Origin of the sequence: Pantoea coffeiphila, assembly GCF_016909495.1 — a bacterium.
Taxonomy (GTDB): domain Bacteria; phylum Pseudomonadota; class Gammaproteobacteria; order Enterobacterales; family Enterobacteriaceae; genus Erwinia; species Erwinia coffeiphila.
In genome coordinates this window covers 113,538-344,223 of the sequence record NZ_JAFBFW010000006.1, presented here as the reverse complement: position 1 = coordinate 344,223, position 230,686 = coordinate 113,538, and the positions used below count along the sequence as shown (strand labels likewise).

207 protein-coding genes and 9 pseudogenes (2 of these 216 only partly in view) are annotated in these 230,686 nt (G+C 56.0%); 100 read left to right on the top strand and 116 right to left on the bottom strand.

The genetic code is table 11. The features are described from left to right. A protein-coding gene (locus JOE09_RS20355) for a hydantoinase/oxoprolinase family protein (RefSeq protein ID WP_205067046.1) crosses the window boundary here: on the bottom strand, window positions 1-143 show its 5' portion. It extends 1,969 nt beyond the left edge of the window; the window shows 143 of its 2,112 coding nt (coding positions 1-143); its start codon is at window positions 141-143; the stop codon falls past the left edge of the window. Between the two features lie 227 nt (window positions 144-370). Here JOE09_RS20355 and JOE09_RS20350 point away from each other — a divergent pair, with 227 nt between their 5' ends. From JOE09_RS20350 to JOE09_RS20340, 3 genes are read left to right on the top strand one after another with little or no spacing between them, the layout of a single operon-like run. Then, complete coding sequence (locus tag JOE09_RS20350) at window positions 371-1,357, top strand: ABC transporter permease (protein ID WP_205067045.1); 987 nt, start codon at window positions 371-373, stop codon at window positions 1,355-1,357. 3 nt (window positions 1,358-1,360) lie between these two features. After that, on the top strand, window positions 1,361-2,233 hold the full coding sequence (locus JOE09_RS20345) for an ABC transporter permease (RefSeq protein WP_205067044.1): 873 nt from the start codon (window positions 1,361-1,363) through the stop codon (window positions 2,231-2,233). Then, window positions 2,233-3,945 (top strand): ABC transporter ATP-binding protein, encoded by a 1,713-nt coding sequence (locus JOE09_RS20340; protein WP_205067043.1) that lies wholly within the window; start codon window positions 2,233-2,235, stop codon window positions 3,943-3,945. The genes JOE09_RS20345 and JOE09_RS20340 overlap by 1 nt, the downstream gene beginning before the upstream one ends. Here the strand turns inward: JOE09_RS20340 and JOE09_RS20335 are convergent. Further along, complete coding sequence (locus JOE09_RS20335) at window positions 3,942-5,207, bottom strand: type II toxin-antitoxin system HipA family toxin (protein WP_205067042.1); 1,266 nt, start codon at window positions 5,205-5,207, stop codon at window positions 3,942-3,944. The genes JOE09_RS20340 and JOE09_RS20335 overlap by 4 nt on opposite strands. Then, the gene (locus JOE09_RS20330) at window positions 5,204-5,539 is read right to left on the bottom strand and encodes a helix-turn-helix domain-containing protein (RefSeq protein ID WP_205067041.1); all 336 of its coding nucleotides are present in this window, start codon (window positions 5,537-5,539) and stop codon (window positions 5,204-5,206) included. Before JOE09_RS20330 ends, JOE09_RS20335 begins: the two co-directional genes overlap by 4 nt. A 329-nt stretch (window positions 5,540-5,868) precedes the next feature. Here JOE09_RS20330 and JOE09_RS20325 point away from each other — a divergent pair, with 329 nt between their 5' ends. The 7 genes from JOE09_RS20325 to JOE09_RS20295 all read left to right on the top strand — a co-directional run bounded on the left by JOE09_RS20325 (window position 5,869) and on the right by JOE09_RS20295 (window position 15,495). Further along, on the top strand, window positions 5,869-7,926 hold the full coding sequence (locus tag JOE09_RS20325; protein WP_205067040.1) for a hydantoinase/oxoprolinase family protein: 2,058 nt from the start codon (window positions 5,869-5,871) through the stop codon (window positions 7,924-7,926). After that, the gene (locus tag JOE09_RS20320) at window positions 7,923-9,944 is read left to right on the top strand and encodes a hydantoinase B/oxoprolinase family protein (RefSeq protein ID WP_205067039.1); all 2,022 of its coding nucleotides are present in this window, start codon (window positions 7,923-7,925) and stop codon (window positions 9,942-9,944) included. Before JOE09_RS20325 ends, JOE09_RS20320 begins: the two co-directional genes overlap by 4 nt. Next, complete coding sequence (locus JOE09_RS20315; RefSeq protein WP_105591776.1) at window positions 9,937-11,013, top strand: ABC transporter substrate-binding protein; 1,077 nt, start codon at window positions 9,937-9,939, stop codon at window positions 11,011-11,013. Before JOE09_RS20320 ends, JOE09_RS20315 begins: the two co-directional genes overlap by 8 nt. Beyond that, window positions 11,010-12,104, top strand: coding sequence for a polyamine ABC transporter ATP-binding protein (locus JOE09_RS20310; protein ID WP_205067038.1), 1,095 nt, complete (start codon window positions 11,010-11,012; stop codon window positions 12,102-12,104). The genes JOE09_RS20315 and JOE09_RS20310 overlap by 4 nt, the downstream gene beginning before the upstream one ends. Continuing rightward, window positions 12,088-12,951 carry an ABC transporter permease gene (locus JOE09_RS20305; protein ID WP_205067037.1) on the top strand — a complete coding sequence of 288 codons (864 nt, stop codon included), beginning with the start codon at window positions 12,088-12,090 and terminating at the stop codon, window positions 12,949-12,951. Before JOE09_RS20310 ends, JOE09_RS20305 begins: the two co-directional genes overlap by 17 nt. Beyond that, window positions 12,944-13,762 (top strand): ABC transporter permease, encoded by an 819-nt coding sequence (locus tag JOE09_RS20300; RefSeq protein ID WP_105591778.1) that lies wholly within the window; start codon window positions 12,944-12,946, stop codon window positions 13,760-13,762. Before JOE09_RS20305 ends, JOE09_RS20300 begins: the two co-directional genes overlap by 8 nt. Before the next feature lie 122 nt (window positions 13,763-13,884). Beyond that, the gene (locus JOE09_RS20295; RefSeq protein ID WP_205067036.1) at window positions 13,885-15,495 is read left to right on the top strand and encodes a dipeptide ABC transporter ATP-binding protein; all 1,611 of its coding nucleotides are present in this window, start codon (window positions 13,885-13,887) and stop codon (window positions 15,493-15,495) included. Here the strand turns inward: JOE09_RS20295 and JOE09_RS20290 are convergent. Genes JOE09_RS20290 through JOE09_RS20260 form a run of 7 tightly spaced genes read right to left on the bottom strand, consistent with a single transcriptional unit; the run spans window position 15,478 to window position 22,934 of the window. Then, the gene (locus tag JOE09_RS20290) at window positions 15,478-16,296 is read right to left on the bottom strand and encodes a sulfurtransferase (RefSeq protein ID WP_205067035.1); all 819 of its coding nucleotides are present in this window, start codon (window positions 16,294-16,296) and stop codon (window positions 15,478-15,480) included. The genes JOE09_RS20295 and JOE09_RS20290 overlap by 18 nt on opposite strands. After that, window positions 16,293-17,270, bottom strand: a complete 978-nt coding sequence (locus tag JOE09_RS20285) for an ornithine cyclodeaminase (RefSeq protein ID WP_205067034.1) — start codon at window positions 17,268-17,270, stop codon at window positions 16,293-16,295. Before JOE09_RS20285 ends, JOE09_RS20290 begins: the two co-directional genes overlap by 4 nt. Then, window positions 17,270-18,268 (bottom strand): 1-aminocyclopropane-1-carboxylate deaminase/D-cysteine desulfhydrase, encoded by a 999-nt coding sequence (locus JOE09_RS20280; protein ID WP_105591782.1) that lies wholly within the window; start codon window positions 18,266-18,268, stop codon window positions 17,270-17,272. The genes JOE09_RS20285 and JOE09_RS20280 overlap by 1 nt, the downstream gene beginning before the upstream one ends. After that, window positions 18,265-19,671: a M20/M25/M40 family metallo-hydrolase gene (locus tag JOE09_RS20275; RefSeq protein ID WP_205067033.1), complete on the bottom strand. Its 1,407-nt coding sequence runs from the start codon at window positions 19,669-19,671 to the stop codon at window positions 18,265-18,267. Before JOE09_RS20275 ends, JOE09_RS20280 begins: the two co-directional genes overlap by 4 nt. Then, window positions 19,668-20,582: an ABC transporter permease gene (locus tag JOE09_RS20270; RefSeq protein WP_205067032.1), complete on the bottom strand. Its 915-nt coding sequence runs from the start codon at window positions 20,580-20,582 to the stop codon at window positions 19,668-19,670. The genes JOE09_RS20275 and JOE09_RS20270 overlap by 4 nt, the downstream gene beginning before the upstream one ends. Window position 20,583: 1 nt before the next feature. After that, window positions 20,584-21,444, bottom strand: a complete 861-nt coding sequence (locus JOE09_RS20265) for an ABC transporter permease (RefSeq protein WP_105591785.1) — start codon at window positions 21,442-21,444, stop codon at window positions 20,584-20,586. Then, window positions 21,441-22,934 (bottom strand): ABC transporter substrate-binding protein, encoded by a 1,494-nt coding sequence (locus tag JOE09_RS20260; RefSeq protein WP_205067031.1) that lies wholly within the window; start codon window positions 22,932-22,934, stop codon window positions 21,441-21,443. Before JOE09_RS20260 ends, JOE09_RS20265 begins: the two co-directional genes overlap by 4 nt. Before the next feature lie 164 nt (window positions 22,935-23,098). On the opposite strand from JOE09_RS20260, the gene JOE09_RS20255 reads away from it, so the two are divergent. Then, window positions 23,099-23,764 (top strand): GntR family transcriptional regulator, encoded by a 666-nt coding sequence (locus JOE09_RS20255; protein ID WP_105591787.1) that lies wholly within the window; start codon window positions 23,099-23,101, stop codon window positions 23,762-23,764. 104 nt (window positions 23,765-23,868) lie between these two features. Here the strand turns inward: JOE09_RS20255 and JOE09_RS20250 are convergent, their stop codons facing one another. Then, window positions 23,869-24,774, bottom strand: coding sequence for a LysR family transcriptional regulator (locus JOE09_RS20250; RefSeq protein WP_205067147.1), 906 nt, complete (start codon window positions 24,772-24,774; stop codon window positions 23,869-23,871). 166 nt (window positions 24,775-24,940) lie between these two features. Here JOE09_RS20250 and JOE09_RS20245 point away from each other — a divergent pair, with 166 nt between their 5' ends. After that, window positions 24,941-25,954, top strand: a complete 1,014-nt coding sequence (locus JOE09_RS20245) for a zinc-dependent alcohol dehydrogenase family protein (protein ID WP_205067030.1) — start codon at window positions 24,941-24,943, stop codon at window positions 25,952-25,954. Between the two features lie 122 nt (window positions 25,955-26,076). Here the strand turns inward: JOE09_RS20245 and JOE09_RS20240 are convergent, their stop codons facing one another. After that, entirely contained in the window at window positions 26,077-26,922 is an 846-nt protein-coding gene (locus JOE09_RS20240; protein WP_105591794.1) for a sugar phosphate isomerase/epimerase family protein, read from the bottom strand. Between the two features lie 660 nt (window positions 26,923-27,582). On the opposite strand from JOE09_RS20240, the gene JOE09_RS20235 reads away from it, so the two are divergent. Continuing rightward, on the top strand, window positions 27,583-28,866 hold the full coding sequence (locus JOE09_RS20235) for a lysozyme inhibitor LprI family protein (protein ID WP_205067029.1): 1,284 nt from the start codon (window positions 27,583-27,585) through the stop codon (window positions 28,864-28,866). An 87-nt stretch (window positions 28,867-28,953) separates the two neighbouring features. Here JOE09_RS20235 and JOE09_RS20230 read toward each other — a convergent pair whose 3' ends face one another. The 5 genes and pseudogenes from JOE09_RS20230 to JOE09_RS20220 form a co-directional block, all read right to left on the bottom strand. Further along, window positions 28,954-30,336, bottom strand: coding sequence for an MFS transporter (locus tag JOE09_RS20230; RefSeq protein WP_205067028.1), 1,383 nt, complete (start codon window positions 30,334-30,336; stop codon window positions 28,954-28,956). 130 nt (window positions 30,337-30,466) lie between these two features. Continuing rightward, window positions 30,467-31,771, bottom strand: a complete 1,305-nt coding sequence (locus JOE09_RS20225; protein WP_200544898.1) for an enolase C-terminal domain-like protein — start codon at window positions 31,769-31,771, stop codon at window positions 30,467-30,469. 444 nt (window positions 31,772-32,215) lie between these two features. Further along, window positions 32,216-32,497 (bottom strand): annotated as a pseudogene (locus tag JOE09_RS26470) (TOBE domain-containing protein); the annotation flags it as partial. A gap of 30 nt (window positions 32,498-32,527) precedes the next feature. Further along, window positions 32,528-32,620: pseudogene (locus tag JOE09_RS26465) on the bottom strand (hypothetical protein); the annotation flags it as partial. Continuing rightward, window positions 32,596-33,334 (bottom strand): annotated as a pseudogene (locus JOE09_RS20220) (ABC transporter ATP-binding protein); the annotation flags it as partial. The pseudogenes JOE09_RS26465 and JOE09_RS20220, both read right to left, overlap by 25 nt. Before the next feature lie 315 nt (window positions 33,335-33,649). Between JOE09_RS20220 and JOE09_RS20215 the strand changes: the two are divergent. The 6 genes from JOE09_RS20215 to JOE09_RS20190 are packed head-to-tail and all read left to right on the top strand — an operon-like array spanning window position 33,650 to window position 40,762. Continuing rightward, entirely contained in the window at window positions 33,650-34,870 is a 1,221-nt protein-coding gene (locus JOE09_RS20215) for an extracellular solute-binding protein (protein WP_205067027.1), read from the top strand. 51 nt (window positions 34,871-34,921) lie between these two features. After that, a complete protein-coding gene (locus JOE09_RS20210; RefSeq protein ID WP_105591799.1) occupies window positions 34,922-36,226 on the top strand; it encodes a carbohydrate ABC transporter permease in 1,305 nt (434 codons plus the stop codon). Window positions 36,227-36,236: 10 nt separating this feature from the next. Then, window positions 36,237-37,088, top strand: a complete 852-nt coding sequence (locus tag JOE09_RS20205) for a sugar ABC transporter permease (RefSeq protein ID WP_205067026.1) — start codon at window positions 36,237-36,239, stop codon at window positions 37,086-37,088. Window positions 37,089-37,091: 3 nt separating this feature from the next. Continuing rightward, window positions 37,092-38,285, top strand: a complete 1,194-nt coding sequence (locus JOE09_RS20200; RefSeq protein ID WP_205067025.1) for a glycoside hydrolase family 53 protein — start codon at window positions 37,092-37,094, stop codon at window positions 38,283-38,285. Between the two features lie 46 nt (window positions 38,286-38,331). Further along, window positions 38,332-40,389 carry a beta-galactosidase gene (locus JOE09_RS20195; RefSeq protein WP_205067024.1) on the top strand — a complete coding sequence of 686 codons (2,058 nt, stop codon included), beginning with the start codon at window positions 38,332-38,334 and terminating at the stop codon, window positions 40,387-40,389. Window positions 40,390-40,447: 58 nt separating this feature from the next. Then, entirely contained in the window at window positions 40,448-40,762 is a 315-nt protein-coding gene (locus JOE09_RS20190) for a PTS sugar transporter subunit IIB (RefSeq protein ID WP_105591803.1), read from the top strand. Window positions 40,763-40,865: 103 nt separating this feature from the next. Here JOE09_RS20190 and JOE09_RS20185 read toward each other — a convergent pair whose 3' ends face one another. Further along, on the bottom strand, window positions 40,866-42,128 hold the full coding sequence (locus JOE09_RS20185) for a maltoporin (protein WP_205067023.1): 1,263 nt from the start codon (window positions 42,126-42,128) through the stop codon (window positions 40,866-40,868). Between the two features lie 261 nt (window positions 42,129-42,389). Between JOE09_RS20185 and JOE09_RS20180 the strand changes: the two genes are divergently transcribed. The 11 genes and pseudogenes from JOE09_RS20180 to JOE09_RS26205 form a co-directional block, all read left to right on the top strand. Beyond that, window positions 42,390-43,460: a LacI family DNA-binding transcriptional regulator gene (locus JOE09_RS20180; RefSeq protein ID WP_205067022.1), complete on the top strand. Its 1,071-nt coding sequence runs from the start codon at window positions 42,390-42,392 to the stop codon at window positions 43,458-43,460. A gap of 195 nt (window positions 43,461-43,655) precedes the next feature. Further along, window positions 43,656-43,907, top strand: coding sequence for a type II toxin-antitoxin system Phd/YefM family antitoxin (locus tag JOE09_RS20175; protein WP_239553203.1), 252 nt, complete (start codon window positions 43,656-43,658; stop codon window positions 43,905-43,907). Next, window positions 43,907-44,230 (top strand): type II toxin-antitoxin system RelE/ParE family toxin, encoded by a 324-nt coding sequence (locus tag JOE09_RS20170; RefSeq protein WP_205067021.1) that lies wholly within the window; start codon window positions 43,907-43,909, stop codon window positions 44,228-44,230. The genes JOE09_RS20175 and JOE09_RS20170 overlap by 1 nt, the downstream gene beginning before the upstream one ends. Before the next feature lie 427 nt (window positions 44,231-44,657). Further along, window positions 44,658-44,891 (top strand): annotated as a pseudogene (locus JOE09_RS26460) (MAE_28990/MAE_18760 family HEPN-like nuclease); the annotation flags it as partial. A 164-nt stretch (window positions 44,892-45,055) separates the two neighbouring features. Then, the gene (locus JOE09_RS20160; RefSeq protein ID WP_205067020.1) at window positions 45,056-45,745 is read left to right on the top strand and encodes a hypothetical protein; all 690 of its coding nucleotides are present in this window, start codon (window positions 45,056-45,058) and stop codon (window positions 45,743-45,745) included. Window positions 45,746-46,038: 293 nt separating this feature from the next. After that, the gene (locus tag JOE09_RS20155; protein ID WP_205067019.1) at window positions 46,039-46,206 is read left to right on the top strand and encodes a hypothetical protein; all 168 of its coding nucleotides are present in this window, start codon (window positions 46,039-46,041) and stop codon (window positions 46,204-46,206) included. Window positions 46,207-46,385: 179 nt separating this feature from the next. Continuing rightward, window positions 46,386-47,978, top strand: coding sequence for a GapS1 family protein (gapS1, locus tag JOE09_RS20150; protein ID WP_205067018.1), 1,593 nt, complete (start codon window positions 46,386-46,388; stop codon window positions 47,976-47,978). 160 nt (window positions 47,979-48,138) lie between these two features. After that, window positions 48,139-48,357, top strand: coding sequence for a hypothetical protein (locus JOE09_RS20145; protein ID WP_205067017.1), 219 nt, complete (start codon window positions 48,139-48,141; stop codon window positions 48,355-48,357). A 298-nt stretch (window positions 48,358-48,655) separates the two neighbouring features. Next, entirely contained in the window at window positions 48,656-49,210 is a 555-nt protein-coding gene (locus JOE09_RS20140; RefSeq protein WP_205067016.1) for a hypothetical protein, read from the top strand. A 361-nt stretch (window positions 49,211-49,571) separates the two neighbouring features. Then, window positions 49,572-50,358, top strand: a pseudogene (locus JOE09_RS20135) (helix-turn-helix domain-containing protein). 181 nt (window positions 50,359-50,539) lie between these two features. Continuing rightward, window positions 50,540-50,845 (top strand): annotated as a pseudogene (locus JOE09_RS26205) (ISNCY family transposase); the annotation flags it as partial. 194 nt (window positions 50,846-51,039) lie between these two features. Here the strand turns inward: JOE09_RS26205 and JOE09_RS20130 are convergent. Both JOE09_RS20130 and JOE09_RS20125 read right to left on the bottom strand, forming a co-directional pair. Continuing rightward, on the bottom strand, window positions 51,040-52,449 hold the full coding sequence (locus tag JOE09_RS20130) for an NAD(P)/FAD-dependent oxidoreductase (protein WP_205067015.1): 1,410 nt from the start codon (window positions 52,447-52,449) through the stop codon (window positions 51,040-51,042). 1,122 nt (window positions 52,450-53,571) lie between these two features. Further along, the gene (locus tag JOE09_RS20125; protein ID WP_205067014.1) at window positions 53,572-54,993 is read right to left on the bottom strand and encodes an amino acid permease; all 1,422 of its coding nucleotides are present in this window, start codon (window positions 54,991-54,993) and stop codon (window positions 53,572-53,574) included. A gap of 108 nt (window positions 54,994-55,101) precedes the next feature. Here JOE09_RS20125 and JOE09_RS20120 point away from each other — a divergent pair, with 108 nt between their 5' ends. Further along, window positions 55,102-55,560 (top strand): Lrp/AsnC family transcriptional regulator, encoded by a 459-nt coding sequence (locus tag JOE09_RS20120; RefSeq protein ID WP_205067013.1) that lies wholly within the window; start codon window positions 55,102-55,104, stop codon window positions 55,558-55,560. A 494-nt stretch (window positions 55,561-56,054) separates the two neighbouring features. After that, window positions 56,055-56,417, top strand: a complete 363-nt coding sequence (locus JOE09_RS20115) for a hypothetical protein (RefSeq protein ID WP_205067012.1) — start codon at window positions 56,055-56,057, stop codon at window positions 56,415-56,417. Window positions 56,418-56,578: 161 nt separating this feature from the next. On the opposite strand, the gene JOE09_RS20110 is transcribed toward JOE09_RS20115, so the two are convergent. From JOE09_RS20110 to JOE09_RS20080, 7 genes are all read right to left on the bottom strand, one after another. After that, on the bottom strand, window positions 56,579-57,472 hold the full coding sequence (locus tag JOE09_RS20110; RefSeq protein ID WP_239553216.1) for an EamA family transporter: 894 nt from the start codon (window positions 57,470-57,472) through the stop codon (window positions 56,579-56,581). Between the two features lie 382 nt (window positions 57,473-57,854). Then, on the bottom strand, window positions 57,855-59,294 hold the full coding sequence (locus JOE09_RS20105; protein WP_205067010.1) for an MFS transporter: 1,440 nt from the start codon (window positions 59,292-59,294) through the stop codon (window positions 57,855-57,857). Between the two features lie 86 nt (window positions 59,295-59,380). Further along, window positions 59,381-59,866, bottom strand: coding sequence for an Lrp/AsnC family transcriptional regulator (locus JOE09_RS20100; RefSeq protein ID WP_205067009.1), 486 nt, complete (start codon window positions 59,864-59,866; stop codon window positions 59,381-59,383). Between the two features lie 55 nt (window positions 59,867-59,921). After that, complete coding sequence (doeB, locus tag JOE09_RS20095) at window positions 59,922-60,938, bottom strand: N(2)-acetyl-L-2,4-diaminobutanoate deacetylase DoeB (RefSeq protein ID WP_239553202.1); 1,017 nt, start codon at window positions 60,936-60,938, stop codon at window positions 59,922-59,924. A gap of 7 nt (window positions 60,939-60,945) precedes the next feature. Then, a complete protein-coding gene (locus JOE09_RS20090) occupies window positions 60,946-62,202 on the bottom strand; it encodes a M24 family metallopeptidase (RefSeq protein ID WP_239553201.1) in 1,257 nt (418 codons plus the stop codon). Between the two features lie 133 nt (window positions 62,203-62,335). After that, a complete protein-coding gene (locus tag JOE09_RS20085) occupies window positions 62,336-63,739 on the bottom strand; it encodes an aminotransferase (RefSeq protein ID WP_205067008.1) in 1,404 nt (467 codons plus the stop codon). A 24-nt stretch (window positions 63,740-63,763) separates the two neighbouring features. Beyond that, entirely contained in the window at window positions 63,764-65,227 is a 1,464-nt protein-coding gene (locus tag JOE09_RS20080) for an NAD-dependent succinate-semialdehyde dehydrogenase (RefSeq protein ID WP_205067007.1), read from the bottom strand. Window positions 65,228-65,549: 322 nt separating this feature from the next. On the opposite strand from JOE09_RS20080, the gene JOE09_RS20075 reads away from it, so the two are divergent. The 3 genes from JOE09_RS20075 to aspA all read left to right on the top strand — a co-directional run bounded on the left by JOE09_RS20075 (window position 65,550) and on the right by aspA (window position 69,451). Next, a complete protein-coding gene (locus tag JOE09_RS20075; protein ID WP_205067006.1) occupies window positions 65,550-66,800 on the top strand; it encodes a D-amino acid dehydrogenase in 1,251 nt (416 codons plus the stop codon). Between the two features lie 17 nt (window positions 66,801-66,817). Continuing rightward, window positions 66,818-67,888, top strand: a complete 1,071-nt coding sequence (alr, locus tag JOE09_RS20070) for an alanine racemase (RefSeq protein ID WP_205067005.1) — start codon at window positions 66,818-66,820, stop codon at window positions 67,886-67,888. 138 nt (window positions 67,889-68,026) lie between these two features. Then, on the top strand, window positions 68,027-69,451 hold the full coding sequence (aspA, locus tag JOE09_RS20065; protein WP_205067004.1) for an aspartate ammonia-lyase: 1,425 nt from the start codon (window positions 68,027-68,029) through the stop codon (window positions 69,449-69,451). Between the two features lie 346 nt (window positions 69,452-69,797). On the opposite strand, the gene codA is transcribed toward aspA, so the two are convergent. The 3 genes from codA to codB are packed head-to-tail and all read right to left on the bottom strand — an operon-like array spanning window position 69,798 to window position 73,539. Continuing rightward, the gene (gene codA / locus JOE09_RS20060; RefSeq protein ID WP_205067003.1) at window positions 69,798-71,036 is read right to left on the bottom strand and encodes a cytosine deaminase; all 1,239 of its coding nucleotides are present in this window, start codon (window positions 71,034-71,036) and stop codon (window positions 69,798-69,800) included. Continuing rightward, window positions 71,033-72,268 (bottom strand): PucR family transcriptional regulator, encoded by a 1,236-nt coding sequence (locus tag JOE09_RS20055; protein WP_205067002.1) that lies wholly within the window; start codon window positions 72,266-72,268, stop codon window positions 71,033-71,035. The genes codA and JOE09_RS20055 overlap by 4 nt, the downstream gene beginning before the upstream one ends. Window positions 72,269-72,270: 2 nt before the next feature. Beyond that, window positions 72,271-73,539 carry a cytosine permease gene (gene codB, locus JOE09_RS20050; RefSeq protein WP_205067001.1) on the bottom strand — a complete coding sequence of 423 codons (1,269 nt, stop codon included), beginning with the start codon at window positions 73,537-73,539 and terminating at the stop codon, window positions 72,271-72,273. 333 nt (window positions 73,540-73,872) lie between these two features. On the opposite strand from codB, the gene JOE09_RS20045 reads away from it, so the two are divergent. Continuing rightward, on the top strand, window positions 73,873-76,302 hold the full coding sequence (locus JOE09_RS20045) for a membrane-bound PQQ-dependent dehydrogenase, glucose/quinate/shikimate family (protein ID WP_205067000.1): 2,430 nt from the start codon (window positions 73,873-73,875) through the stop codon (window positions 76,300-76,302). 97 nt (window positions 76,303-76,399) lie between these two features. Here the strand turns inward: JOE09_RS20045 and JOE09_RS20040 are convergent, their stop codons facing one another. Genes JOE09_RS20040 through JOE09_RS20005 form a run of 8 tightly spaced genes read right to left on the bottom strand, consistent with a single transcriptional unit; the run spans window position 76,400 to window position 83,743 of the window. Continuing rightward, window positions 76,400-78,085, bottom strand: a complete 1,686-nt coding sequence (locus JOE09_RS20040) for an AMP-binding protein (protein WP_239553200.1) — start codon at window positions 78,083-78,085, stop codon at window positions 76,400-76,402. Beyond that, entirely contained in the window at window positions 78,060-79,322 is a 1,263-nt protein-coding gene (locus tag JOE09_RS20035) for an MSMEG_0569 family flavin-dependent oxidoreductase (protein WP_205066999.1), read from the bottom strand. Before JOE09_RS20035 ends, JOE09_RS20040 begins: the two co-directional genes overlap by 26 nt. A gap of 17 nt (window positions 79,323-79,339) precedes the next feature. Then, a complete protein-coding gene (locus JOE09_RS20030) occupies window positions 79,340-79,630 on the bottom strand; it encodes an MSMEG_0570 family nitrogen starvation response protein (protein ID WP_200559095.1) in 291 nt (96 codons plus the stop codon). Between the two features lie 13 nt (window positions 79,631-79,643). Next, window positions 79,644-80,609: a sll0787 family AIR synthase-like protein gene (locus tag JOE09_RS20025; protein WP_239553199.1), complete on the bottom strand. Its 966-nt coding sequence runs from the start codon at window positions 80,607-80,609 to the stop codon at window positions 79,644-79,646. Next, on the bottom strand, window positions 80,606-81,166 hold the full coding sequence (locus tag JOE09_RS20020; protein WP_205066998.1) for an MSMEG_0567/Sll0786 family nitrogen starvation N-acetyltransferase: 561 nt from the start codon (window positions 81,164-81,166) through the stop codon (window positions 80,606-80,608). The genes JOE09_RS20025 and JOE09_RS20020 overlap by 4 nt, the downstream gene beginning before the upstream one ends. 10 nt (window positions 81,167-81,176) lie before the next feature. Next, window positions 81,177-82,286, bottom strand: coding sequence for an MSMEG_0568 family radical SAM protein (locus JOE09_RS20015; protein WP_105591825.1), 1,110 nt, complete (start codon window positions 82,284-82,286; stop codon window positions 81,177-81,179). Continuing rightward, window positions 82,267-83,247 (bottom strand): Nit6803 family nitrilase, encoded by a 981-nt coding sequence (locus JOE09_RS20010; protein ID WP_205066997.1) that lies wholly within the window; start codon window positions 83,245-83,247, stop codon window positions 82,267-82,269. The genes JOE09_RS20015 and JOE09_RS20010 overlap by 20 nt, the downstream gene beginning before the upstream one ends. Before the next feature lie 13 nt (window positions 83,248-83,260). Continuing rightward, entirely contained in the window at window positions 83,261-83,743 is a 483-nt protein-coding gene (locus JOE09_RS20005) for an MSMEG_0572/Sll0783 family nitrogen starvation response protein (protein WP_105591827.1), read from the bottom strand. Window positions 83,744-84,088: 345 nt separating this feature from the next. Between JOE09_RS20005 and JOE09_RS20000 the strand changes: the two genes are divergently transcribed. Together JOE09_RS20000 and JOE09_RS19995 are read left to right on the top strand one after the other, a co-directional pair. Continuing rightward, on the top strand, window positions 84,089-85,510 hold the full coding sequence (locus JOE09_RS20000) for an aminotransferase-like domain-containing protein (RefSeq protein WP_239553198.1): 1,422 nt from the start codon (window positions 84,089-84,091) through the stop codon (window positions 85,508-85,510). Between the two features lie 30 nt (window positions 85,511-85,540). Next, a complete protein-coding gene (locus JOE09_RS19995) occupies window positions 85,541-85,834 on the top strand; it encodes a hypothetical protein (RefSeq protein WP_205066996.1) in 294 nt (97 codons plus the stop codon). A gap of 64 nt (window positions 85,835-85,898) precedes the next feature. Here the strand turns inward: JOE09_RS19995 and JOE09_RS19990 are convergent, their stop codons facing one another. From JOE09_RS19990 to JOE09_RS19940, 11 genes are all read right to left on the bottom strand, one after another. After that, on the bottom strand, window positions 85,899-86,456 hold the full coding sequence (locus JOE09_RS19990) for a helix-turn-helix transcriptional regulator (RefSeq protein ID WP_200559100.1): 558 nt from the start codon (window positions 86,454-86,456) through the stop codon (window positions 85,899-85,901). A gap of 73 nt (window positions 86,457-86,529) precedes the next feature. Then, entirely contained in the window at window positions 86,530-86,754 is a 225-nt protein-coding gene (locus JOE09_RS26390) for a hypothetical protein (protein ID WP_205067140.1), read from the bottom strand. 196 nt (window positions 86,755-86,950) lie between these two features. Then, entirely contained in the window at window positions 86,951-87,760 is an 810-nt protein-coding gene (locus JOE09_RS19980; RefSeq protein ID WP_205066995.1) for a transporter substrate-binding domain-containing protein, read from the bottom strand. A gap of 26 nt (window positions 87,761-87,786) precedes the next feature. Next, window positions 87,787-89,796, bottom strand: a complete 2,010-nt coding sequence (locus tag JOE09_RS19975) for an oxidoreductase (protein ID WP_205066994.1) — start codon at window positions 89,794-89,796, stop codon at window positions 87,787-87,789. Then, window positions 89,789-90,607 carry an amino acid ABC transporter ATP-binding protein gene (locus JOE09_RS19970; RefSeq protein WP_239553197.1) on the bottom strand — a complete coding sequence of 273 codons (819 nt, stop codon included), beginning with the start codon at window positions 90,605-90,607 and terminating at the stop codon, window positions 89,789-89,791. Before JOE09_RS19970 ends, JOE09_RS19975 begins: the two co-directional genes overlap by 8 nt. A gap of 13 nt (window positions 90,608-90,620) precedes the next feature. Next, window positions 90,621-91,565: an amino acid ABC transporter permease gene (locus tag JOE09_RS19965; RefSeq protein WP_205066993.1), complete on the bottom strand. Its 945-nt coding sequence runs from the start codon at window positions 91,563-91,565 to the stop codon at window positions 90,621-90,623. A 113-nt stretch (window positions 91,566-91,678) separates the two neighbouring features. Beyond that, window positions 91,679-92,485, bottom strand: a complete 807-nt coding sequence (locus tag JOE09_RS19960) for a transporter substrate-binding domain-containing protein (RefSeq protein ID WP_205066992.1) — start codon at window positions 92,483-92,485, stop codon at window positions 91,679-91,681. 14 nt (window positions 92,486-92,499) lie between these two features. Then, entirely contained in the window at window positions 92,500-93,663 is a 1,164-nt protein-coding gene (locus JOE09_RS19955) for an FAD-dependent oxidoreductase (RefSeq protein WP_205066991.1), read from the bottom strand. A gap of 486 nt (window positions 93,664-94,149) precedes the next feature. Beyond that, a complete protein-coding gene (locus JOE09_RS19950; RefSeq protein WP_205066990.1) occupies window positions 94,150-95,565 on the bottom strand; it encodes an efflux transporter outer membrane subunit in 1,416 nt (471 codons plus the stop codon). Continuing rightward, a complete protein-coding gene (locus JOE09_RS19945) occupies window positions 95,562-96,614 on the bottom strand; it encodes an HlyD family secretion protein (protein WP_205066989.1) in 1,053 nt (350 codons plus the stop codon). Before JOE09_RS19945 ends, JOE09_RS19950 begins: the two co-directional genes overlap by 4 nt. Before the next feature lie 9 nt (window positions 96,615-96,623). Beyond that, window positions 96,624-98,171, bottom strand: a complete 1,548-nt coding sequence (locus JOE09_RS19940) for an MFS transporter (protein ID WP_205066988.1) — start codon at window positions 98,169-98,171, stop codon at window positions 96,624-96,626. Between the two features lie 180 nt (window positions 98,172-98,351). On the opposite strand from JOE09_RS19940, the gene JOE09_RS19935 reads away from it, so the two are divergent. Beyond that, the gene (locus JOE09_RS19935; protein ID WP_205066987.1) at window positions 98,352-98,837 is read left to right on the top strand and encodes a universal stress protein; all 486 of its coding nucleotides are present in this window, start codon (window positions 98,352-98,354) and stop codon (window positions 98,835-98,837) included. A 6-nt stretch (window positions 98,838-98,843) separates the two neighbouring features. Here JOE09_RS19935 and JOE09_RS19930 read toward each other — a convergent pair whose 3' ends face one another. From JOE09_RS19930 to JOE09_RS19920, 3 genes are all read right to left on the bottom strand, one after another. After that, entirely contained in the window at window positions 98,844-99,752 is a 909-nt protein-coding gene (locus tag JOE09_RS19930; protein WP_205066986.1) for a LysR family transcriptional regulator, read from the bottom strand. A 3-nt stretch (window positions 99,753-99,755) separates the two neighbouring features. After that, complete coding sequence (locus JOE09_RS19925; protein WP_205066985.1) at window positions 99,756-100,481, bottom strand: GntR family transcriptional regulator; 726 nt, start codon at window positions 100,479-100,481, stop codon at window positions 99,756-99,758. 72 nt (window positions 100,482-100,553) lie between these two features. Continuing rightward, the gene (locus JOE09_RS19920; protein ID WP_205066984.1) at window positions 100,554-101,657 is read right to left on the bottom strand and encodes a TIM barrel protein; all 1,104 of its coding nucleotides are present in this window, start codon (window positions 101,655-101,657) and stop codon (window positions 100,554-100,556) included. 540 nt (window positions 101,658-102,197) lie between these two features. On the opposite strand from JOE09_RS19920, the gene JOE09_RS19915 reads away from it, so the two are divergent. The 6 genes from JOE09_RS19915 to JOE09_RS19890 are packed head-to-tail and all read left to right on the top strand — an operon-like array spanning window position 102,198 to window position 108,118. After that, on the top strand, window positions 102,198-103,286 hold the full coding sequence (locus JOE09_RS19915; RefSeq protein ID WP_239553196.1) for an ABC transporter ATP-binding protein: 1,089 nt from the start codon (window positions 102,198-102,200) through the stop codon (window positions 103,284-103,286). A 23-nt stretch (window positions 103,287-103,309) separates the two neighbouring features. Continuing rightward, window positions 103,310-104,359 (top strand): ABC transporter substrate-binding protein, encoded by a 1,050-nt coding sequence (locus tag JOE09_RS19910; protein WP_105591845.1) that lies wholly within the window; start codon window positions 103,310-103,312, stop codon window positions 104,357-104,359. A gap of 9 nt (window positions 104,360-104,368) precedes the next feature. Then, window positions 104,369-105,196 (top strand): ABC transporter permease, encoded by an 828-nt coding sequence (locus JOE09_RS19905; protein WP_205066982.1) that lies wholly within the window; start codon window positions 104,369-104,371, stop codon window positions 105,194-105,196. Beyond that, entirely contained in the window at window positions 105,189-106,013 is an 825-nt protein-coding gene (locus JOE09_RS19900) for an ABC transporter permease (RefSeq protein ID WP_205066981.1), read from the top strand. Before JOE09_RS19905 ends, JOE09_RS19900 begins: the two co-directional genes overlap by 8 nt. A gap of 25 nt (window positions 106,014-106,038) precedes the next feature. Further along, complete coding sequence (locus JOE09_RS19895; protein ID WP_205066980.1) at window positions 106,039-107,463, top strand: M24 family metallopeptidase; 1,425 nt, start codon at window positions 106,039-106,041, stop codon at window positions 107,461-107,463. A gap of 1 nt (window position 107,464) precedes the next feature. Next, window positions 107,465-108,118 (top strand): flavin reductase family protein, encoded by a 654-nt coding sequence (locus tag JOE09_RS19890; RefSeq protein WP_205066979.1) that lies wholly within the window; start codon window positions 107,465-107,467, stop codon window positions 108,116-108,118. Between the two features lie 133 nt (window positions 108,119-108,251). Here the strand turns inward: JOE09_RS19890 and JOE09_RS19885 are convergent, their stop codons facing one another. Then, window positions 108,252-108,719 carry a helix-turn-helix domain-containing protein gene (locus JOE09_RS19885; RefSeq protein WP_205066978.1) on the bottom strand — a complete coding sequence of 156 codons (468 nt, stop codon included), beginning with the start codon at window positions 108,717-108,719 and terminating at the stop codon, window positions 108,252-108,254. Between the two features lie 457 nt (window positions 108,720-109,176). On the opposite strand from JOE09_RS19885, the gene JOE09_RS19880 reads away from it, so the two are divergent. Next, window positions 109,177-109,386, top strand: coding sequence for a YdgH/BhsA/McbA-like domain containing protein (locus JOE09_RS19880; RefSeq protein WP_205066977.1), 210 nt, complete (start codon window positions 109,177-109,179; stop codon window positions 109,384-109,386). A gap of 768 nt (window positions 109,387-110,154) precedes the next feature. Next, on the top strand, window positions 110,155-110,775 hold the full coding sequence (locus JOE09_RS19875) for a response regulator transcription factor (protein WP_205066976.1): 621 nt from the start codon (window positions 110,155-110,157) through the stop codon (window positions 110,773-110,775). Between the two features lie 36 nt (window positions 110,776-110,811). Here JOE09_RS19875 and JOE09_RS19870 read toward each other — a convergent pair whose 3' ends face one another. The 5 genes from JOE09_RS19870 to JOE09_RS19850 form a co-directional block, all read right to left on the bottom strand. Beyond that, on the bottom strand, window positions 110,812-116,394 hold the full coding sequence (locus JOE09_RS19870; RefSeq protein ID WP_205066975.1) for an AAA family ATPase: 5,583 nt from the start codon (window positions 116,392-116,394) through the stop codon (window positions 110,812-110,814). Then, window positions 116,391-116,777 carry a response regulator transcription factor gene (locus JOE09_RS19865; RefSeq protein ID WP_105591854.1) on the bottom strand — a complete coding sequence of 129 codons (387 nt, stop codon included), beginning with the start codon at window positions 116,775-116,777 and terminating at the stop codon, window positions 116,391-116,393. Before JOE09_RS19865 ends, JOE09_RS19870 begins: the two co-directional genes overlap by 4 nt. Before the next feature lie 40 nt (window positions 116,778-116,817). Further along, window positions 116,818-117,069 carry a XapX domain-containing protein gene (locus JOE09_RS19860; protein WP_105591855.1) on the bottom strand — a complete coding sequence of 84 codons (252 nt, stop codon included), beginning with the start codon at window positions 117,067-117,069 and terminating at the stop codon, window positions 116,818-116,820. A gap of 25 nt (window positions 117,070-117,094) precedes the next feature. Continuing rightward, on the bottom strand, window positions 117,095-117,253 hold the full coding sequence (locus tag JOE09_RS19855; protein WP_105591856.1) for a DUF1427 family protein: 159 nt from the start codon (window positions 117,251-117,253) through the stop codon (window positions 117,095-117,097). Between the two features lie 62 nt (window positions 117,254-117,315). Further along, window positions 117,316-118,002, bottom strand: a complete 687-nt coding sequence (locus tag JOE09_RS19850; RefSeq protein ID WP_105592021.1) for a hydrolase — start codon at window positions 118,000-118,002, stop codon at window positions 117,316-117,318. A gap of 316 nt (window positions 118,003-118,318) precedes the next feature. Here JOE09_RS19850 and JOE09_RS19845 point away from each other — a divergent pair, with 316 nt between their 5' ends. Beyond that, the gene (locus tag JOE09_RS19845; protein WP_200559121.1) at window positions 118,319-120,196 is read left to right on the top strand and encodes an amidohydrolase; all 1,878 of its coding nucleotides are present in this window, start codon (window positions 118,319-118,321) and stop codon (window positions 120,194-120,196) included. Between the two features lie 190 nt (window positions 120,197-120,386). Next, the gene (locus JOE09_RS19840; RefSeq protein ID WP_205066974.1) at window positions 120,387-122,012 is read left to right on the top strand and encodes an MFS transporter; all 1,626 of its coding nucleotides are present in this window, start codon (window positions 120,387-120,389) and stop codon (window positions 122,010-122,012) included. Window positions 122,013-122,081: 69 nt separating this feature from the next. On the opposite strand, the gene JOE09_RS19835 is transcribed toward JOE09_RS19840, so the two are convergent. Further along, entirely contained in the window at window positions 122,082-122,807 is a 726-nt protein-coding gene (locus JOE09_RS19835; protein WP_205066973.1) for a pirin family protein, read from the bottom strand. Window positions 122,808-122,932: 125 nt separating this feature from the next. Between JOE09_RS19835 and JOE09_RS19830 the strand changes: the two genes are divergently transcribed. Next, complete coding sequence (locus JOE09_RS19830) at window positions 122,933-123,811, top strand: LysR family transcriptional regulator (protein WP_205066972.1); 879 nt, start codon at window positions 122,933-122,935, stop codon at window positions 123,809-123,811. Window positions 123,812-123,937: 126 nt separating this feature from the next. Here the strand turns inward: JOE09_RS19830 and gap are convergent, their stop codons facing one another. Continuing rightward, on the bottom strand, window positions 123,938-124,939 hold the full coding sequence (gap, locus tag JOE09_RS19825) for a type I glyceraldehyde-3-phosphate dehydrogenase (RefSeq protein ID WP_200544855.1): 1,002 nt from the start codon (window positions 124,937-124,939) through the stop codon (window positions 123,938-123,940). A gap of 164 nt (window positions 124,940-125,103) precedes the next feature. After that, window positions 125,104-125,976, bottom strand: a complete 873-nt coding sequence (locus JOE09_RS19820) for a LysR family transcriptional regulator (RefSeq protein ID WP_205066971.1) — start codon at window positions 125,974-125,976, stop codon at window positions 125,104-125,106. A 121-nt stretch (window positions 125,977-126,097) separates the two neighbouring features. Here JOE09_RS19820 and JOE09_RS19815 point away from each other — a divergent pair, with 121 nt between their 5' ends. The 4 genes from JOE09_RS19815 to JOE09_RS19800 all read left to right on the top strand — a co-directional run bounded on the left by JOE09_RS19815 (window position 126,098) and on the right by JOE09_RS19800 (window position 128,789). After that, window positions 126,098-126,967 carry a DMT family transporter gene (locus JOE09_RS19815; protein WP_205066970.1) on the top strand — a complete coding sequence of 290 codons (870 nt, stop codon included), beginning with the start codon at window positions 126,098-126,100 and terminating at the stop codon, window positions 126,965-126,967. Between the two features lie 105 nt (window positions 126,968-127,072). Next, entirely contained in the window at window positions 127,073-127,738 is a 666-nt protein-coding gene (locus JOE09_RS19810) for a DUF3313 domain-containing protein (protein ID WP_200544852.1), read from the top strand. Continuing rightward, complete coding sequence (locus JOE09_RS19805; protein ID WP_205066969.1) at window positions 127,735-128,505, top strand: MipA/OmpV family protein; 771 nt, start codon at window positions 127,735-127,737, stop codon at window positions 128,503-128,505. Before JOE09_RS19810 ends, JOE09_RS19805 begins: the two co-directional genes overlap by 4 nt. 131 nt (window positions 128,506-128,636) lie before the next feature. Next, on the top strand, window positions 128,637-128,789 hold the full coding sequence (locus JOE09_RS19800) for a hypothetical protein (RefSeq protein ID WP_205066968.1): 153 nt from the start codon (window positions 128,637-128,639) through the stop codon (window positions 128,787-128,789). A 157-nt stretch (window positions 128,790-128,946) separates the two neighbouring features. Here the strand turns inward: JOE09_RS19800 and JOE09_RS19795 are convergent, their stop codons facing one another. Continuing rightward, window positions 128,947-129,558, bottom strand: coding sequence for a TetR/AcrR family transcriptional regulator (locus JOE09_RS19795; RefSeq protein ID WP_105591865.1), 612 nt, complete (start codon window positions 129,556-129,558; stop codon window positions 128,947-128,949). Between the two features lie 154 nt (window positions 129,559-129,712). Then, complete coding sequence (gene namA / locus JOE09_RS19790) at window positions 129,713-130,789, bottom strand: NADPH dehydrogenase NamA (protein ID WP_205066967.1); 1,077 nt, start codon at window positions 130,787-130,789, stop codon at window positions 129,713-129,715. Between the two features lie 113 nt (window positions 130,790-130,902). Here namA and JOE09_RS19785 point away from each other — a divergent pair, with 113 nt between their 5' ends. Both JOE09_RS19785 and JOE09_RS19780 read left to right on the top strand, forming a co-directional pair. Then, the gene (locus tag JOE09_RS19785) at window positions 130,903-131,304 is read left to right on the top strand and encodes a winged helix-turn-helix transcriptional regulator (RefSeq protein WP_200559130.1); all 402 of its coding nucleotides are present in this window, start codon (window positions 130,903-130,905) and stop codon (window positions 131,302-131,304) included. A gap of 40 nt (window positions 131,305-131,344) precedes the next feature. Continuing rightward, the gene (locus JOE09_RS19780) at window positions 131,345-131,902 is read left to right on the top strand and encodes a histidine phosphatase family protein (protein ID WP_239553195.1); all 558 of its coding nucleotides are present in this window, start codon (window positions 131,345-131,347) and stop codon (window positions 131,900-131,902) included. A 55-nt stretch (window positions 131,903-131,957) separates the two neighbouring features. Here JOE09_RS19780 and JOE09_RS19775 read toward each other — a convergent pair whose 3' ends face one another. The 4 genes from JOE09_RS19775 to JOE09_RS19760 all read right to left on the bottom strand — a co-directional run bounded on the left by JOE09_RS19775 (window position 131,958) and on the right by JOE09_RS19760 (window position 134,785). Then, on the bottom strand, window positions 131,958-132,434 hold the full coding sequence (locus JOE09_RS19775) for a nuclear transport factor 2 family protein (protein ID WP_205066966.1): 477 nt from the start codon (window positions 132,432-132,434) through the stop codon (window positions 131,958-131,960). Window positions 132,435-132,490: 56 nt separating this feature from the next. Further along, entirely contained in the window at window positions 132,491-133,060 is a 570-nt protein-coding gene (locus tag JOE09_RS19770) for a TetR/AcrR family transcriptional regulator (RefSeq protein WP_205066965.1), read from the bottom strand. 333 nt (window positions 133,061-133,393) lie between these two features. Next, complete coding sequence (locus JOE09_RS19765; protein WP_205066964.1) at window positions 133,394-133,786, bottom strand: VOC family protein; 393 nt, start codon at window positions 133,784-133,786, stop codon at window positions 133,394-133,396. A gap of 129 nt (window positions 133,787-133,915) precedes the next feature. Then, window positions 133,916-134,785 carry a LysR family transcriptional regulator gene (locus JOE09_RS19760; protein ID WP_239553194.1) on the bottom strand — a complete coding sequence of 290 codons (870 nt, stop codon included), beginning with the start codon at window positions 134,783-134,785 and terminating at the stop codon, window positions 133,916-133,918. A gap of 148 nt (window positions 134,786-134,933) precedes the next feature. On the opposite strand from JOE09_RS19760, the gene JOE09_RS19755 reads away from it, so the two are divergent. Then, window positions 134,934-135,698, top strand: coding sequence for an alpha/beta fold hydrolase (locus JOE09_RS19755; protein ID WP_239553193.1), 765 nt, complete (start codon window positions 134,934-134,936; stop codon window positions 135,696-135,698). 42 nt (window positions 135,699-135,740) lie between these two features. Here the strand turns inward: JOE09_RS19755 and JOE09_RS19750 are convergent, their stop codons facing one another. Next, window positions 135,741-136,628 carry an SDR family oxidoreductase gene (locus JOE09_RS19750; protein WP_105591873.1) on the bottom strand — a complete coding sequence of 296 codons (888 nt, stop codon included), beginning with the start codon at window positions 136,626-136,628 and terminating at the stop codon, window positions 135,741-135,743. 151 nt (window positions 136,629-136,779) lie between these two features. Further along, entirely contained in the window at window positions 136,780-138,084 is a 1,305-nt protein-coding gene (locus JOE09_RS19745; protein WP_205066962.1) for an aminotransferase class I/II-fold pyridoxal phosphate-dependent enzyme, read from the bottom strand. A gap of 363 nt (window positions 138,085-138,447) precedes the next feature. On the opposite strand from JOE09_RS19745, the gene cyoA reads away from it, so the two are divergent. The 4 genes from cyoA to cyoD are packed head-to-tail and all read left to right on the top strand — an operon-like array spanning window position 138,448 to window position 142,324. Further along, window positions 138,448-139,374 carry a ubiquinol oxidase subunit II gene (gene cyoA, locus JOE09_RS19740; protein WP_205066961.1) on the top strand — a complete coding sequence of 309 codons (927 nt, stop codon included), beginning with the start codon at window positions 138,448-138,450 and terminating at the stop codon, window positions 139,372-139,374. A 17-nt stretch (window positions 139,375-139,391) separates the two neighbouring features. Next, window positions 139,392-141,371 carry a cytochrome o ubiquinol oxidase subunit I gene (gene cyoB, locus JOE09_RS19735; protein ID WP_205066960.1) on the top strand — a complete coding sequence of 660 codons (1,980 nt, stop codon included), beginning with the start codon at window positions 139,392-139,394 and terminating at the stop codon, window positions 141,369-141,371. A 2-nt stretch (window positions 141,372-141,373) separates the two neighbouring features. Continuing rightward, window positions 141,374-141,988, top strand: coding sequence for a cytochrome o ubiquinol oxidase subunit III (gene cyoC / locus JOE09_RS19730; RefSeq protein WP_205066959.1), 615 nt, complete (start codon window positions 141,374-141,376; stop codon window positions 141,986-141,988). Further along, window positions 141,989-142,324 (top strand): cytochrome o ubiquinol oxidase subunit IV, encoded by a 336-nt coding sequence (gene cyoD / locus JOE09_RS19725; RefSeq protein ID WP_200559136.1) that lies wholly within the window; start codon window positions 141,989-141,991, stop codon window positions 142,322-142,324. A 38-nt stretch (window positions 142,325-142,362) separates the two neighbouring features. Here cyoD and JOE09_RS19720 read toward each other — a convergent pair whose 3' ends face one another. The 5 genes from JOE09_RS19720 to JOE09_RS19700 all read right to left on the bottom strand — a co-directional run bounded on the left by JOE09_RS19720 (window position 142,363) and on the right by JOE09_RS19700 (window position 146,496). Continuing rightward, window positions 142,363-142,641: a hypothetical protein gene (locus JOE09_RS19720; protein ID WP_205066958.1), complete on the bottom strand. Its 279-nt coding sequence runs from the start codon at window positions 142,639-142,641 to the stop codon at window positions 142,363-142,365. Window positions 142,642-143,032: 391 nt separating this feature from the next. Further along, window positions 143,033-144,730, bottom strand: coding sequence for an assimilatory sulfite reductase (NADPH) hemoprotein subunit (gene cysI / locus JOE09_RS19715; RefSeq protein ID WP_205066957.1), 1,698 nt, complete (start codon window positions 144,728-144,730; stop codon window positions 143,033-143,035). Between the two features lie 213 nt (window positions 144,731-144,943). Then, window positions 144,944-145,414, bottom strand: a complete 471-nt coding sequence (locus JOE09_RS19710) for a GNAT family N-acetyltransferase (RefSeq protein ID WP_205067137.1) — start codon at window positions 145,412-145,414, stop codon at window positions 144,944-144,946. Window positions 145,415-145,447: 33 nt separating this feature from the next. After that, a complete protein-coding gene (locus tag JOE09_RS19705) occupies window positions 145,448-145,888 on the bottom strand; it encodes a VOC family protein (protein ID WP_205066956.1) in 441 nt (146 codons plus the stop codon). Window positions 145,889-146,019: 131 nt separating this feature from the next. Next, the gene (locus JOE09_RS19700) at window positions 146,020-146,496 is read right to left on the bottom strand and encodes an OsmC family protein (RefSeq protein WP_205066955.1); all 477 of its coding nucleotides are present in this window, start codon (window positions 146,494-146,496) and stop codon (window positions 146,020-146,022) included. Window positions 146,497-146,620: 124 nt separating this feature from the next. On the opposite strand from JOE09_RS19700, the gene JOE09_RS19695 reads away from it, so the two are divergent. The 3 genes from JOE09_RS19695 to JOE09_RS19685 all read left to right on the top strand — a co-directional run bounded on the left by JOE09_RS19695 (window position 146,621) and on the right by JOE09_RS19685 (window position 150,239). After that, window positions 146,621-147,283, top strand: a complete 663-nt coding sequence (locus tag JOE09_RS19695) for a GntR family transcriptional regulator (protein WP_205066954.1) — start codon at window positions 146,621-146,623, stop codon at window positions 147,281-147,283. Between the two features lie 233 nt (window positions 147,284-147,516). Further along, the gene (mdlC, locus tag JOE09_RS19690) at window positions 147,517-149,112 is read left to right on the top strand and encodes a benzoylformate decarboxylase (protein WP_205066953.1); all 1,596 of its coding nucleotides are present in this window, start codon (window positions 147,517-147,519) and stop codon (window positions 149,110-149,112) included. Further along, window positions 149,109-150,239, top strand: coding sequence for an alpha-hydroxy-acid oxidizing protein (locus JOE09_RS19685; RefSeq protein WP_205066952.1), 1,131 nt, complete (start codon window positions 149,109-149,111; stop codon window positions 150,237-150,239). The genes mdlC and JOE09_RS19685 overlap by 4 nt, the downstream gene beginning before the upstream one ends. 105 nt (window positions 150,240-150,344) lie before the next feature. Here JOE09_RS19685 and JOE09_RS26190 read toward each other — a convergent pair whose 3' ends face one another. Both JOE09_RS26190 and JOE09_RS19675 read right to left on the bottom strand, forming a co-directional pair. Beyond that, on the bottom strand, window positions 150,345-151,109 hold the full coding sequence (locus JOE09_RS26190; RefSeq protein WP_234479991.1) for an antibiotic biosynthesis monooxygenase: 765 nt from the start codon (window positions 151,107-151,109) through the stop codon (window positions 150,345-150,347). A gap of 153 nt (window positions 151,110-151,262) precedes the next feature. Beyond that, window positions 151,263-152,177: a LysR family transcriptional regulator gene (locus JOE09_RS19675; protein ID WP_205066951.1), complete on the bottom strand. Its 915-nt coding sequence runs from the start codon at window positions 152,175-152,177 to the stop codon at window positions 151,263-151,265. A 137-nt stretch (window positions 152,178-152,314) separates the two neighbouring features. On the opposite strand from JOE09_RS19675, the gene JOE09_RS19670 reads away from it, so the two are divergent. From JOE09_RS19670 to JOE09_RS19660, 3 genes and pseudogenes are all read left to right on the top strand, one after another. Then, window positions 152,315-152,869: a VOC family protein gene (locus JOE09_RS19670; protein ID WP_205066950.1), complete on the top strand. Its 555-nt coding sequence runs from the start codon at window positions 152,315-152,317 to the stop codon at window positions 152,867-152,869. Window positions 152,870-153,358: 489 nt separating this feature from the next. Continuing rightward, a pseudogene (locus JOE09_RS19665) lies at window positions 153,359-153,478 on the top strand (type I toxin-antitoxin system Hok family toxin); the annotation flags it as partial. Window positions 153,479-154,114: 636 nt separating this feature from the next. Next, window positions 154,115-154,267 (top strand): type I toxin-antitoxin system Hok/Gef family toxin, encoded by a 153-nt coding sequence (locus tag JOE09_RS19660; protein ID WP_105591888.1) that lies wholly within the window; start codon window positions 154,115-154,117, stop codon window positions 154,265-154,267. 128 nt (window positions 154,268-154,395) lie between these two features. Here the strand turns inward: JOE09_RS19660 and attM are convergent, their stop codons facing one another. From attM to JOE09_RS19645, 3 genes are read right to left on the bottom strand one after another with little or no spacing between them, the layout of a single operon-like run. After that, window positions 154,396-155,187, bottom strand: a complete 792-nt coding sequence (gene attM, locus JOE09_RS19655; RefSeq protein WP_172606559.1) for an AttM family quorum-quenching N-acyl homoserine lactonase — start codon at window positions 155,185-155,187, stop codon at window positions 154,396-154,398. Window positions 155,188-155,241: 54 nt separating this feature from the next. Beyond that, a complete protein-coding gene (locus JOE09_RS19650; RefSeq protein ID WP_205066949.1) occupies window positions 155,242-156,402 on the bottom strand; it encodes an iron-containing alcohol dehydrogenase in 1,161 nt (386 codons plus the stop codon). Between the two features lie 28 nt (window positions 156,403-156,430). Beyond that, window positions 156,431-157,882, bottom strand: a complete 1,452-nt coding sequence (locus tag JOE09_RS19645; RefSeq protein WP_338049373.1) for an NAD-dependent succinate-semialdehyde dehydrogenase — start codon at window positions 157,880-157,882, stop codon at window positions 156,431-156,433. Window positions 157,883-157,956: 74 nt separating this feature from the next. Between JOE09_RS19645 and JOE09_RS19640 the strand changes: the two genes are divergently transcribed. From JOE09_RS19640 to JOE09_RS26180, 4 genes and pseudogenes are all read left to right on the top strand, one after another. After that, entirely contained in the window at window positions 157,957-158,760 is an 804-nt protein-coding gene (locus JOE09_RS19640) for an IclR family transcriptional regulator (protein WP_205066947.1), read from the top strand. A 427-nt stretch (window positions 158,761-159,187) separates the two neighbouring features. Then, window positions 159,188-160,576, top strand: coding sequence for a purine-cytosine permease family protein (locus JOE09_RS19635; protein ID WP_205066946.1), 1,389 nt, complete (start codon window positions 159,188-159,190; stop codon window positions 160,574-160,576). 18 nt (window positions 160,577-160,594) lie between these two features. After that, a pseudogene (locus tag JOE09_RS26185) lies at window positions 160,595-161,425 on the top strand (GMC family oxidoreductase); the annotation flags it as partial. Between the two features lie 254 nt (window positions 161,426-161,679). Beyond that, window positions 161,680-162,222, top strand: a complete 543-nt coding sequence (locus JOE09_RS26180) for a GMC family oxidoreductase (protein WP_338049371.1) — start codon at window positions 161,680-161,682, stop codon at window positions 162,220-162,222. Here the strand turns inward: JOE09_RS26180 and JOE09_RS19625 are convergent. Further along, window positions 162,219-162,707 (bottom strand): Lrp/AsnC family transcriptional regulator, encoded by a 489-nt coding sequence (locus JOE09_RS19625; RefSeq protein WP_205066945.1) that lies wholly within the window; start codon window positions 162,705-162,707, stop codon window positions 162,219-162,221. The genes JOE09_RS26180 and JOE09_RS19625 overlap by 4 nt on opposite strands. Window positions 162,708-162,839: 132 nt before the next feature. Here JOE09_RS19625 and JOE09_RS19620 point away from each other — a divergent pair, with 132 nt between their 5' ends. Continuing rightward, window positions 162,840-163,769 (top strand): DMT family transporter, encoded by a 930-nt coding sequence (locus JOE09_RS19620; protein ID WP_205066944.1) that lies wholly within the window; start codon window positions 162,840-162,842, stop codon window positions 163,767-163,769. Between the two features lie 79 nt (window positions 163,770-163,848). Here the strand turns inward: JOE09_RS19620 and JOE09_RS19615 are convergent, their stop codons facing one another. Then, a complete protein-coding gene (locus tag JOE09_RS19615; RefSeq protein ID WP_205066943.1) occupies window positions 163,849-164,925 on the bottom strand; it encodes an NAD(P)H-dependent flavin oxidoreductase in 1,077 nt (358 codons plus the stop codon). A 383-nt stretch (window positions 164,926-165,308) separates the two neighbouring features. Here JOE09_RS19615 and JOE09_RS19610 point away from each other — a divergent pair, with 383 nt between their 5' ends. Further along, the gene (locus JOE09_RS19610) at window positions 165,309-165,743 is read left to right on the top strand and encodes a DoxX family protein (protein ID WP_205066942.1); all 435 of its coding nucleotides are present in this window, start codon (window positions 165,309-165,311) and stop codon (window positions 165,741-165,743) included. A 65-nt stretch (window positions 165,744-165,808) separates the two neighbouring features. Here the strand turns inward: JOE09_RS19610 and JOE09_RS19605 are convergent, their stop codons facing one another. The 14 genes from JOE09_RS19605 to JOE09_RS19540 all read right to left on the bottom strand — a co-directional run bounded on the left by JOE09_RS19605 (window position 165,809) and on the right by JOE09_RS19540 (window position 181,451). Further along, a complete protein-coding gene (locus JOE09_RS19605; RefSeq protein WP_205066941.1) occupies window positions 165,809-167,011 on the bottom strand; it encodes an MFS transporter in 1,203 nt (400 codons plus the stop codon). A 386-nt stretch (window positions 167,012-167,397) separates the two neighbouring features. After that, window positions 167,398-169,779: a membrane-bound PQQ-dependent dehydrogenase, glucose/quinate/shikimate family gene (locus tag JOE09_RS19600; protein WP_205066940.1), complete on the bottom strand. Its 2,382-nt coding sequence runs from the start codon at window positions 169,777-169,779 to the stop codon at window positions 167,398-167,400. A 328-nt stretch (window positions 169,780-170,107) separates the two neighbouring features. Continuing rightward, entirely contained in the window at window positions 170,108-170,863 is a 756-nt protein-coding gene (locus JOE09_RS19595) for an SDR family NAD(P)-dependent oxidoreductase (RefSeq protein ID WP_239553192.1), read from the bottom strand. A gap of 11 nt (window positions 170,864-170,874) precedes the next feature. Beyond that, complete coding sequence (locus JOE09_RS19590; RefSeq protein ID WP_205066939.1) at window positions 170,875-171,630, bottom strand: SDR family NAD(P)-dependent oxidoreductase; 756 nt, start codon at window positions 171,628-171,630, stop codon at window positions 170,875-170,877. Between the two features lie 108 nt (window positions 171,631-171,738). Continuing rightward, window positions 171,739-172,446, bottom strand: coding sequence for a GntR family transcriptional regulator (locus JOE09_RS19585; protein WP_205066938.1), 708 nt, complete (start codon window positions 172,444-172,446; stop codon window positions 171,739-171,741). Between the two features lie 42 nt (window positions 172,447-172,488). Continuing rightward, window positions 172,489-173,514 carry a proline racemase family protein gene (locus JOE09_RS19580; RefSeq protein WP_105591904.1) on the bottom strand — a complete coding sequence of 342 codons (1,026 nt, stop codon included), beginning with the start codon at window positions 173,512-173,514 and terminating at the stop codon, window positions 172,489-172,491. An 11-nt stretch (window positions 173,515-173,525) separates the two neighbouring features. Then, entirely contained in the window at window positions 173,526-175,007 is a 1,482-nt protein-coding gene (locus tag JOE09_RS19575; protein WP_205066937.1) for an aldehyde dehydrogenase family protein, read from the bottom strand. After that, window positions 175,004-176,278: an NAD(P)/FAD-dependent oxidoreductase gene (locus JOE09_RS19570; protein ID WP_205066936.1), complete on the bottom strand. Its 1,275-nt coding sequence runs from the start codon at window positions 176,276-176,278 to the stop codon at window positions 175,004-175,006. Before JOE09_RS19570 ends, JOE09_RS19575 begins: the two co-directional genes overlap by 4 nt. Window positions 176,279-176,341: 63 nt before the next feature. Beyond that, a complete protein-coding gene (locus JOE09_RS19565) occupies window positions 176,342-177,220 on the bottom strand; it encodes a dihydrodipicolinate synthase family protein (protein ID WP_105591907.1) in 879 nt (292 codons plus the stop codon). Between the two features lie 21 nt (window positions 177,221-177,241). Next, window positions 177,242-177,910, bottom strand: a complete 669-nt coding sequence (locus tag JOE09_RS19560; RefSeq protein WP_239553191.1) for an amino acid ABC transporter permease — start codon at window positions 177,908-177,910, stop codon at window positions 177,242-177,244. Window positions 177,911-177,917: 7 nt separating this feature from the next. After that, window positions 177,918-178,589, bottom strand: coding sequence for an amino acid ABC transporter permease (locus JOE09_RS19555; RefSeq protein ID WP_205066935.1), 672 nt, complete (start codon window positions 178,587-178,589; stop codon window positions 177,918-177,920). Window positions 178,590-178,600: 11 nt separating this feature from the next. Further along, a complete protein-coding gene (locus JOE09_RS19550) occupies window positions 178,601-179,437 on the bottom strand; it encodes an amino acid ABC transporter ATP-binding protein (protein WP_205066934.1) in 837 nt (278 codons plus the stop codon). Between the two features lie 63 nt (window positions 179,438-179,500). Next, entirely contained in the window at window positions 179,501-180,334 is an 834-nt protein-coding gene (locus tag JOE09_RS19545) for a substrate-binding periplasmic protein (protein WP_105591910.1), read from the bottom strand. 214 nt (window positions 180,335-180,548) lie between these two features. Continuing rightward, window positions 180,549-181,451 (bottom strand): LysR family transcriptional regulator, encoded by a 903-nt coding sequence (locus tag JOE09_RS19540; RefSeq protein WP_205066933.1) that lies wholly within the window; start codon window positions 181,449-181,451, stop codon window positions 180,549-180,551. Window positions 181,452-181,550: 99 nt separating this feature from the next. Between JOE09_RS19540 and aptA the strand changes: the two genes are divergently transcribed. Beyond that, window positions 181,551-182,882 (top strand): omega-aminotransferase AptA, encoded by a 1,332-nt coding sequence (gene aptA, locus JOE09_RS19535; protein WP_205066932.1) that lies wholly within the window; start codon window positions 181,551-181,553, stop codon window positions 182,880-182,882. A gap of 10 nt (window positions 182,883-182,892) precedes the next feature. Further along, window positions 182,893-184,386: a CoA-acylating methylmalonate-semialdehyde dehydrogenase gene (locus JOE09_RS19530; protein WP_205066931.1), complete on the top strand. Its 1,494-nt coding sequence runs from the start codon at window positions 182,893-182,895 to the stop codon at window positions 184,384-184,386. 99 nt (window positions 184,387-184,485) lie between these two features. Here the strand turns inward: JOE09_RS19530 and JOE09_RS19525 are convergent, their stop codons facing one another. Then, the gene (locus JOE09_RS19525) at window positions 184,486-184,764 is read right to left on the bottom strand and encodes a type II toxin-antitoxin system RelE/ParE family toxin (RefSeq protein ID WP_205066930.1); all 279 of its coding nucleotides are present in this window, start codon (window positions 184,762-184,764) and stop codon (window positions 184,486-184,488) included. A gap of 6 nt (window positions 184,765-184,770) precedes the next feature. Further along, complete coding sequence (locus tag JOE09_RS19520) at window positions 184,771-185,034, bottom strand: CopG family ribbon-helix-helix protein (protein WP_205066929.1); 264 nt, start codon at window positions 185,032-185,034, stop codon at window positions 184,771-184,773. Window positions 185,035-185,347: 313 nt separating this feature from the next. Between JOE09_RS19520 and JOE09_RS19515 the strand changes: the two genes are divergently transcribed. Further along, window positions 185,348-186,709 carry a glycoside-pentoside-hexuronide (GPH):cation symporter gene (locus tag JOE09_RS19515; RefSeq protein ID WP_205066928.1) on the top strand — a complete coding sequence of 454 codons (1,362 nt, stop codon included), beginning with the start codon at window positions 185,348-185,350 and terminating at the stop codon, window positions 186,707-186,709. Window positions 186,710-186,725: 16 nt separating this feature from the next. Next, window positions 186,726-188,216, top strand: a complete 1,491-nt coding sequence (locus tag JOE09_RS19510; protein ID WP_205066927.1) for a DUF5605 domain-containing protein — start codon at window positions 186,726-186,728, stop codon at window positions 188,214-188,216. On the opposite strand, the gene JOE09_RS19505 is transcribed toward JOE09_RS19510, so the two are convergent. After that, complete coding sequence (locus JOE09_RS19505) at window positions 188,213-189,163, bottom strand: sugar-binding transcriptional regulator (RefSeq protein ID WP_200547294.1); 951 nt, start codon at window positions 189,161-189,163, stop codon at window positions 188,213-188,215. The genes JOE09_RS19510 and JOE09_RS19505 overlap by 4 nt on opposite strands. A 311-nt stretch (window positions 189,164-189,474) precedes the next feature. Between JOE09_RS19505 and JOE09_RS19500 the strand changes: the two genes are divergently transcribed. From JOE09_RS19500 to JOE09_RS19490, 3 genes are read left to right on the top strand one after another with little or no spacing between them, the layout of a single operon-like run. Then, window positions 189,475-190,305, top strand: coding sequence for a transketolase (locus JOE09_RS19500; protein ID WP_105591919.1), 831 nt, complete (start codon window positions 189,475-189,477; stop codon window positions 190,303-190,305). Then, a complete protein-coding gene (locus JOE09_RS19495; protein WP_205066926.1) occupies window positions 190,298-191,248 on the top strand; it encodes a transketolase family protein in 951 nt (316 codons plus the stop codon). The genes JOE09_RS19500 and JOE09_RS19495 overlap by 8 nt, the downstream gene beginning before the upstream one ends. Then, window positions 191,245-192,729, top strand: coding sequence for an FGGY family carbohydrate kinase (locus JOE09_RS19490; protein WP_205066925.1), 1,485 nt, complete (start codon window positions 191,245-191,247; stop codon window positions 192,727-192,729). Before JOE09_RS19495 ends, JOE09_RS19490 begins: the two co-directional genes overlap by 4 nt. 21 nt (window positions 192,730-192,750) lie before the next feature. Here the strand turns inward: JOE09_RS19490 and JOE09_RS19485 are convergent, their stop codons facing one another. Together JOE09_RS19485 and JOE09_RS19480 are read right to left on the bottom strand one after the other, a co-directional pair. After that, window positions 192,751-193,338 (bottom strand): TetR/AcrR family transcriptional regulator, encoded by a 588-nt coding sequence (locus tag JOE09_RS19485; RefSeq protein ID WP_205066924.1) that lies wholly within the window; start codon window positions 193,336-193,338, stop codon window positions 192,751-192,753. A 123-nt stretch (window positions 193,339-193,461) separates the two neighbouring features. Next, on the bottom strand, window positions 193,462-194,895 hold the full coding sequence (locus JOE09_RS19480; protein ID WP_205066923.1) for a sugar porter family MFS transporter: 1,434 nt from the start codon (window positions 194,893-194,895) through the stop codon (window positions 193,462-193,464). Window positions 194,896-195,559: 664 nt separating this feature from the next. Here JOE09_RS19480 and iolG point away from each other — a divergent pair. Next, entirely contained in the window at window positions 195,560-196,561 is a 1,002-nt protein-coding gene (gene iolG, locus JOE09_RS19475; protein WP_205066922.1) for an inositol 2-dehydrogenase, read from the top strand. A 2-nt stretch (window positions 196,562-196,563) separates the two neighbouring features. Beyond that, window positions 196,564-197,523: a sugar phosphate isomerase/epimerase family protein gene (locus JOE09_RS19470; protein WP_200547288.1), complete on the top strand. Its 960-nt coding sequence runs from the start codon at window positions 196,564-196,566 to the stop codon at window positions 197,521-197,523. Window positions 197,524-197,567: 44 nt separating this feature from the next. Here JOE09_RS19470 and JOE09_RS19465 read toward each other — a convergent pair whose 3' ends face one another. After that, window positions 197,568-198,443 (bottom strand): helix-turn-helix domain-containing protein, encoded by an 876-nt coding sequence (locus JOE09_RS19465; RefSeq protein WP_205066921.1) that lies wholly within the window; start codon window positions 198,441-198,443, stop codon window positions 197,568-197,570. Between the two features lie 296 nt (window positions 198,444-198,739). On the opposite strand from JOE09_RS19465, the gene JOE09_RS19460 reads away from it, so the two are divergent. Continuing rightward, complete coding sequence (locus JOE09_RS19460) at window positions 198,740-198,982, top strand: type II toxin-antitoxin system ParD family antitoxin (RefSeq protein WP_105591929.1); 243 nt, start codon at window positions 198,740-198,742, stop codon at window positions 198,980-198,982. After that, window positions 198,975-199,256, top strand: coding sequence for a type II toxin-antitoxin system RelE/ParE family toxin (locus JOE09_RS19455; protein ID WP_205066920.1), 282 nt, complete (start codon window positions 198,975-198,977; stop codon window positions 199,254-199,256). The genes JOE09_RS19460 and JOE09_RS19455 overlap by 8 nt, the downstream gene beginning before the upstream one ends. 42 nt (window positions 199,257-199,298) lie before the next feature. Here the strand turns inward: JOE09_RS19455 and JOE09_RS19450 are convergent, their stop codons facing one another. Continuing rightward, window positions 199,299-199,460, bottom strand: a complete 162-nt coding sequence (locus JOE09_RS19450) for a hypothetical protein (protein ID WP_205066919.1) — start codon at window positions 199,458-199,460, stop codon at window positions 199,299-199,301. A 67-nt stretch (window positions 199,461-199,527) separates the two neighbouring features. On the opposite strand from JOE09_RS19450, the pseudogene JOE09_RS19445 reads away from it, so the two are divergent. After that, window positions 199,528-199,632: pseudogene (locus JOE09_RS19445) on the top strand (MOFRL family protein); the annotation flags it as partial. A gap of 16 nt (window positions 199,633-199,648) precedes the next feature. Here the strand turns inward: JOE09_RS19445 and JOE09_RS19440 are convergent. Genes JOE09_RS19440 through hpsN form a run of 4 tightly spaced genes read right to left on the bottom strand, consistent with a single transcriptional unit; the run spans window position 199,649 to window position 204,100 of the window. Then, complete coding sequence (locus JOE09_RS19440) at window positions 199,649-200,656, bottom strand: alcohol dehydrogenase catalytic domain-containing protein (protein ID WP_205066918.1); 1,008 nt, start codon at window positions 200,654-200,656, stop codon at window positions 199,649-199,651. Window positions 200,657-200,662: 6 nt separating this feature from the next. Then, on the bottom strand, window positions 200,663-201,991 hold the full coding sequence (locus JOE09_RS19435; protein ID WP_205066917.1) for an MFS transporter: 1,329 nt from the start codon (window positions 201,989-201,991) through the stop codon (window positions 200,663-200,665). 30 nt (window positions 201,992-202,021) lie between these two features. Continuing rightward, window positions 202,022-202,777: an SDR family NAD(P)-dependent oxidoreductase gene (locus tag JOE09_RS19430; protein ID WP_205066916.1), complete on the bottom strand. Its 756-nt coding sequence runs from the start codon at window positions 202,775-202,777 to the stop codon at window positions 202,022-202,024. 9 nt (window positions 202,778-202,786) lie between these two features. Then, window positions 202,787-204,100 (bottom strand): sulfopropanediol 3-dehydrogenase, encoded by a 1,314-nt coding sequence (hpsN, locus tag JOE09_RS19425; RefSeq protein ID WP_205066915.1) that lies wholly within the window; start codon window positions 204,098-204,100, stop codon window positions 202,787-202,789. A gap of 404 nt (window positions 204,101-204,504) precedes the next feature. Between hpsN and JOE09_RS19420 the strand changes: the two genes are divergently transcribed. The 4 genes from JOE09_RS19420 to JOE09_RS19405 all read left to right on the top strand — a co-directional run bounded on the left by JOE09_RS19420 (window position 204,505) and on the right by JOE09_RS19405 (window position 208,359). Further along, window positions 204,505-204,789 (top strand): UxaA family hydrolase, encoded by a 285-nt coding sequence (locus tag JOE09_RS19420; RefSeq protein ID WP_105591934.1) that lies wholly within the window; start codon window positions 204,505-204,507, stop codon window positions 204,787-204,789. Between the two features lie 2 nt (window positions 204,790-204,791). After that, entirely contained in the window at window positions 204,792-205,961 is a 1,170-nt protein-coding gene (locus tag JOE09_RS19415) for a UxaA family hydrolase (RefSeq protein WP_200547270.1), read from the top strand. Between the two features lie 98 nt (window positions 205,962-206,059). Continuing rightward, a complete protein-coding gene (gene dctA, locus JOE09_RS19410; protein WP_205066914.1) occupies window positions 206,060-207,367 on the top strand; it encodes a C4-dicarboxylate transporter DctA in 1,308 nt (435 codons plus the stop codon). Beyond that, window positions 207,364-208,359 (top strand): Ldh family oxidoreductase, encoded by a 996-nt coding sequence (locus JOE09_RS19405; RefSeq protein ID WP_205066913.1) that lies wholly within the window; start codon window positions 207,364-207,366, stop codon window positions 208,357-208,359. Before dctA ends, JOE09_RS19405 begins: the two co-directional genes overlap by 4 nt. Here the strand turns inward: JOE09_RS19405 and JOE09_RS19400 are convergent. Beyond that, window positions 208,346-209,092, bottom strand: a complete 747-nt coding sequence (locus JOE09_RS19400; protein WP_200547267.1) for a GntR family transcriptional regulator — start codon at window positions 209,090-209,092, stop codon at window positions 208,346-208,348. The two genes, JOE09_RS19405 and JOE09_RS19400, sit on opposite strands and share 14 nt — an antisense overlap. Before the next feature lie 413 nt (window positions 209,093-209,505). Between JOE09_RS19400 and JOE09_RS19395 the strand changes: the two genes are divergently transcribed. Both JOE09_RS19395 and JOE09_RS19390 read left to right on the top strand, forming a co-directional pair. Next, window positions 209,506-210,564: a YeiH family protein gene (locus tag JOE09_RS19395; protein ID WP_205066912.1), complete on the top strand. Its 1,059-nt coding sequence runs from the start codon at window positions 209,506-209,508 to the stop codon at window positions 210,562-210,564. Window positions 210,565-210,676: 112 nt separating this feature from the next. Then, window positions 210,677-211,354, top strand: coding sequence for a type 1 glutamine amidotransferase domain-containing protein (locus JOE09_RS19390; protein WP_205066911.1), 678 nt, complete (start codon window positions 210,677-210,679; stop codon window positions 211,352-211,354). A gap of 77 nt (window positions 211,355-211,431) precedes the next feature. On the opposite strand, the gene JOE09_RS19385 is transcribed toward JOE09_RS19390, so the two are convergent. Next, the gene (locus tag JOE09_RS19385; protein WP_205066910.1) at window positions 211,432-212,301 is read right to left on the bottom strand and encodes a helix-turn-helix domain-containing protein; all 870 of its coding nucleotides are present in this window, start codon (window positions 212,299-212,301) and stop codon (window positions 211,432-211,434) included. 203 nt (window positions 212,302-212,504) lie between these two features. On the opposite strand from JOE09_RS19385, the gene JOE09_RS19380 reads away from it, so the two are divergent. Genes JOE09_RS19380 through JOE09_RS19365 form a run of 4 tightly spaced genes read left to right on the top strand, consistent with a single transcriptional unit; the run spans window position 212,505 to window position 216,299 of the window. After that, window positions 212,505-213,782 (top strand): sugar MFS transporter, encoded by a 1,278-nt coding sequence (locus JOE09_RS19380; protein ID WP_205066909.1) that lies wholly within the window; start codon window positions 212,505-212,507, stop codon window positions 213,780-213,782. 2 nt (window positions 213,783-213,784) lie between these two features. Then, a complete protein-coding gene (locus JOE09_RS19375) occupies window positions 213,785-214,519 on the top strand; it encodes a Gfo/Idh/MocA family protein (RefSeq protein WP_205066908.1) in 735 nt (244 codons plus the stop codon). A 48-nt stretch (window positions 214,520-214,567) separates the two neighbouring features. Then, window positions 214,568-214,780: a hypothetical protein gene (locus tag JOE09_RS19370; protein ID WP_205066907.1), complete on the top strand. Its 213-nt coding sequence runs from the start codon at window positions 214,568-214,570 to the stop codon at window positions 214,778-214,780. 1 nt (window position 214,781) lies between these two features. Next, on the top strand, window positions 214,782-216,299 hold the full coding sequence (locus tag JOE09_RS19365) for a GMC oxidoreductase (protein WP_205066906.1): 1,518 nt from the start codon (window positions 214,782-214,784) through the stop codon (window positions 216,297-216,299). Between the two features lie 53 nt (window positions 216,300-216,352). Here the strand turns inward: JOE09_RS19365 and JOE09_RS19360 are convergent, their stop codons facing one another. The 6 genes from JOE09_RS19360 to JOE09_RS19335 form a co-directional block, all read right to left on the bottom strand. Beyond that, window positions 216,353-218,428 carry an FAD-binding protein gene (locus JOE09_RS19360; protein ID WP_205066905.1) on the bottom strand — a complete coding sequence of 692 codons (2,076 nt, stop codon included), beginning with the start codon at window positions 218,426-218,428 and terminating at the stop codon, window positions 216,353-216,355. A 27-nt stretch (window positions 218,429-218,455) separates the two neighbouring features. Next, window positions 218,456-219,685, bottom strand: a complete 1,230-nt coding sequence (gene fucP, locus JOE09_RS19355) for an L-fucose:H+ symporter permease (protein ID WP_239553190.1) — start codon at window positions 219,683-219,685, stop codon at window positions 218,456-218,458. Between the two features lie 31 nt (window positions 219,686-219,716). After that, entirely contained in the window at window positions 219,717-221,321 is a 1,605-nt protein-coding gene (locus tag JOE09_RS26385; RefSeq protein WP_205066904.1) for a GMC family oxidoreductase N-terminal domain-containing protein, read from the bottom strand. A gap of 72 nt (window positions 221,322-221,393) precedes the next feature. After that, the gene (locus JOE09_RS19345) at window positions 221,394-222,914 is read right to left on the bottom strand and encodes an aldehyde dehydrogenase family protein (RefSeq protein ID WP_205066903.1); all 1,521 of its coding nucleotides are present in this window, start codon (window positions 222,912-222,914) and stop codon (window positions 221,394-221,396) included. Window position 222,915: 1 nt separating this feature from the next. Further along, entirely contained in the window at window positions 222,916-223,701 is a 786-nt protein-coding gene (locus JOE09_RS19340) for an enoyl-CoA hydratase/isomerase family protein (RefSeq protein WP_338049370.1), read from the bottom strand. Continuing rightward, window positions 223,694-225,283, bottom strand: a complete 1,590-nt coding sequence (locus JOE09_RS19335; protein WP_205066902.1) for an acyl CoA:acetate/3-ketoacid CoA transferase — start codon at window positions 225,281-225,283, stop codon at window positions 223,694-223,696. The genes JOE09_RS19340 and JOE09_RS19335 overlap by 8 nt, the downstream gene beginning before the upstream one ends. Window positions 225,284-225,781: 498 nt before the next feature. On the opposite strand from JOE09_RS19335, the gene JOE09_RS19330 reads away from it, so the two are divergent. Further along, complete coding sequence (locus tag JOE09_RS19330) at window positions 225,782-226,774, top strand: LacI family DNA-binding transcriptional regulator (RefSeq protein ID WP_205066901.1); 993 nt, start codon at window positions 225,782-225,784, stop codon at window positions 226,772-226,774. A gap of 126 nt (window positions 226,775-226,900) precedes the next feature. Here JOE09_RS19330 and JOE09_RS19325 read toward each other — a convergent pair whose 3' ends face one another. Next, window positions 226,901-227,125, bottom strand: a complete 225-nt coding sequence (locus tag JOE09_RS19325; protein WP_205066900.1) for a hypothetical protein — start codon at window positions 227,123-227,125, stop codon at window positions 226,901-226,903. A 187-nt stretch (window positions 227,126-227,312) separates the two neighbouring features. Here JOE09_RS19325 and JOE09_RS19320 point away from each other — a divergent pair, with 187 nt between their 5' ends. The 3 genes from JOE09_RS19320 to JOE09_RS19310 all read left to right on the top strand — a co-directional run bounded on the left by JOE09_RS19320 (window position 227,313) and on the right by JOE09_RS19310 (window position 229,935). Next, window positions 227,313-228,572, top strand: a complete 1,260-nt coding sequence (locus JOE09_RS19320; RefSeq protein WP_205066899.1) for a DUF1479 domain-containing protein — start codon at window positions 227,313-227,315, stop codon at window positions 228,570-228,572. Between the two features lie 124 nt (window positions 228,573-228,696). Then, window positions 228,697-229,449, top strand: coding sequence for a DeoR/GlpR family DNA-binding transcription regulator (locus tag JOE09_RS19315; RefSeq protein WP_200559192.1), 753 nt, complete (start codon window positions 228,697-228,699; stop codon window positions 229,447-229,449). Between the two features lie 48 nt (window positions 229,450-229,497). Further along, window positions 229,498-229,935 carry a GNAT family N-acetyltransferase gene (locus JOE09_RS19310; RefSeq protein ID WP_205066898.1) on the top strand — a complete coding sequence of 146 codons (438 nt, stop codon included), beginning with the start codon at window positions 229,498-229,500 and terminating at the stop codon, window positions 229,933-229,935. A gap of 97 nt (window positions 229,936-230,032) precedes the next feature. Here the strand turns inward: JOE09_RS19310 and JOE09_RS19305 are convergent, their stop codons facing one another. Then, window positions 230,033-230,611, bottom strand: a complete 579-nt coding sequence (locus tag JOE09_RS19305; protein ID WP_205066897.1) for a helix-turn-helix domain-containing protein — start codon at window positions 230,609-230,611, stop codon at window positions 230,033-230,035. A gap of 60 nt (window positions 230,612-230,671) precedes the next feature. Here JOE09_RS19305 and JOE09_RS19300 point away from each other — a divergent pair, with 60 nt between their 5' ends. Further along, window positions 230,672-230,686 carry the beginning of a GNAT family N-acetyltransferase gene (locus JOE09_RS19300; protein WP_239553189.1) on the top strand. Its footprint extends 540 nt past the window's final position, so 15 of the gene's 555 nt are visible here — the first part of the coding sequence; it begins with the start codon at window positions 230,672-230,674; the stop codon falls past the right edge of the window.

The following is a 230,686-nucleotide window of genomic DNA, read 5'->3' as shown; positions in this document are numbered from 1 at the left end:
ACCGCACGTTCCGGTGCGTCGGCACTGGTGAGAATTTTTGCGGAAAATTGCGTACTGCCGTGCAGCATCACGATATCGGTAAATGTCCCGCCAACATCCACAGCAACCCGGTTAACGGGGCCGTTACCCCCTCTCTCTGACATACATTCGCCTTTATACATAATAAAAAGTGGAGGGCGTCATTAACCGGTATCAGGTAAACGATGGCTACTGAGTATTTCGGGTTAACTCATTCGTAATTTGCAAAAGCGGCCATTGCTTCTCAATCGCCTTATTTCAGAAAAGGTTTCCCGGAAAAATTATTAAGTGAGAAAAACATCGCCTGTTAATTTCGACCCTCTCCACAGATTGTGATTTAAGGACGCTGGCTATGCAGCGAGAGCGCCATTGGCTGCTGATATTTCTGTTTAAAAGTGCGCTTCAGGTCGTGCCAACGTTTATTGGTATTCTGTTGATTATGTTTATCATCCTCAAAACCATTCCCGGTGATGCCGTTGACGTGCTGGCCGGGGAGTCGGGCGGAGCCAGCGCCGCCAGCATGGCGCTAATGCGTGAGCAGTACGGTCTTAACCTGCCCGGCTGGCAGCAGTTTCTTAACTGGGGCGGCCACATCCTGCAGGGAAATCTGGGATTTTCACCCCGCTTTAATACCCCGGTCAGCACGTTGATTCTTTCACGGCTTCCCGCCACGCTGATTTTAATGCTGGCCGCGCAGGCCATTGCGTTAATTATTGGCGTGATTTTCGGCGTGGTGATGGCGTTATTCGTCGGGCGCTGGCCTGACCGGGTATTATCACTCGTCAGCCTGCTGCTTTATTCCCTGCCCGGATTCTGGATTGGGCTGATGCTGCTGGTGCTGTTTTCCGTGCATCTCGGCTGGCTGCCCAGCAACGGTAATATGACTATCGGTGCCGATCTGCACGGTTGGGCCTATATCAGCGATCGGCTGAAGCATGCGGTGTTACCGGTTCTGTCGCTGGCGAGTTTTTTCCTGGCGATTTACGCCCGCCTGACGCGCGCGGCGATGCTGGAAATCGCCCATCAGGATTTTGTGCGCACCGCCCATGCCAAAGGGCTGTCGCCGCTGCGCGTCACGCTGGTTCACACCCTTCGCTGCGCGTTAATTCCGCTGGTCACCGTGAGCGGTATGCACATCGCCACGCTGCTCAGCGGCGCGGCGGTGGTGGAAACGGTGTTTTCCTGGCCGGGGCTGGGCCGACTGGCGCTGGATGCGGTGATGGCGCGCGACGTCAATATTCTGCTGGGCATCCTGCTGTTCTCCTCACTGATGGTGATACTCGCCAACTTTATTGTGGATCTTCTCCACGCCTGGTTAGACCCCCGTATTGCGAGATGATCTATGGCCACTCTGTCCGTTGTATCTGTTCATTCCCCGGTTAACCGCCGCGCCCTGCGCCAGTTTATGCGCAACCCGGCGGGCCTCGCCGGGTTAATTATCCTGCTGCTGACCGTCGCGATGGCCGTTATCGCCCCCTGGTTGTTCCCCGGCGATCCGCTGGATATGGTCGCCTCACCGCTGCTGGCACCGTTTACCGACCCGGCCTGGCCGCTGGGAACCGATGCGATGGGGCGCGATCTGGCCGCCGGTATTTTTCACGGCGCGCGCGTCTCTCTGCTGATTGGGCTGGGGGCCACGCTGATCGGGCTGCTGCTCGGTACGCTGGTCGGCAGCCTGAGCGGCTATTTCGGCGGCAGCGTTGACTATCTCCTGATGCGCATCACCACGCTGTTTCAGACCATGCCCGCCTTTCTGCTGGTGATTATCATTCTGGCTATCTCTACGCCGACAGTGACCTTAATCACCCTCAGTATTGGTGCCACCACCTGGCCGACCATCGCGCGACTGGTGCGGGCTGAATTCCGTACCCTGCGCGGGTCTGACTTTGTGCTGGCCGCCCGCTGCCAGGGCTTTTCCTCTGCGCACATCATCTTTCGCGAGATGTTGCCCAATGCGCTCCCGGCTATCGTGGTGACGTCATCGGTGATGGTGGCGTCCGCCATCCTGATGGAGGCCGCACTGTCTTTCCTCGGCCTGGGCGATCCTAACGTCGTGAGCTGGGGTTTCCTGATCGGCAGCGGCAGGGAAATGCTCCGCACCGCATGGTATCTGACCGCCGAGCCGGGTGTTGCGCTGGTGATAACGCTGCTGGGGCTGAATCTGCTGGGCGATGCGCTGAATGACGCCTTTAATCCAAGACTGAGTGACCAATAATGCAACCGCTTCTCTCCGTGGAAAACCTGCACATTCGTTTCGGCAGTCATGCCGCGGTTAACAACGTGAATTTCAGCCTGGTACAGGGTGAAATGCTCGCGCTGGTCGGTGAATCCGGCAGCGGGAAATCCGCGACCGCGCTGGCAATTATGGGGCTGCTGTCAGACCAGGCAAAGGTCAGCGGGCGCATTGAATTTGCCGGAAGCGATGTGCTGAAACTGCCGCCGTCCGCCCTGCGAAAACTGCGCGGTGATGCGCTGTCGATGATTTTCCAGGAGCCGATGACCTCACTGAATCCGGTGTACAGCGTCGGGGCACAAATCGCAGAAACCCTGCGCATTCATCAGCGTCTGTCGCACAGACAGGCCCGCGCCCGCGCCATCGAACTGCTGGCGCTGGTGAATATTCCCGATCCTGCCCGGCGGGTGGATGATTTTCCGCATCAGCTTTCCGGCGGCCAGCGGCAGCGGGTGATGATTGCGATGGCCGTTGCCTGTGAACCCCGACTGCTGATCGCCGATGAGCCGACAACCGCACTCGACGTCACGGTTCAGGCCAGCATTATGTCGCTGCTGGACCGGCTGCGCCGGGAACTTTCGCTGAGCGTGCTGATGATCACCCACGATCTGGGGCTGGTTTCCCGCTGGGCCGATAGCGTCGCCGTGATGCACAACGGCAGGATTGTCGAGCAGGGGGCCGCCGAGGCGATACTGCACCAGCCGGGCCATGATTATACGCGTGGCCTGATGGCCGCGTCGCTGATGGGCGAGCACGATTTGCACTATCGCCAGCGCCTGCTCACCGAAATTCGCCACGACGGTGCCGATCGCTTTCATCTCCATCAGCCCGCTACGCTGTCGTTTCCTGAGGCGGCCAGCCAGCGGGAAACGCAGCCGCTGCTGTCGGTCAACCAGCTCAATGTGAGCTACAGCCGGGGCCGCACGCGCATCCCCGCCCTGAAAGACATCAGCTTTGATTTACACGCCGGTGAAACGCTGGGCCTGGTCGGCGAATCGGGCTGCGGGAAATCAACCCTGTCGCGAAGTATCTTGCGCCTGCTGCGCCCGGACAGCGGTAAGATTCTGCTGGACGGCACGGATCTTACTCCTTTGCCGGAATCCGGGCTGAAAAGCCTGCGCAGCAGCGTGCAGATGATTTTTCAGGACCCGTATGCGTCGTTAAATCCACGGCAAACCATTTTCACTATTCTGGATTCCGTACTGCATCTGCACGATCCCGCTCCGGCATCACAGCGATTACAGCGCATTCACACCATGCTGGACCGGGTGGGCCTGCCGAGGCAGTCGCTGCATCGCTACGCTCATGAGTTCTCCGGCGGTCAGCGCCAGCGTATTGGCATTGCCCGTGCGCTGATTGTTAAACCCCGGCTGGTGATCTGCGATGAGGCGGTTTCTGCACTGGATGTCTCGGTGCAGGCGCAGATCCTTAATCTGCTGCTGGAGATGAAGCAGGAACTGGGTCTGAGCTATCTGTTTATCTCCCACAATCTGGCCGTGGTGCGCTATATGTCAGACCGGATTATGGTGATGAATCAGGGGGAAATCATTGAAGCAGGGGATGCGGCCGATGTCTGGCACCGGCCACAGCACGCCTGGACCCGCCAGCTTCTGTCGGCGGTTGGCGGGGCGGAAGCACGTCAGCCGCCGTTGCCCGCAGCGGCGGAACCGTCATTCGCCTTCTCGCCGGGTTAAAGCGCGTGGATGCTGGCCTGAATCTTCGCGTTCACCTCGTTAAGCACCGCCGCCGGAATCGCATCGCCCAGCGCTTTTGCCGTAGCGACAAAGGCGGTGGCAACGTCGCAGACTTCTTCGATAATCACATTCATCGTCTTTTCGCTGATATCGGCCGATTTCGCCGCCGTCATCAGCGCCCTGCGGCTGATGTTTTTCCCGTGTCCGGCAACGGAAGATTGATGCTGGCCGCCCGGTCCGCTCTGGAAGGTGATGTCGTAGGCGGGCGAAAGCCGCCATTCCTCGTTCTGATTCAGACTGAAGGCAAAGTTTTTGGCGTGATCGTCCTGATTATTCATGATCACGTTAAACACCATGCGGCGTGCCTGCGCTTCCCGCTCGGTAGCCGAACGGGTAATCATCGCCGTGGCCTGCAAAATATCGCTGTAGTCCAGGCAGGGCAGGCGGAAATCGGCCTGCAATGCACCCGCCATGCTGAGGGTCGGCACCCGCATGCCCTGCTGGCGATCGAAACGCTTCACGCCGAAGGCCGACAGTCCGTCGCCCAGCGCAAACCAGCGGCTTTCGGGGAATTCAATACCGGCTTTTCTCGCCAGCCGGGCATAGACTTCTTCCAGCGGGCAGACCCAGGCGGCTTCCTGCGCCGCCGGGAATTTGATCAGCCAGGGATCGCTGCCGGCAAACGGCGACGAATGGATTTTTCCACTGGCGGGTTCGAAATCCAGCAGCACCTTGGGGCGTGCACCGTGCGGGGAGCCGCCCAGCCGCACCAGCTCCGGCAGCACGTCAGAATCCAGTCCGGCAACTTCCACTTCGATTTCACGCGCCAGCAGCATCAAATCGTTAATCGTGTGCTGCTCCGCTGCCTGCCCCGGAACCTCCATCACCGGCCGGTAAGTGAGCGCACCCATGGTGTTACTGCCCAGCATCGCCAGCCTGTCCAGCGGAGAGAGTGCCGCAGGCTCAATGGCATTGCGCCGCAGGAGCCGGTCCATTAACAACCGACCCCAGCCGTCGGGCAGCGAGTCAGCAATAAAACCGGGGATACCTTCCTGATGACGTTCAAAATCGGCGTAGGTGGTGCTGACCGGCGGATGGAGCAGCGGCGAAAACTCAATGCCGCGATCGATGCTTTGGGCGGAATATTCAAACAGCCATTCGCCGCGCTGGCGACCTTCGGCCAGCGTACCCAACACCCAGTGTTCTCCCCAGCCTTGGTAGATCACGTCCAGCCGCCGGAGCGGGGCGTAGTTATTTTTCATGATTTCCCCTCGTTTCTGCCTGCAGGCCGCGCCCTGCGTTTAGCCGCACGCTGCCGCGTGGGCGCTTTCAGCGCTTCGACCTGCGCAATGCTCATCGCCGGGAGTTGAAACAGGCCGGTCATCTCTCTCTCCAGCCGCAGCGCGAACACCACCTTCATAAAGTTTTCCAGCGTCACTTTACCGTCGCTTTCCAGCTTTTTCAGCGCTGAGACTGAAATCCCCGCCTTTTCGGCCAGCTCTTTTTGCAGCAGGTTGCGGCGTAAACGATGTTCGCGCAGGCGTTGCCCCAGCTGGGCAATCAGCGCCGATTCGGAATAGAGTTTAAGAGACACAATAAACGCTCCTGATAGTTAAAATCACCGACAAGGGGTGTTTTAAACTCTTTTATTTCAATGAATGATTTTAACCGCAAGTCTATCACAAGAGTTGTTTTAACGCCTTTAAAAGCGATAAATCCACTATAAAAGCTTAAATTAAGCCTCTTAAATCTATTGTGAGTGATATGTCATCTCAGTAGCCATTAAGTGAAGAATCCACCTCATGCGTTTTTCGGCAAAGCTAAGTCATTTTTGTTAGTCGTGATATCCGGCAAATCAAGGGATATTAAGGGGTTACAGACCGTACCGATTATCTCAGTGACTTGTAATGCAGGAGAAGTAAGGTGGATAACAGCCCCGCAGCCGGCGCAACCGTCGGCGTGGACGTCGGCGGAACCTTTACCGACTTTGTTCTATTTGACCCGCAGCGCCAGCAGCGTTTTTACCATAAACAACCCAGTACGCCCGCCGATCCTGCCCTGGCCGTCAGTGAAGGGCTACAGGCGATCCTGCAAAAAAGCCATTTACCGGCCAGCGCGCTGTCGCTGGTACTGCACGGCACCACGCTGGGGCTGAATGCCATTATCCAGCGTCGCGGGGCGGATATTGCCCTGGCGATCACCGAGGGCTTTCGCGATGTGCTGGAGATTGCCCGCGCCCGTATGCCGTCCTCGTTCGATTTTCACGCCGATCGCGAAGCGCCGTTTTTACCGCGCCGTCGCGTGGTGGAGATCCCGGTGCGTTTCAGCCCAGAGGGTGAGGTGACGCAGTGGCCCACCGAGGCCGCGCTGGCACAGGCTGCCGAAGAACTGGCCGCGTTAAACGTCAGCGCGGTGGCGCTGGTGACCATCAATGGCTATGCCAACCCGGCGCGGGAAGCGGAACTGGCGGCAGCACTGGCCGCCAGGCTCGGCAATGTGCCGGTACTCTCTTCCGCGCAGCTGTGGCCGGAAATTCGCGAATATGAACGTACGCTGGTGGCCGGGCTTAACGCCTATATCCAGCCGCTGATGCAGCGCTACTTTACCCGCCTTAACACATTGCTGACCGGGCAGGGGATTGAGGTTCCATTATTGATCACCGCCTCTAACGGCGGCGTGCTGCCGCTGGATGCCGCTCAGCAGCGCCCGGTGGATACGCTGCTCTCCGGTCCGGCCTCCGGGGTCACGGCGGCATCGCGGCTTGCCGCGGGCCGCGGCTTCGTTTCCTTCGATATGGGCGGCACCAGCAGCGATATTTCGCTGTCGGCAGAAGGGGAAATCGAGCGGGTAAACCGCACCGAAATCGGCGGCCTGCCGCTGATCCTGCCGGTGGTTGGCGTATCGGCCATCGGCGCAGGCGGTGGCTCGCTTGTGCAGGTGGATGGATACGGCATCCTGAAAGTCGGGCCGGAAAGCGCCGGAGCCGATCCCGGACCGGTTGCCTACCGGCGCGGCGGCACGCAGCCGACGCTGACCGACTGCTACCTGGTCAGCGGCATCCTGTCTGCTGAAAACCGCCTGGCGGGGAGTATTGAACTGGACCGTGAAGCCGCCACGCGCGCGCTTCAGCAAACAGGCGAAACGCTGGGGATGGAAGCCGCCGAGGTGGCACGCGGTGCGATTGCAGTGGCGACGGCCCAGATGGCCACCGAGCTGAACAAGGCGCTGGCGCAGCGCGGTCTTGCCTCCGATGAGCTGACGCTGATCCCGTTTGGCGGCGCAGGCCCGACGCACGCCAACTTCTTCGCCGCCGAAGCCGGGCTGCAACGTATTCTGGTGCCGCTGCGACCTGGAACGTTCTGCGCCGACGGCGCTATCGGCGCAGATATCCGGCGAGATTTTGTCCGCAGCCTGCGGATAACGCTCACGGCGGGCAGCTGGAGCAAAATCGCCGCCACGCTTGAAGAACTGCATCAGCTGGCCGAAGGCTGGTTTACTCAGCAGGCCAGCCGCCTCAGCCGCCGGGTTGATTACGGCGTGGAAGCGGATATGCGCTATGTCGGGCAGGCCTACGAGCTTAGCGTGAGCCTCGGTTCTCCGCAGGACGTCACGCTGGAACAGCTCAGGGCCAGATTCCAGCAGCTGCACCAGCAGCGCTACGGCTTTATTACCCCGGAAGCCGCCGTTGAGCTGACGACGCTGCGCCTGTATCTGAATGCGGCGCTACCGCAGCCGGAGGACAAACCGTTCGATGCGCAAACGGCCCACGTTGCCCCGGCGAGTCGGCCGATTTTCCTGACCGACGGCTGGACCGAGGCCGCGATCTGGCAGCGTGAGAATCTGCGCACCGACACTGCGATTCACGGCCCGGCGATCATCGAACAGGATGACACGACCACGGTGATTTTACCGGGCTGGACGGCGCGTCCCGATGCCCACGGCAATCTGTTGATCGTCCGTATTCCGGGAGGCACGGCATGAAGCTTGATGCGATTACGCTTGAAATTCTCAACCAGAAACTCACCGCGCTGACGGAAGAGATGTGCCATATTCTGCAACGTACCGGCCGCACGCTGTACGTGAAAGAAACCGCCGACTTCTGCTGCGCGGTAGCGGATTTGCAGGGGCGTTTTTTTGCCTATCCCAAGGGCATTGGGGTGTCCGGCTTCGTCGGGCTGAATGCCCTGACGGCGATTTCCGCCGTCGGTGAAGTGGCTCCGGGCGATGTGATCCTGACCAACGATCCGTGGCGCTCACGGGGGCTGGCTACCCATCTTCCCGACCTGCAGCTGCTGGCCCCGTGGTTTATTGACGGTGAGCTGGTAGCCTGGGGCTGGGCATTCCTGCACGCCTCAGACGTTGGCGGGCGCGTGCCGAGCAGCATCTCCCCCACCAATAGCGATATCTACCAGGAAGGATTGCAGATCCCACCGGTGAAGCTGCTGCGCGCCGGGGAACTGAATCGCGATGTGATGGCGATCCTCACCGCCAACAGCCGCACCCCGGAGGCGATTAGCGGCGATATTCAGGCGATGCTGGCGGCGCTGAATGCGGGCCGCGAGCGTCTGAGCCGGATTGCCTCACAGCACGGTGTTCCGGCGGTGCGCCAGGCACAGCAGGATTTGCAGGCTTACTCGGCGGTGCGTGCGCGACAGGTGCTGAAACGCATTCCCGACGGCGTTTATCAGTTTGAAGACTATCTGGATGATGCCGCAGGCAGCGGCCTGCCGGTACGGCTGGCGATAACCGCCACCTTCACTGACGGCCAGGTCCACCTGGATTTTACCGGCAGCGATGCGCAGGTGGCGGCCGCCATCAATATTCCCAGCCACGGCGATCCCCACGCGTGGCTGACGCTACGGATACTTGCGCTGGTGTGCACGCTGGATAAAACGGTGCCGCTGAATGCGGGCCTGCTGGCTCCGGTTACGCTGTATGCGCCACCGGGCTCGCTGGTCAATCCGCACTATCCGGCCGCGGTGGGCGTGCGCCATGCGGCGGCGGTAAGAGTAAACGACTTGCTGAACGGACTGCTGGGCCAGCCGCTGCCCGACGTGATGCCTGCCGCCAGCGGCGGAACCATTATCCCGCTGGTGATTGCCGAGTCGGCGCGTCACGGCCGGGAACAGAATGTGCAGGTGATTGAGCCGCTGGTCGGCGGCGGCGGTGGGCGGGCAGGGCGCGACGGCATCGATGGCCGCGATAACAGCATCTCCAACCTGGTGAACAACCCGGTCGAGATGGTTGAGGCGGAAACCCAAATCGAAATTCGCCAGTACGCACTGCGGCCCGGTTCCGCAGGCGCGGGTCAGTGGCGCGGCGGTATGGGCCAGCAGATCCGTGTACGGATTTTACAGGATGACAGCACCCTGCTGGCGCGCGGCCTGGAGCGTATGCTGTTCCAGCCGTGGGGCGTGCAGGGCGGTCAGTCCGGTGCGCCCACCACGCTGACCTTCAATCCTGACAGCCCCGAGGCGAAAAAACTCGGCAAAATCGATCTGCTCAGCGTCAACCGTGGCGATGAAGTGCTGCTGCAAACCCCGGGCGGCGGCGGCTGGGGCGATCCCTGGCTGCGCGATCCCCTTGCGGTGCAGCGGGATGTGGATAACCAGTTGCTGACCGCCGAACAGGCGCTGCGGCACTACGGCGTGGCGATCGGCGCACAGGGCGTTGATGACGCCGCCACGGCAGCCGCCCGCAGCCAGCCGCGCCAATCCGATAATGCAACGTCTGACGCGAGGGCCAACTGGCTGAGCGTGTTTGACAGTGCCGCACTGACCCGGCTGAACCGGCTGCTGTATCCGCTCAGCCCGGCCGAACGGCAGCGCCATAAGCAGGCGGTCTTTGCCGCTGCGCTGGGCAGCCTGCCGGAGAATTTCCCCCGTTCTGTTTCTGCCGATCCTACCCCTGCGCGGCGTGCATTCGCTGACGCGCTGGAAAGGCTGGCGGAGCAGCTTGCCGTTTCAGAGACATCAATACCAGGAGACAATCATGCCTAATATTCATAATAAAAAACGTCTGCTCGCCGCGCTGGTGGGCATCTTTATCGGCCACGCCGCCGTTGCGGCCGAGGCCAGCAATTCGGTGGTCGTGGGCGTTTACGGCGGAGACTGGGAAAAAAACATCCGCGCCTCCGGCCTTGAGCAGTTTGCCAAAGATAATCACCTGAAGCTCACCATCGTACCGGGCGCGGACGCGGAATGGTTTGCCAAACTGCGTGCCGCCAAGGGGCGCCGCGCACCGTATGACGTGGTGGTGTTCCAGCCCGATACCGTCCAGCGCGCGCAGGCTGCGGGACTGTTGCAGCCGCTGGATGCCAAAGATATCCCGAACCTGAACAATCTGTATAAAACCGTGCAGTCGCGTTTTGTTTACGATAATCAGACCTATGCCGCCGCGTTCAGCCTCGGTCAGCTGGGCCTGGCCTACCGCACCGATCTGGTGAAAAACCCGCCGAAAAGCTGGCTGGATCTGTGGAACCCGGAATATAAAGGCCACGTTGCGATCTCCTCACCGACCTATGCGGCCGGGCTGCAGTTCTTTGCCGGTCTGGTTCATGCGCTCGGCGGCGAGCTGAACCAGCCTGCGGCGGTGGACAAGGCGTTCAGCAAACTGCAGGAGCTGCGCGGCAATGCCGTGGCGTTCCCGGACAGCCCGGGTGCGATTCAGACGCTGCTGGAGCGCGGCGATGCGTGGGTGGTGCCGTACTGGGACGGTCGGGTCTTTGCGCTGAAGCAGCAGGGGATGAAGATTGATTTTGTCTATCCGTCGGACGGTCCGGTGGTGGGTGCGGCAAACTGGGTGATCCCGAAAGGCGCACCGAACCTTGCCAACGCCTACAAGCTGGTGAATGCCATGTCCGCCCCCGAGGTGCAGAAAGCGTTCTCGGATAAGTCACTGTACGGCATGACCAACAAAGACGTGCAGTACAGCGACAGCCTCAAGAGCCAGGTGAAGGTGGGTGAAGAGGCCTACAGCAAGTTGATCTGGATCGACTATAGCACGGCCACCCCGCAGCTGGCCGACTGGACCCGTCGCTGGAGCCAGGCGCTGGGCGGTAACCAGTGAGTTCTGTCGTCATCGACGGCGTCGCGCGGCAGTTCGACAACCACCGCGCGCTGAATGACGTCAGCCTGACCATCGCGCAGGGGGAGTTTTTCTCCCTGCTCGGGCCGAGCGGCTGCGGTAAAACCACCCTGCTTAACATCATCGCCGGTTTTCTCGCCCCGAATCAGGGACGGGTTTTACTGGGCGGCAGGGAGGTGACCGCGCTGCCGCCCTACCAGCGCAATATCGGTATGGTGTTTCAGAACTACGCGCTGTTCCCGCATCTGAGCGTGGGGGACAACGTGGCGTTTGGTCTGAAGGTGCGTAAGGTTTCCCGCAGCGAGCAGGAGAAACGCGTGACCGAGGCGCTGCGACTGGTCCGGCTGGAAGGGCTGGCGCAGCGTATGCCGCATCAGCTTTCCGGCGGGCAGCAGCAGCGTGTCGCGATTGCCCGCGCGCTGGCGATTGAACCCCAGGTGCTACTGCTGGATGAACCGCTGTCCAACCTGGATGCGCGGCTGCGTAAGGAGATGCAGGACGAGCTGCGGGCGATCCAGCAGCGCGTTGGTATCACCACTATCCTGGTCACCCACGATCAGGAAGAAGCGCTGACGCTCTCGGATCGTATCGGCATCCTCGGCCACGGCGAGCTGCAGCAGGTCGGCACCCCGGCGGCGCTGTATCGCCAGCCCGCCAATCGCTTTGTGGCGGAGTTTATCGGCCAGGCCAATCTCTTTCCCGTCGCGGCACAGGGTGAGGAGTACGCCGCGCGCGAGCACTTTGTCGCCGACGGCGTGCCGCTGCGGCTGCGGGCGGCCACGGCGGTGAATGCGGATCTGCTGGTGGTTCGCCCCGAGCGCGTGCAGTACAGCGCTGAACCCGGTATCGCCGCAGTGAATGCCTGTGCCGCCGTGGTCAGAGAGGTCAGCTTTGCGGGCGCAACGCTGCGGCTGGCGTGCGATCTGCCGGGCGGGGGAGAAATCCGCGTACAGCCTGCCGAGTCACACTTCGCCCGGCTGCCCGCGCCGGGTGACCGCTGCTGGCTGCACTGGCAGGCCGGGGATGTGATTGTTCTGCCGCAGCAGGCGCGGGGTGATGATGCGCACGCGTAACCTGTTTCCCTGGCTGATGCTGATGCCCTGCCTGCTGTTTCTGCTGCTGTTTTTACTGGTGCCGCTGCTGCTGCTGTTCGACCAGAGCCTGACCGATGTCGACAGCCTGCTCAATCCGCTGCCGGGGTTCAGCCTGGCGCAGTACGTGACGATCTTCCACGATCCCCAGTACCTGCACGCGCTCTGGACCACGCTGTGGGTGTCGCTGCTGACGGCGGCCATCACGGTGCTGCTTGCCTGGCCCGCCGCCTGGCTGCTGGTCAACGCCCGTCAACGTCACTGGCGCACGCTGCTGTACGTGGTGCTGATTTCACCGCTGCTGACCAGCGTGGTGATCCGCACCTTTGCGTGGATTGTGCTGCTGGCGCAGAACGGCCTGATTAACGGCTTTTTGCTGTTTACCGGGCTGATCCCGCAGCCGCTCAGCCTGCTGTGGAATATGAATGCGGTGGTGATCGCCTACGTGCAGGTCATGCTGCCGTTTGCCGTGCTGCCGCTGATCACCTCGCTGAATGAGATTGCCCCCGCGCTGCGTCTGGCGGCGATGAGCCTGGGTGCCACGCCGGGGATGACCTTTCGCCGGGTGATCCTGCCGCTGACGCTGCCGGGAATGCTGACCGGTTTTATCATCGTCTTCTCGCTGGCCGCAGGCAGCTATATTACCCCGCTGCTGATTGGCGGACGCCTGCAGCCGCTGCTACCCATTGCGATTTATCAGCAGGCGATGCAGATTGCCAATCTGCCGCTGGCGGCGGCGCTGTCGTTGACGCTGCTGGTGATGACGCTGGCGGTGGCGGCCGTGGCCGGTATTTTCCTGAAACGCTGGGAGAAAAAAAATCATGGCTGATGCCTTACACCGTCTGTCGCTGCGGCTGAGCCGCCTGGCCGTCACCCTTGCCGGTATTATTGTTTACCTGTTTCTGGCGCTGCCGGTCGTGGTGATCGTGCTGTCGGCGTTCAGCCCGGAGCCTTACCCGCAGTTTCCGCCGCAGGGGCTGTCGCTGCGCTGGTTTGAAGCGCTGTTGCAGGACCCGGCCTGGACTGAGTCACTGTGGGTCAGCCTGCTGCTGCTGGCGATTGTCACGCCGCTAACGGTGGTGCTGGGCACCTTTGCCGCCTGGTCGCTGGCGCGGCTTAATTTCCGCTACCGCGAGGCGCTACAGGCATTTATTCTGTCGCCGCTGATGATCCCGCAGGTGGTACTGGGCATCGCGCTGCTGTACGTGCTGACCGCCGCCGGGATCGCCGGAACGCTCAGCGGGCTGGCGATCGGCCATGCGGTGGTAGCGTTGCCCTATGTGGTGCGCACCGTCAGCGTCAGCCTGGCGGCGATGGATAAACGCCTCGAGTCGGTGGCGATGAGCCTGGGAGCCGGGCGCTGGTATACCTTCCGCACGGTGACGCTGCCGCTGATTAAACCGGGAATTTTAGCCGGTGCGGTCTTTGCCGCCGTAACCTCGTTTGGCGAGGTGTCGGTCAGCCTGTTTATGACCGCTCCCGGCACGATTACCGTCCCGGTGCAGGTCTTTAACTATGTCGACCAGACTTTCGATCCCACGGTAAACGCCATTTCGGTCATCTTTATCGTCATTGCCATCCTGCTTTTGATGGTGATTGAGAAAACCATTGGCCTGGTAAAACTGAATCAATCGGGTTAAAAGTAAAACGTCTGGCCCGTAGGGCTTATTCCATTTGGGCCAGAATGAAAACCTATTGTTCTTGAGGCGCTATAACACAGAATATATCATGTATTCTTTAAGCCTGAAGAGAGCCCGTTCCGATGACGCATTCCCGCCTGCTGTCCGTTGAAAATCTGTCGCTGGAAACTGCCGAAGGCCGTTTGCTGGTCGATAACGTCTCGTTTCATCTCGACCAGCGGGAGATCCTGGCGCTGGTGGGGGAGTCCGGTTCCGGTAAAACGCTGACGTCGCTGGCGGTGATGGACCTGCTGCCTGCGGGCGTGCAGAGGGCGGCGGGCGACCTGACCTTTGCAGGCCAGCGGCTGGAATCCGGCAACGTGCAATCGCTGCGCGGCTGCCGTATAGCGACGGTATTTCAGGAACCCATGTCGAGCATGAATCCCACACTGCGCATCGGCGAGCAGATTGCCGAAGTGCTGGTGCGTCACCGCCAGATGAGCTGGAAGCAGGCGCAGCAGGAGGCGATTGCCCTGCTGGATCGCGTGGGCATCGTCAACCCCTCTCTGCGTGCGCGGCAGTATATCCACCAGCTTTCCGGCGGTATGCGCCAGCGGGTGATGATTGCCAGTGCGATAAGCGGCCAGCCGCAGTTGCTGATCGCCGATGAACCGACCACCGCGCTGGACGTGACCATCCAGGCACAGATTCTCAGCCTGATGCAGGATCTGCAGCGGGAAATGGGCATGGGTATTCTGCTTATCACCCACGATCTGTCGGTGGTCGCCCGTTATGCGGATCGCGTCTGCGTGATGCAGCAGGGGCAACTGGTGGAGCAGGGGGAAACGGTCGCCACGCTCGGCAACCCGGTTCATCCCTATACCCGCAAACTAGTAGACGCCTCGGTGGCGCAGCTGCCGTCGCAGGCCGCCGTCAAAACGCAGCCGCTGCTTGAGTTGAGCGCCATCTGCAAAAGCTATCCGCTGCCGCGCCCGCTACCGTTCTGGCCCGCTAAGCGGCAGACCGTGCTGCACCCGCTGGATCTCAGGATTGCGCAGGGTGAAATTGTCGGGGTGATCGGTGAATCCGGCTCCGGTAAAACCACGCTGGGCAGCGCGGCGATTGGGCTGATTGAGGCCGATAACGGCGAAATCCGCTTCCAGGGCGAGGCACTGCGCGGGCGGCAGCGCAAAGTGCTGCGCCGCCACTGTCAGATCATCTTCCAGGACCCTTACTCCAGCCTGAATCCCAAAATCACCGTCGGCGATCAAATTGCCGAACCGCTGCGGGTCTGGCAGCTGCGAAAAGGCGAAGCGGCCGTGCAGGCCCGGGTCAAAGAGCTGTTAACGCTGGTGGGATTGCAGGAGCAGCATGCCGGTCGACTACCGGGAGCGTTCTCCGGCGGGCAGCGCCAGCGTATCGTCATTGCCCGCGCGCTGGCGATGGAACCGAAGCTGCTGGTGGCTGATGAAGCGGTCGCCGCGCTGGATTTATCGGTGCGCGGCCAGATCCTGGCGCTGTTTAATGAACTGCGCCACAAGCTGGGTTTATCCGTATTGTTTATCAGCCACGATCTCAGCGCGGTACGTCAGCTGTGCGACCGCATTGTGGTGATGTATCACGGTAAAGTGGTGGAAGAAGGGGCGACCGAACGGGTTATCAGCCAGCCGCAGGACCCGTATACCCTGCAACTGCTGGCCGCAGCGCCCGATGTCCATCAGGCGCTGGCACAGCGCTCAGCTGCCGCGCAGTAGCGGCAGTTCAGGATGTTCGGCCCACTCGTGCCACGAGCCGACGTACACTGAAACATCGCTAAAGCCCGCCCGTTTCAGTGCGGCCAGCACCGTTGCCGCACGGGCACCGCGATGGCAGTAAACCTGCAGTTTTGCCTCTTCACACAGTCCGGCATTCAGGGCACGCTGGCGGATATCTTCCGGCTCCAGGAAATGACCACCGGACACCACATCCTCCCAGAACAGCAGTGCGGAATGCGGAATGCGCCCGGCGCGCGGGCAGCAGTCGTGGGCAAAGCTGCCCTCGAACTCGCTGGGGCGGCGGGCATCAACGTTAATTACCGCCACGCCATCGGCCTCCTGCACCTGCTGACGGGTACAGACCAGATCCCGCTGCCAGCGCGTGGCTTCTGCGGCGGGCTGATGCGCGATCGTCCGGCTTAATCCCTGCCCGGCAGCGGTGGCAAACCCGGCTTCGCGCCAGGCCTCAATGCCGCCGTCAAGGATCAGCGCATCCTCATGGCCGAGAAGCCAGGCAAACCAGGCACCGCGCGGTGAACGCATGCCGACCTGATTCTCAAAAAAGACCGGCGTGGCGCCGGGATAGCTCGCCAGCAGCGGCTCGAGTGCGGTGGCGGCCTCAGCGGCCATCACCGCCAGGCCCGCTTCGGTGCTGTCGGCAATAAAATAGTCATAAACGTTACAGTGTAGCGCGCCGGGCAGCGTGGCCTGCTGCCATTCGGCGGCATCGCGCACGTCTATCAGCAGAAAGTGCTCGCCGCGCGACTGGCGCAGGTGCAGCGCCTGAGCTGAGATAATCATTGAAGTGCTCCCGTAAACAGCGACTGCCGTTGCCCGACCCCGTCACGTTCCGCGGCCTGCAACACGCGGGCGGCAAGGGCGATATCAAACACGTTGAGGCCAAATGAAGAGAAGTAGACGCTGTCATCCGCTGCGGCACGCCAGCCGTCCAGCAGCAGCGCGGCCAGATCGGCGGCCACCTCCTGCGGCTGAAACAGCCCGGCGCGGTACATCTGGAACAGGCTCTTGGCACTGCGTTCGGCAAAATCGCCCCACGCATCTACCACCACCCGATCGCTGGCGCGAATGGCGTCAAAGCTGACCTCGTGGTAGCCCACCTGAATCACAATTCGCCCCGGGCGGACGGCGGTCTCGGTTAACATCGGCTGGTCCGCACTGGTGCAGGTAATCACCGCGTCATACGGCTGTGCCAGCGCCTGCTGAAGATCGGTTTCCACCGTCAGATCGGCGGCGGGCAGAATTTTTCCGGGGGTGCGGTTCCAGACGCCAATCTGCGCCAGGCCCGGGAACAGCTGCCTGAGCATCTGCAGATGGGCCTGCGCATGGAGACCGCTGCCGAGCAGCAGCACCCGCTTCACCGGCTGCGGCGCGGCGTGCTGTAGCGCTACGGCGGTAACGGCGGCGGTACGCGCGGCGGTTAACGCGCCGCTGGCTAACAGGCCGCGCGGCACGCCGTTCTGCGCATCGTTAATCAGCGTTACGGCCAGCGCGGCGGGCAGGGCATCCGGACGCAGGGGCCGGTGCGCCGTCCATTTCACTCCGGCCGCATTGAAACGGCCTCCGACGCGGGCGGGCAGCGCATAGGCTTTGCCCAGCGGCGTGGCGAGGTCGACGGCGTTCTCGGCGGGCATGTGCGCCTCGCCGAGCCGCATCAGCTTCACCACCTCGCGGACATCCTCCAGCGCCAGCGCCACGTCCGCGCCGCCCAGCCGGGCGACGTCAGCGTCATTAAGGACGCGCAGCAGGCCGTCCATTACTGCTCCAGCAGGCGGTCGGCAAACGGATAAAGCGCCGGGGAACCGCCGCAGTGAATAAAGGTAACGCGCGATCCCTGCGGGATCTTGCCCTGCTCAACCAGCGAGAACAGACCGTGCATTGCCTTGCCGGTATACACCGGATCTAACAGCACGCCTTCCGACTGCGCGAGTTTGTAGATCGCCTCAATACCGCCATCCGACGGCACGCCGTAGGCCTGGCCGACATAGCCATCCTCAATCCAGATATCTTCCGGCTGCCACTGCTGCGGCCACTGCAGAAGATCGGCGCAGTCCTGTGCCATCCCGGCAATGCGCGGCTGGAACCAGTCGGCTTTCGCGCTGACGCTGATGCCCACCACCCGGCTGTCGGGCCAGTAGCGTCGCGTGCCGACATGCAGCCCGGCCAGCGTACCGCCGGAACCGGTCGGCGCGACGATAAAGTCCGGGGCAGCGGTTCCACCTGGCTCAAGCTGTGCGGCGATCTCTTCCACCGCACGCACGTAGCCCAGCGCACCCAGCGGCGTCGCGCCGCCGAGCGGGATAATCAGCGGGGTTTCGCCGTTGGCAACCGCCTTATCGGCGTGTGCCTGCATCGCCCCTTCGATCTGGGTGAAATAGCCGTCCGGGTCAAGAAACTGCACTTCGGCCCCGAACAGCTTGTCCAGCAGCAGGTTACCCTGCCAGCTGGATGGCGGGTTGCCACGTAGCACCAGCACCGGACGCATACCGAACTTACGAGCGGCAGCGGCCACCATACGGGCATGGTTTGACTGATGCCCGCCGGTGGTGATCACCACATTGACCCCGGAACGGCGGGCTTCGGCCATCAGGTACTCCAGCTTGCGGACCTTATTGCCCCCGCCGCCGAAGCCGCTGTAGTCATCGCGTTTGATGCTCAGCGTAATCCCCAGCGCCTCGCTGAGCCGGGGTAGCGGCTCAAGCGGGGTGGGGAAGAAGCCGAGCGGAACGCGTTCGAACTCTTCAACTGATTTCATGGTTTTTTACCTGTTTTAATAGTCTTTGGTGTTTCCCTGGTGTGGCGCGCGACCCGGCCAGAGGCCGGATCATTGAATCCTGTGAGCCAGAGGCTCAGCGACTGCTGGAAGCGTTCAAGTCCTTCCAGCGTGACAAACTCATTAACGGCGTGGGCGTTACCGCCGTGGCCCAGCCCGCCGATCAGAAAGGCCGGGGCAACCGCCGCGAAGGCGTAGGCGGGCGCACAGCCCGGTGCCCACGGCCAGATTTGCGGCGCGGCGTCCAGCGCCTGATAGCTGGCGATCAGCGCATCAACGCCGCTGGCAGTGCGGGGGAAGCGAATGCCGGGATAGCTGTCGAACAGTTCAAGTTCACTCCCGGCCAGATCCGGCTGCGTCAGACGCTGGCGGGCGCGTTCGATCATCGCGTCCTGGTCAAATCCCGGCGGGATGCGGAACGCCAGCTCCGCGCTGGCACGATACGGGATCACCCCACGGCCGCCGGGCGGATTGCTGTGCAGTTCGGCCAGCGTCAGCACGGCGCTGCCGAGCAGCGTTTGCAGGCAGCTCAGCGTGTCGCCTTTAATCATCAGCCGCTGGCTGCGGCGAAAACGCAATTCATCTTCAAGGCTGAACGATTTGGCCAGCTCGGCCAGTAGCAGGTTGGCTTCTTCGTCCGGCATCAGGCGGCCCAGCACGCCGCTTTCGGCGGCCGGAGCAATGGCGTTCAGCGCATTGACCAGCTGCCACGCGGGGCTGGCAATCCATCCGGCGTTGCTGGCGTGAATGGCGGAAGACGGCCCGCCCCATTCGCCGCCGGTGACGCTCAGGCGACCGGTGGCCAGCCCGGTAAATCCGAGGTAAACGCGCGGTGCACCACCACCGTATTCGCACAGTGACGGAAACAGCACCGCCTCAGCAGGTGCAATCGGGCAGGGCTGCTGTGCCAGATAGCGGCGCAGGGTGCCGCTGCCCACTTCCTCTTCGCCTTCCAGCAGAATTTCAATATTGAAGTCCAGCCGCTGCTGCTGCTGAAGCTCGCAGAGCAGGATCAGCATGGCGGCCACCGGACCTTTATTGTTTTCGGCACCGCGCCCGACAAATACCCGCCCCAGTTCAGGCCAGTCGCAAAGACCGCCAACAAACGGGGAGACGTCCCAGCCGCTCTCGTCAGCGGGCATCACGTCGTACATGTTGTAGAGCACCACGGTGCGCTCAAAGCCGTTATCAATTCGCACGTGCACCAGCGGCGGCGTGTCGTGGGACTGTGTGGCCACCGGCAGCACCACGGCAGCATCCAGCCGCTCGACCATCCACTGCTCAAGCCAGGCAGCCAGTCCGCGCTGGGCGTCCTTCTCACCCGCTACGCTGCGCCAGCGGGTCAGTTCACTCAGCAGTTCTAACGTGGCATCGAGGCGGCTCACAGGCGTATCCTCGGGTTAAGTGCCAGATACAGCAGATCGATCAGCAGATTAATCACCACAAACACCAGCGCGGCCAGCAGCACGATGGCCTGCACCAGCGGGAAGTCGCGGTTTTGTATCGCCTGAATCGCCAGGCGACCAATACCCGGCCAGGCAAAGATGATTTCCGTCACCAGCGCGCCGCCGAGCAGCGAGGCAAAATACATCCCCTGTACGGTAATCACCGGGATCAGTGCATTGCGCAGGCCGTGACGTACAACAATGCGCCAGGCGCTCAGCCCTTTGGCGCGGGCGGTGCGAATATAGTCCGTTTGCAGCACATCCAGCAGGCTGGCGCGCGAAAGACGCGCAACCGCACTCATGTAAAACGCGCCGAGGCTGATCGCCGGCATCACCAGCGCGGCAAAGGTGCCGTAGCCGCTGGAGGGCAGCCACTGTAATTGCAGGCTGAACAGCAGGATCATCAACAGGCCTAGCCAGAATACCGGGATGGCCTGGCCGCTGAATGCCACCAGACGGCACAGCAGATCCAGCCAGCTGTGCGGGTGCAGGGCGCTGACGATACCCAGCAGCAGCCCGAGCACGGAGCTCCAGGCCAGCGCGCTGACCGCCAGCAAAGCGGTGGCCGGAAGCCGTTCGCCAATCAGCGCCAGCACCGGCTGGCTGTAGCGCAGCGACTCGCCAAAATCACCGTGCAGCACGCCGTTAAGGTAATGGCCGTACTGCCACAGCAGCGGACGATCGAAGCCCATGCTGTGGCGAAACGTATCAATTTCCTGCTGGCTGGAGCCGGGCGGCATCATCAGCGCAGCGGGATCGCCGGTAATATGCAGGCTGAAGAAAATCAGCAGCGAGACGCCAAACATCACCAGCAGCGACTGGCCGACGCGGTTGAGCAGCAGGTTCAGCATCTTAATCCAGCCTCGTGTGCGTGCGGCGCAGCAGGGCATCGCCCAGCAGATTGCAGCCGATTACCAAGGCGGCAATCACCAGCCCCGGATAGAGCACCAGCCACTGCGACAACAGCATGTAAGAGCGCCCTTCGCCAATCAGATTGCCCAGCGTCGGCGTCGGCGGCTGAATGCCCATGCCGAGAAAACCGACCGAGGCTTCCAGCACGATCAGGCGTGGGATATCCAGCGTCAGCAGGACGATCAGCGGAGTAAACAGATTAGGCAGAATGTGGCGGAACAGGATGCGCAGGGTCGAGAAGTCCATCGCCCGCACCGCCTGAATATATTCCAGTTCGCGGATTTCCAGCGTTTTGGCACGGGCCACGCGGGCATAAATCGCCCAGCTGGTGCAGCCCATAATCACAATAATATTGGTCAGCGACGCCCCCATCAGGGCAATCACCAACAGAATGAGCAGAATAAACGGAATGGCCAGCTGGATATCGATCAGCCGCATCAGCAGCGCATCCACCCAGCCGCCAAGATAGCCCGCAATCATCCCCAGCGTGGTGCCGATGACCGCGCCGATCAGCGCCGCCAGTACCACCACCAGCAGCGACAGCCGCGTACCGGAAAGTATGCGCGACAGCAGATCGCGGCCCAGCTGGTCGGTACCCAGCCAGTGGGTGCCCTGCGCGCCGGGGCTACCCGGCGGCAGGAAGATTTCCAGCAGATTATTACTTAGCGCATCGGGCAGGGGCAGCCACGGCGACAGCAGTGCTGCGGCGATAACCGCGATCAGCAGGGTCGCGCCAATTACGGCATCACCATAGATCAGTCGCCTCGGGCGACGGCGCAGCACGGCGGTCGGTGCGATCATTTCAGCCTCAGGTCATACAGTGGGATGCGGGCATCCACGCGGCCTTTAAACACCAGCGAATCGCTGTGAGCGTAAAGGGTATCTTCCCGATACAGCGGCAGCAGAGGCTGCTGTTCGGCGACGCGCTGCTGGATCTGCTCCAGCACTTTTTTACGCGCTGCGGGATCAACAATCTGACGGCTCTGGTCCAGCAGTTTGTCGAGTTCGGCATCATGCACGGTGGAGTACGGCTCGCCGCTGCGCAGGATCGGGAACAGCGCGGCGTCGGCATCCAGCGTCTGGGTTGAACCCCAGGCCAGCATATAAACCGGAGCCTGTTTCTGCGCCGCGACCTGCTGGGTGTAGACCGACCATTCCGGCACTTCCAGCTGGGCTTTCACGCCGATAGCCGCCAGATCCTGCACGATGGCCTGCGCCACATCGGCACTGGCGATATAGCGGCGCGGTGCCTGGAAGCGCAGGGTGAAACCGTTCGGGTAACCGGCTTCCACCAGCAGGGACTTCGCTTTCGCCACGTCCTGCACGGTAGCCGGAACCGGCAGATAGCCAAAGTCATTGGCTCCGGCGGTCGTCCCGGTCGGTGTGCCAAATCCGTGCAGCAGCTGCTGGGTATAGGCCTGGCGGTTCAGCGCCAGCGACAGTGCCTGGCGAACGCGCACGTCGTTAAGCGGTTTTTCCTCATCTTTCAGGCCCAGATAGATGGTCAGGCCGCCGCCTTTCACCTGCTCCAGCTGCACGTTCGGGCGGTTTTTCAGCGCCGGAACCAGGTCGGCAGGCACGTTCTCAATCAGCTGAACTTCGCCGGTCAGCAACGCGGTCAGGCGCGCGGTGGCTTCAGGGATTGGACGCCAGGTGACCTGATCGATAGCCGGCTTACCGCGCCAGTAGGCGTCATTGGCGACCATCACCACTTTTTCATCCGGGATAAAGCTTTCCAGCTTGTAGGCTCCGCTGCCAACGGGCTTGCGGGCAAACTCGCTGGCACCCACTTTTTTCACGTAGGCAGGCGGGACGATATACGCCGGATAGCGGCTCATCCGCGTTGGCAGCAGCGGGTCCGGGCCGTTGGTGATGATGCGAACCTGATTGTCACCGACCGTCTCAACGGATTTAATCGTGCGGATGTAGGAGATGGTCGGCGCGTGGTTTGCCGGGTCGAGGATACGGTCGATGGAGAATTTTACCGCTTCGGCATTCACCGGCTCGCCGTCGGTAAACTTCACGCCCGGGCGCAGGGTAAACAGCCAGGTGGTGGCGTCCACCGCTTTCCATTCGGTAGCCAGGCCCGGCTGTAGCGACATATCGTCACCGCGGCGCACCAGAGTATCGAAAATATTATCCACGAGGGTGGCGGATTCTTTCAGAAAGCCGGGGTCCATTGCCGTGGCGGAGGCCGCCTGGCCAATGGTGATCTCCGCCGCCTGTACACCGGCAGGCAGCAGAGCAATAAGCAATGCGGTAGTGGCAAACTTCACTGCAGGTAGTCTCATAACGTTTTCCCAAATTGCCATCGGCAAGGTAGTGAAAAGAGTGAATACTGTGAGGACAATGCTGTGTTTTTGTAATACATGATATATCCTATAGTCAGGCTGAATAGCAATAAAACATTAAAATTAAATAACCATTTGCGATATCCGGGAAAGGACTAAAAAGCATGATTGAGATGGAAAAAGCGCAGCGACTGAGTCTCACCGCGCAGGTGGAATCCACGCTGCGCAGCGCGCTGATTGTGGGGAAACTCAAGCCGGGTGCCAGGCTGGTGACCCGCGATCTGGCGGCACAGCTGGGTACCAGCATCACGCCGGTCCGTGAGGCTCTGCTGCGTCTGGTTTCTGCGGGCGCGCTGGATGCCACGCCCGCGGCGGCGTTTCTGGTGCCGGAAATCACGCTGCAACGCTATCAGGAGATCACGCTGATCCGTAAGCAGCTTGAAGGTTTAGCGGTGAGGTCTGCCGCGACGGCCGTGACGAAAAAACAGCTGACGGCGCTAAAAAAACTTTGTGCGCGCTTTATGCAGGCCAAGCTGAGCGGTGACGTTGAGATGGCGCTGGAAGCCAACCGTGCATTTCGTTTTACGCTTTACAGCTATGCGAAGATGCCGACGCTGGAAGCGATCATCGAGCAGCTGTGGGTACAGATTGGCCCGTGCTTCAACTATCTCTACCCGCAGTCAACGGAGATGGCACAGGGGCACCACAACTACGACCATTTGCTGGAAGCCTTAACGGCGGGCGATGCCGATGCCTGCGAGAAGCTGATTCTGAAAGCGATCGATGACGGCGCGGAAATCCTCACCGATCACTATTTCAAAAAAGCCTAGCGGCTCGTATTTCTGGAAAACTGCCATAAAAACCAGGGCGCGCCGATAAACGCGGTGAGCAGCCCGGCGGAAACCGGCCATCAATGCGATGGCGGAGTGCGCGGTTAACGCGGGTACTGGCGGGCGAACATCGCGCTAAACCAGTCGATAAAGACGCGAACCTTCGGGGATAAATAGCGGCGATCGGGATAAAGAACCGAGACGGGCTTGGCAACGGTGGAGTACTCCGCCAGCACCTCGGTCAGCCTTCCGGCCTGAATATGCGGTTCCAGCGCGGCGCGTAATGCGTGCAGCATCCCCAGGCCGGACAGCCCGCAGGACAGCAGCACATCGGAATTGTTAACCAGCATGCTGCTGGCCGGGCGTCGTGAAGCTGTTTCTCCGTTGACCGTGAACTTCCACTCCATGATTTCCCGGCTGTGCTCGCTGAAAAAATTTACCGCTTTATGCCGGGCAAGATCGTCGGGCGTCTGCGGTGTTCCGTACTTTTCCAGATACGACGGTGCGGCACAGGTCGCCATCGCTACGCTGCCAACGTGGCGCGAGACCAGGCTGGAGTCTTTCAGTTCGCCCAGCCGGATAACGCAGTCGATACCTTCCGCAATAAAATCCGTCAGGCGATCGGATGCCGTCAGCACAATTTCAATCTGTGGGTACAGCGCCTGGAACTCGTCCAGCGTGGGAACGAGGATAGCGTGGGTCAGCGCCAGTGGCGCATCAATCCGCAGACGGCCGCGCGGCGGTTTATCCGTCGACACCGAGGCCATCATCTCGCTGACGTCGGCCAGCAGCCCTTTAGCACGCTGATAAATTTCCTCACCCTCTGCCGTCATGCTCAGGCTGCGCGTGGTGCGATGCAGCAGCTTTACCCCCAGATCGTCTTCCAGCTGCTGTACTGATTTACTCACCGCCGGGCGGTGCAGTTGCAGGGCATCCGCAGCTCGGGTGAAGCTACGCAGTTCAACAACCTGAACATAAATCGCCATCAGTTCCAGCATGTTAGCGCGCATCATTTCTCCACTGAAATCGTTCACCCACCGGGTATCAATACAGCGAAGTATACCCTGGCGGATTGTTTCCCCTGCAATAACAGTGAAGTGCTTTTCCACGGCTTTTTCCCGCCGCGCGCAGTTTTTATGATGGCCGCCACTTAACTCATACCGTGGAGACGCAGAAATGAAAGCATGGTTACTGAAAGATTTTGGCCTTGAGAATTTACAGCTCGCCGAGGTGGAAACCCCAACGCCGGGTCCGGGCGAACTGCTGGTGAAGGTGGGGGCGGTATCCCTTAATTTCCGGGATAAGGCAATCGTGGACGGATTCTATGAACCACACCGGGTTCCTAAACCGCTGATCCCGGTGTCCGACGCCTCGGGAACCGTCGTGGCAGTCGGTGAGGGCGTGAGCCGCTTCACCGTCGGCGAACGGGTTAATTCACACCTCTATTCGCGCTGGCTGGACGGTGAACCCGCGGCGGATGAGCCGGACTGGTGCCTCGGGATGCCGCTGCCGGGCGGCCTGGCCGAGTATATGATTATTCATCAGGACAGCGCGGTGAAAGCCCCTGACACGATGAGCGATGAGGAAGCCTCAACGCTGCCGATTGCCGCACTGACCGCATGGTATTCGCTGATGGATATCGGCAACCTGCAACCGGGCCAGACGGTGCTGGTACAGGGAACCGGCGGCGTCTCCGTCTTTGCGGCGCAGATAGCCCATGCGTATGGCGCACGCGTTATCGCCACCTCAAGTAGTGATGCCAATCTGGATCGGATTAAACAGCTGGGTGCCGATGAGGGGATCAACTATAAAACCACGCCGGACTGGCATAACGCCGTGCTGGCGCTGACCGCCGGTAAAGGGGTTGATATCACTATCGACGTCGCCGGGGGGAACGGGATTAACCAGTCGGTGGCCGCCACGAAGGTTGCCGGAACCATCGCGCAGGTCGGCTTTCTGACCGGGCAGACATCGCAGCTGGACCTGATGCCGGTGATTTTCCGCCAGACCACGATCCGGGGTATCGCGGTAGCGCCGCGTTCATCGTTTGACCGCATGAATCCGTTCCTCACCGAGCACAACATCAAGCCGGTGATTGAGCAGGTCTACGACTTCCGCGATGCGGTGAAGGCGTTTGAACACCTGTCACGCGGTGCGTTTGGCAAGATCGTTATCCGCATCGCCGACTGACGGGTTGGGCTCGCGGGCTGGGCATCAGCCCGCGAGCCGTCTGATTCCCAAAAATCGAGGCTGTGGTGCAGCTCCGGGTTCCTACGGCGAACGGCACCCTTTCCGGTGCCGCTCTGCTGCGGTTATTTCGGCAGGCTTTCCAGCGCGGCGCGCAGATTTTTCAGCGAGGTGGTGATGATGCTCCAGGCATCCTTCGGTTTATCGTGTTCGATAATAAACCACTTCACGCCGCTGGCCTTCGCGGCGGGCAGAATCGTTTTCCAGTCCAGCAGGCCTTCGCCCAGCGGGGCAAAGTTCATTTCGTCATCGCGGATGCCGATCGAGGCATTATCCTTGGCGTGAATAGCAAACACGCGGCCCGGATACTCTTTCAGAATACGTGCGGGGTCCTGGCCGCCGCGCGATACCCACGCCGCGTCCATTTCCAGCTTCAGGTTAGCGGGCTGCGAGTGCTTAAAGATGATGTCCAGCGCGGTGACGCCGTCGTACTTCTTCATTTCAAAATTATGGTTGTGGTAGCCCAGCTGGATGCCGTCCTTGTGCAGCTTCGCGCCCAGTTTATCCAGCCGCTGCGCGTAATCGATCCAGCCCTGGGTGCTGTCCGGGCGATCCTGCGGTTCAATCCACGGCACCACGATGGTGCTGTTGCCTACCGCCTTGTTAAAGGCCACGGTTTGCTGATAGTCCTGCTCCAGCGCCTTCAGCTGGACGTGTGAAGAGGTGACCGTCAGCTGGTTTTTCTCCAGCAGCGCCTTCAGCTGTGCGGCATTCAGATCGTGCGTGCCGACCAGCTCCACGTGCTTAAAGCCCGCCTTGTGCGCCATCGCGAATTGCTCGGCTGGCGTGCCGACATTGCGCAGCGTATACATTTGCAGCGCGATTTCATCATCCACCTGCGCCGCTGAAACAAAGCCCGACGCCGTGCCCAGAGCCGCCAAAAGCCCCACCGTTGCCATCAAATTTTTCATCAATTTTCATCCTGTTATTAATAAGTAATCGATTACAAACTACGATCAAAAGTAATCGATTACAAAATGCAGAAGTGATTTCTGTGATCGGGGTCATTATGCCGGGGAAGGGAATGGACGGTACAGGAACCAAACCTGGGACTGACCGATCTGGTGACATAGCCCAGCGCGAACATGAGCATTCCGGATTGATCGTTTAACAATGTAGTGCCCAGGATTGGTCGGATTAATCACTTGCAGGTCGAAACCAGAAACTGCTGCATCAATTGATATTCCACTTAAGGGATGAGCTACCCGTATTGATTATTTATCTGCGTGATGGTGAATCGTTAAAACCTTTTCACCCGGTACGTTTTCGGTCATTACCATTAAGTCTATTTATTATTGAAGTGAGACCGCCAGCCGGATCAGAACCCGTTTCAGTAAAATTATCTGGCAGGGCAACGCGGGCATACTATACAATCGCGGGCGTGTTCTGATGGTTGAATCGATCAGCGCATTCCTCACTTAAGCCACAGAATTTAAAAGATATAAATCACACCCCAAAGGCAAGGCAGCATTAAACCAGTCAGTATAAATAATAAGACTTCCAACAAATCAGATTGTGAATCTGTTGGGAAATAACGCTTCACCAGCATAACAATATTAATCGGACTTTAGATGAAGAAGAAATTGAGTCTCGCTGCATTAGCCGTTACGAGTGTTATTTTTAGTTCAGCGTCTTTCGCTGCCGGCTTCGACTGTAATAAAGCCAGCGGCTACGTTGAACAGACCATCTGTTCCACCCCGGCGCTGTCCGCGCTGGACGATAAAGTGAGCGGCTTATACGGCCAGGCGATTAAGCAGAACCCGGAGAATAAAGCCGCCATAAGGAAATCGCAACTGGCGTGGTTAAAAGAGGTTCGCAATAAGTCCACGTCATTCACCGAGCTGCAAAACGCCTACGTGAACCGCGTAAACGACCTGAATGCGATCGTTGGCGGCAGCGCGCAGTCGACGGCGGTTTCCGGCAGCCAGCCTCAGAGTGCTGCACCGGCAGCGGTCGCTCCCGCACAACAGGCTGCACCCGTTGCTCAGAGTGCAGCACCCGTAGCGAGTTCGGGCCAGGCGTCGGTAGAACGCTCCTGCCAGGTGCAGGTCACCTACAGTAAAGACGCTATCGATCAGTACATCACCAACCAGAAAACCCAGCCAAACCGGCTGCGCGTTACCGATAACGGCGACAGCTTTATCATCCACTTCGATCGTTTTTACGGGCTGGGTGATATGAACAGTGAATTTGTTTCACCGCGCGGCAAGGAGTTTATGAAAGTTAAGCAGGAGCCGGACGGCACCACCTCCTTCTACCGCAAAAGCGAGGCCAACGGGTTCCTCAGCTTTATCTTCACCTCGGTGAAAGGCAGCATGAAGCCAAGATTTGATGCCAATCTGTATGACTGCCGCACCGGCGTAGCGGCGAGCGCCAGTCAGCAACAGATAGCGGTGAATGCGCAAGCCAGTGCAGCACCTTCCGCCGCCGGTGAAGTGAAAACCTACCATTTAACAGCAACGTCAGCGGTGCTTGATCCGATTGAGATGGACTTCCGCAGCAACTCGGCGCTGGATATGAAAGTGTATAATGACGCTAAAAATTATGCCGACGGCAGCGACAGTCGCTATCGCATGTTAAGTATCTACCGGGATTACGGCGTGTCGGTGGCTGATTTCGACAACATCGTTATTCCGCAGTGCCGTGCCGAAACGGACAGCCTGACGAATGAGAGCAAGTCCGTGCAGAGCCAGTGGGGTACGTTCAGCAGCGATCCTTCCACCCGCGAGCGTCAGCAAAAAGAGCGGTCGGAATATTTGCAGCAGTGGACGCAGCGCTTCCAGGCGGCAACGGACAAAATGCAGCAGTGCTGGTCGGAAGCGGCGTTGCGCGTGCCTCAGCATACGCCTCGCTGATTATTTTCCCTGGCCGGAGCGGAAATCGAACGCGTTCCGATTGGGTTAAAAAACACCCCGCTTCGGCGGGGTATTTTTCTTTCATCGTTACTTCAGCGAGCCCGAAGTCAGCGTCGCACTGCTCTCCGCTGGCGCATCCCGCTGAGTATCCGGTGCCGGGCTGTCCAGATCGCGGCGGATGCCGATGCGGAACACCCCGGACAGCATCAGCGCACCGACAATGGCGATTGCGCCCAGCAGATACAGCCCCGCCGCCGGTGAATTGAAGGTGTTTTCGGCCCACACGCGGATATTTGGCGCAACGAAACCACCCAGATTGCCCAGCGAGTTAATCAGTGCAATTCCTGATGCCGCCGCCGCACCGCCCAGATAGCTGGTGGGGAAGGTCCAGTAGATCGGCTGCACCGCCAGCAGGCCCGCGCAGCCGATGCACAGCACGATAAATGCCCAGACCGGCGTTGCCGCTAACATCCCCGACAGCGCCACGCCAAGGCCGCCGCACAGCAGGGTAATGGTGCCGATCCAGCGCCTTTCTTTGCGCTTCGTCGACAGGTGCGGAATATACCAGGCCGCAAACAGGGCGCAAAGCCAGGGAATACCGGACAGCACGCCGACGATAAAGCCGACTTTCTGGCCGGAAAGTGCCGCCACCTGCGAAGGCAGGAAGAACGCAATCCCGTAGGAACCCACCTGGATGGTAAAGCAGATCATGCACAGGTAGAGCACGCGCGGATCGCACAGGGCTTTCAGGATACCCTGCGGGCCGTGGTTCACCTTAGCCTTCTCTTCTTTTTCAATCACCCGGCTGAGGGCCTGCTTCTCCTCTTCGTTAAGGAACTTACAGCGCCGGTCGGCAGGCTTATCGTCCAGATAGAAATAGGCCACCACGCCGACGAACGCCGCCAGTAATCCCTCCACCAGGAACATCAGCTGCCAGTTGTGCAAGCCCCACATATCGTGGATGGTTAACAGCGCGCCGGATGCCGGGCCGCCAAGAATAAAAGCGATCGGCGGACCAAACCAGAAGTAACCGGCGACCTTAGCGCGGACGTTCAGCGGGAACCAGAAGGTGAGATAGAGCATCACGCCCGGCATAAAACCGGCCTCGGACGCGCCGAGGAAGAAGCGCAGAATGATAAAGGTTTGCTCATCGTGGGCGAACATCATCGCCGCAGAGATCAGCCCCCACGTCACCATGATGCGGGAGAGCCAGACCCTGGCACCCACTTTATACAGCAAAATGTTGCTGGGCACTTCGAACAGCGCATAGCCGATAAAAAACACCCCGGCACCAAACGCGTAGGCGGCATTACTTAAACCGGTATCCACCTGGAATGCTTCTTTGGCAAAACCAATATTGGCACGATCTAAATAAGCCATTACATACATTAATGCCAGAAACGGCAGCAGGCGGATAATAGATTTACGTACTGCCGAATTAACAACTTTATCATCTTCAGTCTGACTCATAGGAGTGCTTCCACGTTGAGTGTTATGCAGTCGGTCTCTTCGATAATAACGTCATAAGGCATTCTGACTATCCCGCCATTATTTCATGGCGGGATGTCAGAAAATTGACAGGATTAATAATGAGAGGTTTTTAATTTAACCATTCGCGTCCGTCAGGCCATGAATAATCCAGTAAGGTCTGAGGTTTCATTTTCACGCCGTAACCCGGTTGCTGTAGCGGATAATATCTTCCGCGTTTAATGACTAAGGGCTCTTCGAAGTTTTCATGTAAGTGGTCGACATATTCCAGCACCCGGTTTTCCAGCGAGGCGGAGACGGCAATATAATCGAACAGCACGATATTGAGCGAATACTGGCACAGGCCGACGCCGCCGCCGTGCGGGCAAACCGGCACGCCAAATTTCGCCGCCATCAGCACCACGGCCAGCACCTCATTCAGACCACCGAGGCGGGCGGGATCGAGCTGGCAGAAGTCCATCGCGCCGGCCTGGAAGAACTGTTTAAACATCACTCGGTTGTGGGCGTGCTCGCCGGTGGCAATGCCGATATCACCAATTCTCGCTTTAATCGCCGCATGGCCGAGAATGTCGTCCGGGCTGGTCGGCTCCTCAATCCACAGCGGGTCGAACTGCGCCAGCTTGCGCATGGCCGCAATGGCCTGGTCTACGCCCCAAATCTGGTTGGCGTCCATCATCAGCTTGCGGTCCCAGCCCAGCTCCTCGCGCAGAATGGCCGCACGCCGCATGTCCTGCTCCAGATCGGCTCCGACTTTTTGCTTCAGGTGCGTCCAGCCATCCGCGACCGCCTGGCGTGCCAGCTGGCGCATTTTTTCTTCCGAGTAGCCCAGCCAGCCCGCAGCGGTGGTATAGCCCGGGAAGCCGTATTCAAACATCTCCTGCTCGCGCTGCGCTTTCCCGCTCTCGACGCGGCGCAGCAGGGTCAGCGCCTCTTCCGGGGTTAACACGTCGGTGATGTAGGTGAAATCGATGCACTTCACCACCTCTTCCGGCTTCATATCCACCAGCAGCTTCCACACGGTTTTATTTTCCGAACGCGCCCATAAATCCCAGAGCGCATTAATAATTGCCGCGGTGGCTAAATGAATAACGCCTTTTTCCGGACCGACCCAGCGCAGCTGACAATCACCGGAAACCAGCTCGTGCCAGAACTGGCCGAAATTAGCGGTAATTTCTTCCAGCGTGCGGCCAATAACAAATAATTCAGCTAATGATTTAACTGCGCTGACGCAGAGATCGTTTCCCCGGCCAATAGTAAAAGTCAGTCCGTAGCCTTTTAAATCTTCCCGATCGGTTATCAGGGTGACATACGTTGCGGAATAATCAGATATTGCATTCATCGCATCAGAACCGTCGAGGTTTCTGGACGTTGGGAAACGAATATCTTTAACGCTGATATCCTTGATCGCGATCGCCATTTTATCTCCTGATTTATTTATAGGTCGTTATAAAAAGTAGGGTAGGGCTCAGTTGATAATTTGAGTGTATCGGCGGTTTTAGAACGAAATATGAGCGAGTAGCCATATTTTGATGAGGCCTGAGTTTTTATGTTTTTTATGTGTTTTTAATTTGTTTCTGAGATGTTGCACAAATGATGTCTGCGAGAACGGTTTGAATCACCGTCAAACAACCTCTGACGTTAAAAGACAGGAAGAGCCCGTCATGCCGTGGCGAGGGCGGGTTTACACCACAGGGAGACATCAAAATCAAAGCGGGCTACCAGTCCATGACGCCCCGGCAGAGTGCCGATACCCTCATGGTCTGGTTTTTTATTGGCGCTAAATCCCTTCAGGCTGAGTGAACAAACACGCAGCCAGGAGTGACTCAACGGATAAGGCGGGTAGAGAAAACAACCGGCAGCGTTACGCCGCCTGATCCTGCGGGATCTCGATATCCGCGCTGATACGCAGCCCTTCGCTGTCAAAGACCATGCACTGATGCGGATAGAAAGACGGGCGCAGAGACTGATAAGGACGGAAGGAAACATCGCCGGGCAGCAGCATTTTAAAGCCGTCGTGGCCGTAGCTCTGACCGAACAGATAGGTATTGTTGCCCAGCCGCTCCACCACTTCACAATGGAAATCCAGCTGGAGCGGAGCGTCGCTGTTGATGCGCAGATGCTCAGGCCGAATGCCCAACGTCAGCGCCTCGCCCGGCTGCAGCAGCCGCTGCGGGGCAGGCAGCGCCAGGGTGTTTTGCCCTTCGTTAATGCTGACCAGCAGCCCGCTGGCGCTGCACTCCACGACCTGAGCGGGCAGGAAATTCATCTTCGGTGAGCCGATAAAGCTCGCCACAAAGCGGTTAACCGGATTGTAGTAGAGGGCCATCGGCGAGCCGACCTGTTCAACCTTGCCTTAGTTCATCACCACAATCTTGTCGGCCAGCGTCATTGCCTCAACCTGATCGTGGGTGACATAAACCATGGTGGTCTTCAGTTCCTGATGCAGCTTGGCGATATGCAGGCGCATCTCCACGCGCAGCTCGGCATCCAGGTTTGACAGCGGTTCATCGAACATAAACACCTTCGGATTACGCACAATCGCCCGGCCAATCGCCACGCGCTGGCGCTGCCCGCCGGAAAGCTGCTTCGGTTTGCGGTCCAGCAGGTGGGAAAGCTGTAGCGTTTTGGAAACCATCTCCACCTGGTGGCGGATCTGTTCTTTCGGTACGCGGTTAACTTTCAGGCCGTAGCCCATGTTTTCCGCCACGGTCATATGCGGATAAAGCGCGTAGGACTGAAACACCATCGCCACACCGCGATGGGCGGGGGCAACGTCGTTGACCATCTCATCACCAATCAGGATCTCGCCGCCGCTGACTTCCTCCAGCCCGGCAATCAGCCGCAGCAGGGTGGATTTGCCGCAGCCGGAAGGGCCAACGAATACGGCAAATTCGCCTGCCTCGATATCCAGTTGAATATTTTTCAGCGTTTCGGTTGCGCCGAACTTCTTACTCACGCTTCTCAGTCTGATGCTGGACATGCGAATCCTCATCGGGAATGTTTTTCAGGGTTAAATGTATTACGTATTACAAAACTTCACTTCAGGGCTTCAACCGTTGTGGGAAGCGGGTTGACTATAACCCCCTGATGGTAAGCACCCTACCGGGTATTTTGATTTCTGTAACGTCGATCACACATTGATAAATATGGACTGGTGGGATCGGGTGCTCTTGCGTAGCGTATGACATCAATACGTTGTAGTTCCTCTCGCCCTACAGGCTGATTTCCACCGGCTAACGGCCCGCGAACTCAGCAATAAAACATAAAAATGTCATACCTTCACATGAGGTCAGCAATGAAATTGAAAACGAGCATCACGCTGTTACTGTCCGCACTGATGGCCACGCAGGCCGCCTACGCCGCACAGCAGCTCACCGTCTGGGAAGATATTAAGAAATCCGATGGCATTAAAACCGCCATCGCCGATTTCCAGAAGCAGCACAATGTTGAAGTTAAAGTGCAGGAGATGCCTTTCGCTCAGCAGATTGAGAAGCTGCGCCTGGATGGCCCGGCCGGTATCGGCCCCGATGTGCTGGTGATCCCGAACGACCAGCTGGGCAGCGCCGTGGTGCAGGGTCTGCTGTCGCCAATCACCGTGGATGCGGCACATCAGGCGGCGTATACCCCGTCGGCGATGGCCGCGTTTATCCAGAACAACGTGGTGTACGGCATTCCGAAAGCGATTGAAACTCTGGTGCTGATTTACAACAAGGATCTGCTGCCGTCGCCGCTGAAAACCCTCGACGAGTACCGCACCTTCTCGCAGAAGCAGCGCGAAGCCAAACAGTACGGCCTGCTGGCGAAGTTCGACCAGATTTACTACAGCTGGGGTGCGATTGCGCCGATGGGCGGCTACATCTTCGGCAAGGACGGAAAGGGCGGGCTGAACACCCACGACATCGGCCTGAACACCCCGGGCAGCATTGAAGCCGTGACCTACCTGAAAAGCTTCTTCACTCAGGGCCTGCTGCCGGGCGGCATCCTCGGGGATAACGGACTGAACGCCATCGACTCGCTGTTTACCGAGAAAAAAGCGGCGGCGGTGATTAACGGCCCGTGGGCGTTCCAGCCGTATGAAGCGGCAGGCATCAATTACGGCGTGGCGCCGCTGCCCGAGCTGCCAAACGGCAAACCGATGAGCTCATTCCTCGGCGTGAAGGGCTATGTAGTCTCCACCTGGAGCAAGGATAAAGCGCTGGCGCAGCAGTTTATCGAGTTCATCAACCAGCCGCAGTACGTCAAAGAACGCTATCAGAAAACCCAGGAGATCCCACCGCTGCTGGTGCTGATGAATGACCCGATTATCAAAGACGATGAGAAAGCCAACGCCGTTGCGGTGCAGGCCGCACGCGCCTCCGCCATGCCGGGCGTACCGGAAATGCAGGAAGTGTGGGGACCGGCCAATGCCGCTCTGGAACTGAGCGTGTCCGGCAAGCAGGAACCGAAAGCGGCGCTCGACGGCGCGGTGAAGCAAATCACCATGCAGATTGAAGCGATGCAGGCCAGTAACCAGTAAGTCAGCGTCGCATCGCGGCCCGAATCAGGAAGCAAGAAGGATAATGGTGTGATGATTTCCCCCAGTGAAAAACTGATGCTTAACAAACGCTCGCGGCAGCACGCCGTAACTGGCGTACTGCTGGCGCTGCTGCCGGGCTTCGGCCAGTTCTATCATCGCCAGTGGGCGAAGGGATTGTGCTTTTTAATCCTGCTCACCAGCTTTGCCGGTGTGTTCCATGATTTTCTGCAGCAGGGGCTGTGGGGACTGGTAACGCTGGGGGAAGAGGTGCCGCGCGACAACTCGATCTTCCTGCTGGCGGAGGGGATTATCAGCGTGCTGATTATCGCCTTCGGCCTGACGCTGTGGGGGCTGTCGTTCCGCGACGCGTGGCTGAACGGCCAACGCCGCGATAACGGCGAGCAGCTGCACGGGGTACGCAAGCAGTATCAGATCCTGCTGCGCGAGGGCTTCCCCTATCTGATGATCACCCCGGGGTTTATCCTGCTGGTGTTTGTGGTGGTGTTCCCAATCCTGTTCGGGTTCGCCATCGCTTTCACCAACTACAACCTGTACCACACGCCGCCCGCGAAGCTGGTTGACTGGGTCGGGGTGAAGAACTTCATTAATATCTTCACCTTATCCATCTGGCGTTCCACCTTCTTCGACGTATTGCAGTGGACGGTAGTCTGGACGCTGCTGGCAACGACGCTACAGTGCAGCGTGGGCGTGATGCTGGCCATTCTGGTGAACCAGAAAGATCTGCGCTTTAAGCCGCTGATCCGCACCATTTTCATTCTGCCGTGGGCGGTGCCGGGCTTTGTCACCATTCTGGTGTTTGCGGGCATGTTCAACGACACCTTTGGCGTAATCAACAATTCGATTCTCGACTTCTTCGGCATTGCGCCGAAGGCGTGGATGACCGATCCGTTCTGGACCAAAACGGCACTGATTTTAATGCAGACCTGGCTTGGCTTCCCGTTTGTGTTCGCCATGACCACCGGGGTACTGCAGGCCATTCCGGACGACCTGTATGAAGCGGCGATGATGGACGGGGCCAGCGCCTGGACGCGGCTGAAAACCATCACGCTGCCGCTGGTGATGTACGCCATCGCGCCGATCATCATCACCCAGTACACCTTCAATTTTAATAACTTCAACATTATCTATCTGTTTAACAACGGCGGCCCGGCGGTGGCCGGGTCTAACGCCGGTGGCACCGACATTCTGGTTTCGTGGATCTACAAGCTGACCATGTCGTCTTCGCAGTATGCGATTGCCGCCACCATTACGATCCTGCTGTCGATTTTTGTGGTCGGCGTGGCGCTGTGGCAGTTCCGGGCCACCAAATCGTTCAAACAAGATGAAATGGCGTAAGGGCACAGTCATGGCGAAATCAGTAAGTATTAAACGCGAAAAATGGGTGCGCCTGTCGCTGACCTGGCTGGTGGTGCTGTTCGTCTCCACCATCATTATCTATCCGCTGGTGTGGACGGTGGGGGCGTCACTGAACGCGGGCAACAGCCTGCTCAGCAGCTCGATCATCCCGGAAAATGCCTCATTGCAGCACTACCGCAATCTGTTTAACGGCACGGTGCCGTACCTGAACTGGTACTGGAACTCGATGAAAATCAGTTTCTTCACCATGGTACTGACCCTGATCAGCGTCAGCTGTACCGCCTATGCCTTTTCGCGGTTCCGCTTTAAGGGGCGGCAGAACGGACTGATGCTGTTCCTGCTGTTGCAGATGATCCCGCAGTTTTCGGCGCTGATTGCCATCTTCGTGCTGTCGCAGCTTCTGGGCTTAATTAACAGCCACCTGGCGCTGGTGCTGATTTACGTTGGCGGCATGATCCCGATGAACACCTATCTGATGAAAGGCTACCTCGACGCCATTCCGAAAGATCTGGACGAGTCGGCGCGCATGGACGGCGCGGGGAACTTCCGCATTTTCATTGAGATCATTATGCCGCTGTCGAAGCCGATTCTGGCGGTGGTGGCGCTGTTCTCCTTCACCGGCCCGCTGGGGGACTTCATCCTCTCCAGCACCATTCTGCGCAGCCCGGACCAGTTCACGCTGCCTATCGGACTGTACAACCTCGTGTCGCAGAAAATGGGGGCCAGCTACACCACCTATGCCGCAGGGGCGGTGCTGATCGCCGTACCGGTCGCCATCCTTTATCTGGCGCTGCAAAAATACTTCGTTTCCGGCCTGACATCAGGCAGTACAAAGGGATAAACCATGAAGCGTAAATCACTGTTAATCGCCCTGGCGCTGGCCTGGGCGACCCCTCTGCTCGCCGCCACGCCGTCGGTCATCACCCCGATAGGCCAGGTGCCTGCGGATTTTGTTAAGGGCGCGGATATCTCCACGCTGCCGGAGCTGGAAAAGCAGGGCGCGAAATTCTACAACGCCAACAACCAGTTACAGGACCCGATCGCCATCCTGAAGGCTAACGGCATCAACACCATTCGCCTGCGGCTGTGGGTTGACCCGTATGACCCGAGTGGCAAAGCCTACGGCGGCGGCACCAACGATCTGAACACCACGCTGGCGCTGGCCAAACGTGCCAAAGCGGCGGGAATGCATCTGCTGCTCGACTTCCACTACAGCGACTTCTGGACCGATCCGGGCAAGCAGTACAAGCCGAAAGCCTGGGAGAAGCAGACCTTCCCGCAGCTGGAAACGCGCATTCACGACTACACCCGCGACACCATCGCCCGCTTTAAGTCGGAGGGCGTGCTGCCGGAGATCGTGCAGATCGGCAATGAACTGAACGGCGGCATGCTGTGGCCGGAAGGCAAAAGCTGGGGGCAGAACGGCGGCGAGTTTGATCGCCTGGCGGGACTGCTGAAATCGGCCATCGCCGGTCTGCGTGAGAACCTCAGCGATCCGTCGCAGGTGAAGATCATGCTGCACCTGGCGGAGGGCACCAAAAACGACATGTTCCGCTGGTGGTTCGATGAAATTACCCGCCGCCAGGTGCCGTTCGATGTGATCGGCCTGTCGATGTACACCTACTGGAACGGACCGATCTCCGCGCTGAAAGCCAATATGGATGACATCAGCCAGCGCTATCAGAAAGACGTGATGGTGGTGGAAGCCGCCTACGGCTACACGCTGGAAAACTGCGACAGCGCCGAGAACAGCTTCCAGGCGAAGGAAGAGAAAGACGGCGGCTATCCGGCAACCGTGGCGGGCCAGGCGGCCTATCTGCACGACCTGATGTCGGCGGTGCTGGCGGTGCCCAATCATCGCGGCAAAGGGGTGGTGTACTGGGAGCCAGCCTGGATACCTGCCAGCGGCAATACCTGGGCCACACCGGAAGGCATGAAGTACATCCACGACGAGTGGAAGCAGGGCAACGCCCGTGAAAATCAGGCGCTGTTTGACTGCCGCGGCAAAGTGCTGCCGTCCATCCAGGCTTTTCATTAATTGACCGGCCTGCGGGCCGGTACCTCTGACAGATTAAGGAAGAAGTATGACTAAATTCCCACCGCTGGCGGCCGGGATCACCCGCCTGCTGCACGGCGCGGACTATAACCCCGAGCAGTGGTCGCACACGCCGGGCATTATCGATGAAGATGTGGCGATGATGAAGGAGGCCCACTGTAACGTGATGTCGGTCGGCATCTTCAGCTGGGCCAAGCTGGAGCCGGAAGAAGGGCGCTACGACTTCAGCTGGCTGGATAACGTGCTGGATAAGCTGTATGCACAGAACATCCGCGTGTTCCTCGCTACGCCGAGCGGTGCGCGCCCGGCATGGATGTCGCAAAAATATCCTGAAGTGCTGCGTGTAGGCCGCGATCGCGTTAAGGCGCTGCACGGCGGGCGGCACAACCACTGTATGACCTCGGCGGTGTACCGCCAGAAGGTGCAGGCGATGAACGGTCGGCTGGCCGAGCGCTACGGCCATCACCCGGCGGTGATTGGCTGGCATATCTCCAACGAGTACGGCGGCGAGTGCCACTGCGACAGCTGCCAGCAGGCGTTCCGCGAATGGCTACAGCGACGCTATCAGACGCTGGAACAGCTGAACCACGCCTGGTGGAGTGACTTCTGGAGCCATACCTATACCGACTGGTCGCAGATTGCCTCGCCTTCACCGCAGGGCGAGATGTCCATCCACGGTCTGAACCTCGACTGGCGGCGCTTTATGACCGACCAGGTGACCGATTTCTGCACCCAGGAGATCAAGCCGCTGAAGGCGGTTAACCCGGAACTGCCGGCCACCACCAACTTTATGGAATACTTCTACGACTACGACTACTGGAAGCTGTCGCAGGCGCTGGACTTCATCTCCTGGGACAGCTATCCAACGTGGCACAATGAGAAGGATGACACCACGCTGGCCTGCTACACCGCGATGTTCCATGACCTGATGCGCACCCTCAAGCAGGGCAAACCGTTCGTGCTGATGGAGTCCACACCGGGGGCCACCAACTGGCAGCCGACCAGCAAGCTCAAAAAGCCGGGTATGCATATTCTTTCCTCGCTACAGGCCGTGGCGCACGGCGCGGATGCGGTGCAGTACTTCCAGTGGCGCAAAAGCCGCGGCTCGGTGGAGAAGTTCCACGGCGCGGTGATCGACCACGTGGGTCATCTGGATACGCGCATCGGCCGCGAGGTCAGCGAGCTGGGGCGGATGCTGGACGCCATGACCCCGGTGCTCGGCAGCCGCGTGGAAGCCCGCGTGGCGATCATCTTTGACTGGGAAAGCCGCTGGGCGATGGATAACGCGCAGGGTCCACGCAATATAGGCCTGCACTACGAGCGCACGGTGGTGGAACATTACCGGACCTTCTGGGAGCAGGGCGTGGCTGTTGACGTGATCAACGCCGACGCCGACCTGACGCCTTACACGCTGGTGATTGCGCCAATGCTGTATATGGTGCGCGACGGCTTTGCCGAACGCGTGGAGCGCCATTTGCACAACGGCGGCCAGTTCGTTGCCAGCTACTGGACCGGCGTGGTGAATGAAACCGACCTCTGCCACCTTGGCGGCTTCCCCGGCCCGCTGCGGCCGCTGCTGGGTATCTGGGCGGAAGAGATCGACAGCCTGACCGACGAGGAATCAAACGGGATTCAGGGCATCAAAGGCAACGCGCTGGGGCTGAGCGGCCCGTATCAGGCGCGTGAGCTGTGCGAGCTGATCCATCTTGAAGGTGCCACCGCGCTGGCCCGCTATCAGAGCGATTTTTACGCCGGGCAACCGGCGGTCACGGTGAATGAGGTGGGTGACGGTAAGGCGTGGTACATCGCTTCGCGCAACGATCTGACCTTCCACCGCGACTTCTACGGCGCGCTGATTAAACAGCTGGCGCTGCCGCGCGCGCTCGATGTGACCTTGCCGCCGGGCGTGACGGCCCATCGTCGTACCGACGGCGAGCAGTCGTTTATCTTCCTGCAGAACTACACCGCGGCAGAGCACCGAGTCACGCTGCCAGCGGGGATCGGTGACCTGACGGACGGCTCGCCGCTCTCCGGGGTACTGGTCCTGCCGCCGTGGGGCTGCCGCGTGCTGCGCGCGCCGCTGTAACGGCGAATACACAGGCGGGCGCAAGCCCGCCTTTTTTTATGTCCAGAAGGAGAGAAATATGGTGAGTCTGAAATCCTTTAAGCACTACTTCAGCCGCGAAGCGCTGCCTGCGGAAGAAGCTCCGGCCGACAACGCGCTGCTGGATCGGCTGTTAAGCTGCTTCGGTGGCCGCGACAATATCGTGCAGGTTGATGCCTGTCTGACCCGGCTGCGGGTGACGGTTAAATCGCTGTCTGCGGTGGATTCTGCCGGGCTGCAGCAGGCGGGAGCGATCGGAGTGGTGATCCTCGGCCACGAGGTGCATGCCATCTTCGGCACGCAGTCGGACCGGCTACGCCAGCTGCTGGATGCGCGTTTCTTTGGCGATGCCTGAGTTGACAGGGTGACGTTGTCACAATAAAAAAAGGATAACCGGTAACGGTTATCCAATAAAACAGCCAGTGTTCAAGCAGTGATCGGGGAGCGAGCGTGGGAGATTACCACCAGGCCTCAACCTGAACGCCAAAGTTCCAGGTATCGCTGGCAGTACCATCATCGAAGCTGTTGCCCTGCTCGGAGTCATTCAGGTAGGAGGCAAACACGCGCAGTTCAGGACGGGACATAAACTCAGGACCGGCCGCCAGACCCAGCGCCAGGGTATATTTCTGACCAGCCTGTTTATAATCGCTGCCGTCTTTGTACTGATCTTTCTGCCAGAAGCTGCCCGCTTCGCCGATGCCGCGCACATAGTCGGTGAACTGGTACTGCGCACGGCCCACGACCGACAGCAGGGTGCTCTTATCGCTGTACGCCGTCAGATCCTGCGCGGAGCCCCAGGTAATCACCTGGTTCAGCGACAGGCGGTCGGTGATTGGCAGCAGGCCGGTGTTAATGATGCGATAGCCGGTGGCGTCGCGGGTATCATTCCACATATCGTACCAGCCGCCGCCCTGCGAGATAACGTTCTGCGCCAGGCCCTTATTCGCATACTGGAACACCAGCTTCTGGTAGCCACCCCACATATCCTGGCTGATTTCACCGGTCAGCATCACGCCGTTGTCGGCGTCATACAGCCCGCCGTACTCTTCCTGCTTTTTGGTGGTGTTCGGCATGGCGTAGTCGATACCAAACTCGGTCCAGGCACCGCTCCACGGCTTCCAGCCGGCGTAACGCAGGTCGAGGTAGTTGATGTTGACGTCGTTATCCCCGTCTTCACGGTAGTCAACGTCGTTCGCATCGCCACGTATCCAGGCGAATGACACCGCGCCCGGGCCGACGGTGTAGTTTTCAATACCGGCACCGGAACCGGAAATATTCCAGTATTTGGTGTCAATAATGTGCAGATCGTGGCGCTGGTAGTAGCGCTTACCGCCCCAGATCACCGCATTCTTATCACCCGGGACCAGGCCCTTAATTTGCAGATTCAGCTGACGCAGACCAAACTGTGCATCGTCGCCGAGGGTGGTTTCGTTATCGTTGGAACCATCGGAGACCATGCTGACCATGCTGTCGACGTAGAAGCTGACGTCGTCCTTTTTATAGACTTCGCTACCCAGCTCTACTTCGCCGTAGGTATCGCCTTCGTTGCCGAGACGACCAAGCTTGTTCTTCTGCCACTCCTGAATGCCGCCGTCCTGCGACACGCCCACGCCGCCGCGCAGATAGCCGTGGAAATCAATATTATCGATGGCTGCGTATAACGCCGGGGAAGTCAGTGCCGCAGCAAGTGCCACAGCGGTTGCATGTAGTCTGGTATTCATGTCACCCTCGTTTTTGTAATACGTTCACAATGTGAGAGCAGTAAACGCCCAGTGACGAATCCCCTGCAATTTAAATGTCAAGATTGTGTGATTTACTGCAAGTTTTTAGGCGCTTATTGTAACGTTTGGTGAGATTGATCACCGAAATATGAATGTGAACGTCGGACTTTTTTATGATTTTTCCGACAGTGTGACGGGGTTAACCCGGCCAGGGTTTCGGCTGTGTTACAATTTCCGCATCTGCTACCAGGGAAGCGAGCCATGAAATCGAAGAATTCCACTTTAGAGGATGTTGCCCGTCACGCCGGAGTGTCTTATCAGACCGTTTCCCGGGTGCTTAATAAGTCTGCCAACGTCTCCGAAGCGACGCGCAGCAAGGTTGAGAAGGCGATAGAGGTGCTGCGCTATGTGCCTAACCGCCTGGCGCAGCAGCTGGTCGGTAAGCAGAGCACCACGCTCGGGCTGGTCACCACCTCGCTGGCGCTGCATGCCCCTTCACAGGTGGCCGCTGCGGTAAAACGCTACGCTAACGCGGCGGATTACCAGGTGCTGATTGCGATGATTGATGAGAACGTCAACCAAAGTTTGCAGGATTGCATCAACGAGCTGAAGTCGCAGCGCGTCGATAAAGTGATTATTAACGTGCCGCTGGAGACCGCCGACGCAGAGCGCATCGTGCAGGAGAACGACGACATCCTGTGTCTGTTCCTGGACGTCGATCCGTTCTCGTCAGTGTTTAACGTTTCGTTTAACCCGGCGGACGGCACGCGCGCCAGCGTGAAATACCTCTACGAACAGGGGCACCGCGAGTTTGCGCTACTGGCAGGGCCGCAGCACTCGGTTTCCGCCCGCCTGCGGCTGAAAAGCTGGCTGGAGACGCTGGAAGGCTACGGCTTACAGCCGGTCAGCGTGATCCACGGCAACTGGGATGCGCAGAGCGGCTTTAACGGCATCCTGCAGATGCTGCACGAAACCCCGCGCTTCAGCGCGCTGCTGGTCGGCAACGATCAGATGGCGCTCGGCGTGCTGAGCGCGCTGCACCAACGCGGCATGGCGGTTCCGGGGCAGGTTTCGGTGGTGGGCTACGATGACACCTATGAAAGCGCGTTTTTCCATCCCGCGCTGACCACGGTTTCTCTCGACCTCGATTTACAGGGGAAAGAGGCGGTGAGCCGTATTTTGCAGGCCAGCGAAGACGACCACAGCCGATCGTCCTCGATCCTGCCCGCACGCCTGGTGGTGCGCAATTCCACCGCCGCGCAGGGGTCGGGTACGCAGGATTTAGCGCAGATCGCCGCGCAGCTGCGGCAGATTGCCAGTCGGTTGCAGTAGGGGCAGGGATTGCCTCTGTTGCTGGATTGGATGCTTTATGGGGCTTAAAGCGGGGTTATGACTCGTAGGTGGGTCAAAATCGTAAATCGACGGGCTTCGAGTTGAATAAAATCAGCCACCGCAGCTTTAAAAGAGCGAAATAAAGCGCTAAAATCAGCTCCGAATAATATGTTTTATAGTCTTACCGGAGGATGCATGATCACCGAAAATATTCTCAGCAGAAAAACGGCGTCCATTACCGAGTTCAAAAAGAACCCGACTGCGGCCATGAATGAGTCTCATGGTGAGCCCGTCGCAATTCTGAACCATAACAAACCTGCGTTTTACTGTGTGCCGCCCGCGATGTTTGAACTGATGTTTGAACATATGAGCGACTCGCTTCTCCTACAGAAAGCCGTCGACAGAGCAGGGGACGAAGAGATCGACGTTAGCTGGGATGATCTCTGATGTCTTCGGCATTCAAGGCCAGCCTGAAGTTTAAGGCGCTGGCTAAAAAAGAGTGGGACTCTTTGAATCCGTCCATCAGGGATAAGTTTGCCAAAATACTGAAAAAGCGCGCAGCATCCTACGAAGCGCTTACGATGCCGGCCAATAGATTGTCGCTTCAGCACAGCTGCTACAAAATCAAGCTTCGGAACGACGGATATCGACTTGCCTATACCGTTACCTCCGATGACGAAGGCAACGTGAAGGTTACGGTTACCGTCGTTGCAGTCGACAGGCGTGATGAGATCTACGAAGATCTTCACAAGCGACTTGCTGGGAAGTAGTTTTGATGTTGGGGCAGGGGAGAGTATGGCAGTGAGATGAGGTGCTTTGCGGGCAGCTAGACAAGTTAGCTTCAAGGATTTTTGTGATGTATAGTCCAAGTATCAAAACCAGCTTCATATAAGTCTTATTATATGAAGTTAAGATAGCGACCAGAACAAAACTGCTGGCAGATGAGGGAAGGCGCAGAGGGGGGGATAAAAACCTTGTTATATAATATTATAGGTTTTGTAAACGTATTATCTGGATCGTAGGTGCGAGACAGTGAGAGTTCGTAGAAATGCCATTAATGAAGTTACATTCAGCATGGAGAATCTTAATCAAGGACCAATGCTGATTAATTTATGACAACTCTTGGCGTGAAGATGAGTTACGATTTTATAATAATATTCAATCGGAATTTAATCTTGAACAGAGAATGCTTTTTCGAAATTACTTTATCAAGTTGGGCTAAACTTTGATGACTTTGAGGACATCAAAACCGATTTGAATAAACTGCTCACCGCTAGAAATAACGTTGCGCATGGAAAGCATAAGGAAGGTATTAATGACTCTGACTATGAAACTTATAAAAAATGCTTTCAGCACATCTTTTCAAGGTTATCGAATGTAATCGTGATAGCTTATGCAAATAAAAAATACCTATCACAACCCCAAACTTAAACATGTTAACCGACATGTTTATCTTTAAAATTTGGGAAAAAAATATTCTAATACCTGAGCTCACCAAGTTTGTAATCTTGGTGAACATGAAATGTGCAATTATATTTCTGAAAAGCTTTCTTGCGCATATGCTTCACTTAGTTGGCTAAGTTCAGTCATTCCTAATGGCAGAAACAGCACTGCAAACAGCTTATCTGATATTTTACATAATCAGCAAATTCTGTCATAAGAGGTTAAAAGTGGATTCATTATCCGAAAAGACGTGGTATCACGGGTCAGATACGAGGTTTGAAAGCTGGCAATTCCCTCCGCCGGTAAAGAAAGGAAGTGAACTGCTCGTACCTCACTCCGCTGTGTTCCTGACGTCAGATCAGGATTATGCAGCACGCGCTGGGGCACATCTTTGCCAGTCATTGCTGAATAAACCTGAGAACATACTCGATACAGTCAGCGATTATCATAATTCTGAAATGCTCCGCCTTGAGGTCATGAAGAACTCCCTAATGGCCAGGTCGATGAATGTGAATCAGCAGTTCTGGCATACCGGATGGGCAACGGGCGATGTTCTGAGGTTTACTTTCTCAGACCCTGCACTTGCAGAGCACATTGAAAAAATGACTCGTATTCAAGCCAGCAGGTTCTCCATCACAATGAACGCTTCGCAAATTATTATGGGGCTGAATCTGACTCGAGGCTTAATCGAGGTGATGGTCAAAGCAACGCGCTCTCTCGGTTATGACGGATTTACGGGATACGAGGTCGACAGACACAGCGCGGTTAACCAGAAGCATGCACGTGAGATAATTGCGATCATGAAACCGGATTTGATTTCTGAACCCGATTGGATTCGGTAGTGACGTTTTCAATAGACCGGCATGTCCGCCCCATACAGAGGATTTTGACCTCGCTTCAGAGGAAAGGTCTGAAGTCATGTATATCGAGCCATGCGTATCCCATTCTATAACGTGCGGACCGTTCTGCGGCTTCTGGAAGAGCAGGAGACAGCTGACCCCCGTTCATGGTAGTGCAGTGCACATTTAAGCCTCCGCTGGCTATACGGCCATGGCCAGTGCAGAGGTCAGCCTGAATGAGCAGTATCAGCTTGCGGTAGACTCAAAAAACGCATTCCATTAAATCAGCGCCTCTGGTGAAAGAAAACGATACCAATATTCTGGACAACGGTAACACCAAGCTGCTGGCTGAAGAACTTGCCGGCCAGTGGAATTTTGCCGCGACCACCAATAACCTGATTGTCGTCACTGATTCCTCCAGGAGTAGGGTTTGGAAAAAAATCATTAATCAGGCAGGATTTTGACTCTTAAGTGAGATTAATCATAGGGTGACACGGAAAAACGGACCAAGTCAGCTGGACCGCAATGGTACAAATTTGATTTTCACAATCATCCCCGGTTTCGGACGATTAAAGAAAGCCGGATCTGACGGACAGGGAGTGGCTGCTGTCAGCCTTGAATATCCCCATTAAGGAACGTTACCGTGAATTTACAGATCAAGAGTCGGAATCAGTACGCGAATAAAGTCCAGGCCATCAGGAAAAAATTAAACACCTATACCCATTCATCTTTTCTTAATCAGCTGTACATTCATTTCCAGTCGCTGCGGAATCCGCAGAACGGGCTGGTTTCGAATTTTCCATGGTGCTGCTTCCTCGCCCTGAAGTGGAAATATCTGGGCGACGTCAGCAGCGAAGCCCGCGATATTAACGACAGAGAGTTCGATAAGATTATCAACCGCATCTATGCGTTACAGAACGATGCGTCAGACCTGCATCAGATGAACAGCATTGAGCTTGAAATCAGGCGAATGATCATCTCCCAAATGTTTTATCAGACGCCAGCTAAGGCCCACATGCACGCGCTGGCTAGGCAGTTTTTATGGTTCTGCGGCAGTGATTCTCCGTGGTTCAGAGATAATTTCCTGGCGCAAACCGGGATCAGGCTTCAGGATTATTACCTCATCTCTTTTCACCTCCTTACGCACAACACGCTGACTGGCCGGACTGAATCGCTCCGGATCCCGCTCAGGGAGCTTATTATTCCGCTGAGCCCTGCTCTGAATATGACGACCCTCAAAAACTATCTGTCATTGCTGTCGCTATATTCAGAAGACCTGACGTCGTTTTTCAGCAGGTATGCCTGCGACGGACCACTGGCTTCTGAATACTTTGAAGACACGCCGCTGATAAAAAAACCCTTTCTTATGGATAACGAACATCTGTGCGTTTTTTCCCGCACCCTTCTGCTGCAGGCGCTCACTTCAGCGGTACCTAGACTGTTTAGTGAATTCAGCCCAACACCGTTTAAGGATAAATTTGGTCCGGTTCTGGAGAGCTATCTGGAGGATTACATCAGAAAGGTTTTTCCAGAGCTGATTAGCGAAAAAGATATCGCCTTGCTCTACCGCAAAAACTCTACGGAAGGAAAGAAAGTTGATTATATCCTGCCGAGCAACGAGGGCTACGTCTTTATTGATTCCAAAGCCATTGAACCTCATGGCGATGTCAAAACATCCGTTAGTCCCGTACATTTAAGAGGTAAACTCAGAAGCAGCTTTGAAAAAGGGATCATACAGGCTCAGGAATGCTGTAAAATCATGAACACCATAAATAAGCGATCGCGCTCAGAATTAGATGCTGTGCTTATCGTTGTTCATCGAGATCATTTTATATCTACGGGAAACTTTCTTAACAAAAATATATCGACGGAGTTGTTTTCTGATATAGAAGAGAAATATGGCTATCTGCCGGTAAATCGCGAGAGGATTTATTATCTAACCATTGATGAACTGGAGCATCTCATTGACATCTGTGAGAAAAAAATGGTTTCAGTTATCAGCGTTATTAATCAGGCCGTCGCTGATGATGCACAACCTCACAGACAAAAAATGAACTTCGGCATGCACCTGCAGGCCATTTCGCCTGCAAGCTACCTGTCCAGAACAAACCTTCACAACAGCTACCTTAACCTTATCAAAATGAAAGAAGCGGCTGTTCAACAGTCCGAAGGATTCTGGGACGGTCGTGTGGAGATCTATCTAAGGGCGCTTCATTTTCTTACGTCACGCCCCTGAGCTGATCTGCGGCGGCTGCCACGAGGATCGCACCTGTGATTTCACCGGATGAGAAAAATAAATAAACCTTTAACAGGAGAAAAGATACTTTCAACAGAATAGGTATCCGGCACGGTGCTGCATAGGGCACGCCGGCCCTCCACTTTAAGGAAAAAAATATATGACTATTTATGAACTCAAACTGGCTATTCTGTCGCGCTGCCGTGAGGTGCTGGCCACGCGTAAGCGTAACCCGGTCTGCTCGATTTGCTGGTTTCCGGACGAATGGCCAGCGGACGAGATTATACAGGCGCTGCAGGAGATGCGTCGGGAAGGGATTATCTCCTGCACCCGGGGCAGCGCTATGGTCGAAGACGGGTTTCTGCTGAACGGCCTGTAGCCCCATTTAGCACGCATCCTTCATTCTGAAGGGGGGATTTACCGGTCACGCCGGATCAGTTATATAGAGTGCACCAGCATCCCGGCGACAATCAGAAAGGCTGAGATGCAGCGATTAACGCAGGGAGCTAACTGCTTCAGGGATGAGCGCCAGCTTGGCTGGTGCCTTTCGTCTGTGCCCGTTCCCTTTCTAACCACTGGAAACCCTGAACGGAGAGAACAACTTGCCAGTCAGAGAAGTATCTGAATTATCATCGTGGCTGACGCCCGCTTTGTCCTTCTGTGGCGCCCTGACCGCTGTGGCGCTGACTCACCACTTCACCCGCCGCCACGAGCGCCAGACAGCTGAAGAAAAGCGGCAAGAGGAGCGGCTGTTTATCGGTATAGAGCTGGTCACGGTGCTGGAACACTTTGCGCTTTGCTGCGCCGACGTCGCCCACGATCGGGGCAAACGGGAAACCGATCCGTTAACCGGCGCGAGCAGGCTCGTCCCCGCCATGTCTGAGCCCGTAGTGGACTATTCCGCGCTTACGGGGGAATGGAAGGTGTTGCCCACCGTTCTGATGTATCACCTTCGGGAGTTGCCGCTGAGCGTCAGGCAGACAGCGCAGCTGCTGGCGCGGTATCACGCGCTTAACGACCCCTATCACATCCGGTATTTCAGCTACCGGCGTTGGCATTACGCCCGGGCTGGCCTGCGGGCCATTTTGCTGTCTGCGAAGTTGCGCGGGCTCTGCAGCCTGCCGGCCTCGAGGCTGACAACGTCCCCGGATTCATCCTGGCACCAGCTTCGGCGCGCCCGTCAGGCCGAACGCCGCTTTTACATCAGCTCAAGACCGTCAATCCTCCCTTAAGGCCTGGTCGACAGGATGGCCAGCGCTGTTGTGCTTCCTGTAATTAAGTCGGAAGCAGATTGTCAGTTAACCAAGGAGTCCGGCATGCACCAGGCTCTTAACAGCGGAAACCGGAAGTAATTCAGATACAGTATAAAGGAACAGTTGACGTCGTCTCGTCATACATCCGCTGATTTCAGGCGAGGGTAAATGGAGCTTACATTTACATCAAAATTTATATTTAACATAATTAGTATTATGCGCACCAAATCTGTCAGCCCAAAGCGATAATGTCGTGTTTTACCAAAGTTAAAATGTCGCGTTTCCTGTAGCCTGCTTTTTGTTCTTACAGACAATCCGGAGCGTCGTAATGTTGGTGACCATGAGCCAGAAAGAACTGAGTCGCATTCCAGTACTGCAGCAGATTTGTGACAAACGCCTGACCCAGTCTGCTGCCGCAAAACTTCTCAACATCAGTGTTCGGCAGATCCAGCGTCTACTTATCCGTTATATATCAAACGGAGCTGAGGGACTTACTTCGCGAAAACGTGGCCAGCCGGCAAACAATCGCGTACCAGAAGCATTGAAAATGCATGTTCTCGCGTTGCTACGTGAAAAATACAGCGACTTTGGACCCACATTAGCCGCAGAAAAACTCAGAGAGCGTCATTCAATTAATATTTCAACGGAGACTGTTCGCCACTGGATGATCGCGTATGGTCTGTGGCTACCTCGTTCACACCGTAAGCCACGCGTGTATCAACCACGTTATCGACGCGATTGCCTTGGAGAGCTGATTCAGATTGACGGCTCTCACCACGACTGGTTTGAAGGTCGTGCATCAAAATGCTGTCTTTTGGTTTACATGGACGGTTCTCGACTATCCAGACGGCACGCTGGCCTTTAAGTATGGCTACAGAACACTGTCCTATCAGGTCTTCGACAAACTGGCCATTGTTGACCAGGGCGCTATTGTGGACAACAAGCGGTTGGGCGCAGTATTGAAACTCGCACAGATTCAGCAGAATGAACGCGAACGGGACGGTAAAAGAGAACGCAGTAAGAAGATGCCCAGACGACGCGCTCAGGCAAGGATTCAGGAGCAGCTGAAAGCCATCAATCCGGTACTGGCCAACCCTGAAGAATTCAGAGCCAGCCTCAAACGATAACCACCTGCCCACCCTGCTCTTTCAGACTGAATCACAGTAAAGGTGACATTTTAAGTTGGGAACTGAGGGTGACATTTCAACTTCGGGTAGACAAAATCTGTAGTGGCTAAATTCAGATGTCCGTCTCTGGCTATATTGAAATGTCCGCTTTATCGTCCTTTTATGAGTTCAAGCTTGAGGACGCAACTGCTGGCGATTGCTTGCACGTTATCGTGAGTCCGGGCCACTGGCTCTGATGAACTGCCGGCGCGGACTGCGTGGTAATCGCCAGCTTCTGCCCGGCCTGGCTGAACTTGCGCTGGACATCATCCGGGATAACTACGCCGATTTTGGTCCGACGCTCGCCTGCGAGAAGCTGGCCGAGCTTCATGACGTTGTACTGGCTAAAGAGACTGTAGGTCAGCTTATGGTACGTGCCGGACTCTGGATCCCCCGGAAAATGCGTGCGCCGAGGATCCAGCAACCGCGATGCCGTCGCAAGGATACGGCCTGAAAATCCCAGTGACCATTGAAAGAAGACGACTTGCTTGAAGCGATTGCTGACTTACAGAGGCGCAGCGAGGGGAATAGAGTGTAAATAAACCAACATTTATAACTGATTGTTGTATTTTATACTGCGAACAGATTACTCATTTAAAAATATAGCGCCGTATTTTAAATCGGCGCTATTTAATAAAAAAATCAGAAACGATAAATACTGAAAGGTTTTGGATCAATAATAGGAGTTTTACCTAACAATAGATCTGCTGTGATTTCCGCTGATACAGGACTTTCTGTCATACCCCAGCCGGTAGCTGTGTTAATTACCATTCCCGGGTATTCTTTAATTTCAGAAATGTAAGGATGTTCGTCTGGAGCAATAGCCATAGCTCCGCTCCATTGATCGATGATTTTCGACTCTTTGAAAGCAGGGAACTCAGCTTTTAACTTTTCAAGCGACGCATTCAAATCTTTATAATCAGGTGCTGCAGTCATATCACGATATTTCTCGAACGGAGTAACTTCATTATTACTCCAATGAGATTGCTGCTTGATAGAATTGACCAGCTGCTCATTCAAGGCAATATGTACTGGGAAGTCAGCCATAAGAGGCATGTACTTGTAACCGTAAATGAAAGATTCTTGAACTACAGGCGCAACAACCACGCGAGGTGAAGTTGCGTAGCTACCATCAGCTTGCTCCCGGAAGAATATGCTACCGGGCAATGCGACGTTCCCACCCGGAGCGCCTGGTGCCGCACTAATCAGCTGTTGAGACTGGTAAGCAGGCAGCGTTTGAATATCCACATTCAGGTTCTTCATGAACAAGCGTGACCATGCTCCCCCGGCTACAACGACTTTAGATGCCCTGATCGCCCCATGTTCGGTGACAACATCAGAGACTGCTCCAGCCTGTGTTTCAATACCTCGAGCGGCACAATTTGTATAGATTTTAACACCCATCTTTTGGGCATATTCAGCCATTACAAATGCAGCAATTTCGGGATCAAGACTGCCAGAATCTTCTTCAAATCCAGCGATTTTCCAGTTTGAAGTTGCGCCACGAAGTCTATTATTTAACTCAGTCCCCTCGATAATACGGGTTTTGAATGGAATATTGCTTCCAGCATCATTTCCCTTTCTTGAGATCCATTCTCTTACAAATTCCAGATCTTTTTCATCATGGGGGACTTCAACTCTTCCCTGAGTCCGATAGCTGGTATCTGCTCCAATTTTCGCATTCATCTCACGCCAGCGTTGTTTAGCGATATGATGAAGCTGGAAAGTCGCATCTGGCATTTTGTAGGTCATCACTTGCCCATAAAAGCGGCTAGATTGCTCGCCAGCGATGTTCCCTTTTTCTAACACCACTACAGACTGGCCTCTCTCCACAAGATTAATAGCCGTCATTATTCCTAAAATTCCACCTCCGATAACAACGACATCGGCTTGCTTCGGGAGTGTCCCTGATAGTCCTTGGACAAAGCCTGAACGAGGTTTGCCAGGAATTAACCTGCCTTCACGTGTTAGCATAGGAGTAAGAATACCAACCCCACCTGCCGCAGCAACTGCAGCCCCGCCAATTATAAACTTTCTTCTTGTTACATTCATGTGAAAAATATTTCCTTTTGGTTTTATCCCAGAAATCGATTATATTTAACCCGTTAACTGCAGGCTTTTTCTAATGAACGAATATCTTTTTGATTATTATTTATAACCCTACACTTAGATGTTAATCTCTCATATAAAAACACTGATTAATTAAAATCGATCTATAGAGCCATCAATTTAATTCAACCAATTATTTTGTTATTAATTGCATAACTTCACAAAAATCTAATGAACATTTTTACGGCAAAATTTTAACAAAGAAAACTATTCAAATCATCCTCAATGGAGAAGACTCTAAAAGCTGCTTTGTCGTTAGTGTGATTAGTTTGTCTAAATAACACCCACATCCAGAAAAAAAATATCACTCAACAGAAAAAAAGTGGTTTTTTTTCTTTTTTGTAGGAAAAAGATTGGAAAAAATTCACAGAGAAAATCGCATCACATCATTTTTCTCGAGCAGATTAATCTGCCCTCCAGAGCAAAACTTAGGCAGAGAAAAATTTATTAACATAGATTACCCTGTATAACCACCATGTTAACATGGGTTAGCGTCACTAACTGACCAGCTCTCATTGATCAATTTAGCCTGATCTTAGTAATGGATTTTACCTGACATGCAGACAAATCTGACCTGTATCTTGAGTGATAGGGGGGAGTTTAGAGGCGCACAACGATTTATAGCTTATTTAACGTCAGATCGCTGAGTGGGGCCATTAGGTTGACCCTGTATAAGAAAGACCTAGTATTTGAATAAACATATTTTATAAATTTATTCCTTCAGTACAACCTGATAACAGCTTGCATCAAAATCAGGATTTACTGGTTTACGGTTATCGTAGGGTTGACCACGACCATGTAGTTGTCGAGTTTGATTTAATTGATTTTGGCATGATAGCACCCTTTTAAAAAATTTCCAGCTCATGCAAATAATGCAATTCCATGAATTTGAGTTCATGGCAATAAATTTAGTCACGCGCGATTAATTTGACTAGATGAGATTAGATTAAAACAGATTACAAATGGAAAGAGGGGCGAATCCTTCACCCCTGCAAAGCTTTTTTCCTATATAGCCATCCTCTAAAGGAAAGTACAACACAGATTATGACTGGGCCTTTAAATCCCTTATTCGTTTAAAGATAAGGAATAATCTGCTTTCTTCTTTTTCAGCGTATAAAGGTAACAGAACACAAGTGCTATAAACCATAATGGCGTGATATACAATCCGATCCTGGTATTCTCATTAAATGCAAGGATGATTATTGAGAAAACAAAGAAAACCAACCCAGCCCAACTCATAACAATCCCTATCGGAGCTTTGAAACGTGATGTATTATGAAGCTCAGGTCTCTTTTTACGATAAATAAGATATGAGATTAATATCATAGACCATACGAACGTGGTTGTAATTGCTACAACAGTTGAAACCAACAAAAATACAGACATAGCATTTGGAAAAACAAATATTAGTGCAACACCGATCATCATGAAGAAAGAAGAATGCAGCAAGGCATTGCATGGCACTGACCATGAAGACAACCGACCTAATGATGGTGGCGCATCACCCGCCCGTGCAAGTCCGTAGACCATCCGTACTGTTGAATAGACTGCGCTATTAGCTGATGAAAGAGCAGACGTAAGAACTACGAAATTTATAATACCTGCTGCAGCCGGAAATCCTGCAACAAGAAACAATTTAACAAAAGGACTTGTATCAGGATTTATATTGGCATAACCGCTCACCGCAATAATTGAAGCCAGAGATAAGACGTAAAAAACTATTATTCTCAACGGGATGGCATTTATTGCCATTGGCAAAGATTTTTCTGGATTTTTAGTCTCTGCGGCTGTAGTTCCAACCAATTCAACCCCCCCGAAAGAATATAGAGCAATCTGAAATCCTGCGAGAAAGCCTGCAATACCATGAGGGAAAAGTACCTTGCCATCAGTCAGATTTGAAGTAGAGGCTTTCACTCCGTCTGGTGAAATAAATCCTGAAAAAACCATATATCCAGCGACAAAAATCAGAGATACGATTGCAACAACCTTTATGAGCGAAAACCAGAATTCAAATTCGCCAAAAAGACGTGTTGCAATCATATTGATCGAAATCAGAGTAAATAACGCAACAAAAGCGGGCATCCACTCCGGCGTTCCGGGATACCAGAACTTCCAGTAAACACCTATTATCAATACATCACCTATTATCGTTATAACCCATTGAAACCAATATGACCATGCAACAAAGAATCCCGCCCAGGGCCCAATCAAGTCCGAGCAGAAATCGGCAAAGCTGTTGTACTCGAGATTAGAAAGAAGTAACTCTCCCATGGTTCGCATTACAAAAAAAAGAAAAAAACCAATTATCAGATACGTAAAAATAATTGATGAACCCGATTGATTAATCATCTGCCCAGATCCCATAAACAGTCCGGTTCCTATCGCACCGCTTATGGATATGAGTTGAATATGTCTGTTGCTAAGCGAACGAACCAGCCCGGTGGGCTTCGAAGACTCAACCCTTTCTGATTTATTGTAGTTGTTCATAGTACCCTCTTAGAAAATGATACAGGACACATCCATCTGATGTGCGGAACTTAACTTTTATTTAAAGGTCAGATATAATTGCGATCTGATAAAATTTGGATCTAAAAAATGATTGACCGTCTGGATGCCAAGATCCTTGATGTCTTGCAAAGAAACAGTAAAGTTACCAGCGATGAACTGGGTGAGATGATCGGCTTATCAAGCACGGGTGTTCAGCGACGTATAAAGAAGTTACGCGAACAAGGTGTGATTGAAAGTGAAGTAGTGATCGTTTCACCAGAGCTGATTGGCCGTCCTGTACAAGTACTTGTTTCCGTTACGCTTGAGCGTGGCCATATAGATATTGTTGACTCTTTCAAAAAAATCATTAAATCTACTCCTGAGATAATGAGCGGTTTTTACATCACAGGTGATGCTGATTTTGTTCTTATTATCTCTGCAAAAACCATCGGCGATTATGAAAGCTTTACTAAGACCTTCTTTCATAAGAATTCACATGTAAAATCCTTTAAGACTATGGTTGTTATGGATCGCGTTAAAACAGGTTTCACTTTGCCCATCACCTAACCCTCTTTACTTTCTACTTAAACTCATGAACAAAAAAACCCTTTAACTCATAAGGGATAATCCCATTTATCATTTTAGAGTAGCTAATGATTCATTAATACTAAACACAACTGAAGTATATTTAACCCAACACCAACAATTGAGCTTTTACATGTGAATTGACGCTTAAAAACTGCGTTTTTATAATTTAGATGCAGTTTTACTGCGCAGGCTTTATCACGTAGGTAGTAATCTGACATAGATCTCATTACCGAAAACCAAAAAAGATAAATATTGATATTTTCAGTTCGTCATGGTCACTAACAATGTAAATACTGCTATACTAAATTGAGCTCCAAACTCATCGCATTCTTAAATGTGTGCCTATTTTTTGACTAGTATCTGATTGGGCTGTAGATTAGGTTAATTTTTACATCGTGGAAATTATTGTTGCTTAACTAATGAGATACTATTATTTTCATCAGAGTTAAAATTGAATCTCCCGGGAGATTGCTATGAAATATGATACTGCTTTGCTTATCTTTTCCACAAAGTTCGCACAAGAAATAGTACCGATCCTTCTTCACCAGAACGCGTCCTCAAAATTAAGATACTGTAAAACATTAAAAAAGAATGAGACCTGCCTGACCGGAAGCGTGAACGATCTTGTTCAGGTTGAAGTGACATTCGAAAGGGATATCGTGACGGTAGAAGGTATTGCAGACTTCATAGTAAGATGGAGTAATCAGCGCGCATGTGGTATTGACTTTATGGATTCAGAAGAAAACCTTACCAAAGGTTCTTTCTTGACCACTTATGATCTGTCGAATCTCATTTTCAAATCAGACAAGCTGATATTAAAGGATACTTATTACTAGTAAAGTCAAACATGGCACCAATAGATGTGTTTATTTATGTATCGATTATGATAAACACATCCACCCGTTTTGGCTGTCAAAAATCTTTGAAAGAGTATGCATTGCTTAAACAAGAGTCTACTTCCCTCATGCCCCGGCATATCCTGATTATTAATCCTCGGTTAAATCCGGTCTGTCGGCAATTCCTGATCATCTGAAGTCAGCATACATCCCATTGAGGAGAAAATTATCATCAGAATCGCTCCCCACTGCGCATTACCTAGCTGCTCATGTAACACAATAAAACCCATCACCGCTGCTACTGCAGGTTCAAGACTGGTCATAATGCCAAACGTTCCCCGGCTTACACGCTTTAACGCAATCATCTCAAGCGTTGCAGGTAACGCACTGGCAATCAGGCCGATACATGCTCCTGCCGCGAGAATGTGCCATGAGAAAAGACTGGCGCCAGCAGAAACCACTCCCACCGGGACAGTGAAGCAGGCAGCTATAATCAAACCAAGTGCAACGGAATTAACAGCTGAGATATGTCCTAATCTTTTCCCTGCCTGAATATACAAAGCCCACATCACAGCAGCAAAAAGTGCGTACATCACTCCTTCGGGATCTGCACTACTTGTCTCCCTTAAAGGCAATAAAACCGACAGCCCTGCCACGGCCAGACTAATCCAGACCAAAGTGATTTTACGTCGTAAAGAAAACAGCGTAAGGCTGAGTGGGCCCGAAAATTGGATAGCCACTGCCAGCCCAAAGGGGAGAGTTTTTATCGACATGTAGAAACAATAGTTCATCCCCCCCAGCGCTGCGCCGTATAGAAAGACTTTCTTCCAGTCTGAGCGGTTAAGTTGCATCCTCCATGAACATGTTGAGATCATCATAAAAAGAGCTGAAAAACCCAGCCGTAATGCCGTTGTACCCTGGGGGCCGACGGTGGGGAAAAGGTACTTTTTTGCAAGGGATGTCCCGATCCCAAGAAAAAATATTGAGCCAAGCAAAGCCAGCAATGCATAAGTTTTTGCCTTGAAGGCCTCACTGGTACGGAGTGCCCCATACATTTGTAACACAATACACCTTCTCGTTATTTGCGTTGAATCCTGATGGTAGCTGAACAGCCAGGCAAGTTAATGACAACTAGACGATCATTCAACCTAAAAAAATTTTTATCTGTTTGAACTTTGCCTGACATTTTTTAAGGTTAAAATTCACTCAAAACAATACCATGTCAGATAATTTTTTCTTTCTGTTTTCAATGCTACATTCAGTTAATTTTTTCTGCTTTATTTGGATTGTTATACATCTTGCAGAGTTACTGGGTGAGTTGACAAAAAAACACCAACGGTTATCTGTTGGTGTTTTATGTCTAACTGTATTTTCAGATGAATGATTTTATAAATGCATCACTGAGTTTTAACTGATATTTATCTATCGCAAAAAATATCAAATCGATGCCGATCGCCTTTTTATGTTATCGAAATGTCTTGCTGATAACACTTTTCCATTCACTGATTCTACAACAGGTAAACACCCTTCCATCGGTTGGCCCGCAGTCTCTTTGCTGAAGAGGACGGCAATGAGTCCTATTACCCCGCCTAAAGTGAGGTACCATGCCGGCGCGATAGGATTTGAGGTTATATTTACCAGCCATGATGAAAGCAATGGTGCCGTGCCGCCAAACGCAGACGTAGAAAGGTTATAGGCAATTGCAAGTCCACTGTAGCGTACTGCTGTGGGGAATAATGCCGGAAGCGTTGACGCAACCGTGCTTAGGAAGCATGTCAGTAACAAACCCAGTAAAAGTAATCCGCCAAAAACCAGCAACATATTATTACTACCCAAAGCATAAAAACACGGAACTGAGAGTAAAATGAATCCTGTACATCCGAATATCCAAACTGGCTTGCGACCATATATATCTGATAATTTTCCAACTGATGGCAGAACAGCCATCATGCATAGCATTGCGACTACCACAGAAATCAGACCTTCTAACTCACTCAGCCCCATTACCGTATTAAGATAGCTGGGCATATAGGACAGTAGCATATAATCAGCCAAGTTCAGTATAAACACCATCCCGATGCAAATTATAAAGGGCTTCATATAACTTTTTACTATAGTTTTCCATTGCTGACTGATAGTAGGATGTTCGTGATTAGCCGCCTGCATTTTCTGTTCGAGTTGATGAAAGGCCGGTGTTTCTTCCAACCGGAATCTCAACCAGACGCCAGTGATACCCAGCGGCGCTGAAATCAGGAATGGAATTCTCCATCCCCATGCACGCATTTCTTCACTGCTAAGCCAAATGGTGAGGCCTGCTACTATGGCTGCAGAAAGGATCAAGCCCGCCAGCGTGCCTATTTCCAGCCAACTACCAAGCTGGCCGCGCTTGTCGTCAGGTGCATACTCCGCGATGAAAGTAGCAGCTCCGCTGTACTCCCCCCCGGTTGAAAATCCCTGCAAGCCGCGAGCCAGCAGTAGCAAGGCTGGTGCCCACAGACCAATATGCTCATGACTGGGGATAAGGCCGATAGCGAAGGTACTGAAAGCCATTAATATCATTGTCAGGGCTAAAACTTTTTTACGCCCTATTCTGTCTCCGAGGGGACCGAAAAACATCCCACCAAGAGGCCTCACTAAAAAAGCAATTGCAAAGGTCGCGTAAGTGAATAATAACTGCGTTTTATGGCCTACCTCCGGAAAAAACACTGCACCAAGAGTCACTGCTAAATACCCGTACAACCCAAAATCAAACCATTCTATAGCATTGCCAATTGAGGCTGCCCCTATAGCTCGTTTGATAAGAGACCTTTCAACGATGTTACATTTTTCTTGACTTAAATCTGGATAGTTTTTTGCAGATGAATTATTCGTTTTCATTTTTTCTCCAGTTCTGACATGGAGAGAGCTATAGCAGGGCCATTTCACTGGCCCTTCAATTAATCATATTACCCGTAATTAAATTTTCATATATCCCTGTCTATATTGCTCTGTAAAGTCTGTAATGCAGGGACGGACTTCACACTTTTCGTGACTATATATGTAAAATAACGTTCGATCCCCAGGTCAGATTCCAACCAGTTATCCATCATTCGCTGATATTCGTCTATGGATAATGATTCAAATTTTGCCCAATAATCTACACCGCCTCCAACAGAAACGCATTCTGTTAATTCAGGCGTACTCATGACATGTTTTTCAAAACGGGTAAAGCTCTCTGCGTTATGTTTTTTAAGTTCGATTGAGACCCAAATCTGAAGACGTTTAACCAGTACTTTCGAATTCAGCTTTGCATGATACCCTTCGATAACTCCTGCATCTTCCAGACGCTTTACTCGTTCCCAGCAGGGGCTGACGGAAAGATTTATAGTTTCCGCCAGCTTTGACTTGGTTATCCGTCCCTCTTTGCTCAGAATTTCTAAAATCTTCAGATCATAGCGATCGAGTTTCATACCTAGCTTTTATCCTCTTTGGCGACTTTGGTACCTGTCAGCCAGGGAGTCATCGCTATAACGAACGTATCTCTCTGGCAATAACGACGAGCGTATCTCCGACAGCTACCTTGGCAGGGAAACGGCGTGCGACGACCATCCCACTACGGCGGGCACGGTATTCAACCGGTGGCTGTCCGCTGCGTGTATTGTCGTATATTCTCGCCAGAACGTCTCCTTCTGTCACTGATTGTTCCAGATCACAGAGCAGTTCCAGAATGCCGGCATGTTCACTTTGCAGGTAGCAACTGGCATCAGGCATATCAAGCAGCAGCGCCTCGCTTTCACTTTGCTCAATAACCCCTTCAATCAGGTGATGATGAATGAGGAAATTGCGCACACCGCGGTCGGCTATAGCCTGCCGATGAGGGATGGAAGTACCGCCACCGCCAAGTTCAGTGGTTACAAATCCTTTGCCCTGACTTTCAACTACAGTGTCATATAACTGACTTGCATCAAGCTCATACATTACGACAGTCGCCGGAGCGCCGAATGAACGGGCAGCCTCAAGGTTACGGGTCTGCTGCTGCTCATTTTCAAGACGGTGCAGAGCGGCAAAAGACATGATATCCAGCGTGCGTCCGCCTGAATGCAGATCAAGCGCCACGTCGCACATCGGGACCAGAACTCGCGTGAAGTAGTCCGCAATCTGCTCTGTCACCGAGCCTCCAGCTGATCCCGGGAAACTGCGATTCAGATTTCCTTTATCAATAGGAGAAGTGCGCAGACCGGCCTGTACGGCAGGGGTATTCATCATCGGAACGATAATCACTCTTCCCTTCACTTCATCCGCTTTAAGGGAATTTGCAAGCTTCAGGAGGGCAATGATTCCTTCATATTCATCGCCATGGTTACCGCCAGTTAAAAGCGCGGTTGGACCAGGCGTCCCATTAATGACTGTAATGGGGATCATGACTGCACCCCACGCAGATTCATCATGTGAATGCGGCAACTTTAAAAATCCGTGCTGTACGCCGGGGCTGTTGAAGTCCACGCCAGCATAAACAGGTGTGTTAATTTCTGTGCTCATCATCTTATTCTCACTTCACATACAGGCGACGGGGACAACGCGACAGGACCTCAACGCCTTGTTCCGCAATTACGATACTCTCAGTAATTTCAAGCCCCCATCCATCCATCCAGAGACCCGGCATGAAGTGGAAGGACATTCCAGGTTCCAGCACGGTATGATCGGTAGTACGGAAGCTCATGGTACGTTCGCCCCAGTCCGGCGGATAACTGATCCCGATTGGATAACCGCAACGCGCACCACCGCGATCGATATCATGTTTCTTCAGTGCCTTTTCAACGGCTGTTGCGACATCCGCACAGGTATTGCCCGGGCGGGCTGCAAATAAACCGGCCTCAATCGCTTCAAGCAACGCGGTTTCTGCACGCAGGAAGTAATCGGGAGGTGTGCCAAGGAAGATGGTACGACATAACGGAGCATGATAATGGTGGTAGCACCCTGACAGTTCGAAGAATGTTCCTTCCCCAGCCTTCAGTGGTTCATCATCCCAGGTCAGATGCGGAGCAGAAGCATCAGCACCGGTTGGCAACAGTGGCACGATAGCGGCGTAATCGCCCCCAAAACGAATTCCGTTCTCATCAACATATCCCGCTGCCGCAGTGCGCTGAATTTCAGCGACCAGCAGATTTTTAGGCAGTCCAGGTTCAATCATCTGATAAACATTGTCATGTTGCAGGTCGGTAATACGGGCCGCAATCCGCATATAGGCAAGTTCCTGCTCTGATTTAACCGCCCTGCACCAGTTAACCAGCCCGTTTGCATCAACAAACCGGGTTTTGCTTCCCAAACTCTGCATGCTCTCGAAGGCTTTAGCTGTAAAATAGTAGTTATCCATTTCCACACCCGTCACCACACCACTCCAGCCCAGTGAAGGAAGAACGTCTTCCATCAGATAGCGCATAGGATGATCGTCAGGATTCTGGACCAGGCGTTCCGGATAACCAATGATACGTGTTTCATCCATCCAGCATGTGCGCTGGGCGCCCAGGCTATCCATCTGTCGGCCATACCAGACAGGATCTCCCTCAAGTCCCAGTAAAACACACTGGTGTACATAAAACGACCAGCCATCATAGCCAGACAGCCAGGCCATATTTGAGGGGTCACTGACTATCAGAAGGGATAAACCTTGCTGCTGCATTGACGCCCGGGCTTTTGCGATACGAGAGGCGTATTCTTCACGAGTGAAGGGTGCTTTCTTCTTTAGCATCTTATAGAACTCAACATGAGGTGAACGTTTTGCTGGCAGGAATTTTCCTTTCAGCATCTACTGACACATGCATCAATCTGAAATTCAGGTTCCTGTCAATATGAGCCTCCACACTAAACAGAAACCTCAGAAGCGACTGGTATAAAAAGCAGCGAAAGCTGAATAAAACTCCAGCTCCCGCCGGTAATCATTACCCCAGATAACCAGAAGCTTTCAGCTCGTCACTAACACGGTTCACGGCTTTCAAGGTGCGGCTGATAATTTCCTCAACTTCACCGTTGTTAACCACCATCGGTGGTGCAAAGCCCAGAATATCGCCCTGCGGCATGGCTCGCGCGATAAGCTTATTTTCCAGAGCAGCTGCCGACACGCGCGCGCCCACCTTAAGACTACTGTCAAAAGGCTGGCAAACTGTTTTGTTGGGTGAGAACTCAAGAGCGGCTAACAGTCCAACGCCGCGGACGTTTCCGACCAGCGGATGATCTGCAAAGGTTTCCTGCATACGCTTCTGGAAGTAGGCGCCCGTAGTTGCTGCATTACTTACAAGACCTTCACGTTCGATAATTTCCAGATTGGCCAGTGCAGCTGCAGCACCCAGTGGGTGGCCAGAGTAAGTCCAGCCGTGTCCGATTGGACCATATTCGCCCGTGCCCTGCTCCAGAACTTTCCAGACCTTCTCACCCACGATCACTCCCGACAGCGGGAGGTAGGCGCTGGTGAGGCCTTTTGCAATGGTAATCAAATCCGGGCGCATACCGTACTTATGTGCGCCAAATTCTTCACCTGTGCGACCGAAGCCGCAAACCACTTCATCGGAAATCAGCAGGACATCATACTTATCCAGCACCTTCTGAATTTCCTGCCAGTAATTTTCCGGTGGTGGCACGATGCCGCCGGTGCCCAGAACCGGCTCACCAATAAAGGCTGCAACAGTTTCTGGCCCCTGAGCGAGGATCATTTTCTCCAACTGCTCTGCACAGTAACGGGAGAATTCGCTTTCACTGATGCCCTGCTGCTCGGCCGCACGATGATAGTAATAAGGAGCTTCTGTATGAAGGATGCCGTCGATTGGCAAGTCAAAGTGGTCATGGAAAGCTGCCAGACCCGTCAGTGAACCTGCTGCGATGCTGGAGCCGTGATAACCACGCTGGCGAGCGATGATTTTTTTCTTCTGCTTGCGTCCAAGAATATTGTTGTAGTAACGGACGAGTTTGATCTGAGTTTCATTGGCATCTGAACCGGACATGCCGTAGTACACCTTCGACATATTCAAGCCGACTTTGGCGATGATCTTTTCAGACAGCTCCACCAACGGCAGGTTTGAATGCCCGACATAGGTGTGATAATAGGCAAGTTCTTTTGCCTGTTTGTATATGGCTTCAGCCACCTCATCGCGGCCATAGCCGATATTGACGCAATACAGGCCGGAGAAACCATCAATGAACTCGTTGCCATCGTAGTCTTTGAGGTAAATACCCTTACCTCCAACGATCACGCGACCTGGCAACTCACCGTTGGCGTAATCCCGCAGGTGGGTTGAGGCATGAAAAGTAACTTTCCGATCGCGCGTGATTAAATTTTTACTGTTTTCCATAATATTATCTCCTGTAAAAGTGTGTTAGGAAGGCTGGCCAACATTTCCAAGACAGAAATATTTGGTATTGAGATATTCATCAATGCCGGTTTTACCGCCCTCACGGCCCAAACCTGAATGCTTAATGCCCCCAAAAGGAACACACGGTCCGGTCATTTTGACGCTATTTACGGCAACCATGCCGTATTCGAGTTCGCGGATGTAACGCCAGATCCGCTTCTGATCGTGAGTCCAGAGGTATGCTGCAAGGCCGTATTCCGTATCATTTGCCTGGGCAATGGCTTCTTCATCTGTGCGATAAGCGCTGACGCCAGCCACTGGCGCAAAATTCTCTTCACGCCAGACCTTCATTTCAGGAGTGATATCTGACAGAAGCGTTGGCATGAAATAGTTAGCACCAGGAGCAAGGCTCTGATCTCCATGAATGAGTCGCGCTCCAAGCCTAACGGCGTCTTCCACTATCGCGTTGGCTTTATCAACCGCTGCGCGATGAATAAGAGGGCCGACATCCGTCCGCGGATTACTTCCCTTGCCTACGACAAGATCGCGTACGCGGCCAGCAAACGTTTCGAGGAAGGCGTTATAAATGCTTTCATGCACGAGGATTCGGTTTGCTGCGAGGCAATCCTGTCCGCTGGTCTGGAACTTGGCCGCAATAACCGCGTCGGCTGCTTCCTCAGGTGAAACGTCCGGAGCAATAATAAAAGGTGCGTTGCCTCCAAGCTCAAGAGAGACGCGTTTTACCGTGCTCGCGCACTGTTTCAACAAAAGTTTTCCGACTCGCGTTGAGCCAGTAAATGAAAGCGCTTTGATGCGTGGTTCAGCACAGAGCTGTGCGGACGTTTCAGCGGGGTCCCCGGTGATTACGTTAAAAACTCCTGCAGGAAAACCAGCGCGTTCAGCCAGCTCAGCGAGAGCCAGCGCAGAAAACGGGGTTTCATTTGCAGGCTTTACCAACACGGTACAACCTGCTGCCAGGGCTGCGGCAGCCTTACGGGTGATCATGGCCAGAGGAAAGTTCCACGGTGTGATTAGTGCCGCGACACCCACAGGCTCTTTCGCCGTTCCCAGCAGCGCGCCTGGAATATGGCTCGGCATATTCTCTCCGTTCGTTCTTCGCGCCTCTTCTGCAAACCAGCGAATAAAGCTCGCCGCATAGTCCACCTCCCCTTCAGCCTCACTCAACGGCTTCCCCTGCTCTCTGACTAACAGCTGTGCAAGATCGCTACGATGGTCGTGAAGTTGCTGATACCAGTTCTGAAGTATTTCAGCTCGCTGATCAGCGCGTTTCGCACGCCACTGACGGAATGCGTCATCAGCGGCAGTAACGGCGCTGCCAATCTGAGCAGGGTCCAGGAGCGTGATGTGCCCAAGGATGGTGTCATCAGCAGGATCGTAAACGGCCTCTTGCCGTCCAGAAGAACCGACAATCCACTCCCCATTGACATAGGCGTATTGCCGGAAGAGATATTGCGAATTTAGCTTCATATTTAATTCTCCAGATAAATCTCATAAATAACTTAGCGCTGGCCTAACCTGAAGATAGTGGCAAATGAATTTATATTTTTTCTGTAAAACGAATAAAAAAATTCGTTTTTTTCTGTTGTGGATTTGTTTATCCAAATAAAATTTTAATTTTAATTTTTGTGACAGCAGTAACCTTTGCTGATGGGGAATAGTTTTTGATTTTATGTTACTTGTGATAGAGGTTATTAGAGCCCATTATTAATAAGTCATGGAATAACTTTTTAATAACCATACTAAAACTAATGGGTTAATTTCAAACATTAAAAAAATGTAAGGTATCGTTATGGAAATTATTATTTTAGGCGGTGGCGTTGTAGGTGTAACAACAGCCTGGTATTTGAAAGAACAGGGACACGATGTGACCGTCATTGAAAAACTGAATGATGTTGCTGAAGAAACCAGCGCCGGGAATGCGGGACAAATTTCACCAGGCTATGCGTCTCCCTGGGCTGCGCCAGGAATTCCGTTAAAAGCGATTAAATGGATGTTTGAGAAACATGCACCGTTGGCCATCCGTCCAGATGGCAGTGCTCACCAGCTGCAGTGGATTATGGCTATGATGAACCAGTGCAACGCCGGGTCGTACGCCGTTAATAAATCGAGGATGGTGAGAATTGCTGAATACAGTCGCGACTGCCTGCGCGCTCTCCGAACTAAAACGGCTCTGGATTATGAAGAAAGAAGCAAAGGATTGTTGCAGCTGTTCCGATCGCAGGCCCAGTTGGATAGTGCAGCTAACGATATAGCTGTTCTTGAAAAGGCCGGGGTGGATTATAAGCTTTATACCGGAGAGGAACTTCGCGAAGTTGAGCCGGCCCTGAACATGGGGGAAGGTAAGCTTACAGGCGGACTTCACCTGCCGAATGACGAAACTGGAGACTGTCAGATTTTTACCAAAAAACTGGCGGCTCTGGCGCAGGCTGCAGGGGTATGTTTTCGTTTTAACTGCAACGTCAGTGATATCACTTCTGAAGGGAACAAAATCACAGGGTTCGTGACCAATCAAGGAATATTAAAAGCCGACAGATACGTAATCTGCGGCGGTTCCTGGTCAAGAGACATTCTGGCGAAATTTATTAAAATCCCTGTATATCCTGTAAAAGGTTATTCAATTACTGTTCCCATTACTCAGGATTGTCTGGCGCCAGTGTCTACCCTTCTCGACGAAACATATAAAGTCGCAGTTACTCGTTTCCGGGACAGGATCCGCATTGGCGGAATGGCTGAGCTTCGTGGTTTTAATAAAAATGTTTTGCAATCCCGAATTGATACACTGCTCATGGTCGTTAAAGATCTTTTTCCACACGGTGGCTACTATGGGGATGCGGAGAGCTGGTCGGGTTTAAGGCCAATGACACCGGATGGTACGCCAATCATCGGAAAAACGCCTTATACCAACCTGCTGTTAAATACAGGTCATGGCACGCTTGGATGGACAATGTCCTGCGGTTCGGCGAGATTGTTATCCGATATTATCAGTAATAACACTCCTGATATTGAGCACGAAGATCTGTCTGTATACAGATATCTTTAAACTGAAAGGGTTTTGCTATGCCTCGTCCAATTTATGCGGAAATTAACACAGCCAACATTAAGAGTAATTTCGAGATAATTCGCGGAGTTAATTCCGGACAAAAAATGTGGTCCGTTGTAAAAGCCAATGCTTACGGACATGGTATCTCAAATATCTGGAGACACCTTAATTCTACTGACGGATTCGCCCTGTTAGATCTTAATGAAGCCCTTTTACTGAGAAAGGAAGGCTGGACAGGAAAAATACTGCTTCTGGAAGGTTTTTTCGAGCACACGGATCTCGAGATCATTGACGAACACCAGCTAACTTTTGCCGTTCACAGTGACTGGCAGATCGACGCGCTCAGAAACTATCACTTCGCCAATAAGGTTGATGTGTATCTCAAAGTTAACTCTGGCATGAATCGCCTGGGCTTTACACCTTTCGAAATCGGCAATGTTCTGAATAAATTGCGCCGAATTCCGTATATCAACTCTGTAACACTGATGAGCCATTTTGCTAATGCTGATACCCGGGAAGGGGTAATCGAACCCATGATGACAATCGATAACCTGCATACCCCAGAAAATGTAGAGCACTGCCTGGCCAATTCCGCCGCCCTGCTCTGGCATCGTGATACGCATCGCAACTGGGTTCGTCCCGGCATCATTCTTTATGGTGCATCACCGTCAGGAAACTGGGCTGACATTGCCGACACAGGTCTGAAACCAGTAATGAGTCTGAAGAGCAAAATTATAGCCATCCAACATCTTAAAAAGGGTGATGCTGTTGGATACGGCGGAAACTTTCGTGCCACGAATAACCAAACCATTGGCGTAGTCGCCTGTGGATATGCTGATGGCTACTTCAGAACATCCAGAGAAGGCACGCCGGTGTTGGTAGATGGCGTGCGTACGGGTCTGGTGGGACGTGTCAGCATGGACATGCTGACGGTCGATCTGACCTCCTGCCCTTCCGCCTGTATTAACAGTGATGTGGAACTCTGGGGAGAGCACCTGCCGGTTGATGTGGTGGCCAATGCAGCTGGAACAATCGGATATGAACTGCTTACGGCACTAGCCCCCCGCGTAACGGTAAGGGTTATCTAACAGGCTGAGCCTGCACGAATCGCAAAAATTTAACGGCACTTATTAGCGGGATACGGTTCTGCCAGATAAATCTGCGCAGAGCCCTCATTGGCTCTTCACCAGGGCCTTATTCTAGTCCGGAGTAATATGGAGCATCTTATGCATCCTCTGTTTCGAGAAGAAGAAGACTTGATTGGTACTCGTCAGATAAACGACGCCTGCTATTACGGCATTCATACTCTTCGTGCCGTGGAAAATTTCAGAATAAGTAAATCCCGCATCAGCGATTTTCCAGAATTCATTAAAGGCATGGTGGCGGTGAAAAAAGCAGCCGCGCGCGCCAATAATCGGCTGGGGACGCTCAGCGTGAACATATGCGAGGCTATAACAACCAGTTGCGACAGGATCCTTAAAGAGGGTCATTATATCGATCAGTTCCCCGTTGATGTCTTTCAGGGAGGAGCTGGCACTTCACTAAACATGAACGTTAATGAAGTCATCGCCAATGTTGCACTGGAAATTATGGGGTATGCCAAGGGACGGTATGACGTCATTAATCCCAACGATCACGTCAATATGAGTCAGTCTACAAATGATGCCTATCCAACGGGTTTCAGACTTGCGGTATACCGGGAAATTCAGCTCATGCTGACGGCGCTTGATGATCTTAAGCATGCCTGTGAAGCGAAGGGCAAGGAGTTCTCACACATTTTAAAAATGGGGCGTACTCAGTTGCAGGATGCGGTTCCAATGACGCTTGGGTTGGAGTTCCGTGCTTTTGGCACGGCATTAAAAGAAGAAAAGAAGACAATAAACTATGCTGCCGGTTTATTACTTGAAGTTAACCTCGGCGCGACGGCAATCGGTACAGGGGTGAACACTCACGAACACTATCAATCAGTTGTGCTCGAGGAGCTCCGACATGTCACGGGTCTGCCCGTAATGCCCTCTGAAGATCTTATTGAGGCTACGTCAGACTGCGGCGCATATGTGTTGCTGCAGAGCACATTAAAGCGTCTGGCCATCAAGCTGTCGAAAATGAGTAACGACCTGCGGTTGCTCTCATCGGGTCCCCGTTCAGGATTGAATGAAATAAACCTCCCTGAAAAACAAGCAGGCTCTTCAATCATGCCAGGGAAAATTAACCCTGTGATCCCGGAAGTTGTTAATCAGGTGTGCTTTAAGGTCATGGGTAACGATCTGTGCGTCAGCATGGCTGCAGAGGCCGGTCAGTTACAACTCAACGCAATGGAGCCGGTGATATGCCAGGCGCTGTTTGAATCAATTGATCTTCTCAAAAACGCTATGAATAATCTGAGAATTGACTGTATCCAAGGCATTACGGCCAATGAAGGCATTTGTCGGGACTACGTGCTCAGCTCCATAGGAATTGTGACGCTGCTGAATCCCTTCATTGGACATCATCACGGCGATGACGTGAGCAAACTTTGCAGGCTGACCGGAAAAAGTGTCAGAGCAATTGTACTTGAAAAGGGGCTTATGACTGACACCGATCTGGACAACATTCTCTCCCCTGAAAACATCTCGCGCCTCAGCCGTCTCACTCAGGATCCAGTGAGCTGAAGTAGCCAGGAACGTATTTCCCGCGGGCGCGAATGTGCCGAGATTTACGACGGTCTGCACATGGGTGGGGAAGAACACCCTCCTTCCCCACCGCTAGTTAATCAGGAGCTGAAATGTCTACAAAAAATAGTTGGCCGATCTTAATGCCGCCGGAATTAACGACGTGCATACCGTATTTCATAATCCTTCATGAGATATGCTTTTGAACATGGAACTGATCCTTCCCTTTCAGGATTTGAAAAATGTCCACTGGGGCTGTGGTCGTTGATACCGGCATCTTCACTGGCCGCTCCCCAAAAGATAAATGCATCGCAACGACCGTCTCGTCGGGGGCCACCGCCATGCATCACTCGGGATAGCCAATCCGTTCCGGCTGGCGCTGCATAATAATTTTGCCGTGTCGAATCGAGGTCAGCACCCGGGCCTGACGGCACACCGCATCGTAGTCATTTTCGGCATCCAGGATCAGCAGGTTCGCCGGGCGTCCTTCGACAATGCCGTAATTATCCCCGAGGCACATCGCCCGCGCGCTGTTATCGGTAATCAGGTCGAGGCAGCGCTGCAAATCGTCATACCCCAGCATGTGGCAGATATGCAGACCGGCATCAAGGATGCGCATGATGTTGCCGTTGCCCAGCGGATACCACGGGTCCTGGATGGAGTCCTGCGCAAAGCAGACGTTGATCCCGGCACGGTCCAGTTCCGCCACCCGCGTGACGCCGCGACGTTTCGGCCAGGTGTCGAAGCGGCCCTGTAAATGAATGCTCTCCGTTGGGCAGGAGATAAAGTTAATGCCCGACGCCTTAAGCAAGCGGAACAGCTTGGAGCAGTAAGCGTTGTCGTAAGATCCCATGGCGCAGGTATGGCTGGCGGTTACTTTCGCCCCTATCCCGCGCACCCGGGCTTCTTCCGCCAGCACTTCCAGGAAGCGCGACTGCGGATCGTCGATTTCATCGCAGTGCACGTCGACCAGGCAGTCGTGGCGCTCGGCCAGGTCCATCAGGAAAGCCAGCGAACTGATGCCCTTTTCGCGGGTGAATTCGTAGTGTGGAATGCCGCCCACCACGTCGGCACCCATCTCAATGGCGCGGGTCATCAGCGCGCGGCCGTCGGGGAAGGATTCAATGCCCTCCTGCGGGAACGCCACGATTTGCAGGTCAATAAGATGAGCGGCCTCTTTTTTCACGGCCAGCATGGCCTCAAGCGCCGTCAGGGAGGGGTCGGTAACATCAATATGAGTACGAACGTGCTGCACGCCATTATCGCGCAGCATACCAATGGTTTTCAGCGCGCGCTGGCGCGTATCTTCAATCGTGACGGTCTGTTTGCGCTGGCTCCAGCGGGCGATCCCTTCGAACAGCGTGCCGCTCCGGTTCCACTCCGGCTCGCCCGCCGTCAGCGTGGCGTCAAGATGGATGTGCGGCTCAACAAACGGCGGGATAACCAGCTTTTGCTGTGCGTCGAGATCGTCGGCCCCGGCCACCTGCACGGAGGTCTGCTCGGTGATGCGGTTAATCACGCCGTCAGTTAATTCAAGGGTATAGAGTGATGCTTTATGGCGCAGGCGCGCGTTGATTAGTTTCATAGATGTTCCCGTAAATGGTTTTGTGACATACGCCAGATCGTCAGCGCGACCGAGGCGTTGAGATGGAACTGTGGATGACCGATCGCATAGCCGGTCAGCTTTTCAATACGTTGAATGCGTTGATGCAGGGTATTGCGGTGGATGCCCAACCGCTCGGCGGCCCTGACCACGTTGCCGTTCTCCTGGAACAGCGTTTCCAGCGTCTCCATCAGCAGCCAGGGGCTTTTGCGGTCGCGCTCTATCAGGCAGCCGAGGTGGTCATGCATAAAATCACTCAGCAGCGCCGGGTCGTTAATGGCAGAGAGCAGCTTGATAAACCCCAGCTGCTGATAGTCGCTGATGCGCTGCGCCGGGCGCAGGTTTTCACTCAGATCCAGCGCCTGACGCGCCTGCGACAGCGCGCGCTGATAGTCCTGCAACTGCTGCACCTTCGCCGACAGGCCGCACAGCAGCGACAGCCCCTCATTGCCTTCCGCCAGTTCACGCAGCCACTGCTGCAACCACGTTTTCTGCTGATAAAAATCATCTTCCTCGTCCGGCAGCAGAAAGATAAACATATTGCCGCGCTCGACCAGCGGAAAGCTGTTGCCCTGCTGGTTCAGCTGCTGCTGCAGGCGCTGGCGAAGAGTACGGCGCGCCTGCTGTAGCCAGGCTTCGGCCTGCTCGGGGGGAAACTGGCGAAACAGGTTTTGTATCCCCTCAAGGCGCAGTGCCGCCACGCGCAGCGGGCGGGTGAAATCCAGCTGCTGATGGATTGCGCGCTGCTGTAGCATCTGCAAATCGGGATAATCTCCGGTTAACAGCTGCATCAGAATATCGCGCTGCGACTGCAGGGCATTTTCGCTGCGTACCAGGGCGGTGCCGATGCGCTCGGTCACGATCACCATCTTCAGTAAATAGGGCTGCTCGATCAGCGGAATACCCAGTTCGTCGGCCAGTGCGATAAGGCGCGGCGGGATTGACTGAATATAGGCGTCACCGGTGAGGATCACCATGCCGGCGATCCCGCGCTGTTTGCCCTCCATCAGCAGCTGGATCAGATTATCCTCATCGCGGGGATGATTGATGCCGGTGATAAACACCAGCTCTCCCCCCATGATCCAGTCGGCGATAGTTTCGTTTTCCGCCACGTAGTACCAGCGCACCGCCAGCTGCAACCCCTGCCCGCCCGCGCGCAGCCGCATGGCGGAAAGCCCGTCCAGCGCAAGGATATCGCTTAGCGTCAGGCTCATGCTTACTGCTCCGCGACCGAATCGGCGGCGGGCTGGCGTTTGCCGAGGCGGGTCAGAGCAATATAGACCAGCGCGGAAACGCTGATACCCACCAGCGGAGCGATCCAGGGCGACAAATAAGCCGCAACGGCGCCCACCGCATAGGCACCAAGCCCCGACCAGTTAAAGCGCGGTAAGCGGGCCGTGTGCAGTAAAGGATAGCGGCCGCCACGATAGAACCAGTAGTCGGCGAGAATTACGCCGCCGATCGGTGGAATGATGCTGCCCAGCAGCACCAGGAACGGGATCAGCATTTCATACATACCGCCAATCGCCAGCAGAATACCGACCCCGGCGGAAACGACCGTCAGGGTGCGGCGGCGTTCGCTGCGCAGCAGATGGCAGGCGGCCGCCGAGACGTTATAAATCGTCGGCCCCTGGATCGTCAGCAGGTTGAGGCACAGCATCACCACCGCAGCGGCGGACAGCCCCTGCAAAATCAGTACCTCGACGATATCGGCCTGCTGGTAAACGATCGCACACCAGGCTCCGGCCACAATCATCAGTCCGTTACCCATCAGGAAGCTGCTCATACTGGCCACAATGGCGGTACGGCTGGAGCGGGCCAGGCGCGTCCAGTTTGTCGCCTGGGTCGCGCCGCTGGCGAAGGTGCCGAATACCATGGTAATCGCCGCCGACCAGGTCATGGTTTCGCTGGCGTTCGGCTCGATCCGGGTCATCGCCTGCCAGCCACCGGCGTGATGAGCAGCGATATACATCGATATCACCAGCAGAATAAACATCAGCGGCACAGACACGCGGGACAACGCATCCAGCCCCTTGTAGCCCACCAGCGCGGTGACGCAGAACAGAATACCGAACAGGATCATCAGCGGAACGGTCATCACCTCGGGTATGCCGAGGATTTTGACCAGTGAAATAGCCACGGTCGCCGTCCCCCAGGCGTACCAGCCCAGCTCAGCGAAGCCCAGGATAAAATCCGCCAGCTTGCTGCCGATTTCTCCGAAGCAGAAACGCCCCATTAGCACGGTATTCAGCCCGCTGCGGGCCGCGATCCAGCCGAGCGACGCAGCATAGAGGGCCAGCAGCAGGTTACCAATCACGGCAATCCACAGCAGGTTAACAATGGAAAACGAGACGCCAAGTTTCCCTCCCGCGAACATCGTACCGGTAAAGAACGTGAAGCTGAACAGGACCATGGAAATCGAAAATACACCCTTGCGCCCCGAGGCGGGCGCTTCGACGAGCGGGAAATCATTGCTGTTTGACATAGTTAACCTCTGAGTGGCTGTCTGAATGGCTATGCCAGTAGCAGCAAGAGATATGCCAAATTTATCCGGGCAGAGGCCACATAGCAAAGTGGGCACTTTGCACATAAAACACCGCTAACGCGCCGTCAATTGTCATGAAAGTGTGCAAAGTGCAGGCTTTCGCACCATGACGGAGCAGCGGTGTATGTATGCACATCTACTCAAAGTTCGATGGCCTTTATTTTAAAAAAAAACTAACATTGCGGCTCTTTTTTACATGTGATTAACAATCCTTACTTTTTGTAAGGCTTTAGCCTTGTCGTTAGCGCATGAGTTACACCTAAGGGAACAATTATGTCGGGTCACAAAAACACCAAAGCGGCGGCCGTTTGGCTGTCAGTTTTGGGTGCCATCATTCTGCTGATGGCCGCTTTCTTCATCTACTTCGGCTGGCAGCTGGTCAGCCTGCACGGCAGCGCCTACTTCCTGATAGCGGGAATCGCGCTGTTGGTCTCTGGCATCCAGATTATCCGCCAGCGTGTTAGCGGCGCGGTGCTGTATGGCGCAGTGCTGGTGGGCACGGGTATCTGGGCGCTGTGGGACGTGGGCCTGGATTTCTGGCCGCTGGTCTCAAGGCTGCTGACGCTGGCCGGATTTGGCATTTTAGTGGCGCTGTCACTGCCGCTCCTGCTGAAGCGGTCGGGTAAAAAAGCCTGCTGGAAATTCTCCGCATCGCTGGCGGGGGTGCTGGCGATCGCCTTCGGCGCGACTCTGGGCGGGATGTTTATCCCTCATGCACCCATCAGCGCGTCGGGTGAGTCTCTGCCGCTGGTGAAAGTGAAGCCGGGCGAAGAGCAGGTCAACTGGGACAATTATGGCAACACCTCGGGCGGTTCGCGCTTTGTCGCGCTGGACCAGATCACCCGCGACAATGTGAAAAACCTGCAGGTCGCCTGGACCTACCGCACCGGGGATATCCCCGTCAGCCCTAACGGCGGCGGCGCAGAAGATCAGCAGACGCCTTTGCAGATCGGTAACCGTATCTTCTTATGTACCCCGCATAACAACGTGATTGCCGTTGATGCCACCACTGGTAAAGAGCTGTGGAAAACGGAAATCAACGCGAAGCAGAAAAAGTGGATGCGCTGCCGTGGGCTCGCCTACTTCGATGCCCAGGCACCGTTAAAGCAGCCTGATATGCCGGACTCCACACCGGTCGCCAGCGTCTCAGTGCCGGCAGCGGCACAGTGTCAGCGCCGCATTCTGATGAACAGCGTCACGCCTGAGCTGATCGCCCTTGATGCCGACACCGGTGAGTTCTGCCATGACTTTGGCAACAACGGCCGGGTCAGCCTGAGCGACCATATGGGCAAAGGCGCGGACAAAGGCGAATATTATCCGACCTCCGCACCGACGCTGGCGGGCACCACCGTGGTTATCGGTGGCCGCGTGGCGGATAACGTGGCGACCGATATGCCCGGTGGCGTCATTCGTGGCTTCGATGTGATCACCGGCCAGCTGCGCTGGGCGTTTGACCCGGGTAACCCTGAGCAGAAACAGGCACCGGAGGGGGATAAAACCTATACCCGCTCCACGCCGAACGTCTGGGCACCGATGTCTTACGACAGCCATTCGAACACCGTGTATATGCCAACCGGCAGCGCAGCGGTGGATTTATGGGGCGTCAAGCATAACGATCTGGACCGTAAGTTCGGTGCGTCGATGGTGGCGGTTGATGCCAGCACGGGCCGGGTAAAATGGGTCTATCAGACCGTTCACAACGATCTGTGGGACTTCGATGTTCCGATGCAGCCGTCCTTCTCTGATTTCCCGGGTGCGGACGGTAAAAAAACGCCGGCGCTGATTTTCGGCACCAAGTCAGGCCAGCTGTTTGTTCTGGATCGTGCAACCGGCAAGCCGCTGACCAAAGTGGAAGAGCGCCCGGTCACCCAGGGGCAGATCCCGGATGAAAACTACTCGCCGACGCAGCCCTTCTCCGTTGGCATGCCGACCATTGGCGCGGATGTGCTGAAAGAGTCGGATATGTGGGGCGCAACGCCGTTCGATCAGCTGCTGTGCCGTATTCAGTTTAAATCCAAACGCTACAACGGGCTGTTCACCCCGCCGGGCACCGATCCTTCACTGAATCTGCCCGGTTCTTTGGGCGGTATGAACTGGGGCGGCCTGTCGACCGATCCGGTTAATAATTTACTGTTTCTCAACGATATGCGCGTGGGTCTGGAAGTACAGCTGATCCCGGCTTCGCCAGAAATCCAGGGCATGAAAAACGACGGTAATGAAGCGGCGGCCATCAGTCGCCCTCTGCCGCTGTCAGGCACACCGTATGCGATCAATGCGAAAGTGCGCTTTATGTCGCCGCTGGAAATCCCCTGCCAGAAGCCACCGTTCGGCACGCTGACCGCCGTTGACCTGAAAACGCAGAAAATTGCCTGGCAGGTTCCGGTTGGCACCGTCCAGGATACCGGACCGTTTGGGGTGAAAATTGGCCTGCAGATGCCTATTGGTATGCCGACCATCGGCGGTACGCTCGCCACACAGGGCGGCCTGGTGTTTATTGCCTCAACGCAGGATTACTATCTGCGCGCTTTCGATACCTCAACGGGTAAAGAAGTGTGGAAGGCCCGCCTGCCGGTCGGCAGCCAGGGCACGCCAATCAGCTACAAATCGCCGGTAGACGGTCAGCAGTATCTGCTGATCTCCGCGGGCGGCGCGCGTAATTCGCCGGATCGCGGTGATTACGTAATTGCTTATAAACTGCCGTGATTTAACAGGTTGGAAAGCCGGTCATCCTTAGCGGGATGACCGGTTCTTAACCCACGAAAATGCCTCTGCCACAGCAATCCCACCCGGCTCTCCCCGTTTAAACCGCCAGCATTCGCCTGACGATTTTCCCCGAAAACGTTTTAGGCAGCGACTGCCGGAAATAGATCCGCCGAGGCAGCACATGCCGCCCACATCGCGCCGTCAGCGTTTCGCGGATCTGCTGTTTCAATATCTCCTGCTGCTGCGCATCTAAGTCCTTCGTCACCACGTGCAGCGCGACCATTTCACCCAGCAGATGATGCGGTACGCGGGTCGCAACCACCTCCACGATCCCCTCCAGCCCGGTCAGCGCATTTTCGATTTCGGCCGTTGCCACCCTTTTGCCGCCAACGTTGATCACTTCATCCATGCGGCCCCGCACCACAATCCGGCCATTTTTCCTGACCGCGCAGTCATGGGTCAGGTAATGCCAGCGCCTCGAAATTTTGACCCAGTACTGTCTGTCGTGCGCCTCATCGCCGTCCCATAACGTCAGCATCGCGCCGGGGCCTAATGTGTCTTGCACCACCAGCAGCCCGGCAACGCCGTCCGCGCAGGGCTGGTAAGTTCCCGGATGAACAATGTCCACCCGGCGGGTAAAAACGGCGTTCAGCGCCGATCCTTCCCCGGCAAGCAGCGGCCAGCCGGATTCCGTCTGCCAGTAGTGGTTTTCACATCTCACCGCCAGATGATTTTTAACCCATTGTTCGGTGGCATCATCCAGCGGTTCCCCCGCAAGATAGAGGGTGCGCAGGGAAGAAAGGCCGCGCGGCGCGCCCTGCTGCCGTGCCAGACGAATTGCACCGGCAATGGTCAGCACGCGTGTGATGCCCAGCGCATCAATCATCTGCCACCAGCTCTGGCCGGGGGCGTTTGCCGGACTGGCCTCGCACATCACCGTGGTTAAACCCGCCAGCAGCGGCGCGTAAACCCCATAGCTGTGCCCGGTTACCCAGCCGACATCCGCTGAGGTAAAGCAGATTTCATCGTCGCCGAGCCTGAACAGATGATGCAGGCTCGCCAGCAGGGCAACGGCATATCCGCCGGTATCCCGCACGATACCTTTCGGCGTGCCGGTGGTGCCGGAGGTAAACAGAATATGGGACGGTTGGCTGGACTCCAGCCACACGCAGGGCGTGATCTGCCCCTGGTGCCGGGCGAGGTGCTCAGCGAACTCAGCCGTTGCGGTATCAACGACCCGCATCGTTTCTGACGAGGGCGGAACAGGCGGCAGAATGTCGCGCCCGCGCGGGTCGCCATGATGCAGCAGCAGTAAAGGGCGGCAGGCCGCGATGCGCTGAGCCAGGGCATCGCCGGTCATCGCGGAATACACCACGACGTGTACCGCCCCAATACGCGCACAGGCCAGCATCGCCACGGCGGCCTGCGGGGTCATCGGCTGGGCGATCAATACGCGGTCGCCCGGTTTTATCCCCCACTGAATCATCAGGCTGCTCAGCGCATTGACCTGCTGCCACAGTTCGCGATAGCTCAGGCGATGCGTCTGCCCCTGATAATCGCGATGGATAATGGCGCATCGCTCCCCGCGCCGATCCAGATGGCGATCCAGCGCGTTGAAGCACAAATTCGTGGTGCCATCCGGGAACCAGCGGCAGCGCGGCCCCTGTTCCGTTAGCGACACCACCTGCCGGAAAGGGCGCTGCCAGTGGATGCGCCGCGCCTCCTGCTGCCAGAACGCCAGGCTGAATCCATCCCGATCATCGTGCATCGTTAACATAGTCATTTTCAGCAGGCTCCGCGCGCACAGCGTGATGTGCAATATGTTTCGCCAGCCATTCGGCATCTTCGCCCACCCCTTCAAAACGGCCCGATCCCCACGTCCACAGCCACGGCAGACCGAGGAAATAAAGCCCGGGGTGCACCGACACACCGCGGGTATGGCGCGGATAGCCGCTGGCGTTAAAGGCGGGAGCATCAATCCAGCTGAAGTCGGTGTGAAAACCGACGGCCCAGATAATGGCGCTGATATTGCGCAGGTCTATCGGTCTTGCCCCGGGCTCTGGCTGCCACAGAGGCTGATAGCGCGCCTCCGCCGGGGCATCAATACCCTGCTCGGCAATCCAGGCATCAATACTGTCTTTGATTTTCTGCGAGGTGGCGTCCGCGCCGTCAAGATTGCGTTGCAGATCGTCGGCCGTCAGCAGCTGGCCTTCGCGATAGCCAAGCAGCCGCCCGTAAAGCTGCATGCCCTGTAAGGCAAAGGCCCGCAGATCGATGTCGCGTCCGCCGTCGCGCCCGGTGACGTAGTGGTTGGTTTTGCGGCGGGCGTCTTCGCCCAGCGGATGGTTATCCACTGTTAAACGGTAATGGCCCATCTGCTCCAGCCACTCAACCACATCCTTTCCGCGATAGAAGCGTGCCACGCGGGGCGCGCTGCCGACGCATAAATGCACGCGGCGGCCGTCAAGATGCAGATCTTCGGCGATCTGTGCGCCCGACTGCGCGGACCCCACCACCAGCACCTCTCCCTCCGGCAGCTGCCGTGCGGATTTGTAATCGGCGGAGTGCACCTGAGCAATGTGTTTCGGCAGCTGTGCCGCAATCTCAGGGAAACGCGGGCGGTGGTAATTGCCCACGGCCACCACCACCCGGTCGGCGAGAAACTCCCCGGCGGAGGTGCGCAGCTGGAATCCTTCACCGCGCTGAGTCACCTGTTCCACCGTCACCCCTTCACGCAGCGGGGCGTTAAAGCTGCGGGCATAGCGTTCGATGTAGGCCACGATATCGTCACGCAGCATAAACCCGTTCGGATCGCTGCCGTCGTAGGGGAATCCCGGCAGTCTGCACTGCCAGTTAGGGGTCACCAGGCAGAAATTGTCCCAGCGCTGATGACGCCACGCCCAGGCCAGCTGATGGCGTTCAAGTACGATATGGCGAATGTGTCTTTGCGTCAGATGCCAGCTCATGGCGAGCCCGGCCTGCCCGCCGCCAATAATGACCACAGGATAATGATTGTTCATAAGGTGTCCGCTTGTTGTCAGGCCGTTACAGGCTTAATAGTTTCGACAATGACGACCTGCTCCGGGCTGAACTGCTGCGCCCTGAGCCTGATTGCCGCCGACTGATCCATCGCACTGGAGCAGAAATAACCGAATTTTGCTTTCACCCGTTCGCTGGCTTCATCCAGCGCGCGGACCGTCGTGGCGATAAACTCATCCAGCCGGTAGGGGTGATTGACCAACAGGTGTTTCTCAATCGCCGTAGACGGGGAATAACAGGTTTCTTTGCTGCCGTCCGGCCAGCAAACGACAAAGTGCATTGCAGGCATTGCTCGCTCCTTTCTAGTGATTGCTCATGCCGGTTAACGGCTGTTGGTCAAGATCCCAGTAGCAGGCGCGCTGCTGCCCGAGTTGCATCATCAGCTGTTTGTCAGCGGTGAAATGGCCGACCCGCGCGCAGGCAATCCCGCCGCTGTTAAACTGCTGCTGTACGGCTGAACACTGCTCCGGCTCCACGGCCAGCAGGAAACCAAAGCTGGGGAAAGCACACAGCCACTGCTCAAGATCCACCTGCTGCGGAATGGGGATCTCGGCCAGATTGATTTCAGCCCCGACGCCAGCGCTTTCCAGCATCATGACCAGCGTGCCCGCCAGCCCGGCCTGGCTGATGTCCTTCGCGGCATGGACCCGGCCCGACGCTGCCAGTTCAGGCAGTAAGGCCAGCGCGTGCCGCAGTGCGGCAGGGTCAGCTTCCGTCGCCGCATCCCAGTTGTGGCCCGGTGGATGCCAGCGCCCCTGCAAATTGATCGCCACCATCAGTGCCTGCCCCGGCTGTACAAGAAAGCTGCTCAGCGGATGCCGCGTTTCGCCCAGCACCGCCACCGCAAGCTGCGGCCGATCGCCACGCAGGTTGGTATGCCCACCGACGATTGGAACCTGATAAGCCCGGGAGGCGGCGGCCATTCCCTGTACGATCCGCCCGGCGTGCGGCAGCGAGTCGTCCCACAGAGCATTAACGACCGCCAGCGGCCGCCCGCCCATCGCAGCGATATCGCTCAGGTTCACCATCACGCCACACCAGCCGGCGAACCACGGATCTTCCGCGACGAAGCGATTGATAAATCCCTCCATCGCCAGCAGCTTGTACCCCTCGCCGTCGGGGATCAGCGCGCAGTCATCGCCGTTTGCGCAGGGGTTAGGCCACGCTTCACGCAGCTGCTGCGCAATAAGCTGAATATCCTGCTTGTGGGCCAGGCCGCTGAAAGTATGCAGACGGGAAATCAGCGCGGTCAGTTCGTTTTCCATCATGCCGCCCCCGTCAGGAAGTCCGCGGTCCAGGCAGCGCGCGGCCGCGTGGCGCTGCCGATCACCATCCCGCTGCGGGGATCGTGGCAGGGAGGATAGAAATTAAGGTCGGCCTGCATACGCACATGCCGCACGCCGTGCAGGTCGAAACTGTCCAGCGTGTGCCAGTGCATACGTCTGAACAGCGGTTCGTTCTGGTGCTGAACCTGGGCATAAAACGCCGTGCAGCCCAGCGCATGGGCGCTGCATACCGCCAGCCGAATCAGGGTCGGGCCGAGCTGCCCCTGACGCCGGTACAGGCTGTCCACCGCCAGTCGGGAACCGACCCAGATGCCCGGCTCCGGCTGATGAATACGTACGGTGCCCACCACCTCATCGTGCCAGCCGCCGACGCTGCCCAGCGCGACCAGCAGACGGGCGTGCTTATCAATGTCATCGCGATCGTCGCCCTGGAACAGCTGTTGTTCCTGGCAGAAGACGCGCTGGCGCAGGTCATAGGCTTTTTGCCGTTCCCACGGCAGCGTGACCCATTTTATGGTGTATCCGGCGTAGTGATTCATCGGTACTCCTTCAGGCCATCGCCTGCTCAAAACTGGAGAGTGACGAACAGGCACCGCAGCGGCCGCAGCCGGCTTTGATATCGCGGGAGCGAAGATTGGCCTGATTCAGCATCTGTCCCAGCGGTTGCAGAATGGACGTCATAAAGGCGCTGTCCGGCGCGGCATGATGCTCCAGCGGTGTGCCGCTGATCGGTACGAACGGCACCACGAAGGGATAAACGCCCAGCGCAATCAGCTTCTCCGACAGCGTCAGAATGGCCTGCGGCGTATCCCCCAGCCCCGCCAGGATATAGGTACTGACCTGGCCACGGCCGAATACCGCCACCGCATCGGCGAAGGCAACCAGATACTGATCGACGCTGACCTGCGCTTTGCCCGGCATAATGCGCGCACGCACTTCTGGCGTAACGGCCTCCAGGTGCATGCCTAATGCATCGATACCGGCATCCTTCAGGCGCTGAAACCAGCGGGGATCGCCCGGCGGTTCGCACTGCCCCTGTAGCGGCAGATTCACGGCGGCTTTAATTGCTTCGGCGCTTTCCACCAGGATGCGCGCGCCCCGGTCGCTGCCCGACGGCGTGCCGGTGGTCATCACCATATGTTTAACGCCGTCTAATTCCACCGCCGCTTTAGCCACTTCGGCCAGCTGCTGGGGCGTCTTGCGGGCGATGGTACTCCCTGCCGCCAGGGACTGGCCGATGGCGCAAAACTGACAGGCTTTGGCCCGATTTTCATAACGAATACAGGTCTGGAGTACCGTAGTCGCCAGCACGTCGGTGCCGTGCAGGGTGGCAATCTGCGAATAGGGGATCCCCTCCGCCGTCTGCCGCTCATAGAAGCGCGGCTTGCGGGTAATCCCGATCTCCCGCACGGGAATGCTCTGGTTATACAGGCGGGTTGTCCCCGACTCTTCATGCTTCACCTGCCACGGTGAACGGTGCGCGGAATGGGTGTAGACCGGCACCATCACCGTCACGCCGTCAATATTCATCGCCTGGTGATCGGAAGGCCCGGCCCCGCCGTGGCGGCTCGCATGCTGCTGCTGCGGGTTGATCACCTGTACTCCCTGGGTAAGAAGCTCGGTGATCAGCTGCTGACGATTAAGTGGGGCGTTCTGCATCGCGCGCTCCTTCTGGTTCAGCCTCAGGGCTGTGGGGGATCACGTAGCGCGCTGGCGTATTATTCAGCACCAGGCTCAGCAGCTCCGGGCGGGCGTAGTGACCCACGGAATCCATCATCCGCTTACGTTTGGTGATCAGCGCCATATCCAGATCGGCCACCAGGATACCTTCCCCTTCCGTCAGCGGCGGCACCAGATGGCGGCCTTCCGGAGAGATAATCGCGGTGTTGCACCCGCCGCGCAGCCCTTTCTGCAAGGCGGGATCGGCTGTCAGCTCACCGATCTGCGCCTCCGTCAGCCAGCCGGTGGCGTTGATCACAAAGCAGCCGGACTCCAGCGCATGATGGCGGATGGTAACGTCCATCTGCTCCGCGAAAATCGGCCCCACCAGCGAACCGGGGAACTGGCTACAGTGGATCTCCTCGTGCTGGGTCATCAGGCTGTAGCGCGCCAGCGGGTTGTAGTGCTCCCAGCAGGCCAGCGCGCCCACGCGGCCGACGGCGGTTTCAACCACTTTTAGCCCGGCACCATCTCCCTGTCCCCAGATCATCCGCTCATGATAGGTTGGCGTGATTTTGCGGCGTTTGAGCACCAGCTCTCCGCTGGCATCAAACACCAGCTGCGTGTTGTACAGCGTGCCGCGATCGCGTTCATTCACCCCCAGCACCACCACCATCTTGCGCACGCGGGCGCGTTCGCCGACGGCATACGTAATCGGCCCGGGGACCACCACCGCCTGCTCGTAAAGTTTCAGATGTTCAGCACCGGCGGTCATCGCGGGAGTGATAAACGAAAAGTACGGGTAATAGGGAACAAAGGTTTCAGGAAATACGATGATTTCAGCGCCCTGTTCTGCGGCCTTGTCGATTGCCTCGAGTACTTTGGCCAGCGTTTTGCTGGCCTCGTAAAGATCGGGAGCAATCTGAGCTGCAGCGGCGCGGATAATGCGTGATCCAGCCATCTTGCACCTCCGCTTACATGGTCCAGGTGTCAATAACCAGTGCATTGTCGCGCACGTGCAGCAGCTTAAGATCCAGCACATCCAGCGGGTTGATCGGGCGCACGCCTTCCAGCAGCGACGGCTCGCCGTGGCCGTACAGTGCCTGGAGTGCAAAACGACAGGCATACACTTTGCCGCCCTCGGCCATGAATTTGTTCAGCTGGTTGGCATAGTTCTGATGACCGGGAAACGCTTCCGCGCCGATGGTCGGGTAGCCGCGCTGCACGCCCAGTAAAACGCCCGGGCCGTAAAGCAGGATCGAGGTTTCGAATCCTTTGCGCTGTAGCCGGGTGGCCTGCAGCATATTGACGAAGCCAATCGATCCTTCAAAGGCCACCGTATGGAAGGTGACTAACGCCTTCTGGCCCGGTTCCGCTTTCACATCCTCGAACACCTTCTCTTCGTAATCGACAAAGAAATCACCGGTGGCATGAGCTGGTAATGTGACTTTTGGCATAGCACGTTTCTCCCGTTTAGTGTCTGGGGGAGTCTGGCTCCCCATGTTGGCGCATCCGCAGGTGATGCTGTATTAACGGGAGCAAGGGACGTGCCAGCCGCGATTTCACCCGATGCAATCAAGCTCCTATCAATTGCTTATTTTGTGAGCCAAAAAAATTTTTACCCGGCGTAATCCCCTGACTTTCGCCCGGATATCAGCGGGTCATAACGGCATAAATGCACTGGTTTGATGCTGTTTTGCACCAAAAAAGCACACAACAAAAATCATCATGCAATCAATGATGCAATCAATGGAAACTTGATTGCAGAGGGTCACGGCGGGCGGCATAGTGTGGGTCTTGCTATGACCCGAGGCGCGACGACGATGCTGACCAAACTCTCCAGCAGCTGGAACACCCATCTCACTCATCAGACCCAGCGCCCGGCTTATCTGCTGATCGCCGATATCATTGCTGACGGCATTAACAGCGGGGAGTTTCAGCCACGCGACCGGCTGCCGCCCCTTCGCGATCTGGCCGTGTCGCTGTCGCTTAACTACACCACCGTGACCCGGGGCTACGCCGAAGCAAAACGACGCGGGCTGATTGATTCCCGGCCGGGGTTAGGCAGTTTTATTCGCGGCAAGGTGCCTGCCGTACCGCTCACCGGCGGCAGCAGTTATGAGATGACCATGAACTCGCCGATTGAGCCGGGTGAAGAGCTGGCGCAGGCTATCCGCGACGGGGCCGTTAACATGTTCGCGCAGAAAGACATTATCCACCTGCTGCGCTATCAGGATTTTGGCGGCACGGCTGACGATAAGGTGATGGCTAAAGTGTGGCTGGAAAAGCAGCTGCCGCCGGTCAGCGTTGAGGAGGTGCTGATTACGCCCGGCATCCACAGTGCGCTGGTGGGGTTATTGACTCTGCTGTGCCGCCGGGGCGGCAGTGTGGCGGTTGCCTCGCTGATTTATCCCGGTCTGAAAGCCATTGCCAGCCAGCTGAACATTCCACTCCAGTCGCTGCCCTGTGATGAAGACGGCCCGCTGCCGCGTGCGTTTGAGCATCAGTGCCAGACGGGAAATATCGGCGCGCTCTACGTCAACCCGACGCTACAGAACCCCACCACGCTGACCATTCCCCTGCGCCGACGCGAAGCCCTGGCCGACGTCGCCGAACGCTACAGCATTCCGGTGATTGAAGATGAAGCCTATGCCGCGCTGGCAACGGAGCACATTACGAGTTTCAGTGAGCTGATACCGCAGCTGACCTGGTATATTACCGGCATGTCGAAATGCTTCGGTCCCGGCTTACGCACCGCGTTCGTTAAGGGACCGGGCAGACGCAATACGGAGCTGCTGGCCGGGGCGCTGCGCGCACTGAATGTGATGGCCAGCCCGATAACCAATGGCCTGGTCGCGCAGTGGATTCAGGATGGCACCGCCGACCGCGTGCTGGACTCGATTCGAGTGGAAGCCGGCATCCGCCAGAAGCTGGCGGCGGATATTTTGCAGCCGTTCACCGTGCGCGCCTCTAAGCAGGGGTTTCACCTCTGGCTGCTGCTGCCGCGCCACCATAACTGGAATCCGGCAGAAGTGGCCGTGAAGCTGCGCGAACTCGGCGTCAGCGCCGTTTCCAGCGCGGCGTTCTGCACCGATAATAATCCCCCCGACGCATTGCGCATCTGCCTGGGCGGCGCGTGGTCGCGGGAACTGTGCGCAGAAAATCTCCAGACGATTTCTCACGTGTTGCAGTATCCGGAGCACTATCACAGCATCCTGTTGTAAAATAGCTAAAAAGGGAGGGAGAGGATGTTAATGCGACAAACAGCGGTCAGTTTTACTTCAGCGCTTTGCTGGATAAGCTTCTGGATAGGTACCGTTCTGGTCGGCACGTCATGGCTTTACGCCCGGCTTCAGGGGCTGGCATTTCTGACGGGCATTGAAAAAGGGCTGCTGGCCTTACAGTCCCCGGACAGCACCGTCGCGTTATTACTGTCCGCGGGTGCGATGCTGATTGCCCTGGGGTTAATTTTTGTCCCCCTTTACTATTCCGCGCTTTTGGTCGGTGCCTTCGTCAAAATTCTTACTCGTCGGCCGATCAGGATCTGACGTACGAGAGGGAACGATGTGGGAGTGCCAATAGCAGGATCGTTGATGAGTAAGATGAAGGAAGTTATGCGACCGTTCTTCGGCGTCTCTCAACCAGTGATGCTGCGATGGATTCGACTTCTTTAAAGTCTTTTGAGGCGCTGGACCTCAGCGCCAGATTCCATTTACTTAATACGCGAGCGTTAACAACCAGCTCGCTGCCCTCTTTCAATCGGCCGTTTTTCAACAGCCATTCAGCCACGTCCGCCCAGTCCCAAAGCGGGGACTGACCTTTGATACGCTGGATAGGGCATGGGAAGTCGCCGCTGCCGCGGGTGCCATCTTTCAGCATCGCAATGGCCTGTCGCGACATTTGTGTGATTTCAGCGATATCGCTCAACCCCACCAGGGCAGAATCGACAGAGGCAACCACAGCGCCGATTCCGGCTGATTCGATATTTTCAACCGCTGATGCAATAGCTTCATCCAGGGAATCAGCTTCACGGTCAAACTCAACGTAGATAGAGTTCCCATATGCGCAGATCAGCGCATCGTCACAGCCACTTTCATACAGCGCGTCTTCCAGTCCTTCGGTTTCATACGTAACGCCTGATAGCGTCAGAGTGAAGTTATAAAGCGCCATAATGCCTCTTCGTTTAGTGTGCAGAAATGCTCTTAATACACAGGAGGTGGTTCTCTCCCTTTACTGGCCACAATTAAGGGCAGTGGTCTACTTTGCGCCTGATTTGCCTGGCGTGATTTTCAGCACTTTTTGGCGTCGACCATACGCTCATTTGGTGATCTCGGTGCTGGATATCAGGGTTACCGCATCGCAACTTGCAAAAGCAGTGTGCCGAATCACCTGATGGAACCCAAATCCAGCCCTGGCTCAATGCATATTCAATCGCTGCCTGAATGTGTTTGTTCGGATGTCTTTTCACTTGTTCGGATGTCTCTTCCTTAGCCTCCGATTGTAGGATCTTATTGCGAGCGTTGACGAATGTCAACAACGGCGTAATTTCAAGCACGTTGCCACTGACGTAGAAGAATACCTGCCCCTCTTTCCAGGCCTGATACACCACCTCCTGCGCCAGCAGCAGACGACAAAGCGGTTTCACCCGCCATCAGCCCGGGTGACTATTTCCCCGGGTTAAGTTCAGAGTGGTCAATGGCGACATCCTCAACGCCATATTTGGCGAGGATCTTTTGGTAAGTGCCGTCTTTGATCAATGAATTGATCGCTTCGACCCAGTATTTCGCATTGCCTGAGGATTTGCTGACGGGAATTCCGGCATAGACCGTGTCAAAGATGGGCCCGACGCGCTTTAAATCCGCCTGTTTCTGTAACAGCCAGCCATTCTCCCCGGTATAACCCAATGTGGCATCTGCACGACCGGAGCGCAGCGCCAGCCAGGTCGCGCCGCGATCGGGGAACTGACTCACTTTCACCGCTGATTTGCCACTCGATTCACACTGCTGTGAAATGTGCTCAAAGGTTTTCGTCGACGGGTGGCTGGCAAGCAGCGCAACGGTTTTACCGCACAGATCGCTGAGCTTCACGTCCTGCTTCAGGGGGGAGTTTTTCAGCACAATCAGCTGGTAGCCCGCCCGCACCGTTGAGGCGATATCAACCACCTGCTGACGCTCTGGCGTGGCGTCCAGCCCGGCCGCCAGCGTGAATTTTCCCGACTGAATCGCCGGTATCACGGCGGCAAAATCACCGCTGGTCACCGCTAATTTTGCCCCCAGCCGATGTGCTGCCTCATTGGCAATATCGTAAAAATAACCCGTGGGTTGCCCCTGGTCGTTTTTGTACGACAGCGGCTCCCAGTCATACTGGATCGCGGTGACCAGCGTTTTTCCCTCGTAGGGTGAGTTGGCGATCGTGGTGGCATTAGCCTGGCTCGCCGCCAGCAGGACCGACAGCGCAATAAAGCTTTTTTTCATTCTCTTTTCCCCAGTTGAAGTGACGGCTACAAAGCCGGAATTAAAGAAACATTGCCAAATGAACGCGCCGCCAGATAGCCTTCTCGCGTGGCTTCAGTGAGTCCGCGCGGAGCACGGGCATCCCCCACCAGCTGTACAGAAAATCCGGCCTGCTTCGCGGCGAGATACAGCGCGTTATTCCCGGCGGGGATCAGTGAGGTCACCAGCATGGCGAATGAATCGGAGAGCGGGTGCCACGCGCCGCTGAGCTGATTTTGTACCTGTAAACATCCCTGATGCAGCGCCACGCGGTGTTCCGCCTGGAAATTCACCCCAAGCTTTGCCAGACGACTCACTGCGGGTAGCCGAACGGTGTCATTCAGTCCCTGTCCCGCCCATTTCAGAGAGGTGACAAACTCAATCTGATGGCCCTGCTGCGCGAGAAACTCGGCCACGCTGAGTGCCGCGCGGCCGCCCCATTCGTCATAAACCATCACCGAACCCGGAACGCTGGCGGCGTGTTGCAACGCCTGATTAACGGTGAGGATCTCGCCCGAAAAACCGGCGTGTTCGTTGCCGACCGCGGTTTCCTGACTGCCGGTGGCGATAATCACCCGATCGGCCGCCGCCGCGCGTAGTTTGTCCAGCGTCACCTCTTCACCCAGGCGAAACTCTGCCCCGCTGTGCGTCAGTTCGCGGACATACCAGTCGATGATATTGCGCAGATCCTGGCGATGAGGCACCTGTTCTATCAGCGCCAGCTGCCCGCCGGGCCGCGATGCGCGGTCATACAGCACCACCTGATGTCCCTGCAACGCCGCATTACGCGCGGCCTCCAGACCGGCAGGCCCGGCGCCGACCACTACCACTTTTAAGGCTTTTTCGTTGACCGGTGCCTGCCAGCGCGCGGCCTCGGCTTCACGTCCGGCAACCGGATTGAATGCGCAGTGAATAGGTTTGCCGTCGGCAACGCGCTGCCAGCAGCCGGACTGAATGCCGACGCAGGGGCGCGTGCGGTCGCTTGCTCCCTGCTGCGCGTTGCGCGGCAGATCGGGATCGGCGACCAGCTCACGCGCCATAGTGACAGCGTCACAGACGCCTTCCGCAATTAAGCGGTCCGCCAGCGCCACGTTCAGCACGCGCCCGGCCAGCCAGATCGGTAAATGCGGTAACTGTCGCTTCAGCGTCGCTGCCGCCTGCTGCCACAGCGCAGGCGGGAAGCTGGCGTCCGGCAGATTGGTTGCCACCCCCCAGCCGCTGGAAAAATTGCCGCCGCTCACGGAGAGATAATCCAGCAGGCCGCTGTTACCCAATGCCACAATCTGCCCGGTGAGTTCCACCCTTTCTTCCGCCTGCGGTGCCAGCTCAAGATTGACGCGCGCGCCCACCACTAATCGGGTGCCGATGCGGGCGCGGATACGTTCCAGAATCGCCAGCGCAAAACGGCTGCGGTTTTCCGCGCTCCCACCCCAGCGGTCCTCCCGCACATTGGTTTCCGGGCTGAGGAACTGCTGCACCAGATTGCCGTGGCCAAAATGCAGTTCAATGCCATCCACTTTCGTCTGCGCGACGGCTTCAGCAGCGGCAGCGAAATCTTCGATGATTTGTTCAATCTGCGCCTCATCCAGCGCCAGCGGCACGCGGACTGCGCCTCCATATTCGCGCTGCGGGATCGCCGACGCGGAAAACAAAATTTCGTCACTGCGATTCGGGCCAAGAAACGCCTGACGGCCGGGATGATTAAGCTGCACAAAGCAGTAAGCACCGTGCGCCTGAATGCGGCTGGCCAGGCGATCGTATTTGCCGTCCCGCGCTTCATCGTGCACGTAAAAATCACCGCAGCCCGCACTGACCGCATTCGCCTGAGTGATCACCACGGCCGCGCCGCCTTCAGCCCGCCGCGCTTCATAGGCCAGTAAATCTTCGTTGTGCGTGCCCGGCCCCAGAGACGTACCGTGGCCGGAGTTGATGATGCGGTTTCGCAGCAGCAAATGCCCCACCCGCAGCGGTTGGAAAACGGCCTCGAATACCGGTGTTTTAACGATGATCTCAGACATGTTCAGCCTCGCTGCGCAGAGAGGAGATTTGTTGCAGGAAGGCCCGCGTCCGCGGTTGCTGCGGGGCATCAAGCACCTGCTGCGGTGAGCCATATTCCACAATGTGGCCTTTATCCAGAAACGCCACATTGCTGGCAACCCGGCGGGCAAACTGCATTTCATGGGTGGCAACCACCATAGTGATCCCGGTTGCCGCCAGATCGGTCATCACCGCCAGCACTTCATTAACCAGCTCGGGGTCGAGCGCGCTGGTCGGTTCATCAAACAAGATCAACGCGGGATCGCGTGCCAGGGCACGGGCAATGGCCACGCGCTGCTGCTGCCCGCCTGAAAGTGATGCGGGCCAGGCATCCGCTTTGTGCGCCAGGCCAACACGTTCCAGCAGCGCGCGCGCTTTATCTTCGGCTTTCCCACGCTGGCCCTGCAGGCGCGGAGCAAGCATGACGTTTTGCAGAACGGTCAGATGCGGAAACAGGTTGAACTGCTGGAAAACGAAACCAATGCGATCGCGCTGCTGCCGGATGATTTTTTCCGGGGCGGTATATAAGTTGCCGCCTCGCTCCACAATGCCCAGCGGCGTGTCGTGAAAAAACACCACCCCGCTGTCCGGTGACTCCAGCGTCGCCAGCAGGCGCAGTAGCGTACTTTTACCCGAACCCGATGGGCCAATCAGGCACAGCACTTCACCTTCGACAATATCGAGGTCGATATGCTGCAGGACGATGTTATCGTCATAGCGTTTCTGTAAACGACGGGCGCGCAGCACCGTCGACTTTTTATTATCCAAAGCCGGGACAGGGGATTCGCTCATAGCAGAACCTTAATTATTTTCGATGATACCCGCGACCGTAATAACGCTCGCTCCAGTGTTGTAATAAAGACAATACGGACGTGACAACCACATACCAGAATGTCGCCACCAGTAATAACGGAATAATTTTGTAATTTCGGTTGTAGATAAGTTGGGCAGAGTAGAGTAACTCCGTCACCGCCACGACGCTGATAATTGATGTGCCTTTTAAATTATCAATCAGGAAATTTCCCAGGGCGGGAATAATCGTGCGAAGCGACTGAGGCAAGGTAATTTTGATAAATATCTCTGACGGCGAAAGCCCCAGCATGGTGGCCGCTTCTTTCTGCCCCTGCGGAACCGCCAGCAGCCCTCCCCGAATAAACTCCGCTGAATAAGCCATGCCGTGCAGGGTTAAACCGAGAATCGAGGCGCCAATCGCGCTAATGAGATCGTTCGTTGACACGCTGAACCAGGGAGTATCGCCGGGCCAGCCCAGCGTCAGGCGCGGTACAAGATAGCCAATGTTAAACCAGAACAGCAGCTGCACCAGCAGTGGCGTAGCGCGAAACAGCCAGATATAGCTCCAGGCGAAAAGAGACACGACCGGGTTACGCGAGAGCCGCATTAAGGCAACGACCACGCCAAAGACCACGCTCAGCAGGGTCACCAGAGCGGTCAGCCAGAGTGTTGTCCACAGGCCTTTAAGGATCTGGCCGTCAAATAAATAATGCCCGACCAGCGGCCAGTCAAATGCCGGGTTTTCCGCTGCCTGCCAGATTAAAATAATTAAGATGGCGCTGACGGCGATCGCAGAAAGATGTCTGCGCCAGCGCCACGCCTGGCGAACGCCGTGTTTTTCTTCCGCCTGATTAATACGCTGTAGCGTGTCGAAATTAGAGGATGAAACGCCCTGGTCAGGCGGCCGTGTGGTATGACCTGGGACAATTTTCACCAGGCTTTCATTTATTTCACTCATGATATTACCGGATAACAATAAAGGTAATGAAATGGCATTAAGTCAGTTATCACTATTCTGCTCAATGCCGATTTATGCATTCCTTTGCCGGTTTTTAACGATGTTGAGGGGGCTTATTTAGCCGGGTTGATGACCACCGTTTTCAGCGCCACGCTTTCTACACCGTACTTCTGTAAAATCTTTTGATAACTGCCGTCGGCAATCAGCGCATTCACCGCGTCGGCCCACAGCTGGGCATGACCCTGCTGCTTATCTACGGCAAAACCGGACTGACCGCTGTTAAATACCGGCCCGGTAACTCGCCAGGTTGGATCTTTTTTAACTATCCAGCCCGCTTCGCCGGTATAGACCGGAGTGAGTTCAGCCTGACCGCTTTTTACCGCCAGCCACGCCGCAGAGCGCGACGGATAGATGGCCACCTTCAGCGCCGGTTTACCCTGCTGCTGGCAGGCTGCTGCCTGCTGGTTCAGCGCGTCAATAGTAGATTGCCCGGCCAGTGCGGCAACGGAATGACCGCAGAGCGATGTCAGCTCGCTGGAAAGCTTGACGGTGCCATCGCTGCGGGTAATAAACGAATAACCGGCATCAATCAAAGGCACGATATCCACCACCTGCTGGCGCGGCACGGTGGCATCGGTGCCGAGTGCCAGATCGTAACGATGGCTTTGCAGACCGGGAATAAAGGTATCAAAAGTGCCATTCTTAACGTCCAGCTTCGCGCCCAGCTTAGTTGCCGCCGCTGAAACTATTTCGTAGAAATAGCCGCTGTTCTCTCCCTTATCGTCAACAAAGACGACCGGTTCGTAGTCATTCTGCATAATGCCGTGCAGCTGTTTATCTTTTAACGTTGTCGCTAAAGGCGCGGCCAGTGCAGCGTGCGTCAGGCTACCGATTAAAGCAGCCAGTAATATTTTCTTCATGAGATACCCGGTGATTATCGAGAGTAAACCGCCTGCGGTTCAGCAAAATGCCGTTCAGGCGAAAAAAGAGGCCAGTCGCGGGCAATATTGACTTCGCCTGCAACGGCCTCAGACAGCAACTCGCCCAGCGCGGGGGCCAGTTTAAAGCCATGCCCGGACAGGCCAATGCCAATCCAGACGTGGGGATGTGTTTTCAGTTCGCCAAGCAGCGGAGCCTGATCGTGGGTGTAGGCTTCCGGCCAGGTGCCGCCGCCCACGATGGTGCGGTGTGCGCCGTTCACCGCATCCGCCACGTGCCGATCGAGGCGCTCGTGGAGCACAGGCGTCAGACTGCCGGTGGCTTCGGTGGCAACAAGCTCGGGGTCGAGCTGTTCATTCAGCTCGGCATCGCCCACAAAGAATTTAAAGTTTTTGCCATCCGGCAGGGGCTGGGTATTCCACATCGCCCGCCCGGCGCTCACGCGCATCGTTGGAGGAAACGCCACGCTGTCGAAGCCGCTTTCTTTGCCCACGTGAAAGCTCATGCCGAGTCGGCGTGAGGAGATGGGTAAATCGGGGAGCAGCCGCTTGCTCCACGCACCGGTGGTCACAATCACCCGATCAAAAGAGCTTACCTGACCGTTAATTGTCAGTTCGACCGCGCCGTCTCGCGCCACAATCCCATCGATTTGAGTCTGTTCGTGCACCTTTGCCCCCAGCTGCTGTGCCTGCCCGGCGGATGCCAGCAGCAGTTCATGCGTCAGCAAAATGCCCCCGGCGGGGTCAAAAATGCCTTCCTCATCTTCATCAATATTCAGGCGCGGGAATCTCTGATTCAGCGCCGCGCGCGATAGTCGCTCATGGGGCAGATTTTGCTTCTTCGCCGAATTTTCCACCGCCGTAAACCACGGGCTGTCAGGCGTACCGATGGTGAGGCATCCTCCCCCCCAAAACAGCTGGGTTTGCTGTTCCTGCTCCAGCTGATGCCAGAGCTGGCTGGCGCGCTGTAGCAGGGTCGTGTAAGCCGCGCCTTCACCGTAGATCAGTCGATGCTGACGAGAACGGCCCCCTGATGCACCGATATTATTTCCGACGCGATACTGCTCGAATCCCTCAACGTGAAAACCTTTGCGTGCCAGTGCCAGCAGGGTTGCACAGCCCAGCGCACCCAGTCCTACCACTGCTATTTTGATGGTCATGATGGCGACAGCCTTAAAAGAAAATACGATCTGCGCTTGTCGACGGCTCTCCCTTACGCGCAGCGGACAGGCGGCACGGGGAAAGTGTTCAGCATCAGGTGCGCAAAATATTAAACGGGAGACAGGGAGAAATAATCGATATGGCATCTGCCATCATTCATTCCGCCTGAATAAGACAACCATACTGGAATGGTCAGAGGGGGGTTGTAAAATCACTATATCGGCTATGTAATTCGGTAAAACAGATATGCGACGAATTATATAACTGTTTCTTTATTCTTTAATGAACCTAATGAATTAAAAAAATTAATAAACTCTTTTTAAAAAAGGCCGGGATTTATCGTTATTTCAGTGAATCAATATAATAATCCGATCGTTGTGGGTTGAATAAGCCGTCATCGGGTATTTTCACCGCCGACAATAAAAAGGTTACGCCAGTTGCGTAACCTTTTTAATTGAGTGTTTTACTTTATGAGAAAGCGAGGGTTAACTCTTCCCGCTCTCCCATCCTCCTCCCAGCGCCTGATACAGCCGTACCAGCGCCAGCGACACATTGGCATCGCTTTTTACCTGCTCCTGCTGCGAAGCCAGCAGCTCTTTTTGCATGGTCAGCACGTTGAGGAAGTCGGTGGCACCCGCTTCGTACTGTTTCGATGCCGCCGCCAGCGCGATGCGATCGTTTTCCACCAGGGTCGCCAGCTGGCTGCGCTGGCGCTGATAGGTGTCGTAATCCACCATCGCATCACTCACTTCATGCCAGGCCTTGAGTACCGTGGACTGGAAGTGGATTGCCGCTTCCTGCTGCTGTGCTTTTTTCAGCGCCAGCTGGCCGCGCAGCCGTCCGCCTTCAAATATCGGCAGATTCAGCGACGGGCCGAAGCTGTAAAGGCGCGATCCCCAGTTCCCCAGCTGGCTGAACTGCATCGCCTGTAGCCCGACGTTGCCGCTCAGGGTAATGCTCGGATAGAAATCTGCGGTCGCCACGCCAATGTCGGCGGTGGCCGCATGCAGCTGCGCCTCGGCGGCGCGGATATCCGGTCGTCGCTGCGCCAGCTCGGACGGCAGACCAACCGGCACTTCCGGCGGCGTCAGCGGCAGCGGTCGGCTCCCGGCCAGCCGCTTGGTTAACGCCCCCGGGTTTTCGCCCAGCAGGAAGCTTAGCGAGTTCATCAGGTGCGTTTCCTGCTGTTCGAGGATCGGCAGGGTCGATTCCACCGAGGCTACCTGCGCCTGCGCCTGGGCCACCTCCAGCCGGGTAGCCACGCCGTCGACCATGCGGATGCCGGTCAGCTTCAGGCTGTGGCGAGCGATGTCCAGGTTTTGCAGGCTGATATCGCGCTGGAGCTGCACGCTGCGCAGCTGGAAATAATCACTGACGGTCGCCGCCTGCACGGTTAACAGCACCGCACGGCGCTGGTCGTCGCTGACCTCGACGCGGGCGGCGGACGATTCCCGTTCCCGCCGCAGCCGTCCCCACATATCCAGCTCCCAGGATGCGCCGATGCCCGGCTGCCACACGCTCCAGGCCTTTTTACCGCCCAGGCCGGAGATATCCTGCAGCCCGTTCTGGCTGTTGCGGGCGCGCCGGTACGACGCCGTAGCGTCAACCGACGGCAGGCTCTCCCCGGTCACCACACGGTGCTCCGCCTGCGCCTGTAACAGACGCGCGCCCGCCGCCTGCACATCGAAGTTGCTGCGCGCGGATTGCTCAACCAGCGCAGTCAGCGTGTCATCATGGAAAATGTGCCACCACTGCGGCTGCAGTTCGCGTTCCGCAATGCGCCCCGGTGCGTGACCCTGCGGCCACGTCTGCGGGCTGCTCACCTCAGGCGGCGTGAAGTCCGGGCCAACCATGCAGCCGCTCAGCAGCAGAATACTGGTGGCTAAGGCCGTCAGTTTCATGATTTCTCTCCTGCCTTCACGGTATGAATAGTGGCCTCCACCGCCATGCCCACCCGCAGCTGTTCCGCCTGCCGCTGGCCGCCGTCGAGTTCAATTTTGACCGGAATACGCTGCACCACCTTGGTAAAGTTGCCGGTGGCGTTATCCGGCGTAATCGCCGAAAAGGTCACGCCCGTCGCCGGGGCAAAGCTGTTTACCACACCGTGCAGCAGCGCCCCGCCGAAGCTGTCGACGCGGATATCCACCCGCTGCCCTGGCCGCACGTGCTCAAGCTGGGTTTCCTGAAAGTTGGCCACCACGTAGGCTTTATTCAGCGGCACCACCGCCAGCATCGGCGTGCCGGGCGTCACGTATGCCCCCTCACGCACGACGCGCTGCCCAACCCATCCGGCAATCGGGGCCAGGATTTTGGTGTACGACAGTTTCAGCCTGGCGGTATCCAGCATCGCCTGCGATCGCTGTAGCTCCCCCTGCGCCCGCTGGAATTCCGCCTGTAACACCACGGTTTTCGCCCGGGCGGCGTTGAGCGTGGCGGTATCGCGTGCCACGTTGGCCTGAGCGGTGTCGATCCGCGATCGTGCCAGCTGGGCATTTTGCTGGCTGCCCGCGCCGTGGGCGGCCAGATCGAGATAGCGCGCCAGCTCCGCTTTAGCAAAGACGTAACCGGCCCGGCTGGCGGCCAGCGTAGCGTCAGCCTGGGCAATCATCGACTGCTGCTGCGCCAGACTGGCGCTGGCATTGGCCACCGTGGCCTGCTGCACCACCACGCTGGCCTCTGCCGCGTTCAGTTCCGACAGCAGATCGCGGTCATCGATCTCTACCAGCAGCTGCCCCTGTTCCACATACTGATTGTCTTTTACTGCCACCCGCGCAATCTGCCCGGTGATACGCGGCGTGACCACGGTGTAGTCGGCGCGGATAAAGGCATCGTTGGTTCGCTGGTCGGCGCTATCGCCCAGCAGGCCAAACCCGATCCCTGCCGCCACGGCCAGTACGGCTGCCCCGGCCACAACCGGTACGTTCTTCTTAGTCAATTTCAATAAAGTCATGTTCAAGCCTTATGCATGAGAAGCGGCAAGCGGTCGCGGTGGATACACGCGGGTTGCCATTAAAGGAATAAATAAAATCAGAATCGCGGTCAGCAGAGTCATCACCTGATAAACGTCGGCGTAAGCCAGTACCACCGCCTGCACGTGGATCTGTTCCGCCAGCGCGGACAGGCCTTCACCGTCAGAAGGGGGGATCGACAGCGCCTGACCGCTGTTGCCCCACTGATTGACCAGCGTGTTGGAGTGGAAATGTTCACGCGCGGTGGTCAACCCTTCCAGTACGCCGCTACCCACCACCGCCGCCATGCCCTTCACGGTGTTAAACCACGCGGAAGCAAATGGCCCTTCGGCGGGGGGCAGGCCGTTGGTCGCCAGCAACAGTAGTGGTATCACCGCCATCGGCTGCCCGAGGATTTGCAGCATTTGCAGGCCGTAGAAGTTGTCGCGTATCCAGTCGGAGGTCATTGCGCTGCCGAGGTAGCAGGTCGCGGCGATCAGACCCAGACCGCAGGCCAACACCCAGCGGCAGTCAACGCGGGTGAAATTGCACAGCGCCGAGACCAGCGGCAGCGCAACCAGCTGACCCAGCGCCACGTACAGCGCCAGCGGCACGGTTTGCAGCGGCCGGTAGCCCTGGATCTCCGCCAGATACCCAGCCGGTATCCCCGGCACCGCCACCAGAACAACCAGCACCCCGCCGAGGGTAACCAGCGAGAAGGTTAAGTTACGCCGCGCCAGCTGCTGCACTTTGAAAAACGGCAGCGGATGGAACCATTCGTTGATCATAAACAGCGTCAGGGTTGTCAGCCCCAGCAGCAGCATCCGGCAGATAAACGGTGAATCCAGCCAGCCCAGCCGCGTGCCCTGCTCCAGCACCACCACCAGCGAGGTAATGGCCGGGAGTCCGAGCAGCAGACCCACCCAGTTGAACTGCGCGAAGCGTTCCAGCCGCAGCGGGTCCTGCGGAATGCCCCAGGAAACGGCGGCCATCGCCAGCAGGCAGATCGGGATGATTTGCCAGAACACCATTTGCCAGCCGGTGTACTCGGTCCACAACGCCGCCAGCGGAATGCCCAGATTCGGTCCGAACGTTGCCGTCAGCGCATAGGCCCCCAGGCCGTACAGCTTGATCCCCGGCGGTAAAAAGCGCAGCGCCGCGCTCATCAGCATCGGCGGCAGGCAGCCGCCAAACAGCCCCTGGATCGTGCGCAGCACGTAGAGGGTCGGCAGATTGGGTGCCAGCGGGCACAGCATCCCCGCCAGCATAAACACGGCGGTCACGCCGAGGGTAAAACGGCGCAGCGACAGCGTGGCCGAAAACCACGGTGCAAACGCCATCGCCGCCACCTGCGCAGCTTCATACAGCGTGGTCAGCCAGCTGCCTTCATCGTGGCTGACCGACAGCACGCCGCGAACGTCGGTCATGGCGATATCCGTTACGTGCTCGTTTAATCCGGCCACCAGCGATGCCAGCAAAATACCGGTCAGCCCTGTCATGATGCGCAGGTCAAACGCCGCCGCGGGCGGCGCAGCTTTGGGTTGCGCGAGTGTTTGCATAGTTCATCCTTTCCAGTCGATCAGGCGCACAGTCTAGAAAGATGCAGGAGGGACAGGAATTGCGATGTGTGCAGCCGAGGCGTGCGTCTGGCGCACTGGTCAGATGCGCCCGGAGGCATTTATTTACCCGCCTGAGAACCGGAAGATGCGTGCTTTAACCCTGCCTAAGAAGGAAACAGCATGTTTAATACGATACTGGTCGCGCTGGACGGTTCGCCGCAGTCGCTGGCGGTGATTGAGCTCAGCCGTAAAGTCACCGCCGGACACCCGGCAACAATACATATTCTGTGCGTGGTCGACGGCGCGTATCTGCTGCCAGAGGAAAACTATTTTTACCTGGAGGAGCAGCATGCAACGGAGGCCAGCGACGGTTTGATTTACCCTCCGGCCGATCGCGAATATCAGGCCGCGCAGGAAACGGTGAACCAGGCCGTTGGCAGCCTGCGCTGGGAGAATTGCAAGGTGAGCGGGCTGATCGTCGGCGGTGAGCCGACGCAGGTGATTATCCAGCAGGCGGCAAGGCTGAAGGTCGATCTGATTGTGATGGGGCACCGGCATTTATCGTCGCTGAAGCGCTGGGTCGAACACTCCATTGTTAAGGAAGTGATCGACCTCGCGGCCTGTCCGGTGCTGGTTGAAAACGAAGAGACGGAGCAGTCGTGCTAAGCGAGATTACGCCCCATCGGATTGAATACAGAGTTGGTGAATAGTCCGCCGCAGCCACTGATGGGCGGGATCGTTCTGGAATCGCGGATGCCAGGCCTGCACGATAGGAATGGCATCCAGCTCCACCGGCAGCGGAAAGGCCCGCGTTTTAATCCCCATCTCCTGCACCGCGCGGACCACGTGGCCCGGCAGCGGCAGGATCAGATCGGAGTTCCCCAGCGAAAACACTCCCGAATGGAAGGTCGGCACCACCAGCGAGATGTGGCGCACCAGCCCCAGCTCCGCCAGGCGTTTGTCGATCGGCCCCCGCGCGCGCCCGCGACGCGACACGCTGATCTGCTCGTAGCGGGCAAAGGATTCCGGAGTGATCTCGCTGGCGAAAATCGGATGATCCTCTCGCGCCAGCCCCATAAAATGGGTGGAAAACAGCGACTGCACGTGGATATCGTCACCCAGCGGTCGCATCGCGCTGATATACAGATCCACCTTGCCGTCGCGCAGGCTGTCTTCATCGCTGCCGTTTTCCGGGGTAAAGCGCAGGCTGACATTGACCGCCTCCTGCCTCAGGCGGCTGAGCAGCACGCCGCCAAACGCGCTGATAAACACATCGTTGGCGTGCAGCGTGAAGGTGCGCTCCAGCTGGGATAAATCCACCCCCGACTGCGGCTGAAGCAGGCGAATCGCCTCACCCATCACCTGATGGACTTCGTCCCTGAGCGCCAGCGCCCGGGGTGTGGGCACCATTTTCCGCCCCGACTTAACCAGAATCGGGTCGCCCAGCTGATGCCGGATACGGGTCAGGGTGCGGCTCATCGCCGGCGGGCTGAGGTTCATTCTGCGCGCGGCACCAATCACCGAACCCTCGTCCAGCAGCGCATCCAGCGCAATAATCAGATTTAAATCAGGAATTTTCATCGGTCAGGAAAAATTCTCCAGCACGGAGATAAACGAATGGCGATCGCCCTGCCCGGTCGTCAGCTTGACGCGGCTTTCGATATCGGCCAGATGGTGCTCCATCAGCTGCCGGGCCTGCTGCAGATTGTTATCCTTCAGAGCCTGAACAATCATCCGGTGATGATCCGCGCCACAGTCGTCATGGCGATGATCCTCATACAGCGACATCACCAGCGACAGGCGGGCAACAATTTTCGCCAGGACTTCAGTCAGCACCGCATTGTGCGCAAGGTCCGCCAGTGCGATGTGGAACTGTCCGGACTGCACGGCACGCGATTTCTCGTCACCGTGCTGATGAACCCGTTCTTCCTCGTCAGCCAGTTTTTCCAGCGATTCCAGCTCGGCAGCAGTGACTCTTGCGGCCACCAGCTCAAGTAAAATACCTTCCAGCTTGCGGCGGGCCTCAAACAGGCTGCGCGCTTCCTCAATGCCTGGTTCAGCCACAAAAGTGCCGCGATTGCGTTTGCGCTCCAGCAGGTGATCGCTCTCCAGTACGCCCAGCGCACCACGAACCACGGTACGGCTGACGCCGAAGTGATCGGCAATCGCCTCTTCCAGAATTTTGCTGCCCGGTTTTAATGCCCCCTCGCTGATGGCTTTCGCCAGCGTAATGCGTATCCGCTCAGAGACATCATCATGGCTGTCGGCGCTTTTATCGGCTGCCGCAGGACGGCCGCGCGGCTTTTTCATGTTTTCTCCCTGTTCACACCTGAATTCAGACGGTTGCTTCACTATCTCTGTAATTAAATTCCTGCGCAACTTTTACCTTAAATCGATGCCCTGTGCAGCGCAGAGTGCGCGGATATGATCGGCGGATTGCTGAATAAAGCCTACGGTCTGCGTGTAACCGTAGGGTTGATGCTGATAGCTGGGATAGCCATAGTGCGCGCGTTCATAGCTCTCCCAGTCGGCAATCTCTCCGGCGGCAACCCGCTGCTCAAAGGCATCCAGCAGGGTGAAATAGGCATCCAGCTCCTGTTCGTTGAGGTCCGGATGGCCTGCACGCCACAGCGGATCGTCTATCTGAATACACTGCCGTGGCCAGGCCTGGCGCGGCTTATCCTCGCAGGACTGAGCAATTTCAAGCGACAGATTAATCTGCGGATTCACCCCGGCCAGCAGGGCCAGAATCGGGGAAAAATCCACGATACCGCTACCGCATGGGCGCGGCTGGAAGTCCAGCCCGCCCGGCGCGCGGCCAACGTAGGCGTCCTTAATGTGGGTTTGCCGTACCCAGGGTGCCAGCCTGCGTGCCGCCAGCAGCGGATGTTCGCCCCGCTGCAGCATGTTCGCGGTGTCGAGCACTACGCCAACGCAATCCTCACCTACTGCCTCGATCAATCGCAGGATCTCAAATGAGGTAATCTCGTCATGGGTTTCGATATTCATATGCACACCGTGCGCCCGCGCCACGGGAGCCAGCAAACGCAGCACTTTCTCCGTGGCCAGCAGCTGATCTTCCCAGCTGACGTCGGTGCGGAAGCGATCAACCGCAAAGCGCCCGGTAAACTGCGGTTTAAAGTTCCCGGTGGAAACCCACAGTTCACGGCAGCCAATTTCAGCGCCGGCCTCAATCATCCGGCTCAGGCCTGCAATAATGTCACCGCCGCCTGCGGCACGCAGTTCAGGCACTTCGGCATTGCAGAACGGATTAATTTTTCCGAGTCCGGCTTCCAGGTAAAGATCCAGCTCGTCGGCCCTGCTGCGCAGTTCCCGCAGCGCACCGCGATCCAGCGTAGGGCTCATATCCAGCAGCGTACTGAAGAAGACCCCGCCCAGCCCCAGAGACTTGACATGATCCAGACTGGCCAGCGCGCCGCGCTTTTTCACTTCGGGCAGCTTCAACCCATCGATACCTAATCTCACGACTCTTTCCTTTTGATAGTTAGCAACGCTCAGAGAGAGTGCAAATCATGTGCCATAAAAGGAAAAACCAACCTAATAAACTGATTTTAAATAAAATTTATATAATTAAATTTTGTTTTAACTATATTCGAAAGTTAATTATTAATTTTGGTTACATAGATATTAATGACAGTGAAAAGCAAGACATGCATCTATCTCAATGATTTAATTTAATAATTCATCACAACCGCCAGATTTTACAGCTCTTACTTCTTCCGGCCGCTCTCCCTAAGCGCATACGAATGCACCAATATGAGGATGATTTTGCACCACCGTGAACAGCATTGATGAGTCAAAACAGGATTAATTAAAGATTCACATTTATGCGAAACTTTGTGCGAATTTATATTTTAAATTTATTTTCATTTAATTTCATGATTTTAAAAACAAAACTCATTCTTTCATTCAATCTGGCACATCGCTTGCTATCTCCCTGATACATCGTTCCTGGCTTTTTTCAGCACCTTCAACCTGGGAAGCACTATGGCAGAAATGCAATCCATGTCCTTACGCAAGCGCCTGAGCGTGCAGGGCCTGACTCACAGCTACGGCGGCAGTAATGCGATAAACGATATCTCCTTCACTATCGAACCCGGAGAAGTCGTTGCGCTTTTAGGGCCAAGCGGCTGCGGCAAATCAACGGTGCTGCGGGCGATCGCCGGACTGATCCAGCCTAAGGCAGGAAAAATCGTGTTGGGGGATGACGATCTTGCGTCGTTATCCGCCAGAGCGCGCGGCATCGGTATGGTTTTCCAGAACTATGCGCTGTTCCCGCACCTGACCGTTGCGGAAAATATTGCCTATCCGCTGGCGTGTCAGCAGATTTCCCGCCCGGCACGACAGAAGCGGGTTGAAGAGATGCTGGCGATGGTGCGCCTCGGTGAATTCGGCAATCGTCTGCCGCGTGAACTGTCGGGTGGCCAGCAGCAGCGGGTGGCGGTTGCTCGTGCGATTGCCGGTCGCCCTTCTCTGCTTCTGCTCGATGAACCGTTTGGCGCACTGGATCGCGCCCTGCGCTTTGATTTACAGGTGGAGCTGCTGCATCTGCAAAAAACGCTGGGTATTACCACGCTGATCGTCACCCACGACCAGGAAGAGGCGCAGAGTCTGGCCAATCGCCTGGTGCTGATGAACAAAGGCCACGTTGAGCAGATCGATACGCCCATGGCTGTTTACGACCGGCCGCGCTCGCTGTTTGTGAATACTTTTATTGGCCAGGCCAATCAGCTGCCTGCCACCGTACTGCGTTTTGACGATGACACCACGCTGGTCGGCCTGGCGGACAATACCACGCTGCGCCTGCCGCGCCGTCTCAGCTTTACCCCTGGATCAAAAGTGACCCTGACCTGTCGTCCGGAGGAAGTGCGTCTGCTACCTCAGCCCGGCGAGAACAGCCAGAAGGTGACGGTCACCGTTTCCGTGCCGCTCGGCCCGGTGCTGCTTCATGAACTGAAACTGGACTGCGGCAGCAGCCTGCGCGCCTCTGAGGTCCGCCGCCCCGGCACAGCGGCCCCGTTACCCGGCACGTCACTCTTTGCCGACATTGATACCACACGCTGTCACGCCTTCCCGGCTGAACCGCAACCCTGAATGCTTAACCTGAGGTCAACACCATGAAAGATTTCCCAATCAGTCGTCGTCGGTTTGGTCAGCTACTGGCAGGCTCCGCCGCCGCCGCAATGTTACCCGTTTCACTGCGCGCGATGGCTGCCGATAAAGGCCGCGCGGTAGCGGCGACCTTCCCCGGAACCTGGGAGGATGCCTATCGCACCGTCCTCACGCCGATGCTGCAAAAAGAGGGCTACGGACTGACTATCGCCCCGGCGATGGCGCAGGATCAGCTGGCAAAAGTGATGGCGAGTCGGGGAAATCCCTCCTACGACGCGCTGCTGATGTCACCGGGGCAGATGACCGTCGCGGTACAAAATAATCTGATCCAGAAAATCGATCCGACCCGGCTGAAAAACTGGCACCTGATCGCCCCTGATTTTCAGGGCGAGTACGGGCCTACGGTCACGGTGGAAGTGAACGGTATTGCCTATAACCCGGATTTGGTGCCGCGTCCGCGTGGCTATAAAGATCTGTTTGAAAATCCGGCTTACAAAGGGCTGGTGTCCTGGACCGGTTTTGCTTCCAACACCGCAGTGATGGCCTACACGGAAATCGCCAAACTCTACGGCAGCGGCCCGGACGATATGAAAGCGGTGTTCGACCTGTTCCGCAAATATCCCGAGCAGATGAAAAACATCGTCGACAGCACCAACCATCAGATGACGCTGTTCCAGCAGGGCGAAATCGCGGTGTTTATGTGCAGTACCGGCAACGTGGCGCGCCTGAAAAGTCTGGGGATGAACGCGGAGTTTGTTCACCCGGAGAGTGGTTCCCCGGCCGCCCCGGTCAACATTCATCTTGCCAGCGGCAGCCGCAATGCCGATGCGGTCTATGCCTATATGGATGCCGCCATCTCGCAGGCGGCACAAGACCGGTTCAAGCTGCCGCCGGCCGAAATGTTCCCCACCAACAGCGAAGTCGCACTGACGCCGGAGATCGCCGCCTATGTCACTCGCGAGCAGCTGAAAACGCTGGTCTATCCCGACTGGGACAGCATCAACAAAAATCGCGATGCCTGGATACGCGAATTTGACACCCTTGTTGCAGGCTGAGGTGACGAAATGAAGCAGAGCGGCTTTCCTTATATTGTTCCGATGCTGGTGCTGTCGGTGCTGTTTTTTGCCGTGCCGCTCGTTGTACTGATCGGATTCAGCTTTATCCACCCCGGCGGGCTTACCCTTGAACACTACGCGCGATTTTTTGGCGATGCCTTTAACTTTCGCGTACTGGTGAACACCGCCCGACTGGGGCTGGAGACGGCCATCGGCACCACCCTGCTGGGCCTGCCGATTGCCCTGCTTTACTGGCACAGCGGGCGCACGATTCGGCAGATGATTATCTTCCTGACGCTAATCCCGATGCTGACCAGCAACGTGGTGCGTACATTCGCGTGGATCGTCATCCTGGGCCGCCAGGGGCCGATCAGCGATGCGTTGATGGCGCTGGGGATCACCGGCACGCCCACCAGCCTGATGTTTACCGAGCTGGGGCTGGTGATGGCGATGTGTCAGATCGATCTGCCGCTGATCCTGCTGCCGCTGATTGCCATTCTGACCCGCACGCCTTACTCACTGACCGAAGCCGCACAGGTTTCCGGTGCCGGTCCGTGGCGCATTCTGATTACCGTGATGCTGCCCGTCATGCTGCCGGGTCTGCTGGCAGGCTGGATACTGGTGATTGCCAGCACCAGCAGCTCGTTCGTCACCCAGGCGGTGATCGGTGGGGCACGCAACGTCTACGTTCCGCAGCTGATCTATCGTGAAGTCGGCACGCTGTTTGACTGGCCGCTGGCCTCGGCGATTGCGGTTGTGCTGCTGCTGTCCACCGGCTGTTTACTGGTTGCCCTCTCCATGATTTCACGCCACAGGAGGCTGAACGGTCATGCTTAATTTTCGCGAGAATCCTGTTCCAGCGCTGCTTTACAAGGTGTTTGTCTACGGTTTTGGCGTACTCTGCCTGATCTATCTGATCGCGCCGATCGTTATCGCACTGATGATGTCCTTCACCGCCGGTCAGACGCTGAAATACCCGCCGGAAGGGTTTTCACTGCGCTGGTATGAAGCGCTGCTGGACCCGGTTCGCTCCGCAACCGAGCATATCGCGGCGGGCAATTCGCTGAAAATTGCCGCTCTGGCGGTGGCGGGATCGCTGCTGTTTGCGGTGCCGGCCACCATTGGAATGACCCGTATGACGCGGAAAAGCGTGAACAGCATTGAACCCCTGCTGCTTGCGCCGCTGGTCATGCCGAGCCTGGTTTACGGGCTGGCCGCGCTGATTGTCGCTAATTTTGTCGGCTTCCAGCCTTCGCTCTGGCTGACGGTCACCGGTCATATCGTGGTGTTTGGCCCGCTGATGTATCGCGCTGCCTCGGTGGTGGCTCAGGGGATGAACCCGTCGCTGGCCGAGGCATCAACTACCATGGGTGCCAGCTGGTTTATGACGCTGCGCCGCGTCACGCTGCCGCTGCTGATGCCCGGCATTCTGGCCGGTGCGTTTCTGGTGTTTATCCAGTCGCTGGATAACGTCACGGTGTCACTTTTCCTCGCGGACGCCAGTACCACGGTACTGCCGCTGCGAATGTTTGCGCTGATTGAAGAATCACTGGACGTCCGCGTGGCGGCGATCTCCGGGATATTGATTGGCCTCACCCTGTTGGGATTACTGGTCGCTCGCCGGGTGCTGGCTCCGCGACCGCAAAATCACTGATCGACTGATTTCACAAGGAACTATTATGCATACTCATGCGACCGCGTCGGCGGGCTATCGCATCGGCTCTCTGCTGGCCGATTTCCAGCCGGACTTCACCTTTTCGGCGCCGCTGCCTTTGCCGGAAGCCGAGTTCGCCGAGCGCCTGCGGCGCATCCGCCGCCAGGCGGTAGAAGCCGGTCACGATGCGCTTGTCGTCCATGCGGGCAGCGTCGGCTGGTTTCATGCGTCCAACGCTTACCTGCGCTACATTTGCGACTGGATGCGCGAAGGGGTACTGATTATTCCTACCGACGCCGACAAGCCGCTGACTCTGCTCTCCTTCTTCACGCAGTCGGTGCTGCTGCCGCCAGCGGGCGAACCGCTGCTGGTTGAAGATATCTGGCAGATTGGGCCGATTGGCCGCGAGTATGCCGATCGCCCCGGTGATGCCGTCCTGAAAACCGCAGAGAAATGCGCGGACATCCTCGCCCGCCTCGGCCTGAACAAGGCGCAGATTGGGGAAATTGGCGATCGGACATCGCTGACCTTCCAGGCCGCGCTGCACACCTTAATGCCCGGCTGTCGCTTTATCAGCGATAACCCGATTCTCGACCGCCTGCAAAAAATTCGCTCCCCGCGTGAAATCGAGATGTTCCGAGCGGCCGCACAGTTAATCAGTATCGGCACCCAGGCGGCGTATCACGTGGCAAAACCGGGCGTCACCGATCATGAAATTTTTGCCGCCTTTACCGCCGCGCAAATGGCCTTTGGTGGCGAAACCGGTGACGGCTATCAGATTGGCATTAACGAATTTGGTACGCACTGCGGCAAGCCCTACGGACACGTCGTACGTCCGGGAGATTTGATCAACCTCTATATCTCTAACGTCACCTGGCGTGGCTATACCGCACAAACGGCGCGCATGATTGCTGTGGGTGACATTACCGAGCGCCAGGAAATCGTGCTGGCGGCCTGTACCGAAGGTGTGAAGCGCGCCGAGCGGCTGATTAAGCCCGGTGCATTGATGCGCGATATCAACAATGCCGCCTTCGGCCCAATGATTGAGCAGGGCATGCTGAACGATGCCGAAGCGCGCACCATGCCCTACAACTGGTCTGCGATGCCGGACGGCGAGGCGCGGCTGATCCCGCAGCAGTACGTGCGCGATGTCGACTGGGAAGCCCAGGGGCGTAAGCTGATGCATGTTTACCCGGCAACCCACGGCCCGCACAATCCGAATCTCGGTCATTCGGTCGGTATGGCGGGCGGGCAAAACAGCTTCAATATCTCATCGCACAACTACGATCGGCTGGAAACCGGCATGGTGTTTGTTCTGCATACGCAGTGGCTGGAGCCGCTGTCGGCAGGGTGTAATATTGGCGACTGTTACGTTGTCACCGAGGACGGTTTTGAGAACCTCAGCCGCCATACCCAGCTGGAAACCCACCGCGTTCGCGCCGGAGTCTGAAATGAGCCAGCCTGAAAATCATACATGGTTTGATTTTGCCGAACTGAACGAGCGGGAACGCTATAAGATCCTGATCGGTACCGTTATCCCCAGACCCGTTGCGTTGGTGACCACGGTCGATAAAAACGGTAAACCCAACGCCGGGCCGTTCAGCTTCTTTAACGTGCTGACGCACGACCCGGCGATAGTGGCCATCGGCGTGGAAAACTACAGCGACATGCGTTTTAAGGATACCGCACGCAATATCCGTGAAACCGGCGAATTTACCGTGCATATCGTCGATGATGCGCTGGTGCGTCAGATGGAGATCTGCGCGATCAAATTTGGCCCCGAGGTGAATGAACTGGAGGAAGCCGGGCTGGCCACCGTTGCGGGTCGCCGGGTTGGCAGCCCGCGCATTCTCTCCGCCCCGGCCGCGCTGGAGTGCCGCCGCCACACCACCCTGCAGGTTGGCCCGGCACGGGAAATCATTCTGGGGGAAGTGGTAGGTGTATACGTGCGTAGCGATGCGGTTAATCCCGAGAATCTGCACATCGATCAGCAGCTGATGGATACCATTGGCCGCATGGGCGGCAATACCTATTGCCGCACCCGCGACCAGTTTGATGTGAAAACGCTGACCCCGGAGCAGTGGGAGGGGTTATCGCGAACGTAAGGCAAGATAATCCCGCTCACCGTTGATTATCACTTTTCTTGTGTCCGAAAAGCCGCTGAACATCGGTGTTTCGCCGGTAATCTGCTGCAGTTTGATGCTGGCGAAGCGCCGTCGCGGCAGGTCGCCAGCAGCACTAGCAGGTGAAGCGACGCTGCTCCGCACCGGACAGGCAGCGCCAGGCAAAGATAACGCTGTTACGCGGCTGCTGCGTCCGCCGGGCGTGCCTTTTTCTGAACGTAGCAGGCGGCACATTCAGATACTTACGGAACGTTCGCGAGAAGGTTTGCTGGCTGGTAAATCCGTTATCAAACGCGATTTGCATAATGTCTTTATCGGTAAACAACAGCGACTGTGCCGCGCGGATCAAACGCCGGGTGCGAATATATTCGGCCAGGTTGTAGCCCGTTTGTTTTCTGAACACGCGCTGGAAATGCGAATGGCCGTAGCCGCTCTTACGAGTGACGGTACTGACCCTGATACGTTCGTTATCAAGGTTATCTTCGATCCACGGAAGAATATCCTGTACCACCGACTTGATTCCCCATGCCGAACAGGGCTCCTTGCGGGTTAACGGCTCTCGTTCAGGGCTGATAATGTGCATGTTTTCTCCATTCCGCTCATTTTACAGATCGGACAGCGGATAAATCGAAGTTATTCGCTCGGCGAGCAAGCTAAAAGTGGAGGATGATTATCTACTTAGCGGAGGGGGAAAATAAATTATACAAATGGATAGCTATACAGGCAGATAATTATACGAAGAGATAATTGATTAATTTTCAAATGGACAATTGAACGCGAAAAATCCCAGCCATGATTCGCCCCCCTCCCCTTTAAGCACGTTCAGGCGCTTTTAAGATGTGCCTGAGTGGTTGAACTGCCGTTGTCTGCCAGGCATACACGCAATTTACAGGCAGCCAAATGATTCGCTCAATATTGTTCAAATTTTCTGACTTACTTCAGCAAAAGACAGGGGTGTTTTTCATCCCGCCACAGGTCTACTATGCATTCCATCGAGGCGAAACGCTTCACTCAAAACAAAATCAACTGAGGAATTAATCATGAAATCTATCAAAACTTTCGTTGCAGTATCCGCACTGGCTCTGGTTTCATTCGGCAGCATGGCGCAAAACATCACCGCAACTGCCTCTACTCTGGACGCGGCAGAAGCGAAAGTGGCCGCACAGGCAAAACAGAGTGGTGCAAGCTATAAAATTACCGGTGCACGCGTGGATAACCAGGCTTACGTTACTGCCGAGCTGATCAAATAATCTCCCATGCCGGAACTCTCTCCTGACGCCTGTGAACGGTTAATCGCAGGCGGCCGGGAACGCACCCTGCATGGGTTTGTTTCAGACCGTTCCTCTCTGTTGAGTCGTTCTCATCCGCTTTGCTTATTAATGATAAGAAAAATTTCACGCTGATTTCTCGCGCCTTCCCTCCATCATAATCCGCCAATTTCTATTTGCTTTTTAAGCATTGCCGCAGAAAAGCCCGGAAGTATCAAACATCACCGCAAGACGTTAATTTTATGATCGATTCGGATGTTAATTGCCCATAAAATTACGATCCACTTTATCCCCCTCTTTTCGAGTGGATAATATTATCGCTGATAATATGAAAATAACGTCCGGTACGTTTCATTATTCATGATCTGTTTGAATAATATTATTTAACTGTTTTCCCAAAAATGAGACATTAGGATAAGTATTGACCAACGTCAGAGTAAAAAATTTGTCGTGGCAACTAAGATTATTCTTAATAACAGTATCAATTCGCCAGCGGGAAATATTTTGCAATAATCACTCCATCATGGTCATTTACAATAAACCGGCCATACAAAATGCATTTTTCACATGATTTCATCAGGTTAACAACAATCCTGCCGTAAGAAAAATAGTCGTCATTTACAGATAGTTGGTATAGTATTTAATAATTAAAGGATGCGGCCTTTATATAATCCTTACAAATAAAAATATCTTGTACCTTAAAGTACATACTTTCTCGTTACGACCATAACATCAACTGAGAATCTGCCAATGAATCATACTGTTTATCTTGTTGATGATGATGCATCCGTGATTGCCGCACTGACCAACCTGCTTAAATCTGAAGATTATCGTGTCGCCCCGTTTACCTCTCCTCAGTCTTTCCTTGCAGAATCACTCTCCACTGGGCCTTGCTGCCTGATTGTCGATATCAATATGCCAGGATCTGACGGTTTCGATGTGACACGTGCGCTCAGCGAACGCGGTTACTCAATTCCCACCATCTTTCTTACCGGGTTCGGCACCATCCCCATCACGGTAAAAGCGATGAAGGCCGGAGCCTGTGAGTTTTTAACCAAGCCGGTCGATCCTGAACATCTGCTGCAGGCCGTGGCAGAAGCGTTACGGATTTCCGAACAGGGTATGGAAGCTGCGCAGGAAAAGCTGGCGCTAACCGAGCGTCATCTGACGCTGACCCCGCGTGAAAACGAAGTCATGATGCTGGCGATTGGCGGATTGCAGAATAAACAGATTGCCGCCGAGATGGGCGTCAGTGAGATCACTGCCAAGGTGCATAAGCGCAGGGTGATGGAAAAAATGCAGGTACGATCGCTGTCGGACCTGGTCAGGGCTGCCGAGCGGCTCAGCATCGTTAAATCAGCCAGCCGCTAGTGTTTTGCAGGCCCCGAACATTCTCTGAGTCGTTCCTCAGGGAACTGGATGTGGGCTTTCGGCTTCCGTTGGCAGCGTAAACCAGAACCGGCTGCCGCCTTCCGCGCGGTTCTCCGCTTTCAGTTCGCCCTTATGCCTTTTGATAATCCCTTCGCTGATGGTCAGTCCCATCCCCATTCCCTCTTTTTTGGTGGTGTAAAAAGAGTCGAAAATACGCAGTATCACCTCATCCGACAGACCGGTGCCGTTATCCGCTACTTCGAAAAGAATCGTATCCTGGGTCGGATTACACGATGACAGCTTCAGCACGCTGGAACCCCGACCTTTTTCAACCATCGCATCAATCGCATTCACCACCAGGTTCAGCAGCACCTGTTGGATCTGTACCCGCTCGCAGTAAATGTTGTCATTCATCGCGCGCAAATCTAAATCCAGCGAGATCCAGCGCCGTTCCAGCTCCATACGCGAAAGCGACAGAATATCCCGCGCAAGATGATGCAGTTTTGCCGGAGCAAACTCAGAGAGCTGATTGCGGGTCAGTGCCTGCAGCCCGCGAATAATGTCCCCCGCGCGCTTCCCTTCACTCAGAATTTCCTGCAGGCCGTGGCAGGCGTTGTCGATATGTTCGGGGCCGCGTTTGATCCAGCGCATGCTGGCACCGGCATTCGCCACAATCGACATCAGCGGCTGATTAATCTCGTGAGCAATCGAGGCGGTAAGCTGCCCGACCGTGGTCGCACGGGAGACACGGGCGAGATCGGCCTGCGCGATGCGTACGGCATCTTCAGCCAGGCGCTGCGAGGTGATATCGGAAATGGTGCCGAAATATTCGCTGACGTCGGGCAGATTTTCGACCGGATCGCCGATGCCCTTGATATAGCGGCACTCGCCGTCGCGGCGAATAATACGAAATTCCGCCTGCATACTGACGCCGTCAATCACGCTTTCTCTGACTAACTCGCTAATGCAGCCATGGTCGTCGGGATGCACCATAGTCATAAACTCCACCATCGACAGGCTGGTTTGCTCCTGTGGCAGGCCGAGAATGCGGCGATATTCTTCAGAAATCATCATCTGGTCCTTTGCCAGATTCCAGTGCCAGGTGCCGGTATGGCTGATTTTCTCACCCATAATCAACGAGGTCTGGCTGGCGCGCAGCTGTTTTTCAACCCGACGGCGGTTAACGTTCTCCTCCATCAGCTCGGCATACAGCCGCGCGGTTTCCAGTGAGACGGCAGCCTGCGCGCCCAGCATCGACACCACGCGTGAATGTTCGGCGGTAAACACATCCGGCATCAGGCGGTTTTCCAGATACAGCACCCCGACCATACGCGCCTGCTTAAACATCGGTACGCACATCACCGCCGCGCCGGAAGCCACCAGGTAAGGGTCCTGGCTGAACGGACTGAACACTTCCGGTTTGCCGGTGCGGATCTCCTGCCCGGTACGGATCACCGCCGACAGCACCGACAGCGGCAAATCCGTAGCCAGCGGTGTTTCCTGCACGATTTTCACCCGAATACCGTCGGCGGTGGTGGCCGCCCGCGCCTCAATTTCCGGCACGCTGCCGTCCAGCAGGCGGATCAGCAGGCAGTGCTGTGCACCTGCTCTTTCCAGCAGCATCATCATCAGCGTGTTGATCAGCCGGTCGAGGTTAATCTCTTCGGTTAGCGCCCGCACCGCGGTAATTACGCTTTGCAAATCGCTCAGTTCCGCACTCTGCTCAAACGACACCGTGCTGAAGGCGGCGTGGCGCTGGGAAGAGGCATGGTGAGGATAGCGCAGCTCCAGCTGTCTGACTTTAGCCCCGGCACCCCAGCGCTCCCAGGCCGCCATGGCCCCTTTGATATAGCCATCCGCCGCCACGCTCAGTCCACAGGTGCTGGCATAGCCAGCGGCCAGCTCGCAGGCCAGGCCGTTGATATGGTCAAAGCGGCCTTCGCGCGACAGGGTGATGGCCAGCTCGTACTGCTGTGCGGCCTGCAGTGAATCCCCCTCCAGCCGCAGCATTTCCGCGCGCAGTAGCCCGGCTTTATCGGCAAAGGTGCGCGGATTTTCAACCGCCCAGGTGGCAATCATTTCATAGTGTGCGGCGACAAACTGCCGGTGTTCCTCGGTACAGGTCTGTGAAGTGAGCGGAATAGTCACCGACAGCGCGCTGTAGAGGTGGAAATCAAGCCGGTGTATATGACCGGGGATCGAACCGGTGAGCGGCGCGGCCTGGGCAAAGCAGTCGCTGGCGCAGGCATATTCCCCGGCGAAGAAGTGCGCCATGCCGCGATATAGCCACGACCAGAACTGCATCAGCAGAAGGGGTTCAATGGCGGTGCCCGGTTTCATCTGCAAAATGGGCACCGGCGTGAAGTTTTTGCCGGAGAACGGCTCATCCCCGGCGAAACGCAGAAACAGCACGTAGTCGCGCTGCATCTGCAAAATTACCTCAACGTCCCGATACTGTGCCTTGCTGACATACGCCAGGCCGCGCTCGATGGAAGTCTGCACCCCTTCGAGGTGATCGCCGCGCGTTAAATAGTTCATCACCAGATGGCGCAGGGCCAGGCAGGCCGAGGTGCGATCCCCTACGGCGACGGCGGTGTCAAAGGTGGTTTTGGCACATTCGATAGAATAGGTGGTTGGCATGGTCCAGATACTGACTTGGTCCAGCGGCAGCAGCGTCCGCGCCTTGAAGCTGGTGAAATCGTGTTTATAGACCAGTTCGCGGGCCAGCAGCGTGCTGGCAAATCCCCGGCTGTATTCGTTGTAATGATCGCCGCACAGCACGCCATACCAGGAAAGCGCAAACGTCGAGGCACCGGTCATTCCCTTGTCCATAGTCAGATGCAGCATCTTACAGACGATCATAAAGTGCAGGCGCGGGCTGACAAACGCGGCGAACATGCAGGCGCTGGCCATCAGATTCATGATCGCTTCGGTTTTACGGCAGGTCATCAGCGACAGCGGTCTGAGGCGGGTATAGGGGTTTTTACCCACCTGCTCCTTGAGTTTGATGCGGGCGGCATCGCACTCGGCTTTGTCCGGCTCGCGGTTCAGATGAATGCCGAACACCGCCAGCCACGCAATTGCCGTCTCCAGCGCCAGCTTGCTGTCTGACCGCCGCATATGGATTTCCGCCATCATGCAGGCGGCAATCGCCTTATCGGTAGGATTCCCCGGTGCGCTGAGCAGCTTAGTGCAGTGGCCCTGCGCGGTCGACAGGTTACCGTGCAAGAATTCGCACTCCGCTGCTTCCAGGGTAAAAGTGAAATCTTCTTCCGCCGTCAGCGGCGCATCCATTCGCTGGGTGGCCTGTAAAAATCGCAGCGCCGAAACATAATCCCCGGTGCTTTTTGCCCGCCGGGTTGCCAGCAGGATCAGCTGGCGATATCGGCTCGCGCTCTGACGAAGCAGCCCGGCGTTTTTAATCGCAGCCACATGATGCACGACCCGAAACAGCGCATCGTTGCTGAGATCCTCATTGGCCCGCTCCGCCAGCAGGCTGGCGGCACGCAGGTGAAGACGATCTTTCTCATCCGTACCGATCAGGTTGATTGCCGCTTCATGCACACGATCGTGAGTAAAAGCATAGTCATCCTGATGCAGGGTAATCAGCTGCGCCACCGCCGCCGGCAGCAGGTGCATGCGGATCTCTTCCTGCGTCAGATTCAATACTTTGCCGGGCAGAGTCAGCCCGCCGGAGCCGCCCAGGCACGCCAGGCTGCTCAGCACCCGCCGGGTGATTTCCGGCACAATCTCCATGCGCTGTAAGACCAGACTGGCAACATTTTCACTGTACTGGCAGGCCTTGATCGCATCGAGATCGTAGTGCCAGGTCAGCGGGAATTTACGGTGACTGATTAAGCCGTGCTGCACGGCCTGGCGGATAAACTCCTGAGTAAACAGCGGATTGCCGCCCGTTTTTTCATGCACTACCCGCGCCAGTTCGCAGGTGGCGGAGGCCCGCACGTGAAACATGCCCGCCAGCCGACGGGCAATCTGTTTGATGCTCAGGCTCTGCGGCGTAATGTCGGTGACCCGCACGGCCGATGCCCGCAGCGTGGTCAGCAGCCCGCGCATGGTCTGGCAGGGCAAAGTGGCGAAATCCTTGTGGCTCACTACCACCATCAGCGGGATATCTTCACTCTGGCTGAGCAGGTTTTGCAGCAGTGCCAGGCTGGCGCGATCGGCCCAGTGAATATCATCAATCATCATCACCAGCGGCCTGCCGGGGGTGGCAAACGCTTTGATCATGCTACAGGCCATGGTGTTGAAACGATCGCGGGCATCCAGCGAGTGGATATCGACCGCGAAGTGGCCTTTCTGATTGAGCAATACGCCCAGCTCGGGAAAAAAGTGGATCGCCAGTTCGCTGTAGTCACCCAGCAGGCGGGTAAAATGCGCGCGCCAGCGGGCGATATCCATCGCGGGCAGTCCCATCAGTTGCAGGGTCAGCGTGCGAATAGCGGAGATCAGGATACCGTGCGGCAGAATCGGCGAATGCCGATCGGCTTTCACCACCGTCAGCAGCAGTTTCTTCTGCTGTAGTTTTTTCGCGGCGGAAGCGATAAGCGACGTCTTCCCCGAACCGAGTGCACCGCCAATCATCACCAGCTTGTGCTTGCCGCTGTGGCTGAACCGCTCAAATGCGTCCAGCACCTCTTGTGCCTGCGGGTGATCGTAGTACATCACATCCGAAGACGGGCCGGTCTGTGGCAGATCCTGTGAACCGAGGTCAAAGCCTTCAATCTGGCCGTCGGGGGTGATAAGCGACAGGCAGCGGCGCAGATCGGCCTGTAGCCCTTCGGCGCTTTGATAGCGCTGCTCCGGCGATTTACACAGTAAACGCAGAACGATTGCCGAGACCACGGCGGGCACATCGTGACGCACCCGTTCAGGGGGCAGCGGCTCGGAGGCAATATGGTGATGCACCCACTCAGAATGCCCGGCTCCCGGCGCGCCAAACGGCAGTTTGCCGGTCAGCAGCTCATACAACACGATGCCGAGGCTGTAGAGATCGCTCAGGCTGCTGACCCGCTGGGTGGTGCGCGTGGTGTGCTCCGGGGACATATAGGCCAGTGTACCGCCCGATGCGGGCAGCTGGGTTTGTAGCAGCACCTCCGAAGCAGAACAGGACAGGCCGAAACCACCGAGCCTGAAACCGCCCTCTCCGCTAACGAAAAAATGGGCCGGTTTGATATCGCCGTGGATCAGCCCCTGCTGGTGCATCATCCCCAGCGTACCGGCCAGCATGGCGGCACTGTGCAGGAAGCTCTCCAGCGATGGCCGCTGCTCGCGCATCATATCGGCCAGCGTCTGATAGGCGAAATCCGGGTAAATCAGCGCATAGCGACCGTGGTACAGCGTATGGGCAGAGGGCTTCAGCGCCCACTGCGTTGAGAGATTGTCGCGCAGCAGATATTCATTTTTAAGCAGTTGTGAAACCTGAAACTGAGCGGCTTCGCTGGCGGCGGTGGTGAGAACACACTTTTCGCCTGATGAGGGATGGCGGCATAAAAACCATTCGCTGTTTCCCTCCTGCGCCAGGGCGGTGATGATAAGCTCGTCGGACAGGGATAATGCGCCGGGTTCAAAGGGAGGATGCGCCTCCGGCAGTGTACTCATCTGCACCTCCTGTCCGTCGCCAGCGCCAGACGCACGCTATCAAGTAGCGTATCGATATCAATGGGCTTCGGTAAAAACGCGATGGCCCCGAGGCTGATGGCATAGCGCAACGTGTTGTCATCACCGTTGCCGGAAATAATAATACCCGGCGGATTTTCAATGCGCCGGGTAAGTTCAATAAACAGCTCAAAACCGCTGATCCCTTTGAGCCTGACATCAATGATAAACAGCGCAGCCTCGGCCAACGCATCGGCATCATCCAGCAGCGTTTCCGCCGACTCATAAATCCGGGTTGAGTATCCCTCCGACTGGAGCAGGTTACTCAACCCACTGCGAACGGAACGTTCGTCATCAACGACGACAATGCGCTGCGACAGCTGCATGCTGTTATCCTTTGAAATGCTCAGGAACGTGAGAGCGTCCTTAACCAGACTTTTCGTCTGGCGGCGGCGTGCCGCTGATTTTCGGTACGCACTCCTGTTTAAACCAGGTGAGCGTCACCGGCTCTCGTTTAATCAACCGTTTAACCAGCGGGATAATCTGCTCCCCCACCAGCATGCCAAACAGTCCCACCAGCGCGAAAATCGGTGGAGCCGGTGAATCAACGGCGATCAGTGAATAAATCACACCGGCCAGCATACCGACCAGCAGTGAAATAGCGTAAGACTTTAACATCTTCACCCCATCCTGTTAGCAGAAATCAACGCGACAGGAACTGCGCGGCAAGCTGACCACCGATAACCATGCCCAGCAGGCCAATCAGCGCAATGGCGGGCGGTGCCGGTGAGCGCACGTTCAGCAGCGCGTAAACCAGCCCGATCAACACACCTGCGCCCAGCGAAACGAGTAACGGACTCATGGTTTTCCCCCGTCATGAGTCAAAGCCAGCCGGCGCACGGGGCACCGGCCGGCAAAGAACAATTAACGTGCCGGGACCGGAGCCAGGGTACGGTGTTCGCTCTTCTGACGTGAAGGCGCTTTGTGCACCATGGTGTAGGCGTAATCCACGCCGATACCGTAAGCACCAGAATGCTCTTTCGCAATGTCCATCACGGCGTTGTAGGTATCGCGGTGTGCCCAGTCGCGCTGCCATTCCAGCATCACCTGCTGCCAGGTCACCGGGATCACACCGGCCTGGATCATGCGCTGCATCGCGTAGTCATGCGCTTCTTTGGTCGTACCGCCAGATGCGTCAGCCACCATATAGATTTCGTAGCCGCCTTCCAGCATGGCGCACAGGGCGAAGCTGTTGTTACACACTTCGGTCCACAGGCCGGACACCACCACTTTTTTCTTGCCGTTCGCCGCCAGCGCATCACGCACTTTCTGGTCGTCCCAGGAGTTCATTGACGTACGCTCCAGGATGTCCTGGCCAGGGAACACGTCCAGCAGCTCCGGATAGGTGTTGCCCGAGAAGCTTTCGGTTTCCACGGTGGTGATAATGGTTGGGATATTGAAGACCTTCGCCGCCTTTGCCAGCGCAACGGTGTTGTTCTTCAGCACCTGACGGTCAATTGACTGCACGCCAAAAGCCATCTGCGGCTGCTGGTCGATGAAGATGATCTGGCTGTTATGTGGCGTCAGGACTTCAAGCTTCGAGTTAGTCATAGTAATACCCATTGAGGTTAATGTTGCTGGATTAATAAAAAATGACGACGTTAATGACTCTGCATCATCCGGGTCGCGGCGCTGTGGAGCGTCCCGGGTTGACCATGGAGCGCAGTCTACGAAGCTTTTTTTCGCCGCACTATTATCTCTGTGTATACCTATACGGAGGGATACCTATCCGTTTGTATAACTAGACGCTCGTCCGCCCTGCTGACCATAATCCCGTCATCTACCTATACGTCCTGCCTTTTCCGGCAGCGATTTTCTTTGTCCGTGGCCGTCGGCCTGATTCGGACATCTCAGTTCAGGAGGTTCTATGGTAACGCTGGGTAAAGCAGACCTGATTTTAACCAACGGCCGTTTTCATACCGTCGATCGCGAAAATCCGATTGCCGACGCTGTCGCGATCCGCGACGGCAAGTTTCTGGAAGTCGGCACTCTTGCCGAGGTGATGCAGCACAGTTGTGAAGGCACGAAGATCATCGATCTGAAGGGGCACACGGCGGTACCGGGGCTGAACGATTCACACCTGCACCTGATCCGCGGCGGGCTGAACTACAACCTGGAGCTCCGCTGGGAAGGCGTGCCGTCGATTGCCGACGCCATGCGTATGCTGAGAGAACAGGCGCTGCGCACGCCAAACCCGCAGTGGGTGCGCGTGGTCGGCGGCTGGAATGAGTTCCAGTTTGCCGAGCGCCGCATGCCAACGCTGGAAGAGATCAACGAAGCCGCGCCGGATACCCCGGTCTTTGTGCTGCACCTGTACGATCGCGCCCTGCTGAACCGCGCGGCGTTAAAAGTGGTGGGCTACACCCGCGATACGCCAAACCCGCCGGGCGGCGAGATCCAGCGCGACAGCAACGGCAACCCGACGGGTATGCTGATTGCCCGTCCGAACGCGATGATCCTGTACTCCACGCTGGCCAAAGGTCCGAAGCTGCCGCTGGAACAGCAGGTCAACTCCACCCGCCAGTTTATGCGCGAGCTGAACCGTCTGGGCCTGACCAGCGCCATCGATGCGGGCGGCGGCTTCCAGAACTACCCGGAAGATTACGAAGTGATCACCGAGCTGCACGAGAAAAAGCAGATGACGCTGCGTATCGCCTATAACCTGTTCACGCAGCGCCCGGGCCACGAGCTGGAAGACTTCGAGAAGTGGACCGATATGCTGACGCCGGGTCAGGGCACCGACTACTTCCGTCACAACGGCGCGGGCGAGATGCTGGTGTTCTCCGCCGCCGACTTCGAGGATTTCCTTGAGCCGCGCCCGGACCTGGCACCGGGGATGGAAGATGAGCTGGAGCGCGTGGTGCGCCACCTGGTGGAACACCGCTGGCCGTTCCGCCTGCACGCCACCTACAACGAATCGATCAGCCGCATGCTGGATGTCTTCGAGAAGGTGAATCGTGATATTCCGTTCAACGGCCTGCACTGGTTCTTCGACCATGCGGAAACCGTCACCCAGAAGAATATCGATCGCATCAAAGAGCTGGGCGGCGGCATCGCGGTGCAGCACCGCATGGCGTTCCAGGGGGAATATTTCGCCGAACGCTACGGTATTGAAGCCACCAAACACACGCCGCCGGTTGCGCGGATGCTGGAAACCGGCGTGCCGGTCGGTCTGGGAACGGATGCCACCCGCGTGGCCAGCTATAACCCGTGGACCGCGCTGTACTGGCTGGTTTCCGGCCGCACCGTCGGCGGCATGCAGATGTATGACGTCAACGCCCGCCTGGATCGCGATACCGCACTGATGCTGTGGACCCAGGGCAGCGCGTGGTTCTCCAGCGAGCAGGGTAAAAAAGGCCAGATCAAAGCCGGTCAGCTGGCGGACCTGGCCGTGCTGAGCAAAGACTACTTTGCGGTGCCGGAAGAAGAGATCAAAGGCATTGAGTCGGTGCTGACCGTGGTCGACGGCAACGTGGTGTATGCGGCGGGATCGTTTACCTCCGAGGCGCCACCGTCGATTCCGGTACTGCCGGAATGGTCACCGGTGATCAAATTCCCGGGCCACTACCGCAGCGCCCCGCCGCAGGCAAACGGTCGCGCGGCCTTTGCTTCGCAGCCTCACCAGTGCAGCGGCCCGTGCGGCGTGCACAGCCATCATCATGATATCGCACGCGGTTCCAGCGTGCCGGTGGCCGAAGACAACGCCTTCTGGGGCGCGCTGGGCTGCAGCTGCTTCGCATTCTGATCCCCTGAAACACGATTAACTCTGCCTCCCCGTATCACTACGGGGCGGTTTTTCTGCGCCTGGATTTCAGCGGGACGAGCCGTCGTGCCGGGTTTCCTGAGGCGCTTAACTTTAGTCACCGACTGACGCCGAATGAAAGATCGCGATTGCGGATGCCTTTCAGGGCGGGTTGGTAACAGGAGGTGCGCTTATGGCGCAAACTAACGATATTCACAGCGCCACGCCGGAGGTTGCCGAATCGCCGCAGGCCGGAACATCACCGTGGCAGCCGCTGAGCCAGCCGGTCTTTCGCCTGCTGTGGATTGCCACCGTCGTTTCTAACATCGGTTCCTGGATGAACGATGTCGGCATCAACTGGACCATGCTGACGCTCAGCGCCGATCCGCTCAGCGTGGCACTGGTACAGGCGGCCGCCAGCCTGCCGATGTTTCTGTTTGCCCTGCCTTCCGGGGTGATGGCCGACATTGTCGACAGGCGAAAGTATTTACTGTTTTCTCAGCTGTGGGTGTTTATCGCCGCCGCCGGGCTAACCGTGCTCTCCTTTACCGGCCACGTGACGCCATTGATCCTGCTGATCGCGGCATTCCTGCTCAGCGCCGGGGCGGCGATGAGTTCACCGCCGTTCCAGGCAATCGTGCCGGATCTGGTGCGCAAGGAGGAACTTGGCCCGGCCATTGCGCTTAACTCGCTGGGCATTAATATCAGCCGTGCCATTGGCCCGGCGTTGGGCGGTCTGATCCTCTCCTTTGCCGGTCCGTGGATGGTGTTCCTGCTCAACGCGCTGTCCGTTCTCGGCGTGGCGTGGGTGCTTTATCGCTGGAAAGCGGAACCGGCGGTGCAGCGCCTGCCGCCGGAGCACTTCTTCTCTGCGGTGCGCGCGGGTTTGCGCTATGTGCATGCCGCACCGGTGCTGAGAAACGTGCTGGTCCGTACGGTCGCCTTCTTCGTTTTCGGCAGCGCCGGCTGGGCGCTGCTGCCGCTGGTCGCCCGCCGCGAGTTAAATCTTGGCCCCGGCGGCTACGGGATAATGCTGGCGTTTATCGGCGTCGGCGCGATTTTCGGTGCCGTGCTGCTGCCACGGATGCGCCAGCGCTTTAACCCGGATCGGCTGATGGTCCTGTCCAGCCTGATGTTCGCCGTCACTCTGCTGGCGCTGGCCTTTGTGCGAAATTTCTGGCTGCTGAACGCCTTCGAATTCTTTACCGGCTTCTCGTGGATTGCGGTCCTCTCCACGCTGAATCTGGGGGCGCAGCGCAGCGCCGCGAAATGGGTGAAAGCCCGCGCGCTGGCGGTATACCTTACCGTGTTCTTCGGCTCCATGACCGTCGGCAGCGCAGTATGGGGGCAGCTGGCCTCGCATTACGGTATTCCGGTGTCTCTGTGCGTGGCCACGGTCGGCATGATACTGGCCAGCACGACGGTACTGCGCTGGCGGCTGAATCAGGACCCGGACCTGGATCTTGACCTCAGCAATGTCGACAGCGCCGTTCCGGCACTGGATATTCACCACGATCGCGGACCGGTGATGGTGAGCTATGAATATCTAATCCGCCAGCAGGACGCGCATGACTTTATCCTGTGTATGCAGGATATGCGGCGCGTCAGGCGGCGCGGCGGGGCCATTAACTGGTCGGTGTATGAAGATATCCTGCAGCCGGGCATTTTTGTGGAAACCTTCATCGTGGGTTCCTGGATGGAACACCTGCGCCAGCAGGATCGCTACACCATGAACGATCAAAAAATCCAGAACCGGGTCTGGGAATTTCACCAGAAAGATAACGTGCCGGACGTTCGTTATCTGGTGGCCCCGGTTTAAACGACTCGCTTAACGTTAACGGCATAAAAAAAGCGCTGACCGAAGTCAGCGCTTTTTATCCTCTGTCGCTTAGCGCGTTGGCTGGTTCACTTCCACCGGGCGCAGATCGAACAGCAGCACTTCCGCATCCTGGCCGTCGGTAAAGGTCAGCTTCTGCTCGTTACGCACCCGCGCCCCGTCGCCCTCCTTAAACTCAATGCCGTTGACGGTGATGCTGCCACGGGCAACGTGGATGTACGCGTAGCGATCGTCCGGCAGCGTCACCGTCTGGCTTTCGTCACCGTTAAACAGACCGGCGTAAATCCGCATGTCCTGGCGCACCTTCAGCGACCCGTCGGCACCCTGCGGCGAGACAATCAGCCGCATCTGGCCGCGCTTTTCGCTGTCCGGCACGGAAACCTGCTGATAGCCCGGCGCGGTATTTTTTTCCGCTGGCACAATCCAGATTTGCAGGAAGTGCACGCCTTCCGTCTGCGAATGGTTGAACTCGCTGTGGGTCACGCCGCTGCCCGCGCTCATCAACTGCACGTCACCGGGGACAATCACCGAACCGGTTCCCATGGAATCTTTATGCGCCAGCGCACCTTCCAGTACGTAGGAGATGATCTCCATGTTGCTGTGCGGGTGTGCGCCAAAGCCGCGGGATTTGGCCACCTGGTCATCGTTAATCACCAGCAGGTCTGAGAAACCGACCTGTTTTGGGTCCCAGTAGTTAGCGAATGAGAAGGTGTGGCGTGAATGCAACCAGCCGTGATCGCCCAGGCCACGCTGTGCTGAAAGTCTTTGCTCGATCATGATGTGTTCCTTAGTTTTTGTTGGGTGGCGGGCGTTTGCCCTTCCGATAGAGACAGAATATAAGTAAACTCATATGCCCAACAATGGCCTGCACCGGCAATCACTGTCACATTTTAGTGGACAATATGCAGATAGAAGACCTCAGAATTTACGTCGCCGTGATTAACGCCGGCAGCTTCACCGCCGCGGCCGAACAGCTGCTGTTGTCCAAGCAGTACGTCAGCCGCCGCATGGCCGCGCTGGAGGCGTCGCTCGGCGCACGCCTGCTGGTCCGCAACACCCGTAAGCTGTCGGTGACCGACGCCGGGCAGACCTTTGCCCGGCACGCGCTGAAGATCCTCGACAACATTCAGGAGGCGGAGCAGTCGGTTTCGGAGCACCGCCGCGAGCTGCACGGCACCTTTCGCCTGAGCATGCCGATGTCCTTCGGCATGAGCCATCTGTCGCCGCTGCTGGCCGCCTTTCTGGCCCGCCATCCCGCCGTGCAGCTGCACTCCGAACTGGCGGACCGCTACGTGGATGTGATTGGCGAAGGGTTTGATATGGCGATTCGCATCGGCACGCTGGCTGATTCCACGCTGATGGCCCGCCGTCTGGGCGAGCTGAAGCGGGTGATCTGCGCCAGCCCGGCCTATCTTCAGCGGGCAGGCATCCCGCAGGTAGCGGAGGATTTGCAGCATCACGCCTGCCTGCGCTTCGGGCGAGAAGGACAGTACGGCTGGGAGCTGAACGTTGAAGGTAAAACGAAGGTTTTCGCCGTGTGCGGTCCGATGCAGAGCAATAACGGTGAGGTGCTGCGGGATGCGGCGGTGGCCGGGCTGGGTCTGGTGCTGCTGCCGGAGTTTATCGTCGGTGAGGCGCTGAAGCGTGGGGATTTAGTCACGGTACTGGATGCGTGTCATCCGTCGTCACTGACGCTGAGCGCGGTGTATCCGCAGCATCGTCAGCAGAGTGAAACCATCCGCGTGCTGATCGACTTTTTACTGGCCGAGCTGGGCCGCTGAAACGCAAACGGGCCGCCGCTTCTCAGTATTAGAGAAACAGCGGCCCGTATCTACTTATCAACGTCTCAACATTTCAGCGTTTCAGCGTTTCAGCGTTTCAGCGTTTCAGCGTTTCAGCGTTTCAGCTTACAGGCTGATGTACTTATGCAGCACGCGCACCAGCTGGGTCACAAATCCGTACTCGTTATCGTACCAGGAGACGGTTTTCACCAGCTGCAAATCGCCCACTTCGCTGATTTCCGTCTGGGTTGCATCGAAGATCGAACCGAACGGCAGGCCGATCACGTCCGAGGAAACGATTTCGTCGTCGTTGTATTTAAACGATTCGTTATTCTCGCAGGCGGCTTTCAGCGCGGCGTTAATCTCGGCCACCGTCACTTTTTTCTCCAGCACGCTGACCAGCTCGGTTACCGAACCGGTTTTGGTCGGTACGCGCTGTGCATGACCTTTCAGTTTGCCGGACAGCGCCGGGATCACCAGACCAATGGCTTTCGCCGCGCCGGTGGTGTGCGGAATAATATTTTCCGCTGCCGCACGCGAGGCGCGGAAGTCCTTGCCGCGCGGCCCGTCAACCAGTGCCTGGGTGCCGGTGTAGGCATGAACCGTGGTCATGGTGCCCACGCGGATGCCGAAGCTGTCGTTCAGCGCTTTCGCCATCGGTGCCAGGCAGTTGGTGGTGCAGGACGCTACGGAGATAATGGTATCGTCCGCCGTCATCTGGTCATCGTTGACGTTATAAACGATGGTTTTCATCTCACCGGCCGGGGCTGAAATCAGCACGCGTGCCGCGCCCGCATCAATGTGCGCCTGCGCTTTTTCAGTTGAGGTATAGAAGCCGGTACACTCAATCACCACGTCAACGCCCAGATCGCCCCACGGAATGTTGCGCGCGTCTTTTTCAGCGAAGACGGTGATCGTTTTGCCGCCCACCACCAGCGATTTTTCACCGGCGCTGACGGAGGCGGGGAACGCGCCGTAGTTGGAATCATACTTCAGCAGGTAGGCAAGCATTTCCGGCGAGGTGAGGTCGTTAATTGCCACGATTTCCACCGGCTCGTTTTGCTCGAGAATACGACGAAGCACGAGGCGACCGATACGTCCGAAACCATTGATGCCAATCTTTTTCATGGGGCTCTCCACCATTCTGTTCAGTAGTTGATTACGCCACCCGCTTAATCAGCCGGGTGTTGCGCAGCTGTTAAAAAGCATAATCCCCATAGCGAAGAACAAACAGCGAAAAGCTTTGTCGTCTAACGTCAAAAAAAGTGAATGAGGCTATTTTCTCCGATGGATCAGAGATTTCGGTAACGAAGGTAAGAGATAAACTGCTGAACGGCGCGGGAGCAGGTTTTGCTGCTGCGTAACGCCAGCCCGATATCACGATGCGGCGTACCGTCTATCGGCCGGGTGACAATCTGATGAGGCACGCTTCTCAGGATCAGACGGGGCAAGATGCTGACGCCCAGCCCCTGGGCAACCATCGCCATCACCGCGTAGTCATCCCACAGGGTAAATTTGACGCGCGGGCTCAGCGACGCCGCGCTGAATATCTCGGATATTTCGTGACTGCTGCCCTTTTCCAGCAGGATAAAAGGCCGATCGCAGAGTGCGGCAAGGGGAATGAGGTCATTTTCTGCCAGCGGATGATCCTGCGGCAGCACCGCCAGATAATCATCTTTTTCCAGGAATATCGTTTCCAGCCCCGGCTGTGAAGGCAGGCGGGTAAAGCCGCAGTCGACGCGGCCCTCGGCAATCCACGACTCGATTTCGCTGTAATCCCCCAGCAGTAGTTCGAAATCTATATTCGGGTAATCGCGCTGAAAGGCGCTGAGCATCCCGGGCAGCCAGTGGGTGGCGACGCTGGAAAAAGTGCCGATACGGATCATGCCGGACTGCAGCCCGTTAAGCGCATCTACCTCCGCCTGCAGCTTCAGGTATTCCTCACAGACGCTTTTCGCAAAGGGCAGCAGCGTGATGCCGTCGGAGGTCAGCCGCACGCCGCTGCGGTGACGCTCAAACAGCGATACCTGCCACTCTTTTTCCAGATCGTTAATCATCCGGCTAATCGCCGACTGGGAATAAAACAGTTTCTCAGCCGCACGGGTAAAGCTGCCCAGCTCCACCACTTTGATAAAGGCTTTGTATTTCTGAATATTGATGTCCATCCGCCGATCTACCCATCTGATTTAGTCATGCAGTCCATGATAAACATTCGTTTTTGTCATTTCAAAGCCGATGATAGATTGCCCGTCATCTGAACCGAAGACATAAGGAACAACGACATCGATGCGTATCTGTAAAACCACCCTGGCCGCGCAGGGCGCGACTTCCGGGTTTGTGCTGCTGTGGGGATCGGCGGCGATTTTCACCCGTCTGGGGCTGGATAACGCCTCGCCGCTGGCCCTGCTGATCGTGCGTTTTAGCATTGCCCTTACCGCGCTGCTGATTATCGGCGGCCTGCGCAAAACCGCGCTGCCCGCCAAAGGAACGCGCCTGCGGGTGGCGCTGACCGGACTGATGCTGATTGGCGGCTATTCGGTGTGTTACTTCCGGGCGATGTCAGACGGCGTGACGCCGGGAGCCATCGCCACGATTATGGGCATTCAGCCGATTCTGACGCTGTGCCTGACCGAGCGCCGTTTGCAGGGGCTGCGGCTCTGTGGCCTGCTGATTGCGCTGGGCGGGCTGGTGCTGATGGTCTGGCAGAGCCTGATCGCCTCACGCCTGCCCCTTTCTGGCGTGGCCTGCGCGCTGGCCGCACTCGGCTTTATGACCTTCGGCACCCTGATGCAGAAGAAGAATCGCCAGGCACCGGCGGAGATCCTGCCGATGCAGTACGGCATCAGTCTGCTGCTGTGCCTGCTGCTGCTGCCTACCGAAGCTTTCCACCTTCGCATTAATGCCGACTTGATCGCCTCGGCGCTGTTCCTCGGCGTGCTGATCTCCGTCGTCGCGCAGCTGCTGTTTTATCGTCTGCTCAGCGCCGGCAGCATCGTGAATGTCACCAGTCTGTTTTATCTGGTGCCGGTGATTACCGCCGTACTGGATTACCTGCTGCTCGGCAACCGGCTGCCGTTATCCGGCATCGCCGGGATGGCGGCGATTCTGTCAGGGATCGTGCTGGTGTTTCGTGCGCCGCGCGTGAGGAAAATTTAATCACGCTGCGCAACGGTTCCCCCTTGACACTGCGATAATAAAATATCATAACTGTACCGTACAGTTTAGTTATTATGTTTCCAGTTATTTTAAGGAGTGAGCACCATGGCGTTAATCGCACGAAAAATTCCCTCTCTGGCCCTGTTAGCCTCCGTCGCCCTGCTGGCCGGGTGTGCGGGATCTGCACCGAATAAGTATGCAGGGCTGGACTCTTCCTCACGGCTGACGGCTAATCCGTCGGAGGACAGCGACCGTATCCCGTTCAAGTACGCGTCTCCGGTTAACTGGAAGAAATACGACAGCATCAATATCGCGCCCGTGACGATTTATCAGGGCAGCGATGGCCAGTTTAATGACGTCGAACGCTCCGACCGCCAGCAGCTGGCGGACTATATGCAGAAAAAGTTCAGCGAGGTGCTGGGTAAAAAATTCAAGGTTGTCTCTTCCCCGGCCCCCGGAACGTTGAATTTAAAACTGACGCTGACCGGTGCGGATACCACACCGCAGGTGATCGGCACCTTCACCAAATTCGATCTGGCGGGCGGACCCTACAATATCGTTCAGTCCGTCAGAGGCGGGCGCGGTCTGATGAGCGGCTATGTGAACTACGCGGTGGAGATCCATGATGCGGCAACCAATGAGTTGCTGCTGGCCTATATCGCCGAACAGTATCCTAATGCGATGAACGTGGGCGCGACCTTTGGCGCACTCAGCGCAGCCGAAACCGGCATTGATAAAGGCGCCGATCAGCTGCTGGAAAAATTACAGTGAACGCGATACACCCCGAGCCTTCTGCCGCATTCCCTTTAGCGGCAGGGTTACTTCTGGGCATGGTTACGCTCTCGACTTGCCAGGCCGCCGATCTGTCTCTGGGCATGGCGGCGGCGGGTTTTATTGTTCCCTATAAAGACACGCCCGCGAAAGTTGTGCCGTTACCGGCCGTCGGTTACGAAGACGGCACGCTTTTCTGGCAGGGAGGAAGAGGTGGATTCCATATTGTAGAAAACAGTTCGCACCGCCTGGATTTTTATCTGGGGATCGATCCCCGCCACTTCCGCCCGGAAGACAGTACGGACTGGCAAATCAGGCAGTTGAACAAACGGCGTATTGGCGTGGCATCGGGCCTGGCCTACACACTGACCACCCGAGCGGGAAGTTTCAGCACCTCGCTGGAAGGGGATGTGATTAATCACAGCGACGGCATGTCAGCGGAGGCGGCATGGTCGTATACCCTACGGCGGGACCGCTGGTCGCTGATCCCCGCGGGCGGTGTTCGTTGGGATAATGGCGCGCAAAATCGGTACTACTACGGCATCAGCGCGGAGGAATCCGCGCGCAGCCATCTTGCCGAGTGGCGGCCCGGCGACGCGTTTACGCCGTGGCTGGGACTCAGCCTGCTCTACGCCCCGGGGGACCGATTGTTGACGTACATCTCTGCACAATATGAACGACTACCCGATGAGGTCAGGCACAGCCCGATGAACGATCGCGACAGCGCTGCCATTATCACGGCCGGGTTCAGTTACCGCTTCCTTTAATTCTGCCACCACCAGGGCAATCCTGCAGCGATTCTGGCTGCAGGATTTTTTTTGCCGCCGCCGCGAAAACGGCAGCCACCGGGAGGAACCCTGGTTCTCCCGGCGGCGTGATGTGATGCGGAACAGCGTAAATGGCGGTGGGCTATAACACAGCGTGGGGATCAGATGTGGCTGCCGATGGAGAGGCAACCGGAGAGCAGCAGCACGCTGGCAATAAGATAACAATTGAGCACGATTTTCATTATTTACAACCCGTATTAAAACAAAGATACGCAGCCGCTTAATAACAGCGCTGCGGAGAAAAGTGACAGGGAAACGACGACAGATCTGAACATGGCACACCCCTTAAATAAACTGTACAGTTCAGTTTACTTATAGGGTGTAATTTGTCAATCGCCGTCTCTTGCAATCGATAAAAAAGGGGGAAACCAGAATCCCCTTCTAGCTGGCCCCTTTTACGAATAAGGTCACGGCTGCCTGTACCATCTCCTCGATTCGGCCCTCGGTCAGCGTTTCCACTTCTCTTTTCAGCAGCAGCTCATCCACTTCCGCTTTGACCAGTGAGGTAAACTGCTTCGCCCGCAGTTCCGGAGAGCTGACAGCCAATGCCCCCTGCGCCATAGACGCCTGCATCAGCACGGTTAGTGCGGTCATGCTTTCCCGTACGCCGGATTCACGAAACAGCTCGCCAATATCCGAATGCCCCGCCTCACCCACCACGACGCGATAAAGCTGCATCGCCTGGCTGTCGGTGGTTAACACGCTGAGCATGCGCCTGCCGAACACGGTGAGCTTTTCTTCCAGGCTAAGGCCCGCAGCCTCTTTCCCCGCTAATCCGCTGGCGGCCTGGGTCAGATAGTGGGTGCTGTAGGTTCTGACCACGCTTTCAAACAGCGCTTCTTTGGAAGGGAAATAGTTATACAGCGTCGCCTTAGATCCCCCGGCGCGCTTAGCCACTTCATTCATCGATGCCCGTTCATAGCCAAATTCCTGAAAAACCGCCGAGGCGGCGGCAAGAATGGCATTTCGTTTTTCATCGGTCAGCGTTCGCATTGTTTCCTCCTAAAACCAGTGTGAATGATAACAAAACCAGTGGGTTCATAATAGGAAGTGCGCTGCAAACAGAGAGTGAGATCGGGAAAACATTATTGAGGTTCGTTAGAGAGCCGTGTTCTGCAAAGGTGAACAGGCTCTCTTTACAAAGTGATTAACGCTCAACCGTGCTGGCTAACTCCGCTGCAGGCAGGCGCGGCTGCGAACGCTGCCAGCCGGAGCCGTAGCGGGTGTACTGCGGCGGAACCGGCATCACAGTGTTGAGATCGTCAGCGGCAGTGCGTGCCCAAAACGGATCTTTCAGCATTTCACGCCCCACCAGCACTATATCGGCGCGGCCGTTTTGCAAAATTTCTTCCGCCTGGCGGCCGGTTTCAATCAGGCCAACCGCACCGGTTTTGATATCCAGTTCGCGGCGCAGCAGTTCGGCGGCCGGAACCTGATAGTTCGGATAGGTGTTCACCTGCACCATCGCGATGCCGCCGCTGGAGCAGTCAATCAGATCGATCCCCTGCTCTTTCATCCACTTACCCCACAGCAGAAAATCTTCCGGGCGGTTGCCGCCTTCGGCATAGTCCGTCGATGAAATCCGCAGGAACAGCGGGCCGCTCCACTCGCGGCGCACGGCATCGATTACCTCGCGCACGATGCGGTAGCGGTTTTCCTGGCTGCCGCCGTATTCGTCGGTCCGCGTGTTCGCCAGCGGAGAGAGGAACTGGTTCAGCAGATAGCCGTGGGCGCAGTGGATTTCAATCACGTCGAAACCGGCCTCGCGGGCGCGGCGGGCACCCTCACCGAACGCACGGATAACTTCTTTAATCTGTTCCACGCTCATCGCCTGCGGCACGCGGGATTCTGCGGTAAAGGGAATGGCCGATGGCGCAATGGACGGCAAATCGATCCCCAGCTGGCGACCGGCATGGCCAATCTGCGCACCCACTTTCGCGCCAAAGCGTTGAATGGCCGCCGTCACCCGGGACAGCCCTTCAATATGGCGATCGTCCCAGATGCCGATATCACCGGGTCCAATAGGACCATTCGGCAGCACAGCGGCGGTTTCCAGCATCACCAGGCCCGCGCCGCCTAACGCCCGTGCGCCGTAGTGAATCACGTGAAAATCGTTGGTTTCCCCGTCATCAGATGCCGAGTGCATACACATCGGCGACATGGCGATGCGGTTACGAAACTGCACGCCGTTAATGGTGATGGGTTCAAAAAGTAAAGCAGACATAGCAACTCCAAAAAGCGATTGATCTTCAGAGCGCTGAAAGTACCATAGGGTTAATTATCGTTTATACACTAAAAAAATTCATATACTTACCAAAAGGTAACTGTAGGATTGCTATGAAAAAACTACGTAACTACGACTCTGCGCCGGGCTGTTCGATGGAAGCCGCACTGCATATCATGGGTGGAAAATGGAAGGGTGTGATCCTCTATCACCTGTTCAAGGACGGTACGCAGCGGTTCAGCGAGCTGCAGCGCTCAATGCCCAGCATCAACCAGCGCCTGCTGACCAAACAGCTGCGCGAGCTGGAAGAGGATGGACTGATCCTGCGGCAGGTGTATCCTGTTGTGCCGCCGAAAGTCGAGTACTCACTCAGCGATGAAGGCCGGGAGCTGAACAAGCTGGTGCTGGATCTGAGTCTGTGGGGCCGACAGTGGCTTGAGCGCCGCGGTATGAAAACGGCGATTGAGGAAGATCTGGACGAGCTCAAAAAGGCGCTGGCCGATCCGGTGAAATGATGCGGCAGCGGTAAAAATGAATCACCAGGCAAGGATACCGATGAAAATTATTCTGATGCGCCACGGCAAACCGACGTTTGTGGGTGCGGCAAAAGTCACGTCCCGGGAGATGGCCGACTGGGTTAAGCAGTACGATATTTCAGATACGGGCGGCGACATACCGCCGCAATCAGCCATCGCATTGATGGAAAAAGAGCCGATTGCCATCAGCAGTACGCTGCCCCGCGCGATCTCCTCCCTTCAGACCCTGGGCTGCGAGCCGGTGCTGGTCGATGAAGTATTTAAAGAGGCCGAACTGCCGCTGTACCTCGTTCCCGGCGTTCGGCTTTCCCCCTTTCACTGGGCGGTGGTTTATCGCCTGCTGTGGCTTTGCGGACTTTCTCGTCAGGTTGAATCGCTGAAAATGGCGAAAGCGCGTGCGGCCAGTGCCGCAGTGATGCTGGTCGAACTGGCCCGGGAAAGCCAGCGCCCCGTACTGCTGATGGGGCACGGGATTATCAACCGCCTCATCGCCCGCGAGCTGAAGTCGCTGGGCTGGCAGGAGGAAAGCCAGCCGGGGAAAGGCTATTGGGGTGCGGGGGTGTATTCGGTTCGGTAAGAAAAGCCCCGGCCAGGACAGTCGCCGTGGGCTTTATGCGGAATAACATACGGACTTACAGTCCCAGGTCTGACAGGCTCGGATGATCGTCCGGGCGGCGGCCCAGTGGCCAGAAGTATTTGCGCTCGCTCTCTTTGATCGGCATGTCGTTGATACAGGCGAAGCGACGTTTCATCAGGCCATCAGCCTCAAACTCCCAGTTTTCGTTGCCGTAAGAGCGGAACCAGTTACCGGAGTCATCGTGCCATTCATAAGCATAGCGGACCGCAATACGGTTGCCGCCAAATGCCCACAGCTCTTTAATCAGACGGTACTCATGTTCTTTCTTCCACTTACGGTCAAGGAAGCCCTGTGCCTCTTCACGGTTATTAGCGAACTCTGCACGGTTACGCCATTTGGTATCCAGCGAGTAAGCCAGCGCGACTTTTGCCGCATCGCGGGTATTCCAGCCATCTTCAGCCAGTCGGACTTTCTCAATAGCCGTTTCCAGAGTGAAAGGCGGAAGCGGTGGGCGAACTTGTGAATCTGTCATGGTGAATCTCCTGTAGATTTTGGTTTAATGTCATGAATATTTTCGGAATACAGACCTCAGGAAGAGGCCTGTTCCAGCAAAAGCTTCGCCACGTCCCTGGCGTTGTCGGCTGCACTCGCGTCACCCATTACGTATGCCGTGGTGATCGCCCCCTCCATCAAAATCAGCAGCTGCCTGGCCATAACCGCCGGGTGTTCTACGTTCAGCTGCCCGGCCACTTCAAGGGCGTAATCCAGCAGCTTCTGTTTATGCATCCTGGCTATCTGGCGGACAGGATCATCAGGGTCCCCTACTTCTCCGGCCGTGTTGATAAACGCGCAACCGCGGAAACCCTCGGACTCAAACCAGCTTTTCAGCACGGTGAACATATTCAGAATGCGATCCTGCGGCGTTTCGCCCTTATCAGACTCGGTCCTGAACCAGTGCATCCAACGCTCGTCGCGCTCGTTTAACGCCGCTGCGGCCACGTCCTCCTTGTTCGCAAAATGGCGATAAATACTTTTCCTCGCGACTCCTGAGGTCTTAACCAGAAGGTCCATGCCTGTTGCGTGGATGCCGTTCTGATAAATGAGCTGCTCAGCGGTCTGCAGGATCTTTTCTCGGGTATTGCTCGTTTTCGTTTTCATGCCCTAAAGGTAGAACGATCGTTCTACCTCGTCAACGTATTTTTATAAAAAAGATCCTGGGATGAAGAGGCACGATAAAAAATCAAAAACAGAGCTCTGATTTTTAAGATAAAAATGAATACATCATTTTCGGGTCTGAAGCAGAAGGATTGAGGATGCAGGCGTGTTCAGGGCAGATTAAGCGGCAGTAACCAAACGGGTAAAGAGACGGGCTCAACGGTGGAGATGGCGGATCTGGCGCCGGACAGGGTGACCACAAGCGCGATCACCCTTAACGAAAAAACCGCAAAACCAATACGCTGTTGTGGCCCTGAGGGGGATGGGGTCAATCACTTACTCAGAATAATGAAACTCGATTCTTATACCGCTTGGCTCGTAGCACATCATGTGCATTGACGGCCCGCCTCTGAGGAGTGTTGGCTCAAATTCGATTTCAATGTCATTGGCCTGCAGCAGATCATGGAGCTGGAACAGCTTCTCTTTGCTGTTAACCCGCAGGGCTAAGTGATGGAGTCCGACATTCAGTTTGCGATCAAAATTAACCGGCTCTTCGGTCTGCGTTTTCCAGAGCGTAATCATAATCGACTCATCTTTCACGAAGATGGCGGGATAATCTTCACGTCGTTTAACTTCCTCCCAGCCCAGTAATTTGGTGAAAAACTCAGCACTTTCTTCAAGTTTGGATACGGCCAGGCCAATATGATGCACGCCGGTGGTCAATGACATGATCTTTGCTCTCCTTCAGTAATTGATTTGGTCGACGATGGATATGAACGGAACCGTTCTCACTTTACCTCAGTCATCATGCCCTGAGAGGTAAAACGTTTTGCGTTTCAAATCGTATATTTAAACTCTTTAGCCCTGGCCAAACCGCGCCACGCAAAAATCCAGAAAGCCGCGCAGCGCGGGCGTCATTCTCCGGTCGCGGGCGTAGAGTATATGAACGGCACGGCCGGGCAGCTGATACTCTGCCAGTACCCGTACCAGCTGGCCGGACTCCAGCTCCGCGCTCATCAGCTGACGGGGCTGCATGATGATACCCAGACCTGCCAGCGCCGCCGCGCGCAATGCTTCGCTGTTGTCGGTTTTAAACCGGCCGGTCACGGCAACGGCGATCGGGCCGTCCTGGCCATCAAATTGCCATTCGGTTCGCATGGCGGTGTGGGTGAAGATCAGGCACTGATGATTTGCCAGATCCTGTGGCGATGCCAGCCTGCCGGAAGTTTCAAGATAGGACGGCGCGGCGCAAATCACCATTTCGTAGGGTGCCAGTCGGCGGGCAAGCAGCTGGCTGTCCGGCAGTTCGCCGGTTCGGAACACCGCATCAAACCCCTCTTCGATCAGATCCGTCGTACGGTTAGACAGGCACAACTCAACGGATACCTGCGGGTTCTGCTTAAGATATTCAGGCAGCTGAGTGGCCAGCAGCTGGGTGCCGAAGGTGATCGGTGCGCTGATCCTGAGGTTGCCTTTCGGCACCGAACGCGTTTCGGCGATCAGCGCTTCGGCGTCTGCCATCTCGCCGAGAATGATTTTTGCCCTGTCATAAAATACCCGGCCGCTGTCCGTCAGGCTCTGGCTGCGGGTGGTACGGCCCAATAGCTGGATACCCAGGCTTTGCTCCAGCGCGCGGAGCTGCTTGCCGGTCAGCTGTGAGGACTGATCCAGCTCACCGGCCGCCGCCGAAATAGAGCCAGCTTCAACCACCTTGATAAACGTCCGCATGCAGGCCAGCCTGTCCATTTGAAACCTTTTATTTCAAGTTCACGTTATTTTCGGGAATTTATCGCAAAAAATTTTAAATGTACATTAACGACACATCGACAGGCTTCGCTACCGGAGCCGGATACTTCACACAATGGCAGGTTAAATCATGAAACTTCTTTCCCGTTCTCTGCTGATGGCCGCATCAATGAGCTGTTCAGCCTTCGCTTCCAACGCCGGTATTCAGGCCGTTAAACCAACGGTGGTGCTGGTCCACGGTGCATTTTCGGACGGCTCCGCCTGGAATCAGGTTATTCCCCTTCTTCAGGCTGAAGGGCTGAATGTGGTTGCCGTGCAAAATCCGCTGACCTCGCTGGCCGAAGACGTCGCCACCACTAAACGGACGCTGGACAGGCTGACAGGGCCGGTGGTGCTGGTTGGGCATTCCTGGGGCGGCGCGGTGATCACCGGGGCAGGCGTGGATGAAAAAGTGAAAGCGCTGGTTTACGTTGCGGCATTTGCGCCTTCTCCGGGCCAGTCGGTCAGCGATTTAACCCAGGGCTATCCTGTACCTTCCGGCTTCAGCCATATTGATGCGGACAGCCAGGGTTATCTGAAACTCACTCGTGAGGGCGTGGCAAAACATCTGGCGCAGGATGTCTCCGACGAGCAGGCCGGGCTGATGTTTGCCACTCAGGGACCGGTGCAGAGCCACGTCTTCGCCGAGAAAGCCAGCGCGGCGGCATGGCAGACGAAGCCGTCCTGGTACATCGTCAGCGAGCAGGATCATATGCTGGATACCGGCCTGCAAAATGCGATGGCGAAGAAAATCAACGCCCGCACCACGCACCTTGCGGCCAGCCATACGCCACAAATTTCCCAGCCGGCAGCCGTAGCAGACGTCATTGTGGCGGCGGTTAACAGTATCAAATAAGTTGAATGCGAGCGCTGTAATCACCAGCGCTCGATTTCCCTCTTACAGCGTGCCGGTGCCACCATCCGAGCACCACACCTGGCCGGACGTGTAGCTGCTTTCGACCGACGCCATCGTGACGTAGAGCGGCGCAATTTCCGCTGGCTGACCGGGTCTGCCGAGCGGGGCCGAAGCGCCAAACTCTTTGACTTTCTCCTGCGGCTGGCCGCCGCTGGACTGTAGTACGGTCCAGTAGGGTCCAGGTGCTACGGCATTGACGCGAATGCCCTCTTTACCCAGCTGTTTTGCCAGCGCTTTGGTAAAGGCGACAATACTCGCTTTGGTCTGTGCATAATCCAGCAGAATTTCGCTGGGCTTATAGGCCTGAACCGAGCTGGTATTTATAATTGACGCGCCGCGCGGAAGATATTCCAGCGCCGCTTTGGTGATCCAGAACATGGCGTAAACATTGGTTTTAAATGTCGCGTCAAAATCTTCCGTACTTAATGTGCGAATGGATTCATTATATTGCTGACGGCCTGCGTTGTTGACCAGAATATCCAGTCCGCCCAGTTTTTCAGCGGCCTCTTTTACCAGCTGCTGGCAAAATGCTTCGCTGCGGATATCGCCCGGCAGCGCAACGGCTTTCCGCCCTTCCGCCTCGATCAGTCGGATAACCTCCACCGCGTCGGGCTCCTCTTCAGGCAGATAGCCGATTGCCACATCGGCACCTTCACGGGCGTAGGCAATCGCCACCGCACGGCCAATGCCGGAGTCACCACCGGTAATTAGAGCTTTGCGCCCGGCAAGGCGACCACTGCCTCTATAGCTTTTTTCGCCGTGATCGGGCACGGGAATCATCTTACTGGCCAGCCCCGGCATTGGCTGAGGCTGTTCGACGAAGGGAGGTACAGGGTAGTCAACAGGATTAATATTCTTGTGAGTAGGCATGTATTCTCCTTCAGTTTTTCAGTGAGATTTAAGCCTGGCACAGATATTTTCATTCGCCAGTCAAAGCCCATAGAGACATATTTACTCACAATCTGATAACCGGCGTTAAATAATATTTCGTTAATTTACACCGGTTATTATTAACTATTTATTAAACATATCCTCCACCGGCCGGCGTGTGACTGGCGTTCTTCAACACGTTATTCAGCCGCTGCAATGCATTAGCAAGCTGGGAGAGATCCCGCGCGCCGCCGAGAGAAATTCGAATGCCGGACAGTACGCCGCCAACGGGTGAGAACACGTACGAGGGCGTAATTCCCAGGCCGACTTTCGCCGCCGAATGCACCAGTGAATGGGGATCGAACCCCGCCTCTCCGGCCAGCCAGACGTGCAGGCCAAACGGGCTGGAAATGATTTTTCCCGGCAGAATGCTGTTGGCTAAAGCCACGCGCTGAGCGTTTTCCTGCCGCAGTTCCTGCAACAGTTCCATCGCCGCCCCGGAGTTAATCCAGTCCGCCGTCACCGCCAGCATCAGCGGGTTAGCAATCAGCACGTTGGCACGGATAACGCCCGCCAGCGGCTCCCAGGATGTGGATTCAGGACAGATCACCCACGCCACCCGCACGCCAGGGGTCAGGCACTTCGACAGCGTGGAGACATACCAGGTATCGCGCGGTGCCAGCGTGGCAATCGGCGCAGGCGGCTCATCGGGCAGCAGGCCGTAAGGGTCATCCTCGATCAGCGTCAGGTTATGCGCTGTCAGCGCTTCCGCTATGGCTTTACGTCGCCCGGCGGAAATCGTCAGCGCCGTCGGATTGTGGATCGTCGGATTCAGATACACCACCTTTGCACCGTAGGTTTTACAGGCGTGGATCAGTCCGTCGGGGTCAATCCCCTGCTCATCCGCTGCTACAGTGACAATCTGCAAATTATGCTGGCGGGCGGCGGAGATAAAGCCCGGATAGGTCAGTTCATCCGTCACCACCACATCTCCCGGTTTGGTCAGCAGAGCAAGCAGCGCGCTGATGGCCGTCTGCGCACCCGGACAGGCGACCACCCGCTGGCTGTCGAACTCACCGAGCAGCGGTTTCAGCCACTTCACCGCCGCGCTGCGCTCCACCTGGGAACCGGCCCCCACGTGATAGGTCATCAGCGATTCCGCATCAATCGAGGACTGCAAACGTTCTAAGGATCGGCTTATCAGCGGCAGTATTTTTGCCGATCCCGGCGGAGTGTTCATGCTCAGGTCGATATGCGACAGCGTATCCGGTTGGTAGGAGATAAACGATCCCCGGCCGCTCGCCGCCTGCGTCAGGTTTCTCTCCCGCAGCTCATTGTAGGCGCGGGTGACCGTAGTCAAGTCCACCTTCAGCATCTCCGCCAGTTCGCGCTGGGTTGGCATCCGGTCACCGGGCAACAGCTCTCCGGCGTCGATCGCGGCGGTGACCATATTCACGATCTGCTTATATCGTGCCCCATTGCCCGGCTTTATTGGATAGACCCAATGCGTTTTTATCGATGTTGTCTTCTTTTTTTCGGCAAATGACATAGATCACCCTTTAAAATACCCATACAAAAGAGTATAAAAAGCGCCTGTTGTTGCAAATAAAATGCATTTAATCGCTATCTTGTATGGATTTTGTTGGCATATAAACACAAAACCAAAAAGAGGATAACAAATTGATAACAGGGTCGACTAAGAATGGTGTGGAACAGATAAACGTAAAAACGCTATCTGAGCACCGCGTATTGCCAGAAGGATACAACATTTCGCCTGCGGAACTCTGCATAAATGCGAAGAAATTATAGGGTATTCAGGATGTTGAAGAACACAATAAAATCAGTTAAGGCAATGATTGTTCTGGCAATTATTCCCTTAATGACCGGCTGTAGCTGGACGCTGTTTAACTCCAAAGGACAGGTAGGTAAGGAACAGGGAAACCTGATTATCACCGCGATCCTGCTGATGTTGATCGTGGTTATCCCGGCAATTCTGATGACCTTTGCCTTTGCATGGCGCTATCGCGCAGGGAACAAAAAGGCGAAATACACTCCGGAATGGGCGCATTCCACCAAAGTTGAAGTGGTTGTCTGGGGAATACCGCTGATCATTATCATCGCGCTGGCAATTATTGTATGGATAAGCACCCACCGCCTCGATCCCTACAAGCCGCTTGAGTCAGCCAAACCGCCTCTGACCGTTGAAGTGGTCGCCACCGACTGGAAGTGGGTGTTTATCTACCCGGAAGAGAACATTGCCACGGTTAACGAGCTTTATATTCCGGTCGACCGTCCGGTTTCCTTCCAGATCACCTCTGACTCAACGATGAATACCTTCTTCATTCCGCAGCTGGGCGGCCAGATTTATGCCATGGCAGGAATGCGTACCCAGCTGAACCTTATCGCCGATGAAACCGGGCAGTTTGACGGCATCTCCGGCAATTTCAGCGGCCCGGGATTCTCGGACATGAAGTTTATCACCCACTCGACCTCCGACGGCGATTTCCAGCGCTGGGTCAGCGGGATTAAAGCGCAGAACCATCCGCTGAGCTTCAGTGGCTTTAAAACGCTGGCCCTGCCTTCCGAAAAACACCCGGTTGAACACTTCTCAAGCATTGAGCCGGGGCTGTTCCAGCGGATTATCGACCAGTACATGGACTCCGGCATGGATCGGCACGCAGATGATGCGCATTCAGGCATGAATATGGGTTCAGCCGAAATGCCTGTGAACCACGCAGGCGAATAAGAACGATGGAGCAAGCGATGTTTGGCAAATTAACACTTGATGCAATCCCCTATCACGAACCCATCGTCATGGTGACGGTGGCCGCCATTATTCTGGGCGGCCTGGCGGTGGTGGCCGGGATTACCTGGTTTAAAAAATGGACCGTGCTGTGGAACGACTGGCTGACCACTGTTGACCATAAACGCATCGGCATTATGTATATTTTCGTGGCGCTGATTATGCTGATCCGTGGTTTTGCGGATGCGATTATGATGCGTACTCAGTTGGCAGTGGCCGGTGGCGGCAGCGAAGGTTTCCTGCCGCCCCATCACTACGATCAGATCTTCACCGCTCACGGGGTGATTATGATCTTCTTCGTCGCCACGCCGTTTATTACCGGGCTGATGAACATCATCATGCCGCTGCAGATTGGCGCGCGCGATGTGTCGTTCCCCTGGCTTAACGCGCTCAGCTTCTGGCTGTTTGTCGGCGGGGTGATTCTGGTCAACCTGTCACTCGGCGTCGGCGAATTCGCCCAGACCGGTTGGGTGGCCTATCCGCCGCTATCGGGGATCAAGTTCAGCCCCGGGGTGGGGGTCGATTACTATATCTGGAGTCTGCAACTCTCGGGGCTGGGTACGCTGCTGACCGGGGTGAATCTGTTTGTCACCATCCTGAAAATGCGCGCGCCGGGCATGAAGCTGATGACCATGCCGGTATTCACCTGGACCACCCTGGTGACCTGCGCGATTATCGTTGCCGCGTTCCCGATCCTGACGGCGGCGCTGGCGATGCTGACGCTGGACCGCTATCTGGATATGCATTTCTTCACCAATGAACTGGGTGGGAATGCGATGATGTACGTGAACCTGATCTGGGCCTGGGGCCATCCGGAAGTGTACATTCTGGTGCTGCCCGCCTTTGGCGTGTTCTCGGAAGTCACGCCCACTTTTGCGCGCAAAAAACTGTTCGGCTACACCTCCATGGTCAGCGCCACGGTGGCGATCGGCATTCTGTCGTTTATCGTCTGGCTGCACCATTTCTTCACCATGGGCTCCGGTGCCAGCGTTAACGCCTTCTTCGGCATTATGACCATGATTATCGCCATCCCGACCGGGGTGAAGATCTTCACCTGGCTGTTCACCATGTATCGCGGCAATCTGGTCTTTACCACACCGATGCTGTGGGTGCTGGGTTCGCTGGTCACCTTTACCGTCGGCGGCATGACCGGCGTGCTGCTAGCTATCCCCGGCGCGGACTTCCTGCTGCACAACAGTCTGTTCCTCGTGGCTCACTTCCATAACGTGATTATTGGCGGCGCGCTGTTCGGCTACTTCGCAGGCTTCGGCTTCTGGTTCCCGAAAGTCTTCGGCATTCAGCTGAATGAAAAACTGGGCCGCTACTCGTTCTGGTGCTGGATAATCGGCTTCTATCTGGCCTTTATCCCGATGTATATCCTCGGCTTTATGGGGATGACCCGCCGCCTGAACCACTATACCAACCCGGACTGGGGACCCTATCTGAAGATCGCGGAAGTCGGTGCCTTCTTTATCCTGTTCGGCATTCTTTTCTTCCTTGCGCAGATCTACGTCAGCGTGCGCGATCACTATAAACAGCGGCAGCAGCCGTGCGCGGAAGATCCGTGGGACGGCCGCACGCTGGAGTGGGCCACCGCCTCGCCACCGGCGTTCTATAACTTTGCCGTCGTTCCGCATGTCGACAGCCTCGACTACTGGCACGAAGCGAAGAAAAAAGGACTGCCGCCAAAACCGGCTAAATACGACGCATTCCAGATGCCGCGCAATTCCGCTTCACCGTTTGTGGTGTCGATGATCGGCACGCTGCTGGGCTTCGCGCTGATCTGGCATATCTGGTGGCTGGCGATCTTTTGCGTATTTGGTATGGCCGCCGGCGTCTTTATGCGCGTCTACGACCAGGACATTGAGTACACCGTCACGGCGGAAGAGATTGAAAAGATCGAAAACCAGCGCATTCATTCAGTTACGGAAAAGGCTTAACTATGAGTAGTCACACACTCACTCCGGCTCTGCATCATCAGGCAGAGCATGACCACGAACATCACGATCACGGCACCAAACTCGGGCTGTGGATCTATCTGATGTCCGACTGCATTCTGTTTGGCAGCTTTTTCGCCACCTACGCGGTGTTGAGCGATGCGTTTGCCGGCGGGCCAACGCCGAAGGACATCTTTGAGATCCCCTACGTTCTGACCGAAACCTTTATGCTGCTGCTGTCGAGCATCACCTGCGGTTTCGTGATGATCGCCCTGCGCCAGGGGAAAAAGAATCAGGTGCTGTTCTGGCTGGCCGTGACCTTCCTGTTTGGCCTCGCCTTTGTCGGGATGGAAATCAACGAGTTCCACCATCTGATTGAAAACAATGCCGGTCCCGATCGCAGCGCCTGGCTGTCGGCGTTCTTTACTCTGGTGGCCACCCACGGCCTGCACGTCAGCATTGGCCTGATTTGGATGGGCATTATGATCCACCAGATTATGACCCGGGGGCTGGGGGGCAAAACCACCCTGCGGCTGGAGTGCCTGAGCCTGTTCTGGCACTTCCTCGATCTGGTCTGGATCTGCGTGTTCACCGTTGTTTATCTGCTGGGGGTATATTAAATGAGCAAGGCGGTTTTACATTCCGACAGCCACGATAGCGGCAGCTATAAAAGCTATATCACCGGCTTTGTACTCTGCGTAGTGCTCACGCTGATCCCTTTTATGCTGGTGATGTATCCGGTTGGCCCGCGCTGGGTCACCATCACCCTTTTTGTGGTCACGGCGGTGGCGCAGCTGCTGGTACAGCTGGTTTATTTCCTGCATTTAAATCGTAAGACCGAGGACGGCTGGAATCTGGCAAGTTTTGTTTTCACCCTGCTGATTCTGTTAATCATTATCGGGCTGTCAATCTGGATCATCTGGAGTATGCATTACCACATGATGATTAACCGATAATAAAAATGGCCTGTTGTTTCTATTCAACAGGCCATTTCTCAGAGTTCATTTTTAAATTTCGCCGCGTGCTGTTTAATCAGTTCGGCGCAGGATTCGTTATCGAAGTAATCTCTTATTTTATCTTTACCCTCTCCCTCTGTCTGATTACAGGTTTCAATCTGCTTTAACGAATTTTCCTTTGCGGATGATTTATCCTGCATAGTCATGCAGAGGATCATCACGCCATATACCGCTGCGATAAAAACGCAGGCCGCCAGCATCAGCATTAAACACCCACCTTTACCGAGTTCTTTTTTATTCACTCTCTTTAATGCCATAGCTGACTCCGCTTAATTTAACTCGCATTGAAATAACAAAAAAAGCCCGACCCCAAAACGGGGCGGGCGTATGAATAGGAGGATCACACACTTAAACAACAACACCTCCCTTGTCGAAATAAATATTACACCCCACATCAGACCAGGTAAAGTTAAATATATAAATAAAACTGTTATGGTTTTTATTTCACTGACTGTTATTGTTAATAACCACCTCTGCTTATAATAATGATTACCACTACAACAATGACGATCGTTACGCTTTATGCGGAAAATTAAAAGTCCATCTGCATAGTTTCTTTCTTATACCTTAATAAAAAATAAAACTGCGGCAATATAAACCGATTGCATAAAATCTTGAGTGCTGTAACCGATGTATTGTGTTCAGCCCTTAGCTGACGGCATGAAAATCTCTGGCGGAATCCATCACCGGGGCAACGATTTGGCTACGGATAACAAAATCACCGAAACCTTCATTCTCCTCCCGCCCTTCAGACCAGCGGGCGATCAGCTCATCCATCATCTCTATCAGTTCAGCGCTGCTGAAATTGTCGCGATAAAGCCGCGGGATGCGCGTGCCCTGCCGGTTGCCGCCAATATACAGGCTGTAGCGATCGGGTGCTCTGCCCACCAGCCCCATTTCCGCCAGCATGGCGCGGCCGCAGCCGTTCGGGCAGCCGGTGATGCGGAACACAATCGATTCGTCGCTAAGTCCATGGCGATCCAGTGACTGCTCGAGGCTTTTTACAAAATCTGGCAGTACGCGCTCGGCCTCGGCCATCGCCAGCGGACAGGTGGGGAACGACACGCAGGCCATGGAATTTTTTTCCAGGCTGGTGACCGTATCGTCGATCAGGCCATGCTGGCGGGCAATGGCATCAATCTGCTGCTTATTCTGCTCACTGACGCCCGCCACGATGAGGTTTTGATTCGCCGTCAGGCGGAAGTCACCTTGATGAATTTTCGCGATTTCCGCAACGCCGCTTTTAAACGGATAACCGGGTTTATCAATCAGCCGCCCGCTGGGAATAAACAGCGTTAAATGCCACTGCCGGTCCACGCCCTCTACCCAGCCGATGCGATCCCCGCGTCCGGTAAGCTGATAGGGTTTGACCGGCAGGAAGCTGATCCCCGCTCGCTTTTCCACCTCGGTTTTAAACACTTCAACGCCCACACGCTCCAGGGTGTATTTGGTTTTGGCATTGCGCCGGTTGCTGCGGTTGCCCCAGTCACGCTGCACCGCAACCACCGCTTCGGCAATTTGCAGCGTGTCTGCCAGCGGGATAAAACCAAATTCCGACGCCAGGCGTGGCCAGGTGGAAACATCTCCCTGGGTCATCGCCAGACCGCCACCGACCAGCACATTGAAGCCGGTCAGTTTTCCATTCTCACCAATGGCAATAAAGTTCAGATCGTTGGCGTGAAGATCCACATCATTCTGCGGCGGGATAACCACCGCAGTTTTAAATTTTCGCGGCAGATAGGTAGTACCGAGAATAGGTTCCTGCTCTTCATTCAGCGACACCTTTTCTTTATCCAGCCAGACTTCAGCATAGGCATTGGTGCGGGGTAACAGATGTTCGGAAATCTTTTTCGCCCATTCGTAAGCTTCAATATGTAAATTCGACTCAACCGGATTGGCCGTGCATAACACATTGCGGTTGACGTCACCGGCGGTGGCCCTGGAATCCAGCCCCAGCCGGTGAAGTAGCTGATGAACCGGTTTAATATTATGTTTTAATACGCCGTGAAACTGTACCGTCTGCCGGTTGGTAATACGAATGCTGCCATATAATGTATTATCACGCGCAAATTCATCGATACCCAGCCACTGCTGCGGGGTAATTATTCCGCCCGGCAGTCTTATCCTGAGCATCACGGTATGCAGCGGCTCAAGCTTTTGCGCAATACGATCCTGGCGGATATCGCGATCGTCCTGTTGGTACATCCCGTGAAAACGAATCAGCTGAAAATTATCACCGCTAAAGCCACCGGTAATATTATCAGCCAGATCGCTGGTGATGGTGCCGCGAAGTAATGCACTATCGCCTTTTAATCGTTCGTTATCAGAAAGTTTTTCATCGCTCATAATAGACTTGCCACTCTTTATCATAATGAGCAGAAAGTTAATCACTGAATACTAACTGTAACAATGTACAGAAACAATTTAGCGAGCTATAACAGTTAACCCTGGTTTATCAACCGCTTTTATTTATTACATCTATCAATTAAACAAATAATAAGCCAGCCGTGAAAGGTCGACTTATTATTATATCAATTTGAAATATCAGTGTGGGAAAGGTTATAAATCAATCCGCATATCACTACAGCGAAGCGACGCACCGGCAAGCTCAGAAGGGTACAGATTCTCAGAGATAAAGATAAATCCGTGCTTTTCATAAAACGACCGGGCATTCGGCGTGGCAGAAAGCGTCAGCGAACTGTAGCCGCGCTGCAGTGCTTCCTGTTTGATAGCCTCCAGGATACTCCCAGCCAGCCCCCTGCCGGTAAAAGAAGGCAGGGTGAAGATAGCTTCAACGCTGCCGGACGACAGATCGAGAAATCCGGTCGCAACCGGTTGATTATCCGCGTCTGTTGCCACGAAGAAGGGATGATGGACAATCGCCCGACGATATCCCTCCGGCATCGCTTCCGGTGTCCAGGCATGGATAACCTCCGCGTCGTAACATTCCCGGCATCCGTGGCGTATCGCCTGATTGCGGACATCCCAGCACACTTCAGCTTCAGACGGTAATGCCTTTCTGATATTCATCATTGACCTCTCAGTTTGCTTTCCTGCCGTTCATTACGCGTCGCGTAGCCAGGGTGTAAAGGTCACGCCCGTCAGCAGGCCCTCCGGGCTGAGCAGGCGCGTCACCGTCTGGCCCCATGGCTCTTCGCGCTGTGCCACCAGCAAACGATAGCCTGCTGCCTCCAGCGTGCGGGTCGCCGCCTGGATATCACGAACTTCGAATTCGATCCATCCCTGTGGTTCAGGCAGGTCAGATGGCCACCGCTCACTGCCGAAGCAGGACAATGCGGCCTGCGCCAGCGGCCACAGGGCGAAATGTTTTACCCCACCCAGCGCATCGTGCTCGCTCAGCAGATAATCTTCATTTCCTGCCATCGCCTTTAGCGGTAAACCGAGAGCGTCGCGATAAAATGCAGCGCTGGCTTCGGTGCTGCGTGTGACCGGGCCAAAACCGGCAACGAAGAGAACATCAACTCCTGCTAAATCCTGCGTCATGGTGCTTCCCTTTTCATGTTATCGACATCAGTACATTCTGATGTCGATAACTTAGCAAGATTACGTGAACGAGTAGAACAATATTCCCAGGAGCGACAGTCAACGGTACGCCGACGATTGAATAAAATCGATTATCCCTCTGATGAAGTTGAAATTACAGGCAGGCACTCGATGGGAAAATTAAGAGAGTTAGCGATAAAGCACTGTTCATGGGCCTGATGATGAAGGTCTGTCGCCAGCTGGATGTCATCACCTTCGCGAATCACAATTTCAGGGCGTAATGTGATGCGGGTAAAATGCCCGCGATCGCCATCAATCATCGAGCCTTCTGCACGATCCAGATAGGCGCACACGCTGATCCCCGCTTCTGCGCACAGATGCAGATACCACAGCTTATGGCAGGCCGATGCAGAGGCAAGCAGCAGGTCTTCCGGGTTCCAGCGCGATTTGTCACCGAGAAAAGCCGGGTCGGACGAACCGTTTATTTCAGCTTTATTTAATGCTGAAATCGTAAAGTCACGGCTGTACGCTTTATAGGATTCCGTACCCTGCCCTTTATTACCGGTCCATTCGATGTTCACACGATAATGATGCTCGCGCTGCGCCATGATGCTTTCTCCTGTCTGGAATTTCCCATTGTTTATTGTCCCAGAGACAGTGGGCTGCTTACCCCGCTCTGGTAGAGAATATCATAATGGTATACCATTAAACCAAAATCAACAGGGGATGTTTATGACACTTAAAACGCAATCCACGGCAAGTCTTCTGGCCGATCGGCTAAGGGCGATGATTAATAACGGTACGCTGCCAGCAGGCACCCGGCTGGTGGAACGCGACCTGGCCAGCCAGTTTTCGGTCAGCCGCGTTCCGATGCGGGAAGCCATCCGGCTGCTGGAACAGGAAGGACTCGTGGATCTCTATCTTAATCGCGGGGCGGTAGTCAGAACGCTTTCAGCCGATGATATTCGCCATATTTACCACCTGCGAGCGCTACTGGAAGGCGATGCAATTTTCTACAGCGTACCTAATTTCGATGCCGAATCCCTGGCGCGAGCCGAGCTTGTCCACCACCTTTTGGGTGGGGCAAACGATACAGAAAAGCAGGGGGCGCTGAATCTCGAGTTCCATAACATTCTCTACGCTGCCTGCGGCAATCCACGCCAGCTGCTGCTCATTGCTGAACTGCGCAACCAGATAGAGCGCTATGAACACCTGCAGCGGAAGCTGCTTGCCGATACACCAATGTTTCAAGATGAACACGCCGCTATTCTTGACGCCTGCCGGGACGGCGATGCGGAGAAAGCGCGTGAAATGACCATTGAGCATATCCTGTCAGCCGGGAAAATCGTTCTGGATGCCGTGGCTCGCTCTGCCGAGCGTAAATCATCATCTTGAAGGGAGAGTCTGAACGGGTTCTTTGAAAACGGTTGAAGCAGGCTCATGCGGTAACGCTACCTCCCCACAAAGCAGAACCAAATATTAACAAAGTGTTTCAGTTACAGGCATTTGTCGCGTTTTCACAAAAAGGCCGATGGCCTCCTGGTATACGCTGGATTCGTACTCAACGCAGGGTTAAAAACCGACGTTGAGGATCATGACGGATCACCATCGTTAAGGGAGACGCTACGATGAAGACTGTACGTAATGTGACTTACGAATTACTGCGCCGCAACGGCATCAATAAAGTGTTCGGCAATCCCGGTTCCAACGAGCTGCCCTTCCTGAAAAATTTCCCCAAAGATTTTGAATACGTACTGGCCCTGCACGAAGGCGTTGCCCTGGGCATGGCAGATGGCTTTGCCCAGGCATCCGGTAAACCCGCGCTGGTCAACCTCCATTCTGCGGCAGGTACCGGGAACGCGATGGGGGCACTGGCCAACGCCTGCAACGGTCACTCACCGCTGATTATTACCGCCGGGCAGCAAAACCGCGCTATGGTCGCGCTGGAACCGCTGCTGACCAATACCGATGCGACAACGCTACCAAAACCGCTGGTCAAATGGAGCCGCGAACCGGCATCCGCGCAGGAAGTGCCTCATGCCTTCAGCCGCGCTATCCATACCGCCACCTCTGAGGCACCCGGACCGGTGTATCTTTCCATCCCGTATGACGACTGGGATAAGCGCGCCGATGAATCATCCGCCAGCCTGCTGAGCCGACGGGTCAAGAACGCACGTTCTTTAAGCAGTGACGAACTGGCGGAGCTGGTTCAACGCATCAATACGGCAACAAATCCGGTGCTGGTGCTGGGAGCCGATGTCGATGCCGCGCGGGCAAACAATCACGCTGTCAAACTGGCAGAAAAGCTGAAGTGCCCGGTTTGGGCAGCCCCCTCTTCGCCACGCTGCGCGTTTCCAACGCGCCACGCCTGTTTCAGAGGAATGTTGCCCGCCGGAATTGCATCCATCGGCCGTTTGCTGTCCGGTCACGATTTAATTCTCGTTATCGGCGCGCCGGTGTTCCGTTATCATCAGTTTGAGGCAGGGCCTTTTCTGCCTGAGGGATCTGAACTGATCCTGATCTCATGCGACCAGCAGGAAGCCACTCGCGCGCCGGTGGGCGATGCCTGGATTGGCGATATCCATCCCATTCTAAGCCAGCTTGCCGGTCACGTTACCGACCGCGCTAAAGCCATGCCCGATGCACTGCCTGCGCCGTTACCCGTCGCGGCCTCCTATCCGCTTAAAGCGGAGTCCGTCTTCGATATCTTAAACAGCGTCGCCCCGGCACATTCCATCTTCGTCAATGAATCGACCTCAACCATTCCCGCGCTCTGGCAGCGTATCAATATCGCCACTCAGGGCAGCTACTACCTCGCAGCGGCCGGCGGGCTGGGATTTGCCATGCCTGCCGGTGTTGGTATTCAGCTGGCAAGCCCCGACCGACAGGTGTTTGTGGTGGTGGGTGATGGTTCGGCGAACTACAGCATTCAGGCGCTATGGACCGCCGCGCACTATGCCATCCCGGTGATCTTTATCGTGATGAAAAATGGCACTTACGGCGCGTTGAGATGGTTCGCCGACGTGCTGAATGCCACCGATATTCCCGGCCTGAACCTGCCGGATATCCATTTTTCACAGCTGGCGGAAGGCTATGGTGTCCAGGCCTTCCGGGCCAGCACGCCGGAACAAATCAGCGATGCCGTCAGCAGGGCTCGCGCCTCGGGTAAACCGGCATTAATCGAGGTAGAAACCTGCTGGACAGAACAGGGAGAGAAGCAATGAAGGGCAAGCTGGTCAACGTTGAAGATTACCGGCGGCTGGCAGCCAAAACGCTGCCGCGAATCATTTTTGATTTCCTTGAAGGGGGTGCCGAGGATGAAAAAGGTCTGGTGCACAATCGCGACGTGTTTGACCAGTGGCGCTTTACGCCCCACCGGCTGGTGGATGTCAGCGAACGTAATATTTCCACGCACCTGTTCGGGAAAAACTGGAGTGCGCCTTTTGCTATTGCGCCCACGGGATTTAACGGCGCACTCTGGCCTGGTGGCGATATAAAACTGGCTAAGGCCGCCGCAAGCGCCAATATTCCGTTTATTCTTTCAACCGCCTCCAATGCGTCGATTGAAGACGTCGCCCGCTGCGCCGAGGGTGAAAAATGGTTCCAGCTCTATGTTGTTCAACAGCAACTGGCGGAGCAGCTGGTGATGCGCGCGCTGAACGCGGGCTATACCACACTGATTGTCACGGTGGATGTAGGCGTTAACGGTAACCGCGAACGCGACAGGCGCAATCAGTTCAGCCTGCCGCTGAAGATTACGCCTTCGTTACTGATGTCAGGCTGCTGTCACCCTGCATGGTCAATGCGTTTCCTGCAAAACGGCATGCCGCAGTTGGCGAATTTTGTCAGCGCCGAAAGCGGCAGTCTGGAAGCGCAGGCAGCGGTGATGAGCCGCCAGATGGACGCCGGTTTTAACCCGAACAGCCTGAAACGCATTCGCGAAATGTGGCCACACAAGCTGCTGGTCAAAGGCATTATCCGGTCGGAAGATGCTGAGCTGTGCGTGGCCTGCGGTGCCGACGGGGTGATCCTGTCTAACCACGGTGGACGCCAGCTGGACGGCAATCTTTCCCCACTAGAAACGGTGGCCGATGTGGCCGCGCGCATCGACAGCCCGGTACTGGCAGACAGTGGATTCCGACGGGGTTCGGATATCGTTAAAGCGCTGTGTCTGGGTGCAGATATGGTGTTACTGGGCAGGGCAACCCTTTACGGTCTGGCCGCTCGCGGGCTGCGGGGCGTTGATGAGGTTATTGCGCTGCTGAAGAGTGAAGTGGACTGTACCCTGGCACAGATTGGCTGCCCTGCCGTAGACGATTTGTCAGCGGCATATCTTCAGCGAATGTCCTGAACTGATGACCAGGGATGATGCAATCATATTGCCGGACAGCCTGCCGGGAGCTTTCCCGGCCGGCCGTTTATCATCTTCACCGGTCTGTTAGAGTTCGATTTCGGTTCAGTCCGTCACTTTTCCGCGCGGATCGTCAATATGTTGTTTTGCCACATCATAACGAACGCCTTCACGATGCAGGATACGGACTTCTTTCACCACGGTAGATAACGCCTGTAAAAAGGTCGCGGAATGTTCATGACGTTCATAAGCGTCAATATCTGCCCAACCTTCAGAAAGATGGAAGGCATCGGGATTGACCAGGTCCTGCGAGAAAGCATAGAACACACAGCCGGGAAGCTGTTGCGCGGCCTGCATTTCCGGTTTTACCGCGTCGATAAACGTCTGGCGGTCTTCAGGATGCACGCGGTAATAAGCGCTGACAACGATCGCCGTTGGCTGGGTTTTGTCGTGATCGCCGGCGGTGGAAATACGCCCGTCAGTAAAGGCCCGCTGCGCGGCCAGCGTATCCATTGACTCTCTCAGCAGAGTAATCTGCCCCTTTTCTGCCACCAGACGCCCGGCATAGGTTTGTTTATAGATCTGACCGGTAGCGGGAACCTCCGCCTCAACGCTGTATTCGGCAAACGCCTGAGCAGGCGTATCGATCAGGAACCGGATGTTGCGGAAGCGGAAATCCGGCACCTTTTTCAACAACCCGGCGATAAAGGCCTGGATCTGTTCGCGGCCCTGCACGCGGTGCGGTAAACCCAGCGTCTGCAGGTAAGGAAGCTCAAGAACGCCATCTTCGGCAAACAGTGCGGCGGCAGCCTGCGGATTCTGGATAACATCGAGATAGTTTTGCAGTAACTGAATAGCGGTTTTCATCATGTTGCTCCTGAAGTATTAAGTGAATGCCCCATTTTCGGTGGCGTGGGGTAACAATAAAAAACTTCAGAAGCGCTGAAAATAGCAATGAATGAAAGCTATCGTTTCAAAATTGAAAGCACAGGTACGTTCGCGGTCAATCAAATGCCTCGCCTGTCAGGGCCAGCGCCAGGCGGGATCGGCAAGGTGGCGCGCAAAAAAGTCCGACAGCACCCTGACTTTAAGCGGACGACTGCGCGCGGTGGGGGTCACAAAATACAATCCGCCCTGAGTCATCGACCATTCATCCAGCAAATGGATAAGCCGCCCGTCGCGCAGATACTCTGCGGCAATGAACTCCGGCAGTTCTGCAATACCTAACCCTTCCAGCAATGGCGGTAGCAGCGCATCCGAGTTCGTCACCCGCAGCGGTCCGTTCGGCACAATATCCTCCTGCGAACCTGAGCTGTGGCTGAAACGCCAGACCTGGCTGCGGGCGCGGTAGGCGTAACTGAAACACTGTCTGCTGCTCAGTTCGCGTGGATGCAGAGGGGTGCCGTGCTGCGCCAGATAGGCCGGTGAGGCAACCAGATACTGAGTCACCGGGCACAAGCGGCGGGCCACCAGTGAGGAATCCGGCAGCGCGGCAATACGCAGTGCGGCGTCAAAACCTTCGGCAATTAAATCCACTGAGGCATCGGACAAATGCAGATCGACATTCAGTTCGGGGAACTGACGGATAAGTTCAGGCATCAGCGGAGCCACCCAGCGCAGTCCAAATGACATCGGGATCGCTAACCTGACCTGTCCACGCGGCTGAACCGAGAGTTCATGGGCTTCACTCTCCACTTCCTCCGCCTGGCGATAAATATCCGCCGCTTTCGCCGCCATACTCTGACCAAACTCCGTCAGCGCCAGCTGGCGGGATGTACGGTTAAACAGCCTTCCGCCCAGCCGCTCTTCAAGACGCGCTACCGCACGGGAAACGGTGGGAACGGAAACGCCCATAACTCTGGCCGCCGCTGCGAAGGAACCCTCCTCAGCCACTTTGGCAAACATCGCCAGCCCTTCAAAATCGGGAAGTTTACTCATTTCATTTTTGCAATGATGGGTTTCAAATCATTCTATTTTGAAAATGTTGGCGCGTCGATATGCTTCTTTCATCGCGACAGACCGTCGCAGAACTTTCCGCCCGATGAGGCGGTTAGACTAACAAACGGGAGCAACCGATGAAAAAATTTAGCGTTAACTCAACCGCCTTCGCCTCGGCACTGCTACTGGGTGCGGCATCGCTTTCCGCAACGGCATTCGGTGCTGAGCCGCAGCCGGTCGTCCATATTAGCGGTATCGATCATGCCGGGATCAACGTTCCCGATATCAATGCTGCCGTGGCGTTTTTCTCAAAAACCTTCGGTGGCAAACTCGAATCTGATATCACGCCGGGTACTATTCCTGACGCGTGGAAAACAGCGTTTAACTGGCGTTCTTCCAGCGACTTAAAACGCTTTGTGATGGTCAGACTGCCGGACGGTACCGGCATTGAACTGTTTCAATACAGCGGTGCAGAGATCAATCATGCTCAACCACACGAGGATGACGCTGCGGCAACGCATATCGCCCTGCGCACTCAGGGTATTCAAGCGAGTTATGAAGCTCTAAAAAAGGCCGGGCTGAAGACGCTTAATGAACCCGTCACCAATGCCGATGGTACTCAGTGGTTTTACTTCCTGACGCCGTGGGGATCGCAGATTGAGCTGGTGGCTAAGACGGGTAAAACAGCATAACGGTTTGCTTATTTCTGGGTTTCTAATAGGAAATAATAACGTGAACAGGTTAAAGGGGATAATAACCCCCCTGTGTTAATTGAATTATCACCCATGAAAACGCCGAATTAAATTAATGACCATCTCAAATGAACAGGGTGCATAACAAGTTTAACTACAAACCCGAAAGCGATACCAATCCAATAAATGAATACCAAAAAATAATTACATAAAGTTTGCGATACCGTACGCAATTTCACGCATAGAGGACAGAAACAAATTTAATAACTCATACGCTGAAGTATAATCCCGCCCGGTGCTTGAGGCTTTTTATCTCAGGTAACTGGCAGTAACAGGTTGTAAGGGATAAAAAGAAGAAAGCCCCGAAGGTAATGTTAATCACCAACGAGGCATCCTCTATGTCCACAGAACATCAGAGTAGCCTCTTACCCGCAGTAATGCAAGGAGCAAGAGCGATGAAAATACCACCCATAATCACTATCGTGTTAATTACTCTGTATTACCGTTTTGATATTTACCTACTTTACCCGTGAGACGCTTTGCGAATTACGCTGGAAGAGTGGTGACAAAGAGGTGGCTGCATTCATGGCTTACGAATCCGGTAAGTAGCGACCTGGGCGGGGGAGCAATCCCCCGTTTTCAGGATGATGCGTCAGGGCTTAGCTGACGGCACCAACAATACGGGGCTATCAGTGAACGCTGATAGCCCCGTCCTTTTCAGAGCAACAAAAGTTCTTATCTTATGTCGCCAGGGAATGGTCAGAATGCCGGCAAGGAAAAATAGTGTGGATAGTTTGACTATCTACGATAGTCGTCGCTGGAGAAAGTAATATTAATCGATTACAGCGATTAATAATATCACTGAGTTAATTAACTTAATAAAAATAAAACCATCTCTATAAAACCAATAACCAAATCACATAACACAAACAAATAACAAGCCAACCTTAACTAATAGCATCAGATTAATGCGCAGATGAAATAACAAATTAATTACACGAAAATTGCGATATCGTACGCAATTTTACGCATAGTACGCAGAAACAAATTTAATAACTCACGCACTAAAGTATAATCCCGCCCGGTGCTTGAGGCTTTTTATCTCAGGTAACTGGCAGTAACAGGTTGTTGAGAGATAAAAAGAAGAAAGCCCCGAAGGTAATATTAATCACCAACGAGGCCCACTCTTATGCCCAACAACATCAGAGTAGCCTCTTACCCGCAGCAATGCAAGGAGCAAGAGCGATGAAAATACCACCCATAATCACTATCGTGTTAATACTCTGTATTACCGTTTTGATATTTACCTACTTTACGCGTGAGACGCTTTGCGAATTACGCTGGAAGAGTGGTGACAAAGAGGTGGCTGCATTCATGGCTTACGAATCCGGTAAGTAGCGACCTGGACGGGGGAGCAATCCCCCGTTTTCAGGCTGATGCGTCAGGGCATAGCTGACGGCACCATCAAAACGGGGTTATCAGTAAACGCTGATAGCCCCGTCCTTATCGCATTTTCTCAACCCCTGTCAGGAATAATACTCAGGAGCTTTCTTAAAGCCCGCCCAGGCATCCGGATCGTGCCCGGTGACCACGATGGCATCGTTACGCTCGGCAACGTTACGCAGCTTCTGCACCGAGCGCACGGAATCCACCGCCGAGGCCAGGAAGCCCGGCAGCGCCTTCTCTTCCCAGTGATCCACCGTATAGGCGGCATCGATAGTCAGCAGCAGCGGCTTGCTGTTTGGCAGCCGTACCAGGAATGACTGGTGTCCGGGCGCATGTCCGGGAGAGAAGATCGTGGTTAACGTGCCATCGCCGTAAACATCGTAAAAATCATCCTCGGTGCCGTTGAGGAACTGCCAGTTCAGCCCCGGCTTGTCGAAGTCTTTACGGATATAGCCACCGGCGGCAAACCAGTCCGGCGTAAAGGCATACTCATACTCCACGCGCTGCACGATATGTTTGGCATTCGGGAAGCGGCCAATTGCGCCGGTATGGTCAAGATGCAGATGCGACTGCACCACGTATTTCACATCCGCCGGATCGATGCCCAGCGCCTTAATTTGATCGACACAGCCCTGATCTTCCGCCAGTACCGGCCAGTACACGTCGCAGATCCCCCCCCAGTGGCCGCGAGGATCGGTGGCGACTTCAATGGCGTTGCCGCCATCAATAATAGTGTGACCATCAGGGTGGGTGATCAGGAAAAACGGCACCGGAATTTCATAATCCGCACCGCTGCCCTGGTTCATTTTAATGTTGTGCACTTTGCACTTCAGGGTGCCGGACTGAAGCATATAGAGTCGAATATCGTTCATACTGGGCTTGCCTCTTTTTTATAGTGGGTACAGTGATACGTTTGAGTCAGGTCGTCAGAATGCTTGTTGATACAGATTCAGTGCGTCTTGTTCCTGCACATCGACCGGGTTGTTGGTCAGCAGGCGCGTTTGCAGCATGGCATCAGCCGCCAGGCGCGGGAGGCTCTCTTCGGTTACGCCCACGTCACGCAGCCTGCGCGGTGCTCCGCTCTCTTCCATCAGCGTCAGCATATGCTCAACGAAGGCGGCGGAACGCTGGTCGGCGTTGCCACTGCCCTCAACCCCCAGCACGTCCGCCAGCTCGGCATACAGCGGCGCGGCGGCGCTGGCGTTGTAGCGCAGCACCGGGCCGAGCATCAGCGCGTTAGAAAGGCCGTGCGCAATGTGATAGTGGCCGCCTAATGGATAGGCCAGCGCGTGAACGGCGGCAACAGGCGAGTTGGCAAATGCCTGGCCGGCCAGCGTTGCGCCCAGCAGCATCCCCTCGCGCGCCGCACGATTTTTACCGTCGCGGCAGGCGGCAATCAGGTTCGCACCGAGCAGACGCAGCGCTTCGCGCGCCAGCGCATCGGACAGCGGGTTCTTTTTATGTTTACTGGTATACGCCTCGATCGCATGCACCATGGCATCAATGCCCGTTGCGGCGGTATGGATCTGCGGCAGCCCCACGGTGAGTTCGGCGTCGAGAAGCACGAAATCAGCGTACAGCTGCGGCGACACCACCCCCATTTTGGTGGTTTCACCGGTGGTGATAATCGAAATATTGGTCACCTCAGACCCGGTCCCGGCGGTGGTGGGGATCAGCACCAGCGGCAGGCGCGAACCGCTCACTTTACCGATACCGTACATGTCCGCCAGCGGCTGTTCGCTCTCCACCAGAATCGCCGCCAGCTTGGCAATATCCAGCGATGATCCTCCGCCAAGACCAATCACGATATCGGCATTTGCCCCACGTGCCGCGTCGGCACAGGCGTGAACGATATGCTCAGGCGGATCGGCGACCACCTGGTCAAACAGGCTCACGGTAAATCCGGCACTTTTTAGCGAAGCTTCAATAGGCGCAATCAGCCCGGCCTTAATCAGCCCGGCATCGGTTACCAGCAGGGCGTTTCGCGCCTTGAACCGCGCCGCAACGATCGTACCCAGATCCTGTGCACCTCCCCATTTCACCTCAATGGAGGGCACGGTGCGGAACTCAAATGGATTGATAGACATTATTCCTCCTCTCAGGTAACGGGCATGCTCAGGCGATGACCGAGCACAGATATTTAATTTCCAGATACTCATCAATGCCGTGGTGGGAACCTTCACGCCCCAGCCCGGACTGCTTCACACCACCAAACGGCGCAACCTCATTGGAGATCAGTCCGCTGTTGTGGCCCACCATGCCGTACTCCAGCGCTTCGGCCACCCGCCAGGTGCGGCGAACATTTTCGGTATAGAAGTAAGCCGCCAGGCCAAATTCGGTATCGTTGGCCATGGCAATCACCTCCTCTTCCGTTTCAAAGCGGAAAAGCGGCGCAACCGGCCCAAAGGTTTCCTCGCGGGCGATTTTCATTTGCTGGCTGGCTTCGGCCAGCACCGTCGGCTGATAAAAAGTGGCCCCCAGCGCGTGGCGTTGCCCGCCAATCAGCAGTTTTGCCCCTTTAGCCAGCGCATCGGCGATATGATCTTCCACTTTTTCAACGGCGCTGGCGTCAATCAACGGTCCGATAGTGACGCCCGGCTGATGACCTTCCCCGACTTCCAGTGCCGCAACGCGCGCCACCAGCTTATCGGCGAAGGCATCATAGACACTGGACTGAACGTATATGCGGTTAGAGCAGACGCAGGTCTGGCCGGCATTGCGGTATTTCGACGCCAGCGCGCCCTCAACGGCCGCATCCAGATCGGCATCGTCAAAGACGATAAACGGCGCGTTGCCGCCCAGCTCCAGCGACAGTTTTTTGATCGTGGGTGCCGACTGCGCCATCAGAATCCGGCCCACCTCCGTCGAACCGGTGAAGGAGAGTTTTCTTACCGTGGCGCTGGCGGTGAGTACTCCGCCAATTTCTTTGGCATCACCGGTGATCACCTGAAATACGCCCGCAGGGATACCAGCCTGTTCGGCCAGTACACCCAGCGCCAGCGCGGTCAACGGCGTCTGTTCGGCGGGTTTGACAATCATCGTGCAGCCTGCCGCCAGAGCGGGAGCGGCTTTGCGGGTAATCATTGCCGCCGGGAAGTTCCACGGGGTGATCGCTGCGCAGACGCCGATCGGCTGCTTCATCACGATGATGCGTTTATCGGTGCCGGGTGCCGGAACCGTTTCGCCGTAAACACGTTTGGCTTCTTCCGCAAACCATTCAACGAAGGAGGCGGCGTACAGCGCTTCGCCCTTTGCTTCCGCCAGCGGTTTACCCTGCTCGGCGGTCATCAGCGCGGCCAGATCGTCTGCGTTCTCAACTATCAGCGTAAACCAGCGGCGAAGAATCGCGGTTCTGTCCTTCGCCGCCATGCGGCTCCAGCCGGGTAGTGCCGCTTTTGCGGCGGCGATGGCGGTTTCCGCCTCGCTGCCGGTCAGCGAAGGCACCCTGGCAATAATTTTGCCGCTGGCCGGATTATCTACCTCAATCTCGCGACCATCGCTGGCGGAAATCCATTCTCCATTAATCAGGCAGCGGTCACGCAGCAGTGCTGAATTCTTGAGCTTGATCATAGCTTCCTCTTTTCGCTTAGTTCAATATATTGAACTATAGTCTGTATGATGAACTTTATACGAGGTGCAGTATGTCAGGGAATTCCGGTACAAAAAGCGATCAACCGCTCAAAAGCGTCGATTCGGTGCCCGCTCTGCGGAGAGCTGTTACCATTCTCGATCTGGTCGCGGCGGCCAGCGGCTCGCTCTCAGCGGCAGATATCACCCGACAGCTGGCGCTGCCCAAAAGCACCGCGCACGGCCAGATCAACGTCCTGACCGAGCTGGGATTACTGGTGAGAACGGCGGAAGGCACTTATCGTCTGGGGCCACATCTGATGCACTGGGCGGACAGTTTTCTGTCGCAGATGGATTTTGTTTCGCTGTTTCGGGACTACTTCGCGGCGGATAGCGAGCTCGACGGCTATACCATCACCCTGACCGTGCTGGATCGCGACGAGGTGGTCTACGTCAGCTGCCGCAACACCGATCAGCCGCTGGGGCACAGCTTCCGCATCGGCAAACGCCTGCCCGCGCCCTTTACCGCCACCGGTAAGGTGCTGCTGAGCGAGCTGGAATATGACGAACTCGAACGGATCTTTGCCGACCGCTTTCCCGCACCGCTGACCGCCTCCAGCGTCAGCAACCTCGCTGAACTGCAGGCGGAATTCCCCGGCATCCGGGAACGGGGGTTTTCGATTGATAACGGGCAGATCCACGAAGCAATGACCTGCGTGGGGTCGGCAATATACGATCATACCGGCAAAGTGGTGGCGGGGATCGCCACCAGCTTCCTCAGCAGCGAGGCGAGATCGGATATGACCACCCGGCTCGGAGAGAAAATCCGCCATGCCGCGATGGCGCTGTCGCAGCAGAGCGGCTATCGCGGGAAGTAAGCTGGCGCTTTCGGCTCGGAGCACCGCGGTAATCCCTTTTATCCGCAGGGGTGGGCAGCCAGACAGTGTCCACCACCGGCACGCCGCAGGTGCGAGGTCAAATTGCCGGCGGTCACAGCAAGTTTCACCCCTTGCCGGGTAATGCATGCAATGATTTGTAGAAATATGAACTCGTAGAAAACCCGGTGAATTAAGCGGCAAAACTCTCTCGCCGGATTTTTATAACATGCCATTTATCAATCAGATATCTTTAACCGTAACCCGCCTATACGATTTATATTGCGACAATCAATAATTATCATTCTTTAACCTCTCTCCTTTCTACTGCAACATAAAAACCTATATTAACTTACAAACAAAAAACAAACACCAAAGCAGTATCGATATGTCAGTAAAACACCCATTAATTAATAGCTAAGACGATGCCATGAAAGATCAATCTGATATTCCTTTACCCGCTCTGGAAATAAGCACCATACAGCCGGTTGCTTTATCAGAACGGCACGGCAAACCCGGCGATTTATTTACCATCTGGTTTGGCTCCAACATTATGCTATTAACCGTGATCACCGGTTATCTTGCGGTCAGCGTCTTCCATCTCTCCTTTGTTTGGGCAGCCGTTGCTGTTCTGGTAGGAAACCTGACCGGTGGCGTGTTTATGGCTCTTCATTCCGCTCAGGGTCCGCAGCTGGGCGTGCCGCAAATGGTACAAACGCGCGGGCAGTTTGGTTCGTACGGTTCCGTGCTGGTCGTGGCCCTGGTGGTGATTATGTATATCGGTTTCATGGCCTCGAATCTGGTACTGGGCGGCCAGTCGCTGCACGTCATTCATCCGCCATTGACGACGGACAGCGGCATTTTGATCGTGGCGGCGCTAAGCCTGATCGCCACAATCTTTGGCTATCGGCTGATCCACACCTATAGCAGGATCATGTCGTGGGTTTCTGGGGTAACCCTGCTGGTTACTTTTTCCTGGATTGCCTTTGTTTATGGGTTACCGACGGATGTACTCCAGCGAAACGGCTTTAATCTTGCTGGTTTCCTCGGCTCCGTTTCGATTGCCGCCCTGTGGCAACTTGCCTACGCACCTTATGTCTCCGATTATTCGCGTTATATGCCACCGAACATCAGCGAAAAAGCCGTTTTCTGGAGCAGTTATTCCGGCTGCGTGCTCGGATCGTTCTTTCCGATGATCCTTGGCATCCTGATTGCGACATGCCTGGTTGGGGGCGATGTGATGCAGGGCATTGTCACTCTGACCGGCGGAATTTCACCGGTGGTCATTACCATATTTGCTATCGGTATCGCCACCACCAACGCCATGAACCTCTACTGCGGCGTGCTCTGCACTCTGACCCTTGGGCAAACATTTTTGCCAAAATGGTCGCCAAAAGCGCGTGCGCGCATCCTGACGGCCCTGTTCACCATCCTGATTGAGATAGCCATTGCCATTTACGGTCAGGAACACTTCCTGACCAATTACACCAACTTCATTCTGATCCTTCTGTATGTACTGGTGCCCTGGACGGCAATCAATTTGGTGGATTACTACCTGGTCGCCCATGGAATCTACGATGTGGCGTCCTTTTTTCACCGTGACGGTGGTATTTATGGCTACTTCAACGGCAAAGCGATTTTCTGTTACCTGCTCGGCATTCTGGTCGAAGTGCCGTTTATGGCTACCGGGTTGTATACCGGACCGGCGGCAACGGTACTGGGAGGCGCGGATATTTCGTGGCTCGTCGGGCTGGTTATCGTATCACCGGTCTATTTTCAACTGTCACGTGCAGGTGCTGTGCGCCATATTTCCGCATAACTTACAGGAAGAGCAATTGTGAAAGAGTACGATTACATTGTTGTTGGCGGCGGTTCAGCGGGGTCCGTGGTTGCCGCCCGCCTGTCTGAAAATCCGCAGATCGAGGTCTGCTTGATTGAAGCCGGTGGGAACGATAACGCGGCCCGTATCCAGACACCTGCCGGTACAATTACGCTGTACAACAGCCAGAAATACAGCTGGAACTACGCTTCGGCACCTCAGCAACATTTCAACGGCAGAACGATAGCTATCCCACGTGGAAGAGTACTGGGCGGTTCTTCTTCGATGAACAGCATGATTTACATGCGCGGCCTGCCGTCGGACTACGATCGCTGGGAAAAGGCGGGATGCCCGGGCTGGGGGTGGCAGGACATCCTGCCGTGGTTCCGGTTCTCAGAGAATAACCAGCTGGGGCAGGACGCGGAATACCACGGCTTTCAGGGCGAGCTGCAGGTAGATAACCCCCGCGATCCTAACCCGTTATCCACCCTGTTCGTGCAGGCAGGACAGCGCATCGGACTGCCGCTGAATGCCGATTTCAGCGGCAGGCAGCTGAAAGGCGTTGGTATCTATAACGTCACGCAAAAAGAGGGTAAACGCCTCTCCAGCTATCGGGCCTTTCTTTATCCCCATCGGCACAGGCCGAATCTGAGCATCATTACCCACAGCGAAGTAAAAACGCTGTCCTTTCACGGCACCGCCGTCGCCGGGTTGAGCATGGTGAACGGTGTTACCGGCGCAGAAACGACGCTCAGGGCAAGGCGGGAAGTGATCCTCTGTGCGGGTGCGATTGCCACGCCACATATCTTGTTGCGGTCCGGAATAGGCCCGGAGGCACAGCTGAAGGCGGCCGGTATCAGCGTGGTTCATCCTTTGCCTGGCGTCGGCCAGAATCTGCAGGATCATCTTGACGGGCTGGTTACCGTGCGTTCAGCCAGCCCGGTTACGCTGGGATTTTCACTCAGGGCACTGAAATCCATTCTTCCTGCACCCGTCAAATATCTGTGGAACCGAAAAGGCTGGTTAACCACTAATTACGTTGAGGCCGGTGGATTTGCTACAACGCGATACAGTCAAGCGCTGCCAGATGTGCAATTTCATTCGTGCCCGGTTATCGCAGCCACCGGGGGCGCCTTTTTGAATGGGGCCACGGTTATGCCATTCACACCTGCGTGCTACGGCCTGAATCCAGAGGAACTGTCACTCTCGACGCACAAAAAAATCTCTGTATCGATTTTAACTGTCTCTCCCATCCCCGGGATGCGCAGGTGCTTATCGAAGGAATCAAGCTGGCCCGTCAGATCCTCGCACAGCCGGAATTCGACGCCTTTCGTGGGAAGGAGATGCTCCCCGGCAGTGAGTTTCACAGCGACGAGGCATTACTGAAATATATTCAAAACTACGGGGCAACGGTCTTTCACCCGGCGGGAACCTGCAAGATGGGCAGCGATGCGATGAGCGTGGTCGATCCGGCAACGCTGAAAGTGTGGGGCATTGATAATCTGCGGATTGCAGACGTATCGATTATGCCCTCGCTGATTAGCGGGAACACCAATGCAGCGGCGATTATGATCGGTGAACGAGTGGCGGCCACCATCATTAACCATACGATCACGTTCCCGCCAGCAGATAGCCAGGCGCTTTAACGCAGCAAATGCTGGGTCGGCAGCGCCGTGGTGTATTTCACCTGGCTCAGGGCAAAGCTGGAGCGAATGCTGGCCACGCTGCGAATTTGCGTCAGACACTCCTGAATAAACACCTGGTACTTCTTCAGATTTTCCACCACTACCCGCAGCAGATAGTCCGCTTCCCCGGTCATCAGATAGCACTCCATCACTTCAGGGCGGTTGCTGACGGTGTCGGTGAACTCCTCCAGCGACTGTTTGTCCTGCTGCTTCAGCGTCACGTGAACAAAAACATTCACCTCAAGCCCGAGACTTTCCGGATCTACCAGCATCACCGATCCACGGATCACGCCTTTTTCGCGCATTTCCGTCACCCGCCGCCAGCAGGGAGACACCGAAAGCCCGACCCAATCGGCCAGTTCGGCATTACTGATATCGGCCTGTTTTTGCAGGATATCGAGGATTTTCAGACTGACTTCATCCAGCTGCGGCTTCTGTTGCGGCATAGTTTTCCTGTAATGGTGAATTTAAGCGTAGATTTTTTCTTTTAAGCAGCAAAGCAAGAACAAAATAGCACGGATTTACCTGATAAAGCGGCATAGCATTATCGAAATCATGCTGCTTGATCAGGAACCCCGATGAGCGTTATCACGTCAGAATCCCTTAAACAAAACGCAGCCCGCTACGCCGGGCGATCTACCCTGCTATGGCTGCTGCTGATGGTCGTGCTGTGGGGCCTGAGCTGGCCCGCGACCAAGCTGGCACTGAACGTGACGCCGCCGCTGTGGCTGGCTGCGATCCGTTTCGGATCGGCGGGTATCTGCCTGTTTGCCTTCGTGGCGCTGCGCGGCCAGCTCAGACTCCCCTCGCGGCAGGATCTGCCTATCGTTGCCTCGGTGGGAATTATGCAGATGATGGTGTTCACCGGGCTGGGAATGATCGCCATGCGCCACACCGACACCAGCCACGCGGTGCTGCTGGCATATACCACGCCGCTGTGGGGGATACTCACATCGTGGCTGTTACTGAAGCAGGCACCGTCTAAACTCCAGCTCGTTGCGCTGCTGACCGGCATGGCGGGCATCGGATTGATCTGTTCGCCGTGGGAAATGCAGTGGGATAACCCTGAGGTACTGATGGGTGCCGCGCTACTGATTATCGGCGCAATATCCTGGTCGCTGGTGATTGTGCACGTGCGCCATCACCGCTGGGCATCATCGCCGCTGTCGCTGGCCCCATGGCAGATGCTGCTGGCTGCGGTGCCGTTGGCAATGATCGCCTGGAACGTGGAAGGCTCACCGGCAACGATTGAATTCAGTGCCAACCTGCTGTGGCTGCTGCTGTTTATTGGCCCGGTAGCCACGTCACTGTGCTTTGTGATTTCATCCGAGCATGGCCGTCGGGTCAGCGTGTTTACGATGTCCAATGTCACCCTTGGCGTGCCGCTGATCGGGGCCGTTGCCGCCGTGGTGTTCCTGCACAACACGCTGTCATCGCTGTATATCGCCGGTCTGCTGCTGATTTTCTCCGGCGTGCTGCTGACCACTTTTGCCGCTGTGAAAAAATAAGTTTATCTGAGAGGCCCTGACGGGCCTCTGTTTCTCACCCCGTTAAATCCGCTACATCTCCCCTTCGCTCTCACTGACATCACTCTGCCGTCAAATCCTCAGCGGCCTGCCACTCGGCGATCAGCACCTTGACCAGTTCTGTGGCGGGCAGTTCGCGGGCAAGCGACGCACCCTGTCCTGCCCACTGCGCACCGTAGCCGTGATCGCCTTTTGCGCTGGCCGCCGCAGCGAGCGCTTTGCCGAGGGCATAGGTCAGCGGGTAGGCCGGAATAGCCTGCGCGGGAATATCCTGCGTCATGCGGCAAAAGTCATTGGTAATGCAGCGCGCTGGCCGCCCGGAAATCGCCGCCGTCATCACCGTGCTGGCGGCCTGTTCGCTCTTCATCAGTTGGCGGTAAGCCGCATTCGCCGCCGATTCCGGGCAGAGTACAAAGGCAGTGCCCAGCTGCACGCCCGCTACACCCAGCTTCATCATCGCTGCGATCCCCGCACCGTCCATAATGCCGCCAGCGGCAATCACCGGCAGCCGCGATACACGACGTATTGCCTGTACCAGCGTCAGGGTACTGAGCTGACGATCTTCCGCCTGCGGGTCAAAAATACCCCGGTGGCCCCCGGCTTCAATGCCCTGCGCGACGATAAAATCGACCCCGGCCTCTTCAATCACCCTCGCTTCTTCCGGGCTGGTCGCCGTCGCCAGGGTCACGATGTCCTGCGATTTCAGCCGCCGGATAACGTCCTCTGAAGGCAGGCCGAAGTGGAAGCTGACGGCGGCCGGGCGGGTATTGAGCAGCACTTCCAGCATTGCGTCATTGCCGCAGAAGGTCTGATAAATTTCCGAAAGCTCTGCCGGAGGAGCCACATCAAACCCGCTGAAGCGCTCACCAAAACGCGCAATCCATGCACTTTCCTGCTGCGGGTCGCGCTGCGCCGGAGCATGGCAAAAGACATTCACGTTAAGCGGGCCGCTGGTCAGGGACAGCGACTGCCGTATCATTGCCTCCGCCTGCTGCGGCGTTGACGCCCCTACGCCGATCGATCCCAGTGCGCCCGCATTGCTGACGGCGGCGGCCAGTTCGGGTGTAGAGACGCCAGCCATCGGTGCCTGAATCAGCGGAAAACGGAGCTTGAGACGTTTACAGAGCAGATTATTCATTCGGTTATCCTGCACAGCGTTGCGGAACGGGTCCATAAAAACGGTAGCCATCAGTATAAGATCGATTTCGGCATTCGGTCCCGTCAATCATGACGCAATGAGAATAAAAAGATGCACAATGGGTAATTAAAAATAAACCATGTGTAATTCAATTGTTATTAGTTGGTTTATTTTTTCTATTTTAAAAAAGAATTTAAAATCTCATTGTACGGAGTAAGAATTTAAACTAATTTAATTACCAGAAACGATTCTCTTTTACCTTCTGTAATAACTCTGTCGCCAGGTATTAATGGAGTGGATGCCATTAACCGCTTTCAGGGTGGATATCTCATTGACAACAGCATTAGCCGTTATAGTTGAATTATAAAAACCGGAGCTGAATCATGATTGAACATATCCTCGCCAACATTAACAACCGCCTGAACAATAAAGATCTGGCCGCCCTGCTGTTAAGGATCACCTTAGGGGGATTATTATTGTTTCACGGCTGGCACAAGGTCCACAGCGGTATCAGCTTTATTTTAAATACCCTCGCCGAACATGGCGTTCCCGCCTTTGTTGGCTACGGCGTATATCTGGGTGAAGTGGTTGCGCCGATATTGATTATTCTCGGTATCCTCTGCCGCCCCTCGGCGCTTGCCATCATTGGCACGATGATCGTCGCATGGTGGCTGGTAGACGTGGGTAATACGCTGGCGCTGAGTGAAACCGGTGCGTGGGCGATAGAAGACCTGGTCTTCTACGTGATGCTGTCGGTTATCTTACTGTTCCTCGGCAGCGGTAAATACTCCGTGATAGCCAATCCCAACTGGCGTTAAAAATACGGGCAGCCTGCATAACGCAAAGGCTGCCCGATATCTTTTCGCACCCGCTAAATGCTGATTTACGCGTTTTCAATCTTCGGCAGGAACCACGCCAGCAGCCCAGCCAGCGGCAGGAATGAACACAGCCAGTAGACATTTTCAATGCCGGTTTTATCCGCCAGCGCGCCCAGCACGGCGGCGGCAATACCGCCCAGGCCGAAGTTCAGCCCGTAGAACAACCCACCGACCAGGCCGATACGATTCGGTGCCAGTTCCATGGCGTAAATCAGAATGGCGGCAAAGGCACTGGCCATAATCAGGTTGATCAGAATCGTCAGCACCACCGTCCAGTGGAAATCCGCGTACGGCAGCATCAGCGTCAACGGCAGCGGGCCAAGGATGGAGATCCAGATGATTTTATAGCGGCCAATGCGGTCGCCTAAAATCCCACCCAGCAACGCACCTACCGCCGAAGCGGCCAGGAACAGAAACAGCATAAACTGGGATGTGGTGATCGAGGCACCAAAATGGTCCATCAGGTAGAAGGTGTAAAACGAGCGGAAGCTTTCGTTATAGGCGTTCTTGGAAAACATCAGCAGGGTCAGTACGATCAGCCCGGTAGCCACCACCGCAGGGGGATAGGTTTTGGATTTGTGCCCGCTTTTCGCCTTAGCTTTGACCGACTGGATAAAGCTGTGCTTCATCGCATCGTGGCGTCCGGCGGTCCAGATCATCAGCGCCACGGCGAACAGCGCCAGCACCGCAAACCAGGCCAGGCTTTCCTGCCCGCGCTGCACGATAATCAGCGCCGCAAACAGCGGCCCCATCGCACCACCGGCCTGGCCGCCGACCTGGAAGATCCCCTGTGCCAGCCCCTGCCTGCCGCCGGACGCGTAGCGCGCCATGCGTGTGGCTTCAGGGTGGAAAATAGATGAACCAATACCGATGCTGGCAGCAGAAAGCAGAATGAGATGATAGCTTGGCGCATATGCCAGCCCGACCAGCCCCGCCAGGGTAAACATCATGCCGAGCACGGTGGAATAAGGATAAGGGCGACGGTCGGTAATTGCTCCGACAACCGGCTGCAGGAGCGATCCGGCAATCTGGAAGGTCAGGGTGATAATACCGATCTGCACAAAGTCGAGCTGATATTTTTCTCTCAGAATCGGGTAAACGGCGGGTATCAGAGACTGAATAAGATCGTTAAGTAAATGCGTTAACCCCAGAACAAGCAGCACGCTCATCCAGGTTTTTGGCCGCGCAACGGCCGCAGTATTATTCATTTTTATACCAGTTAAATAGTTTTAATACGTTATTGTTCTAACGCAGGAGAATTGAGTTTGCCATTAATAAGATGCCGTCCTGGCAGACCCTTTTTAGCAGATGTTAAAGATTGGAAACAAGGTAAAAAGGTGACGGATGATGGAGTTTTGAACGAAAAAAATAACTCCGCAAATCTTTAGCAGAAAAAATGCTTAGCCGTGAAAGCAGAGTAAGCAGAGTAAGCAGAGTAAGCAGAGTAAGCAGAGTAAGCAGAGTAAGCAGAGTAAGCAGAGTAAGCAGCCTGTCCACCTGGTTAGATTAGGGCAAGCTATTATTCGGATTAAAAGGGGCCACGGTCATCCCGGAGCCCCCAGAAAGCGGCAAACGTCTGCCGCCGCTTTAGTCGTTAAGGCAGGCTGTAAGCGATAATGTCATCGCCGCGCTCGCTGGAGTGCGGCGAACCTCCGGCAAAGATCACCACGTACTGCTTGCCGGTTTTCGCTGAACGGTAGGTAATCGGGCCGCTCTGGCTGCCCACCGGCAGGCGAGACTTCCAGATTTCCTCACCGTTGTGGCTGTTAAACGCCCGCAGGTAAAAGTCCTGAGTACCCGCAAAGAACAGCAGGCCGGAACGCGTGGTCAGCGTCGGGCCGAGCGTCGGCATCCCCAGCGGCATTTGCAGACCGACCGGAATACCTAACGGTCCGGTATCCTGCACGGTGCCCACCGGAACCTGCCACACCAGCTTGTGGGTTTTCAGGTTAATCGCCGACAGCGTACCGAACGGCGGTGCCTGGCACGGCACGCCGAGCGGTGACATCAGACGCTGACGCATGGAGCCGTAAGGCAGCCCTTTCTGCACCACGATCCCCATCCCTTCACTGCTGCCCAGCCCGGCTGGAATATCCTTCGCCGGGACCAGATAGTGATACAGGCCCAGACGCAGATCGTTGACGTAAAGCAGGTCAGTCGTCGGGTCAACGGACGCGCCGCCCCAGTTCAGGCCACCCAGAGATCCCGGATACTGTAATGCGGTATCCAGCCCCGGCGGGGTGAAGATGCCGTCGTAGCGGCTGGACTTGAAGCGGATGCGGCACATCAGCTGGTCAAACGGCGTGGCGCCCCACATATCCGATTCGGTCAGCGTTTCATTACCGATGCCCGGCATGCCGGTGGAATACGGCTGCGTCGGCGAATAGCGTTCGCCCGGCACGTTGCCCTGCGGCACCGGCTTTTCTTCTATCGGTGCGACAGGCTTACCGTTACGGCGATCCAGCAGGTAGATCATCCCGGTCTTCGACGTTTCCGCCAGCACCGGTGTCACCGTGCCGTCATCGTTTTTCACGTCGTACAGCACCGGGGTGCCGGTCACATCGAAGTCCCACACGTCGTGATGCACGGTCTGGAACGACCAGGCCGGACGCCCGGTGGACACCTTCACCGCCACAATCGAAGAACCGTATTGATCGTCGGCCTCGGTACGCTCTCCGGCATAAAAATCCGGTGTGGCGTTACCGGTTGGCAGATAGACCAGCCCCAGATCGGCGTCGTACGACATGCCAACCCAAACGTTCGGCGTCCCGCGCGTGTAGCCTTCAGGCGACAGCGGCTCGCGGGTGACGTTCGGATTGCCCGGGTCCCAGGCCCACACCAGTTCGCCGGTCACGGCGTTATAGGCGCGAACCACGCCCGGCGGCTCGTTGGTTTCGAAGTTATCGACCACGCGGCCGCCGACGATTACCAGGTTTCCGGCCACCAGCGGAGAAGAAGACTGCTGGTAGTAACCCGGTTTCACCTCGCCCATGCCGATTTTCAGATCGACAACGCCGTTGTGACCAAAGTTGGCTGCCGGTTTACCGGTGTGCGCGTCAATAGCGACCAGACGGCCATCACCCGTGGGGAAGAACAGGCGCTGCGGGCTGACGGAAGCATCGATCGCGCTCCCCGGCTCGGCGACGTTTTTCGCTGTCGTGGCATCAAAGTAGCCGATACCACGGCAGCGCTGATAGGTGGAGTTCCCCAGCCCGGCCTTGTAGCGCCATTTTTCCTTACCGCTGTCGATATCGTAGGAAATCAGCGAGGTATACGCCGTACAGACGTACAGACTGTCGCCAATCTGCAGCGGGGTGTTCTGGTCTTCTGCATCGCCCTTATCGGGGATCACCGCTTCGCCGGTGTGAGCCGTCCAGGCCACTTTCAGGTCTTTGACGTTTGCCGGAGTGATATCGCTCAGCGAAGAGAAGCGCGAACCTTTGTTATCGCCGGACCAGGCCGGCCAGTCGGACTGCGAGGCGTGCGGGTCCGTTTCCGGGATCGCTTTACTGACTACCGCTTCATCGGTGTTACGGATGATGCCCTTCGGCTGGAACGAGCTGATAAACGCGGCAATCACCGCCACCAGCAGCACGCAGCCGGAAACAAATGCCCCGCGCCGGATACCGACACGGCGGGTGAGCAACGGCACGGTAAACGCGATCAGCACCGCGCCCGCCGCCGGGGCAAAAACGCGTGAGAACAGCGGCCAGAACTGCAGGCCGACGTCCCACAATGCCCAGACCGCCGTGTAAACCAGGGTAATGCCAAACAGTACCGCACCGGCCAGACGGCGGCGGAACATCAGCACCCCGCTGCCCAGCAGCAGAATACCGGCGATCAGGAAGTACCAACTTCCTCCAACGCCGATCAGCCAGGCACCGCCGGCCAGAAAGTAAATACCGGCCAGCGTGGTCACCACCGCCACCAGCTTCAGCCATAGTTTGCCGAGTTTCCCCGGGTTGTTCACATCCATAAATTTAGTTCCAAAGAATGAATAGTCAGTTAACTCACTTTGCTTCAGGCAATACCAGCCCGTCTCTTAACACACTGTGTTAAAAGGGATAATCGTTTCATCCACTCACGGGATTGCTGATTGTCAGGCTGGAAATTTTATTGTGTACAAACTTGCACACAATACGACGCAAAGCATAGAACCTCGTGATTAACAAAGTCAATCAAGCTGCTTTACATAAATTTAAATTCGCGACACTAAGGTATTATTTGTGATGCAGATCACATCCTGCATCCCGTCAGCGGGATGCAGGTTTGTCATGAAAGGTGAAAATTACAGCGATGGCAGATTAGCGAACGTAATCCGCGCCGGTAATATCGATGGTTGATCCGGTGGCGTGGCGGCAGCGGCCGCTGGCGAGGAAGGCGATCATCGCCGCCACGTCGGAAGGCGGCGTAACTTCACGCAGCGGAAGGTTTGCCGTGACCGCGGCTTCGCCGACGCTGGCGATATGATCCTCTGCCATCGCCGTGCGCACCCAGCCCGGAGCCAGCGCATAGGCCAGCACGTTCTGATGGCCGTAGCCGCGGGCGATCCCTTTGGTCAGCGCCAGCAGTCCGCCTTTTGCCGCGCCGTAGGCCAGATGTTCCGGCCCGTCACCGCGATGCGAAGATCGGCTGGCCATATTAATCACTATCCCGCCGCCCTGTGGGCTAAAGTGGCCGATTGCCAGCCGACACAGATCGGCGGGGGCCTGCAGATTTACCTGTAAATTGACCTGCCATCCCGCCTGCCACGCTTCGGTATCCTCAAGCGGCGACGCAACATAAATCCCGGCATTATTCACCAGCACGTCTATTCTGTCGGCGCAGCGGAGCGCCTTTTGCCAGAGCGCCGCCGCAGCCTGCGGCTGTGACAAATCCTGCTGAACGAGTTGCAGTCGTCGGGGATACTCCGCAAGCAGCGCCACCGCACTGCGTTCATCGTGACCATAGTGGCCGATCACCGAAGCGCCCTCAGCGTGCAGCGATTTAACAATTTCGCGACCAATCCCTTTGGTAGCGCCCGTGACCAGTACTGTTTTTCCGCTAAGTGAAGTCATCATTCCTCCAGGAGTTATGCCACGGCCTGCGCGCCGGTGATTTCAATCAGTGCACCGCAAAGATACGGTGCTTCATCCGAGGCCAGAAACGCCATGGTAGCGGCAATTTCTTCCGGTTCACCGATACGGCCAAACGGCACCAGCGCGTTTAAATCGTCCAGCGTGCGGCCGCTGCGCGCCAGATTGCTTTCCAGCATCGGGGTTCGCACTTCGCCGGGGCACACCGCGTTGACCCGCACCTTATCGGCGGCGTAATCACGTGCCAGATTGAGGGTAAAGGCGGCCACGGCGGCCTTGGAGGTGTTGTAGGCAATATGCCCCGGCGCGGGGTGCAGCCCCCACTGCGAGGCGGTGTTGACAATCCCCCCGCCGCCCTGGGCGATCATCTGCGGCAGCACCGCGCGGCACATATGAAACAACGCATCCAGATTTACCGTAAAGGTGCTGTGCCAGTCCTCTTCGCTCAGCTCCAGCAGCGGACCACGGCGGTTGATCCCGGCGTTATTGATCAGCACATCAATGCGGGATTCCTGTGATTTCACGTCGGCGACAAATGCCGTGATTTCTGCCGCGCTGGCCAGATCCACGGCGCGCCACTGCGCTCTTCCGCCTTCCTGACGAATACTCTCCGCCAGCGCCGTGGCCAGTTTCGCGTTGCTGTCAACGATCCACACCTGCGCACCTTCTGCGGCAAAACGGCGGCAGATAGCCTCGCCGATGCCACCTGCGCCGCCGGTGACGATGACGTTCTTATTGCTAAAACGCTGCATTTTTCTCTCCTCGTATCGCTGTTGTGCACTGCCCGCTGCCGGAAAAAAGCCAAACTCTCCCCGCCCGCCGCGCTTTTTACGCGCGGCGGAGGGTTTAAAACCGGGGGATCAGGCGTTAATGTCCATATCCTTCAGCAGATTGCGCTGCATAAAGGTCAGAAAACGGTTCTGGAATAGCATGGTATGTTCATGAGCGGCTTTATCGGCCGCGTCGGCGTCTCCGGCGCGGATCACCGCGATCAGCTCATCGTGATCGCGGCCCAGCTTCTGCGGTGCATCCTGACTGGTCATAAAGTCAAACTGCAGGTGCTGGATGCGCTGGCCCTCGGAAAGTAGCTTATCGTAGTAGGTCGCCAGGTAGTTGTTGCGACCGGCGGCGGCGATGGCAAGATGAAAGGCTTTGTTCTTCTCCGTCATCGCGCTGAAGTCGCCCTGATAAACCTTTTCCATATACTCGGCGTTCGCCGCTTCGATTTTAAGCAGATCGGCTTCGCTGCGGTGCTTCGCCGCCAGCCGCGTCACCGCCCGCTGGATCAGATCCAGCGCGGTGATGTAGTTCGGAAATTCCTCAATTTCAAACGGCGTCACGATGGCGGTACGGTTCGGCAGAATCGTCACCAGTCCTTCACTCACCAGACGCGCCATCGCATCGCGCACCGGGGAGCGAGACAAACCAAACGTGTTCGCCAGCGAAATCTCGTCCAGCTGTTCGCCGTGCTTCAACTGTAGCGTCAGGATCTGCCGACGCAGCTCTTCATAAATATAGCGCCCGCCGTGTCGGCGGCCGGTGCTTTCTTCTTTATCGCTAGGTTTCATCGCTCTTTCCCTGACTGAGAGTCAATTAATACAAAAACGGCCTCAGGATAATGCCGGTCCCCAGGTATCGCTGAGCATAAAGCCCGCCGCGAGCGGGTCGTCAGGATCAACGCCTAACTGCTGAATGCCGTACACCCAGGCCCGCCCGGTGACGCGCGGCAGCACCGCCAGCTTATCGCCGACCTGAGTACGCCCGCGCAGCTCTACGCGAAACTCACCGTTAATCGTTGAACGCGAGGTCAGGCGATCGCCCACTTCCACTTCACCGCGCGCATCCAGTACAGACAGGTTAGCAGAACTGCCCGTGCCGCAGGGCGAACGATCCACCCGCCCCGGCGGCAGCGTGGTGCAGGTACGCCAGATTTTGCTTTCCTCACGCTGGCGGAACATCACATAGGCCACGTCGTTAATTAACGGCAGCAGCGGATGGCGAACCTGGATCTGCTGGTTAATTGCCTGGCAAAACGCCACGCCGTGGGTTGCCAGCTCGCGGGCATTGTCCGGTGAAATCGTCAGGCCGATCTGCTCAACGTCAATAAGCGCATAATAGACGCCGCCAAAGGCGATATCGGCGGCGATCTTACCAAAGCCGGGAATATCAAACTCGCGGTCCAGATGTTCAACAAAGGCAGGCACCATATCCAGCGACACGCTCACGCAGCGCCCGTCGGAACAGGCCGCTACCGCCGTCACCAGCCCGGCGGGGGTATCCAGCACCACGGTGGTTTCCGGCTCCTGCATGGCAATCATCCCGGTTTCCAGCAGCGCGGTAACCACGCAGATGCAGTTGCTGCCGGACATTGGATGCGCCTTATCGGCCTGCAAAACAATGAACCCCGCATGTGCGCCCGGCACCGTCGGCGGCAGCAGCAGGTTCACCGACATTTGCAGGCAGCCGCGCGGTTCCAGCATGACCAGGCGACGCAGACTGTCGTCCACCTCGTTGATGTAGTTCATTTTATCAAGCATGGTGGTACCGGGAATATCAATCACTCCCGAGGTGATCACCTTGCCGATCTCCCCTTCACAGTGCACATCAATCAGCTGTAATGTTTTTTTCCAGCGCATGGCGTTATCTCTTATTTAATGTACCAGCCCCACGGCTCGTCGCTGTCGTAACGGGTGATCTGCTTGGTTTCCAGATAGTTGTTCAGGCCCCACTCGCCCAGCTCGCGGCCGATGCCGCTCTGCTTATAGCCGCCCCACGGCGCTTCGGTGAAGGTGGGCTGCGAACAGTTAATCCATACAATCCCGGCGCGCAGTCTGCGGGCTACGCGTTCGGCACGCGCCAGATCCGGCGACATCACCGCCGCGGCCAGGCCAAAGCGAGAACGGTTAGCGGAGGCCACGGCTTCGGCTTCATCATCGAAGGCTCGCACGCAGACCACCGGGCCGAAAATTTCCTCGCGCCAGATGTCACTCTCTTCAGACATATCGGTGAAAATCGTCGGCTGCAGGAAGTAGCCTTTGTCGTGGCCGTTCGGTCTCTTCCCGCCGCTGAGCAGGGTCGCCCCCTGCTCGATGCCGCGCGCGATCGCCGCCTGCACTTTTTCATACTGTGCAGCATTGACCAGCGGCCCGAGCAGCACGCCGTCGGCCATTCCGTTGCCGATGCGGATGCGCTCCGCTTCCTCCACCAGCCGGGCCAGCAGCGCATCATACAGGTTGCGCTGCACCAGCACCCGCGAGGTCGCCGAGCAGACTTCCCCTTTATTCCAGAAGATGCCGAACAGTATCCACTCCACCGCTTTTTCAATATCGCTGTCATCAAAGATGATAAATGCCGACTTGCCCCCCAGCTCCAGGCTGACATTTTTAATCTCTGCGGCGGCGGCCTGCATGATTTTTCGCCCGGTAGGCACGCTACCGGTGAAGGCCAGCTTATCGACATCGGGATGTTCAGTTAACGGCGAGCCAGCATCAGCCCCGAAGCCGGTGATCACATTGAGCACGCCCGGCGGCAGCTCGGCCTCACGGGCGATGTCCGCCAGCTGGAGTGCGGTCAGCGGCGTGACCTCGGAGGGCTTCAGCACTACCGTGCAGCCCGCGGCGAGCGCCGGGGCCACTTTCCACGCCGCCATCAGCATCGGGAAGTTCCAGGGGATAATCGCCCCACAGACGCCGACCGGCTCTTTGCGCGCCACGGAGCTGAAGCGCTCGTCAGAAAGCGCCACCGCCTTTTCCTGCTGCGCATCCAGCTGTTCGGCCAGATCGGCATAGAAATCAAAACAGTAGGCGGTATCGCCGATATCCCACAGTGCTTCAGGCAGCGGTTTGCCGTTGTCGCGCACTTCCAGTTCGGCCAGCGTCTGCTGCCGGTCGCGGATCAGGCTGGCGATGCGGCGCAGATACCCGGCGCGCGCTTTGCCGCTCAGTTCCGGCCAGCCGCCGTGGTCGAAAGCGTTGCGCGCGGCCTGCACCGCCCGGTCCACGTCTTCAGCCGTCGCGGCGGCGACCTGCGCAATGGCGGTTTCATTCGCCGGGTCAATCGTATCAAAGCTGCCGCCGCGCACCGGGGCAACCCACTGGCCGTTAATAAAAAGCTGGTTGGTAAAGGTCATGAACGGTCTCCTGACATAAAGCGATAGGCGCTGAAAGGGGTAAGATCCTGAGCGGGCACGCGAAGGGCAGCAAGATCGGCAATCAGCCGTCCGGTTGTTGCGCCCAGCGTCAGCCCGAGCTGGCCGTGGCCAAAGGCCATCAGCACGTTGGTCAGACGGCGCGAACGGTCAATGATCGGTTTGGTGTCCGGCAGGAAGGGACGGTGCCCGACGCCGAATTCTTTATCGGCCACGTTGAGCTGCGGCAGCAGCCTTCGGGCCTTCTGCAGGATAATCTCGGCGCGCTGGAAGTTCGGTTTCGCATCGGCACCGGCAAATTCAATGGTGCCGCCGATCTGCAACCCGCGGGTCATCGGTGTGAAGCAGAAGCCGCCGTCGGCATAAATTACCGAATGGTGAAACTCGACCTCGGGCTGCGGCAGCAGCGCCTGATAGCCGGAAATGCCGGTCAGCGGCACGCGTACGCCAAGCTGGTCGAAGAAGCGCCTCGAGCCGGTGCCGGCAGCCACCACCACATGATCGGCGGGCAGCTGGCGGCCATCGTTCAGCGTCACGCCGCAGGCCAGACCGTTCGCTTCGTTGATTGACTGCGCTTCGGTGTCTACACGCACGCCGCCCTGACGCACAAACGCATCGGTCAGCGCGGCAATAAAGCCTTTGGTATCGCTGACGGCGCACCAGTCCGGGAACAGCACGCCGTGCGAGAATTTCCCCGCCAGCGCAGGTTCCAGATCGGCAATCGCCGCGGCATCCAGCGTCTCGGCCTTAAAGCCAAGCTGCTCGCGCAGGCGCAGGTGCTCAGCTTCCGCCGCCAGGCCGCGCGGTGAATCAAACACTTCAATGACCGGGCGCTGCCCCAGCAGCGTTTTGTCCGGGCACATCGCCAGCAGCGTGGCAAAATCTGGGTAAACCTGATGGGTCAGCGTAGCCATCGCATGGGCAATGGCGTCGATGCGGCTGTGGCGCGCGTTGGCAACAAAGCGCAGAAACCACGGCAGCATGGCCGGTAACGCCGCCGGGCGCAGCGCCAGCGGCCCGGTCTGATCCAGCAGCCAGCCAGGAATACGTTTTAAAATACCCGGTTTGGAAAGCGGGATCACTTCACTCACCGCCATCTGCCCGCAGCTCCATTTGGCGGTGCTGTCGCCGGGTGCAGCCGGGTCGATCAGCCACACCTGATGCCCCTCTTTTTGCAGCCAGAGCGCACAACAGACGCCCACAATACCGCCACCAATCACCACCGACTTTTGTGTAATCTGCTGTTTTGACATAGTTGCCACTCATTAACCGGCTGGCGCGCACGTTCTGCCCGCCAGCCGAAACCTCAATTGTGATTAGCGCTGGGATGCTTCAAATACCTGGCGGAATGCCGCCTTCTCTTCCGGGGTTAACGGCTGTAGCGGCATTCTGGCATTACCCGCCTTAAACCCAGCCAGCTCGCAGCCGTATTTCACCTTCTGGATAAACTTGCCCTCTTCCATGCTGGCCATCACCGGGAACAGCGTACGCATCACATCCTGTGCACCGCGTAAATCGCCGCTGCTGAATTTACGATAGAAGTCGACGATTTGATCCGGGAAGCAGTTGGCCGGTCCGCAAATCCAGCTGCTGGCACCCCACATAAAGAAATCAAACGCCACATCGTCGGAGCCGCAGGAGAGCTGATACTGCTCTTTATAGCGGTGACCAATTTCGACCGCACGCAGCACGCTGCCGCTGCTTTCTTTAATTCCGACCACGCGTGGATGATCTTTAAACGCTTCCAGCACGCTGAAACCGACCTCCACGTTGGTGCGCACCGGATAGTTATACAGAACCACATTGATGTCACTGAATTCATCAAGAATCGCCTGATAGTGGCCGATCAGCTCCTCCTGGGAAGGCAGCGCGTAGTACGGCGGAGCAATCAGCAGGTTGTGATAGCCCGCGTCAACGGTCTGCCGCACCTGCTCCAGCACTTCGCGGGTACAGGAACCGTTCGCTCCGGCGATCAGCGTGCCGCGATCCCCCACCACCGTTTTCACCGTTTTCAGCACCTGACGGCGCTCCTCGTTGGTCAGGGCATAATATTCGCCGGTGGAGCCGAGCGGCACAAAGCCGTTCACGCCCGCTTTCAGTTGATACTCCAGAATATCGGCCAGCTGCTGGTGATCGACCGCGCCTGCGGCATCAAAAGGGGTGACCAGGGCCGGTAAAATACCTTGTAGTTTCATCGTTACTTCTCCTGTTGACAGTTAAAGGGCGTAACGCCGTAACAAACGCGACTCGACCACGCCCACCAGGCGCGTTAAGGGGAATGCCACAACGAAATAGATCACCGCCACGGCCGTCAGAAACTCCACCGGGCGCGCGGTACTGTTGGAAATGCTTTGCCCCACGAACATCAGATCCGCCACGCCGACCGATGAGATCAGCGCGCTCTCCTTGAACAGCGCAACCACGTTCGACAGCAGCGTGGGCACGGCGCGCAGCAGCGCCTGGGGGAAGATGACGTAGAGAATTTTGGCCGTTGGCGTCAGGCTCAGCGCCACGCAGGCATCATGCTGTTCCCCGGCGATGGATTTCAGCGAGCCGCGAAAGGTTTCGCTGGTGATCGCCGCCATATACAGCACCAGCGACAGGGTGACGCACAGCCACGGGGCGATATTGAGCTGGAAGACCACCGGGAAGCAGAAAAACACCCAGAACAGCTGGATCAGCAGCGGCGTGCCGCGAAAAAACTCTACGTACAGCGTCACCAGCCAGCGCAGCGGCCGAAACGGCGACAGGCGCAGCAGGCTGACAATAAAGCCCGCCAGGCTGCCGATTACCGCGCAGCTCAGCGTAAAGGCCAGCGTCAGGCCCAGGCCCTGTAACAGCACCTGCCAGTAGGAAAAGACCTGGGTGAAATCGAGTGTCATCATCTGAGCCTCAGCGTTCTGTGGCCGCATCCTGGCGGCGTTCAACCCAGGCAACCAGCTGGGAAATCGGCAGCGACAGCGCGAAGTAAATCAGCGCAATCAACGAGTAGGTTTCCAGCGGACGGTAGCTTTCGGTGGCGATATTTCGGCCGACGTACATCAGATCGGAGATGGCGACAATCGCTACCAGCGCGCTCTGCTGCAAAATCGAGATGCCGTTGGTCATCAGCACCGGCAGCGCATTGCGTATCGCCTGCGGCAGCACCACGTAAACCGTCTGCTGGAAGCGATTCAGGCCCAGCGCAATCCCCGCATCGTGATGCTCGTGCGGCACCGCCTGTACCCCGGCACGATAGGCTTCGGCATTAAACGCCGCCAGATTCAGCCCCAGCGCCAGATAACCCATATAGATCGGGTCAATAAACAGGTTGAACATGATCGGCACGCAGTAATAAAACCAGACGATTTGCAGCAATACCGGCGTGCAGCGGAAAAACTCAATAAATAACTTCGTCGGCCAGCGTAATATCGCCAGCGGGCTCATCGCCATCAGGCATAAAATAAAGCCAAAAACAAGGCCGAATATATTTGCCACCAGCGCCAGTTCGAGTGTTACTTTTAATCCGTCCCACAGCGACCCCAGATTTCCCTGCAGGAAATGAAAGTCAAACTGATAGTTCATAATTAACCTCATTAATCCAGATGCAGGACTTTTTCCAGAAACTCACGAGTGCGTTTTTCTTTCGGGCAGGTAAATAGCGAATCAGGGTGGCCCTGCTCAACAATTTTCCCGTTAGCGCAGAACACCACGCGGGAAGCGATATTCCGCGCAAAGTGCATATCGTGGGTGACAATAATCATCGCCATTTTTTGATCGGCCAGCTGCATCATCACGCTTTGCACTTCGGTAACCATTTCCGGGTCAAGCGCCGAGGTCACTTCATCAAACAGCATCAGTTCCGGCTCCAGCATCAGCGCACGGGCAATGGCTACACGCTGCTTCTGGCCGCCGGACAGCTGGCTGGGATAAGCGCCGATCTTGCTTTCCAGCCCAAAGCGGGCCAGTAGCGCCCGCGCTTTTTCCACCGCCACCTTTTTCTCCAGCCCGTGGACTTTCATCGGTGCCAGGATCAGATTGCTCAAAATGGACAGATGCGGAAACAGCGTGTAGTGCTGGAAAACCATGCCGATCTTTTTCTGAATATTCGCATCAACGATTTTTGCTTTTTTGGCCTTATCACCGACGATATAGTGCTGCTTATGGAAATTGATCGTCCCGCCCTGAATACCTTCCAGTCCCATTAACACACGCAGCAGAGAACTTTTACCACTTCCACTCGGCCCGATAATAACCAGACGATCGTCGCTTCTCATGGTGAGGTCAAAATTATCCATCACCACTAATTCTCCATAGGCTTTATTCACTTTTTCCAGCTGAATAAATTCGCCTTTATTAAATTCATTGAGAAATACAGGTCGGTTATCTTGCAGGCGCGTGGGTGCGGCCGCCAAATTACTTGAGGCATTCATAATCATTCCTCCGCTGCGTGCGGAATGCACACGGTTAATTAAGTGTCAGAAATTCATCACGCCTTATTTTGCGGCGTTGGCTTCCATCGAGGCTTTATTGACCAGCTGATCGATCTCGCCGGTGGCACGGCGCTGGGTCAGATAGATATCAATCACGTCCCGGTCGGCTTCGGTGATAGATCGCGGCAGCCCGAAGGAAACACCCTGCTTCGCCAGCGCCGGAACCGGCAGGATCTCTTTCGCCCAGTCCGGGTTAGCCAGCGCGAACAGGTGGTTGGTATCGCTGGCGTCCACCAGCACATCGGCGCGGCGGGCCATCAGCGCCAGGCGGGTTTCATCATTGCCGGGCAGGCGCATAATCGTGCCTTTCTTAATCGCGGCGGTGACCGCTTTATCCTGCGAGGTGCCGGACATCACCGCAAAGGTCACGCCGGGTTTGTCGAGATCCGCTAATTTGTTGGTCACCCCTTCCATTTTGGGGTTCTGCTTATTAATCAGGAAAGAGACCTGATAGTCCTGCGCCGGTGCCGAGAACGCGACCGCCAGCGCGCGCTCCGGGGTCTGATTTAATCCCAGCGCCATATCCCACTTGTCGCTTTGCAGCCCGGCGACCAGCGTATCCCAGTTGGCATCGACAAACTGCACCTTCACTTTTAAGACGTTTTCACCAAAATCGCGGCAGAGTTCAGCAAAATAGCCGCTGTATTCGCCCGATTTGGCATCACGCATCACATAGGGTGCTGCCGTTGCCGCGCCGCAGCGCAGGACGCCCTTTTGCTGAATGCTCTGCCAGAAACCGACGGCTGCCGAAGCGGGAAGAGATGACGCCAGCAGAGCACTGCCCAGCGCCAGACAACAGGAAAACTTTTTGAGATGTGATAAACGAACACTGACCATAAAGACCTCGTCCAAACGTTGATGTTGCGAACAGGAACAGTTAGGTGGTGCTTATTTCTTCATTCATGTATGCAATTTTGTATGCATCGCTGAATGAGAGAATAGAAGCACGAAATTAACAAAGTCAACTAATACGGTTTACTTATGATCAAAGTTTGACGCCGATCGCCACTCGCGTGTGATCGGCTTCATAAAAGCGGGGATGACGAGCGGGTTACAGATCGAGCGCCTGGAGGAATCGTTCAAGAATGGCATTAGGCCGACGCCCTTTTCGGGTGACGATGGCAATTTTACTGCTGAAGTTCAGCCGCGATGGCGCAACGGCGCGCATTAACTTTTTCTCCACCCACTGCGCGGCAAAGTGATCGGGCAGGTAGCCAATAAAGCGCCCGGTGAGGATCAGAAACGCAATGCCTTCGCGGTCAGAAGCGGTGGCCGTGCAGTTCAGCATCTGGTGTAGACCGATGGTTTCAGCCGTCATGCGAAAGCTCGGCGCAATCGCATCATACTGCGCCAGAAGATCGTCCCCCGGATCGCTGTATCCGCTGAAAAGCGGATGCGTACTACTACAGTAAAGCTCTGATTTTTCATCGTAAAGATGAGCATAATCCAGCCCGGAAACGGGAGATGTCAGCGGCAAAGCACCGATATGCAGACGACCGTCCATCAGCCCGCGCTCTATTTCAGCGGCCGTACTCATGCTGATATTCAGGCGAATATCCGGCCCGATCTCCCGCAGGGAATCCAGTGCGTGGGTGATTTTCATCTTTGGCTGGGTGACCAGATTATTGATAATGCCGATGTTAAATTCACCGCGCAGCTGCTTGTGCATCTGGTTCACCTGCTGACGAAACCCTTCAATGGCCGCCATCATGCTGTCGCTGTGGCGCAGAATTTCGCGCCCCTCATCGGTCAGGGCAAACCCGGCGCGCCCGCGCTGGCACAAACGCATGCCGAGGCGCTTTTCCAGATCGCTCATATGCAGGCTTATCGCCGAGCGCGTAATACCCAGCAGACTTTCAGCGGCAGAAAAGCTGCCGCATTCGCAGACGGTTTTGAATATTCGCAGTAGCTTGAGGTCAAAGTCAGTGACCTGGGCGAGAGATTTGCTTTTCATATAGGTGAGTTATTCCATAACTAAAGATGCATTAATAGGCATTTAACTTAACTGATACTTAAATGCAAACTCTTCCTACACCCGTCAGGAGGAAAAATCATGTCAGAAGCCGTTAACACCGCATCTCTTAACCTGCAGGCGCACTGGATGCCGTTCAGCGCCAACCGTAACTTCCATCGCGATCCGCGCTTTATCGTTTCGGCAGAGGGGCGCTGGCTGACGGATGATAAAGGCCGCCAGATTTTTGACAGCCTGTCCGGGCTGTGGACCTGCGGCGCAGGCCATACCCGCAGCGAGATCCAGAGCGCGGTCAGCAAACAACTTGGCACCCTGGACTACTCGCCGGGCTTCCAGTATGGCCATCCGCTGTCGTTCCAGCTGGCAGATAAAATCGCCCAGCGTATGCCCGGCGATCTGAATCACGTGTTCTTTACCGGTTCGGGTTCTGAATCCGCCGATACCGCCGTGAAAATGGCCCGGGCGTACTGGCGCGCCAAAGGCCAGCCGTCGAAAACCAAACTGATTGGCCGCGCGCGTGGCTATCACGGCGTGAATATTGCCGGCACCAGCCTGGGCGGCATTGGCGGCAACCGTAAAATGTTCGGCCAGTTTATGGATGTTGACCATATCCCGCATACGCTGCAAACCGACCTGCCCTTCACGGCGGGTATGGCGGAAACCGGCGGCGTGGAGCTGGCCAATGAGATGCTGAAGCTGATTGAACTGCACGATGCGTCCAATATCGCCGCGCTGATCGTTGAGCCGCTTTCCGGCTCCGCCGGGGCGATTATTCCACCTCGCGGCTATCTGCAGCGCCTGCGCGAGATCTGTACCCAGCATAATATCCTGCTGATCTTTGATGAAGTGATCACCGGCTTTGGCCGCATGGGGCGCTGGAGCGGTGCCGAATACTTTGGCGTCACCCCGGATATGCTCAACTTCGCCAAGCAGGTGACCAACGGCGCGATCCCGCTGGGGGGCGTGGTGGCCAGCAGCGAGATCTATCACACCTTTATGTCGCAGCCGCTCCCCGAGCACGCGGTGGAGTTCGCGCACGGCTACACCTATTCCGCGCATCCGGTCGCCTGCGCCGCCGGGCTGGCCACGCTGGATCTGCTGGAAAACGAGCAGCTGATCGCCCGGTCGGCAGAGCTGGCCCCGCACTTTGAACGCACGCTGCACGCGCTGCGGAGCGCACCTAACGTGATTGATATCCGTAACTGTGGCCTGGTGGGGGCGATTCAGCTGGCACCGCGCGACGGCGACGCCGCCATCAGGCCGTTTGATGCCGGTATGGCGCTGTGGAAAGCCGGTTTTTATGTGCGCTTTGGTGGCGATACGCTGCAGTTTGGCCCGATGTTTAACACCGAGCCTGCCGAGCTGGATCGTCTTTTTGATGCCGTGGGCGAAGCCCTGCACCACATTAACTGAGGGAAATGTCATGACTGTTATCACCCATCTGATCAACGGTAAAATTCGCCAGCCCGATGGCCGCACTGCCACCGTTTTTAATCCGGCTACCGGCAAACCCATCCGCCAGGTTGAACTGGCCAGCGCCGCCACGGTCCAGGAAGCGATTGCCGCCGCCAAAGCCGCTCTTCCCGCGTGGCGCAATCTGCCTCCGGCGAAGCGCGCTCAGGTGCTGTTCCGCTTCAAGCAGCTGCTTGAGGAACATCAGGAGGAGATCGTCCAGCTGATTAGCGAAGAACACGGTAAAACGCGGGAGGATGCGGCAGGCGAACTGAAACGCGGTATCGAAAACGTGGAATATGCCAGCGCCGCCCCTGAGCTGCTGAAGGGAGAATACAGCCGCAATGCCGGGCCTGGGATCGACTCCTGGAGCGACTTTCATGCCGTCGGGGTGGTGGCGGGCATCACGCCGTTTAACTTCCCGGCGATGGTGCCGCTGTGGATGTATCCGCTGGCTATCGCCTGCGGCAATACCTTTGTGCTGAAACCTTCCGAGCGCGATCCCAGCTCCACGCTGCTGATCGCCTCGCTGTTTCAGCAGGCTGGCCTGCCTGCGGGCGTGCTGAACGTGGTCAACGGCGACAAAGAAGCGGTGGATGCGCTGATTGAAAGCCCGGACGTGAAGGCGATCAGCTTTGTCGGCTCCACGCCGATTGCCGAGTACATCTACAGCGAAGGGACGAAGCGCGGCAAGCGCGTGCAGGCGCTGGGCGGCGCAAAAAACCATGCGGTGGTGATGCCGGATGCGGATCTGGATAATACGGTCAGCGCGCTGATGGGGGCGGCTTACGGTTCCTGCGGCGAGCGCTGCATGGCGATTTCGGTGGCGGTTTGCGTGGGCAATGCGGTGGCCGACGCGCTGATTGCCCGCCTGACCCCGGAAATCACCGCGCTGAAAATCGGGGCGGGAACCGAATGCGGGCTGGATATGGGGCCGCTGGTCACCGCCGCGCATAAGGAGAAAGTCACCGGCTATATTAATGACGGTGAGACGGCGGGCGCGAAACTGGTGGCGGATGGCCGGTCGCTAAAGGTTGCAGGCCACGAAGGCGGTTTCTTTATCGGCGGCTGCCTGTTTGACCACGTCACGCCGGATATGCGCATCTATAAAGAAGAGATTTTTGGCCCGGTGCTGTGCGTGGTGCGGGTCGATTCACTGGAACAGGCAATCGAACTGATCAACGCGCACGAGTACGGTAATGGCACCTGCATCTTTACCCGCGACGGTGAAGCCGCCCGACACTTCGGCAATGAGATTGAAGTCGGGATGGTCGGCATCAACGTGCCGCTGCCGGTTCCGGTGGCGTTCCACAGCTTCGGCGGCTGGAAGCGCTCGCTGTTTGGCGATCTGCACGCCTACGGCCCGGACGGTGTTCGCTTCTATACCCGCCGCAAAACTATCACCCAGCGCTGGCCAAAACAGAAAGCGCAGGAAGCTTCCCAGTTTGCGTTTCCCAGCCATTAACTGACGGCCCGGCGGTTTCTGCCTGACCAACTTTACAACCCTCTGGCGGCCGGATTTGCGGCCGCCTGTGTGATGATGCTCTCGAAAGATCTGTTGGTATCAAGGCCATTGTTGCGCGGTATGTAACACGCGAAGTATCTCAATCTTTTTCTGACTTTCCCTGAGGCGATAAATCAAAATAAAATGAGAATGGATAACCAGTTCCCTCGTCCCTTCCACGCGTCCGATACGTGCTTTAAGTGGATGGGCGGCTAAACTTGCCGCCTTATTCCCGATCTGCTTATCCAGTTCTATCGCGGCAAAGAGATTTTCTTCCGCGATATATTCGCGAATTCTCTGTCTGTCCTGACTGGCCAACCGCGTCCATGTGATTTCCATTGTTTGTCAGCCCATTTTCTTTGTTGCCTGCTTACGCCATTCAGCTGCTGCTGCCTCAACAAATTCCGCGGAGAAAACGTCACCGCGATCGGCCTGTTCAATTCCCGCCTGAACCTGTTGACGAAACCATTCATCATGCTGCCGCTGCACCGTTTCTCGCATGAAATCTCGTATCAGCTGCGATCCATTACGGTCCATCGCTTTAGCGGCTTCAAGAAAGGCGGCCTTTAGTTCAGCATCAATTCTTAAATTCAGGGTTGCCTGTGTCATTATGCACCTCGTCGTTACGCTGTATCTACATGGTAACACTTCATTCTCACGTCGCTTCATTTTTAATTAGCGCCAGCTTGTTCTCAGGCAGCATCTCTCACCAAAAATACTACTTACCAATAACATTTATTTTTGTAAAATAAATCATTAAATATCATCACACTAATGACATTTTCATCGTCAAAACCATCTGACTGACTAAAAAATAATGTGACCCTTCTTCCAGAATCCACTTTGTCCTCTGGCAGTCTGTTACCGGTATCCCGCAGAATAGAATATATAATCCCAATTGAATATATATTCAGGAGTAGAAATGGAACCGGTTCACAAGCTGTCCGTGCGGGAAAAAATCTGTTTTGGTCTTGGAGATTCGTCCGCCAATATCTTCCTCGGCATGACGATGATGTTTCTACCCTATTTTTACACCGATGTTTTAGGCATTTCGGCAGCGGCGATGGGCCTGCTGTTTGTTATCGCACGCCTGGTGGATGCGTTTTACGATCCGTTTATCGGGAACGTAGCGGACCGGATGCAAACCCGGCACGGGCACTACCGCCCGTGGCTGCTGTGGCTGGCGGTGCCGTATGGCCTCTCCTGCCTGCTGGTGTTCCTGGCACCCGATTTTTCCCCAACAGGGAAACTGGTGTATGCCTATGCCACCTACCTGTTCCTGATCCTGATGTATGCCTCCACCGTGGTGCCTTATGTCGCGCTGCTGTCGGCGCTGACCAGCGATCCACAGGAACGACTGGCTGCCAATGCCTGGCGCTTCCCGCTGGCGAAGATGTCTTTCCTGATCTGTTCAGTAACGGTACCGATGTTCGTTGCCTGGTACGGCAAGGATAATGAAGCGCAGGCCTACATGGTAGCGATGAGTATGATTGCCGTGCTGGCTACCGCCATGATGTTGAGCTGTTTCTTCGGCACCAAAGAACGAGTGAAACCGGCATCGCTGGCGTCAAACGTTTCCTTTAAGCAGCAGCTGCGCATCTCGCTGTCTGCCCGCCCGGTGGTGATTTTTTACATCTTCAAAATCACCAGCTCAATCGCCTTCGTGATTAAGGGCAGCGCAACGATTTACTTTGTGAAGTACTTCCTTGGCCGCAGCGACGGCTTCGTTTCCGGGCTGCTTTCGGCCACCGCTATCGCCGGTATTATTGCGCCGATGATCGCCCTGCAGCTGATTAAACGTAAGAAAGTCAGCGCACTGGGCACGCTGAAGCTGGCCCAGTCCGGAGGCTGCATCGCCGCACTGGCGCTGTTCTTTGTCAGCCCGGATAACATCTGGCTGGCGGTGGCCTTACTGGTAGTCTCTGTCCTGCTCGCTGAAATCGGTGCCATCACCGCCTGGGCGCTGCCGTCGGAATGCGCGGACTACTGCGAACGTAAAAGCGGCCTGAAGATGTCCGGCTTTATCGCCGCAGGCACCCTGTTCACGATGAAAATCGGCCTGGCCATCGCCGGTGGCCTGGTGGGCTTTATTTTAAGTATGAGCGGCTATCACGCCGGCGTTGCCATCACCCCGGAGATTTTGAAAGGCATTATCTTCCTGATCGCTGGCGTACCCGCCATTTTCCACGGCATCAGCGTGGTGCTGTTGATGTTCTTTAATCTGGATGACAGTCAGGCGGCGCAGGCCCCTGTATCACAGCCACACCAGCCCGGCATTCACTAAGCAGAGGAACCCTGAGATGTTAGTTTCCCCTTCCACACTTAATATCGCGAAATGGTCACGTGCCGAATTCGTGTTTAAAGCAGAAAGCGATCCGGCGCATTTTACCCAGTCATGGGTAACAGCCACCTTCAGCAACGGCGATGACCAGAAGGTAGTGCGCGGGTTTTACGATGATGGCGGCCGTTTCCTGCTGCGCTTTATGCCACAGAGTGAAGGCATCTGGACGTTTCGAACCGAGAGCAATATCGCCAGCCTCAGCGGCATTACCGGCAGCGTGAACTGTACGCCAGCCGGGGCTGAGGCCACTGGCCCGATTGAAACGGATGAGACTTTCCATTTCCGCACCGCCAGCGGCAAAGCCTGGTATCCGTTCGGCACCACCGCCTACGTCTGGAACTATCAGTCGGACGCGGTGCAGGAGCAAACGCTGGCCTCGCTGGCGGCTTCACCGTTCAATAAAATCAGAATGTGCGTGTTCCCCAAGCACTACACCTATAACTTTAAAGAACCGCAGCGGTTCCCGTTCCCGGGCAATATCACCGACGGGTTTGATTTTTCACGCTTCGACTGTGCCTTCTTCCACCAGTTGGAGAACCAGATCGACGCGCTGAAGGATCGCGAGATTGAAGCCGACCTGATTATCTTCCATCCCTACGACCGCTGGGGCTTTGCGGAGATGGATGCTGAAACGGATCGCCGCTACGTGGAATATCTGGTGGCGCGTCTTTCCAGCTTCAGCAACGTCTGGTGGTCGCTGGCCAACGAGTTCGATTTACTGCGTAAAAAGCCCATGTCGTTCTGGGACGGCGTGTTTAAGCAGATTACAGCGGACGATCCCTATGGTCATCTTATCTCCATCCATAACTGGCATAACCCGCCGATTCATTACACCAGTAACGACCACTGGTACGATCAGACTGACCCGCTGATTACCCACGCCAGCATCCAGCACCACGATCTGTGGTTTGTTCCCGGCTGGCGCGAACAGTTCAGCAAGCCGATCGTCATTGATGAATGCCGCTATGAAGGGGACGTTGACTGCGGCTGGGGCAATATCAGCGGCCGCAAGATGCTGAACCTGACCTGGGAAGGGGTCTGCGCCGGTGGCTACGTCACTCACGGCGAAAGCTATCTGAGCGATGATGAAATTATCTGGTGGTCGCACGGCGGAAAGCTCAAGGGAGAAAGCCCCGAACGTATTGCGTTCCTGCGCAACATCCTGGAGGAAGGCGAAGCAAAACGCCTGTCGCCGTGGAAGGGCCGCAGCCACTCGCAGTGGGATGTCACCATTGGCCATATGGGGGACGATTACTGGCTGCTGTGGTTCGGCGACAGCCAGCCGGGCTTTAAGCTGCTGACCATGCTGCCGGAAGGAAAAGAATTCGCGGTCGAGATTATCGACGCCTGGGCCATGACCGTGGAGCGCGTGACTGGGACATGGCGCAGCGGCGACAGGCTGCCGCTGCCAGGCCGCCCCGGTATCGCCCTGCGCATGACCGCCGTTTAATCTTCCATCAACGCGCGCGCCGTGGGGTAGTCGGTAATCAGCACGTTAAGATACCCGCCGCTCAGCGCCGCTTTAATCGCCGTCACCTTCTCCTGTCCGCCCGCCAGCGCAATGGCGTGCGGGCAGGCTTTCAGCTGCGCCAGCGTCATGCCAATCGCCGGATCGTCATCTTCGTTCAGCACCGGCTGGCCCGCTGCGTTGAAATAATGCAGGCAGATATCACCGACCGCGCCTTTTTCCGTCAGCGACAGCAGCATGGTTTTATCGTAGTAATTTCCCGAATGGCGCAGCAACTGCGACGGTTCCATATCGCCGATACCGACCACGGCGGTGGTGACTTCATTAAACTTGTGCAGCACTTCGCTAACATCTTTACTCGCCGCCAGCAGATCGCGGCTGGTCACCGAACCTTCAATCGACTGTGCCGGAAGCAGCCACGCGCGGCAGCTGAGCCGGTTTGCCAGGTCCTGGGTCAGAATGGTGGCCTGCACGTTGCCGTTCACGCCTACCCCGCCGAGCAGCTGGATCACGCCATCAACTTTGACCGTCTGCGGATGCATTTCACTGACCATCGCTCTGATGGTACTGCTCCAGGACGAAATCCCGACCAGCTCGCCGTTGCGCAGCCGCGTTTCCAGATAGTGCGCGGCGGCGGCACCGATGGCCTTGCGCACCTGTGCGGCATCGTCATCCTCGGCGACGTCAACGACGATCGCCTGCTGAATGCCGTAGCGCTGCTCAATACCGCGCTCAAGCTGCGGAAAGACGTTATCAGGCTGGACCACACTGATTTTAACAATCCCCTCGCGAACGCTGCGATTCAGCATGCGGGAGACAAAAGACTGCGAAAGATTCAGCGCGGCGGCAATCTCAGCCTGTTTGGAACCTTCGTTGTAGTAAAGGTTGGCGATTTTTACCATCAATCTGATTTCGTTTTGCCTGATCATAAAGCCTCGTATTTAAACAATCCCTACTGCGCAGAGCGTAAGCTAAAGTCAGCACCGTGACACCGGATAATTTCTGCGGTTAAATTGTGATCGCGATCTCAATTGTTCGCTGAACCGATAGTTCGACTGCGTAACTGAGGTCATAATAATAAATATTAAATCAATAGTGAATATATATTCAAGCCAGTAAAGCAAAAACCTGCGAACTGCAGTTAATACGGTTTCAAGACTGAACGACCGCTCACGACGGTCTTTATTTTTACCCCGCATGAATATTTATTCATGCATGAATTAGTATTCAGGAGTAGCAGATGAATCCCTTCAGATATGATGTACCGGAACTGCAGAAGAAGGCTCGCGCCGTCCGTCGCCGTATCATTGAGCTGAACGCCAACAGCCCGGCGGGTGGGCACACCGGTGCGGACCTGTCGCAGGTTGAAATCCTGACGGCACTCTATTTCCGCGTGCTGAACTGCGCCCCGGACCGCACGGACTCAGAGGATCGGGATATCTATATCCAGTCCAAAGGGCATGCGGTGGGCGGCTATTATTGCGTCCTCGCCGAAGCAGGATATTTTCCGACCGAGTGGCTGCCAACCTATCAGCACGCGGACTCGCGCCTGCCGGGCCATCCGGTACGGCAAAAAACCCCGGGGATCGAGCTGAACACCGGCGCGCTCGGCCACGGCCTGCCGGTTGCGGTTGGTCTGGCGCTGGCAGCGAAAAAGAGCAATCACGCGCGCCGCATCTTTGTGGTCACCGGGGACGGTGAACTGGCCGAAGGCAGTAACTGGGAAGCCGCGCTGGTCGCTGCCCATTACGGGCTGGATAACCTGATTATTATTAACGACAAAAATAAATTGCAGCTGGCCGGTGCCACGCGCGACATCCTGAATACCGACCCGCTGGCGGAAAAATGGCGTGCCTTTGGACTGGATGTTACCGAGTGTCGGGGCAACGACATGCAGGACGTCGTGGATACGCTGGAAGGCTTAAAGCCCGCCGGAAAACCACAGGTTATTATCGCCAATACGGAAAAAGGCTTCGGGATCTCATTTATCCAGGGGCAGCCGGAATGGCATCACCGCGTGCCAAAAGGCGAAGAGATCGCGCTGGCGCTGGAGGAACTGAACGATGAGTAATGCAGAACACCTGGCAAGCGTGATGGTTGACGCCTTTATCGACGCCGTGAATGAGGGAATCGATCTGGTTCCGGTGGTGGCCGACTCCACCTCAACCGCAAAAATCAGCCCGTTTGTTAAAGCGTTCCCCGGCAGGCTGGTTAACGTCGGTATCGCCGAACAGACCCTGGTCGGCACCGCCGCGGGCCTGGCGCTGGGCGGCAAAGTCGCCGTGACCTGTAACGCCGCGCCCTTCCTGATTTCCCGCGCCAACGAGCAGGTTAAGGTCGATGTCTGCTATAACAATACCAACGTCAAGCTGTTCGGGCTGAATGCCGGTGCCAGCTACGGCCCGCTGGCCAGTACCCATCACAGTACCGACGATATCGCCATCATGCGCGGCTTTGGCAACATTGAAATCTACGCGCCGTCCTGCCCGGTGGAATGTCGTAAAATCATCGACTATGCCCTGCGCCATACCGGGCCGGTTTACATCCGCCTGGATGGCAAAGCGCTTCCGGTGCTGCACGACGACGATTACGCCTTTGTACCAGGTAAAATCGATACTCTTCGCGAGGGGTCGGACGTGGCGCTGGTGGCGCTGGGATCAACGGTACATGAGGCGGTCAACGCGGCTGAGATCCTTAACGAGCAGGGTATTTCTGCCAAAGTGATTTCCGTGTCTTCGGTGCGTCCGTGCGATACTCAGGCGCTGTTTGAGCAGCTGAAAGACGTGTCGTACGTGGTATCAGCTGAAGAACATAACGTTAACGGCGGCGTCGGCAGCCTGGTGGCGGAAGTGCTGGCGGAACACGGTCTGGGCATTCGCCTGAAACGGCTGGGTCTGGCGGACGGGCAGTACGCGATCGCCGGCGACCGCGCCGCAACGCGTGACCGGCTGGGCATTGATGCGCAGGGCATCGCCCGCACGGCACAGCATCTTATTCGCGGAGAAAATGTATGACCTCACCGGTGATACTGGCGATTGATGAAGGCACGACCAACGCCAAAGTCCTGGCGGTCAACGGTGAAGGCGAGGTGGTGGCACGCAGCAGCCGCCCTCTTTCGCTGTCTCACCCGCAGCCGGGCTGGTCCGAGCAGGACCCCTGGCAGATATGGCGGGCGGTGAAGGATGCCATCGAAGAGTGTATCCGCCTGAGCGGTGCACCGGTGGCGGGCATTGCCATCAGCAATCAGCGTGAGTCGGTGCTGATCTGGGAGCGGAAAACCGGCGAACCCGTTACGCCACTGATCAGCTGGCAGGATCGTCGTTCTGAAGCCTTTTGTCAGCAGCTGCAGGAAAGCGGCCAGAACGCCAGAATTACCGCCCTCACCGGACTGGCGGTTGACCCGATGTTCCCCGCTGCCAAGCTGACCGGCATGCTGCAATCCATCGCGGACGGCTATCGTCGCGCGCAGAACGGTGAACTGTGCATCGGCACCGTCGACAGCTGGCTGAGCTGGCGACTGAGCGGCGGCGCGGTGTTCGTCACCGACCATGCTAACGCGGCCCGCACTCAGCTCTACAGCCTGGAGAAAAAAGACTGGGACGACGAGCTGTTGGAACTGTTCCACATTCCGCGCGCCGCCCTGCCCGAAACCGTCGCGTCGGCGGAACCCTGCGGTGAAACCGTCGCCGATGCCGCTGCGGGCCTATCTGCTGGCGTGCCGCTGCTGTCCCGCGTTGGTGACTCCCACGCCGCGCTGTATGCGCGCGCCAGGCCCGGCGTGGACACCATCAAAGCCACCTACGGCACCGGATCGTCGCTGATGATGTCCACCGAACGCCCGGTACAGAACGAATACGGTTTAAGCACCACGGTGGCCTGGCACGACGGCACCCTGCGCTATGCGCTGGAAGGCAACATCACCCATACGGGTTCAGGCGCGGCCTGGGTTTCGAAGATGCTGGGCATCGACAGCCCGACCCGCCTGACCGAGATGGCGAAAACGGCCGAATCGAACCAGGGGATTTACTTTGTGCCCGCGCTGTCCGGCCTGGGTGCACCCTGGTGGGATCTGAAGGCTCGCGGACTGATCTGCGGCCTGACCGATGCGGCCACGCCGGAAACGCTGGCGCGGGTGGCGCTGGAGTCGATTGTGTTCCAGATTGCGGATGTGTTCTTCGCCATGGAGCAGGCCTGCGGTCATACCCTGCCGGAGCTTTACGTTGACGGCAGTGCCACCGCCAATCGCTGGCTGCTGCAGCTACAGGCAGATGTGCTGCAACGCCCGCTGCGCTGCGCACCGACGCCTGAAGTTTCTGCATTAGGGGCGGCGGTGATGGCGGGGAAAGCGCTGGGCTGGTGGCAGCATGGCCGAGATCTGGCCGCGCTACAGGGCGGCGCGGTGATCGTGCCGAGGCCGGAACAGGCTGAAGCGATGGTGCAGAGTTACGCAGGCTGGCGGGATGCTATCGCCCGCTGCCGCTTCCAGCCTGGCTGAAGCTGGCGAACCCAGTCCGCGTTAACGCCGAAACGTCAGGCCGCCATAGATAAAGCGGCCTCTTTCCTCACTGATTTGTTGCAGCGCTTTCGCGTCGGTGGCAATCAGCATGGTTTGCAGCAGCACGCCGAGATAGCAGTCCGCCATAATCTCCACCGGAATATCCGGGCTGAAAAAACCCCGCAGCTGTTCAATCTGCATATTGCGCGCGATCCAGCGCTTCAGCTTATCGCGCGTTTCCCGATCCTGCGGCTGCTGGAAAAGGCTGATCATCGTCAGTTCGCGGTTGCGGTGGAAAAATTCAAGATAGCGCAGGAAGCTGGCGGACACGTTTTCCAGCACGTTTTCCTTCGGCAGCGAGGCATCGATCAGCATCGAAGCCACCAGCTCTTCCAGCTCGCGATCGAACTTATCGATCAGCAGACTGTAGATTTCTTCTTTGCTCTGGAAATAGCTGTAAAAACTGGGCTGCGTGACGCCTGCGGCTTTGACGATGTCGCTGATACGGGTGCCGTGAAACTGTTTTTCTGCAAACAGCGTTGCGGAAACCGCCAGCAATCGTTCCCGGGTCTTTTCACCTTTTCGCATGGGCGGGGTCGCGTTTTTCATGGAGGCTCCGTGGCAAAAATCATGCAATACAGTAACATAATTATGTTTCCCTGCCTAAAAGATGTCATACGGAAAAACCCGGCCTGGGGCCGGGTTTATTGGCGTAAATTGTGGAGGATTCGTCTACTCCCTGAACTTCTTCTCAATTTCTTCCAGCGACAGACCGCGCGTTTCCGGCAGGTATTTAAACAGCAGCACCAGCATCACCACATTACACAGGGCAAACACGCCGAAGGTCGAGCCGCCGCCCCAGGCGTTGAGCATAATCGGGAACAGCGACTGGATAATAAAGTCGAAACCGAACAGGCCAAATACCGCAATACCCATCCCCAGCCCGCGAATGCGCAGCGGATAGATTTCAGACAGCATCAGCCAGAATACCGGGGCAATCCAGCCCTGCATAAACACCAGGAACAGCGACATCAGTGCCAGAATGATATAGCTCGCACCGGCAAAGTTACCCTGCAACACAGTTACGCCGTTGTGATCTTCGTAGTGGAAGCAGAGTTTGAACGCCAGGCCAATCATCACCAGCACCAGCGTCACGGCAATCTGGCCGCTGAGGAACATTTTTCGTCGGGGGATTTTGCCGATGATTGCCATGCCCAGCACGGTGGCGATAATCGAGATCAGCCCATTGGCGACGGCAGCGGTAACGGCGGCGGCATCACCTAAGCCGGTAGATTTCAGCACGCTCGGTGCATAGTACATGATGGTATTCACCCCGGTAACGCGGGTTGCGAGTACGATCATCAGGCCAATCAGGATCAGCTTAATCACCCATTTCTTGCTCAGCTCCTCCCGAATGCTCGGACCGCTGGCATCCAGCGCGATAATCTGACGAATATCGGCAATCTCTTTCTCCACCTCTTCCGGCTGGCGCACCATTGACAGCACCCTGCGCGCCTCTTTCTCTTTGCCGCGCTGCAGGAAGAATCGCGGCGACTCCGGCATCATCATCATACCGAACCACAGCAGCACGCCGGGGATCGCCGGGATAGCCAGCATAATGCGCCAGTTGTGGCTCAGTTCGGGATACGCGTTGACGATCCCGGCGTTAACCGAGTAGGCCAGAAACTGGCCGGTGACGATCATCAGCTCGTTCACCGTCACCAGCCGTTCTCGCTGGTTGGCCGGGGCCAGTTCGGCAATATAGACCGGCACGGTTACCGAGGCGCAGCCCACGGCCAGCCCGAGAATAAAGCGCGCCGCCAGCATGGAGGGAACGTCCCAGGCTACCGCCGTTGCCAGCGCGCCGAAGATAAAGATAATCGCCACCCACAGCAGATTTTTCCTGCGTCCCTGGCGGTCGGACAGCATGCCGCCAAACAGCGAGCCAAACGCCGCACCAAACAGCAGCGAAGAAGTAATAAACCCTTCTGCTGCCGGGCTCAGCCCCAGATCGCGGTTCATAAACAGTAATGCGCCGGAAATCACTCCGGTATCGTAGCCAAAACACAAACCGCCAATCGTCGACACCAGCGTAATGCGTTTTATATTTTTCCCGGAGGATTGATCGTGCGTGGCTATATTCTGTCGAGCCAGTTTTTCTTCCATCGTGATTATCTCATCCTGGTAGTCAGATAATGTCAGGCAGCGTATTGAGGTTATTAATGGCTGCCTGTTTTCAGGTACAAATACCAACGTCAGTAAGTCATTTTTTAAACGACGCACATCCCACGCCGTTTGTTCTATTATTAATCACGAATGAAATTTATATTCCAATGATAGAAATTGCTCTGCGGCAGAAAGCAGTGAAGAGCTGTGAGGTCTTTCACAAAGATCGGCATTGCGCACAAAAAACCACCAAAACCATTAATGACACAAGATCATGATTTTAATCCATTTTATAGGTAAACTTGTTGAATTCAAGATCTAAAAATAAACATTTACATCACAGTGGTTGCCTCATTGAAACGCCAATTTAACACTATTTTCGCCATGGATTTAGGGCAAATTTACGACGACAGGATGCTTTTATATATATTCAACAACAAGTTATCTCACAGCAATTTTTCGCACCCAGCGAGAAATGTTACCGCCATAACAAAATAAAAATTCCACGATAAAATATATTGAAACGTAAAATCCGCAGATATATTCTTGGCCCTGTGCATGAGGGAAGAATAAATACCATTGGCTGCCGTTCTTTCTCTCACTATTAAAAGTTGCTCTAAGGGCAAACGTTTTTGCACTTAATTCCATTCTGCTGAGGTTTAACATGCTAAAAGTTGCTTTATTAGGTGCCGGGCGCATTGCTCAGGTTCACGCTCGCCATATTCATGACCATCCGGACACCACGCTTTATTCCGTATCGGATATATACGCCGAGGCGGCGTCAACCCTCGCCGAAAAGTATGCCGCTCGCGTACTCTCAGCAGATGAAGCGATTGCCGACCCGCAGGTTGACGTGGTGCTGGTTGCCACCTCCACCGATACCCATGCCGGTTTTTCCCTGCAGGCCGCCCGCGCCGGCAAGGCGATTTTCTGCGAGAAGCCGATCGACCTGAATATTGAGCGCGTGAAGTCCTGCGTGGCTGAAATCAAAGCGCTCGGCGTGCCGTTTATGATTGGCTTTAACCGCCGTTTCGATCCAAACCACGCCCACCTTAACCGCGCTCTTCGCGGCGGCGAGATTGGTGAACTGGAACATCTGCAAATCTGCTCGCGCGATCCGTCGCCGCTGCCGGACGACTACCTGCTGGTTTCCGGCGGGATGTTCCGCGATATGACCATTCACGATTTCGATATGGCGCGCTTCCAGCTGGGCGAAGAGCCGGTATCGGTATCGGCTATCGCCTCTGCGCTGGTCAGCCCGACGGTCAAAGCTGCCGGGGATGTCGATACGGCGGTGATCACCCTGCAAACCGCCTCCGGCAAGATTGCGGTGATCAATAACAGCCGCCGTTCAGGCTATGGCTACGATCAGCGCATTGAGGCGCACGGCCAGAAAGGCTGCCTGTACGTTCACAACGTGCCGACCACCACGCTGGTGAAAGTGACTGAAGAGTTCGGCGCACAGGCACAGAAGCCGCTGCACTTCTTCCTTGAGCGCTATCAGGAAGCGTTCAGCGAGCAGTGGAAAGCCTTCGTTGCCGCGCTGAAAGAAAACCGCCCGGTGCCGACCAATGCGGATGACGGACTGCGCGCGCTGCTGCTGGCCGAAGCGGCGATCGAATCGTTTAAAACGCAGAAAGTCGTTAGCGTTAACCTGGAGGGATAAAAATGAAAATCGGATTAGTGTCTGACAGCCTCGCCCATCTCCCGGTGGATGAGGTGATCAAAACCGCGGCGGAGTTGAAGCTGGACTGCATCGAGTTCGCCACCGGCAACTGGTCAACGGCCCCGCACCTCAACCTGGAAAAACTGCTTTCCAGCACCTACGCCCGGGCGGAACTGAAGAGCAAGCTGGACGATAACGGGCTGACGCTCTCCGCACTGAACGCTAACGGCAACCCGATGCATCCGGGTGAAACCGGCAAGATCCACTCCGATTGCCTGTATAAAACCCTGGAGCTGGCTAACCTGCTGGGTGTGGAAAACGTCATCACCATGTCCGGCCTGCCGGGCGCGCCGGGCGACAGCTATCCCAACTGGATTGTCACTTCATGGCCACCGGAAACGCAGACCATCCTGAAACATCAGTGGGAAGTGGCCGAAGGCTACTGGCGCAAAACCGCCGAGGCGGCGCGCACCTACGGCGTAAAAATCTGCATTGAACTGCACGGCCAGCAGCTGGCGTACAACCTGCCGACCTTCCTGCAGCTGCGCGAGATTACCGGGGACGTGGTGGGACTGAACTTCGACCCGAGCCACATTATGTGGATGGGCGGCGATCCGCTGGCGTTTATTCGCCAGGCGGGCAGTATGATCTATCACGTTCACGCCAAGGATACCTTTATCGACACGGTTAACCGCGCCACCGCCACGGCGCTGGATAACCGCCCGATGACGCAGAGCCGCGAGCGCAGCTGGTCCTACGTGACGCTGGGCTACGGCCAGACGGAACCGTGGTGGAATGCCTTCTGCTACCATCTGGCGCATTTTGCCAGCCCGGATCTGACCCTGAGTATCGAGCATGAAGATATGAATCTGTCGCGGATGGAAGGCGTGATTAAGTCAGTGAATCTGCTGAAGCGCACGGCGACCATTGAGAAGTCAGACTACGTGTTACCGGCTATCTGATCCACAGACAGCAACCTCAGCCCGCCGCACGGCGGGCTTTCTCGTTATCCCGCCTTTACCTGAATCCCCTCCATCCACAGCTTTTTGTACTGCGTTGGCGGAATGCCGACCACCATTTTAAATACCCGATGGAAGTTGTTAACGCTCTCATAGCCCACCTCACCGGCAATGGTGGTGACATCCATATCGGTGTTTACCAGCAGCGACTGTGCTTCCCCCACCCGACGCCGGATCAGGTACTGCTTGGGAGTGTAGCCGGAGAATTTCTTGAACAGATGGATCAGATAGAAACGGGAGATCCCGGACGCCGCCATAATCGACTCCAGGTTAATCGGCTCTTTGTAGTGCTCATCGATAAACTGCTTGATCAAAAGCCCCTGCGAGGCATCGGTTTTTTCCAGCTGTTCATGGCGCGCCAGGCAGATATTGCGACAGATCACCACAATCGCATTCAGCAGGTGATGCGTGACCACCCCGTGGTGGCGCTCATTATTAAAAATTTGCGCACAAAGCGCATCAAACAGGCCACACAGCGCCTGGCTTTGTTCCCCTGCGGCGATCGCCGCGCTTTTATCGCGGCCAATCAGATGATTTTCAGGCAGCCCGTCGATATGCAGCTGGCTGATGCCGCAGCTGTAAATCAGCGAATCCTCGCTGACATGGGGACGTTCATCGTGAACCACGCCCTGGTTAAAAATCAGGATATCACCCTGCTGCGCAAGGTACTGGCGGCCGCCGATCAGGTACTGGCCGCTGCCTCTGGCCACAAACATGATTTCCAGCCGGCCATCATGCTTATGCATAACGCGCGGGATGGCGGACTCTTCGCCCTGGGTTTTACAGACAAACAGCAGTTTAGGCGCGGTGTGCGCGGCGTAATCGGGATAGACGGTGACGTCATCCTGGCAGTGGGTCAGCATAACAGCCTCACATTATTATTTTCACAGCGCGTAGCGCTGGCAGGGTCAGGTTATTCTCTCTGAATATGCAGAAGTTGCAAGGCGGGAAGTTGTGGCAACTATTACTCTAAGGTTATGAAATAAATGACTTAGATAATTATGCTGATATCCAAAATGGTTAAAAATTGCTTTTACGTGATAAGAGTCACACTCAGAAGGGCAGCGTTAAATGCAGTGCAGCGGGCTGAGATAATCCACGGTTGACGTACTCCCGACGCATTTCTATTATTGTGTTAATAATTCACACAGGGGGCATTATGGCCAGAACAACCAGCGTAACAATCGGCGAACAGCTGGAATTATTTATCAACCGCCTGATTGAGAGTGGTCGATACGGTTCCACCAGTGAAGTGATGCGTTCAGCATTAAGGCTGCTTGAAAAACAAGAAGCGAGCGATGAACTGCTCCGCCAGGCCGTTGTTGCCGGGCTGGAAAGCGGCGAAAGCGAACTGACGCTGACGGAAATTGCAGAACAACGGAAATTAAAGCACCGTGTATAAGCTCACCCAACGTGCGGCTGAAGATTTCACCGATATCTATGATTATACGTGGTTAAATTTCGGCGAGTCTCAGGCAGACAGCTACACCGAAACGCTGGAAGCATTCTTTCATACCCTGGCCAGCATGCCTGAAATGGGCCGTGATTACCCGGCGGTACCGAATATCAAGCGCATTGAATTTCAGCAACACAGCATCTTTTATGCCATCCGGGATTCAGACATATTGATCGTACGCATCCTGCACCAGCAGATGAATCACATCAGCCATCTGTAATCCGGCAGATCCGACCACAAACACGCTTTCTCCGCAGACCGGTTACAGCCCCCCGGTCAACGCCCCTTTATGCTCGTTCAATAGCCGCAGCATATCCCGCAGATATTCATCCTCGTTCCCCTTTTGCCACGCCACGCTTAGAGGCAGCCCCTTGCTCTGTTCGTCCAGAACCAGCGGGATATAGGCCACCTTGTCACCGTTCATATTGCAGCAGCAGACGACAAGGCGGGCGCAATACCGGGTTTATGCTCAGACTGGCCTTTGCTTTGAAGATGCCCACGACAGCTACAGCTACTTCCACGCCACCGGCGATCTGCTGATCACCGGCCCGACGCTGACCAACGTTAACGACATTCGCGTGATTCTGATTGCCTGAAGAACGATCCCCTGGCTCAGGGGATCAACAGGATTTTCGCCGCCGAAACCCGCTGCGATTCAAGATCGTCAAACGCCTGCTGGCCCTCCGCCAGCGGGCGTGTTTCCACCCAGTCCAGCGGCCCGAGCGCCCCTTCCCCCAGCATTTTCAGCGTGACGCAGAAATCATCCATCGTGTAGGTATAGGTGCCGAGCAGGGTGATTTCCGCCAGCGTCAGCTTGCGCATATCGATTTCGCTGGCCCACGCCTGGAGGCCGATATGCATCACCACCCCACCCGGTTTCACCGCCTGTAGTGCCTTCTGCCGTGTCGGAGCCGCACCGACCGCATCGACCACCAGCTGCATCTGCGCTTCTTCAACCGGGGTTTCCAGCGGATTGATGCCCACGCAGCCGGTATGCCGCACCGCCGCCTCCCGCCGCAGGCCGTTGGTTTCCGCCAGGGTGATATCCCGGCAGCCCCAGGCGCGCAGCACCAGTACCGTCAGCAGGCCGATAGCGCCGCCTCCAATCACCAGCGCCCGCGTTTCCGCCAGCGGCAGGTGCAGCGTGCGCTGGGTCAGCTTCAGCGCGTGGACGACCGTGGCGGCGGGTTCCGTCAGGGCGGCGTGCTGCACCGACAGGCCATCGGGCAGTTTCACCACCGAGCGGGCGGGGATCTTCATAAACTCGGCAAACGCGCCCGCCCAGTCCATGCCCACCATATGGCGGTCGCTGCACAGATTATCGCGTCCCTGGCGGCAGAATTCGCACTGTCCGCAGACGATCAGCGGATTGGCCGTGACCCGGTCACCAATGCGGAAACGCGCGGACTGACTTTCCACCACCTCGCCCGCCAGCTCGTGGCCGAGGACCAGCCCCGGCTGACGACGCGGATCGCTGCCGTGAAAGGCGTGCATATCCGAACCACATATTCCGGCGGCCCCGATGCGGATCAGCACCAGCTCGCTGCCATCCTCCAGCTGGGGATAAGGGCGTTCCTCAACGCTGACCCGGTAAGGCTGGGTATAAACTAATGCTTTCATCGTTCCTCACTTCATCGTTAAGGTCTGGCCCATCGCCAGACGACCGGCACCGTGGGTGCGACGCCATAAATAGAGCGCGCAGGCCGCGCTGACAAGGCCAATAATCAGCACATAGGCGCAGATCAGCCACGGTTTGCCGCCCAGCATCTCGGAGAAAATCGTCGCCAGCACCGGCGTCAGGCCACCGGCAAAGACGCCGGAAATCTGATAGGCAAACGAAATGCCCGTATAGCGCACCGAGGCGTCGAAGCAGTCCGAGTACACCGACGACAGCGTGCCGAATACCGCCGCATGAAAAATGCCGAACGGGATAACAATCGATGCCCAGACGATCCAGATGTTATCCGCATGGCCGTGCATCAGCGCAAACGCCGGGAAAGCAGACAGCCCGGAGAGCGTGGCGCCCATGGCGAATATTCTGGCGCGGCCGTAGCGGTCGGCCATATAGCCCCAGAACGGAATAAAGAAGCTCATCACAAAGGCGCTGGCGAGGATCGCCACAATGGCCTGCCCCCGGGGAATATCCAGCGTCTGGGTCAGCCACGTCAGCGAGAACACGCCGAAAATATTAAAGAATACGCCGTCGATCAGCCGCATCCCCATGCAGGTAAATACCAGCCCGGTATGCTTGCGGAACAGTTCCACCAGCGGAATACGCTTCGGCTTATCCTTCTGCGCCTCCTTAGCCTTAAGGAAGTCTTCCGTTTCCGCCACGTTGTTGCGGATGTAGGTGCCGATAATCACAAACACGCCGCTGAGCAGAAACGGCACGCGCCAGCCCCAGGACATAAACGCCTCATCCGTCAGCAGGAATGACGCCAGACCGATCGCCCCCGAGGCCAGCAGCAGCCCGAGCGACATGCCGATCTGCGGGATACTGGCAAAGAAGGCCCGGTGTTTTTCCGGTGCGGATTCATAGGTCATCAGCACCGCACCACCCCACTCTCCGCCCAGGCCAATCCCCTGAATCAGGCGACACAGCACCAGCAGGCACGGTGCCCACAGCCCGATCTGGTGATAGCTGGGTATCAGACCGATAAACACCGTCGCCCCGCCCATAATCACCAGCGTCAGGATCAGCATTTTTTTGCGGCCCAGCGTATCGCCGAAGTGACCAAAAATGATGGCCCCCAGCGGACGGGTTAAAAAGCCGATGGCAAACACGCCGTAAGAAAGCAGCGTGGTGATAAAGGGATCGCCCTCCGGGAAATAGAGTTTGTTAAACACCATCCCGGCGACGGTGCCGTACAGGAAAAAGTCGTACCACTCGATCGTCGATCCGAACAGGCTCGACACCGTGACGCGCCGCAGGTTACCGCTGGCTGGCTGTTGCATAGTGTGTTCCTCTGCGCTGGTAAGTCAGGGTCAGACGGCGCTGTAGCCGCCGTCGACCATCAATGTTTGCCCGGTGATGTAGGCGCTGGCCTGGCTGGCAAGAAACAGCGTGACGCCGTGCAGGTCGGCCATCTCGCCGTTTCGCCCCAGGCAGGTTCGGGCCGCATGGCGCTCGCGCAGTTCATCACTGGCAAAAACCGGCCCGGTCAGCGCCGTGGGGAAAAATCCGGGGCCGATGGCGTTACAGGTCACGCCGTCACGCCCCCAGCGCTGGGCGATGGCTCGCGTCAGCTGCACAACGCCGCCCTTACCCGCGCCGTAGGGTGCGCTGTTGTCAAAGGCGCGCAGAGACTGTAGCGAGGCGATGTTGATAATCCGCCCCCAGCCGCGCTGCGCCATGCCCGGGGCCAGCGCCTGGGTCAGGAAAAACGGCGCTTTCAGATGCAGCGCCAGCTGCTGGTCCCAGGCGGCTTCGCTGACCTCTTCGAACGGCTGCCGCAGATTAATCCCTGCCGTATTGACCAGGATATCCACCGCGCCGCACTGCGCCGCCAGGGAATTGATGTCACTAACGCTGCTGACGTCGGCACAGTAGTAGCGCGCCGTTGGACCCAGCTGATTCAGCCGCTGCGCCGTTTCGGCCAGCTGCCCTTCGCGGCGGGCGGCAAGGATCACCGAGGCACCGGCCCGGGCTAACGCCTCCGCCATCGCCGCGCCAATCCCGCTGCCGCCGCCGGTGACCAGTGCCGTTTTGCCCTGTAAATCAAATAAGGATGCAATATGCATGAATTCTCCTTAGCGCGTCACCGGCGTACCGAGCTGGAATGCGGTGCCGGGGAAATATTTTTCCAGGCGGATTTCGGCGGTGCGGGCGTGGGCTTCCATCCCTTCCAGACGCGATATACGCGCGGTGGCCTCGCCGATTTGCGGGACGGCTTCACGCGGCATACGCTGCCAGGTCAGCGTTTTGAGGAATTTATGTACCGACAGACCGCCGGAGTAGCGCGCCGCGCCTTTGGTCGGCAGCACGTGGTTAGGCCCGCTGCACTTATCGCCGAAGGCCACGGTGGTTTCTTCCCCGAGGAACAGCGAGCCGTAGCAGCTTAGCGATTCCAGCCACCAGTTCAGATCGCGGGTATGCACTTCCAGATGCTCGGAGGCATAGCGGTCGGAGATCGCCACCACCTCTTCACGGCTGTCGCAGAGGATCACTTCGCCGTAGTCACGCCACGCGCAGCTCGCCGCATCGCGCGCCACCGGCGGCAGCAGGTCAATCAGGCGGGGGACTTCCTGCATCACCGCCTCGGCCAGCGGGCGGGAGGTGGTGAACAGCCATGCGGGCGATTCATGCCCGTGCTCCGCCTGGCCGACCAGATCGCAGGCCACCACGCGGGGATCGGCGCTGTCGTCGGCAATCACCGCCACTTCCGACGGCCCGGCAAACACATCGATCCCCACCTGACCGAACAACGTGCGCTTGGCTTCGGCAACAAATTTATTGCCCGGCCCTACCACCACATCGGCAGGCGTACCGGTAAACAGCCCCCACGCCATGCTGGAAATCGCCTGAACGCCGCCAAGGGTCATAATGGTGCTGGCTCCCGCGCGGTGAAAGGCGTAAAGCACGCAGGGATGGATCGACTGGCCGAGATACGGCCCGGAGCAGGCGATGATATTTTTCACCCCGGCGGCTCTGGCCGTCGCCACGCCCATATAGGCTGAGGCGATGTGGGCATAGCGGCCCGACGGGGCGTAGCAGCCGACAGTATTCACCGGCAGCACTTTCTGCCCGGCGATCAGCCCGGAAGGCAGCGTCACTTCAATATCTTTCACCGACTCACGCTGCGCGCAGGCAAAGGTGTAAACCTGCTCGATGGCGTAGTCGATATCACGCCGAACGTCGGCGGGGACTTCACGTATCTGCGCCGCAATCTGCTCCGGGGTCAGAACAATCTCACCGCTCCATTTATCCAGCGAGTGGGCATAGCGGCGCACCGCCTCTTCCCCTTCGGCCTTAATCGTCGTGAGCATCTCTTCAACCACCCGACGGGCTTCTGAAGTATTGGACTCCGGCGTCTTCGTTGCTTTTTTTAACCAGGTTACTGACATACGCATCTCCGAGGTTTAAGTGTGCCCGACGGCTGTTCATCGCGTCGATACTCCTGTGTCATATATATGACTTAGCTATATCTATAATGAGCATTTCCCCGAAGCGCAAAAAACAATCGAACAAAAAGTGATCGCGATCGGCTTCATGCGTCAGAAGTTTATGCGCGATCACATTTTAAGCCGTTTTTGTTATCACCTAATTAATAAAGTTATATCAATCATCGATTTAATCGATTTAGCTTTGTTAAGTCTTTGCCATTGCTTGTCCCTGGCTCAATCGGCCTTTATTCGTGAAGTCCCTCGCAAAAAATTAAGCCTGCGCGGAAAAAATTTTGCTTTAATTAAGTCATGTAATATATGTCATATACATGAGTTGCATTATTGTTCAAACAACGGAGGCGGTTATGAGTATCGATTTTGTCGTACACGATGATGGCGATTCTGTCGGGGTCGTAGTGGTGGAAGGCGTGGAAGCAGGCCAGAAGCTGACGGGCTGGATCATGGATCAAAACAAAACGATCGAATTTGCGGTGAAGGATGCCATCCCGATTGGCCATAAGTTAGCCATTCGCGATCTGGCCGTGGATGACACGGTGATCAAATACGGCGAAGACATTGGCCGCGTGGTGGCGGCTATTAAACAGGGCGAGCATCTTCACGTTCACAACGTTAAAACCAAAAGGTGGTAACTATGGAAATCCAGGGAAGCAAGTTTGCAGGCTATCGTCGCGAAAACGGCCGTGTGGGTATTCGCAACCATGTGATAGTGCTACCGGTGGATGATATCTCCAACGCGGCAGCGGAAGCGGTGGCCAACAACATTAAAGGCACGATTGCGCTGCCGCATCCGTACGGCCGCCTGCAGTTTGGTGAAGATCTGGAACTGCACTTCCGTACGCTGATCGGCACCGGCTGCAACCCGAACGTGGCGGCGGTGATCGTCATCGGCATCGAGCCGGGCTGGACCCGGCGCGTGGTCGACGGCATTAAAGCCACGGGAAAACCGGTTGCGGGGTTCTGGATTGAGCAGAACGGCGATCACAACACCATCTGCGCCGCATCGCGTAAGGCGCGGGAATTCTCGCAGTACGCTTCAGAACTGCAGCGTGAAACCTGTGATATCAGCGAGCTGTGGGTGTCGACCAAGTGCGGCGAGTCGGATACCACCTCCGGCTGCGGGGCGAATCCGTCGGTCGGTAACCTGTTCGATCGCCTGCACGCCAACGGCAATACGCTGCTGTTCGGGGAAACCTCCGAGCTGACCGGCGGTGAACATCTGGTGGCCGCGCGCTGCATCAATGACGACGTGCGGACGAAGTTCCAGTTCATGTTCGATCGCTACAGCGCAATGATTGACCGCTGGAAGACCAGCGATCTCTCCGAATCGCAGCCGACCAAAGGCAATATCGAGGGCGGCCTGACCACCATTGAAGAGAAAGCGCTGGGCAATATCCAGAAAATCGGCAAAAAGTGCTCCGTGGACGGCGTGCTGGATAAGGCCGAAACGCCGACCGGGCCGGGGCTGTGGTTTATGGATTCCTCTTCAGCCGCAGCCGAGATGGTCACGCTCTGTGCCGCAGCGGGCTATGTGGCGCACTTCTTCCCCACCGGCCAGGGGAACGTAATCGGCAACCCGATCCTGCCGGTAATTAAGATCTGCGCGAACCCGCGCACCGTGCGGACGATGTCTGAACATGTCGATGTTGACGTGTCCGCCCTGCTGCGCCGGGAAATGACCATGGACGGCGCGGGCGATGCGCTGCTGGAGTGCCTGATGCGCACCGCCAACGGCCGCCTGACCGCCGCCGAGGCGCTGGGCCACAGAGAGTTCGTTCTGACCCGTATCTTTGAAAGTGCGTAATCTCCCGCCCGCCGATCCCGGCGGGCTTTGCTTTCCCGATCGCCTGCGGCGCTGATCCTCACCGGTTCGCCGCCGTCAGGCACTGCGAGGACAACCGCATGCGATTTCTCAAGCACCTGTACGTCCAGGTTCTCATCGGCCTGGTCGCCGGAGTTGCTGTGGGGTACGCGTTTCCTGATTTAGCCGTTCAGATGAAACCCCTTGGCGACACCTTTATCCGCCTGATCAAGATGGTAGTCACCTTAGTGATTTTCTGTACCGTAGCCATTGGTATTGCCCGCATGGAGAGCCTGAAACATGTCGGCAAAGTGGGCGGCAAAACCCTGCTCTACTTTGAGTTAATCACCACGCTGGCTCTGATTATCGGCATGGTGGTGGCCAACGTGATGCAGCCCGGCAAGGGGATGAACGTGGATGCCACGAAGCTGGACGACAGTGCGATGAGCCACTACGTTAACGTCAGCGAACACAGTAAAGGCTTCCTTGAGCAGATCATCCCCGATTCGGTAATCGGTGCCTTTGCGCAGGGTAATCTGCTACAGGTGCTGCTGTTTTCCGTACTGTTTGGCGTGGCGCTGTCGCTGGCCTCCAACCGCAGTGCCTTCCTGACTAAAACCATTGAGCAGTGCGGCGAGGTGCTGATGCGCATCGTCGAACTGATTATGCGGCTGGCCCCGCTCGGCGCGTTTGGCGCAATTGCCTTTACCGTTGGTAAATACGGCCTGACCTCGCTACAGCATCTCGGCATGCTGATCGTCTGCCTGTATATCACCAGCTTCCTGTTTATCGGCGGCGTGCTGGGTCTGATCTGCAAACTGGTCGGCGTCAGCATGTGGCGGCTGATTGTTTACTTCCGCGAGGAGCTGCTGATTGTGCTGGGCACCTCGACCACCGAATCGGTGCTGCCACGCCTGATGGTGAAGATGGAAAAGCTGGGCTGCGACCGTGCCATCGTTGGCCTGGTGCTTCCCACCGGATATTCCTTTAATCTGGACGGCGCGGCGATCTATCTCACCATGACATCGCTGTTTATCGCCCAGGCCACCAATACGGACCTTACCCTGTGGCAGCAGATGGGCCTGCTGCTGATCCTGCTGCTGACGTCCAAAGGCGGGGCGGGCGTGGCCGGGGCGGCGCTGATTGCGCTGACCGCGACCCTGGCAACGCATAATATTATTCCCCTCGCCGGGATCACGCTGGTGCTGGGAATTGACCGGATACTGAACGAAATGCGTGCGGTAACCAATATGATCGGCAACGTGGTGGCCACGCTGGTGATCGCCCGCTGGGAAAACAAGCTGGATCTGGCCCTGGCGCAGGAACAGCTCAGGGCCGGTCCCGGTAAAATTGTCCTGCCGGATACGCCACTCCCCGATACCGAAGAAGAAGGAAGCACAATACGATGAGCCATGAAACGATTGCCCTGAACGACCTCGCCAGCCTGGGGCAACGCGCGCTGGTGAAGCTGGGGGTGGAGGTTCAGGCCGCCGCCGAAACCTGCGCGGCGCTGATGGCCGCCGAGCGGGCAGGCATTCCCTCCCACGGCTTTGCGCGGCTGCCCTACTACCTCGACCAGCTGGTTAGCGGCAAACTGAACGCCCTCGCCAGGCCATCCGTCAGCCAGCGCGGTGCGGTGGTGAACGTCGATGCTGATTCCGGTCTGGCCTTCCCGGCCGTGCAGCGCGGCCTGGATCGCGGCATCGCCCTGGCGCAGGAGTTCGGCATCGTCAGCGTGGCGGTCAGTCATTCGCATCACTTTGGCATGGCGGGCTACTACGCCGAACAGGCCGCGCGGCAGGGATTACTTTGTCTGGCATTCAGTAACGGCCCGGCGGCGATGGCCCCGTGGGGCGGCAATGCGCCGCTGTACGGCACCAACCCGGTGGCGTTTGCCTCACCGCGCGAGCAGGAAGAACCGCTGGTGATCGACCTGTCATTGTCGGAAGTGGCGCGCGGCAAAATCATGCTGGCCAGCCAGAGAAAGGAAACGATCCCGCTGGGCTGGGCTATCGATCGCCAGGGCAACCCGACTCAGGACGCGGACGCCGCGCTGGCGGGCAGCATGGCACCGGCAGGAGGGGCCAAGGGCGCCGCGCTGGCGCTGATGGTGGAGCTGCTGACGGCGGGCCTGACCGGTAGCCACTTTGGCTTCCAGGCCAGCTCATTCTTCAGCGCCGAAGGTGAACCGCCGCACATCGCCCAGCTGCTGCTGCTGCTCAATCCGGCCTTTTTCTCAGCGGGTTATTTGCAGCACAGCGAGTTGCTGTTCCGCGCGATGCTGGAGCAGCCGGGCGTAAGGCTGCCCGGTGAACGACGCCAGGCTCTGGCCAGGCAGCACGGCGAGACGCTGGATTTGCCCGCCACGCTGCTGGAACAGTTGCGCCTCAGAGCTGGTTAACGTAGGCGTGATGCCGGGTGAGTACGGTGGAAACGCGGTACTCAACCGGTTTATCCTGAAAATCCCTTGCCGTACGCCAGATGCGCAGCAGCGCTTCGCCTTCAGCGGCCTCAAGATGCAGTACCTCGTCCGGCCCGGCATTCACCGCTTTGATCTGTTCATGGGCGTTAGCCACCGTGCAGGCGTACTTTTGCTGATACAGCTGATAGAGCGTATTCGGCAGGATCTCCGGTTCACGGTCCATGCCGGGGAAACGCGCCGCATCCACGTAGACGTGCTCCAGTATTGCCGGTGCCCCGTCGAGATCGCGCACCCGCCAGATATGAATCACCTTGCTGCCCGGCGCAATATCCAGTGCCGCCGCTTCTTCTGCGGAGGCGGAGCGTAAATGCCGCGCCAGCACTCGAGACAGCGGCAGCGAGCGTTCACCGTTTTCGCGCAGCACGTTAAAGAAGCGAAACAGTGCGCTGTCCGAATCATGGGCGGCCACCACCGTGCCTTTGCCCTGATAGCGGATCACCACGTTGTTACTCACCAGCTCGTTCAGCGCCTTGCGCAGCGTGCCGATACTGACGTTATAGGCGTCGGCCAGGCTGGCTTCACTGGGAATATAGGTGCCCGCAGGCCACTCGCCGGAGGCAATTCTTTCCAGCAGCAGCTGGCTGATTTGCAGGTAAAGCGGCTGGAAAATCGCCGATTTCACTTCAGCGGATGATGAAATATCCTGATTCATACTGTCTTCCTCCGTCCTACAGGCGCTGAATAATATTGACAGTCATACTATGACATATACAGGAGTAGCAGGCATCTTTCCGCGTTCAAATATCGGGCAAAAACGAAGATTTCACTGGAATTGTGAACCCGGTCGATTATTGCCCTGGTTGATTATTTTTGGCAAATCCGCCTCCATTAGTCGTGGCATTACCCATGGCTAAAAAGGCATGAAACTTAACTAAAAAACTGTATTTGATAACAATAATCCATCTAACAGCCTCATCTTAAATACGCATTACCCTGTCGGTACCACCGTCAATTACCCTGAAAACTGTACGTTTACCTGATATTCAGATTGGTTATAACGATATAATAAATTGTTTTTTCAAACCGATTAGTCGCATCCTCAGTCCTATATATGAGGAGAGAACCATGACCGACATTCCGCTGGTACAGTATTCACACACGGCTAAACGCTTTATTCCCGGCATTCTGCTCACGCTGGCCATTGCCCTCGGCACCGCGTGGCTGGGTAACCAGCCGGTGATGTCAGGACTCGGGCTCGGGGCACTGACCCTGGCGATTATCGTGGGCATCGTGCTCGGCAACACGGTTTATCCCCTGCTGCACCCGCAGTGCGATGAGGGCGTACAGTTCGCCAAGCAGAAGCTGCTGCGGCTGGGCATTATCTTCTACGGCTTCCGGCTGACCTTTCAGCAGGTGATGGATGTTGGACTGAGTGGTGTGGTGGTCGATGTGGTGATGCTCAGCAGCACCTTTCTGATTGCCAGCTATATGGGGTCGCGCCTGCTCGGTATCGATCGCCAGACCGCGTGGCTGATCGGTGCGGGCAGCAGCATCTGCGGCGCGGCGGCGGTACTGGCTACGGCCCCGGTGGTGAAAGCGGAATCGTCAAAGGTTGCCGTCGCGGTCGCCACCGTGGTGATCTTCGGGACCGTCGGGATCTTCCTCTATCCGTGGATCTGGCATCACATTGCCTCACTGATCCCGGGCATCTCGGCCACCCAGTTTGGGGTGTATACCGGGTCAACCATGCATGAAGTTGCCCAGGTGGTAGCCGCGGGCCACGCCGTCAGCCCTGAAACTGAAAACGCAGCGGTGATTGCCAAAATGCTGCGTGTGATGATGCTGGCCCCGTTTCTGCTGGTGCTGAGCATCTTTATCAGCCGTGGCACAGCGGAGAGCGGCACAACGGCACAGCGCATCGTCTTCCCGTGGTTTGCCCTGATGTTTATTGTGGTGGCGATGTTTAACTCGTTCCACCTGCTGCCGCTGCCTGTGGTGGCCGCCATCAACAGCCTGGATAACGTCATGCTGGCGATGGCAATGGCGGCACTGGGGCTGAGCACGCGTATCAGCCAGCTGATGAAGGCCGGAACCCGCCCGTTTGCTCTGGGACTGTTCCTGTTTATCTGGCTGATCGTCGGCGGTGGCGCAATCAATCTGCTGGTGCACCACGCGCTGGCTTAAGGCGTAAAGTATTGCGTGCCACCCGCTCACTATTCTCTGCCCGGGCGATCCCCGCTGTGGCGGCTATGCTTAGTCAATAACCGCTACTTGCCTCATCACCGGAGAACCCGTAATGAAAATTTTAATGGTACTGACCTCACACACCGAGCTGGGTAACACCGGTGAGAAAACCGGCTTCTGGCTGGAAGAATTTGCTGCGCCCTACTACGTCTTTAAAGACGCGGGCGCTGAGGTGGTGCTGGCCTCGCCTGCCGGTGGCCAGCCGCCGCTGGACCCGAAAAGCGATCTGCCGGATTTTCAAACGGCAATGACCGACCGCTTTAAGGCCGACAGCGCGGCGCAGCAGGCACTGGCCAGCACCGTGAAGCTGGAGACGGTCAATCAGCAGGACTTTGATGCGGTATTTTATCCCGGCGGCCACGGCCCGCTGTGGGATCTGGCCGAATCCGCCGACTCCATTGCGCTGATTGAAGCCTTTGATCGCGCCGCTAAGCCCATCAGCTTTGTCTGCCACGCGCCGGGCGTGCTGCGCCACGTGAAATCCACCGGCGGCGCACCGCGCGTTCAGGGCAAACAGGTGACCGGCTTCAGCAACAGTGAAGAAGCGGCGGTGCAGCTGACCGACGTGGTGCCTTTCCTGATTGAGGATGAATTTATTGCCGCAGGCGCACACTATCAGAAAGGTGCCGACTGGGCCCCGTTCGTGGTGGAAGATGGCAATCTGATCACCGGCCAGAACCCGGCCAGCTCGGAAGATGTGGCGAAGGCGCTGCTGAAAAAACTGGGCTAAACACTCATATTAAGCAAGCATTCTCGGCTTTAAACCACGAAACCGGGCCATCAATGGCCCGGTTTTTTCATGGCCGGTTATCTGTTCTTCAGATAAGTATCGCGAAACTCTCTGGGCGGCATCCCCTTGGAGGCTTTAAAATGGCGATTAAACAGGGCCAGCGAGGAGTAGCCGACCTCATCGGCAATACTGGAAACAGAATCCTGCGATTCCAGTAGTTTTTCGGCCGCATGCAGAATGCGCAGGTTGATAATGTAGTCCATCGGTGACTTCTTAGTGATGCGCTTAAAAAGTCGGTGAAAAGTGGTCGAACTGACGTGGCAAAGGGTTGCCATCTGCTCCACCGAAACACGCTGATGATAGTTATTATTCAGGTAATCAATCACCTCGAGAATATTTCTAATCTGCTTTCTGTCTTCACGAAAATGCTCAGAATGAATAATGGTGGAGAATTCCGTTACCGAATCCGACGCGAGCTTTAACAGAATATTCAACAACAGCGGCGTACGATAGGGCGGAGCCAGTTCAGCAATAGACATAATATCCGGCCTGACCTGCTGAATAACAGCTTCGCTAAATGTTACCGCAGAGGTGATTCGGCGCAAAAAATCTTTAACCGCCTTCATCTCTGGGAAAGTATCAGCCAGCTTTTCAATCCATTCAGAACTAAACCAGATAACCAGAGCCAAATGTGGATCGGCATCATTAATCTTTCCCTGCGATTTCCATGAATGAGGAACATTCGGACCAATCAAGACCAAATCATTATCTTTATAATGATTAATGTCCCCACCAATATATTTAACGCCGTAGCTATTTAGTGTAAACGTTAATTCATACTCAGGGTGATGATGCCACTGAAAAGGAATCTCATCCTGCATCACTCGATGAAGAAATGACCATGACACATAAGGATTATTAATAATCTTTTCATAATCAGACTTCATAATCCACTCTCATCATTATTGGTAGGATAGTATCAGTTATTGACATTTTAACACTTACATAACAGACCTAAAACAGCCATTCTCTAGCCGTCGACATATTATCAACTTAACACCCAGCCTAAGATAAATGTCAATAAAAAATATAAAATAAATGTCAATAATTGAAATTCGATAATGTGAACCAGATCAATAAAGGATAGAAGATGAGCACACCTGCCGCTATATTACATTCAACAAAAGAAGATCATTACCAGATTAATACGCCATTGAAATTGATGGTATTCTCACTATTTTTTATGTTTGGCAGTATCACCAGTTTAAACGATGTGTTGATCCCTAAACTGAAGGAGCTTTTCCAGCTCACCTATATGGAATCAATGCTGGTACAGTCCGCCTTTTTCTTCGCCTACTTTACCGCTTCCATCCCCGCCAGCAGGCTGATCATCCGCTTCGGCTATGTCAAATCGGCGATTGCCGGGCTGCTGATTATGGGCATTGGCTGCCTGGCATTTATTCCGGCCACTCATATCGGGTTGTTCCCGGCATTCCTTGGCGCTTTATTTCTGCTGGCCGTTGGTGTCACCGTTATTCAGGTGGTTGCCAACCCGCTAATCACCCTACTTGGTTCAGCCAGAAGCGCATCTATCAGGCTGACGCTTGGCCACGGATTCAATTCATTAGGCACCACCGTTGCACCATGGATCGGGGCAATTTTTATTCTCGGTGCTATTTCTGGTATCGATCTCTCAACCCTTCATGGAGCGGAACTGGCCGCGGCCATGCAGAAAGAAACGGCCGTGATCGGTCAGGCCTATACAGCCATCGCCGTGGTCATTTTTCTGTTTTGCGCAGCCATGTTCAGATTTAAGTCATTTGGTCAGCACAGCACGATGCCACCAAAAACTAACCTGATGAACTCACTGAATTTATTTAGCAGTACACGTTTTCGCCTCGGGTTTATCAGCCTGTTTTTATACGTTGGGGCTGAGGTCACCATCGGCAGCATATTAGTTAATTATCTGACTCATGGTGATGTCATGGCCATTACACCTGAACAGGCAGGTAAATATATTGCTTTTTACTGGGGTGGGGCCATGGTGGGTCGTTTTATCGGCTCGGCACTGATGAAAATAATTTCTCCTGCGAAGATTCTGTTTATATTCTCGGCAATGGTTATCACACTGATTGCGGTCAGTATGAATTCCCATGGAGAGCTGGCCGGTTTTGCATTGCTCGCGGTTGGCCTTTTTAATTCAATTATGTTCCCAACAATATTTTCTCTTTCCTGCTCGAAGCTTAATTCCCGTTCAGCTGAAGGTTCCGGCCTGCTCTGCTGTGCCATCGTCGGCGGAGGGTTCATCCCTCCCATTACCGGCCTTCTGGCCGATATATTCACGTTAAAACTCAGCTTAATAATTCCGGCAGCATGTTACTTATTAATATTTTTATTCGGCACATACTGTGCTAAACAAGGAAATTAATCATGAAGTGGCTTCTTATAGGTGCCAGCACCATTGCACAACAGTTTGTTATTGATGCGATTCGCGCAGGCGGCGATGAAATATCATGGCTGGTTAGTGGTGATGAACAACGGGCTGCGGCATTTGCTGAAAAAAACAATATTGCCCGTTTTACCACGGACCTGAAACTTGCCCTTTCGCAGCAGGATATTGATGCCGTATATATCTCCACAACCAACGAAAAGCATTTCCCGCAGGCGATGCTGGCACTGGAGTATGGCAAGCACGTGCTGTGCGAAAAACCGATGGCACTCTCGATGGAAGAAGCGACAACGATGATCGAACGGGCATCTGCGTGCAACCGAGTGCTGGCGGTAAACCACCACCTGCGCAATGCCGCGACGATTCGGAAAATGCGCGACGAGATTCGGAACGGCACGCTGGGCGATATTCTCACCGTTCGCTTCTGCCACGCCGTTTCTCTACCTGAAAATCTGATTGGCTGGCGGACGGATAACAGCGCAGGCAACGGTGTGATTATGGATATTACCGTTCATGATATTGATACATTGAGATTTTTACTGGATGACGACGTCGTCGCCGTTTCCGCAATGGCCCAGGACGGACTGCTGAGCCAGAGTGGCTCGGTGGAGACGGTGATGGGCACGCTTCGTTTTTCTAAAGGTACGCTGGTCAGTTTTTTTGACTCCTTCACCGCCCGCAATTTTGAAACCAGTATTGATGTGATCGGCACGTAGGGTACGCTGCGTGCGCGCAATATTCTGACGCAGAACCCCGTAGGCGAAGTGACGCTGCATAACCGTCACGGGTCTGAACCGTTAGCGATCGAACACGCCAGTCTTTATGAACGCGGTTTAGCCTCGTTCCGCAATGCGATATTCAATGGTGGGCAACCGGCGGCCAGTGGTGATGACGGAAGACAGTCTCTGGCAGTATCCCTTGCCGTAGTGAAAGCGGTTTCTTCCGGAATGACCGTTCATATCGGTGAGGAACAGTAAAATGCATCGTGATTTAAACCATCCCGACATTGTGATTATTGGCTCCGGTATTGGTGGAGCCACCATGGCTTTCGGGCTTGCTAACAGCGATCTGAAGATCCTCATTCTGGAAAGCGGCGAACAGATGCCGGACTCTCCGGACAATGACGATCAGCAGAAGATATTCTCTCAGCAGCACTTCAAGCCCGACGAAGTCTGGTTCGATAAAGATAATAAAGCTTTTCGCCCAGGGAATTACTACTACGTTGGTGGCAACTCCAAGTTCTACGGCGCGGTACTGGCACGCTACCGGCAGGAGGACTTTGAGGAGATGATCCATGAAGGAGGCGTTTCCCCCGCCTGGCCATTCGGTTATGCCGAACTGGAACCCTGGTACTGCGCGGCGGAAAAACTCTATCGGGTCAGGGGCGACAGCCAGGCCGACCCGACCGAACCACCCCGTTCCCACCCCTATGCTTTTGCAGCCATTGAGGATGAAGCCGATATCGCCATCGTCCGCCGCAGGCTGCAAAAACAGGGTCTTAGTCCCTATTCTCTGCCGCTGGCAGTAGATATTGCACAGTGGAGCCAGTCGCGCAAAGTCCCGTGGGATGCACATCCCCACTATTTTAACGGCAAGTTTGATGCGGAAACCGCCGCCCTGAGCCTGACCGCCAGCCACAGCAATATTCAACTTTTGACCGGCAGCAAGGTCATCAGACTGAAAACCGCTGCGGACGGCGGACGCATCGAAGAGGTGGTTTATCAACGCAATAATCAGACCTGTAGCGTGCGCCCTCAACTGGTTATTCTCGCCGCCGGAGCCGTACATTCGGCTGCGCTGCTGCTTAAATCGAAAAACGCCCGCTACCCCAACGGGCTGGCGAATCGCTCTGGCATGGTTGGCCGCAACTTTATGAACCACAACTGCACCGCCGTGGTGGGCTTCAGCCATCGCTACTGCAACCGCTCTGTGTATCAGAAAACCTTCGGCCTGAATGATTTCTATCTTTCCGATGGCGCAGGTGGCTACCCGCTGGGCAACATTCAGCTGTTGGGTCGCGTGTCCGGTCAGATCCTCAAGTCATCCCTTCCCGCCGCGCCGGGTTTCGCCTTGAACTACTTCAGCAGGCACAGCATTGATTTTTACGCCATGAGTGAAGATTTGCCCTCCCCGGACAACCGTATCCAGCTGGACGGCGATAAAATAACTCTGCACTGGGAGCGCAATAACTGGGCGGCGCATACCCGACTGGTGAAAAAACTCAGCAATGCACTTAAGAAATGTGGGTTCTATTTTGTGATGAGTAAACCCTTCGATAAACGAACGCCGTCACACCAGTGCGGCACGGTCAGAATGGGTATCGATCCCGAGCGCGATCCGCTTAACAGTTACTGTCAGGCCTGGGAGCATGAGAACCTGTACGTGGTGGACGCCAGCTTTATGCCCAGTTCAGCGGCGGTTAATCCTTCACTGACTATTGCCGCGCAGGCGCTGCGAGTGGCGGACCACATAATGCAGCATCGTCTTGCCAAATAAGGACTCCAATCCGCTACAAAGCAAAACGCCATGTCAGACATGGCGTTTTTTTATTAGCGGTATATTTTCCCCATCAGGAAATCAGGCCAGTTCTTTTCAAAAAAGACTTTACTGAGATCCACCGGATCGTTCACCGGACGCGAGGCATGATGGAAGCGTTCACCGTCCCACGCAATCAGCAGCTTGCTGTCCGGCGCAGCGGTTCTCTCCGATCGGAAGCGCCATTTCTCAATCGGCCCACTGCGGCCCTCGGGAACTGAATCCCCCAGTTCATCAAGGATAATTCGGGCACCACGGCTGCCGCCGCCGCCTTCGACATACGTGCTCAGCATCGCCATCACTGCAGCTGAAGCTAGCGCAAAATGCCGCCAGAGTATGTTTTCGGTCAGCCGAGTCAGGCTGGTCAACCTCACACCTTTCGCCAGCACCTCGCTCAGCAGCAACGCAGCCCGCTGCTGTTCCTCTGCGGTTTCCTGTGCCGCGACAACAAATCCGGCCTTGTCCGACATGCGGTTGCGGATCTCGCTTTTCAGCGCCACGGGGTCGAGGGCGTCCTCCGACAGCGATTTTTCTGCCCACAGAACGATCTCCGCCATTGAATCGGCATAATTGATTTCCAACGCGCGCGCACCCTGCAGCTGGCGCTGCTGTACGTCGTGCGCCACCTTTTGCGCCACCCGCACGCCAAACACCTGCCCGGAGTTCAGCGCCGCGCCGCCGGGCCGGGTGACGCCATGGGTCCCGGCCACTTCACCCAGCGCAAAACAACCGGCCAGGCTGGTTTCCCCCCAGATGTCCACCTCAATACCGCCGTTCATATGCTGATTGTTCACCGCAAATTCCAGCGGGCTGCGCGTGATATCGCAGCCGTGCATAGCATAAAGCTCGATGGCCAGCGGGTTCATCTGTTTCAGCCGATCGATGGGCAGTTCAGCCGCGCATTCGTTATTGGCCAGGTAGCTGCTGACGTCCGCATCAAGCCGCGCCAGCGAGAACGGCAGATCCCCCGGAACCGGCTGCGGATTGCGGTTGAAATCCATATACACCCGGTGCCCGTTTTTCACCTCTTCGGCAATCGCCATATCCACCAGGCTGGAGCCGTACTCCAGCGTGCGCGTGGCGTGGAACGGCCACTGATAGCCTTTGCGAAAGACGTTCGAGGCCAGCTCCTGCGTGGTGCGATAATACTGCGCGAGGAAGTTATGCTCGTTGCCCTGCGCATCCACCGAATAGATATAGGGGATCACCTGTACGTAAGTCCCTGACAGATTCCACGGAAACGCCGTGCGCGGCGTACCGATGCCAAACTGGCTCTCAATAATATTGGCTAACCTCAGCCCACCTTCCAGCGCCAGCCCCAGCGAACCATAACACTTCTTCGGGTAAACGCTGTCGCGATACATATCCCCCGGCCCGCCGGTGGCCAGCACCACCGATGCGGCATTGATAACCCCAAAGCGATAGGGATTGTGAACCGCGCTGCCGGTGCTGACCAGCAAACCGGCACAGCGCTCCGCACCGGTGCTGTCCCGCTGCTTGATCAGCTTTAGCGCCGTTGTGGCTGTCAGCATCGGTATCGCCAGCCGCTGCGTCTCCTCCAGCAGCACTTTCACCATCAGCCGCGAGGTACGCGGACCGCAGCTGGTGGCGCGACCGGCCTCATCATGATCGGTTTGATAGCGCAATATCGAACCGAAGCGGTCTTCCGGTAGCTCAAGACCCAGATACTGCAACCCCGCCAGAGTGTGTATGGAACCCACGGCCTCTACGTAGGCGATATCTTTATCCATCCCGCCGCCTGAACTCAGCGCCGCCACCAGCTGATGGAAGTTATCGCCACTTTTGCCCGTGGCAGCGGTAAACAGCGTCTGTTTATCCGATCCCGAACAGGCCGAGGTGCCCATATACAGCCCCGAGGTGACCAGCAGGACGTTGACGTTTTTCCGCTTCAGCTCCACGGCCGCGCGCAGGCCGGCGGCTCCGGTGCCGACTACCACGGCGTCGTAGTGATAAAATGGAACATTCAGTCCGCTAATCTCCCTGATTTCACTTTCCCGGACTTTATTAAATGACTTAGGGAAAGATACCTGCGTCAGGCTATCCAGAATATGTTGATCAACAACACTCATATTGTTTTCCAGGCATATTTAAATTAATTAACGCGTACACTTCACGGCATAGAACAGAATGACGACGAAGCTGAACACCGGAATAATAAATGCGGTTGCCATTGAGGAATAATCGGCAATCATTCCCATCAGATAAGGTGAAATTGCACCGCCGACTAAGGTCATGACCAGATAAGAACCCGCTCGTTTAGACTGTGCGCCCAGGTTTTTAACCCCCATGGCGAAGATGCACGGGTACATAATCGACAGGAAGAAGAAGATAACCACCAGACCGATAACGGAGATTTTTTCCACGCCGATGACCGCCAGTGAACACAGCAGGATATTAATAATACTGTAGGTAATTAACATGCTGCGCGGCGCAAAATACTTCATTACCCAGGTACTGATAAAACGACCAATCATAAAAGTCAGCATCGCGCAGGAAAGAAGATAAGAAGCATCCTGCACGCTGGTGCCTTTCCAGTGATCGATGGCGTAGTTAATAAAGAATGAGGCGATCCCCACGTGCGCAGCCATATAAAAGAACTGCGCGGCCAGCGCACCGGTAAAGCTCGGTTTTTTCCAGATGCTCTGTTGCGCTGCGCCCAAACGGCTGTCTTCACGGGCTTCCTGCACTTCCGGCAGGCGGGTGACGATAAACACCACCATCAGCAGCAGGACCACCGCAGCCAGTACCACGTAGGTGGTCATCACCGGATCGAAGGCGTGCCCGGCAATGCGAATGTCCGGCGCGAAGAACAGCGTACCGCCAATAATCGGCCCCATAAACACGCCAAGGCCGTTAAAAGACTGGGCGAAATTCAGGCGGCGTTCAGCGTTATTAGCATCACCCAGCACCGACGCATACAGATTGGCCGACGTTTCCAGGCAGCCTAATCCACAGGCCAGAATAAACAGGGCAAACAGGAAAAAGGCAAAAGTACCCGCCGAGGTGGCTGGCACAAACAGCAGCGCTCCGGCAGCGAACAGCAATAACCCGCAGATCACCCCCAGCTTATAGCCATAGCGCTGCATCACCGCCCCGACCGGAATCGCCACAAGGAAATAGGCACCGTAATAGGCCATTTGCAAATAGCCTGACTGCGCCTTGCTGACGTTTAAAGAATCCTGGAAATGTTTATTTAAAACATCTAACAGGCCATGGGAAAGCCCCCACAGGAAAAACAGCGAGGTGATCATGCCAAATGCCAGCTTTACCGAAACAGTCTTATTATTAAATGCAGGAACAGAAGCGATGTTATTATCAATACTCATACAGACCTCTTTGCAGATGTTTTTTTATTGTTTAATGACTGCCCAACCGGCCGAGAATGGCATCCGCTGCCTTCTCGGCAATCATGATGGTCGGCGCGTTGGTATTACTGCTTGGTACACGCGGTATCACGGATGAATCCGCAATGCGCAGCCCCTGCAGCCCGAAGACGTTCAGATGCTCATCCACTACCGCATCCGGATCGCCCTCTACACCCAGGCGGCAGGTGCCAACCGGGTGATGATCGGTTTTCGCGTTCTGGCAGGCGTACTCGAAGAGCTCGTCATCGGTACGGATCTGCGGCGAAGGCAGACGAATTTCCTTAACAAAGGGCTTGAACGCATCCTGCGACAGAATTTCGCGCACCAGCTTCAGGCCGCGCAGTGACATTTCCCGGTCGTAAGGGTCCGCCCAGTAATTCGGATCGATCAGCGGCGCATCAGCAGGGTTGCCGCTGGCCAGCCGCAACGTGCCCCGCGAGCGTGGGCGCAGGAACGCGGAGTTCAGCGTAACGCCAGAGTTTTTCATCTGCTCAACGCCCGCTTCAATCCCGGAACCCAGCCCCAGGTGGAACTGCACGTCCGGCGATCGTGCGTTGCTGTCCAGATACCAGAAGCCGCCGGTTTCAAACAGGCTGGAGGCTACCGGCCCCTTCTTCAGCAGCAGATACTGCAAACCGGCCCAGGCGGCGTGGTGGATTTTCAGGCAGGGGTCGTAGGTGTGGTCGCCGGTACATTCGGCAATGGCGAACAGATCGAGGTGATCCTGCAGATTGCTGCCCACGCCCGCCAGGTCATGTTTAACCGTAATACCCTGCTCTTCCAGATGCCGGGCCGGGCCGATGCCGGAAAGCATCAGCAGCTTAGGCGAGCCGAAAGCACCGGAGGTAACAATCACTTCCCGCGACGCGCGCACCTGCTGCGTCCCGCCGCTACCGGTGGCAATTTCCACGCCGGTCGCCCGCTTGCCTTCCAGCAAAATACGCAGGGTGAAGGTATTCAGCTTCACGGTCAGATTCGGCCGCGACTGCGCCGGACGTAAATAGGCTACTGAGGTTGAGGAGCGTTTGGCATTAAGCTGGGTAAGCTGGTAATACCCTAATCCCCCCTGATGCTCTCCGTTAAAATCCGGGTTATAGGGAATATTTAATTCCTGACCGGCCTGGAAAAAAGCTTCGCAAATAGGTAGTGGACTGATCGGATTTGATACGCCAAGCGGACCACGGTAATCATGATATTCATTAACGAAGCGCTGGTTTTTTTCGGACTTTTTAAAATAGGGCAGCACATCTTTATAGGCCCAGTTTTTAACGCCGCAGGCCTGTTCCCATTCGTCATAATCATGTTTCGATCCGCGGGTATAAACCTGGGCATTCACCGATGACCCGCCGCCAATCACTTTCGCCTGGGTAAATCTCAGCACGCGGTTATTCAGATGCTTCTGCGGAACGGTGTGCCAGCCCCAGCTGCTGCGGCCCTTGGTCATTTTGGCAAAGCCGGCGGGCATGCTGAACAGCGGATGAGAATCTCCCCCGCCAGCTTCCAGCAGCAGCACCTTAATAGCCGGATCTTCGCTGAGCCGGTTCGCCAAAACGCAACCGGCAGATCCTCCGCCGATAATAATATAATCGTATTCCACGTTGACCTCACGTCATGAGACGGCAGCCATCTTATTCGGATGGCCGCATTATTATTTAATTCAAGAATTGAATCAGTTGGCGTTATTTATCCACCAGTTGGTTCTGGCGCCAATATGTAATTGCACGGTTTTCTGCTCGGTATAATCTTCTACCGCGCTCTTACCTAATTCACGCCCCAGACCGGATTGTTTAAATCCGCCAAACGGTAATTCCGGCGTACCGTCAAGGAAGGTATTCACCCAGACCGTACCGGCATTAATTTTCCGCGCGGCTTCCAGGCATATATCAATATCCTTGCTCCACACGGCGGCGGAAAGTCCGTACAGCGTGTTATTGGCAATATTGATTGCCTCTTGATAATCGGCAAAGGTCAGAATGGCTAATACAGGACCAAATACTTCCTCCTGTGCAATCTGCATCTCCGCCTTTACGCCGCCGACCACGGTGGGGGCCATAAACAGTCCCTGCCCGCCCGTTACCCGCTCACCGCCGAGCAGAATTTCAGCGCCGTCTTCACGGGCCGAGCGGATAGCGTCTTCAATCACCGCCATCTGGTTATCATTGATAATGGAACCGACCTTGACCTCGGGATGCAGTGGATCGCCGACCTTCACCCGGCGGGCCTTTTCCACCACCGCGCGGGTAAATTTCTCGGCAATGTCCTGATGTACCAACACGCGGCTGCCGCTGTTGCAGCATTCACCGGCGTTGAAATAGACGCCAAACACCACCGCATCAACCGCCGCGTCAAAATCGCAGTCCGGGAAGATGATTTGCGGATTTTTGCCCCCCAGTTCCAGCGAGACTTTCTTCAGCTTGCGCCCGGCTTCTGCCGCGATATGCCTGCCTACCCGAGTGGAGCCGGTAAACGACAGCATGTCGACATCGTCGTGATCCACCAGCGGGCTGCCCACGTTAGTGCCCAGGCCGGTGACAATGTTGACGACGCCCGCAGGCACGCCCGCATCGGTGAGAATTTCGCCCAGAATCAGCGTGGTTCCGCTGGTGAACTCACTCGGTTTAATCACTACGGTACAGCCCGCCGCCAGCGCAAACGGCAGCTTCTGGCTCAGTATCCAGATAGGGAAATTCCACGGCGTGATCATCGATACCACACCCACCGGCTGGCGCAGCACCAGGCCCAGCATCTGGTCGCCCAGCGTGTTGTAGCTTTCACCGTGCAGCGTGCGGGCCAGCGAGGCGGCATAGCGCCATAAATCCACGCAGCCGGACACTTCGCCGCGCGCCTGCGCCAGCGGTTTACCGGTCTCAAGACATTCGATAATCGCCATCTCTTCACTGCGCTGCGCAATGCCGTCGGCAATCTTCAGCAGCAGCTCCGCGCGCTCTTTCGCGGTAAACGACGCCCAGGTTCCCGAATCAAACGCCCGGCGCGCCGCAGAAATGGCCAGCAGGGCGTCCTCCGCGCTGCCGTCAGCATAGGTTCCGGCGATGATGCCGTGCGCAGGCCCGATGCGGTCGATACGCTTGCCGCCAACTGAGTCACGGAACTCTCCGTTAATCAGCATACTGCCGTGATAAGGCCGGTAACCGGACAGGACTGACTGGTCTGCGGTTAAAAAAGTGGTCATCTTATTCTCCCAGGTATTCTGCTTTACGCCGCTCAGAAAAACTCGCCAGTCCTTCTTTCGCATCACGTGTGGTTGCTGCCAGCGCACCGGCAATGGATTCCAGCGCCATCGCCGTATCCGTTCCTGCGCCTGCATCGATAATTTGCCGGGTCAGCTGTACGGAAACCGGTGCCTGCTCGCTGATCTTCTCCGCCAGCGCAATAGCCGTTGCCAGCACGTTGCCCGGCTCGCTGATTTCCTGTACCAGGCCCATCTCATACGCGCGGTCGGCGTTGATACGGATACCGGTTAATGCCATATATTTCACCTGACCCGGTCCAATCAGCTGTACCAGACGCTGGGTGCCTGACCATCCCGGACAGGTAGCAATCCCCGCTTCCGGCAGGGCGAAAGTGGCCGCCGGATCGGTGACGCGAATATCACAGGTCGCCAGCAGCTCCAGCCCGCCACCAAAGGCGTGGCCGTTGATCGCCGCAATCACCGGCACTCGGAGCGTGGCCCAGCGGTCGAAAACACGATGGCCTTTACGCACCCAGTTGCGCCACATATCCAGCGCTTCCAGCGATGACCAGACTTTGATATCCGCACCCACGCAGAAAGCGCGTTCCCCGCCTGCGGTCAGCACCACGGCACGCAGCGCAGGATGTTCTTCAATCTCATCCGCAATCCGCGCCAGTTCGCTCAGCATAAAAGGCGTCAGCGCATTGAGCTTTGCAGGGCGGTCCAACGTAACAACGGCAATCGTGCCGCGCGTCTCCAGCGTGACGCTGCCCATATTTTCAGCCACGTGCCACCTCCGGCAGTTCCAGCCCCATTACCGCGTCATAAAACATGCGCGGGTCCATTATTTTCAGGTTATCTGACACCCGCAGCGGGAAATCGGCCTGCTCCAGTACATCCCGGGTCAAATCCATACCGGGCGCGATTTCCGTCACCATCAGCCCCTCTTTCGTCAGCTGCATCACGCAGCGTTCGGTAACATAGATAACGTCCTGTCCGCGCTCCAGCGCCATGCGGCCGCTGAAGGTGACGTGATCGACATCGTTAACCAGCTTGCGCAGCTTGCCTTCCTGCTCAATGACCAGCTCCCCGCCTTCAATTCGCTGCCTGGCCCCGGCTTTAAAGAAGCCGGAGAACACCAGTTTTCGCGCATGGGTGGTGATGTCGACAAAGCCACCGCAGCCAGCGGTCAGGTACGGCTTGCCCGGCAGTTTTGAGACGTTCACGTTGCCGAGGCGGTCAATCTGCAGGAATGACAGCATTGCCATATCAAAACCGCCGCCCTGGAAATAGGTGAACTGAGTGGATGCCGGAACGATGGCATCGGCGTTGGCCGCACAGCCAAAGGCAAAGCCCAGCAGCGGCATGCCGCCGACCGCACCCTGCTCAATCACCCAGGTCACCTCACCGTTCATTCCCTCTTCCAACAGAATGCGCGGGACGTTGGCGGAAATACCAAAGCCGAGGTTAACGGTCATGCCTTTTTTCAGCTGCATGGCGGCGCGGCGGGCGATCAGTTTTTCGGTTCCCCACTCAGGCACTTCAAAGCTGCTTTCGGGGTGGAAGATTTCGCCGCTGATCGCCGGATCGTAGGCAATCATGGTGGTCTGCATCTGGTCCGGGGCCACGACGATATGGTCCACCAGGTTACAGGGAACGTGAACGTGATGGGGTTTCAGCGTACCGGCTTTGGTCAGGCGCTTGACCTGAGCAATCACCGTACCGCCGTTGTTTCTCACCGCCAGCGCCTGTTCGACAACGCCTAGCACACCGCCTTCATGCTCAAACGACAGGTTGCCGCGCTCGTCGGCGGTGGTGGCACGGATAATCGCCACATCAGGCACCAGCGGATGGAAGTGCAGCCAGGTTTGACCGGCGAAATTAACTTTGCTGACCAGCGGTTCGGCAGCGGCCAGTTCGTTCATTGCACAGCCCTGGCGATCCGGGTCAACGAAGGTATCAAGGCCGACCTGGGTCAGGACGCCGGGACGTTTAGCCGCCGCATCCTTATGCAGATCGAACAGCACGCCGCTGGGTACGTTGTAGCCGGCAATTTCGTTGTCGATAATCATCCGCCAGATTTCCGGCATCGGTAAGGAGGACGGACCGCTGGGCAGCGAACCGGCGATCACTTTTTTCAGCAACCCGGCCTGGGCAAGATGCTCAATCCCGGGAATACCGTACATATCCCCCGCAGCGATAGGGTGGATCATGGTCAGATTACGAGGATGTCCTTCATTTCTGTAGCGCTTGCCCAGGGCAGCCAGCACCGCATCCGGGCAGTTCAGACCGCTGGCCGAACTGACGGTGACCGAGGCGTTATCGCCGACCAGCGCAGCGGCTTCGTCAGCAGTGAGTAGTTTTTTCATCGCATTCACTTATTGTTTGATTAAAATCGGCAAAACATACATTTCCCTTCACGAATCCGCGTTAGCCCTACTCATCCCCTTCTTCAACAAGAGCCAGTCTTTGTTGAGATAAAACAAAATTAATGATGTAAAACATAAACATAATTAACCACCTCTTGCTCTGACTGGTTTATGCATGATGCGGAGCCACTTCAAATTCCGTGCTCATTTCGGCATACAAAAACCAAACAAATCTAAAATTGGATCGTTCCAATTTATTTTGGAACGTTCCAAAACACTATAGATGGCATCATAAAGAGTCAATCCGTCATAACAGATAAGATCCAAAATATGATCTTCGTCGCAAACTTCTTGTAAGTGCATTCACTTGCAGGGCATTAATTGGGGATACCGCAGGGGGAAAGGTGGATTTTGACCAGTACCGCGATTACTCTTAGGGAAATTTTTTCTTGAGGCTACAAAGTGAGACTTCCTACGGGTGACGGTAAAGTGACAATCATGGATATAGCTCGCGCTGCTGGCGTGTCCAAATCTACTGTCTCACTTGTTCTGAACAACAGCGAACTGGTGAAGCCGGAAACGGCGGCAAAGGTCAAACTGGCGGCGGAAAGCCTTGCTTACGTCTATAACCGCAGTGCGGCCAGCCTGCGCCAGGGAACCAGCAACGTTGTAGCGATGGTGGTTAATGACCTCACCAACTCCTTTTTTGTTGAACTGTTGATCGGTGCCGAGCGCCGTCTGCTGGAATCCGGTTTTATCACCCTGCTATCCCATACCGGGGAAGACATTCCGCTTCAGGAACAGGTGCTTAATTCGATGCGCGAGCAAAAAGCCGCCGGGCTGATCCTCTGCCCGGCCCTCAGTACGCCGCCGGGACTCACCCGAACGCTGAAAAGCTGGAAGCTGCCGTTTGTCACCGTGATGCGCCCGTTGGAAGGTGAAGACTCCGATTTTATCGGCTGTGATAATTACGAAGGCATCAAGCTGGCTACTCAGCATCTGATTGACCTCGGTCATCAAAAAATTGCCTTTATTGGCCGCAATCGCATTAACTCCGTCAGCGTTGTTCGCCAGGATGGCTACGAGCACTGCCTGCTGAACAACGGGTTTAGCATCAATCCGTCGTGGATCGTAGAGAGTAAAATCAGCATGGCGGGCGGAAAAGAAGCGATGAAGCAGCTGCTACAGCTGAGTGACCGCCCGACGGCGGTGGTCTGCTATAACGATCTGATTGCCACCGGTGTACTCAGCGAAATCGGTGAACAGGGCCTGATTGCCGGCAGAGATATTGCCGTGGTCGGCAGTGATGGCGTGGCGAATACCGCCTTTACCAATCCGCCGCTGACCACCGTTGCCCTGCAAAGCCACAAAGTAGGCGAGCTGGCCAGCCAGATACTCCTTAACCGGCTGAAAGATCCCGCCGCTCCCTTTACGCACACTTTGCTGAAGCCCGAGCTGATTATCCGCAAGTCCTGCGGATCGAAAGGCTGAACCTGCCGCTCTCTGCTGCCCGACGATCGGGCTTCAGGCTTCAGGCTTCAGGCTTCAGGCTTCAGGCTTCAGGCTTCAGGCTTCAGGCTTCAGGCAGTTTTTTATCAGAGCACAAACGAAGTTGGCTTATTTTGTGCGCCCCTCGACGCCATTATTTTCATGCCGTTGCCCGCTTCGCTCCTCACAGCTCTGCCCGTTGTCATCAGCTTCATCCACCTGCCACTGTAGTAATGCCGCTAAATAGCCGTAACGTGCCTCCGGGCTGAAACCCTGCCAGATACGGCCACTGTCGGCTGCGGACAGCCTGAAGTAGTCGCGGAAAAAGTGCGCACTGTCTCTCAACATACTCATTTCATCTCTCCCACGTTTCGCTATCGGCCTGTGCAAAGCGGATCGTTCCGTTCCCGGAACGTGAACGATTCGTGATCCGACTCACGCAAGACTTGTTGCATTTTTGTTAGCTTCGTCGCCATAATTACGAACGAAGATAATAAAACCTTCATTCGAAGCCTAACACACCTGAAGCGGAGCTGTCACGATGAGCGATTTCACCTCTAACACCCTACCTGAAGACCATAAAGCCCTGATTCGGCTGATGAAAAAGCAGCTTCGCCAGCAGATCGGTGATGTTGAAGGGCTTTTTAATCAAGTTAAACAAAAAATCACCACTGAAATCGCCCATGCCAGAGCGGAAGAGGCCGAACACGGCACCGCCTGGCCGGTGATTAACTGGGCGGATATCGCTGAAAAACGCGTCACTGCTGAACAGATCGCGGCGATCAAGCGGCGCGGTTGCGTGGTGGTAAAGCAAACCTTCCCGCGTGATAAAACCCTGGCGTGGGATACCTCTATGCTCGACTACCTGGACCGCAACGATTTCGATAAGCAGTACCGCGGGCCGGGGGATACGTTCTTTGGCAGCCTGGAGGCGTCACGACCGGAGATTTATCCAATCTACTGGTCCACCGCGCAGATGGAAGCGCGGCAAAGCGAGGCGATGGCCGAAACGCAGTCGTTCCTTAATCGCCTGTGGAAATTCGAATCGGAAGGCGTGAAGTGGTTTAACCCGGACGTCAGCATCATCTATCCAGACCGAATTCGCCGCCGCCTGCCTGGAACCACCTCAAAAGGGCTGGGCGCACACACCGACTCCGGCGCGCTCGAGCGCTGGCTGCTGCCCGCCTATCAGCAGGTTTTCAGCAAAATATTCAACAATCAATTTGACGCATACGACCCGTGGGATGCGGCGCATCGTACCGAGGTTCATGAATATGATGTTGATAATACGACCAAATGTTCTGCCTTCCGCACCTTCCAGGGCTGGACTGCACTGTCGGATATGCAGCAGGGCCAGGGGTTGCTGCACGTGGTGCCGGTGCCGGAAGCGATGGCCTACGTCCTGCTGAGACCGCTGCTGGACGACGTTCCTGAAGATAAACTGTGCGGCGTGGCACCGGGCAAAGTGCTGCCGATCTCGCCACAGTGGCATCCTGACTTGATTGAGGGGCTGAGTTCCATCCCGTCACTGCAGGCGGGCGATTCGGTGTGGTGGCACTGTGATGTGATCCACTCGGTGGCGCCGGTGACCGATCAGCAGGGCTGGGGCAACGTGATGTATATCCCTGCGGCACCGCTCTGCGAGAAGAATCTGGCCTACGCGCACAAAGTGGCACAGGCGCTGGATCGGGGAACGTCGCCGGGCGATTTCCCGCGTGAGGACTACGAACGCGACTGGCAGCAGCGCTTTACGACTGCGGATTTGAACAACATCGGCAAGCGCAGCCTCGGGCTGGAATAAGTGACAAAACGGCTGGCCTGAAGTTTTGGGCCAGCCGCACGCAGGCCACCTGGCACAGACGTGGTATGCCGTGAAGAATATCTGTTAGACTGAACCGAATTATTCCAGCCTTATCAAAGCCTGAATGAACAGCAGACACGAACATATCATCCAGCTGGTGAACGAAAGAGGCAGCGTTAGCGTCAGCGAACTGGCACAGCTGACCGGCGTTTCTGAAGTTACCATCCGCCAGGATCTCAACGCGCTGGAACGCGACAATTTTTTAAAGCGCGTCCACGGCTCCGCCGTTGCACCCGACAGTGACGACGTGAATTCCCGCATGCAGACCCGCTACAAAATCAAGCAGGGGCTGGCGGAATTTGCCGCTTCACAGATCGGCGACGGTGAAGCCATCTTTATTGAAGGCGGCAGCACCAATGCCCTGCTGGCACGCGCACTCGCCTCGCGCAGCGATCTGACGATTATTACCGTCAGCCATTTTATCGCCCATCTGCTGCGCGACTCGCAGTGCGAAGTGGTTATCCTCGGCGGCCAGTATCAGAAAAGCAGCGAATCCGTGGTCGGACCGTTAACACGCTACTGCATCCAGCAGCTTAACTTCCATAAAGCTTTTATCGGCGTGGACGGCTGGCATGCGGACACCGGCTTTACCGGCCGCAATATGATGCGCTGCGACGTAGTGAATGCGGTGATGGCCAGGGGCACCTGGACCATCGCGCTGACGGATTCGTCCAAATTCGGCAGCGTCCACCCCTACCCGATCTCGATTGAGCATACCTTTAGCCAGATTATTACCGATGATGGATTGTCGCCTGACATCCGTAACACGCTGATTAAGCAGAAATATCAGTTGGATATTGTCGCACAGCGCCGCTAACACCAGGCAGACTGACGGTCGTTTTCAGCTAAAAAAGGATTTACCGCCATGACAATAACCATCCGCGCAGCAACGTCCGATGATATCGACGGTCTGTTTCACGTGCGCACTTCGGTCCGTGAAAATACGCTGACCTGCGAAGAACTTGAAGAAATGGGGATCACCAGGGCCGCCGTGACCGCCATGATCCAGAATTCATCCTGTGCATGGGTAGCGGCTGAAGACCAGAAAATCATCGGATTTTCCATGATTATCCCGGAAGATGCCTGCCTGTTTGCCGCCTTTGTTCTTCCTGAATATGAAAACAGAGGGATTGGTAAACGGCTGGTCCAGGTTGCTGAAAATGAGCTGTTCCGGCAGCACGACGTTATCTGGCTGGAAACGGGTAAAACTACGCGCGCAGCCGGATTCTATCGTCATAGCGGATGGGGCAACGAAACCGACGCAGGCGAAGGCGATATCCGCCTGGAAAAACGCAGCTCCTGACGATCCAGGGGTAACTCGCTTCACGCCCGGAAAAACGCGCGATGACTGTCTTGCCGTCAGCAAAATAAGCAGGATCTACAACCACGACGAGAGAATATTAAAGCGGCTTCAGCACCAGCACCGCATAACGACACGGCCGTTCGCTGCGGTTGATAAACACGCAGTCGGCCGGATCGCCCAGCGCCAGGCAGTCCCCTTCGGCCAGCTCAAAGGTTTTTTCCCCCTCCTGAAACACCAGTTCGCCGCCGATCACCCAGATTAACTGGCGGCGCGACAGATAGGAAATGGCCGGCATCGGTACCGATACGCCTGCTGGCAGCTCCACGCTGACCAGGTCCGCCGGGATCTGCTGTGGGGAAACGTGCCGCCGAATATATCCCGTCTCCGGGTCCTGCCACACCGGCTGCTGAGCCAGCGTCAGCAGCGTGCCCGACTGCATCTCACTCTGCGCAATCAGCTGGGACATACTCATATCAAACGATCCCGCCAGCCTGGCCAGCAGCGTCGCCGTCGGGCTGCTCTCACCGCGTTCAATTTTATGGATCATCGCCCGGGAAACGCCGGAGTGCTGCGCCAGATCGGTCAGCGACCAGCCGCGCAGTTCCCGCTCCAGTTTAATGCGCTGGCCGATGCGGTGGTTAATGTCATCTTCTTTACTGGACAAGTTATCTAACATAGTGGATAAATAAAATAGTAAACAATACGTCCACTTTATTAGATGAAACCGGAGGTGTCTATGGTCACGATCGGA

Excerpts from the sequence above, each read along its gene's own strand:
- JOE09_RS20125 (WP_205067014.1), bottom strand. The coding sequence starts at position 54,993 with ATGAACAACTACAATAAATCAGAAAGGGTTGAGTCTTCGAAGCCCACC.
- JOE09_RS19525 (WP_205066930.1), bottom strand. The coding sequence starts at position 184,764 with ATGGAAATCACATGGACGCGGTTGGCCAGTCAGGACAGACAGAGAATT.
- JOE09_RS19600 (WP_205066940.1), bottom strand. The coding sequence starts at position 169,779 with ATGGATGTGAACAACCCGGGGAAACTCGGCAAACTATGGCTGAAGCTG.
- JOE09_RS19395 (WP_205066912.1), top strand. The coding sequence starts at position 209,506 with ATGACCGACATTCCGCTGGTACAGTATTCACACACGGCTAAACGCTTT.
- JOE09_RS19875 (WP_205066976.1), top strand. The coding sequence starts at position 110,155 with ATGAATCATACTGTTTATCTTGTTGATGATGATGCATCCGTGATTGCC.
- JOE09_RS20345 (WP_205067044.1), top strand. The coding sequence starts at position 1,361 with ATGGCCACTCTGTCCGTTGTATCTGTTCATTCCCCGGTTAACCGCCGC.
- JOE09_RS19315 (WP_200559192.1), top strand. The coding sequence starts at position 228,697 with ATGAACAGCAGACACGAACATATCATCCAGCTGGTGAACGAAAGAGGC.
- JOE09_RS19845 (WP_200559121.1), top strand. The coding sequence starts at position 118,319 with ATGGTAACGCTGGGTAAAGCAGACCTGATTTTAACCAACGGCCGTTTT.
- JOE09_RS20250 (WP_205067147.1), bottom strand. The coding sequence starts at position 24,774 with ATGCGCGCTAACATGCTGGAACTGATGGCGATTTATGTTCAGGTTGTT.
- JOE09_RS19460 (WP_105591929.1), top strand. The coding sequence starts at position 198,740 with ATGGCCAGAACAACCAGCGTAACAATCGGCGAACAGCTGGAATTATTT.
- JOE09_RS19550 (WP_205066934.1), bottom strand. The coding sequence starts at position 179,437 with ATGAATGCCTCAAGTAATTTGGCGGCCGCACCCACGCGCCTGCAAGAT.
- JOE09_RS19995 (WP_205066996.1), top strand. The coding sequence starts at position 85,541 with ATGCGACAAACAGCGGTCAGTTTTACTTCAGCGCTTTGCTGGATAAGC.
- JOE09_RS19450 (WP_205066919.1), bottom strand. The coding sequence starts at position 199,460 with ATGAACGGTGACAAGGTGGCCTATATCCCGCTGGTTCTGGACGAACAG.
- JOE09_RS20005 (WP_105591827.1), bottom strand. The coding sequence starts at position 83,743 with ATGCCAAAAGTCACATTACCAGCTCATGCCACCGGTGATTTCTTTGTC.
- JOE09_RS19900 (WP_205066981.1), top strand. The coding sequence starts at position 105,189 with ATGCTTAATTTTCGCGAGAATCCTGTTCCAGCGCTGCTTTACAAGGTG.
- JOE09_RS19325 (WP_205066900.1), bottom strand. The coding sequence starts at position 227,125 with ATGAGTATGTTGAGAGACAGTGCGCACTTTTTCCGCGACTACTTCAGG.
- JOE09_RS20040 (WP_239553200.1), bottom strand. The coding sequence starts at position 78,085 with ATGACTATGTTAACGATGCACGATGATCGGGATGGATTCAGCCTGGCG.
- JOE09_RS19975 (WP_205066994.1), bottom strand. The coding sequence starts at position 89,796 with ATGTCTGAGATCATCGTTAAAACACCGGTATTCGAGGCCGTTTTCCAA.
- JOE09_RS20000 (WP_239553198.1), top strand. The coding sequence starts at position 84,089 with ATGACCCGAGGCGCGACGACGATGCTGACCAAACTCTCCAGCAGCTGG.
- JOE09_RS19345 (WP_205066903.1), bottom strand. The coding sequence starts at position 222,914 with ATGACCACTTTTTTAACCGCAGACCAGTCAGTCCTGTCCGGTTACCGG.
- mdlC (WP_205066953.1), top strand. The coding sequence starts at position 147,517 with ATGAAGACTGTACGTAATGTGACTTACGAATTACTGCGCCGCAACGGC.
- JOE09_RS19990 (WP_200559100.1), bottom strand. The coding sequence starts at position 86,456 with ATGGCGCTTTATAACTTCACTCTGACGCTATCAGGCGTTACGTATGAA.
- JOE09_RS20045 (WP_205067000.1), top strand. The coding sequence starts at position 73,873 with ATGTCGGGTCACAAAAACACCAAAGCGGCGGCCGTTTGGCTGTCAGTT.
- JOE09_RS20170 (WP_205067021.1), top strand. The coding sequence starts at position 43,907 with ATGTCTTCGGCATTCAAGGCCAGCCTGAAGTTTAAGGCGCTGGCTAAA.
- JOE09_RS20230 (WP_205067028.1), bottom strand. The coding sequence starts at position 30,336 with ATGAGTCAGACTGAAGATGATAAAGTTGTTAATTCGGCAGTACGTAAA.
- gap (WP_200544855.1), bottom strand. The coding sequence starts at position 124,939 with ATGAAAAAGATTGGCATCAATGGTTTCGGACGTATCGGTCGCCTCGTG.
- JOE09_RS19365 (WP_205066906.1), top strand. The coding sequence starts at position 214,782 with ATGCATCGTGATTTAAACCATCCCGACATTGTGATTATTGGCTCCGGT.
- JOE09_RS19905 (WP_205066982.1), top strand. The coding sequence starts at position 104,369 with ATGAAGCAGAGCGGCTTTCCTTATATTGTTCCGATGCTGGTGCTGTCG.
- JOE09_RS20295 (WP_205067036.1), top strand. The coding sequence starts at position 13,885 with ATGACGCATTCCCGCCTGCTGTCCGTTGAAAATCTGTCGCTGGAAACT.
- JOE09_RS19485 (WP_205066924.1), bottom strand. The coding sequence starts at position 193,338 with ATGAAAAACGCGACCCCGCCCATGCGAAAAGGTGAAAAGACCCGGGAA.
- JOE09_RS19380 (WP_205066909.1), top strand. The coding sequence starts at position 212,505 with ATGAGCACACCTGCCGCTATATTACATTCAACAAAAGAAGATCATTAC.
- JOE09_RS19815 (WP_205066970.1), top strand. The coding sequence starts at position 126,098 with ATGCGTATCTGTAAAACCACCCTGGCCGCGCAGGGCGCGACTTCCGGG.
- JOE09_RS20075 (WP_205067006.1), top strand. The coding sequence starts at position 65,550 with ATGGAAATTATTATTTTAGGCGGTGGCGTTGTAGGTGTAACAACAGCC.
- JOE09_RS19835 (WP_205066973.1), bottom strand. The coding sequence starts at position 122,807 with ATGATCGAGCAAAGACTTTCAGCACAGCGTGGCCTGGGCGATCACGGC.
- namA (WP_205066967.1), bottom strand. The coding sequence starts at position 130,789 with ATGTCTGCTTTACTTTTTGAACCCATCACCATTAACGGCGTGCAGTTT.
- JOE09_RS19855 (WP_105591856.1), bottom strand. The coding sequence starts at position 117,253 with ATGAGTCCGTTACTCGTTTCGCTGGGCGCAGGTGTGTTGATCGGGCTG.
- JOE09_RS19470 (WP_200547288.1), top strand. The coding sequence starts at position 196,564 with ATGAAAATCGGATTAGTGTCTGACAGCCTCGCCCATCTCCCGGTGGAT.
- JOE09_RS20175 (WP_239553203.1), top strand. The coding sequence starts at position 43,656 with ATGATCACCGAAAATATTCTCAGCAGAAAAACGGCGTCCATTACCGAG.
- JOE09_RS19415 (WP_200547270.1), top strand. The coding sequence starts at position 204,792 with ATGGAAATCCAGGGAAGCAAGTTTGCAGGCTATCGTCGCGAAAACGGC.
- JOE09_RS19850 (WP_105592021.1), bottom strand. The coding sequence starts at position 118,002 with ATGACTAACTCGAAGCTTGAAGTCCTGACGCCACATAACAGCCAGATC.
- JOE09_RS19980 (WP_205066995.1), bottom strand. The coding sequence starts at position 87,760 with ATGAAAAAAAGCTTTATTGCGCTGTCGGTCCTGCTGGCGGCGAGCCAG.
- JOE09_RS20335 (WP_205067042.1), bottom strand. The coding sequence starts at position 5,207 with ATGAAAAATAACTACGCCCCGCTCCGGCGGCTGGACGTGATCTACCAA.
- JOE09_RS19765 (WP_205066964.1), bottom strand. The coding sequence starts at position 133,786 with ATGTCATTGACCACCGGCGTGCATCATATTGGCCTGGCCGTATCCAAA.
- iolG (WP_205066922.1), top strand. The coding sequence starts at position 195,560 with ATGCTAAAAGTTGCTTTATTAGGTGCCGGGCGCATTGCTCAGGTTCAC.
- JOE09_RS19555 (WP_205066935.1), bottom strand. The coding sequence starts at position 178,589 with ATGAACTATCAGTTTGACTTTCATTTCCTGCAGGGAAATCTGGGGTCG.
- JOE09_RS19335 (WP_205066902.1), bottom strand. The coding sequence starts at position 225,283 with ATGAAAAAACTACTCACTGCTGACGAAGCCGCTGCGCTGGTCGGCGAT.
- JOE09_RS19720 (WP_205066958.1), bottom strand. The coding sequence starts at position 142,641 with ATGGCATTAAAGAGAGTGAATAAAAAAGAACTCGGTAAAGGTGGGTGT.
- JOE09_RS19910 (WP_105591845.1), top strand. The coding sequence starts at position 103,310 with ATGAAAGATTTCCCAATCAGTCGTCGTCGGTTTGGTCAGCTACTGGCA.
- JOE09_RS19705 (WP_205066956.1), bottom strand. The coding sequence starts at position 145,888 with ATGACGCAGGATTTAGCAGGAGTTGATGTTCTCTTCGTTGCCGGTTTT.
- JOE09_RS20280 (WP_105591782.1), bottom strand. The coding sequence starts at position 18,268 with ATGAAATCAGTTGAAGAGTTCGAACGCGTTCCGCTCGGCTTCTTCCCC.
- JOE09_RS19400 (WP_200547267.1), bottom strand. The coding sequence starts at position 209,092 with ATGAATCAGGATATTTCATCATCCGCTGAAGTGAAATCGGCGATTTTC.
- JOE09_RS19605 (WP_205066941.1), bottom strand. The coding sequence starts at position 167,011 with ATGAATAATACTGCGGCCGTTGCGCGGCCAAAAACCTGGATGAGCGTG.
- JOE09_RS19700 (WP_205066955.1), bottom strand. The coding sequence starts at position 146,496 with ATGGCGCAGCGCGAGCATCATTATCGTGTGAACATCGAATGGACCGGT.
- JOE09_RS20315 (WP_105591776.1), top strand. The coding sequence starts at position 9,937 with ATGCCTAATATTCATAATAAAAAACGTCTGCTCGCCGCGCTGGTGGGC.
- JOE09_RS19780 (WP_239553195.1), top strand. The coding sequence starts at position 131,345 with ATGAAAATTATTCTGATGCGCCACGGCAAACCGACGTTTGTGGGTGCG.
- JOE09_RS19760 (WP_239553194.1), bottom strand. The coding sequence starts at position 134,785 with ATGCGGACGTTTATCAAGGTGGTTGAAGCTGGCTCTATTTCGGCGGCG.
- JOE09_RS19480 (WP_205066923.1), bottom strand. The coding sequence starts at position 194,895 with ATGGAAGAAAAACTGGCTCGACAGAATATAGCCACGCACGATCAATCC.
- JOE09_RS19750 (WP_105591873.1), bottom strand. The coding sequence starts at position 136,628 with ATGCCTACTCACAAGAATATTAATCCTGTTGACTACCCTGTACCTCCC.
- JOE09_RS19500 (WP_105591919.1), top strand. The coding sequence starts at position 189,475 with ATGAATCCCTTCAGATATGATGTACCGGAACTGCAGAAGAAGGCTCGC.
- JOE09_RS19310 (WP_205066898.1), top strand. The coding sequence starts at position 229,498 with ATGACAATAACCATCCGCGCAGCAACGTCCGATGATATCGACGGTCTG.
- JOE09_RS19430 (WP_205066916.1), bottom strand. The coding sequence starts at position 202,777 with ATGCATATTGCATCCTTATTTGATTTACAGGGCAAAACGGCACTGGTC.
- JOE09_RS19575 (WP_205066937.1), bottom strand. The coding sequence starts at position 175,007 with ATGACCTTTACCAACCAGCTTTTTATTAACGGCCAGTGGGTTGCCCCG.
- JOE09_RS20100 (WP_205067009.1), bottom strand. The coding sequence starts at position 59,866 with ATGAAACTCGATCGCTATGATCTGAAGATTTTAGAAATTCTGAGCAAA.
- JOE09_RS20260 (WP_205067031.1), bottom strand. The coding sequence starts at position 22,934 with ATGAGACTACCTGCAGTGAAGTTTGCCACTACCGCATTGCTTATTGCT.
- JOE09_RS19515 (WP_205066928.1), top strand. The coding sequence starts at position 185,348 with ATGGAACCGGTTCACAAGCTGTCCGTGCGGGAAAAAATCTGTTTTGGT.
- JOE09_RS20080 (WP_205067007.1), bottom strand. The coding sequence starts at position 65,227 with ATGAAGCTAAATTCGCAATATCTCTTCCGGCAATACGCCTATGTCAAT.
- cyoA (WP_205066961.1), top strand. The coding sequence starts at position 138,448 with ATGTTGAAGAACACAATAAAATCAGTTAAGGCAATGATTGTTCTGGCA.
- JOE09_RS19490 (WP_205066925.1), top strand. The coding sequence starts at position 191,245 with ATGACCTCACCGGTGATACTGGCGATTGATGAAGGCACGACCAACGCC.
- JOE09_RS20200 (WP_205067025.1), top strand. The coding sequence starts at position 37,092 with ATGAAGCGTAAATCACTGTTAATCGCCCTGGCGCTGGCCTGGGCGACC.
- JOE09_RS19685 (WP_205066952.1), top strand. The coding sequence starts at position 149,109 with ATGAAGGGCAAGCTGGTCAACGTTGAAGATTACCGGCGGCTGGCAGCC.
- JOE09_RS20185 (WP_205067023.1), bottom strand. The coding sequence starts at position 42,128 with ATGAATACCAGACTACATGCAACCGCTGTGGCACTTGCTGCGGCACTG.
- JOE09_RS19625 (WP_205066945.1), bottom strand. The coding sequence starts at position 162,707 with ATGCCGCAACAGAAGCCGCAGCTGGATGAAGTCAGTCTGAAAATCCTC.
- JOE09_RS19755 (WP_239553193.1), top strand. The coding sequence starts at position 134,934 with ATGAAACTTCTTTCCCGTTCTCTGCTGATGGCCGCATCAATGAGCTGT.
- JOE09_RS19800 (WP_205066968.1), top strand. The coding sequence starts at position 128,637 with ATGGCGGTGGGCTATAACACAGCGTGGGGATCAGATGTGGCTGCCGAT.
- JOE09_RS19580 (WP_105591904.1), bottom strand. The coding sequence starts at position 173,514 with ATGCGCTGGAAAAAAACATTACAGCTGATTGATGTGCACTGTGAAGGG.
- JOE09_RS19865 (WP_105591854.1), bottom strand. The coding sequence starts at position 116,777 with ATGCAGCTGTCGCAGCGCATTGTCGTCGTTGATGACGAACGTTCCGTT.
- JOE09_RS20010 (WP_205066997.1), bottom strand. The coding sequence starts at position 83,247 with ATGGCTGGATCACGCATTATCCGCGCCGCTGCAGCTCAGATTGCTCCC.
- JOE09_RS19385 (WP_205066910.1), bottom strand. The coding sequence starts at position 212,301 with ATGAAGTCTGATTATGAAAAGATTATTAATAATCCTTATGTGTCATGG.
- JOE09_RS19620 (WP_205066944.1), top strand. The coding sequence starts at position 162,840 with ATGAGCGTTATCACGTCAGAATCCCTTAAACAAAACGCAGCCCGCTAC.
- JOE09_RS20105 (WP_205067010.1), bottom strand. The coding sequence starts at position 59,294 with ATGAAAACGAATAATTCATCTGCAAAAAACTATCCAGATTTAAGTCAA.
- JOE09_RS20290 (WP_205067035.1), bottom strand. The coding sequence starts at position 16,296 with ATGATTATCTCAGCTCAGGCGCTGCACCTGCGCCAGTCGCGCGGCGAG.
- JOE09_RS19695 (WP_205066954.1), top strand. The coding sequence starts at position 146,621 with ATGACACTTAAAACGCAATCCACGGCAAGTCTTCTGGCCGATCGGCTA.
- dctA (WP_205066914.1), top strand. The coding sequence starts at position 206,060 with ATGCGATTTCTCAAGCACCTGTACGTCCAGGTTCTCATCGGCCTGGTC.
- JOE09_RS19965 (WP_205066993.1), bottom strand. The coding sequence starts at position 91,565 with ATGAGTGAAATAAATGAAAGCCTGGTGAAAATTGTCCCAGGTCATACC.
- JOE09_RS19585 (WP_205066938.1), bottom strand. The coding sequence starts at position 172,446 with ATGAAACCTAGCGATAAAGAAGAAAGCACCGGCCGCCGACACGGCGGG.
- JOE09_RS20195 (WP_205067024.1), top strand. The coding sequence starts at position 38,332 with ATGACTAAATTCCCACCGCTGGCGGCCGGGATCACCCGCCTGCTGCAC.
- JOE09_RS20130 (WP_205067015.1), bottom strand. The coding sequence starts at position 52,449 with ATGAATGTAACAAGAAGAAAGTTTATAATTGGCGGGGCTGCAGTTGCT.
- JOE09_RS19405 (WP_205066913.1), top strand. The coding sequence starts at position 207,364 with ATGAGCCATGAAACGATTGCCCTGAACGACCTCGCCAGCCTGGGGCAA.
- JOE09_RS19560 (WP_239553191.1), bottom strand. The coding sequence starts at position 177,910 with ATGATGACACTCGATTTCACCCAGGTCTTTTCCTACTGGCAGGTGCTG.
- cyoC (WP_205066959.1), top strand. The coding sequence starts at position 141,374 with ATGAGTAGTCACACACTCACTCCGGCTCTGCATCATCAGGCAGAGCAT.
- JOE09_RS19330 (WP_205066901.1), top strand. The coding sequence starts at position 225,782 with ATGGATATAGCTCGCGCTGCTGGCGTGTCCAAATCTACTGTCTCACTT.
- attM (WP_172606559.1), bottom strand. The coding sequence starts at position 155,187 with ATGAACGATATTCGACTCTATATGCTTCAGTCCGGCACCCTGAAGTGC.
- JOE09_RS26190 (WP_234479991.1), bottom strand. The coding sequence starts at position 151,109 with ATGATGAAAACCGCTATTCAGTTACTGCAAAACTATCTCGATGTTATC.
- JOE09_RS19570 (WP_205066936.1), bottom strand. The coding sequence starts at position 176,278 with ATGTCAAAACAGCAGATTACACAAAAGTCGGTGGTGATTGGTGGCGGT.
- aspA (WP_205067004.1), top strand. The coding sequence starts at position 68,027 with ATGCATCCTCTGTTTCGAGAAGAAGAAGACTTGATTGGTACTCGTCAG.
- alr (WP_205067005.1), top strand. The coding sequence starts at position 66,818 with ATGCCTCGTCCAATTTATGCGGAAATTAACACAGCCAACATTAAGAGT.
- JOE09_RS20025 (WP_239553199.1), bottom strand. The coding sequence starts at position 80,609 with ATGATGGAAAACGAACTGACCGCGCTGATTTCCCGTCTGCATACTTTC.
- JOE09_RS19785 (WP_200559130.1), top strand. The coding sequence starts at position 130,903 with ATGAAAAAACTACGTAACTACGACTCTGCGCCGGGCTGTTCGATGGAA.
- JOE09_RS19675 (WP_205066951.1), bottom strand. The coding sequence starts at position 152,177 with ATGAGTAAACTTCCCGATTTTGAAGGGCTGGCGATGTTTGCCAAAGTG.
- JOE09_RS19595 (WP_239553192.1), bottom strand. The coding sequence starts at position 170,863 with ATGATGACTTCACTTAGCGGAAAAACAGTACTGGTCACGGGCGCTACC.
- JOE09_RS20205 (WP_205067026.1), top strand. The coding sequence starts at position 36,237 with ATGGCGAAATCAGTAAGTATTAAACGCGAAAAATGGGTGCGCCTGTCG.
- JOE09_RS19435 (WP_205066917.1), bottom strand. The coding sequence starts at position 201,991 with ATGCAACAGCCAGCCAGCGGTAACCTGCGGCGCGTCACGGTGTCGAGC.
- JOE09_RS19465 (WP_205066921.1), bottom strand. The coding sequence starts at position 198,443 with ATGCTGACCCACTGCCAGGATGACGTCACCGTCTATCCCGATTACGCC.
- JOE09_RS19635 (WP_205066946.1), top strand. The coding sequence starts at position 159,188 with ATGAAAGATCAATCTGATATTCCTTTACCCGCTCTGGAAATAAGCACC.
- JOE09_RS20270 (WP_205067032.1), bottom strand. The coding sequence starts at position 20,582 with ATGCTGAACCTGCTGCTCAACCGCGTCGGCCAGTCGCTGCTGGTGATG.
- JOE09_RS20350 (WP_205067045.1), top strand. The coding sequence starts at position 371 with ATGCAGCGAGAGCGCCATTGGCTGCTGATATTTCTGTTTAAAAGTGCG.
- JOE09_RS19420 (WP_105591934.1), top strand. The coding sequence starts at position 204,505 with ATGAGTATCGATTTTGTCGTACACGATGATGGCGATTCTGTCGGGGTC.
- JOE09_RS19940 (WP_205066988.1), bottom strand. The coding sequence starts at position 98,171 with ATGCAAACACTCGCGCAACCCAAAGCTGCGCCGCCCGCGGCGGCGTTT.
- JOE09_RS20090 (WP_239553201.1), bottom strand. The coding sequence starts at position 62,202 with ATGCTGAAAGGAAAATTCCTGCCAGCAAAACGTTCACCTCATGTTGAG.
- JOE09_RS19495 (WP_205066926.1), top strand. The coding sequence starts at position 190,298 with ATGAGTAATGCAGAACACCTGGCAAGCGTGATGGTTGACGCCTTTATC.
- JOE09_RS20085 (WP_205067008.1), bottom strand. The coding sequence starts at position 63,739 with ATGGAAAACAGTAAAAATTTAATCACGCGCGATCGGAAAGTTACTTTT.
- codB (WP_205067001.1), bottom strand. The coding sequence starts at position 73,539 with ATGTCAAACAGCAATGATTTCCCGCTCGTCGAAGCGCCCGCCTCGGGG.
- JOE09_RS20115 (WP_205067012.1), top strand. The coding sequence starts at position 56,055 with ATGAAATATGATACTGCTTTGCTTATCTTTTCCACAAAGTTCGCACAA.
- JOE09_RS19615 (WP_205066943.1), bottom strand. The coding sequence starts at position 164,925 with ATGAATAATCTGCTCTGTAAACGTCTCAAGCTCCGTTTTCCGCTGATT.
- JOE09_RS19670 (WP_205066950.1), top strand. The coding sequence starts at position 152,315 with ATGAAAAAATTTAGCGTTAACTCAACCGCCTTCGCCTCGGCACTGCTA.
- JOE09_RS19870 (WP_205066975.1), bottom strand. The coding sequence starts at position 116,394 with ATGAGTACACTGCCGGAGGCGCATCCTCCCTTTGAACCCGGCGCATTA.
- JOE09_RS20285 (WP_205067034.1), bottom strand. The coding sequence starts at position 17,270 with ATGGACGGCCTGCTGCGCGTCCTTAATGACGCTGACGTCGCCCGGCTG.
- JOE09_RS19930 (WP_205066986.1), bottom strand. The coding sequence starts at position 99,752 with ATGAAAATTCCTGATTTAAATCTGATTATTGCGCTGGATGCGCTGCTG.
- JOE09_RS20245 (WP_205067030.1), top strand. The coding sequence starts at position 24,941 with ATGAAAGCATGGTTACTGAAAGATTTTGGCCTTGAGAATTTACAGCTC.
- JOE09_RS19950 (WP_205066990.1), bottom strand. The coding sequence starts at position 95,565 with ATGAAACTGACGGCCTTAGCCACCAGTATTCTGCTGCTGAGCGGCTGC.
- JOE09_RS19540 (WP_205066933.1), bottom strand. The coding sequence starts at position 181,451 with ATGAAAAGCAAATCTCTCGCCCAGGTCACTGACTTTGACCTCAAGCTA.
- JOE09_RS19775 (WP_205066966.1), bottom strand. The coding sequence starts at position 132,434 with ATGACAGATTCACAAGTTCGCCCACCGCTTCCGCCTTTCACTCTGGAA.
- JOE09_RS19440 (WP_205066918.1), bottom strand. The coding sequence starts at position 200,656 with ATGAAAGCATTAGTTTATACCCAGCCTTACCGGGTCAGCGTTGAGGAA.
- JOE09_RS19960 (WP_205066992.1), bottom strand. The coding sequence starts at position 92,485 with ATGAAGAAAATATTACTGGCTGCTTTAATCGGTAGCCTGACGCACGCT.
- JOE09_RS19970 (WP_239553197.1), bottom strand. The coding sequence starts at position 90,607 with ATGAGCGAATCCCCTGTCCCGGCTTTGGATAATAAAAAGTCGACGGTG.
- JOE09_RS19795 (WP_105591865.1), bottom strand. The coding sequence starts at position 129,558 with ATGCGAACGCTGACCGATGAAAAACGAAATGCCATTCTTGCCGCCGCC.
- JOE09_RS20110 (WP_239553216.1), bottom strand. The coding sequence starts at position 57,472 with ATGTATGGGGCACTCCGTACCAGTGAGGCCTTCAAGGCAAAAACTTAT.
- JOE09_RS20305 (WP_205067037.1), top strand. The coding sequence starts at position 12,088 with ATGATGCGCACGCGTAACCTGTTTCCCTGGCTGATGCTGATGCCCTGC.
- JOE09_RS20235 (WP_205067029.1), top strand. The coding sequence starts at position 27,583 with ATGAAGAAGAAATTGAGTCTCGCTGCATTAGCCGTTACGAGTGTTATT.
- JOE09_RS20030 (WP_200559095.1), bottom strand. The coding sequence starts at position 79,630 with ATGCCTGCAATGCACTTTGTCGTTTGCTGGCCGGACGGCAGCAAAGAA.
- JOE09_RS19305 (WP_205066897.1), bottom strand. The coding sequence starts at position 230,611 with ATGTTAGATAACTTGTCCAGTAAAGAAGATGACATTAACCACCGCATC.
- JOE09_RS20255 (WP_105591787.1), top strand. The coding sequence starts at position 23,099 with ATGATTGAGATGGAAAAAGCGCAGCGACTGAGTCTCACCGCGCAGGTG.
- JOE09_RS20120 (WP_205067013.1), top strand. The coding sequence starts at position 55,102 with ATGATTGACCGTCTGGATGCCAAGATCCTTGATGTCTTGCAAAGAAAC.
- doeB (WP_239553202.1), bottom strand. The coding sequence starts at position 60,938 with ATGATGAGCACAGAAATTAACACACCTGTTTATGCTGGCGTGGACTTC.
- JOE09_RS19520 (WP_205066929.1), bottom strand. The coding sequence starts at position 185,034 with ATGACACAGGCAACCCTGAATTTAAGAATTGATGCTGAACTAAAGGCC.
- JOE09_RS20265 (WP_105591785.1), bottom strand. The coding sequence starts at position 21,444 with ATGATCGCACCGACCGCCGTGCTGCGCCGTCGCCCGAGGCGACTGATC.
- JOE09_RS19810 (WP_200544852.1), top strand. The coding sequence starts at position 127,073 with ATGGCGTTAATCGCACGAAAAATTCCCTCTCTGGCCCTGTTAGCCTCC.
- JOE09_RS20180 (WP_205067022.1), top strand. The coding sequence starts at position 42,390 with ATGAAATCGAAGAATTCCACTTTAGAGGATGTTGCCCGTCACGCCGGA.
- JOE09_RS19860 (WP_105591855.1), bottom strand. The coding sequence starts at position 117,069 with ATGTTAAAGTCTTACGCTATTTCACTGCTGGTCGGTATGCTGGCCGGT.
- JOE09_RS20210 (WP_105591799.1), top strand. The coding sequence starts at position 34,922 with ATGATTTCCCCCAGTGAAAAACTGATGCTTAACAAACGCTCGCGGCAG.
- cyoD (WP_200559136.1), top strand. The coding sequence starts at position 141,989 with ATGAGCAAGGCGGTTTTACATTCCGACAGCCACGATAGCGGCAGCTAT.
- JOE09_RS20215 (WP_205067027.1), top strand. The coding sequence starts at position 33,650 with ATGAAATTGAAAACGAGCATCACGCTGTTACTGTCCGCACTGATGGCC.
- JOE09_RS19895 (WP_205066980.1), top strand. The coding sequence starts at position 106,039 with ATGCATACTCATGCGACCGCGTCGGCGGGCTATCGCATCGGCTCTCTG.
- JOE09_RS19545 (WP_105591910.1), bottom strand. The coding sequence starts at position 180,334 with ATGGTCAGTGTTCGTTTATCACATCTCAAAAAGTTTTCCTGTTGTCTG.
- JOE09_RS19770 (WP_205066965.1), bottom strand. The coding sequence starts at position 133,060 with ATGAAAACGAAAACGAGCAATACCCGAGAAAAGATCCTGCAGACCGCT.
- JOE09_RS19590 (WP_205066939.1), bottom strand. The coding sequence starts at position 171,630 with ATGCAGCGTTTTAGCAATAAGAACGTCATCGTCACCGGCGGCGCAGGT.
- JOE09_RS19710 (WP_205067137.1), bottom strand. The coding sequence starts at position 145,414 with ATGAATATCAGAAAGGCATTACCGTCTGAAGCTGAAGTGTGCTGGGAT.
- JOE09_RS20300 (WP_105591778.1), top strand. The coding sequence starts at position 12,944 with ATGGCTGATGCCTTACACCGTCTGTCGCTGCGGCTGAGCCGCCTGGCC.
- fucP (WP_239553190.1), bottom strand. The coding sequence starts at position 219,685 with ATGAGTATTGATAATAACATCGCTTCTGTTCCTGCATTTAATAATAAG.
- JOE09_RS19945 (WP_205066989.1), bottom strand. The coding sequence starts at position 96,614 with ATGACTTTATTGAAATTGACTAAGAAGAACGTACCGGTTGTGGCCGGG.
- JOE09_RS19660 (WP_105591888.1), top strand. The coding sequence starts at position 154,115 with ATGAAAATACCACCCATAATCACTATCGTGTTAATACTCTGTATTACC.
- JOE09_RS20190 (WP_105591803.1), top strand. The coding sequence starts at position 40,448 with ATGGTGAGTCTGAAATCCTTTAAGCACTACTTCAGCCGCGAAGCGCTG.
- JOE09_RS19510 (WP_205066927.1), top strand. The coding sequence starts at position 186,726 with ATGTTAGTTTCCCCTTCCACACTTAATATCGCGAAATGGTCACGTGCC.
- JOE09_RS19830 (WP_205066972.1), top strand. The coding sequence starts at position 122,933 with ATGCAGATAGAAGACCTCAGAATTTACGTCGCCGTGATTAACGCCGGC.
- JOE09_RS20225 (WP_200544898.1), bottom strand. The coding sequence starts at position 31,771 with ATGGCGATCGCGATCAAGGATATCAGCGTTAAAGATATTCGTTTCCCA.
- cysI (WP_205066957.1), bottom strand. The coding sequence starts at position 144,730 with ATGAGCGATGAAAAACTTTCTGATAACGAACGATTAAAAGGCGATAGT.
- JOE09_RS20160 (WP_205067020.1), top strand. The coding sequence starts at position 45,056 with ATGGCAGAAACAGCACTGCAAACAGCTTATCTGATATTTTACATAATC.
- JOE09_RS20145 (WP_205067017.1), top strand. The coding sequence starts at position 48,139 with ATGACTATTTATGAACTCAAACTGGCTATTCTGTCGCGCTGCCGTGAG.
- JOE09_RS19375 (WP_205066908.1), top strand. The coding sequence starts at position 213,785 with ATGAAGTGGCTTCTTATAGGTGCCAGCACCATTGCACAACAGTTTGTT.
- cyoB (WP_205066960.1), top strand. The coding sequence starts at position 139,392 with ATGTTTGGCAAATTAACACTTGATGCAATCCCCTATCACGAACCCATC.
- JOE09_RS20240 (WP_105591794.1), bottom strand. The coding sequence starts at position 26,922 with ATGAAAAATTTGATGGCAACGGTGGGGCTTTTGGCGGCTCTGGGCACG.
- JOE09_RS20035 (WP_205066999.1), bottom strand. The coding sequence starts at position 79,322 with ATGAACAATCATTATCCTGTGGTCATTATTGGCGGCGGGCAGGCCGGG.
- JOE09_RS19610 (WP_205066942.1), top strand. The coding sequence starts at position 165,309 with ATGATTGAACATATCCTCGCCAACATTAACAACCGCCTGAACAATAAA.
- JOE09_RS19915 (WP_239553196.1), top strand. The coding sequence starts at position 102,198 with ATGTCCTTACGCAAGCGCCTGAGCGTGCAGGGCCTGACTCACAGCTAC.
- JOE09_RS19955 (WP_205066991.1), bottom strand. The coding sequence starts at position 93,663 with ATGACCATCAAAATAGCAGTGGTAGGACTGGGTGCGCTGGGCTGTGCA.
- aptA (WP_205066932.1), top strand. The coding sequence starts at position 181,551 with ATGTCAGAAGCCGTTAACACCGCATCTCTTAACCTGCAGGCGCACTGG.
- JOE09_RS20320 (WP_205067039.1), top strand. The coding sequence starts at position 7,923 with ATGAAGCTTGATGCGATTACGCTTGAAATTCTCAACCAGAAACTCACC.
- JOE09_RS19530 (WP_205066931.1), top strand. The coding sequence starts at position 182,893 with ATGACTGTTATCACCCATCTGATCAACGGTAAAATTCGCCAGCCCGAT.
- codA (WP_205067003.1), bottom strand. The coding sequence starts at position 71,036 with ATGAAACTAATCAACGCGCGCCTGCGCCATAAAGCATCACTCTATACC.
- JOE09_RS19880 (WP_205066977.1), top strand. The coding sequence starts at position 109,177 with ATGAAATCTATCAAAACTTTCGTTGCAGTATCCGCACTGGCTCTGGTT.
- JOE09_RS19650 (WP_205066949.1), bottom strand. The coding sequence starts at position 156,402 with ATGTCTATCAATCCATTTGAGTTCCGCACCGTGCCCTCCATTGAGGTG.
- JOE09_RS19360 (WP_205066905.1), bottom strand. The coding sequence starts at position 218,428 with ATGAGTGTTGTTGATCAACATATTCTGGATAGCCTGACGCAGGTATCT.
- JOE09_RS19885 (WP_205066978.1), bottom strand. The coding sequence starts at position 108,719 with ATGCACATTATCAGCCCTGAACGAGAGCCGTTAACCCGCAAGGAGCCC.
- JOE09_RS19320 (WP_205066899.1), top strand. The coding sequence starts at position 227,313 with ATGAGCGATTTCACCTCTAACACCCTACCTGAAGACCATAAAGCCCTG.
- JOE09_RS19890 (WP_205066979.1), top strand. The coding sequence starts at position 107,465 with ATGAGCCAGCCTGAAAATCATACATGGTTTGATTTTGCCGAACTGAAC.
- JOE09_RS19820 (WP_205066971.1), bottom strand. The coding sequence starts at position 125,976 with ATGGACATCAATATTCAGAAATACAAAGCCTTTATCAAAGTGGTGGAG.
- JOE09_RS19505 (WP_200547294.1), bottom strand. The coding sequence starts at position 189,163 with ATGATCAGGCAAAACGAAATCAGATTGATGGTAAAAATCGCCAACCTT.
- JOE09_RS19640 (WP_205066947.1), top strand. The coding sequence starts at position 157,957 with ATGTCAGGGAATTCCGGTACAAAAAGCGATCAACCGCTCAAAAGCGTC.
- JOE09_RS20015 (WP_105591825.1), bottom strand. The coding sequence starts at position 82,286 with ATGCAGAACGCCCCACTTAATCGTCAGCAGCTGATCACCGAGCTTCTT.
- JOE09_RS20340 (WP_205067043.1), top strand. The coding sequence starts at position 2,233 with ATGCAACCGCTTCTCTCCGTGGAAAACCTGCACATTCGTTTCGGCAGT.
- JOE09_RS20055 (WP_205067002.1), bottom strand. The coding sequence starts at position 72,268 with ATGAGCCTGACGCTAAGCGATATCCTTGCGCTGGACGGGCTTTCCGCC.
- hpsN (WP_205066915.1), bottom strand. The coding sequence starts at position 204,100 with ATGTCAGTAACCTGGTTAAAAAAAGCAACGAAGACGCCGGAGTCCAAT.
- JOE09_RS19565 (WP_105591907.1), bottom strand. The coding sequence starts at position 177,220 with ATGAAACTACAAGGTATTTTACCGGCCCTGGTCACCCCTTTTGATGCC.
- JOE09_RS20020 (WP_205066998.1), bottom strand. The coding sequence starts at position 81,166 with ATGAATCACTACGCCGGATACACCATAAAATGGGTCACGCTGCCGTGG.
- JOE09_RS19390 (WP_205066911.1), top strand. The coding sequence starts at position 210,677 with ATGAAAATTTTAATGGTACTGACCTCACACACCGAGCTGGGTAACACC.
- JOE09_RS19840 (WP_205066974.1), top strand. The coding sequence starts at position 120,387 with ATGGCGCAAACTAACGATATTCACAGCGCCACGCCGGAGGTTGCCGAA.
- JOE09_RS19925 (WP_205066985.1), bottom strand. The coding sequence starts at position 100,481 with ATGAAAAAGCCGCGCGGCCGTCCTGCGGCAGCCGATAAAAGCGCCGAC.
- JOE09_RS19935 (WP_205066987.1), top strand. The coding sequence starts at position 98,352 with ATGTTTAATACGATACTGGTCGCGCTGGACGGTTCGCCGCAGTCGCTG.